The sequence below is a fragment of the Bacillus sp. JNUCC-21 genome (genome assembly GCF_041222765.1).
GTDB classification, from domain to species: domain Bacteria; phylum Bacillota; class Bacilli; order Bacillales; family Bacillaceae; genus Bacillus; species Bacillus velezensis.
Map to the genome: position 1 here is coordinate 1 of NZ_CP166019.1, position 162,500 is coordinate 162,500.

The window sequence follows — 162,500 nt, forward strand, 5'->3', positions numbered from 1 at the left end:
ATGGAGAATATATTAGATCTTTGGAATCAAGCTCTAGCTCAAATTGAGAAAAAGCTAAGCAAACCGAGTTTCGAAACTTGGATGAAGTCGACGAAAGCCCATTCGCTGCAAGGGGATACCTTAACCATCACCGCTCCCAATGAATTTGCCAGAGACTGGCTGGAGTCCAGGTACTTACATCTCATTGCAGATACCATATACGAATTAACCGGGGAAGAGTTGAGCGTCAAATTTGTCATTCCTCAAAATCAGGACGAAGAAAACTTTTTACCGAAACCGCAAGTGAAAAAAGCGGCAAAAGAGGAACCGTCTGATTTTCCCCAAAGCATGCTCAACCCGAAATATACATTCGACACATTCGTCATCGGATCGGGAAACCGATTCGCCCATGCAGCATCACTGGCTGTGGCGGAAGCACCCGCTAAAGCGTACAACCCTTTATTTATATACGGGGGAGTCGGCTTAGGAAAAACCCACTTAATGCACGCAATCGGCCATTATGTCATTGATCATAATCCTTCAGCCAAAGTGGTGTACCTGTCTTCTGAAAAATTCACAAATGAATTCATCAACTCAATCCGCGATAATAAAGCCGTTGATTTCCGCAACCGCTACCGGAACGTTGATGTACTTTTGATAGATGATATTCAATTTTTAGCCGGAAAAGAACAAACACAGGAAGAGTTTTTCCATACATTCAACACGCTTCATGAAGAAAGCAAACAAATCGTGATTTCCAGCGACAGACCGCCGAAAGAGATCCCGACCCTTGAAGACCGCCTGCGTTCGCGGTTCGAATGGGGATTGATTACGGATATCACACCGCCGGATCTGGAAACGCGGATTGCCATCCTGAGAAAAAAAGCGAAGGCGGAAGGCCTTGATATTCCGAACGAGGTCATGCTTTACATCGCGAATCAGATTGACAGCAACATCCGCGAACTGGAAGGGGCATTAATCCGGGTTGTCGCCTATTCATCCTTAATCAATAAAGACATTAACGCAGACCTGGCTGCAGAAGCATTGAAAGATATTATTCCGTCTTCTAAGCCGAAGGTCATTACGATAAAAGAGATTCAGCGGATTGTCGGACAGCAGTTCAACATTAAGCTTGAAGATTTCAAAGCGAAAAAGCGCACGAAATCCGTGGCGTTCCCAAGACAAATTGCGATGTATCTTTCAAGAGAAATGACGGATTCTTCTTTGCCTAAAATCGGGGAAGAATTTGGCGGCAGAGACCATACAACCGTCATTCACGCCCATGAAAAGATTTCAAAACTGCTGATTGATGACGAGCAGCTTCAGCAGCAGGTGAAAGAAATAAAAGAACTGCTTAAATAATAGTGCCCTCGGATGAATCGGGGAAAGTGTGAATAACTTTTTCATAGCCATACACAGTCTGTCCACATGTGGATAGGCTGTGTTTCCTGTCTTTTTCACAACTTATCCACAAATCCACAGGCCCTACTATTACTACTGCTATTTTTAAAATATATTAATTATATTATCCGTTAGGAGGATAAACATGAAATTTACGATTCAAAAAGATCGTTTAGTCGAAAGTGTACAAGACGTTCTAAAAGCCGTTTCATCCAGAACCACAATTCCCATTCTCACCGGTATTAAGATCGTCGCCTCAGATGAAGGAGTATCTTTCACAGGAAGTGACTCTGATATTTCAATCGAGTCATTCATTCCGAAAGAAGATGATGATAAAGAAATCGTGACGATCGATCAGCCGGGAAGTATCGTGCTGCAAGCGCGTTTCTTCAGCGAAATCGTTAAAAAACTTCCGATGGCGACTGTTGAAATCGAAGTTCAAAATCAATATTTAACGATTATCCGTTCCGGAAAAGCCGAATTTAATTTAAACGGCCTTGATGCAGATGAATATCCGCATCTGCCGCAAATCGAAGAGCATCACGCCATTCAGATTCCGACGGATCTTTTGAAAAACCTGATTCGCCAAACCGTGTTCGCGGTGTCCGCCTCAGAAACACGCCCTATCTTGACAGGTGTAAACTGGAAAGTCGAAAACGGTGAATTATTATGCACTGCCACGGATAGCCACCGACTCGCTTTAAGAAAGGCGAAGCTTGATATTCCGGAAGACAGCTCTTATAACGTGGTCATTCCCGGGAAAAGCTTAACCGAGCTGAGCAAAATTCTTGATGACAACCAAGAACTGGTTGATATCGTCATTACAGAAACCCAAGTTCTGTTCAAAGCGAAAAACGTATTGTTCTTCTCAAGATTGCTTGACGGAAACTATCCGGACACGACCAGCTTAATTCCGCAGGAAAGCAAAACGGAAATCGTCGTGAACACGAAGGAATTTTTACAGGCGATAGACCGTGCTTCTTTATTGGCGAGAGAAGGCCGCAACAACGTTGTAAAGCTTTCTGCCAAACCGGCGGATTCGCTGGAGATTTCATCAAATTCTCCGGAAATCGGGAAAGTGGTCGAAGCTGTTCTGGCTGACCAGATTGACGGCGAGGAATTAAATATTTCATTCAGTCCAAAATATATGATGGACGCACTGAAAGTACTTGAAGGAGCGGACATCCGTATCAGTTTTACGGGAGCGATGAGACCGTTTCTTATCCGTACGCCGAATGATGAAACCATCGTTCAGCTCATCCTTCCGGTCAGAACGTATTAATCAAACAGAATGTGCTGCCGGCTTAGTTCGGCAGCTTTTCTATTCATCAGCCGCTCCCTCAAGTTTTCCCTTTCCTTATTTCAGGATTTTTTAGTACAATTAGATATTAGTGATATTTGAAAGAGGTCGATAATATGGCAAATCCGATTTCGATTGATACAGAAATGATTACGCTTGGCCAGTTTTTAAAATTAGCCGATGTGATTCAGTCCGGCGGCATGGCGAAGTGGTTTCTGAGCGAGCATGAGGTGACTGTCAACAATGAACCTGACAATCGCCGCGGCAGAAAGCTTTACGTTGGAGACGTGGTCGCGATTGAAGGATTTGGTTCATTTCAAGTCGTCAATTAAAGCGGGTGACAGCGGTTGTATATCCAAAATTTAGAATTAACATCCTACCGTAATTATGAGCGCGCTGAGCTTCAATTCGAAAACAAGGTGAATGTGATCATCGGGGAAAATGCCCAAGGCAAAACCAATCTGATGGAAGCCATCTATGTCCTTTCGATGGCAAAATCACACCGCACCTCAAATGACAAAGAACTTATACGGTGGGACGAAGACTATGCTAAAATAGAAGGAAGAGTGATGAAGCGAAACGGGGATATCCCGATGCAGCTTGTCATCTCCAAAAAAGGTAAAAAGGGCAAGGTCAATCATATAGAGCAGCAAAAACTCAGTCAGTATGTCGGAGCGCTGAACACCATTATGTTTGCCCCTGAGGATTTAAATCTCGTCAAAGGAAGCCCTCAGGTGAGGAGGAGATTTCTCGATATGGAGATCGGGCAGGTTTCTGCCGTTTATCTGTATGATTTATCTCTTTATCAAAAAATCCTTTCACAGCGGAATCATTTTCTGAAACAGCTGCAAAGCCGGAAACAGACTGACCGGACCATGCTTGACGTTCTCACTGATCAGCTGATTGAAGCAGCCGCAAAAGTTGTCGCCAAACGTCTGCAGTTTACGGCGCAGCTTGAAAAATGGGCGCAGCCGATCCATTCCGGCATTTCCCGGGGACTTGAAGAACTGACGCTTAAGTACCACACGGCGCTTGATGTATCAGATCCCAAAGATTTGTCGAAAATAGGTAACAGCTACCAGGAGTCTTTTTCGAAATTAAAAGAAAAAGAAATAGAACGAGGCGTCACATTATTCGGACCGCATCGGGATGATGTCCTTTTTTATGTGAACGGACGCGATGTGCAGACGTACGGTTCACAGGGACAGCAGCGTACGACGGCTTTGTCTTTGAAGCTGGCCGAAATAGATTTGATTCATGAAGAAATCGGAGAATACCCCATTTTACTTTTGGATGATGTACTAAGCGAGCTGGATGATTACCGACAGTCCCATTTGCTTCATACGATCCAAGGCCGTGTGCAGACATTTGTCACCACGACAAGCGTGGATGGCATTGACCACGATACCTTACATCAAGCAGGAATGTTCCGTGTGGAAAACGGTACGTTAGTGAAGTGAAGAAATGAGGTGAGCGATTGTATATTCATTTAGGTGACGACTTTGTCGTTTCAACACGCGATATCGTGGGCATTTTTGACTGCAAGGTCAATGTATCGCCGATCGTTGAAGAATTTCTGGACAGACAGAAAGAAAAAGTAGTGCCGTCCGTAAACGGCACGCCAAAGTCTATCGTAGTCACGACTGAGAATATATATTACTCTCCCTTATCTTCCGGCACACTGAAGAAACGTGCGCAATTTATGTTAGAAATAGATTCTTAGCGGATCTTTACAATGAATATATCGTTTAAGAAAAGTGTAGGTGAATGTGCATGGCTATGGAACAGCAGCAAAATAGTTATGATGAGAATCAGATACAGGTATTAGAAGGTTTGGAAGCTGTTCGAAAGAGACCGGGGATGTACATCGGATCAACTAACAGCAAAGGCCTTCACCACTTGGTGTGGGAAATCGTCGACAACAGTATTGACGAAGCCCTGGCCGGTTATTGTACAGATATTAACATCGAGATTGAAAAAGATAACAGCATTACCGTTAAGGACAACGGGCGCGGAATTCCGGTCGGTATCCAGGAGAAGATGGGCCGCCCTGCGGTTGAAGTCATCATGACCGTTCTCCACGCCGGCGGTAAATTTGACGGAAGCGGATATAAAGTATCCGGCGGTCTTCACGGTGTAGGGGCATCTGTCGTAAACGCCTTGTCGACCACTCTTGACGTTACGGTTCATCGTGACGGAAAAATCCACTATCAGGCGTACGAGCGCGGTGTACCTGTGGCCGATCTTGAAGTGATCGGTGATACTGATAAGACCGGAACGATTACGCACTTCGTTCCGGATCCGGAAATCTTCAAAGAAACAATCGTATACGACTATGATCTGCTTTCAAACCGTGTCCGGGAATTGGCCTTCCTGACAAAAGGCGTAAACATCACGATTGAAGACAAACGTGAAGGACAAGAACGGAAAAACGAGTACCACTACGAAGGCGGAATCAAAAGCTATGTTGAGTACTTAAACCGTTCCAAAGAAGTCGTTCATGAAGAGCCGATTTATATCGAAGGCGAGAAAGACGGCATAACGGTTGAAGTTGCATTGCAATACAACGACAGCTATACAAGCAATATTTATTCTTTCACGAATAATATCAACACATACGAAGGCGGGACGCACGAAGCCGGATTTAAAACCGGTCTGACCCGTGTCATAAACGACTATGCAAGAAGAAAAGGGATTTTCAAAGAAAATGATCCGAATTTAAGCGGGGATGATGTGAGAGAAGGGCTGACTGCCATTATTTCAATTAAGCACCCTGATCCGCAATTCGAAGGGCAGACGAAAACCAAGCTCGGCAACTCCGAAGCGAGAACGATCACTGATACGCTGTTTTCTTCTGCGCTGGAAACATTCCTTCTTGAAAATCCGGACTCAGCCCGCAAAATCGTTGAAAAAGGTTTAATGGCCGCAAGAGCGCGGATGGCAGCGAAAAAAGCGCGGGAATTGACCCGCCGCAAAAGTGCGCTTGAGATTTCCAATCTGCCGGGCAAACTGGCGGACTGTTCTTCTAAAGATCCGAGCATTTCCGAGCTGTATATCGTAGAGGGTGACTCTGCGGGCGGATCAGCGAAACAGGGACGGGACCGTCATTTCCAAGCTATTCTGCCGCTGCGCGGTAAGATTCTGAACGTTGAGAAAGCCAGACTTGATAAGATTCTCTCAAACAATGAGGTCAGATCAATGATCACGGCCCTCGGAACAGGAATCGGAGAAGATTTTAATCTTGAAAAAGCGCGTTATCATAAAGTGGTCATCATGACGGATGCCGATGTTGACGGCGCCCACATCAGAACGCTTTTATTAACGTTCTTCTACAGATACATGCGGGAAATCATCGAAAACGGCTATGTCTACATTGCCCAGCCGCCGCTTTATAAAGTGCAGCAGGGAAAACGGGTGGAATACGCTTATAATGATAAGCAGCTTGATGAGCTGTTAAAAGAACTTCCGCAATCACCTAAGCCCGGCCTCCAGCGTTATAAAGGTCTTGGAGAAATGAACGCGACTCAGCTTTGGGAAACGACAATGGACCCTGCGACCAGAACGCTTCTGCAAGTCAATCTTGAAGATGCAATGGACGCTGACGAGACTTTTGAAATGCTGATGGGTGACAAAGTAGAACCGCGGAGAAACTTCATAGAAGCAAACGCCAGATACGTGAAAAATCTTGATATTTAACCAAGAAAGCCTTATTTTCGTTAAGAAATAAGGCTTTTTTCTCAAAGCGGCTTCTAAAGCCTCTGAAAACCCGCAAAACCCGTATATTCTACTAAATTAATGTGTATAAACACAAGTTTATTGATATAATGGAGAATAGTGAAATCGTATTGAAGATCATAATGGACAATCTACTCCCACATTATTTCATGTGATACTTCAGGGAGGTTTTTTTAATGAGTGAACAAAACACACCACAAGTACGTGAAGTCAATATCAGTCAGGAAATGCGGACATCCTTCCTGGACTATGCAATGAGCGTTATCGTATCCCGGGCGCTTCCGGATGTGCGTGACGGTCTGAAGCCGGTTCACAGACGGATTTTGTACGCGATGAATGATTTAGGCATGACCAGTGACAAACCATATAAAAAATCTGCCCGTATCGTCGGTGAAGTTATCGGTAAGTACCACCCGCACGGTGACTCAGCGGTTTACGAATCAATGGTCAGAATGGCGCAGGATTTTAACTACCGCTACATGCTTGTTGACGGACACGGCAACTTCGGTTCGGTTGACGGCGACTCAGCGGCCGCGATGCGTTACACAGAAGCGAGAATGTCAAAAATCGCAATGGAAATCCTCCGGGACATTACGAAAGATACGATTGATTATCAAGATAACTATGACGGCGCAGAAAGAGAACCTGCCGTCATGCCTTCGAGATTTCCGAATCTGCTCGTCAACGGAGCTGCCGGTATCGCGGTCGGAATGGCGACAAATATTCCTCCGCATCAGCTTGGGGAAGTCATTGAAGGCGTGCTTGCCGTAAGTGAGAATCCTGAGATTACAAACCAGGAGCTGATGGAATACATCCCGGGCCCGGATTTTCCGACTGCAGGTCAGATTTTAGGCCGGAGCGGCATCCGCAAGGCATATGAATCCGGACGGGGATCCATTACGATCCGGGCTAAGGCTGAAATCGAAGAGACATCATCGGGAAAAGAAAGAATTATTGTCACGGAACTTCCTTATCAGGTGAACAAAGCGAGATTAATTGAAAAAATCGCAGATCTTGTCCGGGACAAAAAAATCGAAGGAATTACCGATCTGCGTGACGAATCCGACCGTAACGGAATGAGAATCGTCATTGAGATCCGCCGTGACGCCAATGCTCACGTCATTTTGAATAACCTGTACAAACAAACGGCCCTGCAGACGTCTTTCGGAATCAACCTGCTGGCGCTCGTTGACGGACAGCCGAAGGTACTAAGCCTGAAACAATGTCTGGAGCATTATCTTGATCACCAGAAGGTTGTGATCCGGCGCAGAACGGCTTACGAACTCCGCAAAGCGGAAGCGAGAGCTCACATTCTGGAAGGTTTAAGAATTGCTCTCGATCATTTAGATGCCGTTATTTCTCTTATCCGCAATTCCCAGACGGCTGAAATTGCGAGAACAGGTTTGATCGAACAATTCTCACTGACTGAAAAACAAGCGCAAGCCATTCTGGATATGCGCCTTCAGCGATTAACCGGTCTGGAGCGCGAAAAGATTGAAGAGGAATATCAATCACTTGTTGCGCTTATCGCCGAGCTGAAAGATATTTTAGCCAATGAAGCAAGAGTTCTTGAGATCATCCGTGAAGAACTTAATGAAATCAAAGAGCGTTTCAATGATGAGAGACGCACTGAAATCGTGACGTCCGGTCTTGAAACAATTGAAGATGAAGATCTTATCGAGAGAGAAAATATCGTCATCACACTGACCCATAACGGCTATGTTAAACGTCTCCCGGCGTCCACATACCGCAGCCAAAAACGGGGCGGAAAAGGCGTACAGGGAATGGGAACGAATGAAGATGACTTTGTGGAACACTTAATTTCCACATCAACGCACGATACGATCCTGTTCTTCTCTAATAAAGGGAAGGTATACCGTTCTAAAGGATATGAAATCCCTGAATACGGCCGTACGGCAAAAGGCATTCCGATTATTAACCTTCTGGAGGTTGAAAAAGGCGAATGGATTAATGCTATTATTCCGGTCAGCACGTTTGATGAGGAGCAATACCTCTTCTTTACGACCAAACAAGGGGTGTCGAAACGTACGGCACTGTCCCAGTTTGCGAATATACGGAATAACGGGCTGATCGCCCTAGGTCTCCGGGAAGACGATGAACTGATGGCCGTCCGCCTGACTGACGGCAAGAAACAAATCATCATCGGAACGAAGAACGGTTTGCTGATCCGTTTCCCTGAAGCAGATGTAAGACAAATGGGACGCACAGCTGCGGGTGTTAAAGGCATCACGCTGACAGACGATGATGTTGTGGTAGGCATGGAGATTCTTGAAGAAGACTCCCATGTCCTCATAGTGACAGAAAACGGCTACGGCAAACGCACACCGGCTTCAGAATACAGAGTTCAAAGCCGGGGCGGAAAAGGCCTTAAAACATGTAAAATCACTGACAGCAACGGTCCGTTAGTAACCGTGAAAGCAACAAAAGGCGAAGAGGACTTAATGATTATTACGGCAAGCGGCGTGTTAATCAGAATGGATATTAATGATATCTCCACTACGGGACGCGTAACACAAGGCGTCCGTCTGATCCGCATGTCTGATCAAGAGCATGTAGCCACTGTGGCGCTTGTGGAAAAGAATGAAGAAGAGCCGGAAGACCCGGAAGAAACGGAAGAAGTATAAACGCAAAAGCGCAGCTGTAACAGGCTGCGCTTTTACTATATAAAGAAATGAAAAAAAGCTTTGACACATAGTGATGATGCTGATATAATCATTTTTGTTGTCTTTTTAATAGAAAGGCAAGCCTAGCGAAAATATTTTTTGAAAAAGTATTGACCTAGCAAACTGAAAATGTTATGATTAAGAGGTCGCTTCGAGAGAAGCAACAAAGTTCTTTGAAAACTAAACAAGACAAAACGTACCTGTTAATTCAAAGTTTTAAATAAATCGCACAGCGATGTGCGTAGTCAGTCAAACTACTTTATCGGAGAGTTTGATCCTGGCTCAGGACGAACGCTGGCGGCGTGCCTAATACATGCAAGTCGAGCGGACAGATGGGAGCTTGCTCCCTGATGTTAGCGGCGGACGGGTGAGTAACACGTGGGTAACCTGCCTGTAAGACTGGGATAACTCCGGGAAACCGGGGCTAATACCGGATGGTTGTCTGAACCGCATGGTTCAGACATAAAAGGTGGCTTCGGCTACCACTTACAGATGGACCCGCGGCGCATTAGCTAGTTGGTGAGGTAACGGCTCACCAAGGCGACGATGCGTAGCCGACCTGAGAGGGTGATCGGCCACACTGGGACTGAGACACGGCCCAGACTCCTACGGGAGGCAGCAGTAGGGAATCTTCCGCAATGGACGAAAGTCTGACGGAGCAACGCCGCGTGAGTGATGAAGGTTTTCGGATCGTAAAGCTCTGTTGTTAGGGAAGAACAAGTGCCGTTCAAATAGGGCGGCACCTTGACGGTACCTAACCAGAAAGCCACGGCTAACTACGTGCCAGCAGCCGCGGTAATACGTAGGTGGCAAGCGTTGTCCGGAATTATTGGGCGTAAAGGGCTCGCAGGCGGTTTCTTAAGTCTGATGTGAAAGCCCCCGGCTCAACCGGGGAGGGTCATTGGAAACTGGGGAACTTGAGTGCAGAAGAGGAGAGTGGAATTCCACGTGTAGCGGTGAAATGCGTAGAGATGTGGAGGAACACCAGTGGCGAAGGCGACTCTCTGGTCTGTAACTGACGCTGAGGAGCGAAAGCGTGGGGAGCGAACAGGATTAGATACCCTGGTAGTCCACGCCGTAAACGATGAGTGCTAAGTGTTAGGGGGTTTCCGCCCCTTAGTGCTGCAGCTAACGCATTAAGCACTCCGCCTGGGGAGTACGGTCGCAAGACTGAAACTCAAAGGAATTGACGGGGGCCCGCACAAGCGGTGGAGCATGTGGTTTAATTCGAAGCAACGCGAAGAACCTTACCAGGTCTTGACATCCTCTGACAATCCTAGAGATAGGACGTCCCCTTCGGGGGCAGAGTGACAGGTGGTGCATGGTTGTCGTCAGCTCGTGTCGTGAGATGTTGGGTTAAGTCCCGCAACGAGCGCAACCCTTGATCTTAGTTGCCAGCATTCAGTTGGGCACTCTAAGGTGACTGCCGGTGACAAACCGGAGGAAGGTGGGGATGACGTCAAATCATCATGCCCCTTATGACCTGGGCTACACACGTGCTACAATGGACAGAACAAAGGGCAGCGAAACCGCGAGGTTAAGCCAATCCCACAAATCTGTTCTCAGTTCGGATCGCAGTCTGCAACTCGACTGCGTGAAGCTGGAATCGCTAGTAATCGCGGATCAGCATGCCGCGGTGAATACGTTCCCGGGCCTTGTACACACCGCCCGTCACACCACGAGAGTTTGTAACACCCGAAGTCGGTGAGGTAACCTTTTAGGAGCCAGCCGCCGAAGGTGGGACAGATGATTGGGGTGAAGTCGTAACAAGGTAGCCGTATCGGAAGGTGCGGCTGGATCACCTCCTTTCTAAGGATTTTAACGGAATATAAGACCTTGGGTCTTATAAACAGAACGTTCCCTGTCTTGTTTAGTTTTGAAGGAACTTTGATTCTTTCATATGGTAGATGGGCCTGTAGCTCAGCTGGTTAGAGCGCACGCCTGATAAGCGTGAGGTCGGTGGTTCGAGTCCACTCAGGCCCACCATCTTTACCCAATACGGGGCCTTAGCTCAGCTGGGAGAGCGCCTGCTTTGCACGCAGGAGGTCAGCGGTTCGATCCCGCTAGGCTCCACCAACGTGTTCTTTGAAAACTAGATAACAGAAGTAATTCACATTCAATTAGTAATGCAAGATATCACGTAGTGATTCTTTTTAACGGTTAAGTTAGAAAGGGCGCACGGTGGATGCCTTGGCACTAGGAGCCGATGAAGGACGGGACGAACACCGATATGCTTCGGGGAGCTGTAAGCAAGCTTTGATCCGGAGATTTCCGAATGGGGAAACCCACCACTCGTAATGGAGTGGTATCCATATCTGAATACATAGGATATGAGAAGGCAGACCCGGGGAACTGAAACATCTAAGTACCCGGAGGAAGAGAAAGCAAATGCGATTCCCTGAGTAGCGGCGAGCGAAACGGGATCAGCCCAAACCAAGAGGCTTGCCTCTTGGGGTTGTAGGACACTCTGTACGGAGTTACAAAGGAACGAGGTAGATGAAGAGGTCTGGAAAGGCCCGCCATAGGAGGTAACAGCCCTGTAGTCAAAACTTCGTTCTCTCCTGAGTGGATCCTGAGTACGGCGGAACACGTGAAATTCCGTCGGAATCCGGGAGGACCATCTCCCAAGGCTAAATACTCCCTAGTGACCGATAGTGAACCAGTACCGTGAGGGAAAGGTGAAAAGCACCCCGGAAGGGGAGTGAAAGAGATCCTGAAACCGTGTGCCTACAAGTAGTCAGAGCCCGTTAACGGGTGATGGCGTGCCTTTTGTAGAATGAACCGGCGAGTTACGATCCCGTGCAAGGTTAAGCAGAAGATGCGGAGCCGCAGCGAAAGCGAGTCTGAATAGGGCGAATTGAGTACGTGGTCGTAGACCCGAAACCAGGTGATCTACCCATGTCCAGGGTGAAGTTCAGGTAACACTGAATGGAGGCCCGAACCCACGCACGTTGAAAAGTGCGGGGATGAGGTGTGGGTAGGGGTGAAATGCCAATCGAACCTGGAGATAGCTGGTTCTCTCCGAAATAGCTTTAGGGCTAGCCTCAAGGTAAGAGTCTCGGAGGTAGAGCACTGATTGGACTAGGGGCCCCTACCGGGTTACCGAATTCAGTCAAACTCCGAATGCCGATGACTTATCCTTGGGAGTCAGACTGCGAGTGATAAGATCCGTAGTCGAAAGGGAAACAGCCCAGACCGCCAGCTAAGGTCCCAAAGTATACGTTAAGTGGAAAAGGATGTGGAGTTGCTTAGACAACCAGGATGTTGGCTTAGAAGCAGCCACCATTTAAAGAGTGCGTAATAGCTCACTGGTCGAGTGACTCTGCGCCGAAAATGTACCGGGGCTAAACGTATCACCGAAGCTGCGGACTGTTCTTCGAACAGTGGTAGGAGAGCGTTCTAAGGGCTGTGAAGCAAGACCGGAAGGACTTGTGGAGCGCTTAGAAGTGAGAATGCCGGTATGAGTAGCGAAAGAGGGGTGAGAATCCCCTCCACCGAATGCCTAAGGTTTCCTGAGGAAGGCTCGTCCGCTCAGGGTTAGTCGGGACCTAAGCCGAGGCCGAAAGGCGTAGGCGATGGATAACAGGTTGATATTCCTGTACCACCTCCTCACCATTTGAGCAATGGGGGGACGCAGGAGGATAGGGTAAGCGCGGTATTGGATATCCGCGTCCAAGCAGTTAGGCTGGGAAATAGGCAAATCCGTTTCCCGTGAAGGCTGAGCTGTGATGGCGAGCGAATTATAGTAGCGAAGTTCCTGATTCCACACTGCCAAGAAAAGCCTCTAGCGAGGTGAGAGGTGCCCGTACCGCAAACCGACACAGGTAGGCGAGGAGAGAATCCTAAGGTGATCGAGAGAACTCTCGTTAAGGAACTCGGCAAAATGACCCCGTAACTTCGGGAGAAGGGGTGCTCTGTTAGGGTGCAAGCCCGAGAGAGCCGCAGTGAATAGGCCCAGGCGACTGTTTAGCAAAAACACAGGTCTCTGCGAAGCCGTAAGGCGAAGTATAGGGGCTGACGCCTGCCCGGTGCTGGAAGGTTAAGAGGAGCGCTTAGCGTAAGCGAAGGTGCGAATTGAAGCCCCAGTAAACGGCGGCCGTAACTATAACGGTCCTAAGGTAGCGAAATTCCTTGTCGGGTAAGTTCCGACCCGCACGAAAGGCGCAACGATCTGGGCACTGTCTCAACGAGAGACTCGGTGAAATTATAGTACCTGTGAAGATGCAGGTTACCCGCGACAGGACGGAAAGACCCCGTGGAGCTTTACTGCAGCCTGATATTGAATGTTGGTACAGCTTGTACAGGATAGGTAGGAGCCTTGGAAACCGGAGCGCCAGCTTCGGTGGAGGCATCGGTGGGATACTACCCTGGCTGTATTGACCTTCTAACCCGCCGCCCTTATCGGGCGGGGAGACAGTGTCAGGTGGGCAGTTTGACTGGGGCGGTCGCCTCCTAAAAGGTAACGGAGGCGCCCAAAGGTTCCCTCAGAATGGTTGGAAATCATTCGCAGAGTGTAAAGGCACAAGGGAGCTTGACTGCGAGACCTACAAGTCGAGCAGGGACGAAAGTCGGGCTTAGTGATCCGGTGGTTCCGCATGGAAGGGCCATCGCTCAACGGATAAAAGCTACCCCGGGGATAACAGGCTTATCTCCCCCAAGAGTCCACATCGACGGGGAGGTTTGGCACCTCGATGTCGGCTCATCGCATCCTGGGGCTGTAGTCGGTCCCAAGGGTTGGGCTGTTCGCCCATTAAAGCGGTACGCGAGCTGGGTTCAGAACGTCGTGAGACAGTTCGGTCCCTATCCGTCGCGGGCGCAGGAAATTTGAGAGGAGCTGTCCTTAGTACGAGAGGACCGGGATGGACGCACCGCTGGTGTACCAGTTGTTCTGCCAAGGGCATCGCTGGGTAGCTATGTGCGGACGGGATAAGTGCTGAAAGCATCTAAGCATGAAGCCCCCCTCAAGATGAGATTTCCCATTCCGCAAGGAAGTAAGATCCCTGAAAGATGATCAGGTTGATAGGTCTGAGGTGGAAGTGTGGCGACACATGGAGCTGACAGATACTAATCGATCGAGGACTTAACCAATTTGAATGTATGCTTACTGTTATCTAGTTTTGAGAGAACACTCTCAATGGTTTGGTGGCGATAGCGAAGAGGTCACACCCGTTCCCATGCCGAACACGGAAGTTAAGCTCTTCAGCGCCGATGGTAGTCGGGGGTTTCCCCCTGTGAGAGTAGGACGCCGCCAAGCTATATTATGGTAAAGGCAGCTCATCATGAGCTGCCTTTTTTGTTTATAAGTATTGCTTCAGGAAATTAGAAACGTAATACGGAAATTTGCGTTCCGTGACATCTAAGAACCGGCGGATCATCACATAATCATCACTGACATGCTGTGTCAGCAGTTCATACCACCACTCCGTTTCATATCTCGCAATCATCCCGATATTGTAGAGGACCAAATAATGAATAATCATTTCCGGAAGATGCAGGAAGTGATCACGCTGAGAGGGAATGTAATATTGATTTTTCTCCAAGTGAAACAATAAATTTGGCGAAGACCAAGGTTCTCTGTCTATCGGGTCAGCCTCAAAAACCAAGTGGTTATGGTCTTTCCTCAGAAAAGACCACTTTAAATGATGGCTGATATATTCAGCAAATCGGGAATCAGACATATTGTAATGAATCACCGCATGCTCAGGCACTGAAATAAGGTCATCTTTGAGCTCTACTCGGGTCAGCCAATTCTTTTTCTCTTGGAAGTAAAAGACAGTATGCAATTCAGGTATGGCTGTCAGCAATTTCTTCATTGTGTACCGTTCTTCCTCAAGACCAGCTATCCCGAATAAGTGCTTCATTACATGAATACATAAGCCATTGCGCTGCACCTTCACTTCATCATCCCTAAAGGAGTAATTTTGCTTTTTGCGTTTCCGGGCAGTCACGCCATGCGCGAGTACTGAGGCGTGGCTTGGATAGCTTGGATCTGTGGTCAGAAGGCAGGCTTTCAGCAATTGTGACATCCCGTAAAACAACAGAATAGGCTTAATTTCTAAAGGGGAAAGAGATGCCTGCTTATAAAAGGACTCGGCGTGTTTGATAAAGAATATGAAGCGCTCACTGTTCTTAAACGCATATCGTTTTGGTTCTTCCATACCGCTTTCTGTATAGATTTTATTTAGAAATTTCTGGGAAGATTCTACGGAATAAAATAATGATAACTCTTTCCACTCATGATCTCTCATATGTATTTTTAAACCCTTTCCTTTATCTAAATATTTCAACTCTTTTTCGCTTCCTTGACATGCTGTTTTCTAGTTGATAATCTACATATAATATTTTGCCGAAAAGAGGGGGATTTACTAATGTGGGAAAGTAAATTTTCAAAAGAAGGCTTAACGTTCGATGATGTACTGCTCGTACCGGCTCAATCAGACGTACTTCCGCGTGATGTGGATTTATCTGTTGAACTGACAAAGACGTTAAAGCTTAACATTCCTGTCATCAGTGCGGGAATGGATACAGTAACAGAATCAGCTATGGCGATTGCGATGGCCAGACAGGGCGGCTTGGGCATTATCCATAAAAACATGTCCATCGAACAGCAGGCTGAACATGTTGACAAAGTCAAACGTTCTGAACGGGGCGTTATTACAAATCCCTTCTTTTTAACACCTGATCATCAAGTATTCGATGCGGAGCATTTGATGGGGAAATACAGAATTTCCGGTGTTCCGATCGTAGATAATAAAGACGATCAAAAGCTTGTCGGTATCATTACAAACCGTGATCTTCGCTTTATCTCTGATTATTCAATGAAAATCAGTGATGTCATGACAAAAGAAGAGCTGGTTACGGCTTCTGTGGGAACCACATTAGACGAAGCAGAAAAAATCTTACAGAAACATAAAATTGAAAAACTTCCGTTAGTGGATGACCAAAACAAATTAAAAGGTCTTATCACGATCAAAGATATTGAAAAGGTTATCGAATTTCCGAATTCATCTAAAGATGAACACGGACGCCTTATTGTCGGCGCTGCGGTAGGCGTGACAGGCGATACAATGACACGCGTCAGCAAGCTTGTTGAAGCGAATGTCGACGTTATCGTGGTTGATACGGCTCACGGACATTCCAGAGGCGTACTGAACACAGTTGCGAAAATCCGTGAAACATATCCTGAACTGAACATTATCGCAGGAAATGTTGCAACGGCTGAAGCGACAAAAGCTCTGATTGAAGCCGGAGCAAATATTGTCAAAGTGGGAATCGGACCTGGTTCTATCTGTACGACACGCGTCGTTGCAGGTGTAGGCGTACCGCAGATCACTGCCATTTATGATTGTGCCACTGAAGCGAGAAAACACGGTGCGACAATTATCGCAGACGGCGGTATTAAATTCTCCGGAGATATTACGAAAGCGTTGGCTTCAGGCGGACATGCCGTAATGCTCGGAAGCCTGCTTGCCGGTACTTCAGAAAGCCCGGGAGAGACTGAAATCTATCAAGGCAGAAGATTTAAAGTGTATCGGGGTATGGGTTCTGTCGCTGCCATGGAAAAAGGCAGTAAAGACCGATATTTCCAAGAAGAAAATAAGAAATTCGTCCCTGAAGGTATCGAAGGACGGACTCCGTACAAAGGTCCTGTAGAAGAAACAGTGTATCAGCTTGTCGGCGGTCTTCGTTCAGGTATGGGATATTGCGGTTCAAAAGACTTGCGCGCTTTAAGAGAAGAGGCTCAATTCATCCGCATGACAGGTGCCGGACTTCGCGAAAGTCATCCGCATGATGTCCAAATTACGAAAGAATCACCAAACTACACAATCTCATAATTGTTACAAATAAAAAACATTTGACAGGGTCGCTGACTCTGTCTATTTTTTTTATATCGAGTGTGATAAAATTTATACTGTTGTGTTTTGAATTTGAATATGTCCTTAACGGCTTAATTATAGATTTAAAATGAATGACGGAGGTCGTAAGATTGAACATCACGAAATGGAAACAGCTGTTGGTGTCATTAGTGGTACTGGCACTGGCCGCAACTTGCTTTGTTCCAATGTCTAAAGCGGAGGCAGCCGGCAATGACCCGATTGATGTCAACGCATCAGCTGCGATAATGATTGAGGCTTCATCGGGAAAAATTTTATACAGTAAAAATGCAGACAAAAGACTGCCGATTGCCAGCATGACAAAAATGATGACTGAATATCTGCTTCTGGAAGCCATTAAAGAAGGAAAAGTGAAATGGGATCAAACGTATACTCCTGATGATTATGTCTATGAAATTTCTCAAGACAACAGTTTATCAAACGTTCCCCTTCGAAAAGACGGCAAATACACGGTTAAAGAACTGTATCAGGCTATGGCGATTTACTCTGCCAACGGAGCCGCGATTGCAGTTGCCGAAATTCTTGCCGGAACTGAAACGAAATTTGTCGCTGAAATGAATGCGAAAGCTAAAGAATTAGGCATGACAAACTATGATTTTAAAAATGCCACAGGGCTTGTGAATGAAGACCTTCACGGCAAGCAGCCGCAAGGAGAAGGCGTTAAAGAAGAAAGTGAAGTTTCTGCTAAAGACATGGCGCTTCTTGCAGACCGCCTGATCACTGATTATCCGGAAGTTCTCAAAACAACAAGCATCGCTAAGACGAAATTCAGAGCCGGCACTGATGATGAAATGGACATGCCGAACTGGAACTTCATGTTAAAAGGTCTTGTTTCTGAATACCCTGGCGTTGACGGCTTAAAAACGGGTTCTACTGATTCTGCGGGATCTTGTTTTACAAGCACAGCACAGCGGAACGGAATGCGGGTCATCACCGTTGTATTAGACGCAAAAGGCAACCTGCATACCGGACGTTTTGATGAAACGAAAAAAATGCTCGATTACGCATTTAACAGCAATTTCTCAATGAAAGATCTTTACCCTGAAGGCTCTCAAGTAAAAGGGCACAAAACGATTGACGTTGAAAAAGGGAAAGACAAGCAAGTCGATATTGTTACTGACAAGGCGCTTTCTATTCCTGTGAAAAGCGGGGATGAAAAGAACTATAAAGCCGAAGTGACTTTAGATAAAAAAGAAATCACGGCACCTGTGAAAAAGGGAACGAAAGTCGGAACGCTGACAGTTACATACAAAGGCAGTGACAAAGACTATGGCTTCCTCAAATCCAAAGAGTTCAGCGTGAATCTTGTAACGAAAAATGATGTAGATAAAGCAAACTGGTTTGTTCAGATGATGCGCGGCATCGGCGGATTCTTCTCCGGAATCTGGAACAGCGCCGTTGACACGGTAACAGGCTGGTTTTAAGAAATAAGAAAGAGCTCTGATGAAAGTTAGGGCTCTTTTGCTTAATATACTGAAAAAACCAAATTATTAGTAAAAAAATGATATCTATCTTATTCATCTCGCTGTAAAATAAGAATACCCATATGAAATATTGTATTTCTGGGATACAATAAGAGATAGAAATTATCTAACTATACATTGACTAGGGGGACCAAATAATGGCTCAAACAGGTACTGATCGTGTAAAACGCGGCATGGCGGAAATGCAAAAAGGCGGCGTCATCATGGACGTTGTAAATGCTGAACAAGCGAAGATTGCGGAAGAGGCGGGAGCTGTTGCCGTAATGGCGTTAGAACGCGTTCCGGCTGATATTCGCGCTGCCGGCGGTGTTGCCCGCATGGCTGATCCGACAATCGTTGAAGAAGTAATGAATGCTGTATCCATTCCCGTAATGGCAAAAGCGCGTATCGGACATATCGTTGAAGCGCGTGTCCTTGAAGCAATGGGAGTAGATTACATCGATGAAAGTGAAGTTCTGACTCCGGCTGACGAAGAATTTCATTTAAATAAAAACGAATATACAGTCCCGTTCGTATGCGGCTGCCGTGATCTCGGCGAAGCAACGCGCCGTATCGCTGAAGGAGCTTCCATGCTTCGTACAAAAGGCGAACCGGGAACAGGAAACATTGTGGAAGCTGTCCGCCATATGAGAAAAGTAAACGCGCAAGTGCGCAAAGTTGTTGCGATGAGCGATGACGAGCTGATGACTGAAGCTAAAAACCTCGGCGCTCCTTATGAACTGCTTCTTCAAATCAAACGTGACGGCAAACTGCCTGTAGTGAACTTTGCTGCCGGCGGAGTAGCGACGCCTGCTGACGCGGCATTGATGATGCAGCTTGGCGCTGACGGCGTATTTGTCGGTTCAGGTATTTTCAAATCAGACAACCCTGCTAAATTCGCCAAAGCAATTGTTGAAGCAACGACTCATTACACAGACTACAAACTGATCGCTGAGCTTTCTAAAGAATTAGGCACAGCAATGAAAGGCATCGAAATCTCAAATCTATTGCCGGAACAGCGTATGCAAGAACGCGGCTGGTAAAACCATAGGAGAGCTGGAAGCATGTTAACAATTGGTGTACTTGGACTTCAAGGAGCAGTAAGAGAACATATTCGTTCAATTGAAGCATGTGGTTCAAAAGGTGTAGTCATTAAGCGTCCTGAACAGCTGAATGACATCGACGGTTTAATCCTGCCGGGCGGGGAAAGCACGACGATGCGGCGTTTAATGGATACGTATCATTTTATGGAGCCGCTTCGCGAGTTTGCCGCCCAAGGCAAGCCGATGTTCGGCACATGCGCCGGTCTGATTATTTTAGCCAAAGAGATAGCGGGAACGGATAACGCTCATCTAGGGCTGTTGAACGTTGTCGTCGAGCGTAATTCCTTTGGCCGTCAGGTTGACAGCTTTGAAGCTGATCTGACGATTAAAGGCCTTGATGAGCCGTTTACGGGTGTATTTATTCGCGCACCGCATATTTTAGAAGCCGGAGAAGATGTTGAAGTGCTTTGTGAGCATAACGGACGCATCGTGGCTGCAAAGCAGGGGAATTTCCTCGGCTGCTCGTTCCATCCTGAACTGACGGATGATCACCGGGTGACAGAGCTGTTTGTGAAGATGGCGGAAAAGCATAAGCAGGAAACAGCTGTATAAAACAGTTGAAAACCGCTGATACTTATAGTACATTATAAACACAAATAAAGATCGAAAAGCGTTGACAGGAAGCAGTAGGGAGCCTCTCTTTCAAAGAGAGCCGATGGGTGGTGCGAATCGGTGAAAGATGCTGTCCGAATCCGTCCTTGAGCGAAATGCTGAAAACTAGTAGGCATTTACGGGAAAACCGTTATGTGTTAAAGCGGGAAGCAAGTGTGAGCTTGTTTTCAATCAGGGTGGCAACGCGAGAGCTCTCGTCCCTTTTAGGGGATGAGGGCTCTTTTTTATTTTCGATAAAAACAGATAGGAGTTGTTAGGCATGATTGATACGAAGGTGCTGAGAGCCAATTTTCAAGAGGTAAAAGCGAATCTCATTCCAAAAGGCGAAGACTTATCTGACTTTGACAAGTTTGAAGAGCTGGACGAAAAGAGAAGAGAGCTTATCGGTAAAGTAGAAGAACTGAAGGGAAAACGCAATGAAGTATCTCAGCAGGTCGCCGTTTTGAAACGGGAGAAAAAAGACGCTGATCATATTATTAAAGAGATGCGCGAAGTGGGCGAAGAAATTAAGAAGCTTGATGAAGAGCTTCGTACTGTCGAAACGACGCTCGAAACCATCCTTCTGTCTATTCCGAACATCCCGCACGATTCAGTGCCCGTCGGGGAAACGGAAGATGATAACATTGAAATCCGCAAGTGGGGAAAGGCGCCGGCATTTTCATATGAGCCGAAACCGCATTGGGATATCGCAGACCATTTAAACATTCTTGATTTCGAACGCGCTTCAAAAGTAACAGGCAGCCGGTTTGTGTTTTATAAAGGATTAGGCGCCCGCCTCGAACGCGCGCTCTACAACTTTATGCTGGATCTTCACGTTGATGAATATGATTACACGGAAGTCATTCCTCCTTATATGGTAAACCGTACGAGCATGACAGGTACGGGACAGCTTCCTAAATTTGAAGAGGATGCTTTTAAAATCAGAGAAGAGGATTATTTCTTAATTCCGACGGCGGAAGTGCCGATTACAAATATGCACCGCGATGAAATCTTATCCGGTGAGAACCTGCCGATCAATTATGCCGCATTCAGCGCCTGCTTCCGTTCAGAAGCGGGATCTGCCGGCCGTGATACACGCGGTTTGATCCGCCAGCATCAGTTCAACAAGGTTGAGCTTGTGAAATTCGTGAAGCCGGAAGATTCTTATGAGGAGCTTGAAAAACTGACAAATCAAGCCGAGCGGGTGCTTCAGCTGCTCGAACTGCCGTATCGTGTCATGAGCATGTGTACCGGTGATCTCGGCTTTACAGCCGCGAAAAAGTACGATATTGAGGTATGGATTCCAAGCCAAGACACATACCGTGAAATTTCTTCTTGCAGTAACTTTGAAGCCTTCCAGGCGAGACGCGCAAACATTCGATTCAGACGCGAAGCGAAAGGCAAGCCGGAGCATGTGCATACATTAAACGGTTCAGGCCTTGCAGTCGGCAGAACAGTAGCTGCCATCTTAGAAAACTACCAGCAGGAAGACGGAAGTGTCATCATTCCGAAAGTGCTTCGTCCTTATATGGGAAATAAAGAAGTCATCAAACCGTAAAAGGTGCGCCCTAGAGGCGCGCCTTTTTTGCTGCCCGGTATAGAGCGGCGGCATTCCGGGCTGTGCTTTCAAGGTTAAAACGGCCGGATGCTAAGGCGTCTTCAAGACTTACAGCGCCGGGCACGATAGAAAATACAGCTGTTATTCCTGCGCTGTAAACATGCTCGAAATTTTTGCCTAAGGAGCCTGCCAATGCGATAACGGGAATTTCTTGAGCAGATGCGCGTGCGGCGATCCCGGCGGGGGTTTTGCCGAATATCGTTTGTCCGTCTATCTGCCCCTCTCCGGTAATGACAAGGTCAGCGCCTCTTATCTGATCTGAGAAGGACAGTGTATCTAATACAACATCAATCCCGCTTTGAAGTTCTGCCTGTAAGAAAGCGATCAGTCCGGCGCCCAGTCCCCCTGCGGCGCCCGCGCCTTTTACGGTATCCGCTTCGATATCGTGCTGACGTCTCAATATGTCAGCGAAATGGCGTAAGTTGCGATCCAATACAACTTTAGTCTTCTCGGACGCCCCTTTTTGCGGGCCGAAGACATATGATGCGCCGTTTTCGCCGGTCAGGGGATTTTCGACATCACATGCGGCACGGATACGGATATGTTTCAGGTCAGGAGAGAGACCGCTTATATCAATAGAAGCTAGGGTGTGCAGAGCGCCTCCGCCGTCAGGTATCTCCTGACCTTCCTCATTTAAGAAACGCACACCGAGCGCGCTCGCCATTCCTGTTCCGCCGTCATTAGTTGCGCTTCCGCCAAGCCCGATGATGATCTCGCCCGCCCCGCGGGAAGCTGCATCTGCTATCAGTTCACCCGTTCCTCTTGTCGTTGTGTTCAACGGATCTCTGAGATGGCGGGGAACGAGATGAAGTCCCGATGCTTCCGCCATTTCAATGACTGCCGTGCGTCCGTCTCCCAGAAGTCCATATGCGGCATTTACCGGCGTTCCCAACGGACCGGTCACAGTTTTTTTGATGATGCTTCCGCCAGTGGCATCCGTCAAAGCCTGAACGGTTCCTTCTCCGCCGTCGGCCGCGGGTATCTTGATATATTCCGCGTCAGGGAAGATCGCTTTGAATCCTTTTTCTATGCTGTCAGCAGCTTCTTTTGATGTCATGCTTTCTTTGAAAGAATCGGGTGCAATGATGATTTTCATTATGTTCTCCACCTTTATGAGCAGGTTATCTGTTTGAATCTATTCTTGATTTTTACTGTGATTTCCTGCCCGTATGGCATACTGAGGTTGAATTGGACGCAAGACTTTTGTATGATAGTAAAGCTGACGGACAAGCGTTTAAGAAAAGAAATAAAAAATATGAAAAAGCGCTTGACTGAAATTCAGGTCATGTGGTATATTATTAAATGTCGATACGGAGGAATACCCAAGTCTGGCTGAAGGGATCGGTCTTGAAAACCGACAGGGGTGTCAAAGCCCGCGGGGGTTCGAATCCCTCTTCCTCCGCCATATTGATTTTAAACCTAATGAAACTCGAGCATATATTGGAGATTGTTTTGTCCGCTGCATGTGATGCAGCGGATTTTTTATATGCAAAAAAAGCGATTTTCTCTGTTCGGGGAAAATCGCTTTGCTATTTTTATTTATTTCTGTTTTCGTTGATCACGTGACTGATTTTTTCGATCAAAGGTTCCAGTGACTGTTCATCAGCTTCAAGGTCATAATCTTCAATGCGTACTTTCAGCACAGGGCAGGCGTTAAAACCGCTGATCCAGTCTTCGTACCGTGTATACATCTCTTCCCAATAAGAGCGGTTTGTCTGCAGCTCCATCTCGCGGCCCCGCTTTTCAATCCGGTTTATAATGTTTTCAAGGTCGCCTTCTAAATAGATCAAAACATCAGGATGCGGGAAGTACGGCGTCATGACCATCGCCTCAAATAGGCTTGTGTATGTTGTGTAATCTGTCAGCGACATGGTTCCTTTATCGGCGTGCATTTTTGCGAATATGCCTGTATCTTCATAAATCGAACGGTCCTGCACGAATCCGCCGCCTGATTCAAACATGTTTTTCTGCTCTTTGAACCGCTCAGCCAGAAAATAAATTTGCAAATGGAAGCTCCAGCGTTCAAAATCGTGATAAAACTTCTCTAAATAAGGGTTTTCATCCACTTCCTCAAGTGAGGTATGAAACCCGAGCCGTTTTGCTAAAGCTTTGGTCAAAGTCGATTTTCCGACTCCTACCGTTCCCGCTACTGTGATAATGGCGTTGTTTGGAATATGAATGTCTTTCATTTAATAAGCTCCTTTACCTGACGGGCAATTCTTTCATAGTCTGTCTTATTCAAAACAAAGTCTTCAGTATCACCGTCAATGGTCAGTACAGATATATCCGGGTCTTCTTCCTGAAGCTGTCTGATGGCTGTGTCGTAATCTGCAATGAGACGTTCCAGATATTGATGTTCGATATTTTTCTCAAACGGGCGCCCGCGTTTTTCAATGCGTTGAAGCAATGTCGGCAGGCTTGCCTTTATGTATACAATAACATTCGGTTTCGGCAAGTCGTGAGTGAGCAGATGATAAATCTGCTTATATTTCTCAAGCTTTTGGCCGTGCAATGTACGCTCTGCGAAAATAACATTTTTATAAATATGATAATCGGACAAAACGGGCTGTCCTTGTTTTAAATAATCTCGGTCGGTGTCTTCAAGCTGTTTATACCTGTGACATAGAAAAAACATTTCAAGCTGGAAACTCCACTCCTCGATATTGTCATAAAACTTATCGAGATAAGGGTTGTCTTCCACAATCTCATTAATCATAGGAAAACCGAGCTCTTCAGAAAGCATCGTAGCGAGTGTCGTTTTTCCTGCCCCGATAGGACCTTCTACCGCGATAAAAGGGGCTCTGTTCATTGAAAATCCTCCTTAATTCTGCAAACATCCGTCAGCTGCCGGCCTTTATATTGTATCACACTCTCAGAAAAGCCCATGAAAAAAGACGCTTCCAATTAACGAAACGTCTCTTTTACAATATGAAATTGATCGTTGAGCAAAAGCCAGTTTTGCGGGAAAGAAAGGCCGAGTTTCCAATAGCTGATTCCTCTTAAATGAAGTTCTTTAATTAAATTGAATTTCGCTTGAATGGATCGTGCGTCTTCAAACCATACTTCATGCCGTCTCTGATTTTCATCCGTGTATCGGAAGAATGGAGCCTGGGCGGTTTCGTCATATTGAATGTCGACTTTATAGCGTGCTGCCAGAGCGATTGCCTGCTGAGGACTGACGGCTTTGGCTGTAGTTCCCTGTTTAAAAGGCAGTGTCCAATCATAGCCGTACATATTTTGGCCCATGACGATTTTTGAAGAAGGCATTTCCGTCAGCGCGTACTCAATGACATTTCTTACAGGGCCGATAGGTGATACGGCCTGAGCCGGGCCTCCGCTGTACCCCCACTCATATGTCATGATCACGACAAAATCGACGATTTCTCCATGTGCCCTATAGTCATGTGCTTCGTACCATTTGCCGGCCTGAGTCGCGCTCGTTTTCGGAGCAAGCGCCGTTGAAATCTTCCAGCCTTCCCGATGAAAAATCGTCCTCGCTTCACGTAAAAAACGATTGTAGGCTTCTCTGTCCTGTGGACGTAAATATTCGAAATCAAAGTGAATATCGCGAAAGCCGTACTTTTTAGCCGTGGAGACGATTTCCTGAAAGAGTTTTGTTTTCACTGTATTGTCATTCAAGATGAGCCGCCCGAGTTCATCGCTGAATGCGTCATTTTCAAGGTTGGTGATGATCATCATCAGTGTGGTGTTGTGCCTGTCACTGATGCTTTTTAAATTGGTCAGAGGCGGTTCCTTTAAAGTCCCGTTCCGCTGCACTTGAAAACTGAATGCGCCGAGGTATGTTAAATAAGGAGAGGCCTCCCTTGCCGCCTGCTGGAGATTAGCGCTTACGCTCGTTCCCCGCGGTTCTATATATGCATTTGATTCGATATCGGGCTTATTCGCCTGCTGCGGAATGTAAAGGCGGGTTCCGGCTCTCAATGTGGTGCCGGGCTGAATTCCGTTCACCCTCGCAAGCTCCGCGGCCGATATATGAAAACGGCCGGCGATTGCAGCGAGAGTATCACCTTGTTTCACTTCGTAATATTGACCCTCAATCGGGATGACAAGGGTTTGTCCGACAACCAATGTATTTGGATTAGACAGTTTATTTGCTTCCGCAATGACATTTGCGGCAGTCCGGTAGCGCGCCGCAATAGCGGAAAGCGTGTCGCCCCGTTTCACTATATAGATCTGAATGAAAAACGCCTCCTTTCATATCCGCTATCAAATATATGAAAAAAGGAGGCTGATCATGTTTATTTTTCGGCGGTAATTTGTTTTTCCGTGGTTATTTCTGCGAAGAGAACATTCTCCATCATGGTCAAAGCGAAATCATTGTCTTCGTCGTTATTGGAAGCGGTGCAGTCTTTCGGAATGGCAATGCTGTATTCTCTCATATAGGCGTCGTTGGCCGTGAACAGCACACAAATGTTCCCGGCAATCCCCGTGATGACTAATCGGTTCACTTGTAATTCGGTCAGAAGGGTGTGAAGCGCCGTTTCGTAAAAAGCGGAATGCTTCGGTTTAATGAGAAAATAATCATCCGGCTGAGGCGAAATATCTTTTATAATGGGGGCGCTTCTGTCGTTGCTGCATTCCTCCCTGATGGCATCAATATCAGCCTTCCAGAGCCCGTAATGATCATTAATATAAATAATCGGCCAGTTGCTTTGTTTTGCATGCTTCTTTAATGATAAAATACGGGGGACAATTTGTTTGGTTTTTTCAGCAAGACGTTCGCCCATATCAAATTGAAAATTGTTAATCATATCGACAATCAGAAGGGCTGTGTTGTTAGGTTCAGACAATACCGGCAACTCCTTTCTGCTGGGGTATTCCTATTTTAACCTTTATGAGACATGAAAAAACTTAAGAAGAGAGCTCGAACCTATGAATGATGAATATTATATGAGAGAAGCCATAAAAGAAGCGAAGAAAGCCGAAGCGAAAGGTGAAGTGCCGATCGGAGCAGTTCTTGTTCTGCATGATGAGATCGTGGCGCGGGCGCATAATCTGCGGGAGACTGAACAGAGGTCGCTTGCCCACGCCGAAATGCTGGCGATAGACGAAGCGTGCCGTAAGCTGGGGACATGGAGACTTGAGGATGCCGTTCTTTATGTCACTTTGGAGCCGTGTCCGATGTGCGCGGGAGCCGTCGTGCTTTCGAGAGTCGATAAGGTCGTATTCGGCGCATTTGATCCCAAGGGGGGCTGTACAGGAACGCTGATGAACCTCTTGCAGGAAGAGCGGTTCAACCACCAAGCGGAAGTGGTGAGCGGCGTGCTCGGAGAAGAGTGCGGAGAAATGCTCAGCGCTTTTTTCAGAAAGCTGCGCCGGCAAAAGAAAGACATGAGGAAAAAGTTGTCTGAGTAGTACGGTTGCATTTTCTGCCTGAAGCAGATATACTTATGTGTGCATCATGAATGGTGCTCATATAAAAATTTGATATTTATTTTGCCGTGCTAAGCGGGGAGGTAGCGGTGCCCTGTACCCGCAATCCGCTCTAGCGGGGCCGAATCCCTTCTCGAGGTTCGTTTACTGTAAGGTCTGCCTTAAGTAAGTGGCGTTGACGTCTGGGTCCTGCGCAATGGGAATTCATGAACCATGTCAGGTCCGGAAGGAAGCAGCATTAAGTGAAACCTCTCATGTGCCGCAGGGTTGCCTGGGCTGAGCTAACTGCTTAAGTAACGCTTAGGGTAGCGAATCGACAGAAGGTGCACGGTAAATCAATCATCAAATTTCAGACTCACCTGTTTATGGCAGGTGAGTTTTTTCGTATATGAAAAACGGGTTTTGGCGTTAAAAGCACGTTCATGTATAATAAACATGATGAATAACAGAGGAGGGCGCATCCTGTGGGTTACCAAGCTTTATATCGAGTATTTAGGCCTCAGCAGTTTGAAGATGTGGTCGGACAGGAACACATTACGAAAACGCTGCAAAATGCCCTTTTGCAAAAGAAATTTTCTCATGCATATCTGTTTTCTGGACCGCGGGGAACGGGAAAAACCAGTGCAGCTAAAATATTTGCGAAAGCAGTCAACTGTGAGCACGCCCCCGTAGAAGAACCGTGCAATGAATGTGCGGCGTGCAAGGGGATCACAAACGGCTCTATATCAGATGTGATTGAAATAGATGCGGCGTCGAATAACGGCGTAGACGAAATCCGCGACATCCGTGACAAAGTAAAATTCGCCCCGTCGGCCGTCACCTACAAAGTATATATTATAGATGAGGTGCATATGCTCTCTATCGGCGCATTCAATGCGCTTCTGAAAACGCTGGAAGAACCGCCGGCACATTGCATTTTCATATTAGCTACGACTGAGCCTCATAAGATTCCTTTAACCATTATCTCCAGATGTCAGCGTTTTGACTTCAAACGGATTACATCCAAAGCAATTGTCGGACGAATGAAGACAATCGTCGATGCAGAGCAGCTGAAGGTGGAAGAAGGAGCCCTTGATATCATAGCGAGTGCTGCGGACGGAGGAATGAGGGACGCGCTGAGCCTGCTCGATCAAGCCGTATCATTCAGCGGTGAGGAGCTGTCGGTGGATGACGCATTGCTCATTACCGGAGCCGTTTCTCAGCACTATATTGGGAAACTTGCATCTGCTCTTCACAGCAAACAGGTTTCCGGGGCATTGGAAACACTGAATGAATTGCTCCAGCAGGGGAAAGATGCGGCCAAACTGATTGAAGATATGATTTTCTATTTCAGGGATATGCTCTTGTACCAGGCCGCTCCCGGTTTAGAAGGAGTCCTGGAGAAGGTGAAGGTCGATGAAACGTTCCGGAATCTGAGCGGTGATATACCGGCCCCCGCTTTATATGAAATGATTGATATCCTGAATAAAAGCCATCAGGAAATGAAGTGGACGAACCACCCAAGAATCTTTTTTGAAGTGGCTGTCGTGAAAATATGCCAGACGGCACAGCAATCCGCGGGAGATATCCCTGAGGTCGGCATGCTGATGAATAAGATCCAGCAGCTTGAGCAGGAAGTGGAAAGACTGAAAACCTCCGGTGTGAAGGTTCAGATGGAAAGCGCTCCGAAAGAAGCTCCGCGTCCTCAAAAAGGCGGAAAAAGCCATTACAAAGCTCCAGTCGGAAGAATTCATGAGATATTGAAGGAAGCCACAAGACCTGATCTTGAACAGCTTAAAAGCAGCTGGGGTAAGCTGCTGGCACACCTGAAACAGCAGAATAAGGTGTCTCATGCGGCTCTTTTGAATGACAGTGAACCGGTGGCTGCTGCTCAAAAGGCATTTGTGCTTAAATTTAAATACGAAATCCATTGTAAAATGGTTGCAGAAGACAATAACGGAGTCCGTACGAATCTTGAACAGATTCTCGAATCAATGCTCGGGAAAAGAATGGATTTGATTGGCGTTCCGGAAGCACAATGGGGTAAAATAAGAGAAGAATTTTTAAATGATCACCAGCAGGAAAGTGAAGGATCAAACGAACCGGCTGAAGAAGATCCGCTGATTGCAGAGGCGAAAAAACTTGTCGGAGCGGATTTAATCGAAATAAAAGACTAATAAGATGAAAGAGAGTGATTGAATATGCGTGGCGGAATGGGAAACATGCAAAAAATGATGAAACAAATGCAAAAAATGCAAAAGGATATGGCGAAGGCTCAGGAGGAGCTTGCCGAAAAAGTGCTTGAAGGCACAGCGGGCGGCGGAATGGTGACTGTAAAAGTCAACGGCCAAAAAGAAGTTGTAGACGTTGCCATTAAAGAAGAAGTCGTTGATCCGGAAGATATCGAAATGCTTCAGGACCTGATTCTTGCCGCAACAAACGACGCCCTCAAAAAAGTGGATGACATGACGAATGAGACAATGGGACAATTTACAAAAGGAATGAACATACCGGGTTTATTCTAGGGGGATAAATAAACATGCAGTATCCTGAACCAATATCAAAGCTGATTGACAGCTTTATGAAATTGCCAGGGATCGGACCGAAAACAGCGGTTCGTCTGGCTTTTTTTGTTCTAGGTATGAAAGAAGACGTGGTATTAGATTTCGCGAAAGCATTAGTAAATGCGAAGCGCAACCTGACATATTGTTCGATTTGCGGACATATTACAGATCAGGACCCTTGTTATATATGTGAGGACACAAGAAGGGATAAGTCTGTTATTTGTGTCGTGCAGGACCCTAAGGATGTTATCGCAATGGAGAAAATGAAGGAATATAACGGCCAGTATCATGTTCTTCACGGCGCGATTTCACCAATGGACGGCATCGGCCCGGAGGATATTAAGATTCCGGAGCTGCTGAAACGTCTTCAGGATGATCAAGTGACAGAAGTCATTCTCGCAACCAACCCTAATATTGAAGGGGAAGCAACAGCGATGTATATATCAAGGCTGTTAAAGCCCTCAGGCATCAAGCTCTCCCGTATTGCCCACGGTCTGCCCGTCGGCGGTGATTTGGAATATGCTGATGAGGTCACTCTTTCAAAAGCTCTTGAAGGAAGACGTGAATTGTAAGGGAGGAAAAGGCAAGGCATGGGTTTTCTTCGCAGAAATACATTAAGAAAAGAGTTTGACGAGAAGCTGATAGAACAGCTCTTTAAACAAAAAGAAGAATGGAACAGGCAGAAGAGTCTGGTCGAGAAAAGTCTCGAGCCCTCCGCTGAGGTGTTGTTTGAGCTGAAAGTCGCTGAATCTAAATACTTTTTCTATTTAAAAGAAGCGAAGCAGCGGAATTTGAAAATGAGCAGATGGAAGTAAAAGGTCTATTCTCCGGGGTCTTCTCATAAGCTTGTACTAAACAAGCGAGGGGGAAGATTCATGGAGCCTTTTTTCATTATCGGTTTGATTGTCGGTCTGGTTGCTTTGCTTTTTTTATGGGGAGTATCTTCAAAACCTTTAAGATGGATTGGTGTGACTGCGATTAAGTTTATTGCCGGCGCGATTTTGCTGGTGGGTGTGAACTTGTTCGGAGGCAGTCTCGGTATTCATATCCCTGTTAACCTGATTACAACGGGCATCAGCGGGATTCTGGGGATTCCCGGCATCGCTGCTTTGATAGTCATTAAACGCTTCATCATTTAATTTGCCGATTATTGTTGACATGTTGGATCAAGGGTGGTATTCTAATATACGTCGCTGATGACGAAACGAATTCTTAAAAAAGAAATTTTAAAAAGTTATTGACGACTTTGAAGTTGATATGTTACAATAATTAAGTCGCTTCGAGAGCGATGGACAAAGTTCTTTGAAAACTAAACAAGACAAAACGTACCTGTTAATTCAAAGTTTTAAATAAATCGCACAGCGATGTGCGTAGTCAGTCAAACTACTTTATCGGAGAGTTTGATCCTGGCTCAGGACGAACGCTGGCGGCGTGCCTAATACATGCAAGTCGAGCGGACAGATGGGAGCTTGCTCCCTGATGTTAGCGGCGGACGGGTGAGTAACACGTGGGTAACCTGCCTGTAAGACTGGGATAACTCCGGGAAACCGGGGCTAATACCGGATGGTTGTTTGAACCGCATGGTTCAGACATAAAAGGTGGCTTCGGCTACCACTTACAGATGGACCCGCGGCGCATTAGCTAGTTGGTGAGGTAACGGCTCACCAAGGCGACGATGCGTAGCCGACCTGAGAGGGTGATCGGCCACACTGGGACTGAGACACGGCCCAGACTCCTACGGGAGGCAGCAGTAGGGAATCTTCCGCAATGGACGAAAGTCTGACGGAGCAACGCCGCGTGAGTGATGAAGGTTTTCGGATCGTAAAGCTCTGTTGTTAGGGAAGAACAAGTGCCGTTCAAATAGGGCGGCACCTTGACGGTACCTAACCAGAAAGCCACGGCTAACTACGTGCCAGCAGCCGCGGTAATACGTAGGTGGCAAGCGTTGTCCGGAATTATTGGGCGTAAAGGGCTCGCAGGCGGTTTCTTAAGTCTGATGTGAAAGCCCCCGGCTCAACCGGGGAGGGTCATTGGAAACTGGGGAACTTGAGTGCAGAAGAGGAGAGTGGAATTCCACGTGTAGCGGTGAAATGCGTAGAGATGTGGAGGAACACCAGTGGCGAAGGCGACTCTCTGGTCTGTAACTGACGCTGAGGAGCGAAAGCGTGGGGAGCGAACAGGATTAGATACCCTGGTAGTCCACGCCGTAAACGATGAGTGCTAAGTGTTAGGGGGTTTCCGCCCCTTAGTGCTGCAGCTAACGCATTAAGCACTCCGCCTGGGGAGTACGGTCGCAAGACTGAAACTCAAAGGAATTGACGGGGGCCCGCACAAGCGGTGGAGCATGTGGTTTAATTCGAAGCAACGCGAAGAACCTTACCAGGTCTTGACATCCTCTGACAATCCTAGAGATAGGACGTCCCCTTCGGGGGCAGAGTGACAGGTGGTGCATGGTTGTCGTCAGCTCGTGTCGTGAGATGTTGGGTTAAGTCCCGCAACGAGCGCAACCCTTGATCTTAGTTGCCAGCATTCAGTTGGGCACTCTAAGGTGACTGCCGGTGACAAACCGGAGGAAGGTGGGGATGACGTCAAATCATCATGCCCCTTATGACCTGGGCTACACACGTGCTACAATGGACAGAACAAAGGGCAGCGAAACCGCGAGGTTAAGCCAATCCCACAAATCTGTTCTCAGTTCGGATCGCAGTCTGCAACTCGACTGCGTGAAGCTGGAATCGCTAGTAATCGCGGATCAGCATGCCGCGGTGAATACGTTCCCGGGCCTTGTACACACCGCCCGTCACACCACGAGAGTTTGTAACACCCGAAGTCGGTGAGGTAACCTTTATGGAGCCAGCCGCCGAAGGTGGGACAGATGATTGGGGTGAAGTCGTAACAAGGTAGCCGTATCGGAAGGTGCGGCTGGATCACCTCCTTTCTAAGGATTTTAACGGAATATAAGACCTTGGGTCTTATAAACAGAACGTTCCCTGTCTTGTTTAGTTTTGAAGGAACTTTGATTCTTTCATATGGTAGATGGGCCTGTAGCTCAGCTGGTTAGAGCGCACGCCTGATAAGCGTGAGGTCGGTGGTTCGAGTCCACTCAGGCCCACCATCTTTACCCAATACGGGGCCTTAGCTCAGCTGGGAGAGCGCCTGCTTTGCACGCAGGAGGTCAGCGGTTCGATCCCGCTAGGCTCCACCAACGTGTTCTTTGAAAACTAGATAACAGAAGTAATTCACATTCAATTAGTAATGCAAGATATCACGTAGTGATTCTTTTTAACGGTTAAGTTAGAAAGGGCGCACGGTGGATGCCTTGGCACTAGGAGCCGATGAAGGACGGGACGAACACCGATATGCTTCGGGGAGCTGTAAGCAAGCTTTGATCCGGAGATTTCCGAATGGGGAAACCCACCACTCGTAATGGAGTGGTATCCATATCTGAATACATAGGATATGAGAAGGCAGACCCGGGGAACTGAAACATCTAAGTACCCGGAGGAAGAGAAAGCAAATGCGATTCCCTGAGTAGCGGCGAGCGAAACGGGACCAGCCCAAACCAAGAGGCTTGCCTCTTGGGGTTGTAGGACACTCTGTACGGAGTTACAAAGGAACGAGGTAGATGAAGAGGTCTGGAAAGGCCCGCCATAGGAGGTAACAGCCCTGTAGTCAAAACTTCGTTCTCTCCTGAGTGGATCCTGAGTACGGCGGAACACGTGAAATTCCGTCGGAATCCGGGAGGACCATCTCCCAAGGCTAAATACTCCCTAGTGACCGATAGTGAACCAGTACCGTGAGGGAAAGGTGAAAAGCACCCCGGAAGGGGAGTGAAAGAGATCCTGAAACCGTGTGCCTACAAGTAGTCAGAGCCCGTTAACGGGTGATGGCGTGCCTTTTGTAGAATGAACCGGCGAGTTACGATCCCGTGCAAGGTTAAGCAGAAGATGCGGAGCCGCAGCGAAAGCGAGTCTGAATAGGGCGAATTGAGTACGTGGTCGTAGACCCGAAACCAGGTGATCTACCCATGTCCAGGGTGAAGTTCAGGTAACACTGAATGGAGGCCCGAACCCACGCACGTTGAAAAGTGCGGGGATGAGGTGTGGGTAGGGGTGAAATGCCAATCGAACCTGGAGATAGCTGGTTCTCTCCGAAATAGCTTTAGGGCTAGCCTCAAGGTAAGAGTCTCGGAGGTAGAGCACTGATTGGACTAGGGGCCCCTACCGGGTTACCGAATTCAGTCAAACTCCGAATGCCGATGACTTATCCTTGGGAGTCAGACTGCGAGTGATAAGATCCGTAGTCGAAAGGGAAACAGCCCAGACCGCCAGCTAAGGTCCCAAAGTATACGTTAAGTGGAAAAGGATGTGGAGTTGCTTAGACAACCAGGATGTTGGCTTAGAAGCAGCCACCATTTAAAGAGTGCGTAATAGCTCACTGGTCGAGTGACTCTGCGCCGAAAATGTACCGGGGCTAAACGTATCACCGAAGCTGCGGACTGTTCTTCGAACAGTGGTAGGAGAGCGTTCTAAGGGCTGTGAAGCAAGACCGGAAGGACTTGTGGAGCGCTTAGAAGTGAGAATGCCGGTATGAGTAGCGAAAGAGGGGTGAGAATCCCCTCCACCGAATGCCTAAGGTTTCCTGAGGAAGGCTCGTCCGCTCAGGGTTAGTCGGGACCTAAGCCGAGGCCGAAAGGCGTAGGCGATGGATAACAGGTTGATATTCCTGTACCACCTCCTCACCATTTGAGCAATGGGGGGACGCAGGAGGATAGGGTAAGCGCGGTATTGGATATCCGCGTCCAAGCAGTTAGGCTGGGAAATAGGCAAATCCGTTTCCCGTGAAGGCTGAGCTGTGATGGCGAGCGAATTATAGTAGCGAAGTTCCTGATTCCACACTGCCAAGAAAAGCCTCTAGCGAGGTGAGAGGTGCCCGTACCGCAAACCGACACAGGTAGGCGAGGAGAGAATCCTAAGGTGATCGAGAGAACTCTCGTTAAGGAACTCGGCAAAATGACCCCGTAACTTCGGGAGAAGGGGTGCTCTGTTAGGGTGCAAGCCCGAGAGAGCCGCAGTGAATAGGCCCAGGCGACTGTTTAGCAAAAACACAGGTCTCTGCGAAGCCGTAAGGCGAAGTATAGGGGCTGACGCCTGCCCGGTGCTGGAAGGTTAAGAGGAGCGCTTAGCGTAAGCGAAGGTGCGAATTGAAGCCCCAGTAAACGGCGGCCGTAACTATAACGGTCCTAAGGTAGCGAAATTCCTTGTCGGGTAAGTTCCGACCCGCACGAAAGGCGCAACGATCTGGGCACTGTCTCAACGAGAGACTCGGTGAAATTATAGTACCTGTGAAGATGCAGGTTACCCGCGACAGGACGGAAAGACCCCGTGGAGCTTTACTGCAGCCTGATATTGAATGTTGGTACAGCTTGTACAGGATAGGTAGGAGCCTTGGAAACCGGAGCGCCAGCTTCGGTGGAGGCATCGGTGGGATACTACCCTGGCTGTATTGACCTTCTAACCCGCCGCCCTTATCGGGCGGGGAGACAGTGTCAGGTGGGCAGTTTGACTGGGGCGGTCGCCTCCTAAAAGGTAACGGAGGCGCCCAAAGGTTCCCTCAGAATGGTTGGAAATCATTCGCAGAGTGTAAAGGCACAAGGGAGCTTGACTGCGAGACCTACAAGTCGAGCAGGGACGAAAGTCGGGCTTAGTGATCCGGTGGTTCCGCATGGAAGGGCCATCGCTCAACGGATAAAAGCTACCCCGGGGATAACAGGCTTATCTCCCCCAAGAGTCCACATCGACGGGGAGGTTTGGCACCTCGATGTCGGCTCATCGCATCCTGGGGCTGTAGTCGGTCCCAAGGGTTGGGCTGTTCGCCCATTAAAGCGGTACGCGAGCTGGGTTCAGAACGTCGTGAGACAGTTCGGTCCCTATCCGTCGCGGGCGCAGGAAATTTGAGAGGAGCTGTCCTTAGTACGAGAGGACCGGGATGGACGCACCGCTGGTGTACCAGTTGTTCTGCCAAGGGCATCGCTGGGTAGCTATGTGCGGACGGGATAAGTGCTGAAAGCATCTAAGCATGAAGCCCCCCTCAAGATGAGATTTCCCATTCCGCAAGGAAGTAAGATCCCTGAAAGATGATCAGGTTGATAGGTCTGAGGTGGAAGTGTGGCGACACATGGAGCTGACAGATACTAATCGATCGAGGACTTAACCAATTTGAATGTATGCTTACTGTTATCTAGTTTTGAGAGAACACTCTCAATGGTTTGGTGGCGATAGCGAAGAGGTCACACCCGTTCCCATGCCGAACACGGAAGTTAAGCTCTTCAGCGCCGATGGTAGTCGGGGGTTTCCCCCTGTGAGAGTAGGACGCCGCCAAGCTATATTATGATAAAGGTAGCTCATCATGAGCTGCCTTTTTTGTTTTTGAATAAAAACAAAACAAACACCGAAATACGGAAACGCCCATATACTAATTGCAAACTTCAAAAAGGTCCAAATTGTGTATACAATCAACAGCTTAAGGGAAGGCTATTCATACGGAGGTGGGCAAAATGAATGAAACGTCCAGCCATGAAGAAACATGTATTGTGTGTGAAACCAAAAAAAGCAGGGGAATCCATATTTATACGAAATTTATATGTTTAGAGTGTGAGAAGAAAGTAGTTTCCACTCCGACCTCTGATCCGAATTATGAATTTTTCGTTCGTAAACTGAAAAGCCTTCATACACCGACGTTATATTCTTAACCCTGAAAAGGGTCTTTTTTTTGCCTGAAATCAGAGGAGTTTTTACACTTTTTATAAAAGAACTGATACGATAAGAAGAGGAACTTGTTTAGACATGGAATGTAATAGATAATACTGATAAAAGTGAATAAATAGGAGTCGATCAAGTATGAAACCGTTTATTCAATATATGAAATGGACGTTTTGCGGCAGCACAGTTTTTGTATTAGCGGGGATAACCTTCTTTACGATAGGGCATCAGCCTTTTCTGTATTCGCTTTTATACGGGGCAGCCGGCGGAGCCGCAGTCAGTGCGGCCGGCTTGTGGAATGCGAAGCGTCTCTTTTTAAAAAAACACCGGCTGACAAGAAAAGAATATGCTTATATTAAGGGAAATCTTGAGGAAGCAAAGGGTAAAATCATCCGATTACGCAGGGCGCTTTTTCGCTCTAAAAGTATACAAATGCTGAAGCAGAATGCAGAGATACTGCGGATAACCCGGCGAATATATCTGCTCACAAAGCAAGAGCCGAAGCGTTTTTATCAGGCAGAGCGTTTCTATTATCAAACGCTTGATTCTGTTGTAGAACTGACGGAAAAGTATGCTCTGCTCTCCTCACAGCCGCGAAAAAATAAAGATTTATCAATGTCCTTGAGTGATACGAGGGTGACTCTAGCAGAGCTTTCCAGAAGGCTGGAAGAGGATCTTCATGAACTGATGAAGGAGGACATCGACGACCTGCACTTTGAATTAGATGTGGCAAAGCATTCACTGAGAAAATAAGAAAGGAAGAAGGAAATGGCCAAAGACCGCTCCGACGACAGCATGGGCGCCCAAAATGACCAGACCCCTCTAAAGCTTGCAGATACGCTGCCGGAAGAAAAAATAGAAGCGGCACTTCGGCTCGCTGAAAAACTGGACCCTGAGAACATGCAAAGCATTGTACTGTTTGGTTCACAGGCGCAGGCGAATCTTCTGGAATTTTCCCACACGATGATAGAGCACGTGCAAAGAAAAGATGCAGGAGAGATGGGACAGATACTGGCTGATTTGATGCTGAAGCTTGACCAGGTCAACCCTGATGATCTGCAGATGAAGAACAAAGGGTTTTTCGCCAGGCTGTTTAAAAGGGTGTCCGGTTCTGTACAGGAAGTGCTTTCGAAATATCAAAAGACAAGTGTGCAGATTGACCGTATCAGCAGAAGGCTGGAACATTCTAAAAATGTGCTGTTGAGTGACAATAAATTGTTAGATCAGCTGTACGCCCAAAATAAACAGTACTTTACTGATTTAACTATGTATATAGCAGCGGGGGAATTAAAATCAGATGAGCTGAAAACAAAGCTGATACCCGAAGCGGCAAGAAAAGCCGAATTACAAGAACACAATCAAATGGCCGCGCAGGAAGTGAATGATCTTCGCCAGTTTGCCGACCGTCTGGATAAGAGGGTGCATGATCTGCTGCTGAGCAGGCAGATTACGCTTCAGAGTGCGCCGCAAATCCGCCTGATTCAAAACACGAATCAGGCACTGGCAGAGAAAATTCAGTCCTCCATTGTTACGGCTATTCCTTTATGGAAGAATCAAGTCGCCATCGCGCTGACGCTTATGAGGCAGCGGAGTGCGGCAGATGTGCAGCAGAAGGCGGCGGATACGACAAATCAATTGCTGCTGAAAAACGCTGAACTTCTGAAAACAAGTACAGTCGAGACAGCGAAAGCCAATGAGCGCGGACTTGTTGAAGCGGAAACCCTCAAAAAAGTGCAGGAAAGCTTAGTCAGCACACTTGAAGAAATCATGTCTATTCAAGAAGAAGGCAGGATGAAACGCAGGCTTGCCGAGAAGGAGCTTGTTATCATGGAAGGCGATTTAAAAAAGAAGCTGCTTGATATGAGGTCCGGCCGGGATAACGGCTAGATGGCAAAAAGTCTTAGCTTTAAGTTGGCTCGCAGGCACGATATAATAAGAAAGACAGGCAAAGGATTTGTTTAAAAATGGACACACCTTTATATACAGCGCTGATGAAGCATGCGCACCGAAATACGTATTCTTTTCATGTTCCGGGACATCACAATGGAGATGTCTTTTTTGATGAAGCCAAATCTGTATATCAATCTCTTTTATCTATTGATATGACTGAGATCACGGGTCTTGATGACTTGCATCACCCGACGGGGGTCATTAAGGAAGCGCAGGATTTGGTGAGCAGATTTTACGGCTCTCAGGAAAGTTTCTTTCTCGTCAATGGAACGACCGCCGGCAATCTGGCGATGATTTTAGCTGTTTGTGAACCGGGTGAACCCATTCTGATCCAGCGTAATTGTCACAAGTCTGTTTTCCATGCGGCGGCATTGGCCGGAGCCAAGCCGGTTTATTTGGCGCCGGAAATCGATGAAAACATGCATGTGCCGGCACATGTATCCCTTTCAGTCATCGAAAAAGCGCTGGCGTCATATCCGAACGCGAAAGGACTTGTTCTGACCAATCCGACTTACTACGGACACGCCGCCGATTTGACCGCGGCAGTTAACAAAGCCCATTCATACGGCGTTCCTGTACTGGTGGATGAGGCTCATGGGGCTCACTTTGTGTTAGGCCAGCCTTTCCCGCCTTCATCATTGGCTATGGGGGCAGACGCCGTTGTTCAATCGGCTCACAAAACACTTCCAGCTATGACGATGGGGTCTTACTTTCATTTGAACAGCACCAGAATTGACAGAGATCGATTAACTTATTATGTAAGCAGTTTGCAAAGCAGCAGCCCGTCATACCCGATTATGGCATCTTTAGATACGGCGCGCGCTTATGTGCAGGATATTGCTGAAAAAGGGACACTTCCCGTTCATATGGAGCGCATTGAGAAAATCAAACGAAGGTTCGCATCAATTTCTTCTATTGAAATAATCGAGCCTTCCGGATATGGGCTGCGGGCGGACCCGTTAAAATTAATTCTTCGGTCAAAGCTCGGACATTCCGGCTATTCATTACAACGGATTTTGGAGAGTGAAGGCATTGTTGCCGAGCTGGCTGACGAGTACCAAGTATTGCTCGTACTGCCGATAGGCGGCCGGCGGATGATAGAACAGGCAACCGTAAGAAACATACAGCAGAAACTGGAGGATACACCGCCCGATAAATTGCCGGATGCCGTGAATTGGACATTTCCGTCCATTTCGACACTTGAATATCCGCAAAATGAGATGCGGAAGTTTACAAAAGAGCCTGCAGATATAAATAAGGCGGCCGGGCGCTTGCATGCGGGCAACATTATTCCTTATCCGCCGGGAATTCCGCTGATCATGGACGGAGAACGGATAACAGAAGAGATCGTACAAAAGCTTTCCCGTTTAATCGGCATGGACGCGCATATTCAAGGCTTGTTAAACGGGGAACAATTACTTGTCTATATAGAAGAGGAGAAATCATGAGCGGTTTATTTATAACATTTGAAGGTCCTGAAGGTGCAGGGAAAACGACTGTGCTTCAGGAAATGAAAGAGATTCTGTCGGCAGAGGGGCTCCCGGTGACAGCGACAAGAGAACCGGGCGGCATCGACATTGCGGAACAGATCAGAGAAGTGATCTTAAATAAAAACAATACACTGATGGATGCAAAAACGGAGGCGCTGCTTTACGCTGCGGCGAGAAGACAGCATTTAGTCGAAAAGGTGCAGCCTGCATTGAAAGAAGGCCGCATTGTGCTGTGCGATCGTTTCATCGACAGTTCGCTGGCTTACCAAGGCTATGCGAGAGGGCTCGGCATTGATGAAGTCCTTTCTATTAACCAGTTTGCAATCGGCGATACGATGCCTGATGTCACCATCTATTTTTCTATTGAGCCGGAAGAAGGGTTGAAACGGATTACGTCGAATGATTCAAGAGAGAAGAATCGTCTCGATCTTGAGGCCCTGCACTTTCACACGAAAGTACGGGAAGGATACCAAAAGGTAATGCAGCGTTTTCCGGAAAGATTCCATACAATCGACGCATCGAAAAAGAAGGAACTCGTCATTCAGGACGCACTTCAAGTGATAAATGAAGCATTGAAAAAAATTCAGTTGTGACCTGTTTCTCATAAGTTGCTATAATGAATGTAACGATAATGTTCTTTCCAACCTAAAGGGGGCCTAGAGAATGAAACTAATAGTGGCAGTGGTGCAGGATCAGGACAGCAACAGGCTTTTGAAAGTATTAACCGACCACAACTTCAGGGTGACGAAGCTTGCGACAACAGGCGGATTCCTTAAATCAGGCAATACGACGTTTATGATCGGGGTGGAAGATATCCGTGTCGATAAAGCGCTCAGCCTCATTAAAGAGAATGGCTGTAAACGTGATCAGATGATTGCCCCGGTATCCCCGATGGGCGGGAATGCGGATTCCTACGTTCCATATCCCGTCGAAGTGGAAGTCGGCGGAGCGACGGTCTTTGTCCTCCCGGTCGATGAATTTCATCAATTTTAAGGATTTGACGACGTGAAAATAAATTCTGACTTACGTACATTTATTGAGAAAAAGCAGCAGCCTGCTTATAAAGCGGCAGAGCTTTCCGGAACATTTAAAAGTTCAATGGACAGCCAAAGCAGCAAGCTGAAATTTGATCAGCTGAGCAGGTTCTTAACGGATATAGAAACGTTCGGGAAAAGGCTGACGAAGTCGAGAAACTTCAAAGACTTAGCGAAATTCAAAGGATTGGTAAAACGTTTTGTAAAAGAGGCCGTAGACAGCGGATTATCGCATGAGACGGAGAAAAGCTTTGACCTGTACGGCAGCAGCCGGACTCTGGGGCTTGTGAAAGAAATAGATGAAAAACTGCTTCAGCTGACGGAAGAAATGTTAGATCAGGAAAAACCGGCAATTGATTTGCTGGATCGAATCGGAGAAATAAAAGGTTTATTGATTAACCTTTACACATAGAGAGTGATACAATGGCAATATCATGGAAGGAAATGACCGGGCAGCAGCCCAGAGTGATGCGGCTTTTGCATAACAGCATTGAAAAGAAAAGGCTTTCTCACGCATATCTGTTTGAAGGCAAAAAAGGAACGGGCAAATTGGATGCCGCACTGCTTCTCGCAAAAAGCTTTTTTTGCCTTGAAGACGGGACTGAGCCTTGCGGGGAGTGCCGGAACTGTAAGCGTATTGAATCCGGAAACCATCCCGACCTGCATGTGGTTCAGCCCGACGGATTATCCATTAAAAAGGCTCAGATCCAATCGCTTCAGGAAGAGTTTTCTAAAACAGGACTGGAATCGCATAAAAAGCTGTACATTATATCCCATGCGGATCAAATGACGACAAATGCAGCAAACAGTCTGCTGAAATTTTTAGAGGAGCCGAGTCAAGATGCCATCGCAATTCTTATTACTGAGCAGCTCCACCGAATACTGGATACCATCGTTTCGAGATGTCAGGTTCTTCCGTTCCAGCCGCTTCAGCCGAAAGCCATAGAAGAAAGACTGATTGAACAGGAAGTGAGCCCTCACATGGCCCGGCTCTTAGCAAATATGACAAATAATATTGCGGAAGCAGTCGAATTAAGTCGAAATGATGAGTTTGCAGAGTCCAGAGCGAAAGTGATAAAATTGTATGAAGTCTTACATCAGCGGAAAGGACATGCCTTTTTCTTCATTCAGGATCAGTGGGTGCCCTTTTTCAAAGAAAAAACCCATCAAGAAATGGGTCTTGATATGCTCTTATTGATATACCGTGATGTATTATCCATCCAAATTGGAAATGAAGATAAACTGATTTATCAAGACTTATTCCAATCAATAAAACAGCATGCGCTGCAATTTACACAACAAAGCGTTACGAACCAAATTCTCGCTGTTTTAGAAGCAAAAAAACGGCTTCATTCCAATGTGAATGTGCAGGGATTAATGGAGCACTTGGTGTTAACGTTGCAGGAGGGATAAGCTTGTACAACGTAATAGGCGTCCGCTTTAAAAAAGCGGGGAAAATTTATTATTTTGATCCGAACGGATTTGATATAGAACAAGACAGCTGCGTCATTGTTGAAACCGTAAGAGGTGTCGAATACGGGCAGGTTGTCATCGCAAATAAACAAGTGGACGAGCATGATGTTGTGCTTCCGCTTCGAAAGGTCATACGCGTTGCTGATGAACGCGATCTTCTCATTGTAGAAGAAAACAAACAGGAGGCCCTGTCCGCTTTTGAAGTCTGTCAGAAAAAAGTGGCTGACCACGGCTTAGATATGAAGCTGGTTGATGTTGAGTTTACATTTGACCGCAATAAAGTCATTTTTTACTTTACAGCAGACGGACGGGTTGATTTCAGGGAATTGGTCAAAGACTTGGCTTCTATCTTTAAAACGAGAATCGAATTGCGCCAAATCGGGGTGAGGGACGAGGCGAAAATGCTCGGCGGTATCGGACCATGCGGGAGAATGCTTTGCTGCTCCACGTTCCTCGGTGATTTTGAACCGGTGTCCATCAAAATGGCGAAGGATCAAAATTTATCGTTGAACCCAACGAAGATTTCCGGTCTGTGCGGCCGTTTGATGTGCTGTTTGAAGTACGAAAATGATGAGTATGAGACGGCAAAAGAACAGCTGCCGGATTTAGGCGAAATGATTACGACGGCAAACGGCCCCGCAAAGGTTGTCGGTCTTAATATTCTGGAACGGGTGCTTCAGGTGGAACTGAAGAATCGTGAAAAAGTGATAGAATATACTTGGGAAGAGCTCTTGGAAGAGGGCGTCGTATCCGCACAAACCACAGATTAACGAGGTGTGGAACCTTGGATAAAAAAGAGTTATTTGATACTGTCATAAACCTGGAGGAACAAATCGGTTCGCTGTACCGTCAGCTGGGTGACTTAAAGCAGCATATCGGCGAAATGATTGAAGAGAATCACCATCTTCAGCTTGAAAATAAGCATTTGCGTAAGCGGCTTGATGACACGACAGAGCAAATTGAAAAATTCAAAGCCGATCAGAAAGAAACAAAAACACAGAAGGCAGAGCAGAGTGATATAGGAGAAGGGTACGACAATCTGGCCCGGCTGTATCAAGAAGGCTTTCATATTTGCAACGTCCATTATGGGAGCGTCCGCAAGGGAGATTGCCTTTTTTGTCTGTCCTTCTTAAATAAAAAATAAGGAAAAGGCTTCCGCTGATGTCGGAAGCCTTTTTCAAAGAGTGCCGAAAGGAATAAGATTATGGTTTCATTACGTGATGATGAAAGATTGGATTACTTATTAGCAGAGGATATGAAAATAGTACAGAGTCCGACGGTTTTCGCTTTTTCATTAGATGCCGTGCTGCTGTCTAAGTTTGCATACGTTCCGATTCAAAAGGGGAACATCGTTGATTTATGCACGGGGAACGGCATTGTGCCGCTTTTGCTCAGCACAAGGTCAAAAGCCGATATCACCGGGGTTGAAATTCAGGAACGCTTGTATGATATGGCGCTCCGAAGCGTGGAATACAACGGGCTGGGCGGTCAGATCAGTCTCATTCATGATGATCTGAAAAATATGCCGGAAAGACTCGGACATAATAAATATGATGTTGTCACCTGCAATCCGCCTTATTTTAAAACACCGAAAGAGGCGGAGCAGAACCTGAACGAGCATCTCAGAATCGCAAGGCACGAAATCCTTTGCACGCTTGAAGATGTGATTTCCGTCAGCAGCAAACTGCTGAAGCAAGGCGGAAAAGCGGCTCTCGTTCATCGGCCGGGGAGGCTTTTGGAAATCTTTGAATTAATGAAAGCGTACCGAATAGAACCGAAACGGGTTCAGTTTATTTATCCGAAACAAGGTAAAGAAGCGAATACCATTTTGGTTGAAGGAATTAAAGGCGGCCGCCCTGATCTCAAAATTCTTCCCCCGCTGTTCGTATACAATGAACAAAATGAATATACGAAAGAGATCCGCACGATTTTATATGGAGACAAATAGTCATTTCTTTTATGTGCTGCTGTGCAATGACAACAGTCTGTATGCCGGTTATACAAATGATCTGCAAAAACGGCTGAAAACCCACAATGAGGGAAAGGGCGCGAAATATACAAGGGCGAGAAGGCCGGTTTCGTTATGCCATGCGGAATCATTTGAAACAAAACGGGAAGCGATGCAGGCGGAATACCGTTTTAAACAGCTGACCCGAAAGAAAAAAGAGCAATATATAGAAGAAAAACGACGCAGCAAGGAGGCTGTATATGTTAAGACGCCAGATGAGTTTTAACGGAAAATCTGAAATGGGAACTCTGTACCTTGTTCCTACACCGATCGGCAATTTGGAGGACATGACCTTTCGTGCAGTAGAGACGCTGAAATCGGCCGATGTCATAGCTGCCGAAGATACGAGACAGACGAAAAAGCTGTGCCATGTTTATGATATAGAAACATCTCTCATCAGCTATCATGAACATAATAAAGAAAGCAGCGGCCATAAAATCATTGAATGGCTGAAAAGCGGAAAGAATGTGGCATTGGTCAGTGATGCCGGCATGCCGACAATTTCCGACCCGGGGGCTGAGATTGTGAGAGATTTCACCCAAATCGGCGGATATGTCGTTCCGCTCCCGGGTGCTAATGCGGCATTAACCGCGCTGACCGCATCAGGCATCACCCCGCAGCCGTTTTTCTTCTACGGATTTTTAAACAGACAGAAAAAAGAAAAGAAGAAAGAACTTGAAATCCTGAAAAAACGGCAGGAAACGATGATATTTTACGAAGCGCCGCACAGATTAAAAGAAACATTAACAGCAATGCATGACGTTTTGGGTAATCGAACCATCGCCGTCACGAGAGAATTAACGAAAAAGTACGAGGAATTCATCAGAGGAACCATCGCCGAGGTGATGGAATGGGCAAATGAAGATCAAATCCGCGGTGAGTTCTGTCTCGTTGTCGAAGGCAATCAAGGCGCTGAACCGGATGAAGACGAAAAGCCTTGGTGGACGGAGCTTTCTGAGAAAGAGCATGTGGAGTATTACATAAACGAAGGAGCATCTTCCAAACAGGCCATAAAACAAACAGCGGTAGATCGGGGCGTTCCGAAACGCGCGGTTTATGACGCTTATCACATTCAATCATAAAAAAAACCGTTCTTGTATCGTAACAAGAACGGTTTTTGTATGAAATAGCTTATTTTTGGTTTTGAAGCTGGTTTTGAATTTCAGAGATGATTTGCTCAGCGCCTTCTTTGCTGAGTACCAATTTGCCGCCGGCAAGTTTAAGGTTATCATCAGAAACTTCACCAGTTACTTGGCAAGTCATGTTTGGTTTATATTTTTTAAGGATGATTTTTTCATCATCAACATAAATTTCAAGAGCGTCTTTTTCTGCGATGCCCAGTGTACGGCGAAGTTCGATAGGGATAACGACGCGTCCAAGTTCATCAACTTTACGTACGATACCAGTAGATTTCATTAACAGTCTCCTCCCGAGAGATAATTATTTTGTAGTTTATATTTTTCTTCGTCATTATTCGACAAAATTCCTTACATTCCTAGCATAACAAGGTTTCCAATAATCGTCAATCTTTTTGTTTACTATTGATTGTAAGAATTAGTTCTTATAGTAAGTAAAGCCTTGGAAATCCTGAAATAACAGGCTTTTTGACTGCTTTTTCGAACCTATTATCCTACTGAAAATCCTTTTAAATCAAGACTTTCGAACCAAGATGTTTTATATTAGTAGATTATATACGACAAATTTCGACATGTTAAGACTTTTTTTAATTTCAATAAAAATTTTTAATTTTATTTACTCTTTTACGCGCAGTACGTATATATCCTTGATCTTAAAGGCTAAGATGGTATCATAGATAGAGGACAAATATCAATATTGTATATCAAATAAAACCGCTCTCGTCCTTTGGGCGTGAGCTTTTCGACATTCTGAATGGGAGGTTGCAACATGCCGCAAGACAATAATACTTTTTATATTACAACCCCGATATATTATCCGAGCGGAAAATTACATATCGGCCATGCTTATACTACCGTGGCCGGCGATGCGATGGCGCGTTACAAAAGATTAAAAGGATTTGACGTACGCTACTTAACCGGAACGGATGAGCACGGACAGAAAATCCAGCAGAAAGCGGAGGAAGAGAATATCACGCCTCAAGCTTATGTGGATCGTGCAGTTGCTGAAATCCAAAAACTATGGAAGCAGCTCGACATTTCTCACGATGATTTCATCCGGACGACGGAAAGCCGGCACAAAGAAATTATCGAGAAAGTGTTTCAAAAACTTCTTGATAATGGTGACATTTACCTGGATGAGTATGAGGGCTGGTACAGCATCCCTGATGAAACATTCTATACGGAAACACAGCTGGTGGATGTGGAAAGAAATGAGAAGGGTGAGGTTGTCGGCGGAAAAAGCCCGGACAGCGGCCATCCGGTCGAATTAATCAAAGAGGAGTCATACTTCTTCCGCATGAGCAAATACGCAGACCGCCTGCTGAAGTTTTATGAGGAAAATCCTTCTTTCATCCAGCCTGAATCACGCAAAAATGAAATGATTAACAACTTCATTAAACCGGGGCTTGAAGATTTGGCCGTTTCCAGAACGACGTTCGACTGGGGCGTAAAAGTGCCGGGAAATCCGAAGCATGTCGTGTATGTATGGATTGACGCACTGTTCAACTATATTACAGCGCTCGGTTACGATACGGAAAATGATGAGCTTTACAAAAAGTACTGGCCGGCTGACGTCCACCTTGTCGGTAAAGAAATTGTCCGTTTTCATACCATTTACTGGCCGATTATGCTGATGGCGCTTGATCTCCCGCTGCCTAAGCAAGTCTTCGCGCATGGCTGGTTATTGATGAAAGACGGAAAAATGTCGAAATCAAAAGGAAATGTCGTTGATCCGGTAACGTTAATTGAACGCTACGGCTTGGATGAACTTCGCTATTACCTGCTTCGCGAAGTACCGTTCGGTTCAGACGGTGTCTTTACGCCGGAAGGTTTCGTAGAACGGATTAATTATGACTTGGCGAACGACTTAGGAAACCTTCTGAATCGTACAGTCGCAATGATCCAAAAATATTTTGACGGCGAGATTGGTTCATATGAAGGAAATGTGACCGACTTTGATTCAGAGCTTTCTTCTGTAGCCGGTGAAACGGTTAAAGCTTATGAAAAGGCAATGGAAAACATGGAGTTTTCAGTCGCTTTATCAACGCTATGGCAATTAATCAGCCGTACGAACAAATATATTGATGAAACTGCTCCGTGGGTGCTTGCTAAAGATCAGGAAAAAGAAAAAGAATTACGTTCTGTCATGTATCATTTAGCTGAATCTTTACGTATCTCAGCCGTATTGCTCCAGCCTTTCTTGACACAAACGCCTGAAAAAATGTTTGCCCAGCTCGGAGTTGAGGATCAGTCTCTTAAAGCATGGGACAGCATTCAGACATTCGGCCAATTGAAGAACGCGAAAGTGAAAAAAGGGGAACCGCTTTTCCCTCGTCTTGAAGCTGAAGAGGAAGTAGCTTACATCAAGCAAAAAATGCAAGGAACTGCTCCTGCTAAAGAAGAAAAGGCGGAAGAGCCGCAAGAAGCAGAGCGTCTTCCTGAAATTACGTTTGATCAATTTATGGATACAGAACTTCGCGTCGCAGAAGTCTTGTCCGCAGAGCCGGTGAAAAAAGCAGATCGGCTGCTGAAATTGCAAATTGATCTGGGCTTTGAACAGCGCCAAGTTGTATCAGGTATCGCGAAGCATTACACACCGGATCAGCTTGTGGGAATGAAGATCATTTGTGTAACGAATCTAAAACCGGTAAAACTGAGAGGCGAGCTTTCTCAAGGAATGATACTGGCAGGAGAATCGGACGGCGTACTTAAAGTTGTAGCTGTCGACCAGTCATTACCGAAAGGCACTCGACTTAAATAATAGATGCAAAAGGTGTTTCACGTGTAACATTCCGTCGAACACCTTTTGTTTTTCAACAAGAAAGGAGTTTTTATGATGCTTTTTGATACACATGCGCACTTAAATGCCGAGCAATTTGACACAGACTTAGAGGAAGTCATTGCGCGTGCAAAGGCTGAAAAAGTTGAACGGATCGTCGTTGTCGGATTCGACAAACCCACTATCACGCGTGCGATGGAGCTGATTGAGGAATATGACTTTATATACGCTGCGATCGGCTGGCATCCGGTAGACGCAATTGACATGACAGAGGAAGATTTATCATGGATTAAGGGACTGTCCTCTCACGAAAAAGTCGTGGCAATCGGAGAGATGGGCCTTGATTATCATTGGGATAAATCACCAAAAGACGTTCAGAAAGAAGTATTCCGGAAACAAATCGCTCTCGCCAAAGAAGTGAACCTTCCAATTATCATTCATAATCGTGATGCAACGGAAGATGTTGTCACGATTTTGAAAGAAGAGGGGGCGGAAGAAGTCGGCGGTATTATGCACTGCTTTACGGGGAGCGCGGAGGTTGCGCGGCAGTGTATGGATATGAATTTTTATATTTCATTCGGCGGACCGGTTACCTTCAAAAATGCGAAGAAACCAAAAGAAGTAGCAAAGGAAATTCCGAATGACCGTTTGCTGATTGAAACTGACTGTCCTTTCCTGACACCGCATCCTTTCCGCGGTAAACGAAATGAGCCAAGCTACGTAAAATATGTTGCTGAACAGCTCGCTGAATTAAAAGGGCTGACATATGAAGAAATTGCCTCAATTACAACCGAAAACGCAAAAAGACTTTTCCGCATAAACTGACAGAATGCGCTGTCGTAACGTGTAAAGGCTTGTCCGATTCAGTGTATATGTAAAACGGTTCTACAAGCTTCCTTCTCTTCATAAGATAGGTTGTCGATATGTCTCTCTTCCTTTTTTTGCTTTGTTTTTGCATAATGAGGGATACGCTGAAGGTTTTTCATCTTCGAGATGGGAGGGTTGACAGCATTTTAGATACTCTATATAATCTCTCCGAGGAGAAGGAGGCGTTTTTCATCACACAAAAAATGAAAAAACTGTTTTCCGTAAAGCTTGGTAAAAGCAAGGTTATTCTTATTGCAGCTATTATTCTGCTGGGCGGAACCGGGACTGCATACGGGGCACATGAGCTCTCAAAACAATCAGTTTCTGTTTCTATCAACGGCAAGAAAAAGCAAATACGCACTCATGCAAAAACGGTTGGGGAACTTCTGGAAGATTTACATATAGAGACGAGAAATGAAGACCGGATTACCCCGTCTAAGCAGACAGCATTGGCAGACAACATGAATGTCGTGTATGAAGCTGCAAAGCAGATCCGTGTGACAAGAGGCGGAGAAGAAAAGACTTTATGGTCAACGGCAAAAACAGTCGGCGCATTTCTGAACGAACAGCATACACCTGTGAATCAGCACGATAAAATAGATCCAGCAGCAGATACGAAAGTGACCAACGGCATGAAAGTCACGGTCGACCCGGCTTTTCAGGTCACTGTAAATGATGCGGGAAAGAAAAAGAAAATATGGACGACTTCGACTACGGTCGCTGACTTTTTAACGCAGCATAAGATGGACATGAAAGACGAAGATAAAGTAAAACCGGCATTACACGAAAAGCTCACAAAAAATCAGGCCGGCATACAAATCACTCGTATCGAAAAAGTCACCGATGTAGTTGAGGAAAAAATAGCGTATCAAGTGAAAGAAAAAGAAGATGCGTCTCTCGACAGCGGGAAAGAAAAGATCGTTCAAAAAGGAAAAGAAGGCAAACTTAAAAAGCATTTTCATGTTGTCAAAGAAAATGGAAAAGAAGTTTCAAGAAAGCTTGTTAAAGAAGAAACATCTGAAAAAAGCAAAGATCAAATCATTGCGGTCGGCACAAAGCGGCACAGTCCCAAGATTGAGCAGCTCAGTGCACCTGTGAAGGCATCTTCTGGCGAAACCGGATCTTCCGGTAAAGTGATTACCGTGTCTTCCACGGCTTATACCGCAAGCTGCAGCGGCTGTTCCGGCCATACGGCTACAGGCGTTAACCTGACAAGCAATCCGAATGCCAAAGTCATTGCGGTAGACCCAAGCGTCATTCCGCTCGGCACAAGAGTCCACGTAGACGGATACGGGGATGCCGTGGCCGCTGATACAGGCTCAGCCATTAAAGGAAGACGGATTGATGTCTTTTTCCCTGAAAAATCTTCAGCTTACCGCTGGGGAAAGAAACAGGTCAAAATAAAAATCTTAAATTAATTCCGATTCACTCAGAGGGTTTTGCGCCCTCTGTTTTTTTCGTTATAATAGGTAAAGTGTATTTTCAGTATATTAGACGTGACATGTAAGCAAAGGTTTCGTTTTGGATATAAAAAGTTTTTTTGGAGGAAGTAATGAAAATTAAAGAAATTATTGTAGTCGAGGGACGCGATGACACTGCGCGCATAAAACTTGCCGTTGATGCGGATACGATCGAGACAAACGGTTCCGCAATCGGAGACGAAGTCATCAGACAGATTCGGCTGGCGCAGGAAACGAGAGGGGTCATCGTGCTGACGGACCCGGATTTTCCGGGGGAAAAGATCCGGAAAACCATTTCTGAAGCAGTACCCGGCTGTAAACACGCATTTCTGCCCAAACATCTTGCCAAACCGAAAAACAAGCGCGGCATTGGCGTTGAGCACGCATCCATTGAAAGCATCAGAGCATGTCTGGAAAATGTGCATGAAGAGATGGAGGCAAAGCCGAGTGAGATTTCAGCTGAAGATGTCATACAGGCCGGTCTGATCGGCGGACCGGCTGCCAAAAGACGCCGCGAACGATTGGGCGACCTGCTGAAGATCGGCTATACAAACGGCAAGCAGCTTCAAAAACGGCTGCAAATGTTTCAAATCAAAAGAAGTGATTTTATTGATGCGCTCGATGCTATGAGGCAGGAGGAACAGGATGAACAATAAAGATATCGCGACACCTATCAGAACGAAGGAAATTCTGAAAAAGTACGGTTTCTCTTTTAAAAAGAGTCTGGGACAGAATTTCTTAATTGATACAAATATATTGGACAGAATTGTGGACCATGCGGAAATTACGGATCGGACCGGAGTCATTGAAATCGGGCCCGGAATCGGCGCGCTGACAGAGCAGCTTGCCAAACGGGCGAAAAAGGTCGTCGCGTTTGAAATTGATCAGCGCCTGCTGCCCATTCTCAATGATACGCTGTCTCCATATGACAATGTAACGATCATTCATCAAGATGTGCTGAAAGCAGACGTTAAATCTGTCATTGAAGAGCATTTTCAGGATTGTGATGAAATTATGGTGACGGCGAATCTCCCATATTATGTGACGACGCCGATCATCATGAAGCTCTTGGAAGAACATCTTCCGTTAAAAGGGATTGTCGTGATGCTGCAAAAAGAGGTCGCTGAGCGGATGGCCGCTGATCCTTCCTCTAAGGAGTACGGATCGCTTTCCATTGCGGTTCAGTTCTATACGGAGGCCAAAACCGTCATGACCGTCCCGAAAACGGTGTTTGTGCCTCAGCCTAATGTCGATTCTGCCGTCATCCGTCTCTTGCTTCGTGACGGCCCGGCGGTTGACGTCGATAATGAACCGTTTTTCTTCCAGCTGATTAAAGCAAGCTTCGCACAGCGCCGGAAAACCTTGCTTAACAACCTTGTGAACAATCTTCCGGGCGGAAAAGAGAAAAAAGCTCAAATTGAAGAAGTTCTTCAAGAAACGAATATTGACGGAAAGCGGCGCGGTGAATCCCTGTCCATAGAAGAATTCGCGCTCCTGTCCAACGGATTGCATAAAGCCCTTTTCTAAGAGGGCTTTTTGTTTTGCGTCACCACTTGGACTGCCGCTACATAGGCTAGAGGAGAACCTTATTCATTCAACTGCAAGAAAAGCTTGAAACATCAAGCGCCGCAGCGGAAAGAGGTGTATTTGCCAAGACTTCTTTCATGATGAGGCTTAGTCTATTTGTGGAGTGGGTAACGTGCAATTTCAAATAGGAGATATGGTAGCCAGGAAATCCTATCAAATGGATGTTTTATTTCGCATTATCGGTATAGAGCAAACAAGCAACGGAAATTCAATTGCCATCCTGCATGGTGACGAAGTCAGATTGATTGCGGATGCTGATTTTTCTGATTTGGAGCCTGTCAGAAAAGACGAACAGGCCATGAGAAAGAAAAGAGATGAAAGCAGGATGAATGAATCTCTCGAGCTGCTCCGCCAGGATTATAAGCTGCTTCGGGAAAAACAGGAATATTATGCGACAAATCAATATCAGCATCAGGAGCACTACTTTCATATGCCCGGAAAGGTATTGCATCTGGACGGCGATGAGGCCTATTTGAAAAAGTGCCTGAACTTTTATGAAAAAATCGGTGTGCCGGTATACGGAATTCATTGCCATGAGAAAAAAATGCCGGCATCAATTGACGAGCTGCTTGATAAATACAGGCCGGATATTTTAGTCATCACCGGCCATGATGCATATTCCAAGCATAAGGGAGGCGTGAACGATTTAAGCGCCTACAGGCATTCCAAGCACTTTGTCGAAACCGTTCAAAAAGCGAGGCGTAAAGTCCCTCATTTGGATCAGCTGGTTATATTCGCGGGGGCCTGCCAATCTCATTTCGAGTCTTTAATCAGAGCAGGCGCGAATTTCGCAAGTTCTCCGTCACGCGTCAATATCCACGCGCTTGACCCGGTATATATTGTCGCGAAAATCAGCTTCACTCCGTTTATGGAGCGGATCAATGTATGGGATGTCCTGAGAAATACGCTGACGAGAGAGAAAGGGCTGGGAGGAATTGAAACGAAGGGTGTGCTGCGTGTCGGTATGCCGTATAAATCAAATGGATGAGTGATAAAACCCGCATATATTTCGCTATGCGGGTTAATTATTTTACAAATTGATACATAAATTTCCGGAACTTGTGAAAAATAACGCAGAAATCAATAGAATTTTGTCAAAATAATTTTGTTGACAATGACTTATTAACGTTGATATAATTTAAATTTTATTTGACAAAATTGGGCTCTTGTTGTACAATAAATGTAGTGAGGTGGATGCAATGGCGAAGACGTTGTCCGATATAAAAAGATCGCTTGATGGGAATTTAGGTAAACGGCTTACGTTAAAAGCAAACGGCGGCCGCCGAAAAACGATTGAGCGTTCGGGCATTTTAGCTGAGACGTACCCTTCTGTTTTTGTGATACAACTAGATCAAGACGAGAATTCGTTTGAAAGAGTTTCATACAGTTATGCTGATATTCTGACTGAGACTGTTGAATTGACATTCAATGACGATGCGGCAAGCTCAGTAGCATTTTAATGGGCAGTGAACCTTTTGTTTACTGCTTTTTGTTTTGCCTTCTAAAGCTCTTCTAATTATTCCCTCGAAAGTTTCAGCCGATTAAACGGAAGCTATAAGTGTCACATGTTTTATCGTGGCGTGCACGAATGGTGATCAATTCTATAAAAGGGGTTGTTTCGTTTGGGCAGACGTCGTGGAGTTATGTCAGATGAGTTCAAATATGAGCTGGCGAAGGACCTTGGTTTTTACGATACGGTGAAAAACGAGGGCTGGGGAGGCATTCGGGCGCGTGACGCCGGGAATATGGTAAAACGCGCGATTGAGATTGCCGAACAGCAGATGGCGGCTCAGAACCAAAATAACCGATAATGCAGTGGCCCGGGGGACAATCCGTTCCCCGGTTTTTTCTATCGGCTGTCAAAACAGGCGTCAATTTCGGATAAGTACCTCCGGGTCTCCAAATGTGATACAATGTTCATACTTATGTTTAGATGGAGAAGTAGGTGAAAGCTATGCGTATTTTAGAAAAAGCGCCGGCCAAAATCAATCTGTCCCTCGATGTGACGAGTAAACGCCCGGATGGTTATCACGAAGTGGAGATGATCATGACGACAATTGATTTGGCAGATCGGATTGAACTGACAGAACTGCCCGAAAACGTTATCAGAGTGGCGTCGCATAATCGCTTTGTTCCGGATGATCAAAGGAATCTGGCTTATCAGGCAGCCAAACTGCTTAAAGAACGGTTTCAAGTCAAAAAAGGCGTTTCCATTATGATTACAAAAGTGATCCCTGTAGCGGCAGGGCTTGCCGGCGGAAGCAGCGATGCGGCAGCCACGCTCAGAGGGCTGAACAGGCTTTGGGATTTAAAGCTTTCTGCCGAAGAGCTCGCGGAGCTTGGAGCTGAAATCGGTTCAGACGTGTCCTTCTGTGTATACGGGGGCACTGCCCTGGCAACCGGACGCGGTGAGAAGATCAGGCACATCAGTGCTCCGCCTCATTGCTGGGTCGTGCTTGCCAAACCGACGATCGGGGTATCGACTGCCGAAGTGTACCGCCGGCTGAACTTACAGCAGGTTCGGCATCCTGATGTGCAGGCGATGATTGACGCGATTGAAGAAAAAAGCTTCCAAAAGGTATGCGGACAATTAGGAAACGTATTGGAGTCGGTTACGCTCAGCCTCCATCCTGAGGTGGCGATGATTAAAAATCAAATGAAACGCTTCGGCGCTGATGCGGTGTTAATGAGCGGAAGCGGACCGACTGTATTCGGTTTGGTTCAATACGAATCGAAGGTGCAGCGGATTTATAACGGGTTAAGAGGTTTCTGTGATCAAGTGTACGCGGTGCGGATGATCGGCGAACAGAATGCTCTTGATTAAATCCGTATGTTAAGTTATATTATTTTTAAATTATTCGGATTTTGGGGGTAAGTTCATGAAGTTTCGTCGCAGCGGCAGATTGGTGGACTTAACAAATTATTTGTTAACCCATCCGCATGAATTAATACCGTTAACGTTTTTCTCAGAACGGTATCAATCAGCAAAGTCATCAATCAGTGAAGATTTAACGATTATTAAACAGACCTTTGAACAGCAAGGCATTGGGACGCTGCTTACAGTGCCGGGAGCTGCCGGAGGCGTCAAATACATTCCGAAAGTGAAACAGGCTGAAGCAGAAGCGTTTATACAGGAGCTGGGACAGTCTTTAGTAAATCCTGAGCGTATCCTTCCGGGCGGTTATGTATATTTAACGGATATCTTAGGAAAACCATCTGTCCTCTCTCATGTAGGCAGGCTTTTTGCTTCCGTTTTTGCGGAGCGGGAGATTGATGTGGTGATGACCGTTGCGACAAAAGGAATCCCTCTTGCTTACGCAGCGGCCAGTTATCTGAACGTTCCGGTTGTCATCGTGCGAAAGGACAATAAAGTGACGGAAGGCTCCACGGTGAGCATCAATTATGTATCAGGGTCATCTAACCGCATTCAAACGATGTCGCTTGCGAAAAGAAGTTTGGCTACGGGTTCGAACGTTTTGATTATTGACGACTTTATGAAAGCCGGCGGCACCATTAACGGCATGATCAGTTTGCTTGATGAGTTTAATGCAAACGTCGCGGGAATAGGTGTCTTGGTTGAAGCCGAGGGAGTGAATGAACGGCTTGTCGATGAATACATGTCACTGCTCACGCTTTCAACCATCAATATGAAAGACAAAACGATTGAGATTCAAAACGGCAATTTTCTGCGATTTTTTAAAGAACAGCATTTAAAGAATGGGGAGACAGAAAAATGACAAAAGCAATCCATACAAAACACGCGCCGGCAGCGATCGGGCCATATTCACAGGGAATCATCGTAAACAACATGTTTTACAGCTCAGGCCAGATTCCTCTTACTGCTGAAGGAGAAATGGTAAACGGTGATATCACAGAACAAACGCACCAGGTGTTCAGCAATTTAAAAGCTGTGCTGAAAGAAGCGGGCGCTTCTCTCGAGACGGTTGTCAAAGCAACGGTATTTATTGCTGATATGGAGCAGTTTGCGGAAGTGAATGAAGTGTACGGACAATACTTTGATGTACATAAGCCGGCAAGGTCTTGTGTGGAAGTGGCGAGACTGCCGAAAGACGCTCTCGTGGAAATTGAAGTCATTGCGCTGGTGAAATCTTAAATCTCAGAAAAGTGGTTCCGGTCTCCGGGATCACTTTTTTTTATGCAGTATATGATCCCCAAATATGGTTTATCACCTAATTGTGTATGTATATCCTATATTTTCAAAAAAACTTTTTGAAACGTGCAGGAATTTAAAAAGAATCGTGGAATTGTTAGACTAATGCTTTTATATAGGGAAAAGGTGGTGAACTACTGTGGAAGTTACTGACGTAAGATTACGCCGCGTGAATACCGATGGTCGCATGAGAGCGATTGCATCCATCACGCTGGATCACGAATTTGTCGTACATGATATTCGTGTGATTGATGGAAACAATGGTCTTTTCGTTGCGATGCCGAGTAAACGCACCCCTGATGGAGAATTCCGCGATATTGCTCATCCTATTAATTCCAGCACGCGGGGCAAGATCCAGGATGCTGTTTTAAATGAGTATCATCGTTTGGGTGATTCTGAAGCATTAGAATATGAAGAAGCCGGGGCTTCTTAAACATAACAAAATGTAAGGACTGCTGATAAAGGCTGACACAAGGCCTTTTCCGGCAGTCCTTTTTTAAATCTGATTTTTCAGTAATAAAGCGATTACATAGAAAATTCTTGCACTTTTTGATGTCTTCTTGAAATCAACAGCTATTTAGGATATATTTTTCTATGGATAAAAGGGATATTGGAGGCCATTAAATGGATAAGCGGTTTGCAGTGATTTTAGCTGCCGGAAAAGGAACGAGAATGAAATCGAAGCTTTACAAGGTCCTTCATCCGGTATGCGGAAAGCCTATGGTAGAGCACGTCGCAGACGAAGCTCTGAAATTATCTTTAGCGAAGCTTGTCACCATCGTAGGACACGGCGCCGAAGATGTGAAGAAGCAGCTCGGACAGAAAAGCGATTACGCTCTCCAAGCAGAACAGCTCGGTACGGCTCATGCGGTCAAACAGGCAAAACCATTTCTTCACGGAGAAAAGGGTGTCACGATCGTTATTTGCGGCGATACACCGCTTCTGACGGCGGAGACGATGGAAGCCATGCTGAATGAACATACAGACAAAGGTGCAAAAGCCACGGTGTTAACGGCCGTTGCCGACGATCCCGCCGGATACGGAAGAATCATCCGCAGTGAAGACGGCGCCGTTCAAAAAATCGTGGAGCACAAGGATGCTTCGGAGCAAGAACGTCTTGTGAAAGAAATTAACACGGGAACGTACTGTTTTGATAACGAGGCTCTTTTTCGTGTCATCGAACAGGTTTCGAATGAAAATGCCCAAGGCGAGTATTATCTGCCGGATGTGATCGAAATCCTCAAAGACGAAGGCGAAACTGTTGCCGCTTACCAGACTGGTAACTTCCAAGAGACGCTCGGAGTGAATGATAGAGTCGCTCTTTCTCAGGCTGAAATGTATATGAAAGAGCGTATTAACAAACGGCATATGCAGAACGGAGTCACTTTAATCGATCCGATGAATACGTACATCTCACCTGACGCACGTATCGGACAAGATACAGTTATTTATCCCGGAACTGTGTTAAAGGGACAAGCTGAAATCGGCGACGAATGTGTCATCGGCCCTCACACTGAGATAGAGGACAGCTCAATCGGCAGCCGCACTGTGATTAAACAATCCGTTGTCAATCGCAGCAAAGTTGGGAATGATGTAAATATCGGTCCTTTTGCTCACATCAGACCCGATTCCGCAATCGGCAATGAAGTGAAGATCGGAAACTTTGTTGAAATCAAGAAAACACAATTCGGCGACCGAAGCAAAGCATCTCATTTAAGCTATATCGGTGATGCCGAAGTGGGCACGGATGTGAATCTGGGCTGCGGCTCCATCACGGTCAATTATGATGGGAAGAAAAAGTATTTAACCAAAATTGAAGACGGCGCCTTTATTGGCTGCAACTCCAATCTGGTCGCTCCTGTTACAGTAGGAGAAGGCGCGTACGTCGCTGCGGGTTCAACCGTAACTGAAGATGTGCCGGGCGAAGCGCTTGCCATTGCCAGAGCAAGACAAGTAAATAAAGAAGATTATGTGAAAAATATTCATAAAAAATAATCCTAAAATCGGAGGTTTACCATGTCTAACGAATACGGAGATAAGAATTTAAAGATTTTTTCTTTGAATTCAAATCCAGAACTTGCAAAAGAAATCGCGGATAATGTAGGGGTTCAATTAGGAAAGTGCTCTGTTACAAGATTCAGTGACGGAGAGGTCCAGATCAACATAGAAGAAAGTATTCGCGGCTGTGATTGCTATATCATTCAGTCTACAAGTGCGCCGGTTAATGAGCACATTATGGAATTGCTGATTATGGTTGACGCTTTAAAGCGCGCTTCCGCGAAAACAATCAACATTGTCATTCCGTACTACGGTTATGCGCGCCAGGACAGAAAAGCAAGATCACGTGAACCGATTACGGCAAAACTTTTTGCAAACCTGCTTGAAACAGCGGGTGCGACACGCGTGATCGCGCTTGATTTACACGCGCCGCAAATTCAAGGTTTCTTTGATATTCCGATTGACCACTTAATGGGTGTTCCGATTTTAGGCCATTACTTTGAAGGTAAAGACTTGAAAGATATCGTCATTGTTTCTCCTGACCACGGCGGTGTGACGCGCGCCCGCAAACTTGCGGACCGTCTGAAAGCGCCGATCGCGATTATCGACAAACGCCGTCCTAGACCGAATGAGGTAGAAGTGATGAACATCGTCGGTAACGTGGAAGGAAAAACAGCGATTCTGATCGATGATATTATTGATACGGCCGGCACAATCACACTTGCCGCTAACGCGCTGGTTGAAAACGGAGCTGCAGAAGTGTATGCATGCTGTACGCACCCTGTACTGTCAGGCCCTGCCGTTGAGCGGATCAATAACTCTAAAATCAAGGAGCTTGTCGTAACGAACAGCATTAAGCTTCCTGATGAGAAAAAAATCGACCGCTTTAAGCAGCTTTCTGTCGGACCGCTTCTGGCTGAAGCGATTATCCGCGTTCACGAGAAACAATCTGTCAGCTATTTATTCAGCTAAACCGAAACTTTAAGGTTTAAATCCCAGTTATTGTGGGTATTGTTCTAATAGGACGATAAAACGATAATTAGGATGGTGCTGAATATGGCAACTTTAAAAGCAAATGAAAGAACAGATTTTAAACGTTCGACGCTTCGGAAAATCCGTCATTCAGGACATGTTCCAGGGATTATATACGGTAAAGAAACAACGAATACGCCTGTCTCTTTAGACAGTGTCGAATTGCTTAAAACATTGCGGGACGAAGGAAAAAACACGATTATCACAATTGATGTCAACGGAAATCAGCAATCGGTTATGGTGACGGATCTTCAGACAGACCCGCTCAAAAACGAATTGACGCACGCCGATTTTCAAGTCGTGAATATGAGTGAGGAGCTGGAGGCCGAGGTGCCGATTCAGCTGACGGGAGAGGCGAAGGGAGTCAAAGACGGAGGCGTCATTCAGCAGCCGCTGCATGAGCTTTCGATCAAGGCTAAGCCGAAGGACATCCCTCAGACAATCAATGTTGATATTTCAGGACTTGAGATGAATGATGTGCTGACCATCGCAGATCTGACTGCTGACGGCAATTATACATTTACAAACGATCCGGAAGAAGTCGTGGCTTCCATCCTTCCTCCTAAGCAGGAAGCATTCGAAGAAGATGCAGAACCGTCTCCTGGGGAAGAGCCCGAAGGAGAAAATCAATAAGCGCTTTAAGACGTAACCCGCCCGAGGTTACGTCTTTTGTGCTAGAATGAGAAGAATTACAGCGATGTTGAGGGAGGATTTACGATGCTTGTGATTGCCGGTCTCGGTAACCCCGGGAAAACCTATGAGAACACGAGACATAATGTCGGCTTTATGGCCATTGACGAGCTTTCTAAAGAATGGAATATTGAACTGAATAAAACGAAATTCAACGGACTTTACGGAATGGGGTTTGTTTCCGGAAAAAAAGTTCTACTTGTTAAACCGCTTACATATATGAATTTATCAGGGGAATGTTTGCGGCCGCTACTGGATTATTATGATGCCGATCATGAAGATCTGAAAGTCATATACGATGACCTTGATCTTCCGACGGGAAAAATCAGACTTCGGACGAAGGGGAGCGCAGGCGGACATAACGGAATTAAATCGCTTATACAGCACCTCGGAACCCCTGAATTTGACCGGGTCAGAATCGGAATCGGCCGCCCCGTCAACGGAATGAAAGTCGTTGACTATGTACTGGGAGCTTTTACGAAGGAAGAAGCGCCGCATATCAATGATGCCGTCTCAAAAACCGTAAAAGCCTGCGAAGCTTCCTTAACGAAACCATTTTTAGAAGTCATGAACGAATTTAATGCAAATGTATAAGATAAATAATGGGAGACCATACTAGGGAAAAATGATTTTTTCACATCAGGAGGTCCAACGTATGGCTTTGCATTATTTCTGCCGCCACTGCGGCTTTAAGGTAGGGAGCCTGGAATATTCGACGGTGCCGACACAGTCACTTGGATTTCAGCACTTAACAAATGAGGAAAGAAACGATATGATTTCATATAAAGACAATGGAGATGTCCATGTTCTTACAATTTGTGAAGACTGCCAAGAGGCGCTGGAGCGCAATCCGCACTACCATGAACACAACACATTTATTCAATAAGAAGCTTTGGTGTAGATTCTAGACCAAAGCGTTTTTCTGTTCTTGCAGAAAATAGAGAGGAGGGCCCATATGGACAACATTCAAACCTTTATTAAAGAAAGCGATGATTTTAAATCCATTGTCAACGGTTTACATGAGGGGCTGAAGGAACAGCTGCTTGCGGGTCTGTCAGGTTCCGCGCGTTCTGTTTTTACCTCCGCCCTTGCACAGGAAACGAAAAGGCCGATTTTCTTTATCACCCATAATTTATATCAGGCCCAAAAAGTGACGGAAGATCTGACGGCGCTTCTCGGGGATCAATCTGTTTTTTTATACCCCGTGAATGAATTGATTTCTTCAGAAATTGCGGTAGCGAGCCCTGAACTGCGCGCTCAGCGGCTTGATGTCATTAATAGATTAACAAACGGAGAAGCGCCGGTCGTTGTGGCGCCCGTTGCGGCAGTGAGAAGAATGCTTCCGCCGAAGGAGCTGTGGAAAAGCAGCCAGCTCGTCATTTCACTCGGAGACGAAATAGAACCGGATCAGCTGTCCGCGCGCCTTGTAGAGGTGGGGTATGAGCGTTCCGATATGGTTTCTGCACCCGGTGAATTCAGTATTCGCGGCGGAATTATCGACATTTATCCGCTGACGTCGGAGCATCCGGTGCGAATTGAACTGTTTGATACGGAGGTCGATTCCATCAGAAGCTTCAATTCTGATGACCAGAGATCAATTGAGACGCTCAAACATGTGGCGATCGGACCGGCGAAGGAATTGATCATCAGGGCGGAAGAAAAAGCCCGGGCGATGGAAAGGCTCGATAAAGGGCTTGCCGACAGTCTGAAAAAGCTGAAGCAGGACAAACAAAAGGAAATGCTTCATATCAATATCTCACATGATAAAGAACGGTTATCAACGGGACAGACTGATCAGGAACTTGTGAAGTATCTCTCGTACTTTTACGAAAAACCTGCTAGTTTGCTAGATTATACACCGGCAGACACGTTGTTACTGTTAGACGAGGTCAGCCGCATTCATGAAATGGAGGATCAGCTGCAAAAAGAAGAGGCCGAATTTATGACAAGTCTGCTCGAGGAAGGGAAAATTCTGCATGACATTCATTTATCCTTCAGCTTTCAGGAGCTTATGAGCGAAAAGCGGCGCCCGGCTATTTATTATTCATTATTTTTGCGTCATGTTCAGCATACAAGCCCTCAGAATATCGTGAATGTGACAAGCCGGCAGATGCAGAGTTTTCACGGGCAGATGAATGTGCTCGCAGGTGAAATGGAGCGCTTTAAGAAATCAAACTTCACCGTTGTCTTTTTAGGCGCAAATAAGGACAGAACCGACAGATTGGCATCCGTGCTGGCTGATTACGAAATTGAAGCCGCAAAAACGGACAGCTCCAAAGCGCTTGTGCAAGGACAGGTCTATGTCATGGAAGGCGAGCTGCAATCCGGTTTTGAACTGCCGCTGATGAAGCTGGCCGTCATTACGGAGGAAGAGCTGTTCAAAAACCGAATCAAGAAAAAGCCGAGAAAGCAGAAGCTGACAAATGCCGAACGGATCAAAAGCTATTCCGAGCTTCAGGTCGGCGACTATGTCGTCCACGTCAACCACGGGATCGGTAAGTATTTGGGGATCGAAACACTAGAAATCAAAGGCATTCATAAAGATTACCTCAACATTCATTATCAGGGCAGCGATAAGCTGTACGTCCCTGTAGAACAAATCGACCAGGTGCAGAAGTACGTCGGCTCTGAAGGAAAAGAACCGAAGCTTTATAAACTGGGCGGCAGTGAATGGAAACGGGTGAAGAAAAAAGTTGAAAACTCCGTTCAGGATATTGCCGATGATCTGATTAAGCTTTATGCGGAACGGGAAGCAAGCAAGGGCTATGCGTTCTCGCCCGATCATGAAATGCAGCGGCAGTTCGAATCTGCTTTCCCTTATCAGGAAACAGAGGACCAGCTCCGTTCCATTCAGGAGATTAAAAAGGATATGGAAAGAGAGCGCCCGATGGACCGTTTGCTTTGCGGTGATGTGGGTTACGGGAAGACGGAGGTAGCCATCCGAGCGGCCTTTAAAGCGATCGCAGACGGAAAGCAGGTCGCGCTTCTTGTGCCGACGACAATACTCGCACAGCAGCATTATGAAACCATTATGGAGCGTTTCCAGGACTATCCGATTAACATCGGTCTTCTCAGCCGATTCAGAACGAGAAAAGAATCCAATGAAACGATTAAAGGCCTGAAGAACGGAACGGTAGACATCGTAATCGGAACCCACAGGCTCTTATCTAAAGACGTCGTCTATAAAGATCTCGGCTTGCTCATCATTGATGAAGAGCAGCGCTTCGGCGTAACGCATAAGGAAAAAATCAAACAGATCAAAGCCAATGTCGATGTGCTGACTCTTACAGCGACGCCGATACCGCGTACGCTTCATATGTCCATGCTCGGTGTGCGGGACTTATCTGTTATTGAAACGCCGCCGGAAAACCGTTTCCCTGTTCAGACATATGTCGTGGAATACAACGGCGCGCTTGTGCGGGAAGCCATCGAAAGAGAACTGGCGCGCGGAGGACAGGTATATTTCTTGTACAACCGCGTGGATGACATCGAGCGGAAGGCTGATGAAATTTCCATGCTTGTTCCCGATGCGAAAGTGGCATATGCCCACGGAAAAATGACTGAAAATGAATTGGAAAGCGTCATGCTCAATTTTCTGGAAGGGGAATCAGACGTCCTTGTCAGCACGACCATTATTGAGACAGGCGTAGATATACCAAATGTCAACACCTTGATTGTGTTCGACGGAGACAAAATGGGGCTGTCTCAGCTGTATCAGCTGAGAGGACGGGTCGGCCGTTCCAACCGCGTCGCTTATGCGTATTTTACGTACCGCAGAGACAAAGTGCTCACTGAGGTGGCGGAAAAACGGCTGCAGGCGATTAAAGAATTTACCGAGCTGGGATCAGGCTTTAAAATCGCCATGCGTGACTTGACGATCAGGGGAGCGGGGAACCTTCTCGGCGCCCAGCAGCACGGCTTTATCGACTCAGTCGGTTTTGACCTGTACTCGCAAATGCTCAAGGAAGCGATTGAAGAGCGGAAAGGCGATATTCCGAAAAGCGAACAGTTTGAGACAGAAATCGATATCGAGCTTGACGCGTATATTCCTGAAAACTATATACAAGACGGCAAGCAAAAAATCGACATGTACAAACGGTTCAGGTCAATCGCCACAATTGAGGAGAAAAATGAGCTTCAAGATGAAATCATCGACAGGTTCGGCAGCTACCCTAAAGAGGTTGAATGGCTGTTTACGGTTGCTGAGATGAAGGTATACGGAAAATATGAACGCGTCGAACTCATCAAGCAGGATAAAGACGCGATCAGATTTACCATTTCTGAAGAGGCCAGCGCACAGATTGACGGCCAGAAATTGTTCGAACTCGGCAATAAATACGGCCGGCAGATCGGACTGGGAATGGAAGGGAAAAAGCTGAAAATCTCAGTACAGACGAAAGGCCGCAAAACGGAAGAGTGGCTGGAAACCGTGCTCGGCATGCTGAAAGGCCTTCAGGATGTGAAGAAAGAAACAATCGCGTCTTCATAAAAATTGTTACTCTCTGGTGTATATTACATTTGATGTGACGGATACTAATTTCAAGCGAGTGGCGGAAGCTACATAAAGTAAAGAGCTTTAGTACTTTCCCTTAAATATCATCACATGAAAGAGAGGCACCAGAGAGATGAAAGCTACAGGTATCGTACGTCGTATTGATGATCTAGGACGGGTCGTCATTCCTAAAGAAATTCGGAGAACACTGCGAATCAGGGAAGGAGACCCGCTTGAAATATTCGTTGACCGCGACGGAGAAGTTATATTGAAAAAGTATTCTCCTATCAGTGAGCTTGGCGATTTTGCGAAGGAATATGCAGATGCTTTGTATGACAGTCTCGGCCATTCCGTCTTGATTTGCGACCGTGACGCGTATATTGCCGTTTCAGGCAGTTCGAAAAAAGAATTTCTGAACAAAGCCATCAGCGATTTGCTCGAAAAAACGATGGATCAGCGCAGCTCAGTGGTAGAAAACGACGTGAAGTCCGCGCAGCTTGTTAATGACATTGATGAAGATATGAGCTCCTATACAATAGCTCCGATCGTGGCAAATGGCGATCCTATCGGTGCCGTGGTCATCTTTTCCAAGGAACAGGCACTTGGAGAAGTAGAACATAAAGCGGTAGAAACGGCAGCCAGTTTTTTGGCGAGACAAATGGAGCAGTAGGTCTTATTACCATTATTGAAATAAGAAAACGGAGAAAGAGCAGCTCTTATACAAGTGCTGTTCTTTTTCATATTCATATGTGCTCTCTATCGGTTCGGCCGTTAGGATTGTGATATAATAAGCTCGTTTTATAGACGTAATTTTCTAGCGGCTGGAAGGAGCTTTTGGATGAACGATTCAGTTGGCGCCAAGCGGCAATCGGCATGGAAAGGTGCTTTTGTGCTCGTCGTTGCGGGTATCGTGACGAAGATATTAAGCGCCGTGTACAGGGTTCCTTTTCAGAATATTGTCGGTGACGTCGGATTTTACATTTATCAGCAGGTGTATCCGTTTTTAGGGATCGCGGTCATGCTGTCAACATCCGGTTTTCCGGTTATCATCTCAAAATTAATGAACGATTATAGCGATCATAAACAAAAAATAATGAAAATTTCCGCCCTTTATGTCACGGCGGCCGGACTTGTTCTGTTTGCGCTCATGTATGCCGGTGCGGCGCCGTTGGCCGGTTTTATGGGTGACGCCCGCCTTGTGATGCTGATAAGGGTCGCGGCGTTCGCTTTCATGCTGTTTCCGTTTACGGCGGTTTTCCGGGGGTATTTCCAAGGTGTGCATGATATGATGCCGTCAGCCTTATCCCAGATTACGGAACAGCTTCTTCGCGTGGCGGTGCTTCTCGGTTTATCCTTCTGGCTTTTGAAAAGCGGCCGTTCATTATACGCCGCTGGTGCGGGGGCGGCCTCGGGATCAATTGCCGGAAGCTTGGCAGCCCTTTGTGTATTGGCTGTTTTCTGGTATAAGCGGGAAGAAACAAAGAAAGACGGCGGACATATCGCAACGGCCGTCATTGTAAAAAAGCTGCTGCTTTATTCAGTCACCATCTGTATCAGCAGTGTACTCATGCTTTTGATTCAGCTTGTAGACGCCTTAAACTTATATTCACTGCTTTCAGACGGGACGGAGAGCCATGCCGCGAAACAGCTGAAAGGCATATATGACCGCGGACAGCCGCTCCTTCAGCTGGGAACCGTGTTTGCCGTCAGTATCGCCGCGTCATTGGTTCCTTCAATTTCAAAAGCGGTGCATGAGAATAAGCCGTTTATCATAAAAGAGAAAGCGACATCAGCCGTCAAGCTCTGCCTTGCGGTAGGGATCGGTGCATCAGCCGGGCTTTTTTGCATTTTAGAGCCGGTGAATATCATGCTTTTCCAAAACAGTGAGGGGACGCAGACCTTACAAATATTCAGCTTATCTATCTTTTTTGCCTCGATTGCGCTTACAGCAGCCGCGATTCTGCAAGGAGCGGGACATACCGTTTTCCCCGCCGTATCCGTTTTGGCGGGAGGGGCGCTGAAATGGGTGCTGAATGTTTGGCTGGTCCCCGGTTGGGGTATTACAGGAGCGGCACTGGCGACCGTCTTGGCATTTGCCGCAGTTGCGTGTCTGAATCTCCGGAGAATTTGGTCGAAGGGCTGGCTGACGAATATCGGCGGCGTGATTGCCCATCTGTGCTGGTGCAGTCTGCTGATGGTCTTCTTTCTGCTCGTATATATGAAGCTATGGCAGTTATTTGTTCCCGCCAGCAGGGCCGGAGCTGTATGTGAGAGTCTGTCTGCGTCAGTCATCGGAGGGCTATTGTTTATTTATTGTATGATAAGAATGAAGATTTTCACGGACGAAGAGCTGAGCGGCCTTCCTTTCGGCAGTGCTTTAAGCAAATTGAAAAAGAGGAGAGAAAAACATGGCAGGTAACATTACGGTCGTCGGCCTCGGCGCCGGAGACATGGATCAGTTGACAGTGGGCGTACATAAGCTGCTGACTCAGGCGAAGCATTTATATATAAGAACGAAAGACCACCCTTTGATTCCGGAATTAGAGCAAGAGACGGAAGCGGACATCCGGTATTTTGATGATATTTATGAAAAACATGATCAGTTTGAAGCGGTCTATGAAGAGATCGCGGACATTCTGTTTGAAAAAGCGAAGCAAGAGGATGTCGTCTACGCTGTGCCCGGGCATCCGTTTGTCGCTGAGAAAACCGTTCAGCTGTTATTTGAACGCCGGGAAGAACAACAGGTAGCTGTTCATACTGCCGGAGGGCAAAGCTTTTTGGATGCCACTTTTAATGCATTGCGAATTGATCCGATTGAAGGGTTTCAATTTACGGATGCGCAAACAATGACGCCGGATGAGCTCGAACTCCGCCATCACCTGATCATTTGCCAGGTTTATGACCAAATGACGGCCTCTGAGGTAAAACTGACACTCATGGAGAAATTGCCTGACGACTATGAAGTGGTCATCGTCACGGCAGCCGGAAGCAAGGGAGAAAAGATGACCAAGGTGCCTTTGTTTGAGCTTGACCGCAATGTAGAAATAAATAACTTAACAAGCGTGTATGTTCCGCCGATTAAAAAAGAAGAACTCCTTTACCAGGAATTTTCTGCATTCCGAAGTATTATTCGCGAGCTTCGCGGGCCGAACGGCTGTCCGTGGGATCAAAAGCAGACACACCAGTCATTAAAGAAGTATATGATTGAGGAATGCTACGAACTGCTTGAGGCCATTGACGAAGAGGACACGGATCACATGATAGAAGAACTCGGGGACGTCATGCTTCAGGTTATGCTGCACGCCCAGATCGGAGAAGACGAGGGGTATTTCTCAATTGATGATGTCATCAGAGACATCAGTGCGAAGATGGTCAGACGGCACCCGCACGTGTTTAAGGATGTTAAGGTTCAGGATGAACATGATGTCGTCGCCAACTGGGAAGAAATCAAAAAGGCGGAAAAGCAAACAACATCCACTTCATTGCTGGATGCCGTGCCGAAAACACTTCCTTCTCTTGCAAAAGCGGCCAAGCTTCAGAAAAAAGCCGCAAAAACCGGCTTTGACTGGGATGACGTTCAGGATATATGGGATAAAGTAAATGAAGAGCTGAAGGAATTTTCTGCAGAGGCTTCCGCCGAATCAGCAGATGAAATCAGCTTAAAAGCTGAATTCGGCGATGTTTTATTTGCATTGGTCAATATCGGCCGATACTATAAAATTGAGCCTGAGGAAGCGCTCGCCATGACAAATGACAAATTCCGCAGACGCTTTGCTTATATTGAGAAAGAAGCGGCAGCAAAGGGACTTGAATTGACCGCAATGTCACTTGAGGAAATGGACAAATTGTGGGATGAAGCAAAAGAAATGGAGAGGAGATTCTGATATGAGACTTGATAAGTTTTTAAAAGTATCCAGATTAATTAAACGCCGCACATTGGCGAAAGAGGTCGCCGATCAAGGGAGAATCACCGTTAACGGGAATCAGGCGAAAGCCAGCTCAGACGTAAAAGCCGGTGATGAACTGACGGTCCGCTTCGGCCAGAAGCTTGTCACCGTGAAGGTAAACGAATTGAAAGAAACAACGAAAAAAGAAGAAGCCGCGGGCATGTATACAATCGTCAAGGAAGAAAAACTCGGCGAATAGGCTTGTTCTAAACAAGGCTCCCGCCTCATACAATGCAGTAATAATGCTAAAAGTATCGAGGATATGGGGGCTGAATAGATGAATTCATATTATGAGCAAAAAGGTTCTTCTTCTGTTCCGGAACAGCATGATGTAACGATGAAAGGGAGAAAGCATTTAGACATTTCGGGCGTCAAGCATGTAGAAAGTTTTGACAACGAAGAGTTTTTGCTGGAAACGGTTATGGGAATGCTTTCCGTCAGAGGCGAGAATCTGCAGATGAAAAACCTTGATGTGGAAAAAGGGATTGTATCTATAAAAGGCAGGGTGTTTGACCTTGTATATTTAGACGAGCAGCAAGGGGATAAAGCTAAAGGGTTTTTTAGCAAGTTGTTTAAATGACACTGACGACCCAATTTTATACGATGCTGGCAATGACCGGTATGGGCGCCTGGCTCGGAGCGTCGCTTGATACATACAGGCTGTTTGTCAGCCGCGCCAAAACGGCCAGATGGCTGTTATTCATTCATGACATTCTCTTTTGGATTGTACAAGGTCTGCTGTTTTTCTATGTGCTGCTCAACGTGAATGAAGGAGAACTCAGGGTATACATTTTCTTGGCTGTCTTACTGGGTATTGCGACGTACCAAAGCCTGTTTAAACGAATGTATATAAAAATACTGAAATTTGCCATTCATCTTGCGGTGTCTCTTTACCAATTCGCAAAAAAGCTCATTCAGCACGTGCTGTTCCGTCCGGTGCTTCTGCTCTTTAAGCTGCTCATCGGGCTGATCACGGTTGTTTCTTTATACTCCTATCGGGTGAGTGCCTTTTTTGCGAAGTGTCTTTTTAAGATCGTAACGTTTTTGCTGTATCCGCTGTTTTTCCTGTTGAAACAATTATTGAAACTTCTTCCTGAAAAGTGGCGTCTTACTTTCAAACGATATTTTCAAAAAAGTGCAGGATTTTTACAAAAGAGCAAGAAACTAATCATAACAATCAGATCGACCATGATACGTATTTTGAAAAGGTGAAAGGAGGACCGTCTGGTTTGAATCTATCTAGAGAACGTACAATAACTGAAATCCAAAACGACTATAAAGAGCAGGTTGAACGGCAATCCCAGCTTATGAAAAGAAGGCGGAAAGGGCTTTTCAGACGGTTGATCGTATTCGGCGCCCTTGTGTTGTTGACGGCTATTGTCTTAGCGGGTTCTCTGTGGTCACAGACCTCTTCCCTTAGCGCAAACGAAGAAAAGAAAGCTCAGCTGGAAAAACAAGTGAAAGAATTGAACGCGAAACAGGCTGATTTAAAAGATGAAATTTCCAAATTAAAGGATGAGGATTACGTCACAGAGCTTGCCAGAAGAGACTTGTTTATGTCAGGAAATGGTGAGATTCTCTTCAATGTAGAAAAGAAGAGCAAGTAGCCTTGTTGACACTTAAATTTTTATTTAGGTATAATTAAACAAACGATCTTTTTATAAGCCTAAGGAGGAGCACTTTTTTTATGTCGATTGAAGTTGGCAGCAAGTTGCAAGGGAAAATAACAGGTATTACAAATTTCGGAGCATTTGTTGAATTGCCTGGAGGCTCAACCGGTCTCGTTCATATCAGTGAGGTAGCCGATAATTATGTTAAAGACATTAACGAGCATTTAAAAGTCGGCGATCAAGTTGAAGTGAAAGTCATCAACGTTGAAAAAGACGGGAAAATTGGTTTATCAATTAAAAAAGCTAAAGACCGTCCGCAAGCCAGACCTAGAAATGATTTCCGTCCGAAAGAATCTTTTGAACAGAAAATGAACAAGTTTCTTAAAGATAGCGAAGACCGCTTATCATCTTTAAAACGAAACACGGAATCAAAACGTGGAGGGCGCGGAGCAAGAAGAGGATAACTTGCTGCTTTCTATAAATACATGGAGCATCCGTCTATCCCAGCGGGTGCTTTTTTTGTATGCGCCATTATAGTCAGAAAATTAAAACTTCAAAGTTTCTGTTGACGGAATGAAGAAACCTTTGTATTATATAACTTGTGCTTATAAGCACCTTATATGGCGGTGTAGCTCAGCTGGCTAGAGCGTACGGTTCATACCCGTGAGGTCGGGGGTTCGATCCCCTCCGCCGCTACCATATATATCTGGCCCGTTGGTCAAGCGGTTAAGACACCGCCCTTTCACGGCGGTAACACGGGTTCGAATCCCGTACGGGTCATCAAGCGAATCGGCTTCTGTTGCAGAAGCCGATTTTTTCATATTTAGACAACTTTTTGAGAAATGTCGGAGGAAATACGAAAGGAAAGGGGAACAAGGGAGAAAGCGTCGAAGAGTTCTTTGGAATTGTTACCTTCTTTTGACAAAATCCTATCTGGGCTTTCATTTATAATGACAAGCAACGAATAAAACAGGTGGGGGATGAGAGCAATGGAAAAAGCGGAAAGAAGAGTGAACGGGCCGATGGCGGGACAAGCTCTGGAAAAACTGCAATCGTTTTTTGAAAAGGCGGCAAAGCTTACAGTCCATCAAGCGCATTCACTTTTTTTCTATAAGGGTTTCATTTATGTCGTGATCGGTTTTTTACTTGGACGGGCTTTCATATTATCTGAGGTTCTTCCGTTTGCGCTGCCGTTCTTCGGAGCGATGCTTTTGATCAGAAGAGATAAAGCCTTCTATGCTTGTCTGTCTTTACTTGCGGGCGCTTTAACCATTTCGCCGAAACACTCTTTATTGATTCTCACAGCTTTGGCCGTCTTCACTCTATTTTCAAAAATCGGTACATATATCGTGCAGGACCGGGTGAAGATGCTGCCGATCGTGGTGTTTTTCTCTATGGCTGCCGCGAGAATCGGATTTGTTTATTTTGAGAGCGGCGCTTTTACCACCTATGATTATGTGATGGCTGTTGTCGAGGCGGGCCTGGCCTTTATTTTGACGCTGATCTTTTTACAAAGCCTGCCGATTTTCACGATCAAAAAAGTGAAGCAATCGTTAAAAATAGAAGAAATCATCTGTTTTATGATCTTGATCGCATCCGTTTTAACCGGGCTTGCGGGTGTTTCATTTCAGGGAATGCAGGCTGAACATATCCTGGCCCGCTATGTCGTGCTGAGTTTTTCCTTTGTCGGCGGGGCAAGCATCGGCTGTACCGTCGGTGTGGTGACCGGACTGATCCTCGGGCTTGCGAATATCGGGAACCTCTATCAAATGAGTCTGCTTGCGTTTTCCGGGCTTCTTGGCGGGCTGCTGAAAGAAGGAAAGAAAGCCGGAGCCGCAGTCGGGTTAGTGATCGGCTCACTGCTGATTTCATTATATGGAGAAGGGTCTGCCGGATTAATGACCACTCTTTATGAATCTTTGATTGCCGTTGTTTTGTTTTTGATTACGCCCCAATCGATTACGAAAAAGGTGGCGCGATACATACCGGGCACTGCTGAGCACAGTCAGGAACAGCAGCAGTACGCGAGGAAAATCAGAGATGTCACCGCCCAGAAAGTAGACCAGTTCTCCAATGTGTTTCATGCCTTGTCGGAGAGCTTCGCCACCTTTCATCAGACGTCTTCCGATGAGCAGGCGGAAGAAGGGGAAGTGGATCTCTTTTTAAGCAAAATCACCGAGCATTCGTGCCAATCCTGCTATAAGAAAAGCAAATGCTGGGTTCAAAACTTTGATAAAACATATGACTTAATGAAACAAGTTATGCATGAAACAGAAGAAAAACAGTATGCCTCAAACCGCAGATTAAAAAAGGAGTTTCAACAGCACTGTTCCAAATCCAGACAGGTGGAAGAGCTGATTGAGGACGAACTTGCCCACCATCACGCCCATCTGACACTGAAGAGAAAAGTTCAGGACAGCAGAAGGCTTGTTGCCGAGCAGCTGTTGGGGGTTTCTGAGGTCATGGCGGACTTTTCTCGGGAAATAAAACGGGAGAGGGAGCAGCATTTTATTCAGGAAGAACAAATGATAGAGGCGCTTCAGCATTTCGGAATCGAGATTCAGCATGTCGAGATATACAGCTTGGAGCAGGGCAATATTGATATCGAAATGACAATCCCGTTCAGCGGAGGACACGGCGAGAGTGAGAAAATTATCGCCCCGATGCTGTCTGACATTCTTGAGGAGCAGATACTTGTCAAAAGCGAACAGCACTCGGCTCATCCGAATGGCTACAGCCATGTCGCGTTCGGTTCGACCAAGTCGTACCGGGTATCGACAGGCGCGGCTCATGCGGCAAAAGGCGGCGGCCTTGTCTCCGGCGACAGCTACAGCATGATGGAACTGGGGGCGAGAAAGTATGCGGCCGCGATCAGTGACGGCATGGGCAATGGGGCGAGGGCCCATTATGAGAGCAATGAAACGATTAAGCTGCTCGAAAAAATTCTCGAATCAGGTATTGATGAAAAAATAGCGATAAAAACGATCAACAGTATTCTGTCTTTACGGACGACAGACGAAATCTACTCAACTCTCGATCTTTCTATCATTGATCTTCAGGATGCAAGCTGCAAATTCTTGAAGGTCGGTTCAACGCCGAGTTTTATCAAGCGGGGAGATCAAGTCATGAAAGTGCAGGCCAGCAATCTGCCGATCGGCATCATCAATGAATTTGATGTGGAGGTTGTAAGTGAACAGTTAAAAGCGGGAGATCTGCTCGTCATGATGAGTGACGGTATTTTTGAAGGGCCGAAGCACGTTGAAAACCACGACCTGTGGATGAAACGGAAAATGAAAGGGCTGAAAACCGAAGACCCGCAAGAAATCGCTGATATATTAATGGAAGAGGTCATCAGAACGCGTTCCGGCCAAATCGAAGACGATATGACAGTGGTTGTTGTCCGGATTGACCACAACACGCCGAAATGGGCTTCCATACCGATGCCGGCGGTTTTCCAAAATAAAAAGGAGATTTCTTAATCCATTCGTATAAATCACTTTCCTTCTGGCGAAGATGGGACTAATCGTATCACCGGGAGGAATGTATGTGAATAAGGGACATTTAAATCAAGTTCTGCTGATTACAGATGGCTGCTCCAATCATGGTGAAGACCCGATCGCAATGGCGGCTTTCGCCAAGGAGCAGGGGATTACGGTGAATGTTATAGGAATTATGGAAGAAAACGCGATTGACCAAGAAGCAATGAAGGAAGTTGAAGGCATCGCCATGGCCGGAGGCGGCGTCCATCAAGTTGTGTATGCGTCACAATTGTCTCAGACGGTTCAAATGGTGACGAAAAAAGCAATGACCCAGACGCTGCAAGGTGTCGTCAATCAAGAGCTTAAACAAATCTTAGGGAAAAACGTTGAAATGGAAGAGCTTTCTCCTGAAAAACGCGGCGAAGTGATGGAAGTGGTTGATGAACTCGGCGAAACGGTTCATCTGCAAGTGCTTGTGCTGGTTGATACGAGTGCGAGTATGGCGCCGAAACTGCCGACGGTGAAAGAAGCGCTGATCGATCTTTCCATCAGTTTAAATTCCCGGGCCGGACAAAATGAATTTGCAATGTGTATATTTCCCGGGAAAAGCCAGGAAGTTGAGCTTGTGCTGAATTGGACGCCGAAGCTTGAATCCCTTTCTGCACTTTTTGCGAAGCTGTCGACCGGCGGTATCACCCCTACGGGCCCCGCTATCCGGGAAGCGACGCAGCAGTTTGAGAGAATCCGCTCAAGAAGGAGCATGTTGGCAGATGATGAACGACGCTTTAACGAGTTTGGCATGTAGTCTGGCACCGGGGACGGCAATTCAGGGCAAATGGAACGGCAAATCCTACAGATTGCTCAAACAGCTTGGAAAAGGGGCTAACGGTATTGTATATCTGGCAGAAGCATCAGGCGGACAGGTCGCTTTGAAAATAAGCAGCGACAGCATGTCTGTTACCTCTGAAGTGAATGTCTTAAAATCCTTTTCAAAGGCCCGGTCGCAAACGATGGGGCCTTCTTTTTTTGATGCGGACGACGCGTTTATTCCGCAACTGAATAAAAATGTCTCTTTTTACGTGATGGAGTACATAGAAGGGCCGCTTCTTCCGCAATATATCAGCAGTAAGGGAGCGGAGTGGATTCCGGTGCTGATGGTGCAGCTTCTTTCCAGCCTGTCAGTCCTTCATCAGCAAGGGTGGGTTTTTGGCGACCTCAAACCGGACAATCTCATTGTAACCGGACCACCGGCTGCCATTCGCTGCATTGATGTAGGGGGAACGACAAAACAGGGCCGCGCGATTAAAGAGTATACGGAGTTTTACGACAGGGGCTATTGGGGGTATGGAACAAGAAAAGCAGAACCATCCTATGACCTTTTTGCTGTCGCAATGATCATGATCCACTGTGCCCAGAAGAAAGAGTGCAAAAAGTCAGGACAGCCGAAAGAACAGCTTCGTTCTATCATTGAAGGCCACCCGTTTCTGGATAAGTATAAGAAGGTTCTGTTTTCTGCTTTAAACGGCCAATATCCGTCTGCGGAAGCCATGAAGCATGACATCCTGACTGCGGGGCAGAGCGCCGGGAGCAAAAGGAAAGCCGCCGCCAAGCCTAAGCCGCCGCAATCAAAACCGCGGCAGGGCACTGTATCTCAAACGCGGTATAAACCTAAACAAAAACCCGCAAAGCACAATGGTTTATTTGAAACAACACTTATATTAATCAGCGTTCTCGCCCTTTATTTCGCTTACATCGTCTTTTTTCTCATCTAGTGCCGGCCGGACGCCTGCGCTCATGCTTCTTCTTTGCTTGGAGGGAATGAAAGTGATAGGATATGTATATCTTTAAAAAACCTGCTCATTGTGAGGGGGACATTGTGAAAAGCGTGGAAGATTTTTTCAAAACATATCATCTTCAGGCGGAGGGAGAAACGATTATTGCCGGGGTCTCCGGAGGCCCTGATTCAATGGCGCTTCTCAGTATGCTGAATAAGCACTTCGGGCATTCCTCCGTTATCATAGCGGCGCATGTCGACCATCAGTTCAGGGGTCCTGAATCTGAAGAAGATATGAAGTTTGTGCAGTCATATTGCGAAGCGGAACACATCCTCTGCGAAACGGTACAGATTGATGTTTCTGCATACGCAAAGAAGAATAAGCTGAACAAGCAGGCTGCCGCGCGTGATTGCAGATATCAGTTTTTCGAAGATCTGATGACAAAACACCAAGCGAAGTTTTTGGCGCTGGCTCATCACGGCGATGACCAGGTTGAGACAATCCTCATGAGGCTTGCGAAAGGTACGCTCGGGGCAGGGCTTGCGGGAATGCAGCCCGTCCGCGAATTTGCATCCGGCTGGCTGATCAGGCCTTTCCTCTATGCGGCAAAGGATGAAATCCTTGAATACTGCCGTCAAGAAGGGCTCAGCTACAGAACGGATGAGAGCAATGCAAAAGACGATTATACAAGAAACAGATTCAGAAAGACCGTGCTTCCTTTTTTAAAACATGAATCACCTGACGTTCATAAAATGTTTCAAAAGGTGAGTGAAGCACTGACAGAAGACGAACAATACCTGCAGTCATTAACGAAAGAACGAATGAATAAGGTTATTACAAGCAAGTCAGACACATCGGTTGAAGTCAATTCCTCTCAATTGCTTGCCCTTCCGATACCTTTACAAAGAAGAGGAGTTCAACTAATATTAAACTATCTTTATGAAAACGTTCCATCGTCGTTTTCCGCCCGCCACATACAGCAGTTTCTCGAATGGGCGGAAAATGGAAGCGCCTCGGGAGTGCTTGATTTTCCGAAAGGGCTCAAGGTGGTCAAATCATATCAGACATGTTTGTTTACATTTGAACAATGGCAATGTGAAAAAGTTCCCTTTGAGCTGCAGCTGCAAGGAGCGAAAGGCGAGACTGCTGTTCTCCCCAACGGCTTTATGATAGAGGTGGCCGATCAGGCTGATCCTCATATCAAAAATGGGAATGCTGTTTTTATGACAAGCAGAAACAAGGTGCAATTTCCTTTAACAATCCGGACGAGAAAAATCGGCGACCGGATCAAACTTAAAGGGATGAATGGCTCGAAAAAGGTGAAAGATATATTTATTGATCATAAACTGCCTCTGCGGGATCGGGACGAATGGCCGATTGTAACGGATGCGAGCGGTGAAATTATCTGGCTGCCTGGCTTGAAAAAATCCATCTTTGACGATCTTGTGATTTCAAACAGTGACCGCATTGTATTACAATATAGACAGCATGAAAAGTGTAGGGGGCAAGCATTAACATGAAACAGGATATCGAAAAAGTGCTGATCTCAGAAGATGAGATCCAGCAGAAAGTAAAACAGCTTGGAGAACAATTAACAAGCGAGTACAGCGACACGTTTCCGTTGGCAATCGGTGTGTTAAAGGGAGCGCTTCCTTTTATGGCTGATCTTATAAAGCATATTGATACATATTTGGAAATGGACTTCATGGATGTATCAAGCTACGGAAATTCCACGGTTTCTTCCGGAGAAGTCAAAATCATCAAAGATTTGGATACATCTGTAGAAGGCCGGGACATCTTAATCATTGAAGATATTATCGACAGTGGGTTAACCTTGAGCTATCTCGTAGAACTCTTCCGATATCGTAAAGCGAAATCAATTAAGATTGTTACCCTGTTGGATAAACCAAGCGGAAGAAAAGCGGACATTAAAGCAGACTTCGTAGGCTTTGAAGTTCCTGACGCGTTTGTTGTGGGTTACGGACTTGATTATGCCGAACGCTATCGCAATCTGCCTTACATCGGAGTATTAAAACCGGCGATTTATGAAAGCTGATCGGCTGCCTGCTTCCGAGATGGTTATCGGTTGTATTGGAATGATTTTCTATGGTACTATTGAACATAGTTGTGCTTACTGTGGGAGGAGGTAAGGAATGAATCGGGTCTTCCGTAATACCATTTTTTATTTACTTATTTTATTAGTAGTAATCGGGGTTGTGAGTTACTTCCAGACTTCAAACCCGAAGACAGAAAATATGTCGTACAGTACGTTTATCAAGAACCTCGATGAGGGGAAAGTTGATAGCGTATCGGTTCAGCCTGTCAGAGGTGTTTATGAGGTAAAAGGACAGCTGAAAAAATACGACAAAGACCAGTACTTTTTAACACATGTTCCTGAAGGAAAGGGAGCAGACCAGATATTTGATGCAATTAAAAAGACGGACGTAAAAGTTGATCCCGCACAGGAAACAAGCGGGTGGGTGACGTTCTTAACGACGATCATTCCGTTTGTCATCATCTTTATTCTGTTTTTCTTCCTGCTCAATCAGGCTCAGGGCGGCGGCAGCCGTGTCATGAACTTCGGAAAGAGCAAAGCGAAGCTGTATACGGAAGAAAAGAAACGCGTGAAGTTTAAAGATGTAGCCGGCGCGGATGAGGAGAAGCAGGAGCTTGTTGAGGTTGTTGAGTTTCTGAAAGATCCTCGCAAATTCGCCGAGCTTGGCGCCAGAATTCCTAAAGGCGTGCTGCTGGTCGGACCTCCGGGAACCGGTAAGACATTGCTTGCGAGAGCCTCAGCCGGTGAAGCGGGCGTTCCTTTCTTCAGCATCAGCGGATCTGACTTCGTTGAAATGTTTGTCGGTGTCGGTGCTTCCCGTGTGCGTGATTTATTCGAAAATGCGAAAAAGAATGCGCCTTGTCTGATCTTCATTGATGAGATCGACGCGGTAGGACGTCAGCGCGGCGCAGGTCTTGGCGGCGGGCATGATGAACGCGAACAGACGCTGAACCAGCTGCTTGTTGAGATGGACGGTTTCAGTGCGAATGAAGGAATCATTATTATCGCTGCGACAAACCGTGCGGACATTCTCGACCCTGCATTGCTTCGTCCGGGACGTTTTGACCGTCAGATTACGGTAGACCGTCCGGATGTCATCGGCCGTGAAGCCGTATTACAGGTCCATGCGAGAAACAAACCGCTTGATGAAACGGTGAACTTAAAAGCAATCGCTTCAAGAACACCCGGTTTCTCAGGCGCCGATTTAGAAAACCTTCTTAACGAAGCGGCACTTGTTGCTGCCCGTCAAAACAAGAAGAAAATTGATATGCGCGACATTGATGAAGCGACGGACCGTGTCATTGCGGGTCCTGCGAAGAAGAGCCGCGTCATATCGAAAAAAGAACGCAATATCGTGGCGTACCACGAGGGCGGTCACACCGTTATCGGACTTGTGCTGGATGAAGCCGATATGGTTCATAAAGTAACGATCGTTCCGAGGGGGCAGGCGGGCGGATACGCGGTCATGCTTCCGAGAGAAGACCGTTACTTCCAGACAAAACCTGAACTTCTCGATAAAATTGTCGGTCTTCTGGGCGGACGGGTTGCCGAGGAAATTATCTTCGGCGAAGTCAGCACGGGGGCTCACAATGACTTCCAGCGGGCAACGAGCATTGCCAGAAGAATGGTGACAGAGTTCGGTATGTCAGAAAAACTCGGACCGCTTCAGTTCGGTCAATCTCAAGGCGGTCAAGTATTCCTGGGCCGGGATTTCAACAACGAGCAAAACTACAGTGATCAGATCGCTTACGAAATCGATCAGGAAATTCAGCGCATCATTAAAGAATGTTATGAGCGTGCGAAAACCATCCTGACTGAAAATCGCGATAAGCTTGAATTGATTGCTCAGACATTGCTTGATGTGGAAACATTAGATGCGGAACAAATCAAGCATCTCGTGGATCACGGAAAACTCCCTGAGCGCAATTTCTCAGATGACCATCTTCAAAAAGACGATGTGAAAGTAAACATCCTGTCTAAAACAGAAGACGAAAAGAAAGACGAGCCGAAAGAATAGTTCGCTTTCTGATATGAAAACCGCCGGCGTATACCGGCGGTTTTTTTACTGGTTCCGTTTTGTTTACAAAAGAGCCGCAGATCGTGTATGGTATTGTAGAATGTTGAAAATGTTATGATTAGAAACTATTCAAAAGTGGTGATAGAGGTTGTTACTGGTTATAGATGTGGGGAACACCAACACCGTGATTGGTGTATATCATGATGGGGAATTAGAATATCATTGGCGCATAGAAACGAGCAGGCACAAAACAGAAGACGAATTCGGCATGCTGCTCCGCTCCTTATTTGAACATTCCGGACTCATGTTTGAACAGATTGAAGGGATTATCATCTCATCCGTGGTGCCGCCGATTATGTTCTCTTTAGAAAGAATGTGCACAAAATACTTTCACATCGAGCCGCAAGTTGTCGGCCCGGGAATGAAAACAGGTTTAAATATAAAGTATGACAATCCGAAAGAAGTGGGAGCTGATAGGATCGTCAATGCCGTTGCGGCGATCCAGCAGTATGGCGGCCCCTTAATTGTTGTTGATTTCGGAACGGCGACGACGTATTGCTACATTGATGAAAACAAACAATACATGGGCGGCGCGATTGCTCCCGGCATTACGATTTCAACGGAAGCGCTGTACTCACGTGCGGCGAAGCTTCCAAGAATTGAAATTGCCCGTCCGGACAATATCATCGGCAAAAACACGGTAAGCGCCATGCAGTCCGGCATCCTTTTCGGCTATGTCGGACAAGTTGAAGGTATAGTGAAGCGGATGAAATGGCAGGCAACACAGGAACCGAAAGTCATTGCGACAGGCGGGCTTGCGTCATTAATCGCAAACGAATCAGACTGTATTGATATTGTTGACCCGTTTCTCACTCTGAAAGGGCTGGAAATCATTTATGAGCGAAATCGCGTGGGTCACGTATAGGAGGTAAACGATGGATTATTTAATTAAAGCAATTGCATATGACGGTAAAGTGCGGGCTTATGCAGCCAGAACGACAGATATGGTTAATGAAGCGCAAAGAAGGCATGACACGTGGCCGACGGCATCAGCCGCAATCGGCCGGACGATGACAGCTTCTCTGATGCTAGGAGCGATGCTTAAGGGTGAAGATAAGCTGACAGTCAAAATAGAAGGCGGCGGCCCGATCGGAGCCATTGTCGCAGATGCGAACGCAAAGGGTGAGGTAAGAGCATACGTATCAAACCCGCACGTTCATTTTGATCTCAATGAACAAGGGAAACTGGATGTCAGACGGGCGGTCGGAACTGACGGAACACTCAGTGTCGTAAAAGATTTGGGCTTGCGTGATTATTTTACGGGACAAGTAGAGATTGTCTCGGGTGAACTCGGTGACGACTTCACGTATTACCTTGTTTCTTCTGAACAAGTCCCTTCATCTGTCGGCGTAGGTGTTCTAGTAAATCCTGATAACACGATTCTCGCTGCGGGCGGGTTCATCATTCAGCTTCTTCCGGGGACTGATGAAGAAACCATTTCAACAATTGAAAAGCAATTATCTCAAATCGAACCGATTTCAAAATTGATTCAAAAAGGCCTGACACCGGAAGAAATCTTGGAAGAAGTTCTGGGTCAAAAACCGGACGTTCTCGAAACAATGCCGGTCAAATTTCACTGTTCTTGTTCAAAAGATCGATTCGAAACGGCCATTTTAGGACTAGGCAAAAAAGAAATACAAGATATGATAGAAGAAGACGGAAAAGCCGAAGCGGTTTGCCATTTTTGTAATGAGAAATATTTATTTACAAAAGAAGAACTGGAAGAGCTTCGTGACGAAACAACCCGCTAGCTCTTTAGCGGGTTGTTCTATTTTATAAAAGGGATGGGGTAGATTTTGAAATCGAGAACACTTTTGACGATTATTGTAGCGGCGCTGTTAGTATGCAGTGTGACAGTGGCGTATAAGTTAACAAAATCCCAAGCCGCGGGGTCATCTGAAGAATCCATCGCGACAATCGGTGATAAACATATCACACGGCAAGACTGGATGAAAAAGATGGAAGACCAGTACGGAAAATCAACTCTGGAAGACATGATTAATGCAGAAGTAGTGGAAGAGCTTGCGAAAAAGAATAAACTCACAGTTTCAAACAGCGAATTGGATCGGGAGTTTCTTTTAATCAAAGCGGTAGATAATTCATTTTATGAAGACAGCCATATTACCGAAAAAGAATGGAGAGACCAGATCCGCTACAACATTCTTCTTGAAGAACTGCTGACCAAGGATATCGATATATCGGATAAGGAAATGCAATCATTTTATAATAAAAATAAAGAATTGTACCATTTCGATGATTCATACAGAATACGGCACATTGTCGTCAAAAACAAAGATGAGGCGGACAGGGTGCTTGCTGATTTGAAAGGCGGTTCCAGCTTTGAAGCCGTCGCCGCTGAGCGTTCCACGGACAGATACACGTCTCAGTATGGCGGAGACCTCGGCTTTGTGACAGAAAACCAGGAAAATATCCCGCAGGCATATATCACAGAAGCTAAAAGTCTTAAAGAAGATGAATGGTCCGCTGAACCGATTAAAGTTTCTTCAGGATACGCCGTCATTCAGCTGAAAGAAAAGCTTAAAGCGAGAACTTTCTCATACAATGAAGTGAAGAGCCAAATCAGACGCCAGATCGCGATGGATCAATTAGGTGACAAGGCGACAGTCAAAACGCTGTGGAAAGAGGCGGGGGTCTCTTGGTTCTACGGGGAAAAAAGAACTAAATGATTGACAAAAAATTTTGAAATTGATAACTTATATTTATAATACCAATAAATTTAGTCGGAAATTGAGGTGTCCAACATGGTGCGTATTGCAAATTCTATTACTGAACTAATCGGAAATACTCCTATTGTGAAATTGAATCGCCTGACGGATGAAAACAGTGCAGATGTATATCTGAAGCTTGAATACATGAATCCGGGCAGCAGCGTAAAAGATCGGATCGGAGTGGCGATGATTGAAGCGGCTGAAAAAGAAGGAAAATTAAAAGCCGGCGACACAATCATTGAACCGACAAGCGGAAATACAGGAATCGGTCTTGCGATGGTGGCAGCGGCTAAAGGTCTCAGAGCCATTCTCGTTATGCCTGATACAATGAGTATGGAGCGACGCAATCTGCTGCGCGCATACGGAGCGGAGCTTGTGCTGACTCCCGGCGCAGAAGGAATGAAGGGCGCCATTAAAAAGGCGGAAGAACTTGCCGAGGAACACGGATACTTTGTGCCTCAGCAATTCAACAATGCGGCAAACCCGGAAATTCACCGCCAAACGACGGGGAAAGAAATCGTAGAACAGTTTGGTGACGACCAGCTTGATGCGTTCGTGGCCGGAATCGGTACCGGCGGAACCATCACGGGAGCGGGCGAAGTACTGAAAGAAGCATATCCATCCATCAAAATCTATGCGGTAGAGCCGGCGGATTCTCCAGTTCTTTCCGGCGGAAAACCGGGCCCGCATAAAATTCAGGGTATCGGAGCGGGATTTGTCCCTGAAACATTGAATACGGACATCTATGATCAGATCATTCCCGTCAAAAACGAGGATGCATTTGAATATGCCCGTAAAACGGCAAAAGAAGAAGGGATTCTCGGCGGCATTTCTTCCGGAGCGGCCATTTACGCGGCACTGGAAATCGCGAAAAAACTGGGGAAAGGCAAGAAAGTGCTTGCGATCATCCCTAGTAACGGAGAACGTTACTTAAGCACACCGCTTTATCAGTTTGAATAGAGACATACACACGGCTCCCGGCTGTATCCGGGAGTTTTTTTGTGCCTGAAGCATCGGAAATCCAAAAAACGTTTCGAATTTTATGGTTGGAAGTGAAATTCACTTTTTTCACCAGTGTGATTGCTTTAAAATAAAACTACAGTAAAACGAAGCAGAGGATTGATATGATGGCACAACGCAGACCGGCAGGAAGAAAAATACCTTTTACGAAACAAGCATTTTTACAGCGATATGAAAACCTTTCGAAATCGAGAAAACGGCATGTTCTGCTCGAAAGCGCGAGAGGGGGAAGATTCAGTATAGCCGGTCTAGATCCGATTGCGTCCGTCAGAGGAAAAGACGGAATTACAACGATCAAGCATGAGGGGGAAACACTGTTTAAAGAAGGTGACCCGCTGCGGGCCTTTCATGAATGGTTTGGAACGCTCGGAACGGAAACAAACGTTGAGTTTCCGGACTTTCAAGGCGGTGCGATTGGTTTTATCAGTTACGACTACGCCCGATATATTGAGAATTTTAAGATGCTGTCGTTAGATGATCTGGAAACACCTGATATTTACTTTCTTGTTTTTGATGATGTGGCCGTTTATGACCATGAGGAAGAGGCGTTATGGCTCATTACCCATACTGAAGCGGAAGAAGCGGATCTTGCGGAAGAAAAGCTGTCCGGCTTAGAGGACATGTGGTGTTCCCTTCAAACGGCGGACGAGCCTTTTTCACCGCTGAATCGGAATGGGGACGGATCGTACGCCGCTCCGTTCACTGAGGAAGGATTTTCGCAGGCTGTAGAACAAATTAAACAATATATCGCGAGCGGCGATGTGTTCCAGGTTAATTTGTCCATCAGGCAGTCTCAGTCCTTATCCGTTCATCCGTATGAGGTGTATAAACACTTGAGAAACGTCAATCCGTCTCCTTACATGGCCTATCTCGAGACACCGGGGTTTCAAGTGATATGCGGGTCGCCGGAGCTATTGGTGACAAAGAAGGGGAAGAAGCTTGAAACGAGACCGATCGCGGGTACGCGTTCAAGAGGAAAAGACGATGCTGAAGACAAGGCTTTGGCTGATGAATTAATTCACAACGAAAAAGAACGTGCGGAACACGTCATGCTTGTTGATCTTGAGCGCAATGATCTCGGGCGCGTATCGCGCTACGGCTCCGTGCGGGTTAACGAATTTATGGCGATCGAAAAGTATTCCCACGTCATGCATATCGTGTCTAACGTACAGGGGGAACTGCAGGACGGATATGACGCGACAGACATTATTCATGCGGTTTTCCCGGGGGGCACCATCACGGGAGCGCCCAAAGTGAGAACGATGGAAATTATAGAAGAGCTTGAGCCGACAAGACGGGGGCTTTATACTGGATCTATAGGCTGGTTCGGATTCAACGGAGATTTGCAGTTTAACATTGTGATCCGGACGATCTATGCAGCCGGCGGACATGCTTTCATGCAGTCCGGAGCAGGAGTAGTCATTGATTCGGTTCCGAAGCATGAATACAAGGAATCGTTCAAAAAAGCTTTTGCAATGAAAAAGGCGTTAGAGCTGAGCGAAGAAGAGACAAAAAATTAGACGAGGTGAGCAGAGATGATTTTAATGATTGACAATTATGATTCATTTACGTACAACTTGGTTCAATATTTGGGTGAGCTCGGGGAGGAACTGATCGTCAGACGGAATGACGAGATTACAATTGAGCAGATTGAAGAGCTGGCACCGGATTTCTTAATGATTTCACCCGGGCCGTGCAGTCCTGATGAAGCGGGGATCAGCCTCGAAGCGATCAAACATTTTGCCGGCAGTATTCCTATTTTCGGCGTATGTCTCGGGCATCAGTCGATTGCGCAAGTATTCGGCGGCGATGTCGTCAGAGCGGAGCGGCTCATGCACGGCAAAACGTCAGAAGTTATGCATGACGGACAGACGATTTTTAAAGGGCTGCAAAATCCGCTTGTCGCCACCCGGTACCATTCACTTATTGTCAAAGCGGACACGCTGCCGGATTGTTTTACGGTATCCGCTCAAACCAAAGAAGGAGAAATTATGGCAATCCGCCATAATGAGCTGCCTGTTGAAGGTGTTCAGTTCCATCCGGAATCCATCATGACCTCCTTCGGCAAAGAGATGCTCAGAAACTTTATAGAGACACACCGCAAAAAGGAAGTGACGGTGTGATTATATATTTGAATGGTCAATATATAGAGGAGAAAGAAGCGGCGCTTTCTCCTTTTGACCATGGTTATTTGTACGGGATCGGCGCGTTCGAGACGTTCAGGCTTTACAGCGGCCGGCCGTTTCTGCCGGATGCGCATGTCGCCAGGCTCAACAGGGCGCTTCGGGATCTGCAGATTGCATATGAGGTGAACAAACAGGAGCTGCTTGATATGCTTCGGAGACTGTTGCTCCTCAATGACATCAAGGACGGCAGCGCGCGTGTCCGGCTTAACATCTCGGCAGGCGTCAGCGATAAAGGGTTTGCCGCGCAGACTTATGAAAAGCCGACCGTCCTTTGTTTCGTCAACCGGCTCAATCCGGAAACTCTGCCTGTTCAAAAAGAAGGCAAGCTTCTCTCTATCAGGAGAAATACGCCTGAAGGATATTTCCGGTTAAAATCCCATCACTATTTAAACAACATGTATGCTAAACGGGAGATCGGGAATGATCCCAATCTTGAAGGCATTTTCCTGACCGGAGAAGGAGATGTCGCGGAAGGCATTGTCTCCAACGTGTTTTGGCGAAAAGGAGACAAGGTCTTTACGCCATCCTTGGATACGGGAATTCTCGATGGTGTAACGAGACAGTTTGTCATTGATGAATTGAAACGGCAGGGGACAGAAGTCACCGAAGGCCGATTCCGTTTTCAATCAATGCTTGAAGCGGATGAAGCATGGTTGACAAACTCCGTGCTTGAAATCATCCCGTTTTCTAAAATAGAGGAAGTGCCGCTGCCCGGAGTGAGCGGAAAAACGGTGCAATTGCTCCGTAATCAGTATCAGCAGGAAATAAATAAAATGAATGTACAGGAGGAGGAACAAAATGGCGCAGCAAACAATTGAACAGCCTAAACTGATTCATACAAAAAAAGGCGCTCTTTCCTATAAAGAGAAGACGCTCGTTATGGGGATATTAAATGTAACGCCAGACTCCTTCTCTGACGGCGGCAAATACGACAGTACGGAAAGGGCGCTTCTGCATGCGGCGAAGATGGCTGAAGAAGGGGCGCATATCATAGATATCGGCGGCGAATCGACAAGACCCGGCGCATCACTCGTGTCGGCTGATGAGGAAATGTCACGAGTCATCCCCGTCATAGAGCGGATCACAAGCGAGCTGGACATTCCGCTTTCAATCGATACGTACAAAGCGTCCGTGGCAGACGAAGCAGTCAAAGCGGGAGCCTCTATCCTTAATGACATCTGGGGGGCGAAAGGTGATCCTGACATGGCGTCAGTAGCCGCCGCACACGGGGTTCCGATTATCTTAATGCATAACCGCATGGAAAGAAACTACAACGATCTTATTCCTGATATGCTTGCAGACTTGATGGAAAGCGTAAAAATTGCCGCAGAAGCCGGCGTCACAGATGAAAACATGATTCTGGATCCGGGGATCGGCTTTGCGAAAAACTATGAGGACAATCTGGCTGTCATGAACAAGCTGGAGGTGTTCAGCGGGTTAGGTTATCCGCTGCTTCTGGCGACATCGAGAAAAAGGTTCATCGGCCGTGTGCTTGACCTTCCCCCTGAAGAACGTGCCGAGGGAACGGGAGCGACAGTATGCCTTGGCGTCCAAAAAGGCTGCGACATTGTGAGGGTGCACGATGTCAAAGAGATCGCAAGAATGACGAAGATGATGGATGCTATGTTGAACAAAGGAGGCGTACATTATGGATAAAGTATATGTGGAAGGTATGGAGTTTTACGGATATCACGGCGTGTTCGAAGAAGAAAACAAACTCGGCCAGCGCTTCAAAGTAGACCTGACTGCCGAACTGGATTTGAGCAAAGCGGGAAAAACGGATGACCTTTCTTATACCATTAACTATGCGGAATTGTACAGTGTCTGCCGCGGCATCGTTGAGGGCGAGCCCGTTAATTTGGTCGAGACCCTTGCGGAACGGATCGCAGACACCGTCCTTGAGAAATTTGAGCCGGTGCAGCAATGTACGGTAAAGGTTGTTAAGCCTGACCCGCCGATTCCCGGCCATTATAAATCAGTAGCCATAGAAATGACGAGAAAGAAATCATGAACAATACGGCATATATCGGCCTCGGCTCCAATATGGGCGACCGTGAACATTATTTGCGTCAGGCAGTGGCCATGCTCAGCCGGCATCATGGCGTGACGGTGTCAAAGGTGTCCTCCATATATGAAACAGATCCCGTCGGCTATGAGGATCAAGATCAGTTTCTCAATATGGCGGTTGAAGTGAAAACGTCGTTATCTCCTTTTGAACTTCTTGATGTAACGCAGAGCATTGAAGCTGAATTAGGCAGAACGAGAGAGATTCGCTGGGGACCGCGGACGGCAGACCTTGACATTTTGCTGTATAATCGTGAAAATATTGAAACAGAGCGGCTGATTGTTCCGCATCCGAGAATGTATGAGCGCTTATTTGTCCTTGCGCCGTTAAAAGAAATATGCCCGCAGGCGGATCATATCACGATAAGCGCTGAAACAAACCAAGAAGGTGTAAGAGTATGGAAGCAGAAATCTGGGGTAGGCGAATTCGTGCATTCAGAAAGCTGAAAGGTTATACTCAAGAAGGATTTGCAAAAGCATTAGGTATATCAGTTTCTATTGTCGGTGAAATTGAACGCGGAAACCGATTGCCATCAGATGCCATCATTCAAGATGCGGCAGATGTTTTAAATATAAGTGCGGACGAATTGGCCCCGCCTGAAAAATAGACAAATGAAAGGAGGGGAAAAATGTTTAAAATCGGTGATATTCAATTGAAAAACCGGGTTGTGCTTGCGCCTATGGCCGGTGTCTGCAACTCAGCGTTCAGATTGACTGTAAAGGAATTCGGAGCCGGATTGGTATGCGCTGAAATGGTCAGTGACAAAGCGATTCTTTACAATAACGCCAGAACAATGGGGATGCTTTACATTGATGAACGTGAAAAACCGCTCAGCCTTCAGATTTTTGGAGGAAAAAAGGAAACCCTTGTGGAAGCGGCGAAGTTTGTAGATCAAAACACGACTGCTGATATTATTGATATTAACATGGGATGTCCCGTACCCAAGATTACAAAATGTGATGCGGGCGCCAAATGGCTTCTCGATCCCGATAAGATTTATGAAATGGTATCCGCAGTAGTAGATGCTGTTGATAAGCCGGTTACAGTGAAGATGAGAATGGGCTGGGATGAAGAGCACATTTATGCGGTGAAAAATGCCCAAGCTGTTGAACGTGCCGGCGGAAAAGCCGTTGCCCTGCACGGCCGCACAAGAGTGCAAATGTATGAAGGCACTGCGAACTGGGATATCATTAAAGAAGTGAAGCAATCCGTCTCCATTCCCGTCATCGGAAACGGTGATGTCAAAACGCCTCAGGACGCGAAACGCATGCTTGAGGAAACAGGAGTTGACGGCGTCATGATCGGCCGGGCCGCACTCGGCAACCCGTGGATGATTTACCGTACGGTGCACTACCTTGAAACCGGCGAGTTAAAAGACGAACCGAAAGTCCGTGAAAAAATGTCGGTATGCAAACTGCACTTAGACCGCCTGATTAAGTTAAAAGGCGAAAATGTGGCAGTCAGAGAAATGAGAAAACACGCTGCCTGGTACCTGAAAGGTGTCAGAGGCAATGCGAATGTACGCAACGAAATTAACCAATGTGAGACGCGTGAAGAAGTTGTGCAGCTTTTAGATGCATTTACCGCCGAAGCAGAGGCAAAAGAGCTTCAAGATGCAAAAGTAGGTTAATATACACCCTCTATTGCTGCTCACTGCCAGCTTACCGCTGGCAGTTTTTCTGCTTTTTCGTGAAATCAAAATGTAACGGAGTGATACCAATGAGTCAAGAAGAGCAAAATCATGAGGAATTGAACGACCAGCTGCAAGTCAGACGAGATAAAATGAACCAGCTGAGAGAAAACGGCATTGACCCTTTCGGCGAACGTTTCGAGAGAACGCATCAATCTCAACAGATCATTGACGCCTACCAGGAGCTTTCTAAAGAAGAACTGGAAGAAAAAGCGGTCGAAGTGACCATTGCAGGCCGTATGATGACAAAGCGCGGAAAAGGGAAAGCCGGCTTTGCGCATCTGCAGGACTTAGAAGGTCAAATTCAAATTTACGTAAGAAAAGACAGTGTCGGCGAAGAACAATATGAAATCTTTAAATCTTCAGACCTTGGAGACGTTATCGGCATCACGGGGAAAGTTTTCAAAACAAACGTAGGCGAGCTTTCTGTCAAAGCGACATCTTTTGAACTGCTGACAAAAGCACTGCGTCCTCTTCCTGATAAATATCATGGGTTAAAAGACGTTGAACAGCGTTACCGCCAGCGCTATCTCGATCTCATCGTAAACCCTGACAGCAAACAAACGTTTATCACACGCAGCAAAATCATCCAAGCGATGAGAAGATACTTAGATGACCATGGATACTTAGAAGTTGAAACACCTACGATGCACAGCATACCGGGAGGAGCGTCTGCACGCCCGTTCATCACGCACCATAACGCGCTCGACATGCCTCTTTATATGCGTATTGCGATTGAACTGCACCTGAAACGCCTGATTGTCGGCGGATTGGAAAAAGTCTACGAAATCGGCCGCGTGTTCCGTAACGAAGGTGTTTCTACACGCCATAACCCTGAATTCACGATGATCGAGCTGTATGAAGCGTACGCCGATTATAAAGATATTATGAGTCTTACGGAAAACCTCGTAGCACATATTGCGCAGGAAGTGCTTGGAAGCACCACAATCCAGTACGGCGAAGAGCAGATTGATCTGAAACCTGAATGGAAACGACTTCACATGGTAGATGCGGTCAAAGAAGCGACAGGTGTAGATTTCTGGAATGAGATGACTGTTGAAGAAGCGCGCGGTCATGCAAAAGAGCATGGTATCGAGATCACAAACTCAATGACGGTGGGTCATATCATCAATGAATTCTTCGAACAAAAAATTGAAGAAACACTCATTCAGCCTACATTTATTTACGGCCACCCTGTAGAGATTTCTCCTCTTGCTAAGAAAAATCCGGAGGACCCTCGCTTTACAGACCGTTTTGAACTGTTTATCGTCGGCCGTGAGCACGCTAATGCGTTTACGGAGCTGAATGACCCTATTGACCAGAGGGAACGCTTTGAAGCGCAATTAAAAGAAAGAGAAGAAGGAAACGATGAAGCGCATATGATGGATGAAGACTTCGTTGAAGCTCTTGAATACGGCATGCCGCCGACCGGGGGATTGGGTATCGGTATCGACCGCCTTGTCATGCTGTTAACAAATGCTCCGTCTATCAGAGACGTTTTATTATTCCCTCAAATGAGACAACGATAATAAAAGGGAAGGCGCCGTTTCTGCTTATCGCAGTACGGCGCTTTTTTAGAAACAAGCCGCTCATAAAACTTTTTTGATTTTCTTTTGAAAAACTATTGCACTATTATTTGCGAGGTGGTATATTATTATTCGTTGCCGCTAAACAAGGCGCTGACGAAAAAAAGAAATTTAAAAAGTTGTTGACTTCAAGAGATTGATAAGATATAATAATAAAGTCGCTTGAACGAAAGACAAAATGATCTTTGAAAACTAAACAAGACAAAACGTACCTGTTAATTCAAAGTTTTAAATAAATCGCACAGCGATGTGCGTAGTCAGTCAAACTACTTTATCGGAGAGTTTGATCCTGGCTCAGGACGAACGCTGGCGGCGTGCCTAATACATGCAAGTCGAGCGGACAGATGGGAGCTTGCTCCCTGATGTTAGCGGCGGACGGGTGAGTAACACGTGGGTAACCTGCCTGTAAGACTGGGATAACTCCGGGAAACCGGGGCTAATACCGGATGGTTGTCTGAACCGCATGGTTCAGACATAAAAGGTGGCTTCGGCTACCACTTACAGATGGACCCGCGGCGCATTAGCTAGTTGGTGAGGTAACGGCTCACCAAGGCAACGATGCGTAGCCGACCTGAGAGGGTGATCGGCCACACTGGGACTGAGACACGGCCCAGACTCCTACGGGAGGCAGCAGTAGGGAATCTTCCGCAATGGACGAAAGTCTGACGGAGCAACGCCGCGTGAGTGATGAAGGTTTTCGGATCGTAAAGCTCTGTTGTTAGGGAAGAACAAGTGCCGTTCAAATAGGGCGGCACCTTGACGGTACCTAACCAGAAAGCCACGGCTAACTACGTGCCAGCAGCCGCGGTAATACGTAGGTGGCAAGCGTTGTCCGGAATTATTGGGCGTAAAGGGCTCGCAGGCGGTTTCTTAAGTCTGATGTGAAAGCCCCCGGCTCAACCGGGGAGGGTCATTGGAAACTGGGGAACTTGAGTGCAGAAGAGGAGAGTGGAATTCCACGTGTAGCGGTGAAATGCGTAGAGATGTGGAGGAACACCAGTGGCGAAGGCGACTCTCTGGTCTGTAACTGACGCTGAGGAGCGAAAGCGTGGGGAGCGAACAGGATTAGATACCCTGGTAGTCCACGCCGTAAACGATGAGTGCTAAGTGTTAGGGGGTTTCCGCCCCTTAGTGCTGCAGCTAACGCATTAAGCACTCCGCCTGGGGAGTACGGTCGCAAGACTGAAACTCAAAGGAATTGACGGGGGCCCGCACAAGCGGTGGAGCATGTGGTTTAATTCGAAGCAACGCGAAGAACCTTACCAGGTCTTGACATCCTCTGACAATCCTAGAGATAGGACGTCCCCTTCGGGGGCAGAGTGACAGGTGGTGCATGGTTGTCGTCAGCTCGTGTCGTGAGATGTTGGGTTAAGTCCCGCAACGAGCGCAACCCTTGATCTTAGTTGCCAGCATTCAGTTGGGCACTCTAAGGTGACTGCCGGTGACAAACCGGAGGAAGGTGGGGATGACGTCAAATCATCATGCCCCTTATGACCTGGGCTACACACGTGCTACAATGGACAGAACAAAGGGCAGCGAAACCGCGAGGTTAAGCCAATCCCACAAATCTGTTCTCAGTTCGGATCGCAGTCTGCAACTCGACTGCGTGAAGCTGGAATCGCTAGTAATCGCGGATCAGCATGCCGCGGTGAATACGTTCCCGGGCCTTGTACACACCGCCCGTCACACCACGAGAGTTTGTAACACCCGAAGTCGGTGAGGTAACCTTTATGGAGCCAGCCGCCGAAGGTGGGACAGATGATTGGGGTGAAGTCGTAACAAGGTAGCCGTATCGGAAGGTGCGGCTGGATCACCTCCTTTCTAAGGATTTTAACGGAATATAAGACCTTGGGTCTTATAAACAGAACGTTCCCTGTCTTGTTTAGTTTTGAAGGATCATTCGATTCTTCGAGATGTTGTTCTTTGAAAACTAGATAACAGAAGTAATTCACATTCAATTAGTAATGCAAGATATCACGTAGTGATTCTTTTTAACGGTTAAGTTAGAAAGGGCGCACGGTGGATGCCTTGGCACTAGGAGCCGATGAAGGACGGGACGAACACCGATATGCTTCGGGGAGCTGTAAGCAAGCTTTGATCCGGAGATTTCCGAATGGGGAAACCCACCACTCGTAATGGAGTGGTATCCATATCTGAATACATAGGATATGAGAAGGCAGACCCGGGGAACTGAAACATCTAAGTACCCGGAGGAAGAGAAAGCAAATGCGATTCCCTGAGTAGCGGCGAGCGAAACGGGACCAGCCCAAACCAAGAGGCTTGCCTCTTGGGGTTGTAGGACACTCTGTACGGAGTTACAAAGGAACGAGGTAGATGAAGAGGTCTGGAAAGGCCCGCCATAGGAGGTAACAGCCCTGTAGTCAAAACTTCGTTCTCTCCTGAGTGGATCCTGAGTACGGCGGAACACGTGAAATTCCGTCGGAATCCGGGAGGACCATCTCCCAAGGCTAAATACTCCCTAGTGACCGATAGTGAACCAGTACCGTGAGGGAAAGGTGAAAAGCACCCCGGAAGGGGAGTGAAAGAGATCCTGAAACCGTGTGCCTACAAGTAGTCAGAGCCCGTTAACGGGTGATGGCGTGCCTTTTGTAGAATGAACCGGCGAGTTACGATCCCGTGCAAGGTTAAGCAGAAGATGCGGAGCCGCAGCGAAAGCGAGTCTGAATAGGGCGAATTGAGTACGTGGTCGTAGACCCGAAACCAGGTGATCTACCCATGTCCAGGGTGAAGTTCAGGTAACACTGAATGGAGGCCCGAACCCACGCACGTTGAAAAGTGCGGGGATGAGGTGTGGGTAGGGGTGAAATGCCAATCGAACCTGGAGATAGCTGGTTCTCTCCGAAATAGCTTTAGGGCTAGCCTCAAGGTAAGAGTCTCGGAGGTAGAGCACTGATTGGACTAGGGGCCCCTACCGGGTTACCGAATTCAGTCAAACTCCGAATGCCGATGACTTATCCTTGGGAGTCAGACTGCGAGTGATAAGATCCGTAGTCGAAAGGGAAACAGCCCAGACCGCCAGCTAAGGTCCCAAAGTATACGTTAAGTGGAAAAGGATGTGGAGTTGCTTAGACAACCAGGATGTTGGCTTAGAAGCAGCCACCATTTAAAGAGTGCGTAATAGCTCACTGGTCGAGTGACTCTGCGCCGAAAATGTACCGGGGCTAAACGTATCACCGAAGCTGCGGACTGTTCTTCGAACAGTGGTAGGAGAGCGTTCTAAGGGCTGTGAAGCAAGACCGGAAGGACTTGTGGAGCGCTTAGAAGTGAGAATGCCGGTATGAGTAGCGAAAGAGGGGTGAGAATCCCCTCCACCGAATGCCTAAGGTTTCCTGAGGAAGGCTCGTCCGCTCAGGGTTAGTCGGGACCTAAGCCGAGGCCGAAAGGCGTAGGCGATGGATAACAGGTTGATATTCCTGTACCACCTCCTCACCATTTGAGCAATGGGGGGACGCAGGAGGATAGGGTAAGCGCGGTATTGGATATCCGCGTCCAAGCAGTTAGGCTGGGAAATAGGCAAATCCGTTTCCCGTGAAGGCTGAGCTGTGATGGCGAGCGAATTATAGTAGCGAAGTTCCTGATTCCACACTGCCAAGAAAAGCCTCTAGCGAGGTGAGAGGTGCCCGTACCGCAAACCGACACAGGTAGGCGAGGAGAGAATCCTAAGGTGATCGAGAGAACTCTCGTTAAGGAACTCGGCAAAATGACCCCGTAACTTCGGGAGAAGGGGTGCTCTGTTAGGGTGCAAGCCCGAGAGAGCCGCAGTGAATAGGCCCAGGCGACTGTTTAGCAAAAACACAGGTCTCTGCGAAGCCGTAAGGCGAAGTATAGGGGCTGACGCCTGCCCGGTGCTGGAAGGTTAAGAGGAGCGCTTAGCGTAAGCGAAGGTGCGAATTGAAGCCCCAGTAAACGGCGGCCGTAACTATAACGGTCCTAAGGTAGCGAAATTCCTTGTCGGGTAAGTTCCGACCCGCACGAAAGGCGCAACGATCTGGGCACTGTCTCAACGAGAGACTCGGTGAAATTATAGTACCTGTGAAGATGCAGGTTACCCGCGACAGGACGGAAAGACCCCGTGGAGCTTTACTGCAGCCTGATATTGAATGTTGGTACAGCTTGTACAGGATAGGTAGGAGCCTTGGAAACCGGAGCGCCAGCTTCGGTGGAGGCATCGGTGGGATACTACCCTGGCTGTATTGACCTTCTAACCCGCCGCCCTTATCGGGCGGGGAGACAGTGTCAGGTGGGCAGTTTGACTGGGGCGGTCGCCTCCTAAAAGGTAACGGAGGCGCCCAAAGGTTCCCTCAGAATGGTTGGAAATCATTCGCAGAGTGTAAAGGCACAAGGGAGCTTGACTGCGAGACCTACAAGTCGAGCAGGGACGAAAGTCGGGCTTAGTGATCCGGTGGTTCCGCATGGAAGGGCCATCGCTCAACGGATAAAAGCTACCCCGGGGATAACAGGCTTATCTCCCCCAAGAGTCCACATCGACGGGGAGGTTTGGCACCTCGATGTCGGCTCATCGCATCCTGGGGCTGTAGTCGGTCCCAAGGGTTGGGCTGTTCGCCCATTAAAGCGGTACGCGAGCTGGGTTCAGAACGTCGTGAGACAGTTCGGTCCCTATCCGTCGCGGGCGCAGGAAATTTGAGAGGAGCTGTCCTTAGTACGAGAGGACCGGGATGGACGCACCGCTGGTGTACCAGTTGTTCTGCCAAGGGCATCGCTGGGTAGCTATGTGCGGACGGGATAAGTGCTGAAAGCATCTAAGCATGAAGCCCCCCTCAAGATGAGATTTCCCATTCCGCAAGGAAGTAAGATCCCTGAAAGATGATCAGGTTGATAGGTCTGAGGTGGAAGTGTGGCGACACATGGAGCTGACAGATACTAATCGATCGAGGACTTAACCAATTTGAATGTATGCTTACTGTTATCTAGTTTTGAGAGAACACTCTCAATGGTTTGGTGGCGATAGCGAAGAGGTCACACCCGTTCCCATGCCGAACACGGAAGTTAAGCTCTTCAGCGCCGATGGTAGTCGGGGGTTTCCCCCTGTGAGAGTAGGACGCCGCCAAGCTATTACACGTAAGTGTAATATATGGAGGATTAGCTCAGCTGGGAGAGCATCTGCCTTACAAGCAGAGGGTCGGCGGTTCGAGCCCGTCATCCTCCACCATATTTGCCGGCCTAGCTCAATTGGTAGAGCAACTGACTTGTAATCAGTAGGTTGGGGGTTCAAGTCCTCTGGCCGGCACCATTTTTGGACAAGATAATAACATAAGTCTTTTAAAAAGAGCCATTAGCTCAGTTGGTAGAGCATCTGACTTTTAATCAGAGGGTCGAAGGTTCGAGTCCTTCATGGCTCACCATGTTACGCGGGTGTGGCGGAATTGGCAGACGCGCTAGACTTAGGATCTAGTGTCTTATGACGTGGGGGTTCAAGTCCCTTCACCCGCATTATACAGGATAGTTATCCTGTATGCGGAAGTAGTTCAGTGGTAGAACACCACCTTGCCAAGGTGGGGGTCGCGGGTTCGAATCCCGTCTTCCGCTCCAACTATACCATCCGCGCCGGGGTGGTGGAATTGGCAGACACACAGGACTTAAAATCCTGCGGTAGGTGACTACCGTGCCGGTTCAAGTCCGGCCCTCGGCATTCATTGTTATGCGCCCGTAGCTCAATTGGATAGAGCGTTTGACTACGGATCAAAAGGTTAGGGGTTCGACTCCTCTCGGGCGCGCCATAATATTTTTAAAAATCGGGAAGTAGCTCAGCTTGGTAGAGCACATGGTTTGGGACCATGGGGTCGCAGGTTCGAATCCTGTCTTCCCGACCACTTCGGGGCCTTAGCTCAGCTGGGAGAGCGCCTGCTTTGCACGCAGGAGGTCAGCGGTTCGATCCCGCTAGGCTCCACCATTTATAAAAAATATGTTGACTTTAAAAGAAACTTATTATATACTTAAAAAGTTGCTTGAGAAAGTGAACAAAATGATCTTTGAAAACTAAACAAGACAAAACGTACCTGTTAATTCAAAGTTTTAAATAAATCGCACAGCGATGTGCGTAGTCAGTCAAACTACTTTATCGGAGAGTTTGATCCTGGCTCAGGACGAACGCTGGCGGCGTGCCTAATACATGCAAGTCGAGCGGACAGATGGGAGCTTGCTCCCTGATGTTAGCGGCGGACGGGTGAGTAACACGTGGGTAACCTGCCTGTAAGACTGGGATAACTCCGGGAAACCGGGGCTAATACCGGATGGTTGTCTGAACCGCATGGTTCAGACATAAAAGGTGGCTTCGGCTACCACTTACAGATGGACCCGCGGCGCATTAGCTAGTTGGTGAGGTAACGGCTCACCAAGGCAACGATGCGTAGCCGACCTGAGAGGGTGATCGGCCACACTGGGACTGAGACACGGCCCAGACTCCTACGGGAGGCAGCAGTAGGGAATCTTCCGCAATGGACGAAAGTCTGACGGAGCAACGCCGCGTGAGTGATGAAGGTTTTCGGATCGTAAAGCTCTGTTGTTAGGGAAGAACAAGTGCCGTTCAAATAGGGCGGCACCTTGACGGTACCTAACCAGAAAGCCACGGCTAACTACGTGCCAGCAGCCGCGGTAATACGTAGGTGGCAAGCGTTGTCCGGAATTATTGGGCGTAAAGGGCTCGCAGGCGGTTTCTTAAGTCTGATGTGAAAGCCCCCGGCTCAACCGGGGAGGGTCATTGGAAACTGGGGAACTTGAGTGCAGAAGAGGAGAGTGGAATTCCACGTGTAGCGGTGAAATGCGTAGAGATGTGGAGGAACACCAGTGGCGAAGGCGACTCTCTGGTCTGTAACTGACGCTGAGGAGCGAAAGCGTGGGGAGCGAACAGGATTAGATACCCTGGTAGTCCACGCCGTAAACGATGAGTGCTAAGTGTTAGGGGGTTTCCGCCCCTTAGTGCTGCAGCTAACGCATTAAGCACTCCGCCTGGGGAGTACGGTCGCAAGACTGAAACTCAAAGGAATTGACGGGGGCCCGCACAAGCGGTGGAGCATGTGGTTTAATTCGAAGCAACGCGAAGAACCTTACCAGGTCTTGACATCCTCTGACAATCCTAGAGATAGGACGTCCCCTTCGGGGGCAGAGTGACAGGTGGTGCATGGTTGTCGTCAGCTCGTGTCGTGAGATGTTGGGTTAAGTCCCGCAACGAGCGCAACCCTTGATCTTAGTTGCCAGCATTCAGTTGGGCACTCTAAGGTGACTGCCGGTGACAAACCGGAGGAAGGTGGGGATGACGTCAAATCATCATGCCCCTTATGACCTGGGCTACACACGTGCTACAATGGACAGAACAAAGGGCAGCGAAACCGCGAGGTTAAGCCAATCCCACAAATCTGTTCTCAGTTCGGATCGCAGTCTGCAACTCGACTGCGTGAAGCTGGAATCGCTAGTAATCGCGGATCAGCATGCCGCGGTGAATACGTTCCCGGGCCTTGTACACACCGCCCGTCACACCACGAGAGTTTGTAACACCCGAAGTCGGTGAGGTAACCTTTATGGAGCCAGCCGCCGAAGGTGGGACAGATGATTGGGGTGAAGTCGTAACAAGGTAGCCGTATCGGAAGGTGCGGCTGGATCACCTCCTTTCTAAGGATTTTAACGGAATATAAGACCTTGGGTCTTATAAACAGAACGTTCCCTGTCTTGTTTAGTTTTGAAGGATCATTCGATTCTTCGAGATGTTGTTCTTTGAAAACTAGATAACAGAAGTAATTCACATTCAATTAGTAATGCAAGATATCACGTAGTGATTCTTTTTAACGGTTAAGTTAGAAAGGGCGCACGGTGGATGCCTTGGCACTAGGAGCCGATGAAGGACGGGACGAACACCGATATGCTTCGGGGAGCTGTAAGCAAGCTTTGATCCGGAGATTTCCGAATGGGGAAACCCACCACTCGTAATGGAGTGGTATCCATATCTGAATACATAGGATATGAGAAGGCAGACCCGGGGAACTGAAACATCTAAGTACCCGGAGGAAGAGAAAGCAAATGCGATTCCCTGAGTAGCGGCGAGCGAAACGGGACCAGCCCAAACCAAGAGGCTTGCCTCTTGGGGTTGTAGGACACTCTGTACGGAGTTACAAAGGAACGAGGTAGATGAAGAGGTCTGGAAAGGCCCGCCATAGGAGGTAACAGCCCTGTAGTCAAAACTTCGTTCTCTCCTGAGTGGATCCTGAGTACGGCGGAACACGTGAAATTCCGTCGGAATCCGGGAGGACCATCTCCCAAGGCTAAATACTCCCTAGTGACCGATAGTGAACCAGTACCGTGAGGGAAAGGTGAAAAGCACCCCGGAAGGGGAGTGAAAGAGATCCTGAAACCATGTGCCTACAAGTAGTCAGAGCCCGTTAACGGGTGATGGCGTGCCTTTTGTAGAATGAACCGGCGAGTTACGATCCCGTGCAAGGTTAAGCAGAAGATGCGGAGCCGCAGCGAAAGCGAGTCTGAATAGGGCGAATTGAGTACGTGGTCGTAGACCCGAAACCAGGTGATCTACCCATGTCCAGGGTGAAGTTCAGGTAACACTGAATGGAGGCCCGAACCCACGCACGTTGAAAAGTGCGGGGATGAGGTGTGGGTAGGGGTGAAATGCCAATCGAACCTGGAGATAGCTGGTTCTCTCCGAAATAGCTTTAGGGCTAGCCTCAAGGTAAGAGTCTCGGAGGTAGAGCACTGATTGGACTAGGGGCCCCTACCGGGTTACCGAATTCAGTCAAACTCCGAATGCCGATGACTTATCCTTGGGAGTCAGACTGCGAGTGATAAGATCCGTAGTCGAAAGGGAAACAGCCCAGACCGCCAGCTAAGGTCCCAAAGTATACGTTAAGTGGAAAAGGATGTGGAGTTGCTTAGACAACCAGGATGTTGGCTTAGAAGCAGCCACCATTTAAAGAGTGCGTAATAGCTCACTGGTCGAGTGACTCTGCGCCGAAAATGTACCGGGGCTAAACGTATCACCGAAGCTGCGGACTGTTCTTCGAACAGTGGTAGGAGAGCGTTCTAAGGGCTGTGAAGCAAGACCGGAAGGACTTGTGGAGCGCTTAGAAGTGAGAATGCCGGTATGAGTAGCGAAAGAGGGGTGAGAATCCCCTCCACCGAATGCCTAAGGTTTCCTGAGGAAGGCTCGTCCGCTCAGGGTTAGTCGGGACCTAAGCCGAGGCCGAAAGGCGTAGGCGATGGATAACAGGTTGATATTCCTGTACCACCTCCTCACCATTTGAGCAATGGGGGGACGCAGGAGGATAGGGTAAGCGCGGTATTGGATATCCGCGTCCAAGCAGTTAGGCTGGGAAATAGGCAAATCCGTTTCCCGTGAAGGCTGAGCTGTGATGGCGAGCGAATTATAGTAGCGAAGTTCCTGATTCCACACTGCCAAGAAAAGCCTCTAGCGAGGTGAGAGGTGCCCGTACCGCAAACCGACACAGGTAGGCGAGGAGAGAATCCTAAGGTGATCGAGAGAACTCTCGTTAAGGAACTCGGCAAAATGACCCCGTAACTTCGGGAGAAGGGGTGCTCTGTTAGGGTGCAAGCCCGAGAGAGCCGCAGTGAATAGGCCCAGGCGACTGTTTAGCAAAAACACAGGTCTCTGCGAAGCCGTAAGGCGAAGTATAGGGGCTGACGCCTGCCCGGTGCTGGAAGGTTAAGAGGAGCGCTTAGCGTAAGCGAAGGTGCGAATTGAAGCCCCAGTAAACGGCGGCCGTAACTATAACGGTCCTAAGGTAGCGAAATTCCTTGTCGGGTAAGTTCCGACCCGCACGAAAGGCGCAACGATCTGGGCACTGTCTCAACGAGAGACTCGGTGAAATTATAGTACCTGTGAAGATGCAGGTTACCCGCGACAGGACGGAAAGACCCCGTGGAGCTTTACTGCAGCCTGATATTGAATGTTGGTACAGCTTGTACAGGATAGGTAGGAGCCTTGGAAACCGGAGCGCCAGCTTCGGTGGAGGCATCGGTGGGATACTACCCTGGCTGTATTGACCTTCTAACCCGCCGCCCTTATCGGGCGGGGAGACAGTGTCAGGTGGGCAGTTTGACTGGGGCGGTCGCCTCCTAAAAGGTAACGGAGGCGCCCAAAGGTTCCCTCAGAATGGTTGGAAATCATTCGCAGAGTGTAAAGGCACAAGGGAGCTTGACTGCGAGACCTACAAGTCGAGCAGGGACGAAAGTCGGGCTTAGTGATCCGGTGGTTCCGCATGGAAGGGCCATCGCTCAACGGATAAAAGCTACCCCGGGGATAACAGGCTTATCTCCCCCAAGAGTCCACATCGACGGGGAGGTTTGGCACCTCGATGTCGGCTCATCGCATCCTGGGGCTGTAGTCGGTCCCAAGGGTTGGGCTGTTCGCCCATTAAAGCGGTACGCGAGCTGGGTTCAGAACGTCGTGAGACAGTTCGGTCCCTATCCGTCGCGGGCGCAGGAAATTTGAGAGGAGCTGTCCTTAGTACGAGAGGACCGGGATGGACGCACCGCTGGTGTACCAGTTGTTCTGCCAAGGGCATCGCTGGGTAGCTATGTGCGGACGGGATAAGTGCTGAAAGCATCTAAGCATGAAGCCCCCCTCAAGATGAGATTTCCCATTCCGCAAGGAAGTAAGATCCCTGAAAGATGATCAGGTTGATAGGTCTGAGGTGGAAGTGTGGCGACACATGGAGCTGACAGATACTAATCGATCGAGGACTTAACCAATTTGAATGTATGCTTACTGTTATCTAGTTTTGAGAGAACACTCTCAATGGTTTGGTGGCGATAGCGAAGAGGTCACACCCGTTCCCATGCCGAACACGGAAGTTAAGCTCTTCAGCGCCGATGGTAGTCGGGGGTTTCCCCCTGTGAGAGTAGGACGCCGCCAAGCTATCATTACGGTAAAGGCAGCTCATTATGAGCTGCCTTTTTTGTGTTTTTCTGCATACATTATATAATATGAGAAACGTAACGATATGCCTTTTTGCAAAAGCAGGTTTTATGCTTGTGCAAAGTGGAAATAATAGAGATAGAGCGATACAGTTGAAAAATTTTGCGAAACACCTTATAGTAAGGTTAAAGTCAAATATAGTCAAAGTCAATGAAGGAGGGGGTTGAGTGGGACATAATATTTCTGACATCATTGAACAGTACTTGAAACAAGTATTAGATCAAAATGGCAAAGAAATTTTAGAGATCAAACGCAGTGAAATCGCTGATAAATTTCAATGTGTTCCTTCCCAAATAAATTATGTCATCAACACCAGATTTACAAGTGAAAGAGGATATATTGTTGAAAGTAAACGGGGAGGCGGCGGTTATATTCGTATTATCAAAATTAAAATGAATAACGAAGTCGTCCTCATCAATAATATTATTTCGCAGATTCATACCCACTTGTCCCAGGCAGCCTCTGATGACATTATTCTCAGACTGTTAGAGGACGGAGTTATTTCGGAAAGAGAAGCTAAAATGATGGTGAGTGTAATGGATCGTTCAGTTCTATATATTGATTTGCCCGAACGGGATGAACTAAGAGCCAGAATGATGAAAGCAATGCTCACATCTTTAAAACTAAAGTAAGCGGGTGAAAAGATTGATTTGTCAAGAATGCAATGAGAGACCGGCCACTTTTCACTTTACGAAAGTTGTTAATGGAGAAAAACAAGAAGTTCATATTTGTGAACAATGTGCAAAAGAAAATAGCGATTCATACAGTATAAGTGGAAACCAAGGGTTCTCGATCCATAATTTATTATCAGGGCTGCTGAATATGGAGTCTTCATTTCAAAACACCGGTTCTCAAATGTTCAGCTACTCAGAGCAAGGCACAGCTTGTAAGAAATGCGGTATGACGTTTCAGCAGCTGAGAAAAACAGGGCGTTTCGGCTGTGCGGAATGTTACGATACGTTCTACAGCCAAATTACGCCGATCTTGCGAAAAGTTCATAGCGGGAATACGGTGCATGCCGGGAAAATTCCAAAACGAATAGGCGGAAACCTGCATGTAAGACGGCAAATGGAAATGTTAAAAAAAGAACTTGAATCTTTAATACACCACGAAGAGTTTGAAAGAGCAGCGGAGGTCAGGGATCAGATCCGATCGTTAGAGCAGAAATTAAAAAGTAAAGACAGTGAGGGGGAACAAGGGTAATGTCGCTCAAGCATTTTATTCAGGACGCACTAAGCAATTGGATGAAGCAAAAGGGACCTGAAAGTGACATTGTACTCAGCAGCCGTATACGGTTGGCCCGAAACTTTGAAAATATAAAGTTTCCTGCCAGGTATACGAATGAAGAAGCCTCATCCATCATTCAGCAATTCGAAGATCATTTTTCAGGAAAAGAACTGCCTGATATCGGTCAATTTCATTTAATCAGAATGAGTGAAGCTCAGCCTTTGGAAAAACGGGTGCTGATGGAGAAACATCTGATCAGCCCGAATTTAACGGAATCCCCTTTTGGCGGCTGTTTGCTTTCTGAAAATGAAGAAGTCAGCATTATGTTAAATGAAGAAGATCATATCAGAATTCAATGCCTCTTCCCCGGCTTCCAGCTTCTCAATGCCATAAAAGCGGCGAACCAGGTTGATGACTGGATTGAGGAGAAAGTGGATTACGCCTTTGGAGAGAAAAGAGGGTACTTAACAAGCTGTCCTACAAATGTAGGGACGGGACTAAGGGCTTCAGTCATGATGCATTTGCCGGGCCTTGTATTAACTAGGCAAATGAATCGAATTATACCGGCAATTAACCAATTAGGTTTAGTTGTTAGAGGAATTTACGGTGAAGGCAGCGAAGCATTAGGAAATATCTTTCAAATTTCAAATCAAATCACACTCGGAAAATCAGAACAGGACATTGTAGATGATTTAAACAGTGTGGCTGCCCAGCTGATTGAGCAGGAACGTTCAGCCCGAGAAGCGCTTTACCAAACCTCGAAAATTGAATTGGAGGACCGGGTATTCAGGTCTTACGGTGTTTTATCCAACTGCCGTATGATTGAATCAAAGGAAACGGCGAAATGCCTTTCTGACGTTCGGCTGGGGATAGACCTGGGGATCATTAAAGGGCTATCAAGCAATATACTTAATGAACTGATGATTTTGACACAGCCGGGTTTTCTCCAGCAATATTCGGGCGGTGCATTACGGCCGAACGAAAGAGACGCGAGAAGAGCGGCTCTTATCAGGGAAAGGCTGCATTTAGAAATGAGTGCAAATAGACAGGAGGATGATTCGATATGATGTTTGGAAGGTTTACAGAGCGAGCTCAAAAGGTATTGGCACTGGCACAGGAAGAAGCACTGCGCTTAGGCCATAACAATATTGGAACTGAACATATCTTATTAGGTCTGGTTCGTGAAGGAGAAGGGATTGCGGCTAAAGCACTCCAAGCACTCGGACTCGGTTCGGATAAAATTCAGAAAGAAGTGGAGAGCTTAATCGGACGGGGACAGGAAATGTCTCAAACGATTCATTATACGCCAAGAGCAAAAAAAGTCATTGAGCTCAGCATGGATGAAGCCAGAAAGCTAGGACATTCTTATGTGGGAACAGAACACATACTTCTCGGACTGATTCGTGAAGGAGAAGGCGTGGCCGCGAGAGTTCTGAATAATCTCGGTGTCAGCTTGAATAAGGCGAGACAGCAAGTGCTGCAGCTTCTGGGAAGCAATGAGACGGGGTCTTCTGCATCCGGTACGAACAGCAATGCAAACACGCCGACGCTTGACAGCTTGGCTCGTGATTTAACTGCGATTGCGAAGGAAGACAGTCTTGATCCGGTTATCGGCCGAAGCAAAGAAATTCAGCGTGTTATTGAGGTATTAAGCCGCAGAACGAAGAATAACCCCGTTCTTATCGGAGAACCGGGTGTCGGTAAAACTGCGATTGCTGAAGGCCTCGCACAGCAGATCATCAATAATGAAGTGCCGGAAATTTTACGTGATAAACGCGTAATGACATTAGACATGGGGACGGTTGTAGCCGGTACGAAATACCGCGGAGAATTTGAAGACCGCTTGAAAAAAGTAATGGATGAAATACGTCAGGCCGGCAATATTATTTTATTCATTGACGAACTGCATACACTGATCGGAGCGGGGGGAGCAGAAGGTGCGATTGACGCGTCGAATATCTTAAAACCTTCACTGGCCCGCGGAGAGCTTCAATGCATCGGTGCGACAACGCTTGATGAATACCGTAAATATATCGAAAAAGACGCCGCTCTGGAGCGCCGTTTCCAGCCGATTCAGGTCGATCAGCCGTCAGCCGATGAAAGCATTCAAATTTTAAAAGGGCTCCGTGACCGCTATGAAGCGCATCACCGCGTATCCATTACCGATGAAGCGATTGAAGCGGCGGTAAAATTGTCCGACCGTTATATTTCTGACCGCTTCCTTCCGGATAAAGCGATCGATTTAATTGATGAAGCGGGTTCAAAAGTGCGTCTCCGTTCTTTCACAACGCCTCCGAACTTAAAAGAGCTTGAGCAGAAACTCGATGAAGTTCGCAAGGAAAAAGACGCTGCCGTTCAGAGCCAGGAGTTTGAAAAAGCGGCTTCTCTTCGTGATACGGAGCAGCGCCTGAGAGAACAGGTGGAAGACACGAAAAAAACGTGGAAAGAAAAACAAGGCCAGGAGAACTCCGAAGTTTCTGTAGAGGATATCGCAATGGTTGTATCCAGCTGGACCGGGGTGCCTGTATCTAAAATTGCTCAAACGGAAACAGATAAGCTTCTCAATATGGAAAGCATTCTGCACTCCCGCGTCATCGGCCAGGATGAAGCTGTTGTAGCCGTTGCAAAGGCTGTCAGACGTGCAAGAGCCGGTCTGAAGGACCCGAAACGCCCGATTGGTTCATTCATCTTCTTAGGCCCTACAGGCGTTGGGAAGACAGAGCTGGCACGAGCGCTGGCGGAATCCATTTTCGGTGATGAAGAAGCGATGATCAGAGTGGATATGTCCGAATACATGGAGAAACATTCGACTTCACGTCTTGTCGGTTCTCCTCCGGGATATGTCGGCTATGATGAAGGCGGCCAGCTGACAGAAAAAGTGAGAAGAAAACCTTACTCTGTCGTACTGCTTGATGAAATTGAAAAAGCGCACCCTGATGTGTTTAACATACTCCTGCAAGTGCTTGAAGACGGACGCTTGACTGATTCAAAAGGACGCACTGTGGATTTCCGCAACACGATCCTGATTATGACGTCAAACGTCGGAGCGAGCGAGCTGAAACGCAACAAATATGTGGGCTTCAATGTGCAGGATGAATCACAAAACCATAAAGACATGAAAGACAAAGTCATGGGAGAGCTGAAGCGTGCCTTCAGACCTGAGTTTATCAACCGGATTGACGAAATTATCGTCTTCCACTCCCTTGAGAAAAAACACCTTACAGACATCGTGTCGCTTATGTCTGATCAGTTAACAAAACGTCTGAAAGAACAAGATCTCTCTATCGAGCTGACGGATGCTGCAAAAGCAAAAGTGGCAGAAGAGGGCGTCGATTTGGAATACGGCGCACGTCCGTTAAGAAGAGCGATTCAAAAGCATGTGGAGGACCGGTTATCAGAAGAACTCCTCAGAGGCAATATTGATAAAGGCCAGCACATTGTTCTTGATGTTGAGGACGGCGAATTTGTCGTAAAAACAACTGCTAAAACGAACTAATATAGTGACAAACATGAGGCATACGTAAGCAAGTGTATGCCTCACTTTGTTATATAGAGAAATATTCGATAAGGAAGAGGTCTTACAACATATATGGCTAAATCAAAAACAAAATTCATCTGCCACTCATGCGGTTATGAATCCGCAAAGTGGATGGGAAAGTGCCCGGGCTGCGGGGCTTGGAATACAATGGTGGAAGAAACCGTAAAAAAAGCGCCGGCGAATCGGCGGGCGGCTTTCTCCCACTCCGTTCAAACCGTCCAGAAACCATCACCCATTACATCAATTGAAACATCGGAAGAACCCCGCGTTCACACAAAGCTTGAAGAATTCAACAGAGTGCTTGGCGGCGGCGTTGTGAAGGGCTCGTTAGTATTAATCGGCGGCGATCCCGGCATCGGAAAATCAACGCTCCTTCTCCAAGTATCCGCACAATTAGCAGATACGGCCGGCAGCGTGCTTTACATTTCAGGGGAAGAATCCGTGAAGCAAACGAAGCTGCGCGCCGACAGACTTGGAATCAACAGCCAAATGTTACATGTTTTATCTGAAACCGATATGGAGTATATTTCGTCTGCTATACAAGAGATGAAACCCGCATTTGTTGTCGTAGACTCCATTCAGACCGTTTATCAAAGTGATATCACCTCAGCTCCCGGCAGTGTATCACAAGTAAGAGAGTGTACGGCCGAATTGATGAAAATCGCGAAAACAAACGGCATACCTATTTTTATCGTCGGGCACGTCACAAAAGAAGGATCGATCGCAGGGCCGAGATTGCTTGAGCACATGGTCGATACCGTTCTATACTTTGAAGGAGAGCGGCACCATACATTCCGTATTTTGCGGGCCGTAAAAAACCGTTTCGGCTCCACAAATGAAATGGGCATCTTTGAAATGCGGGAAGAGGGGCTTACGGAAGTGCTGAACCCTTCTGAAATTTTCTTGGAAGAGCGTTCTGCCGGGGCATCGGGTTCGAGTATCGTTGCGTCAATGGAAGGAACGAGACCGATCCTGGTTGAAATCCAGGCGCTCATATCACCGACCAGTTTTGGAAACCCGCGCCGCATGGCTACAGGCATTGACCACAACAGGGTGTCGTTAATTATGGCTGTGCTTGAGAAGCGGGTGGGTCTTTTGCTTCAAAATCAAGATGCATATTTAAAGGTCGCTGGCGGGGTCAAACTGGATGAACCGGCGATTGATTTGGCAGTAGCCGTCAGCATTGCCTCAAGCTTCAGAGATACACCGCCGAATCCCGCAGATTGCTTTATCGGTGAAGTGGGTCTGACAGGAGAAGTCCGCAGGGTGTCAAGAATCGAACAGCGCGTAAAGGAAGCGGCAAAACTCGGCTTCAAGCGCATGATTATACCTGAGGCGAATGCAGACGGGTGGACAATACCAAAAGGGATTGAGGTTGTCGGAGTAGCAAATGTTGCAGAAGCGCTTCGTACTTCATTAGGAGGATCATAATAGATGGAAAAAGAGAAAAAAGGGGCGAAACAAGAGCTTGACCTGTCTGCAATTCTGCAGTTCGTTGCACCGGGCACCCCGCTCAGAGCCGGGATAGAGAATGTACTTCGGGCAAATACAGGCGGCCTGATTGTTGTCGGATACAATGATAAGGTAAAGCAAGTCGTGGATGGCGGTTTTCATATTAATACATCATTTGCGCCCGCTCACTTATACGAGCTGGCCAAAATGGACGGTGCCATTATTTTAAGTGATTCCGGCCAGAAAATTCTTTATGCGAATACGCAGCTTATGCCGGAAGCGACCATTTCTTCTTCAGAAACGGGAATGAGGCACCGTACGGCGGAACGGGTGGCGAAGCAGACCGGCTGTCTCGTCATCGCCATTTCTGAGCGCAGAAATGTCATTACGTTATATCAGGACAGCATGAAGTACACACTAAAGGACATAGGATTTATTTTAACAAAGGCAAATCAGGCCATTCAAACGCTTGAGAAGTATAAAACCATTTTAGACAAAACGATTACGGCTTTAAACGCATTAGAGTTTGAGGAGCTTGTGACATTCAGTGACGTGCTGTCCGTCATGCATCGATATGAAATGGTGCTCCGAATAAAAAATGAAATCAATATGTATATTAAAGAACTCGGAACGGAAGGCCACTTAATCCGTCTGCAGGTGATTGAACTGATTACGGACATGGAAGAAGAGGCGGCACTTTTCATCAAAGACTATGTCAAAGAAAAAATCAAAGATCCGTTCGTGCTGTTAAAAGAGCTTCAGGATATGTCCAGCTATGATCTGCTTGATGATTCCATTCTGTTTAAGCTGCTTGGATATCCGGCTTCTACCAATATTGATGATTATGTGCTCCCGAGAGGATACAGGCTGCTGAACAAAATTCCGCGTCTGCCGATGCCGATTGTTGAAAATGTGGTTGAGGCGTTCGGATTTTTGCCAAGCATAACGGAAGCCACTGTAGAAGAGCTTGATGATGTTGAGGGTATCGGCGAAGTGCGCGCCAAAAAAATCAAAAAAGGCTTAAAACGCCTTCAGGAAAAACACTATATAGATAGACAGCTTTAAGAATCGCTTAAACCTGTCGGAATCCGGGTATATTATTGTTAGTTTTTGTTTATTCTGAATTTGTAGGCTCTGACAGTCTGCTGAAAAAATGCTACTTAAAAGGAGGTGGAGGTATGTTAAAACGAATAGTTCAGGCGTTCTTCATTATTGTGGGCGGCGTTGTCGGTATCTTTTTAATACCTGAATTGTTTGTGCTGTCAAATATACAGGACATACCTTTAATAACAAACGCATATACGTCTGCTGCAATTGGTGCTATTATCTTTTTTCTCATCAGTATATGGACGACAGAATATGTGATTAATTGGGTAAAATGGATTGAAGATTCTTTGCTGAGAGCTCCGGTGCCGGATCTGTTATTCGGGAGTCTCGGATTGGTTTTTGGACTTATCATCGCATATCTCATTGTAAACGTGATTCCGCTGGACAATATTCCGTACCGTATATTCAGCACCATCATTCCGGTCTTTCTGGCTTTCTTTCTCGGTTATCTGGGCTTCCAAGTCGGATTTAAGAAAAAGGATGAACTGATCAGTCTTTTCTCCATTTCTGCAAGAATGCAGAAGAAAAAGGGAAGTGCTGATGAGGAGCAGGAGGAACAGGATAAAAGGCTGAAAATCTTGGATACAAGTGTTATTATTGATGGGAGAATTGCAGATATTTGTCAGACGGGCTTTTTAGAAGGCGTCATTGTAATTCCTCAATTTGTGCTGGAGGAATTACAGCATATCGCTGATTCTTCAGATGTTTTAAAACGTAACAGAGGACGCCGCGGACTGGATATCTTGAATCGCATTCAAAAGGAACTGGATATTACGGTTGAAATTTATGAAGGCGACTTCGAAGACATTCAGGAGGTTGACAGCAAGCTTGTCAAACTTGCGAAGCTGACATCCGGCGTCGTTGTGACGAATGATTTTAATTTAAATAAAGTATGTGAGCTTCAGAAGGTTGCGGTACTGAATATTAATGACCTTGCAAACGCGGTGAAGCCGGTTGTGCTTCCGGGCGAAGAGATGAATGTGCAGGTGATTAAGGACGGGAAAGAGCATAATCAAGGTGTGGCTTACTTGGATGACGGGACGATGATTGTTGTGGAAGAAGGCCGCAATTATATAGGGAAACATATTGATGTGCTCGTAACCAGCGTACTGCAGACAGCGGCGGGACGAATGATTTTTGCCAAGCCCAAGCTGCTTGAGAAAGCTCTTTAAGAGGGAGTTTATATGGAGTATGTTGTCGTTATTCCGGCTGCCGGACAAGGAAAAAGGATGAAGGCCGGGAAAAATAAGCTGTTCATCAGCTTAAAAGGTGCACCTGTTATTATACACACACTGCGGGTTTTTGAAAGCCACGCACCCTGTCAGAAAATAATCCTGGTGATAAACGAGAGTGAACGGGAAGATTTTCGACAGCTGCTGGCCCAATTTCCGATTCAGACGGAAATTGAGCTTGTTACCGGGGGTGCGGAGCGTCAGCACAGTGTATACGAAGGACTGAAAGTGATTGATAAGGAATCGGTCGTCCTTGTTCATGACGGAGCGCGCCCGTTTGTCACACATCAGCATATCGATAAGCTCGTGGAAACAGCAGAGGAGGCGGGAGCGGCTGTCCTGGCTGTTCCTGTGAAAGACACGATAAAACGGGCGGAAGGCTCCCGGGTTGCGGAGACCTTTGATCGTTCAAGCTTGTGGGCCGTTCAAACGCCGCAAGCTTTTCGTCTTTCTTTATTGAAGACGGCGCATATGGAAGCGGAAAACAAAGGCTTCTTAGGGACGGATGACGCCAGCCTCGTCGAGCGTCTTGATGGATATCAGGTGAGTATCGTTGAAGGCAGCTATACCAATATTAAGCTGACAACGCCTGATGACCTGATATTTGCGGAAGCAATCATGAAAGCGGAAAGTGGGAATCATAATGTTTAGAATCGGACAAGGATTTGATGTGCATCAATTAACGGAAGGCCGTCCTCTCATCATCGGCGGAATTGAAATTCCTTATGAAAAGGGGCTGCTCGGACATTCAGATGCTGATGTATTGCTGCATACAGTCGCAGACGCGTGTCTCGGAGCGGCAGGTGAAGGAGATATCGGCAAGCATTTCCCGGATACTGATCCGGAATTCAAGGATGCGGATTCTTTTAAGCTGCTTCAGCATGTCTGGAACATTGTTAAAGAAAAAGGATACGTACTCGGAAATATAGACTGCACGATTATTGCGCAAAAGCCGAAAATGGCGCCGCATATTGATGCTATGAGAAAACGGATAGCGGAAGGCCTTGAGGCGGACGTCTCTCAAGTAAACGTAAAAGCGACGACGACAGAAAAGCTCGGGTTTACCGGAAGAGCCGAAGGAATTGCCGCTCAGGCAACCGTTCTGATCCAAAAAGCCTGATCATTGTTTTGATGCCCGGTCTATTTGGTGGTAGAATAGATACATATATTCGGCTAGAGGCTACAGACGAGATGAAAGGAAGTATTTGAACATGGGAAATGAAGTACGCGTTCGTTATGCACCGAGTCCGACCGGACATTTGCATATCGGTAACGCCAGAACGGCGCTTTTTAACTATTTATTTGCCCGCAGCCAAGGCGGAAAGTTTATTATCCGGATTGAGGATACGGACAAAAAGCGAAATATTGAAGGCGGAGAGCAAAGCCAGCTCAACTATTTGAAATGGCTCGGCATGGACTGGGATGAAAGTGTGGATATCGGCGGAGAATACGGCCCGTACCGCCAGTCTGAGCGTAACGACATTTACAAAAAGTACTATGAAGAGCTTCTTGAAAAAGGGCTTGCTTATAAATGTTTCTGTACGGAAGAAGAACTTGAGAAAGAGCGTGAAGAGCAAATCGCCCGCGGTGAAATGCCGCGCTATTCCGGCAAACACAGAAACCTGACTCAGGAAGAGCAGGAGCAGTTTTTAGCCGAAGGCAGACAGCCGAGCATCCGTTTCCGCGTGCCGGAAGGGAAAATCATCGCATTTAACGATATCGTAAAAGGCGAGATTTCTTTTGAATCAGACGGCATCGGCGACTTTGTCATCGTCAAAAAAGACGGAACACCGACGTATAACTTTGCCGTCGCGATTGACGATTACTTAATGAAAATGACGCACGTGCTCCGCGGTGAGGATCACATTTCAAATACACCGAAACAGATCATGATTTTCCAGGCATTCGGCTGGGATGTTCCTGTCTTCGGACATATGACGCTTATCGTAAACGAAAGCCGCAAAAAATTAAGTAAACGTGATGAATCAATTATCCAGTTTATTGAGCAGTATGATGAGCTGGGTTACCTGCCTGAAGCGCTCTTTAACTTTATCGGACTTCTCGGCTGGTCTCCCGTCGGTGAAGAAGAGCTTTTCACAAGAGAACAATTCATTGAAATTTTTGATGTAAATCGTTTGTCTAAGTCACCGGCTCTGTTTGATATGCATAAACTGAAATGGGTCAACAACCAATACGTCAAAGCGCTGGATCTTGATCAAGTGGTTGAGCTGACCCTGCCGCACCTGCAAAAAGCAGGAAAAGTCGGCACTGAGCTTTCTGCCGAGGAGCAGGAATGGGTTCGTAAATTAATTTCTCTTTACCATGAGCAATTGAGCTACGGCGCTGAAATTGTCGAGCTGACTGATTTGTTCTTTAAAGATGAGATCGAGTATAATCAAGAGGCAAAAGCCGTTCTGGAAGAGGAACAGGTGCCTGAAGTGCTCAGCGTATTTGCTGCGAAGCTTGAAGAGCTTGAAGAATTTACGCCTGAGCTGATCAAAGCCTCAATCAAAGCTGTTCAGAAAGAAACAGGCCATAAAGGCAAAAAGCTGTTCATGCCGATTCGTGTAGCGGTTACCGGTCAGACACACGGTCCTGAGCTTCCGCAGGCCATTGAGCTGATCGGCAGAGAAACAGCCGTCAGACGCCTGAAAAGCATTTAAATATACGATTGTTGACAGGGAAGAGTATAAAACAATGACCATTACAGAAAGAATCTTCATCGGCTGAGAGAGATTCATGCGTCATGTTTTAGAAGTGCGCCCTTAAGACCTTTGAAGAACATTTCTGCGGAAATCAGTATTTAAAGGCGGCCGCCGCCGTTACCGGCTTTTAAGTTGGGAAAACAGTGACTTGTTTTTCAAACAGAGTGGAACCGCGCGGTAAAAGCGTCTCTGTCATGTTTACATGCAGAGGCGCTTTTTTTATAGGCGGAAAAACAGACTGGAGCGGGGAGAGAATGGGGGGAAGCATGTGTTTTTTAAAATGCTAAAAGAAGACATAGATACAGTGTTCGATCAAGATCCGGCAGCAAGAAGCTATTTCGAAGTTGTTTTAACTTATTCTGGTTTACATGCTATATGGGCGCATCGGATTGCACATGCTTTATATAAACGGAGATTTTTCTTCCTGGCGCGCCTGATATCACAGATTGCCCGTTTCTTTACCGGAATTGAAATCCATCCCGGCGCGACCATCGGGAGAAGGTTTTTCATTGACCACGGTATGGGGGTCGTTATAGGGGAAACATGTGAAATCGGCAATAACGTGACGGTATTCCAAGGTGTCACTCTCGGGGGAACGGGAAAAGAAAAGGGGAAGCGGCATCCGACCATAAAAGATGATGCTTTAATTGCAACCGGAGCGAAGGTGCTCGGTTCTATTACGGTCGGGCAGGGTTCTAAAGTAGGGGCCGGCTCCGTTGTGCTTCGTGATGTTCCCGACTTTTCGACCGTTGTCGGCATACCGGGGAAAGTCGTCATTCAGAACGGAAGAAAAATCAAACGCGATCTCAATCACCAAGACTTGCCCGATCCGGTTGCTGACCGGTTTAGAGCATTGGAGCAGCAGATTTTTGAACTGCAGGCTGAACTGGAAGATAAAAAAGAAAGGATCAACCAAAAATGACCATTACACTTTATAATACATTGACACGGAAAAAGGAAACATTCGTTCCTCTTGAGGAAGGCAAAGTAAAAATGTACGTGTGCGGACCGACTGTATACAACTATATTCATATCGGAAACGCCCGTCCGGCGATTGTGTATGATACCGTACGCAACTATTTAGAGTATAAAGGATACGATGTTCAATACGTATCGAATTTCACCGATGTTGACGACAAACTGATTAAGGCGGCCAACGAGCTCGGTGAGGACGTCCCGACCGTTTCTGAACGGTTCATTAAAGCGTATTTTGAAGACGTGGGGGCTCTCGGATGCCGGAAAGCGGATCTTCACCCCCGGGTCATGGAAAATATGGACGCCATTATTGAATTTGTCAGCGAGCTGATTAAAAAAGGCTACGCTTATGAATCAGAAGGCGACGTCTATTTCAAAACAAGAGCCTTCGAAGGCTACGGAAAGCTATCTCAGCAATCAATTGATGAACTCAGATCAGGCGCGCGTATCCGTGTCGGCGAGAAGAAAGAGGATGCGCTGGACTTTGCTCTTTGGAAAGCTGCTAAGGACGGAGAAATTTCATGGGATAGCCCTTGGGGAAAAGGCCGCCCGGGCTGGCATATTGAATGCTCCGCAATGGTGAAAAAGTATTTGGGTGACGAAATCGATATTCATGCCGGCGGTCAGGACCTGACATTCCCGCACCATGAAAACGAAATCGCCCAATCTGAAGCATTAACAGGCAAGACATTCGCAAAATACTGGCTTCACAACGGATATATCAATATCGATAATGAGAAAATGTCAAAATCGCTCGGCAACTTTGTTTTGGTGCACGATATCATTAAGCAATATGACCCGCAGCTTTTGAGATTTTTCATGCTGTCCGTTCATTACCGCCACCCGATCAACTATTCGGAAGAGCTGCTTGAGAAAACAAAAAACGCGTTTAACCGCCTGAAGACGGCCTACAGTAATTTAAACCATCGTTTGATTAGCAGCACGAATCTGACTGACAATGATGAGGAATGGCTCGCTAAAATCGAAGAGCACCGCACTGCGTTTGAAGAAGCAATGGATGATGATTTTAATACGGCGAATGCGATTTCCGTTTGGTTTGATCTGGCGAAGCTCGCTAATTACTACATGCAGGAAGACAATACGGCGGATCACGTCATTAAAGCCTTTATCAGCATGTTTGACAGAATCGGATCTGTTCTCGGACTTACGCTCGGCGAAGAAGAGCTTGTCGACGAAGAGATTGAAGAGTTGATTGAGAAGAGAAATGAAGCCCGCCGCAATCGCGATTTTGCTTTGTCAGACCAGATTCGCGATCAGCTGAAAAGCATGAATATCATTCTTGAAGATACGGCCCAGGGAACTCGCTGGAAGCGGGGAGAGTAAGCGGATGCTTCAATTTGAACAAATCAAAGATTCAAAGCAGTTAAACGGTCTTGCGCTTGCTTATATGGGTGATGCCATTTTTGAAATATACGTCCGGCATCACCTGCTTAAGCAGGGCTTTACGAAACCGAATGACCTTCATAAGAAGGCGAGCCGGATTGTATCGGCAAAATCACAGGCAGACATATTGTTCCGCCTTCAGGACGAATCCTTTTTCACGGAGGAAGAGGAAGCCGTGCTGAGAAGAGGCAGAAACGCGAAATCAGGGACGACGCCTAAAAACACAGATGTACAGACGTACCGCCATAGTACAGCTTTTGAGGCTTTACTCGGATACCTTTTTCTTGAGAAAAGAGAAGAAAGACTGAATCAGCTGATTGCTGAGGCTATACAAGTCGGGACGTCAGGGAGGAAAACAAATGAGTCAGCAACATGATTACGTCATAGGAAAAAACGCTGTGATTGAGACGTTAAAGTCAGATCGCAAGCTGTATAAGTTATGGATGGCGGAAAACACAGTAAAAGGACAGGCGCAGCAAGTTATGGAGCTTGCTAAAAAGCGCGGCGTCACCATTCAATTTGTACCGAGGAAAAAACTCGATCAGATGGTGGAGGGGCAGCATCAGGGTGTTGTCGCCCAGGTGGCGGCATATGAATATGCACAATTAGACGAATTATATAAAAGAGCGGAAGAGAGAAACGAACAGCCTTTCTTTCTCATATTGGACGAGCTGGAAGACCCTCATAATCTCGGTTCCATCATGAGAACGGCTGACGCTGTCGGTGCACACGGCATCGTGATTCCGAAACGCAGAGCGGTCGGACTGACTTCGACGGTCGCAAAAGCTTCGACCGGTGCGATTGAACACATTCCCGTCGTGAAGGTGACCAACCTTGCCCGGACACTTGATGAAATGAAGGAGCGGGGGATTTGGGTCGTCGGAACGGATGCATCCGCCCGGGAAGACTACCGCTCTATGGACGGCAAGATGCCTTTGGCGCTCGTTATCGGAAGCGAAGGCAGAGGAATGGGCCGGCTTGTGAAAGAGAAATGTGATTTTCTCATTAAGCTTCCGATGGCCGGAAAAGTCACGTCTCTGAATGCGTCGGTAGCGGCCGGCCTTCTCATGTATGAAGTCTACCGGAAGCGCAATCCTTTAGGGGAATGAAGACAGATGGACATCCTGTTAGTAGACGGATACAACATGATTGGAGCTTGGCCGCAGCTAAAGGATTTAAAAGCGAACAGTTTTGAAGAAGCGAGAGATGTACTGATCCAGAAGATGGCGGAATATCAGTCCTACACGGGAATCAGAGTCATTGTGGTGTTTGACGCACACCTGGTAAAAGGCATAGAGAAAAAACAAACGAATCACAGAGTCGAAGTGATTTTCACACGGGAGAATGAAACGGCGGATGAGCGGATCGAGAAGCTTGCCCAGGCACTGAATAATATTGCGACACAGATTCATGTCGCAACCTCCGATTATACGGAGCAGTGGGCGATTTTCGGACAAGGGGCTCTCCGTAAATCCGCCCGGGAGCTCCTGAGGGAAGTGGATACGATAGAACGCCGGATTCAAAGGCGGGTTTCAAAGATCACTTCTGAAAAACCACCGGGTAAAATCGAGCTGTCCGAAGAGGTTTTGAAAACGTTTGAAAAGTGGCGCCGAGGCGGTCTGGATTAGGTTGACGCTTTTTCGCCCATTAATGTATAATATTTCTATCTACGTGCGCCGGGGGGATCGCAGTGAATCTACAGAACAGCAAGGGAAAGTTCAACAAAGTGCAATTTTGCCAGTTGGAGGACGAGCAGGTCATTGAAAAGGTTCATGTTGGGGATAGTGATGCGTTAGATTACTTGATTACGAAGTACCGTAATTTTGTACGGGCGAAAGCAAGGTCTTATTTTTTAATAGGGGCCGACAGAGAAGATATTGTACAGGAAGGGATGATAGGCTTATATAAGTCTATCCGAGACTTTAGAGAGGACAAGCTTACTTCATTTAAAGCTTTTGCAGAATTATGCATTACCCGCCAGATTATTACCGCAATAAAGACAGCTACCCGTCAGAAACACATTCCTTTAAATTCCTATGTTTCTTTAGACAAACCTATTTTTGATGAAGAATCTGACAGAACACTGCTTGATGTCATTTCAGGCGCTAAAACGTTAAATCCTGAAGAGATGATTATTAATCAGGAAGAATTTGATGATATCGAAATGAAAATGGGAGAACTGCTGAGCGATCTGGAGAGAAAGGTGCTTGTTTTGTACTTGGACGGAAGAAGTTACCAAGAGATTTCAGATGACTTAAACCGACACGTAAAATCAATCGATAATGCCCTGCAGCGCGTGAAGCGCAAGCTTGAAAAATATTTAGAAATAAGAGAGATCAGCCTGTAGCAGGTTTCTGTGTCATATTGACAGAATTTTTCTGACTGTGCTATTTTATTAAGATAAATGAATGTTTAGGAAAAGGTGTAACGACATGAGAAAAAAGATTACGCTGGCATGCAAAACTTGCGGAAATCGTAATTATACGACAATGAAAAGCTCTGCATCAGCGGCTGAGCGGTTAGAAGTTAAGAAGTACTGCAGCACTTGCAATTCACATACAGCTCATTTAGAAACAAAATAGTGTTCGCTTTTTAAATTGTGGAGGTCTTTTACATGCGCATGATGAGTTTCTTTAAAGATGTTGGGAAAGAAATGAAAAAGGTTAGCTGGCCTAAAGGCAAAGAGTTAACGCGCTATACGATCACGGTGATTTCAACGGTTATCTTTTTTGTTATCTTTTTTGCCCTCCTTGATACAGGAATTTCTCAATTAATTCGTTTAATAGTTGAATAATGATCAGCAATACGTGCTATAATAGATCATAATATCGTTTGCCAAAACCCGTTCAGCGGGTTTTTTATTGTGTTGTTGAAAAAAGGATTCATAGGCCCTGAGCCTATTTTTTGTTTTACACTTCATTTTTAAATGCGGGGAGGGAAGGACTGCAGAGTCCTGATAGAATGGAAAAGAATTGGTATGTTGTTCATACGTATTCCGGTTATGAAAACAAAGTAAAAGCGAACCTTGAAAAACGTGTGGAATCAATGGGAATGCAGGATAAAATTTTCCGCGTTGTCGTCCCTGAAGAAGAAGAGACTGATATTAAGAACGGTAAGAAAAAAGTAGTCAAAAAGAAAGTGTTCCCGGGTTATGTGCTTGTTGAAATCGTCATGACTGATGATTCCTGGTATGTGGTCCGCAACACGCCGGGCGTTACCGGATTCGTCGGATCAGCCGGTTCAGGCTCAAAGCCGACTCCGCTTCTTCCTGGCGAAGCGGAAACCATCTTAAAACGCATGGGCATGGATGAGCGGAAAACCGACATTGATTTTGAATTGAATGAGACAGTCAAAGTCATAGACGGACCTTTCGCCAACTTTACAGGATCAATTGAAGAGATTGATTATGATAAGAGCAAAGTGAAAGTATTCGTTAACATGTTCGGCCGTGAAACGCCGGTTGAACTGGAATTTACCCAGATCGACAAATTGTAATGTGAAAAAACTTGAAATTGCTATATATTAATGATAATATAGCAAAGGTACGTCTTGGACTAATCCAAGGCAGCTAGCTTGATATTTCGTCATTCATATAAAGAATGAAACCTTGAGTGGGAGGGTTTACCCTATTACCACATCACGGACTTAAGGAGGTGTGTCTCGTGGCTAAAAAAGTAGTAAAAGTTGTAAAATTGCAAATTCCTGCTGGAAAAGCTAACCCAGCGCCGCCAGTTGGACCTGCACTAGGTCAAGCCGGTGTAAATATCATGGGATTCTGTAAGGAGTTTAACGCTCGTACAGCTGACCAAGCTGGTTTAATCATTCCTGTTGAAATTTCGGTTTACGAAGACCGTTCATTTACATTTATTACAAAAACTCCGCCTGCTGCAGTATTGCTTAAAAAAGCAGCTGGAATTGAGTCTGGTTCTGGTGAACCAAACCGTAATAAAGTGGCAACCGTTAAGCGCGATAAGGTTCGCGAAATCGCTGAAACGAAAATGCCTGACTTAAACGCAGCAGACGTTGAAGCGGCAATGCGCATGGTTGAAGGTACTGCCCGCAGTATGGGTATCGTTATCGAGGATTAATTTGTTTCTTGTCGGGTTGCGAGTTTTCACAAGTTCGCAACCCTTATTCGTGGGAGGTTATTCCGCTATAACCACATAAGGAGGAAATTTTAAAATGGCTAAAAAAGGTAAAAAGTACGTTGAAGCTGCGAAGCTTGTAGACCGTGCGAAAGCTTACGACGTCGCTGAAGCAGTGGCGCTTACTAAAAAAACAAACACAGCTAAATTCGACGCTACAGTTGAAGTTGCTTTTCGTTTAGGGGTTGACCCTCGTAAAAACGATCAGCAAATCCGCGGTGCAGTTGTACTTCCTAACGGAACTGGTAAAACTCAGCGCGTGCTAGTATTCGCTAAAGGCGAAAAAGCAAAAGAAGCTGAAGCTGCCGGTGCAGACTACGTTGGCGATTCTGATTACATCGCGAAAATCCAGCAAGGCTGGTTCGAATTCGATGTAATCGTTGCGACTCCTGACATGATGGGTGAAGTCGGTAAAATCGGCCGTGTGCTTGGACCAAAAGGTCTTATGCCAAACCCTAAAACAGGAACTGTTACATTCGAAGTAGAAAAAGCAATCGGCGAAATCAAAGCTGGTAAAGTAGAATACCGCGTTGACAAAGCTGGTAACATCCATGTTCCGATCGGAAAAGTTTCTTTCGAGGATGAAAAACTTGTTGAGAACTTCACAACAATGTATGATACAATCCTGAAAGCAAAACCGGCTGCGGCTAAAGGTGTTTACGTGAAAAACGTTGCCGTTACTTCTACTATGGGCCCTGGTGTCAAAGTAGACGCTTCTACTTTCAACGTAAAATAATATTTGACTTTAGATCAGCATTCTGATATGATTCAAAATGTTGTAAAATATAATATGTCATTTATACCGTAGACAGCAGGGGCCGTTGAGGCTTAATATCCTGCCGAGGTGTATATATATCACAGCTATTACGTTACGTATGCTTGTATATACAGCCTCCATGTCCACATGGAGGCTTTTTATATGAAATCGTCGTCACAGTCGTGATCACCTAGCGGTATAAGTGTTACACAAAATCTACAGGAGGTGTAACCATGAGCAGCGCAATTGATACAAAAAAAGTTGTTGTTGAAGAGATTGCTTCTAAACTGAAAGAAAGCAAATCAACGATCATCGTTGACTACCGCGGACTTAACGTTTCTGAAGTAACTGAACTCCGTAAACAGCTTCGCGAAGCTAACGTAGAGTTCAAAGTGTACAAAAACACAATGACTCGCCGTGCGGTTGAACAAGCTGAACTTGATGGTTTGAATGATGTCTTAACTGGACCGAATGCGATCGCATTCAGTACTGAAGATGTTATCGCTCCGGCAAAAGTTCTTAACGAGTTCGCGAAAAATCACGAAGCTCTGGAAATCAAAGCGGGCGTTATCGAAGGAAAAGTATCTTCTGTTGAAGAAGTGAAAGCTCTTGCTGAACTTCCTTCACGCGATGGCTTACTTTCTATGTTGCTTAGCGTACTTCAAGCTCCAGTTCGCAACCTTGCACTTGCAGCTAAAGCAGTTGCAGACCAAAAGGAAGAACAAGGCGCTTAATCTGATTTTACCCTAAAATAAAACAAATGGAGGAATTTCAAATGGCTTTAAATATCGAAGAAATCATTGCTTCCGTTAAAGAAGCAACTGTACTTGAATTGAACGACCTAGTAAAAGCAATCGAAGAAGAATTTGGCGTAACTGCTGCTGCTCCTGTAGCTGTAGCTGGCGGAGCTGCTGCTGGCGGCGCTGCTGAAGAGCAAAGCGAATTCGACCTTATCCTTGCTGGTGCAGGTTCTCAGAAAATCAAAGTTATCAAAGTTGTTCGTGAAATCACTGGTCTTGGCTTGAAAGAAGCTAAAGAACTTGTTGACAACACTCCAAAACCACTTAAAGAAGGTATTGCGAAAGAAGAAGCTGAAGAGCTTAAAGCTAAACTTGAAGAAGTTGGCGCTTCTGTAGAAGTTAAGTAATCTTCACTTGCCTGTAGGGGAAGCTCGCTTTTATGAGGCGGGCTTTTTCTTTGCTTTTCTTTAAGTGCCATTATAAAAGGAGGTTCTAATAATGAGTGATCACTATTATTCAGAAAAACCTTCAGTTAAAAGCGATAAACAGACATGGTCATTTACACTGCGGAACAGATCTTATACATTCACAAGTGACAGCGGCGTTTTCTCGAAAAAGGAAGTTGATTTCGGTTCGCGTGTCTTAATTGAAGCGTTTGAAGAGCCGGAGATCGATGGTGACTTCCTGGATGCAGGCTGCGGTTACGGCCCGATTGGTCTGTCACTCGCCGGTGCATTTACAGACCGGACCGTGCACATGATTGACGTGAATGAAAGAGCCGTAGAGCTGTCAAATGAAAATGCAGAAAAAAACGGAATAAAAAACGTTCGAATTTATCAGAGTGATTTATTTTCAAATATTGATTCTGCTCAAACATTTGCTTCTATTATTACAAACCCCCCAATCCGCGCCGGAAAAAAAGTTGTCCATGCCATTTTTGAAAAAAGCGCTGAGCATTTAAGGGCTTCAGGTGAATTGTGGATCGTTATACAGAAAAAACAGGGCGGGCCTTCTGCCATTGAAAAACTGAAGGAGCTTTTTGACGAAGTTTCTGTGGTTCAAAAAAAGAAAGGCTATTATATCATAAAAGCAAAAAAAGTTTGACTTGAATTTTCAGCTATGTTAATATTGTAAAATGCCAATGTATATATTTTGCATGATATGCTGAAATAATCATAGTGCATGTATAAATTATACAAACATGGAAATGCTAATAAAATCGGTATTTGTTTTTGGATGTGGTTTTCTTAATTAGAAACCCTTTTTTCTTTTGTCTTGTAAAAGTATTTCTTTATCGTAAGAGATGCTTATTACACATATAATACGCATGATTTGAGGGGTGAATCAGTTGACAGGTCAACTAGTTCAGTATGGACGACACCGCCAGCGCAGAAGCTATGCTCGCATTAGCGAAGTGTTAGAATTACCAAATCTCATTGAAATTCAAACCTCTTCTTATCAGTGGTTTCTTGATGAGGGTCTTAGAGAGATGTTTCAAGACATATCACCAATTGAGGATTTCACTGGTAACCTCTCTCTAGAGTTCATTGACTACAGTTTAGGAGATCCTAAGTATCCCGTTGAAGAGTCAAAAGAACGTGATGTGACTTACTCAGCTCCGCTGAGAGTGAAGGTTCGTTTAATTAACAAAGAAACTGGAGAGGTAAAAGACCAGGATGTCTTCATGGGTGATTTCCCTATTATGACAGATACCGGTACTTTTATCATCAACGGTGCAGAACGTGTTATCGTATCTCAGCTTGTTCGGTCTCCAAGTGTATATTTCAGTGGTAAAGTAGACAAGAACGGTAAAAAAGGTTTTACCGCGACTGTCATTCCAAACCGTGGCGCATGGTTAGAATACGAAACTGATGCGAAAGATGTTGTGTATGTCCGCATTGATCGCACACGTAAGTTGCCGGTTACGGTTCTTTTGCGTGCTCTCGGCTTCGGTTCCGACCAAGAGATTCTCGATCTCATTGGTGAGAACGAATATCTCCGCAATACACTGGATAAGGACAACACTGAAAACAGTGACAAAGCGCTTCTTGAAATCTATGAGCGCCTTCGTCCCGGAGAGCCGCCTACAGTAGAAAACGCAAAAAGCTTGCTGGATTCCCGTTTCTTCGATCCGAAGCGATACGACCTTGCGAATGTAGGACGCTATAAAATTAATAAAAAGCTTCATATCAAGAACCGCCTGTTTAACCAGCGCCTTGCAGAAACACTGGTGGATCCGGAAACCGGTGAAATTCTCGCTGAAAAAGGGCAGATTCTTGACAGAAGAACACTTGATAAAGTACTGCCATACTTAGAAAATGGAATCGGCTTCAGAAAGCTTTATCCTAACGGCGGCGTTGTCGAGGATGAAGTGATGCTTCAATCCATTAAAATCTATGCTCCTACCGATGCAGAAGGAGAGCAGACGATCAATGTGATCGGCAATGCTTACATCGAAGAGGCGATTAAAAACATTACGCCTGCTGATATTATTTCTTCTATCAGCTACTTCTTCAACCTCCTGCACGGAGTGGGCGACACTGATGATATCGACCATCTCGGAAACCGCCGTCTGCGTTCTGTAGGTGAGCTCCTGCAAAACCAATTCCGTATCGGTTTAAGCCGGATGGAACGTGTCGTACGTGAAAGAATGTCTATTCAAGACACGAATACAATTACGCCGCAGCAGCTGATTAACATCAGACCTGTTATTGCGTCTATTAAAGAGTTCTTCGGAAGCTCACAGCTTTCTCAATTCATGGATCAGACGAACCCGCTTGCTGAATTGACGCACAAACGCCGTCTGTCAGCTCTCGGACCGGGCGGTTTGACACGTGAGCGCGCAGGTATGGAAGTACGTGACGTTCACTACTCTCACTATGGCCGTATGTGTCCGATTGAAACGCCTGAGGGCCCGAACATCGGTTTGATCAACTCATTGTCATCATTTGCGAAAGTAAACCGCTTTGGTTTCATTGAGACGCCATACCGCCGCGTTGATCCTGAAACAGGAAAAGTAACGCCTAGAATCGACTACCTGACTGCTGATGAAGAGGATAACTATGTCGTAGCCCAAGCGAATGCTAAGCTGAGCGATGACGGTTCTTTCTTGGATGACAGCATCGTAGCGCGTTTCAGAGGGGAAAACACCGTTGTAGCCCGCAACCGCGTGGATTACATGGACGTATCTCCTAAACAGGTTGTATCTGCTGCGACAGCATGTATTCCGTTCTTGGAAAACGATGACTCGAACCGTGCCCTCATGGGAGCGAACATGCAGCGTCAGGCTGTGCCTTTGATGCAGCCGGAAGCTCCGATCGTCGGAACGGGTATGGAATACGTATCCGGTAAAGACTCCGGTGCAGCCGTTATTTGTAAACACCCTGGTATCGTTGAACGGGTGGAAGCGAAAAACGTATGGGTGCGCCGCTATGAAGAAATTGACGGCCAAAAAGTAAAAGGCAACCTGGATAAGTACAGCTTGCTGAAATTTGTCCGCTCCAACCAAGGTACGTGCTACAACCAGCGTCCGATCGTCAGTGTCGGCGATGAAGTAGTCAAAGGAGAAATCCTTGCTGACGGACCTTCAATGGAGCTTGGTGAACTTGCTCTCGGCCGCAACGTAATGGTCGGCTTCATGACATGGGATGGTTACAACTATGAGGATGCCATCATCATGAGTGAACGCCTTGTGAAAGATGATGTATACACATCTATTCACATTGAAGAATATGAATCAGAAGCACGTGATACAAAGCTTGGGCCGGAAGAGATCACCCGCGATATTCCAAACGTAGGGGAAGACGCGCTTCGCAATCTTGATGACCGCGGAATTATCCGTATCGGTGCGGAAGTCAACGACGGAGACCTTCTCGTAGGTAAAGTAACGCCTAAAGGTGTAACTGAGCTTACGGCTGAAGAACGCCTTCTGCATGCGATCTTTGGAGAAAAAGCGCGTGAAGTCCGTGATACTTCTCTCCGTGTGCCTCACGGCGGCGGCGGAATTATCCACGACGTAAAAGTCTTCAACCGTGAAGACGGCGACGAACTTCCTCCGGGAGTGAACCAGCTTGTACGCGTATATATCGTTCAGAAACGTAAGATTTCTGAAGGTGATAAAATGGCCGGACGTCACGGAAACAAAGGGGTTATCTCGAAGATTCTTCCTGAAGAAGATATGCCTTACCTTCCTGACGGCACGCCGATCGATATCATGCTTAACCCGCTGGGTGTACCATCACGTATGAATATCGGTCAGGTATTAGAACTTCACATGGGTATGGCTGCCCGCTACCTCGGCATTCACATCGCGTCACCTGTATTTGACGGCGCGCGTGAAGAAGATGTGTGGGAAACACTTGAAGAAGCAGGCATGTCAAGAGACGCTAAAACAGTTCTTTATGACGGCCGTACGGGAGAACCGTTTGACAACCGTGTATCTGTCGGAATCATGTACATGATCAAACTGGCACACATGGTTGATGATAAACTTCATGCCCGTTCTACAGGTCCATACTCACTTGTTACGCAGCAGCCTCTCGGCGGTAAAGCCCAATTCGGCGGACAGCGTTTCGGTGAGATGGAGGTTTGGGCGCTTGAAGCTTACGGCGCAGCTTACACGCTTCAAGAAATCCTGACTGTGAAGTCCGATGACGTGGTCGGACGTGTGAAAACATATGAAGCCATCGTCAAAGGCGACAATGTTCCAGAGCCTGGTGTTCCGGAATCATTCAAAGTATTGATCAAAGAGCTTCAAAGCTTAGGTATGGACGTAAAAATCCTTTCAGGCGATGAAGAAGAAATAGAAATGAGAGATCTAGAAGACGAGGAAGATGCGAAACAGGCTGACGGCCTTGCATTATCAGGTGATGAAGCGCCGGAAGAAACAGCATCTCCAGACGTTGAACGTGACGCAGTAACGAAAGAATAGTCTCTGATTGATAAAGGCAAGTGACATCGGTTAATCCGAAGATAAAAAGGGAGGTAGGCCCCTTGCTAGATGTGAACAATTTTGAGTATATGAACATCGGTCTTGCTTCACCGGATAAAATCCGTTCATGGTCTTTTGGTGAAGTGAAAAAGCCTGAAACGATAAACTATCGTACATTGAAACCTGAAAAGGACGGCCTGTTCTGCGAACGCATTTTCGGACCGACTAAGGACTGGGAATGTCATTGCGGCAAGTACAAGCGGGTTCGTTATAAAGGCGTAGTTTGTGACCGTTGCGGAGTTGAAGTAACGCGGGCTAAGGTCCGTCGTGAGAGAATGGGGCATATTGAACTGGCTGCCCCGGTTTCTCACATTTGGTATTTCAAAGGTATTCCGAGCCGTATGGGTCTTGTATTGGATATGTCACCGCGTGCGCTGGAAGAAGTTATTTACTTTGCTTCTTACGTCGTAACTGACCCGGCCAATACACCGCTCGAAAAGAAACAGCTCTTATCTGAAAAGGAATACCGTGCGTATCTGGATAAGTACGGAAACAAATTCCAAGCCTCTATGGGTGCGGAAGCCATTAATAAACTTCTGCAGGACATCGACCTTGTCAAAGAAGTTGATATGTTAAAAGAAGAGCTGAAGACTTCTCAAGGACAGCGCCGTACACGTGCGATCAAACGCCTTGAAGTGCTTGAAGCCTTCCGTAATTCAGGAAACAAGCCGTCTTGGATGATCCTCGACGTGCTTCCGGTTATTCCGCCTGAATTAAGACCGATGGTTCAGCTTGACGGCGGACGTTTCGCAACGTCTGACCTGAACGACCTTTACCGTCGTGTCATCAACCGTAATAACCGTTTAAAACGTCTGTTAGACCTCGGCGCGCCAAGCATCATCGTTCAGAACGAAAAACGTATGCTTCAGGAAGCAGTCGATGCTCTGATTGACAACGGACGCCGCGGCCGTCCGGTTACCGGACCGGGTAACCGTCCGCTTAAATCTCTTTCTCACATGCTGAAAGGGAAACAAGGGCGCTTCCGTCAGAACCTTCTCGGTAAACGTGTAGACTACTCAGGACGTTCCGTTATCGTCGTAGGTCCGCATCTGAAAATGTATCAGTGCGGTTTGCCGAAGGAAATGGCGCTTGAGCTCTTCAAGCCTTTCGTCATGAAAGAGCTTGTTGAAAAAGGCCTTGCTCACAATATCAAGAGCGCAAAACGCAAAATCGAACGCGTGCAGCCTGAAGTATGGGATGTGCTTGAATCTGTCATTAAGGAGCATCCGGTCTTACTGAACCGTGCCCCTACTCTTCACAGATTAGGTATCCAGGCTTTCGAACCGACGCTTGTTGAAGGACGCGCCATCCGTCTTCACCCGTTAGTATGTACAGCTTATAACGCTGACTTTGACGGTGACCAAATGGCCGTTCACGTACCTTTATCAGCTGAGGCTCAAGCTGAGGCGCGCATTCTGATGCTTGCGGCCCAAAACATCTTGAACCCTAAAGATGGTAAACCGGTTGTTACGCCGTCTCAGGATATGGTATTAGGAAACTACTACCTGACGCTTGAGCGCGCCGGAGCAGTCGGCGAGGGTATGGTTTTCAAAAATACGGACGAAGCGCTTCTTGCTTATCAAAACGGTTATGTTCACCTTCATACGAGAGTTGCTGTTGCAGCGAACTCCCTTAAGAATGTGACATTTACTGAAGAACAGCGTTCAAAATTGTTAATTACAACTGTCGGTAAGCTCGTCTTCAATGAAATTCTTCCGGAATCATTCCCTTACATGAATGAACCAACGAAGAGCAACATTGAAGAGAAGACACCTGACCGTTTCTTCTTAGATAAAGGTGCTGACGTAAAAGCTGTGATTGCTGAGCAGCCGATCAACGCACCGTTTAAAAAAGGTATTCTCGGTAAAATCATCGCGGAAATCTTTAAACGATTCCATATCACGGAAACGTCTAAAATGCTTGACCGCATGAAAAACCTCGGTTTCAGATATTCAACGAAAGCCGGCATCACAGTAGGGGTTTCTGATATCGTCGTTCTCGATGACAAACAGGAAATCCTTGAAGAAGCACAAAGCAAAGTTGATAATGTCCTGAAACAGTTCAGACGCGGTTTAATCACCGAAGAAGAACGTTATGAAAGAGTCATTTCAATTTGGAGTTCAGCGAAAGATGTTATCCAAGGCAAACTGATGAAATCATTAGACGAAGTCAACCCGATCTACATGATGAGTGACTCAGGAGCCCGTGGTAACGCATCTAACTTTACACAGCTTGCGGGTATGCGCGGTCTGATGGCCAACCCGGCTGGACGAATCATTGAATTGCCGATTAAATCAAGTTTCCGTGAAGGTCTGACAGTATTGGAGTACTTTATCTCCACTCACGGTGCGCGTAAAGGTCTTGCCGATACCGCCCTGAAAACAGCTGACTCAGGTTACCTTACACGCCGTCTTGTTGATGTTGCGCAGGATGTTATCATTCGTGAAACAGATTGCGGAACAGACCGCGGTATTCTTGCAAAACCGCTCAAAGAAGGCACGGAAATCATCGAGCGTCTGGAAGAGCGTCTGATCGGACGTTTCGCCAGAAAACAGATCAAACATCCTGAAACGGGTGCTGTGCTCATTAACGAAAATGAATTGATCGATGAAGATAAAGCGCTGGAAATCGTTGAAGCCGGAATCGAAGAAGTGTGGATCCGTTCTGCGTTCACATGTAACACTCCTCATGGTGTATGTAAACGATGCTACGGACGTAACCTTGCAACCGGAACTGATGTTGAAGTCGGCGAAGCAGTAGGTATTATCGCCGCTCAATCTATCGGTGAGCCTGGAACACAGTTAACAATGCGTACGTTCCACACAGGCGGGGTTGCCGGAGACGATATCACACAAGGTCTTCCGCGTATCCAAGAGCTTTTCGAAGCGCGTAATCCGAAAGGTCAAGCGACGATTTCTGAGATTGACGGTACAATTGCCGAAATCAATGAAGTCCGCGACAAACAGCAGGAGATTGTTGTTCAGGGCGCTGTTGAGACACGTTCATACACGGCACCTTACAACTCACGCCTGAAAGTGGCTGAGGGTGATCAGATTACCCGCGGTCAAGTGCTGACAGAAGGTTCAATCGATCCGAAAGAACTTCTTAAAGTCACTGACCTGACAACGGTTCAGGAATATCTTCTGCATGAGGTTCAGAAAGTTTACCGTATGCAGGGGGTTGAAATCGGCGATAAACACGTAGAAGTAATGGTTCGCCAGATGCTTCGCAAAGTCCGTGTGATCGATGCCGGAGATACTGATGTTCTCCCTGGCACATTGCTTGATATTCACCAATTCACAGAAGCGAACAAAAAAGTGCTGCTTGAAGGCAATCGACCTGCTACAGGCCGTCCTGTCCTTCTCGGTATCACAAAAGCTTCACTCGAGACGGATTCATTCTTGTCTGCCGCATCATTCCAAGAAACAACACGCGTTCTTACAGATGCTGCGATTAAAGGCAAGCGCGATGAACTTCTCGGCCTGAAAGAGAATGTTATCATCGGTAAGCTGGTTCCGGCCGGTACCGGTATGATGAATTACAGAAAAGTAAAACCTGTTTCAAACGTTCAGCCTTCGGAAGATATGGTTCCGGCTGAATAATAGAAACTGCTGCAGGAAAGGCTGTTTCGACAGCTTTTCCTCAGTATTACAATTATTCTGGCGGTGGACTGCACTAAAAAATGTCATACGTTGTTGACATCCGTCCCGCAGAGTGATAATATAACCAAGGTGCTCGAAATAAAACCTGTTACTTTGGAGGATATGTTTATGTCTTATGATAAAGTATCACAGGCCAAATCAATTATTATTGGTACGAAGCAAACAGTGAAAGCTCTAAAACGAGGTTCAGTGAAGGAAGTCGTCGTGGCAAAAGACGCGGATTCAGTTCTTACAGCTGGCGTTATCCAGCTTGCAAAGAACCAAAATACCGCTGTCTGTATGGTGGATTCCATGAAAAAGCTCGGCAAAGCCTGCGGAATTGAAGTGGGAGCAGCAGCTGTTGCCATTATGTTATAGCGTACTTTTTGTTTTTATATAAGATATCAATCTTGTGTAAAGACATTGTTTTTTGCCTAATGATGAACCACCTGGGTATGTGGGTTATAAAACGTAATGAAGGGAGGAACATAACATGCCTACAATTAATCAGCTAATTCGCAAGGGACGCGTGAGCAAAGTTGAAAACTCTAAGTCACCTGCACTAAACAAAGGATACAACAGCTTTAAAAAAGAGCACACTAACGTATCTTCTCCACAAAAACGCGGGGTATGTACTCGTGTGGGTACAATGACACCGAAAAAACCGAACTCAGCACTTCGTAAATATGCTCGTGTTCGTTTGACTAACGGAATCGAGGTTACTGCCTACATTCCTGGTATCGGTCACAACCTGCAAGAGCACAGCGTTGTACTGATCCGCGGCGGACGTGTAAAAGACTTACCGGGGGTACGCTACCACATCGTTCGTGGCGCGCTTGATACTGCCGGAGTTGAAAACCGTGCGCAAGGCCGTTCTAAATACGGTACGAAACGTCCTAAAGCAAAGTAATCAAATAAATCATTAAAACTATGAAGGGAGGATATTCAGATGCCACGTAAAGGTCCTGTAGCAAAAAGAGATGTTTTACCTGATCCGCTTTACAACTCTAAGCTGGTATCCCGCCTGATCAACAAAATGATGATCGACGGTAAAAAAGGTAAATCTCAAACAATCCTATACAAGTCATTCGATATCATTAAAGAACGCACTGGCAATGATGCAATGGAGGTTTTCGAACAAGCATTGAAAAACATCATGCCTGTACTTGAAGTAAAAGCACGCCGTGTAGGTGGAGCTAACTACCAAGTGCCTGTAGAAGTTCGTCCTGAACGCCGTACAACTCTTGGTCTTCGCTGGTTGGTTAACTATGCGCGTCTTCGCGGAGAAAAAACAATGGAAGAGCGCCTGGCTAACGAAATTCTTGATGCAGCTAACAACACTGGTGCTGCCGTTAAGAAACGTGAAGACACTCACAAGATGGCAGAAGCGAACAAAGCATTTGCTCACTACCGCTGGTAGGATTCATATAATCAAAATAATAATTCCCTAATAAGGAAGGAGAAATTACCCAATGGCAAGAGAGTTCTCCTTAGAAAAAACTCGTAATATCGGGATCATGGCTCACATCGATGCCGGTAAAACGACTACTACAGAACGGATCTTGTTCTACACAGGCCGTATCCACAAAATTGGCGAAACTCACGAAGGTGCTTCGCAAATGGACTGGATGGAGCAGGAACAAGAACGCGGTATCACAATCACTTCTGCAGCAACGACTGCACAGTGGAAAGGTTACCGTGTAAACATCATCGATACACCGGGACACGTAGACTTCACAGTTGAAGTTGAACGTTCACTCCGTGTACTTGATGGTGCGGTTGCCGTACTTGATGCTCAATCAGGTGTTGAGCCTCAGACAGAAACAGTATGGCGCCAAGCAACAACTTACGGAGTGCCGCGCGTTGTATTTGTCAACAAAATGGACAAAATCGGCGCAGACTTCCTTTACTCTGTAGGCACTTTAAGAGACCGTCTTCAAGCTAACGCTCACGCAATTCAATTGCCGATCGGCGCTGAAGACAACTTCGAAGGTATCATCGACTTAGTAGAAAACGTTGCGTATTTCTACGAAGATGACCTTGGAACTCGTTCAGATGCGAAAGAAATCCCTGAAGAGTACAAAGAGCAAGCTGAAGAGCTTCGCAGCAGCCTGATTGAAGCTGTAGCTGAGCTTGATGAAGAGCTTATGGAAAAGTACCTTGAAGGTGAAGAAATCACTATCCCTGAACTGAAAGCTGCTATCCGTAAAGGTACACTGAATGTTGAATTCTACCCTGTACTTGTTGGATCTGCTTTCAAAAACAAAGGTGTTCAGCTTGTACTTGATGCTGTTCTTGACTACCTTCCTGCGCCAACTGATGTTGCTGCAATCAAAGGTGTACGTCCTGACACAGATGAAGAGATTGTTCGTCATTCTTCTGATGAAGAGCCGTTCTCTGCACTTGCATTTAAAGTTATGACTGACCCTTATGTCGGTAAGCTGACATTCTTCCGCGTATATTCCGGTACACTTGATTCCGGTTCATATGTAAAGAACTCTACAAAAGGCAAGCGTGAGCGCGTAGGACGTATCCTTCAAATGCACGCTAACAGCCGTGAAGAGATCTCTACTGTTTACGCTGGAGACATCGCAGCTGCTGTAGGTCTAAAAGATACTTCTACTGGAGATACTCTATGTGATGAGAAGGATCTTGTAATCCTTGAATCAATGGAATTCCCAGAGCCTGTTATCGACGTAGCGATTGAGCCTAAATCAAAAGCTGACCAAGATAAAATGGGTATCGCTTTAGCGAAACTTGCTGAAGAAGATCCTACATTCCGTACACAAACAAACCCTGAAACGGGTCAAACAATCATCTCTGGTATGGGTGAGCTTCACCTTGATATCATTGTTGATCGTATGAAGCGTGAGTTCAAAGTTGAAGCTAACGTTGGTGCTCCTCAAGTTGCGTACCGTGAGACATTCCGTACCGGTGCAAAAGTTGAAGGTAAATTCGTACGTCAATCAGGCGGACGCGGTCAGTTCGGTCACGTTTGGATCGAATTTGAACCGAACGAAGAAGGCGCTGGCTTTGAATTCGAAAACGCAATCGTCGGTGGTGTTGTTCCTCGTGAATACATCCCAGCCGTACAAGCAGGTCTTGAAGACTCTCTTGAAAATGGTGTCCTAGCCGGATTCCCGCTAATCGACATCAAGGCGAAACTTTTTGATGGATCTTACCATGATGTTGACTCAAACGAAATGGCGTTTAAAGTCGCTGCTTCTATGGCATTGAAAAATGCAGTCAGCAAATGTAACCCAGTTCTTCTTGAACCAATCATGAAAGTTGAAGTTGTTATTCCTGAAGAATACATGGGAGACATCATGGGTGATGTTACTTCTCGTCGCGGACGCGTAGAAGGTATGGAAGCTCGCGGTAACGCTCAAGTTGTGCGTGCGATGGTACCTCTTGCTGAAATGTTCGGTTACGCTACTGCCCTTCGTTCTAACACGCAAGGACGCGGTACGTTCACAATGTTCATGGATCACTACGAAGAAGTGCCGAAGAGCATCGCTGAAGAAATTATCAAAAAAAATAAAGGCGAATAATTGATTTTGCCACTTAACTCAAGTATAACTACTATTGTAAGATGAGGAAGTGAGAGCTTGCTTTCACTTTCTATCACTCTATACATTACTAATTAAAAGCTCTTAAGGAGGATTTTAGAATGGCTAAAGAAAAATTCGACCGTTCCAAATCACATGCCAATATCGGTACAATTGGACACGTTGACCATGGTAAAACAACATTAACTGCTGCTATCTCAACAGTACTTCATAAGAAATCTGGTAAAGGTACAGCTATGGCGTACGATCAAATTGATGGTGCTCCAGAAGAACGTGAGCGCGGTATCACAATCTCTACTGCACACGTTGAGTACGAAACTGACACTCGTCACTATGCACACGTTGACTGCCCAGGACACGCTGACTATGTTAAAAACATGATCACTGGTGCTGCGCAAATGGACGGAGCTATCCTTGTAGTATCTGCTGCTGATGGCCCAATGCCACAAACTCGTGAGCACATCCTTCTTTCTAAAAACGTTGGTGTACCATACATCGTAGTATTCCTTAACAAATGCGACATGGTAGACGACGAAGAGCTTCTTGAGCTTGTTGAAATGGAAGTTCGCGATCTTCTTAGCGAATACGACTTCCCTGGTGATGATGTACCAGTTGTTAAAGGTTCTGCTCTTAAAGCTCTTGAAGGTGACGCTGAGTACGAAGAAAAAATTCTTGAACTTATGGCTGCAGTTGACGAGTACATCCCAACTCCAGAACGCGACACTGACAAACCATTCATGATGCCAGTTGAGGACGTATTCTCAATCACTGGTCGTGGTACAGTTGCTACTGGCCGTGTAGAACGCGGACAAGTTAAAGTCGGTGACGAAGTTGAAATCATCGGTCTTCAAGAAGAAAACAGCAAAACAACTGTTACAGGTGTTGAAATGTTCCGTAAGCTTCTTGACTATGCTGAAGCTGGAGACAACATCGGTGCACTTCTTCGCGGTGTAGCTCGTGAAGACATCCAACGTGGACAAGTACTTGCTAAACCAGGTACAATCACTCCACACAGCAAATTCAAAGCTGAAGTTTACGTTCTTTCTAAAGAAGAGGGTGGACGTCATACTCCATTCTTCTCTAACTACCGTCCTCAGTTCTACTTCCGTACAACTGACGTAACTGGTATCATCAATCTTCCAGAAGGCGTAGAAATGGTTATGCCTGGAGATAACACTGAAATGATCGTTGAACTTATCTCTACAATCGCTATCGAAGAAGGAACTCGTTTCTCTATTCGTGAAGGCGGACGTACAGTTGGTTCAGGCGTTGTTTCTACAATCACTGAGTAATCGACTCGTTCATTAATGCGGGGTCCCTTATGGGGCCTCGTTTTTTTGTTTCCCCGCTGATTCCATGTATAATAGAACGTATACAAATTTTAGGAGCAGAGCGATGAACGATAACTTCAAGAAAACCAATCGTATTTCAATGCTTCAGCAATTGCTGATTAATGGCAGTGAACAAACCATTATGATTAATGGTGATGACAGGAGTAATCCGCTGCTTTTGTTTTTGCACGGCGGTCCCGGCACGCCTCAAATCGGCTATGCGAGAAAATACCAGAATAAGCTGGAAAAGCATTTCACCGTTGTGAACTGGGATCAGAGAGGGGCGGGTCTCTCTTATTCAAAGGAAATTCCGGGTTCATCTATGACCTTGGATCAGCTGACAGCCGATACCATTCATTTGACCGAACGCTTATGTAAGCAATTCAGCAGGCAAAAAATATATATCGCCGGCTATTCGTGGGGTTCAGTTCTGGCGCTTCATGTTCTTCAAGAGAGACCTGATTTGTATTATGGGTATATCGGTATCAGTCAGGTGGTTAATATTCAAAAGGAAGAAACGGAAGCTTACCGGCTGATGATGGAATGGAGCAGGCAACGCAAACATTTCCTGCTGGAAAAGACGCTGAGCTTTATCGGAGCGCCTCCATGGGAGAAACAGCTGCAGCGAACGTTGTTTCTGCTTTGTATCGAGATGAGGGGAGGGGGCTTTACCCATCATCCGATCGGCGCTCTTAAAGCAGGGGGACGAATGCTGTTTGGTGAACCGTACGGTGTGAGAGGGAGCTTCTTAGCCGCGCGGGGACAAATGTTCAGCCTGAAACACCTGTGGGAGGATCTTATTTTCTTTGATGCCGGAGAATCAGTTTCTTCTATTATAATACCGTGCTGTTTTATGTCAGGGAGATACGATTTGACGGTCCCGGGGACGACGTCTTATGAATATTATCAGAAGGTTGATGCGCCGTATAAAGAATGGCATTGGTTTGAGAACTCAGCCCATTCGCCTCACTTGGAGGAACCGGATCGCTTTGCCGAAGTTGTCAGCCGGTTCGCATCGTTCCATCTCTGAAAGAAAACAGGCATATCCTTGATTAATCATGGTATCACCTGTATAATAATCAAAGTGTGAAAACCACAAGGTTCTTTAAATAAACCTTGCAACATGCGTCTATTTTCTGTATAATAGTGTATGTTGGTCTTTGACTGCGATGAAGTGAGAGGTTGCTGACACACCCGGCCGCTTTGCCATGGCAAGGTGATCAGGTTTTTCTCACGGAGAACTGTCTAACGTGATGTAGGCGAAAAGGAGGGAAAATAATGGCAAAACAAAAAATTCGTATTCGTTTAAAAGCATATGATCATAGAATCCTTGATCAATCTGCAGAGAAGATTGTTGAAACGGCAAAACGTTCTGGTGCCAGCGTATCTGGTCCGATTCCGTTGCCAACTGAAAAATCAGTTTACACAATCCTTCGTGCGGTGCACAAATACAAAGATTCTCGTGAGCAATTTGAAATGCGTACACATAAACGTTTAATCGACATTGTGAACCCAACACCACAAACTGTTGATGCTCTCATGCGATTAGACTTACCATCTGGTGTCGATATCGAAATCAAACTTTAATTCTAAAATATAGAATGATCTTAATAGGAGGTGTGACGAATGACCAAAGGAATCTTAGGAAGAAAAATTGGTATGACGCAAGTATTCGCAGAGAACGGTGATCTTATCCCGGTAACTGTTATTGAAGCAGCTCCAAACGTTGTTCTTCAAAAGAAAACAGCTGAAAATGATGGCTATGAAGCGATCCAGCTTGGTTTTGACGATAAGCGTGAAAAGCTTTCAAACAAACCGGAAAAAGGACACGTTGCAAAAGCGGAAACTGCTCCTAAGCGCTTCGTTAAAGAATTACGCGGCGTGGATATGGATGCGTATGAAATTGGTCAGGAAGTCAAGGTTGAAATTTTCTCTGCAGGAGAAATCGTAGATGTAACAGGAGTATCTAAAGGTAAAGGTTTCCAAGGTGCAATCAAGCGCCACGGACAATCTCGCGGACCTATGTCTCACGGTTCACGCTACCACCGTCGTCCTGGTTCAATGGGACCTGTAGATCCTAACCGTGTATTCAAAGGTAAACTATTACCTGGACGCATGGGCGGAGATCAAATCACTGTCCAAAACCTTGAAATCGTAAAAGTAGATGCTGAGCGCAATCTTCTTTTGATTAAAGGTAACGTACCTGGTGCGAGAAAAACTTTAATCACTGTTAAAAGTGCTGTTAAATCTAAATAAGTCTCTTAGGAAAGGAGGAAATTGATCATGCCAAAAGTAGCATTATACAACCAAAACGGTTCTACTGCTGGTGATATCGAATTAAACGCGTCTGTATTTGGAATTGAGCCAAATGAGAGCGTAGTATTCGACGCTATTCTTATGCAAAGAGCTTCCTTACGTCAAGGATCTCACAAAGTAAAAAATCGTTCTGAAGTACGCGGCGGAGGTCGCAAACCATGGCGTCAAAAAGGTACAGGTCGTGCCCGTCAAGGTTCAATCCGTTCACCGCAATGGCGCGGAGGTGGTGTCGTATTCGGCCCAACACCACGCAGCTATTCTTACAAATTACCTAAAAAAGTTCGCCGCTTGGCAATCAAATCAGTATTGTCTTCTAAAGTGAACGACAACAACATTATTGTTCTTGAAGATCTTACTCTTGATACGGTTAAAACAAAAGAAATGGCAGCTATCCTTAAAGGATTATCTGTTGAGAAAAAAGCTTTAATCGTAACTGCGGATGCAAACGAAGCAGTATCTCTTTCTGCACGCAACATCCCTGGAGTTACAGTTGTTCAAGCTAACGGAATCAACGTGTTAGACGTTGTCAACCACGAGAAGCTTCTGATTACAAAAGCTGCGGTTGAAAAAGTAGAGGAGGTGCTTGCATAATGAAAGATCCTCGTGATGTTCTTAAGCGCCCCGTCATTACTGAACGTTCTGCTGATTTAATGACTGAAAAAAAATATACTTTTGAAGTTGATGTAAGAGCTAACAAAACAGAAGTGAAAGATGCAGTTGAAAGTATCTTTGGAGTGAAAGTTGACAAAGTCAACATCATGAACTACAAAGGGAAATCAAAACGTGTCGGCCGCTACACTGGTATGACTAGCCGTCGCAGAAAAGCGATCGTAAAACTTACTGCAGACAGCAAAGAAATCGAAATTTTTGAAGCTTAATTATCTGTAAAAAGAAGGAGGGAAATTCAAAATGGCGATTAAAAAGTATAAACCGACCTCTAACGGACGTCGTGGCATGACAACTTCAGATTTTGCTGAAATCACGACTGACCAGCCGGAAAAATCCTTGCTTGCGCCCCTTCACAAAAAAGGCGGACGTAACAACCAAGGTAAATTGACTGTACGTCACCAAGGTGGCGGACACAAACGCCAATACCGTGTTATCGACTTCAAACGCGATAAAGATGGTATACCTGGACGCGTTGCTACAGTTGAGTACGATCCAAACCGTTCAGCTAACATTGCACTAATCAACTATGTAGACGGAGAAAAACGTTACATTCTTGCACCAAAAGGAATTCAAGTAGGTACTGAAATCATGTCCGGCCCTGAAGCTGACATCAAAGTAGGTAACGCACTTCCGCTTATCAACATTCCTGTTGGTACAGTTGTGCATAACATTGAATTAAAACCTGGTAAAGGCGGACAGCTTGTACGTTCAGCTGGTACATCTGCTCAGGTTCTTGGTAAAGAAGGCAAATACGTTCTTGTACGTCTTAACTCTGGTGAAGTTCGCATGATCCTTTCTGCTTGCCGCGCTTCTATCGGTCAAGTAGGTAACGAGCAGCACGAACTTATCAACGTTGGTAAAGCAGGACGCTCTCGCTGGAAAGGCATCCGCCCTACAGTCCGCGGTTCTGTAATGAACCCTAACGATCACCCGCACGGTGGTGGTGAAGGTCGCGCGCCAATCGGACGTAAATCACCAATGTCTCCTTGGGGCAAACCGACTCTTGGATTCAAGACACGTAAGAAAAAGAACAAATCTGATAAATTTATCGTACGTCGTCGTAAAAATAAATAACGGGGTTGTCTACGGTTCATTTCGGACCGTAGTGCAATCACGAAGGGAGGTTCCAAAATGGCTCGCAGCTTGAAAAAAGGACCATTTGTCGATGGACACTTGATGACAAAAATCGAGAAATTAAATGAAACGGACAAGAAACAAGTTGTAAAAACTTGGTCTCGCCGTTCAACTATTTTCCCACAATTTATCGGTCACACTATCGCAGTATATGACGGACGTAAACACGTGCCTGTATTCATTTCTGAAGACATGGTAGGCCACAAGTTGGGCGAATTCGCACCGACTCGTACTTACAAAGGCCACGCCAGTGACGATAAAAAAACAAGACGCTAAGAGAGGAGGCTTTTAAATGCAAGCTAAAGCTGTTGCAAGAACAGTCCGTATTGCTCCTCGTAAAGCACGTCTAGTAATGGACCTGATTCGAGGTAAGCAAGTAGGCGAAGCAGTATCTATCCTGAACTTAACTCCGAGAGCTGCTTCTCCGATCATCGAAAAAGTTTTAAAATCTGCTATCGCAAATGCTGAGCACAACTACGAGATGGACGCTAACAATCTGGTTATTTCTCAGGCATTTGTTGACGAAGGCCCAACGTTAAAAAGATTCCGCCCGCGTGCTATGGGACGTGCGAGCCAAATCAACAAACGTACGAGCCACATTACAATCGTTGTATCAGAAAAGAAGGAGGGATAAGTAGTGGGTCAAAAGGTAAATCCAGTCGGTCTTCGTATCGGAGTCATTCGTGATTGGGAATCTAAGTGGTACGCTGGTAAAGATTACGCTGACTTCCTGCACGAAGATTTAAAAATTCGTGAATTCATTAGCAAACGCCTTTCTGACGCTTCTGTTTCTAAAGTAGAAATCGAGCGCGCAGCAAACCGCGTTAACATTACGATCCACACTGCTAAGCCTGGTATGGTAATCGGTAAAGGCGGATCTGAAGTTGAAGCACTTCGTAAAGCCCTTAACAGCCTTACTGGCAAGCGTGTACACATTAACATTCTTGAAATCAAAAGAGCAGATCTTGATGCTCAGCTTGTAGCTGACAACATCGCTCGTCAACTAGAAAACCGTATTTCTTTCCGCCGTGCGCAGAAACAACAAATCCAACGCACTATGCGTGCTGGAGCACAAGGTGTGAAAACAATGGTTTCCGGCCGTCTTGGCGGAGCTGACATTGCTCGTTCTGAATACTACAGTGAAGGAACTGTTCCATTGCACACTTTACGTGCTGACATCGACTATGCAACATCTGAAGCTGACACAACTTACGGTAAGCTTGGTGTAAAAGTCTGGATCTATCGTGGAGAGGTTCTTCCTACTAAGAAGAAAACTGAGGAAGGAGGAAAATAATATGTTATTACCAAAACGCGTTAAATATCGCAGAGAGCATCGCGGAAAAATGCGCGGTCGCGCTAAAGGCGGTACTGAAGTACATTTTGGTGAGTACGGTATCCAGGCTCTTGAAGCTTCTTGGATCACAAACCGCCAAATCGAAGCTGCACGTATTGCGATGACTCGTTACATGAAACGTGGCGGTAAAGTTTGGATTAAAATTTTCCCTTCAAAACCTTACACTGCTAAACCGCTTGAGGTACGGATGGGTTCCGGTAAAGGGGCTCCTGAAGGCTGGGTAGCTGTTGTAAAACCGGGCAAAGTTTTATTTGAAATTTCTGGTGTGTCTGAAGAGGTAGCTCGTGAAGCTCTTCGTCTTGCATCTCACAAATTGCCAATTAAAACGAAGTTCGTAAAACGTGAAGAAATTGGTGGTGAATCAAATGAAAGCTAATGAAATTCGTGACCTTACCACTGCTGAAATTGAACAAAAAGTAAAGTCTCTTAAAGAAGAACTTTTCAATCTTCGCTTTCAATTAGCGACAGGACAACTTGAAAATACTGCTCGCATTCGTGAAGTGCGCAAAGCTATCGCGCGCATGAAAACTGTGATTCGTGAAAGAGAAATTGCTGCCAACAAATAATCACTGAGGGGAGGTCGTGAGCATGAGCGAACGTAACCAACGCAAAGTTTACCAAGGCCGTGTTGTTTCTGACAAAATGGATAAAACCATCACTGTTGTTGTTGAAACATACAAAAAGGATCCTATTTACGGTAAACGCGTAAAATACTCAAAGAAATTCAAAGCACATGATGAAAATAACCAAGCTAAAATCGGAGACATCGTAAAGATCATGGAAACTCGTCCATTATCTGCAACTAAGCGTTTTCGTCTAGTAGAAGTTGTCGAAGAAGCTGTTATTATCTAATAAAGTTCGGAATTCTTTTTCCGAAGGGAGGTAACAAATAATGATTCAACAAGAGACTCGTTTAAAAGTTGCTGACAACTCCGGTGCGCGTGAGGTACTTACTATTAAAGTTCTTGGCGGTTCTGGACGTAAAACGGCTAACATTGGTGATGTAATTGTTTGCACGGTTAAACAAGCAACACCAGGAGGCGTTGTCAAAAAAGGTGAAGTCGTAAGAGCTGTTATCGTTCGCACAAAAAGCGGAGCACGCAGAACTGACGGATCATACATCAGCTTCGATGAGAATGCATGTGTTATCATCCGTGACGACAAGAGCCCGCGTGGAACTCGTATCTTCGGACCGGTTGCCCGTGAATTACGTGAAAACAACTTCATGAAAATTGTTTCTCTGGCTCCAGAAGTTATCTAATGAAATAAATGCCTTACTCAAGGAGGTGCGATCAGGATGCATGTGAAAAAAGGCGATAAAGTAATGGTTATCTCTGGTAAAGATAAAGGCAAACAAGGTACGATCCTTGCTGCTTTCCCTAAAAAGGACCGCGTTCTAGTTGAGGGCGTAAACATGGTGAAGAAGCACTCTAAACCAACTCAAGCAAACCCTCAAGGCGGTATTTCTAATCAAGAGGCGCCAATTCATGTATCAAACGTTATGCCGCTCGATCCTAAAACAGGTGAAGTGACTCGCGTAGGATACAAAGTGGAAGATGGCAAAAAAGTTCGTGTTGCAAAAAAATCTGGGCAAGTCTTAGATAAATAGTATTTAAAGGAAGGGAGGTCTATCTCATGAACCGCCTTAAAGAAAAGTACAATAAAGAAATTTCACCTGCTTTAATGACGAAGTTCAACTACGACTCTGTTATGCAGGTGCCAAAAATCGAAAAAATCGTAATCAACATGGGTGTCGGTGATGCTGTTCAAAACGCAAAAGCAATCGACAGTGCTGTTGAAGAATTAACGTTTATCGCAGGTCAAAAACCTGTCGTTACTCGTGCGAAGAAATCAATTGCTGGATTCCGTCTTCGTGAGGGAATGCCTATCGGTGCGAAAGTAACTCTTCGCGGAGAGCGCATGTATGATTTCCTTGATAAACTTATTTCTGTATCTTTACCGCGTGTACGTGACTTCCGCGGGATTTCTAAGAAATCTTTCGACGGTCGCGGAAACTACACTCTTGGTATCAAAGAACAGTTAATCTTCCCTGAAATTGACTACGATAAAGTAACAAAGGTTCGCGGAATGGACATCGTTATCGTAACGACTGCTAACTCTGACGAAGAGGCTCGTGAGCTATTAACTCAAGTAGGTATGCCGTTCCAGAAATAATCAATGAAAGGGAGGCGAAATCGTGGCTAAAAAGTCAATGATTGCGAAACAACAACGTACACCAAAGTTTAAAGTGCAAGAGTACACTCGCTGTGAACGCTGCGGACGTCCGCACTCAGTCATTCGTAAATTTAAACTTTGCCGTATTTGTTTCCGTGAGCTTGCATATAAAGGACAAATTCCTGGCGTGAAAAAAGCCAGCTGGTAATCCCCAAGAATGGGAAGGAGGTAATTATATAATGGTTATGACAGATCCAATTGCAGATATGCTGACTCGTATTCGCAATGCAAACATGGTACGTCATGAGAAGCTTGAAATTCCTGCTTCTAAATTGAAAAGAGAAATTGCTGACATTTTAAAGCGTGAAGGTTTCATTCGTGACGTTGAGTTCGTAGAAGACAGCAAACAAGGTATCATCCGCGTTTTCTTGAAATACGGACAAAACAACGAGCGCGTTATCACTGGTCTTAAAAGAATCAGCAAACCAGGTTTGCGTGTATACGCTAAATCAAATGAAGTACCTCGCGTACTTAACGGTCTTGGAATCGCGATTATTTCTACATCACAAGGTGTTTTAACGGACAAAGAAGCCCGTGCAAAACAAGCTGGTGGAGAAGTTCTAGCATACGTTTGGTAAGAAGTTTAACAAGAATGGAGGTGTTTTAGTATGTCTCGTGTAGGAAAAAAACTGCTTGAGATCCCTTCTGGAGTTACAGTAACGCTGAACGAAGGCAACACTGTAGCTGTAAAAGGACCAAAAGGAGAATTAACTCGTACTTTCCATCCTGATATGGAAATCAAAATTGAGGACAACGTGCTTACAGTTACTCGTCCTTCTGATCACAAAGAGCACCGTGCGCTGCATGGTACGACTCGCAGTCTGCTTGGAAACATGGTTGAAGGCGTATCTAAAGGATTTGAAAGAGGTTTGGAATTAGTCGGTGTCGGTTATCGTGCGGCTAAATCCGGAAACAAACTTGTTTTAAACGTTGGATACTCTCACCCTGTTGAGATCGTTCCTGAAGAGGGCATCGAAATCGAAGTTCCTTCTCAAACTAAAGTAGTTGTAAAAGGTACAGACAAAGAGCGTGTAGGAGCTATCGCTGCTAACATCCGCGCTGTACGTTCTCCAGAGCCTTACAAAGGTAAAGGAATCCGCTACGAAGGTGAAGTTGTTCGCCGTAAAGAGGGTAAGTCTGCTAAGTAAGACCGCTTAAAGTGAAGAAAGGAGTGACCTAAGGATGATTACGAAAACTAGCAAAAATGCTGCTCGTCAAAAAAGACATGCCCGTGTTCGTGCTAAACTTTCAGGCACAGCTGAAAGACCTCGTCTGAATGTGTTCCGTTCAAACAAACACATTTATGCTCAAATCATCGATGATGTAAATGGCGTTACACTTGCTAGTGCCTCTACTCTCGATAAAGATTTGAACGTGGAAAGCACTGGTGACAGCGCTGCTGCTGCTAAAGTCGGTGAACTCGTTGCGAAACGCGCTTCTGAGAAAGGTGTTTCTGACGTAGTATTTGACCGCGGCGGATACTTATACCATGGACGTGTAAAAGCTCTGGCCGATGCAGCTCGTGAAGCCGGACTGAAATTTTAATAAAAAAAGGAGGGACACATGATTATGCGTCGTATTGACCCAAGCAAATTAGAGTTAGAAGAACGCTTAGTTACGGTTAACCGCGTAGCGAAAGTTGTTAAAGGTGGTCGTCGTTTCCGTTTCGCAGCTCTAGTCGTTGTCGGTGACAAAAACGGTCACGTAGGTTTCGGTACTGGTAAAGCACAAGAAGTACCTGAAGCAATCCGCAAAGCTGTTGAAGATGCGAAAAAGAATTTGATTGAAGTACCAATGGTTGGAACTACGATTCCACACGAAATCATCGGACGTTTCGGTGCAGGCAATATCTTGTTGAAACCTGCTTCTGAAGGTACTGGAGTTATCGCTGGAGGCCCTGTACGTGCGGTACTTGAGCTTGCTGGCGTTGCTGATATCCTTTCTAAGTCTTTAGGTTCTAACACACCGATCAACATGATCCGTGCAACACTTCAAGGTTTAAGTGAGCTTAAACGTGCTGAAGAGGTTGCGAAGCTTCGTGGAAAATCTGTAGAAGAACTGTTAGGATAAGGAGGGAACATTAATGGCTAAATTAGAAATTACCCTCAAACGCAGTGTAATCGGTCGCCCGGAAGATCAGCGCGTTACTGTAAGAACACTTGGTTTAAAGAAAACAAACCAAACTGTCGTTCATGAAGATAACGCTGCGATCCGCGGTATGATTAATAAAGTATCTCATCTAGTTTCTGTTAAAGAACAATAAAAATAAATTATAGGCTAAGGAGGTGTCCTAATGAAACTTCATGAATTAAAGCCTTCAGAAGGTTCACGTAAAGTACGCAATCGCGTAGGTCGTGGTATTGGTTCTGGTAACGGTAAAACAGCTGGTAAAGGTCACAAAGGTCAAAACGCTCGTTCTGGCGGCGGTGTACGCCCTGGATTCGAGGGGGGACAAATGCCTTTATTCCAACGTCTTCCTAAACGCGGTTTTACAAACATCAACCGTAAGGATTACGCTATTGTGAACGTAGACAAATTGAACGGTTTTGCGGAAGGAACGGAAGTCACTCCTGAACTTCTTCTTGAGACTGGTGTTATTAGCAAACTTAATGCAGGAGTAAAGATTCTTGGCAACGGTAAATTAGAGAAAAAATTAACTGTAAAAGCCAATAAATTCTCTGCTTCTGCGAAAGAAGCTGTTGAAGCTGCTGGCGGTACAGCTGAGGTGATCTAACTTGTTTAAGACAATCTCCAACTTTATGCGTGTGAGTGATATTCGGAATAAAATCATTTTTACATTACTCATGCTTATCGTCTTTCGCATAGGTGCATTTATCCCTGTGCCATATGTAAATGCTCAGGCGTTGCAGACACAAAGTTCGATGGGGGTTTTTGATCTCCTTAATACATTTGGCGGCGGTGCGCTTTATCAGTTCTCCATTTTTGCGATGGGAATTACGCCTTACATCACTGCTTCAATCATCATTCAGCTGCTTCAGATGGATGTTGTGCCGAAGTTTACCGAGTGGTCTAAGCAAGGTGAAGTCGGCCGCCGTAAATTAGCTCAGTTCACGAGATATTTTACGATTGTGCTTGGTTTTATCCAGGCATTAGGTATGTCTTACGGGTTTAACAACCTGGCAAACGGTATGCTGATTGAAAAATCCGGCATATCGACATATCTGATTATTGCTTTAGTACTCACTGGAGGAACTGCTTTTTTAATGTGGCTGGGAGAACAAATTACTTCCAATGGAGTAGGTAACGGAATTTCGATCATCATCTTCGCGGGGATTGTGGCTAGTATTCCGAAAACTGTTGGGCAGATTTATGAGACTCAATTTGTCGGCAGCAGCGATCAGCTGTTTATTCATATTGTAAAAATCGCCTTACTGGTGATTGCGATTTTGGCCGTTATTGTTGGTGTTATTTTCATTCAGCAGGCCGTACGCAAAATCGCGATTCAATATGCAAAAGGGCAAGGTCGTTCACCTGTTGGCGGAGGCCAGTCAACTCACCTTCCGCTTAAAGTGAATCCGGCAGGGGTTATTCCGGTAATCTTTGCGGTTGCGTTTCTTATTACGCCGCGTACTATCGCGTCATTTTTCGGAGAAAACAATGTGACAAAGTGGATTCAAGCCAACTTTGACAATACACATCCGGTGGGCATGGCGGTTTATGTCGCATTAATTATCGCCTTTACGTACTTCTATGCTTTTGTGCAGGTAAACCCTGAACAAATGGCTGATAACCTTAAAAAACAGGGTGGCTATATCCCGGGGGTTCGTCCAGGGAAAATGACTCAAGATAGAATTACGAGCATTTTGTATCGACTTACGTTTGTGGGTTCTATATTCTTAGCCGTGATTTCCATTCTTCCTATCTTTTTCATTCAATTCGCTGGATTGCCTCAAAGTGCACAGATTGGCGGAACATCATTGTTAATTGTCGTCGGGGTAGCCTTGGAGACAATGAAGCAGCTGGAGAGCCAGTTAGTGAAACGTAATTACCGAGGATTTATGAAAAATTAGAGGACTGGTTTTAACCATTCCTCTAAATAAGAGAGGACGGGGGAAATCCGAATGAACTTAGTCTTAATGGGACTTCCTGGAGCCGGTAAAGGCACACAGGGAGAACGAATTGTTGAGGATTATGGGATACCTCATATCTCAACGGGAGATATGTTCCGTGCTGCTATGAAAGAAGAAACACCACTCGGACTCGAAGCAAAGTCTTATATTGATAAAGGCGAGCTCGTACCGGACGAAGTCACAATCGGCATTGTCAAAGAAAGACTCGGCAAAGATGATTGTGAAAGAGGTTTTCTTCTGGACGGATTTCCGCGAACAGTCGCTCAGGCTGAAGCTCTTGAAAACATTCTTGAGGAATACGGCAAGCCGATTGATTATGTCATTAACATTAAAGTAGACAAAGACTCTTTAATGGAACGTTTGACTGGACGCAGAATTTGCAGTGTTTGCGGCACAACCTATCATTTGGTTTTCAATCCGCCGAAAACGCCGGGTGTTTGTGATAAAGACGGAGGAGACCTTTATCAACGGGCAGATGATAATGAGGAAACCGTCTCAAAACGGCTTGAGGTCAACATGAAGCAGACTCAGCCTTTACTCGATTTTTATTCTGAGAAAGGGTATCTTGTCAACGTCAATGGCCAGCAGGACATTAACGACGTGTACAAAGATGTGAAAGAGCTTCTTGGAGGATTGAGCAAATGATTATCTGTAAGACCCCTCGTGAGCTTGGCATCATGCGGGAAGCAGGGCGAATCGTGGCTTTGACTCATGAAGAGATGAAAAAGCACATTAAACCAGGAATCTCGACAAAAGAATTGGATCAAATTGCCGAACGTTTTATTGAGAAGCAGGGTGCAATCCCATCTTTTAAGGGGTATAATGGGTTTCGCGGGAGCATCTGTGTATCAGTTAATGAAGAACTCGTTCACGGAATACCCGGTAAAAGGGTTTTGCGTGACGGTGACATTATCAGCATTGATATCGGTGCTAAATTAAATGGTTATCATGGTGACTCTGCTTGGACATATCCGGTAGGAAACATCAGTGATGATGATAAACGACTGCTGGAAGTGACAGAGGAGTCTTTATATAAAGGCTTGAAGGAAGCAAAACCAGGTGAACGTTTGTCGAATATTTCCCACGCAATACAAACGTATGTCGAAAATGAGCAGTTTTCAGTTGTTAGGGAGTATGTCGGACATGGTGTTGGTCAAGACTTGCATGAGGATCCGCAAATTCCTCATTACGGTCCGCCAAACAAAGGACCTAGGCTGAAGCCTGGTATGGTTCTCGCTATAGAACCGATGGTTAACGCTGGCAGCCGATATGTGAAAACATTGGCTGATAACTGGACGGTTGTAACGGTAGATGGGAAAAAGTGTGCTCATTTTGAACATACGATTGCGATTACGGAAACGGGTTTTGATATACTGACAAAAGTCTAGATGATGAAATGAATTCCTTGACACATGTTTTTCATTCCGCACCTGGGCAGATTGTAGGTTTACAATTGGTCGGAAGAAAAACCGGCTAGCTGCTGTCATCGGAATGAAGATTCATCATCGTGTACTAAAGCAGACGGAGAAAAGCGTACATTTCATTCTCCTTAGAAAAAGAATATCAATCATTTACCCTTTATGATTGCGTATCTCCGGAAGTTCAGAACAGTATAAACGAAACAGGGCGTGTGACAAACGGATAACTGAGATTTTCTCTTTTGAAATTTGTCAGAGAGCAAGTTACTGATTTGAAGAAGGGAGAACACTTGAATGGCGAAAGACGATGTAATTGAAGTGGAAGGTACGATTGTCGAAACACTGCCAAACGCGATGTTCAAAGTTGAACTCGAAAATGGCCATACGGTTTTGGCTCACGTATCTGGTAAAATCCGCATGCACTTCATTCGCATTTTACCTGGAGACAAAGTTACGGTAGAATTATCTCCATATGACTTAACTCGTGGCAGGATTACGTACCGTTACAAATAAAGCACTCCGGAAACTGAAGGAGGTTGGAAACACATGAAAGTGAGACCATCAGTTAAACCAATCTGCGAGAAATGTAAAGTTATTCGCAGAAAAGGAAAAGTAATGGTGATCTGTGAAAATCCAAAGCATAAACAAAAACAAGGATAATTAATAAGGAGGTGCCCAGAGAATGGCTCGTATTGCTGGTGTAGATATCCCACGTGACAAACGTGTTGTTATTTCTTTAACATATGTCTTCGGAATTGGCCGCACAACGGCTCAGCAAGTCTTGAAAGAGGCTGGTGTTTCTGAAGATACTCGTGTGCGTGATCTTACTGAAGAAGAACTTGGTAAAATCCGTGATGTTATTGACAAACTGAAAGTAGAAGGTGACCTTCGCCGTGAAGTTTCTCTTAACATCAAGCGTCTGATCGAAATCGGAAGCTACCGCGGAATCCGCCATCGCAGAGGTTTGCCTGTTCGCGGACAAAACTCTAAAAACAATGCGCGTACTCGTAAAGGTCCGCGTCGTACTGTAGCTAACAAGAAAAAATAAGTAAGGGAGGTACCTAAACAATGGCTGCTGCTCGTAAACAAAACACGCGTAAACGTCGCGTGAAAAAGAATATTGAGTCAGGAATCGCTCATATTCGTTCAACTTTCAACAACACGATCGTTACGATCACTGATACTCATGGTAATGCTCTTTCTTGGTCAAGTGCCGGAGCTCTAGGATTCAGAGGTTCTCGTAAATCTACTCCTTTTGCTGCGCAAATGGCTGCTGAAACAGCTGCTAAAGGTTCAATCGAACACGGACTTAAAACTCTTGAAGTAACTGTTAAAGGACCAGGTTCTGGCCGTGAAGCTGCAATCCGTGCTTTACAAGCTGCCGGACTTGAAGTTACAGCTATCAGAGACGTAACTCCTGTTCCTCATAATGGATGCCGTCCACCAAAACGTCGCCGCGTGTAATTTGTTTGTATAGATTTTGTGTCCCTGTCAATAATGGGTTATGATACAGTTATTTATGAAACGAATGCACCGACTCGTTGCCTGAGCACATACGGGACTAAACAATGGGGAATTTCGGATGGAATCTCATATGATTCTATTCGAGGTTTCGACGTTTTGAAGGAGGGTTTTAAGTAATGATCGAGATTGAAAAACCAAAAATCGAAACGGTTGAAATCAGCGACGATGCCAAATTTGGTAAGTTTGTCGTAGAGCCGCTTGAGCGTGGATATGGTACAACTCTGGGTAACTCCTTACGTCGTATCCTCTTATCCTCACTCCCTGGTGCCGCTGTAACATCGATCCAGATAGATGGTGTACTGCACGAATTCTCGACAATCGAAGGCGTTGTGGAAGATGTTACAACGATAATCTTGCACATTAAAAAGCTTGCATTGAAAATCTACTCTGATGAAGAGAAGACGCTTGAAATTGATGTACAGGGCGAAGGAACTGTCACAGCAGCTGATATTACACACGACAGCGATGTTGAAATCCTTAATCCGGATCTTCATATCGCGACTCTTGGTGAGAATGCGAGTTTCCGAGTTCGCCTTACTGCACAAAGAGGACGTGGGTATACACCTGCTGATTCGAACAAAAGAGACGATCAGCCAATCGGCGTGATTCCGATCGATTCAATCTTTACGCCAGTTTCTCGTTTATCTTATCAGGTAGAAAACACTCGTGTAGGCCAGGTTGCAAACTATGACAAACTTACACTTGATGTTTGGACTGACGGAAGCACTGGACCGAAGGAAGCAATTGCTCTCGGTTCAAAGATTTTAACTGAACACCTTAATATATTCGTTGGTTTAACTGACGAAGCTCAGCATGCTGAAATCATGGTTGAAAAAGAAGAGGATCAAAAAGAAAAAGTTCTTGAAATGACGATTGAGGAACTTGACCTTTCTGTCCGTTCTTACAACTGCTTGAAGCGTGCGGGCATTAACACGGTTCAAGAACTTGCGAACAAGACGGAAGAAGATATGATGAAAGTTCGCAACCTGGGACGCAAATCACTTGAAGAAGTGAAAGCGAAACTAGAAGAACTTGGACTCGGCCTTCGCAAAGACGATTGATCTAGTTTCCATGTGAACTAGGATTTTCGTGTGTTTTTTATTTAGAAACAGCATTCCATTAAAGGAGGGGACATCACATGTCATACAGAAAACTAGGACGTACGAGTTCACAGCGTAAAGCTATGCTTCGTGATCTTACAACAGATTTGATCATCAACGAAAGAATTGAAACAACTGAAACACGTGCGAAAGAACTTCGCTCTGTTGTTGAAAAGATGATCACTCTTGGTAAGCGCGGTGACTTGCATGCTCGTCGTCAAGCTGCTGCATACATTCGCAACGAGGTTGCTAATGAGGAAAATAACCAAGATGCACTTCAAAAATTGTTCTCTGACATTGCAACTCGTTACGAGGAGCGCCAAGGCGGATACACACGTATTATGAAGCTTGGTCCTCGCCGTGGTGACGGTGCACCAATGGCAATCATCGAATTGGTTTAATCACATATTTTTGTGTATCTAAAGAAGGGCGGGACAGTTTCTAACTGGATCTATGCCCTTTTTTTAGATATCAGAACTTTTTATCATGAGACAGAAAAGCAGAGCTATAGCTGAGAGGAGGTCAGGCGCCCGTGGATCAAAAACAGCTTATATCCGTAAAAGACATTCTATTCCGCTACCGCAAAGATGCAGAAAGACCGGCGCTGGACGGTGTGAGTCTGGAGGTATACGAAGGAGAATGGCTTGCTATCGTAGGCCACAACGGTTCAGGGAAGTCGACTTTGGCCAGAGCGCTGAACGGACTGATTTTGCCTGAGGCCGGAGAAATTGAAGTCGGCGGCATCAAACTGACTGAGGATACCGTGTGGGATGTGCGAAAAAAAATAGGGATGGTCTTTCAGAATCCCGATAACCAATTTGTCGGAACGACTGTTCGCGATGATGTGGCTTTTGGTTTAGAAAACAATGGTGTTCCGCGCGAAGAAATGATTGAGAGAGTAGATTGGGCTGTCACACAAGTCAATATGCAGGATTTTCTTGATCAAGAGCCGCACCATCTCTCCGGAGGTCAAAAACAAAGAGTGGCGATCGCGGGGATTATTGCCGCGCGTCCTGATATTATGATTTTGGATGAAGCGACATCCATGCTTGACCCGATTGGGAGAGAAGAAGTCCTTGATACTGTCAGACGCTTAAAAGATCAGGGCATGGCCACCGTCATTTCGATAACACATGACCTGGAAGAAGCCGCAAGGGCGGACAGGATCATTGTGATGAACGGCGGCAGGAAATATGCAGAGGGCACGCCTGAAGAGATTTTTAAATTAAACGAAGACTTGGTTCGCATCGGTCTTGATTTGCCTTTCTCATTCCAGCTCAGCCTGCTTTTGAAAGAAAGCGGACTGGCGTTAACGAAAAACCATCTGACTCAGGAAGGGCTGGTGAATGAGCTGTGGACATTAAAATCAAAGATGTAGAACACCGCTATCAAATGAAGACACCGTTTGAACGGCTGGCTCTGTATGATATCAATGCCGTGATAAAAGAGGGCAGCTACGTTGCCGTCATCGGGCATACAGGGTCGGGCAAATCGACGCTCCTGCAGCATTTAAACGGTTTGCTGAAACCGACTAAAGGACAGCTTGAACTCGGGAGCACGATTCTGGCAGCCGGTAAAAAGAATAAAGACCTTAAGACTTTGCGAAAAAAAGTCGGAATCGTTTTCCAATTTCCCGAACATCAGCTGTTTGAAGAGACTGTGCTGAAGGACATCGCATTCGGACCGATGAATTTCGGTGTAAAAAAAGAAGACGCTGAACGGAAAGCAAAAGAAATGCTGGGGCTTGTGGGCCTTCCGGAAGACATTTTGGATCGTTCACCATTTGAGCTCAGCGGCGGCCAGATGCGCAGAGTGGCGATTGCCGGCGTTCTCGCGATGGAGCCGGAAGTGCTGGTTTTGGATGAACCGACGGCCGGTCTTGATCCGAGAGGGCGCCAGGACATTATGGACATGTTCTATGCGCTTCATCAGCGGGGAAACCTGACTACCGTTCTCGTCACCCATAGCATGGAGGACGCCGCCCGCTATGCTGACGAAATGATCGTCATGCACAAAGGAACCATTAAAGCGACGGGGAGTCCGCGTGACTTGTTTGTAAAAGGTGAAGAGATGGCCGAAATGGGACTGGATCTTCCTGAATCGGTGAAGTTTCAGAGACGGCTTGAGAAGGCTCTCGGAGTCAAGTATGAAAAACCCATGCTGACCCTGCAGGATGCCGCCAGTGAAATTAAGGCTTTCTTTCAGGAGGAAAAGGACCAATGATGGACAGCATGATTATCGGAAAGTATGTTCCCGGATCATCGCTTATTCACCGATTGGACCCGCGAACAAAACTTGTCAGCATTTTTCTTTTTGTATGTATCGTCTTTTTGGCAAACAACGTACAGACGTATGCTTTGCTCGGTTTGTTTACATTCGGGGTGATCGCCTTGACTCGCGTGCCGTTCAGCTTTTTGCTGAAGGGGCTTAAGCCGATTATCTGGATTGTGGCGTTTACCTTTTTATTACACATTTTCATGACGCATGAAGGATCTGTCATTTTTCAGCTTGGCTGGTTTAAAGTGTATGAGGGCGGACTTATACAGGGGATTTTTATCTCCCTCCGTTTCGTTTACCTTATCTTTATGACGACGCTGCTGACGCTGACAACAACGCCGATTGAAATAACGGATGGAATGGAGCAGCTCCTGAATCCTTTTAAAAAGGTGAAGCTGCCCGTACACGAACTCGCATTGATGATGTCGATATCATTGCGATTTATCCCGACATTGATGGAAGAGACAGATAAAATCATGAAGGCGCAAATGGCGAGGGGTGCGGACTTTACAAGCGGCCCGGTGAAAGACAGAATCAAAGCGGTTGTTCCGCTGCTTGTCCCGCTGTTTGTCAGCGCCTTTAAACGCGCGGAAGAGCTCGCGGTCGCCATGGAGGCGAGAGGCTACCAGGGCGGTGAGGGGAGAACGAAATACAGAAAGCTCGTCTGGACCGGAAAGGATACCGGAGCTATTCTGCTCATCATCGTATTAGCCGTGTTATTGTTTTTCTTAAGAAGTTAGAGGTGCTGCTGAATGAGAGTGAAATGTACCATTGCTTATGACGGGCATTTATTTAACGGATATCAGGTTCAGCCTGGAAAACGGACCGTTCAAAGTGAATTGGAAAAAGCGCTGGCCGTCATCCATAAAACGGACGGCAGAGTGCCTGTGTACTCATCCGGCCGCACGGACAGCGATGTTCATGCTGCCGGGCAGGTCATTCATTTTGATACGCCGCTGTCCATCCCGGGTGAGAAATGGCCGTTTGCGCTCAATGCCCTGCTGCCTGATGATATTGCCGTCAAAACAGCAGAGATTGCGGATGATGGGTTCCATGCACGATTTAGCGCGGTCCAAAAGGAATATCGCTACTTTGTATATACGGAGAAACACCCGGACGTATTTAAACGACATTACGCTTACCATTTTGCATATCCGCTTAATGTGCAGAAAATGAGGGAAGCTTCAAGGCACCTCGTCGGGACACATGATTTCACAAGCTTTTGCGCGGCTGATACCGCGGTTCAGGATAAAGTCAGAACGATTTACGAGCTGGATTGGACTGAGACCGGAGACGGCCTGCAGATGCGGATCACCGGAAACGGTTTTCTCTATAATATGGTCAGAATCATTGCCGGAACGTTATTGGATACAGGAGCTGGAAAATTTTCTCCCGATGATGTAAAAGCAATGCTCGAAGCGAAAGATCGCGAAGCCGCGGGGCGCACCGCACCGGGGCACGGGCTGTATTTATGGAGCGTTTGCTATGACAACTAAACCAGGTGTAACATTTTCTTGACAGAGTCTGCATAAAGTTATAAGATATCATATGGTATGTATTTCAACCCCACGATAAGCCCCGGAACTTATTGTGTTGTGAAATAGAACGTAATCGAAGATTATTGAAAATGACAGATCATTTAGGAGGGAAATTCAATGCGTACAACACCTATGGCTAACGCAAGTACTATTGAACGCAAGTGGTTAGTTGTTGATGCTGCTGGCAAGACTTTAGGACGTCTTTCTACAGAAGTTGCATCTATCCTTCGCGGGAAACACAAACCGACTTACACACCGCACGTTGATACTGGAGATCATGTGATCATCATCAACGCTGAAAAAATCGAGTTAACTGGTAAAAAGTTAACTGACAAAATCTACTACCGTCACACTCAACATCCAGGCGGATTAAAATCAAGAACTGCTCTTGAAATGCGTACAAACTACCCTGAGAAAATGCTTGAGCTTGCTATCAAAGGCATGCTTCCAAAAGGTTCTCTAGGTCGTCAAATGTTCAAGAAATTGAACGTATACCGTGGTTCTGAGCATCCACATGAAGCACAAAAACCTGAAGTCTACGAACTTCGCGGTTAATTAAAAAGGAGGTTACCAATTTGGCACAGGTTCAATATTACGGTACTGGCCGTCGTAAAAGTTCTGTAGCGCGTGTGCGCTTAGTTCCAGGTGAAGGTCGTATCGTCGTTAATAATCGTGAAATCAGCGAGCACATTCCATCTCCAGCTCTAATCGAAGATATCAAACAACCATTAACTTTAACTGAAACAGCTGGTACTTATGATGTTTTAGTAAACGTACATGGAGGCGGCTTATCTGGTCAAGCTGGAGCAATCCGTCATGGTATCGCTCGTGCTTTGCTTGAAGCAGATCCAGAATACCGTGCAACACTTAAACGTGCTGGTCTTCTGACTCGTGACGCTCGTATGAAAGAACGTAAAAAATACGGTCTTAAAGGCGCTCGTCGTGCACCTCAGTTCTCAAAACGTTAATCGTTTTGGATGGCAAAAACCACAACTTCTTGGTTGTGGTTTTTTTGTATTTTTTTCTCATATTCAAGAGGTTATCCGATGTTTTTCTAGAATTGTTTGTTATACTCTATTCATTACCAATAAGGAGCGCAGTTATAATGAATAAGTTAGTCATACATAACAGCAAGGCATGGGATAAAAAAGTCGAAACAGGCAATGAATGGACGGTTGCGGTTGATTCTCATACGATTGGTGAAGCGAAAAAAGGCAATTGGAGCATCAGAATGACCCCCGGAAAAGATGTGCCGGCGGATTGGTTTCCGCCCATAGACGGTCTGAAGGTTCTTTGTCTCGCTTCAGGAGGAGGACAGCAAGGGCCGGTCCTTGCTGCTGCAGGAGCGGACGTGACCATCTTTGACAATTCGGAAAAACAGCTTGCGCAAGACAGAATGGTTGCCGAGCGGGACGATCTTACGCTTCGGACTGTCAAAGGCAGCATGAATGATCTGAGCTGTTTTGATGATGAGTCATTTGATTTTATCGTGCACCCGGTATCGAATTGCTTTGTTGATACGGTTCTTCCGGTATGGAAAGAAGCTCATCGCGTATTGAAAAAAGGCGGGTCTTTAGTCTCCGGTTTTGTAAATCCCGTCGTGTTCTTATTTGATATGGATTTAGAGCAGGAAGGCGTACTAAAAGTAAAGTATTCCATTCCGTTTTCGGATGAAAAAGACCTGAGTAAGAAAAAGGTAAAGGAACTTATTGATAATCATGAAGCGCTTGAATTCGGCCATACGCTGGAGGATCAAATTAAAGGTCAGATTGACGCAGGCTTCATGGTTGCCGGTTTTTACGAGGACAAAGGCGGCCTCGTGCTGGATGAATATATTAATACATACTCCGTAACAAGAAGCATTAAAATATAAAAACGGCATCCCGTCAGAGGTGCTGTTTTTTTGCGGCTTTTTCCTGCGGACGGCTGATCACATTAGCCGAAACCGGTTCTACTCCAATTTCTCTGGCCCAAACCGACAGTTGTCCCATATGGTGAATCTCATGCGCAAGGATGTGGCGGAGAATATCTTCTTTAGGAAAGGTTTGGTCCATCCAGCCCGGCTTAACAAGATCCGGTCCTTTGAGGGAGACCGCATGAATGACATCCTCCCGATACTGTTCAGACAGTTTTCTGAGATCCTGAATGCTCGTATAGTCAGACTCAGCAGGTAAAACATCATCTTTACCTAAAATGGCACGAGCCCAGCTGATCTCGACATCAATGATATGAAATAAAGTCCGCAAGATGCTCTTCATTCTGCCCGTCCGGGTTTTCGTCAGTTCCTCCCGGCTCAGCTTTTCACATATCATAAACCACTCGTCACGCACCGTCCAATTGTATTGAAACAGCTTTTTCATAACGTCACCTCAGCTCTTTATTCTTCCAGTTAACATAAAACTCCTTCATTTGGGAGGATTTCCACTATCAACAAAGCATGCTTTTTCCCTTTTCCTTTCAAAATAACAGTAAAAAGGAGCGTGGCTGGCAATGGCAGAAGTATTATCTTTTTCAGACGTGAAACGGCAGAAGGATTTTGAGCTTGAGAAGAGTTTACTAAAGGAGCTGTCACTGACGCAGATCATTCAGTCCGTAAAAGCATGTCTTACCCCTTTGTTTCCCTTTCTTCAAGACGAAAACGGCATTCTGAGTGAAGGATGCATAGATTTTGCAATTGAAGCGTATTTATTAGGCGGCCGGTTCGGCGTCTTTGGCTATTATGGTGAGTCTTTGCAGAGGGCAAACGCCCGTTCGGCTGAAGAAGAGGAAGAACTGACGGTCGATTTTTTTGAATATCTTTGCAATTGGACGCATGAGCAATATTCTTCCGTTAAACAAAAAGAAATCTATGAAGCGTCCTGCCGGTTTATCAACAGCTGGTGGACGGAAGGATTTCTGCAAAGAGAAAAACAATGTAAGCTCCGCATGAGGTAATCATAATTTCTTCCCTTGTCCCATACTTATTAATAACGGGGACAAGCGGGAGGGAAAGGTATGACAAAAAAGCTGAAATGGCTCGGTTTTTTACTTAGCTTTATCATATTATTGTGTTTATTCCGGTTTCAATTCCATAATGATGATTCCTGGCGGCCGTGGAGTCTGCCGCTGAGCGGGAAAATCATCTATCTCGATCCGGGACACGGCGGGCCGGACGGAGGCGCTACGGGAGGCAGTCACCTTGAAAAGGACATTACTCTCGAAGTGGCCTCCAGGGTAAGAGACTATTTGCAGGAGCAGGGAGCTTTGGTCATTATGACGCGGGAGACGGATACTGATTTAGCTCCTGAAGGTACGAAAGGCTACAGCAGACGCAAAGCGGAAGATCTGAGAAAGCGCGTGGAAATCATCAACCGTTCAGAGGCGGAGCTTTATATCAGCATTCATCTGAACGCCATACCGTCACCGAGATGGAGCGGCGCCCAAAGCTTCTACTATGGAAAATACGAAGAAAATGAAAAAGTGGCAAAATATATACAGGACGAATTGAGAATCAATTTGGAGAATACAACGAGAAAGGCGAAACGGATACACGGCATTTACTTAATGCAGAATGTAACCAAACCGGGCGCGCTGGTGGAGATCGGATTTCTGTCCAATCCCGCGGAAGCGAAAAGGCTCGGACAGCCCAAATATCAGGACAAAATCGCTTCTTCCGTGTATAAGGGCGTATTGAGATACTTCACAGAGAAAGGAGACCCTCCCGAGTAAGGAGGGTTTTTCGCCGATTCTATGTTTAATATATGGTATAATACCATTTGTAAACGAATACACAAAGGGTGAGGGTTCGATGATAAGAGAAGATGAAGTAAGAAATATAGTCGGAAACATGCGCGAACCTTTTCTTCATAGACCGCTGGGAGAATTGGATGCCATTAAAGAAGTAAAGATCAAGCCGGAAAAACGGCATGTCAGTGTAAAAATTGCATTGGCAAAAACGGGGACGGCTGAACAGATGGGTATTCAGCAGGAAATCGTATCCGTTCTGAAAGAAGCGGGTGCGGAAACTGTGGGACTGCGGTTTGAAGAGCTGCCGGAAGAAACATTGGCGAAATTCAGCCGGCCGGCTGCTGAAAGCGAAACCCTGCTGAATAGGAAACATCCGCCGGTCTTTCTTGCGGTGGCAAGCGGAAAAGGCGGTGTCGGCAAATCAACGGTTTCCGTCAACCTGGCCATTTCTCTTGCGCGGCTCGGAAAAAAAGTCGGCTTGATCGACGCGGATATATACGGATTCAGCGTGCCGGACATGATGGGTATTACAGTTCGCCCGACAGTAGAAGGAGAAAAACTGCTTCCTGTCGAAAGATTTGGAGTAAAGGTTATGTCGATGGGCTTTTTCGTCGAAGAAAACGCTCCGGTTGTGTGGAGAGGGCCGATGCTGGGCAAGATGCTGAATAACTTCTTCCATGAGGTTGACTGGGGAGAGGTTGACTATATCGTTCTTGATCTGCCGCCCGGCACGGGTGATGTGGCGCTCGATGTACACACGATGCTTCCGAGCTGCAAAGAGATTATCGTATCAACGCCGCACCCTACAGCCGCATTTGTAGCGGCGAGAGCGGGTTCTATGGCGATTAAGACCGATCATGAAGTTGTAGGGGTCATTGAAAATATGGCTTACTATGAAAGTGCAAAAACCGGCGAGAGAGAATATGTGTTCGGTCAAGGCGGGGGAGATAAGCTTGCAGAGGAATTGCAAGTGCCGCTGCTTGGCAGAATTCCTTTAAAACAGCCTGATTGGGACAAGGATCAGTTTGCGCCTTCTGTCTATGACAGAAGTCATCCGATCGGGGAAATTTATATGGGGATCGCCCAGAAAGTCATTGAAAAAACAGCTGAATAAAAAAGGGGCCGGGATCAACACGGCCCGGCCTTTTATTGGCTTTCTTTTTCAGAGCTTGAAGCTGCTTTTTTCAATTCATCCTCGAATTGTTTTTTGAAAAGCGGGCTGGAAAGTGTCTCTGTAATTACATCTTCTAAGTAACTGCGGAACTTTTGGCTTTTCACCAGCTCATAGTATTTTTTATCCATGCCCGGGTCCTGCATGATCTGCATAAAACTTTTCTGATAATCAGGGTCTTTCATCAGTTTTTTTATGATTTTTTCATGCTCGGGCTGAAGAGTTTTTGCAAAGCTCTCGGCGAATTTTGAGTCTTCAAAGATGGTTTTCCAGAACTCCGCCCCTTTTTTAGAGGTGAGGGTTTTCTCTATTGTGCCTTTAATGGCATTTTGATCAATCACCAATGCCTCATTCATCGCATCATCATTTAATATTTCCTTAATTGCCTTTTTTCCATCATCGGTCTTTAATATATCAACAACCATTTTTTTAGTCTGGTCATAATCCATATCCGCTGCTTGGTCTTTTGGAGCACAAGCTGTTACAGATAATAAAACAAAACAGCTTATCAATAGCGTTTTGGCTTTTGACATGCATAAGCTCCTTCCTTACTTGTACTTATTTTTAATATGATTCATCGGAATGGATTTATACATAACAAAATATCGCTGAACGCGATTGTCAGGGGGATGAATAAGAGATGAAAAGCCGCGGGCTTGTTCGATTTTTCTTTTCGATTTTAGCTGTGGGCGCTCTTATTACAAGCGTCGTGGGATTTGCTCTGAAGTGGGGGGAGTACAAGGGGTTCTTTCTGAATTTTGAGGCCGGTCAGATTTTCTCCGTTCTGATCTGGTTTATCGGGGTAGGCATGATTTTCAGTGTGATCAGCCAGATGGGATTCTTCGTTTTTCTGACGGTGCACCGGTTTGCCCTTGAAATTCTCAGATCAAGCTCGCTTTGGAATCTGCTTCAGCTGTTTATCATTCTGTTTGTCGCTTTTGATTTAATGTACGTCAGATTTTTGTTTTTCGGAGAGCGGGATGACTCGATTGCGGGGTTTGTCTGGCTGCCGCTGGCTCTGCTTGCCGTCGGCCTGTTGACGGCATATATAAAACAAAAGCAGTCCTCAAAAAATACGTTCGTTTCATCATTATTTTTAATGGTTGTTATTACAGCGCTTGAATGGGTTCCTGCGCTACGAGTGAATAATGAGGACTGGCTTTATTTGATGCTGATTCCGCTGATGGGCTGCAATGCGTTTCAGCTGTTAATGCTGCCGAAGTTTGCCCAGAGGTAATTATTTCACTTCTGATGACTTGACGTCAGTATTTGCGATCAGGTCGCCGACGGTCACGTTTTTCAGTCCTTTTTGCTTTAAATTGTGAATGATGGCGGGGAGCGCTTCTTCAGTCTGTGTTGCTGAATCAGAGGCGTGCAGCAGGACAATGTCGCCGCCTTTTATATGACTGTTTACATTTTCAATGATTTTATCAGGGCCGGGATTTGTCCAATCCTGCGAGTTAACGCTGTAATGAACCACTGAATAGTGGTACTGCTGTGCAATGGTAAGAACCTTTTTATTAAATTGTCCGGTCGGCGGGCGGAGTAAATGAACATTCTTCACACCCAGCTTTTTAAATGCGGTCTGGGCCCGGAGGATATCTTTTTTTATTTCATTGTCCTCTAGGTTGGTATAATTCTTATACGCATATCCCATGCTGCCGATTTGATGTCCGTCTTTTATCATACGTTCAACTGTGTCCGGGTGCCGTTCCGCCCAAGAAGCTGACAGAAAAAAAGTGGCGTTTTTAATACCGTTTGCTTTTAGCGCGTTCAGAATCGGAACCGCCTTTTCATCGCCCCAGCTGATATCGAATGTTAATGCGACTTCGCCCGCTTTCGTCTCCCCTTTTGAAATAGCCTTCGGGCCGCTATCAGTTAAAAATACAGGAAGGGGGACTGCTCTCTGTATATAAAAAAAGCTGGCTGCTGCAAATGCGGCAATGATAATAATAAGCAGCTGTTTTATCCTTCTGATGTGCCACACGTAGAAGTGATTCACTGATGACGCCTCCTTATCTTGTCCATGCTTGATTACATCGTATGCCGCGGCGGAGATGAATATAACGAAATACGTTTTAAAAAAATGAAAAAAACACTTGCTAAATTTAAAGAATGCATGGTATATTATTAAACGTCGCTGATGAACAGCAGACAACAACGAAAAGCTTCGGAAACAACTTGAAAAAAGTTGTTGACATAAAAGAAGCTGAGTGGTAAGATAATAAAGCTGCTTCAACAAGCGGTAATGATCTTTGAAAACTAAACAAGACAAAACGTACCTGTTAATTCAAAGTTTTAAATAAATCGCACAGCGATGTGCGTAGTCAGTCAAACTACTTTATCGGAGAGTTTGATCCTGGCTCAGGACGAACGCTGGCGGCGTGCCTAATACATGCAAGTCGAGCGGACAGATGGGAGCTTGCTCCCTGATGTTAGCGGCGGACGGGTGAGTAACACGTGGGTAACCTGCCTGTAAGACTGGGATAACTCCGGGAAACCGGGGCTAATACCGGATGGTTGTCTGAACCGCATGGTTCAGACATAAAAGGTGGCTTCGGCTACCACTTACAGATGGACCCGCGGCGCATTAGCTAGTTGGTGAGGTAACGGCTCACCAAGGCGACGATGCGTAGCCGACCTGAGAGGGTGATCGGCCACACTGGGACTGAGACACGGCCCAGACTCCTACGGGAGGCAGCAGTAGGGAATCTTCCGCAATGGACGAAAGTCTGACGGAGCAACGCCGCGTGAGTGATGAAGGTTTTCGGATCGTAAAGCTCTGTTGTTAGGGAAGAACAAGTGCCGTTCAAATAGGGCGGCACCTTGACGGTACCTAACCAGAAAGCCACGGCTAACTACGTGCCAGCAGCCGCGGTAATACGTAGGTGGCAAGCGTTGTCCGGAATTATTGGGCGTAAAGGGCTCGCAGGCGGTTTCTTAAGTCTGATGTGAAAGCCCCCGGCTCAACCGGGGAGGGTCATTGGAAACTGGGGAACTTGAGTGCAGAAGAGGAGAGTGGAATTCCACGTGTAGCGGTGAAATGCGTAGAGATGTGGAGGAACACCAGTGGCGAAGGCGACTCTCTGGTCTGTAACTGACGCTGAGGAGCGAAAGCGTGGGGAGCGAACAGGATTAGATACCCTGGTAGTCCACGCCGTAAACGATGAGTGCTAAGTGTTAGGGGGTTTCCGCCCCTTAGTGCTGCAGCTAACGCATTAAGCACTCCGCCTGGGGAGTACGGTCGCAAGACTGAAACTCAAAGGAATTGACGGGGGCCCGCACAAGCGGTGGAGCATGTG

The 162,500-nt window shown here is 46.2% G+C and carries 159 protein-coding genes, 16 tRNA genes, 13 rRNA genes, 1 other RNA gene, 1 pseudogene and 3 other annotated features (1 of these 193 running past the window's edge); of the genes and pseudogenes, 180 read left to right on the top strand and 10 right to left on the bottom strand.

The annotated features are described in order from the left end of the window. From dnaA to rrf (JNUCC21_RS00060), 12 genes are all read left to right on the top strand, one after another. Nucleotides 1-1,341: a chromosomal replication initiator protein DnaA gene (gene dnaA / locus JNUCC21_RS00005; RefSeq protein ID WP_007409908.1), complete on the top strand. Its 1,341-nt coding sequence runs from the start codon at nt 1-3 to the stop codon at nt 1,339-1,341. Between the two features lie 184 nt (nt 1,342-1,525). Beyond that, a complete protein-coding gene (gene dnaN, locus JNUCC21_RS00010; RefSeq protein WP_007409909.1) occupies nt 1,526-2,662 on the top strand; it encodes a DNA polymerase III subunit beta in 1,137 nt (378 codons plus the stop codon). A 134-nt stretch (nt 2,663-2,796) separates the two neighbouring features. After that, complete coding sequence (rlbA, locus tag JNUCC21_RS00015; RefSeq protein ID WP_004392910.1) at nt 2,797-3,012, top strand: ribosome maturation protein RlbA; 216 nt, start codon at nt 2,797-2,799, stop codon at nt 3,010-3,012. Nucleotides 3,013-3,027: 15 nt separating this feature from the next. Further along, entirely contained in the window at nt 3,028-4,140 is a 1,113-nt protein-coding gene (gene recF, locus JNUCC21_RS00020) for a DNA replication/repair protein RecF (protein WP_007409910.1), read from the top strand. Nucleotides 4,141-4,157: 17 nt separating this feature from the next. Next, nucleotides 4,158-4,403 carry an extracellular matrix regulator RemB gene (gene remB / locus JNUCC21_RS00025; protein ID WP_004392908.1) on the top strand — a complete coding sequence of 82 codons (246 nt, stop codon included), beginning with the start codon at nt 4,158-4,160 and terminating at the stop codon, nt 4,401-4,403. A gap of 56 nt (nt 4,404-4,459) precedes the next feature. After that, nucleotides 4,460-6,376, top strand: coding sequence for a DNA topoisomerase (ATP-hydrolyzing) subunit B (gyrB, locus tag JNUCC21_RS00030; protein ID WP_011996153.1), 1,917 nt, complete (start codon nt 4,460-4,462; stop codon nt 6,374-6,376). Nucleotides 6,377-6,591: 215 nt separating this feature from the next. After that, nucleotides 6,592-9,060, top strand: a complete 2,469-nt coding sequence (gene gyrA, locus JNUCC21_RS00035) for a DNA gyrase subunit A (protein WP_369878480.1) — start codon at nt 6,592-6,594, stop codon at nt 9,058-9,060. A gap of 298 nt (nt 9,061-9,358) precedes the next feature. Beyond that, a 16S ribosomal RNA gene (locus JNUCC21_RS00040) occupies nt 9,359-10,908 on the top strand. Nucleotides 10,909-11,008: 100 nt separating this feature from the next. Beyond that, nucleotides 11,009-11,085, top strand: a tRNA-Ile gene (locus JNUCC21_RS00045). 14 nt (nt 11,086-11,099) lie between these two features. After that, nucleotides 11,100-11,175 (top strand) — tRNA-Ala (locus tag JNUCC21_RS00050). Between the two features lie 82 nt (nt 11,176-11,257). Beyond that, nucleotides 11,258-14,187: ribosomal RNA gene (locus JNUCC21_RS00055) — 23S ribosomal RNA — on the top strand. 50 nt (nt 14,188-14,237) lie between these two features. Beyond that, a 5S ribosomal RNA gene (gene rrf / locus JNUCC21_RS00060) occupies nt 14,238-14,353 on the top strand. Together the 16S, 23S and 5S rRNA genes with 2 tRNA genes alongside form the textbook arrangement of a ribosomal RNA operon. 43 nt (nt 14,354-14,396) lie before the next feature. Here rrf (JNUCC21_RS00060) and JNUCC21_RS00065 read toward each other — a convergent pair. After that, nucleotides 14,397-15,347, bottom strand: a complete 951-nt coding sequence (locus JNUCC21_RS00065) for a YaaC family protein (RefSeq protein ID WP_285980403.1) — start codon at nt 15,345-15,347, stop codon at nt 14,397-14,399. A gap of 120 nt (nt 15,348-15,467) precedes the next feature. Between JNUCC21_RS00065 and guaB the strand changes: the two genes are divergently transcribed. The 5 genes from guaB to serS all read left to right on the top strand — a co-directional run bounded on the left by guaB (nt 15,468) and on the right by serS (nt 21,709). Next, nucleotides 15,468-16,934 (top strand): IMP dehydrogenase, encoded by a 1,467-nt coding sequence (guaB, locus tag JNUCC21_RS00070; protein ID WP_007408741.1) that lies wholly within the window; start codon nt 15,468-15,470, stop codon nt 16,932-16,934. A gap of 152 nt (nt 16,935-17,086) precedes the next feature. Next, on the top strand, nt 17,087-18,418 hold the full coding sequence (dacA, locus tag JNUCC21_RS00075) for a D-alanyl-D-alanine carboxypeptidase (protein WP_015239011.1): 1,332 nt from the start codon (nt 17,087-17,089) through the stop codon (nt 18,416-18,418). Nucleotides 18,419-18,615: 197 nt separating this feature from the next. Further along, on the top strand, nt 18,616-19,500 hold the full coding sequence (gene pdxS, locus JNUCC21_RS00080) for a pyridoxal 5'-phosphate synthase lyase subunit PdxS (protein ID WP_003150714.1): 885 nt from the start codon (nt 18,616-18,618) through the stop codon (nt 19,498-19,500). A 21-nt stretch (nt 19,501-19,521) separates the two neighbouring features. Next, nucleotides 19,522-20,112, top strand: coding sequence for a pyridoxal 5'-phosphate synthase glutaminase subunit PdxT (gene pdxT / locus JNUCC21_RS00085; RefSeq protein ID WP_007615126.1), 591 nt, complete (start codon nt 19,522-19,524; stop codon nt 20,110-20,112). 52 nt (nt 20,113-20,164) lie between these two features. Next, nucleotides 20,165-20,377, top strand: a binding site (T-box leader). 54 nt (nt 20,378-20,431) lie between these two features. Beyond that, nucleotides 20,432-21,709 (top strand): serine--tRNA ligase, encoded by a 1,278-nt coding sequence (serS, locus tag JNUCC21_RS00090; protein WP_369878481.1) that lies wholly within the window; start codon nt 20,432-20,434, stop codon nt 21,707-21,709. Nucleotides 21,710-21,719: 10 nt separating this feature from the next. Here the strand turns inward: serS and JNUCC21_RS00095 are convergent, their stop codons facing one another. After that, on the bottom strand, nt 21,720-22,865 hold the full coding sequence (locus tag JNUCC21_RS00095; protein WP_369878482.1) for a glycerate kinase: 1,146 nt from the start codon (nt 22,863-22,865) through the stop codon (nt 21,720-21,722). Between the two features lie 216 nt (nt 22,866-23,081). On the opposite strand from JNUCC21_RS00095, the gene JNUCC21_RS00100 reads away from it, so the two are divergent. Continuing rightward, nucleotides 23,082-23,174: transfer RNA gene (locus tag JNUCC21_RS00100), tRNA-Ser, on the top strand. Nucleotides 23,175-23,304: 130 nt separating this feature from the next. Here JNUCC21_RS00100 and dck read toward each other — a convergent pair. From dck to JNUCC21_RS00120, 4 genes are all read right to left on the bottom strand, one after another. After that, on the bottom strand, nt 23,305-23,958 hold the full coding sequence (dck, locus tag JNUCC21_RS00105; protein WP_007615132.1) for a deoxyadenosine/deoxycytidine kinase: 654 nt from the start codon (nt 23,956-23,958) through the stop codon (nt 23,305-23,307). Further along, nucleotides 23,955-24,578 carry a deoxyguanosine kinase gene (gene dgk / locus JNUCC21_RS00110; RefSeq protein WP_014416710.1) on the bottom strand — a complete coding sequence of 208 codons (624 nt, stop codon included), beginning with the start codon at nt 24,576-24,578 and terminating at the stop codon, nt 23,955-23,957. The genes dck and dgk overlap by 4 nt, the downstream gene beginning before the upstream one ends. A 95-nt stretch (nt 24,579-24,673) precedes the next feature. Then, the gene (locus tag JNUCC21_RS00115) at nt 24,674-25,957 is read right to left on the bottom strand and encodes a LysM peptidoglycan-binding domain-containing protein (RefSeq protein ID WP_369878803.1); all 1,284 of its coding nucleotides are present in this window, start codon (nt 25,955-25,957) and stop codon (nt 24,674-24,676) included. A gap of 71 nt (nt 25,958-26,028) precedes the next feature. Next, nucleotides 26,029-26,580, bottom strand: coding sequence for a cysteine hydrolase family protein (locus tag JNUCC21_RS00120; RefSeq protein ID WP_076982851.1), 552 nt, complete (start codon nt 26,578-26,580; stop codon nt 26,029-26,031). 82 nt (nt 26,581-26,662) lie between these two features. On the opposite strand from JNUCC21_RS00120, the gene tadA reads away from it, so the two are divergent. From tadA to rsmI, 25 genes are all read left to right on the top strand, one after another. Further along, nucleotides 26,663-27,145: a tRNA adenosine(34) deaminase TadA gene (gene tadA, locus JNUCC21_RS00125; RefSeq protein WP_007615141.1), complete on the top strand. Its 483-nt coding sequence runs from the start codon at nt 26,663-26,665 to the stop codon at nt 27,143-27,145. 84 nt (nt 27,146-27,229) lie between these two features. Continuing rightward, nucleotides 27,230-27,494, top strand: an RNA gene (gene ffs, locus JNUCC21_RS00130) — signal recognition particle sRNA large type. Nucleotides 27,495-27,627: 133 nt separating this feature from the next. Further along, complete coding sequence (gene dnaX, locus JNUCC21_RS00135) at nt 27,628-29,319, top strand: DNA polymerase III subunit gamma/tau (protein WP_216062038.1); 1,692 nt, start codon at nt 27,628-27,630, stop codon at nt 29,317-29,319. Nucleotides 29,320-29,343: 24 nt separating this feature from the next. Beyond that, nucleotides 29,344-29,667, top strand: coding sequence for a YbaB/EbfC family nucleoid-associated protein (locus JNUCC21_RS00140; RefSeq protein ID WP_029326155.1), 324 nt, complete (start codon nt 29,344-29,346; stop codon nt 29,665-29,667). A gap of 14 nt (nt 29,668-29,681) precedes the next feature. Then, on the top strand, nt 29,682-30,278 hold the full coding sequence (recR, locus tag JNUCC21_RS00145; protein ID WP_007615147.1) for a recombination protein RecR: 597 nt from the start codon (nt 29,682-29,684) through the stop codon (nt 30,276-30,278). Nucleotides 30,279-30,296: 18 nt separating this feature from the next. Continuing rightward, a complete protein-coding gene (locus tag JNUCC21_RS00150; RefSeq protein ID WP_007408755.1) occupies nt 30,297-30,521 on the top strand; it encodes a YaaL family protein in 225 nt (74 codons plus the stop codon). Between the two features lie 60 nt (nt 30,522-30,581). Next, complete coding sequence (locus JNUCC21_RS00155) at nt 30,582-30,845, top strand: pro-sigmaK processing inhibitor BofA family protein (protein ID WP_003150686.1); 264 nt, start codon at nt 30,582-30,584, stop codon at nt 30,843-30,845. Nucleotides 30,846-31,094: 249 nt separating this feature from the next. Then, a 16S ribosomal RNA gene (locus tag JNUCC21_RS00160) occupies nt 31,095-32,644 on the top strand. A 100-nt stretch (nt 32,645-32,744) separates the two neighbouring features. Then, nucleotides 32,745-32,821, top strand: a tRNA-Ile gene (locus tag JNUCC21_RS00165). A 14-nt stretch (nt 32,822-32,835) separates the two neighbouring features. Beyond that, nucleotides 32,836-32,911: transfer RNA gene (locus JNUCC21_RS00170), tRNA-Ala, on the top strand. Between the two features lie 82 nt (nt 32,912-32,993). Continuing rightward, a 23S ribosomal RNA gene (locus JNUCC21_RS00175) occupies nt 32,994-35,923 on the top strand. Between the two features lie 50 nt (nt 35,924-35,973). Beyond that, nucleotides 35,974-36,089, top strand: a 5S ribosomal RNA gene (gene rrf, locus JNUCC21_RS00180). Between the two features lie 173 nt (nt 36,090-36,262). After that, on the top strand, nt 36,263-36,457 hold the full coding sequence (locus JNUCC21_RS00185; protein WP_007409914.1) for a sigma factor G inhibitor Gin: 195 nt from the start codon (nt 36,263-36,265) through the stop codon (nt 36,455-36,457). 148 nt (nt 36,458-36,605) lie between these two features. After that, on the top strand, nt 36,606-37,220 hold the full coding sequence (locus JNUCC21_RS00190) for a 5-bromo-4-chloroindolyl phosphate hydrolysis family protein (RefSeq protein ID WP_369878483.1): 615 nt from the start codon (nt 36,606-36,608) through the stop codon (nt 37,218-37,220). Between the two features lie 15 nt (nt 37,221-37,235). Beyond that, on the top strand, nt 37,236-38,354 hold the full coding sequence (locus JNUCC21_RS00195) for a toxic anion resistance protein (protein ID WP_369878484.1): 1,119 nt from the start codon (nt 37,236-37,238) through the stop codon (nt 38,352-38,354). Between the two features lie 77 nt (nt 38,355-38,431). After that, the gene (locus JNUCC21_RS00200) at nt 38,432-39,865 is read left to right on the top strand and encodes an aminotransferase class I/II-fold pyridoxal phosphate-dependent enzyme (RefSeq protein WP_369878485.1); all 1,434 of its coding nucleotides are present in this window, start codon (nt 38,432-38,434) and stop codon (nt 39,863-39,865) included. Next, nucleotides 39,862-40,500 carry a dTMP kinase gene (tmk, locus tag JNUCC21_RS00205; protein ID WP_007409918.1) on the top strand — a complete coding sequence of 213 codons (639 nt, stop codon included), beginning with the start codon at nt 39,862-39,864 and terminating at the stop codon, nt 40,498-40,500. The genes JNUCC21_RS00200 and tmk overlap by 4 nt, the downstream gene beginning before the upstream one ends. A gap of 70 nt (nt 40,501-40,570) precedes the next feature. Continuing rightward, on the top strand, nt 40,571-40,900 hold the full coding sequence (gene darA, locus JNUCC21_RS00210; protein WP_004264734.1) for a cyclic di-AMP receptor DarA: 330 nt from the start codon (nt 40,571-40,573) through the stop codon (nt 40,898-40,900). A 12-nt stretch (nt 40,901-40,912) separates the two neighbouring features. Continuing rightward, the gene (locus tag JNUCC21_RS00215; protein ID WP_004264730.1) at nt 40,913-41,353 is read left to right on the top strand and encodes a YaaR family protein; all 441 of its coding nucleotides are present in this window, start codon (nt 40,913-40,915) and stop codon (nt 41,351-41,353) included. Between the two features lie 11 nt (nt 41,354-41,364). Next, a complete protein-coding gene (holB, locus tag JNUCC21_RS00220; RefSeq protein ID WP_369878486.1) occupies nt 41,365-42,354 on the top strand; it encodes a DNA polymerase III subunit delta' in 990 nt (329 codons plus the stop codon). Between the two features lie 2 nt (nt 42,355-42,356). Then, nucleotides 42,357-43,184 carry a competence/sporulation regulator complex protein RicT gene (ricT, locus tag JNUCC21_RS00225; RefSeq protein WP_004264723.1) on the top strand — a complete coding sequence of 276 codons (828 nt, stop codon included), beginning with the start codon at nt 42,357-42,359 and terminating at the stop codon, nt 43,182-43,184. A gap of 14 nt (nt 43,185-43,198) precedes the next feature. Further along, complete coding sequence (gene yabA, locus JNUCC21_RS00230) at nt 43,199-43,558, top strand: replication initiation-control protein YabA (protein ID WP_004264720.1); 360 nt, start codon at nt 43,199-43,201, stop codon at nt 43,556-43,558. Between the two features lie 60 nt (nt 43,559-43,618). Next, a complete protein-coding gene (locus tag JNUCC21_RS00235; RefSeq protein ID WP_004264717.1) occupies nt 43,619-44,362 on the top strand; it encodes a tRNA1(Val) (adenine(37)-N6)-methyltransferase in 744 nt (247 codons plus the stop codon). Beyond that, nucleotides 44,349-44,648, top strand: a complete 300-nt coding sequence (locus JNUCC21_RS00240) for a GIY-YIG nuclease family protein (RefSeq protein ID WP_007409921.1) — start codon at nt 44,349-44,351, stop codon at nt 44,646-44,648. Before JNUCC21_RS00235 ends, JNUCC21_RS00240 begins: the two co-directional genes overlap by 14 nt. Then, the gene (rsmI, locus tag JNUCC21_RS00245) at nt 44,623-45,504 is read left to right on the top strand and encodes a 16S rRNA (cytidine(1402)-2'-O)-methyltransferase (protein WP_041481995.1); all 882 of its coding nucleotides are present in this window, start codon (nt 44,623-44,625) and stop codon (nt 45,502-45,504) included. The genes JNUCC21_RS00240 and rsmI overlap by 26 nt, the downstream gene beginning before the upstream one ends. A gap of 49 nt (nt 45,505-45,553) precedes the next feature. On the opposite strand, the gene abrB is transcribed toward rsmI, so the two are convergent. Next, nucleotides 45,554-45,844 (bottom strand): transition state genes transcriptional regulator AbrB, encoded by a 291-nt coding sequence (gene abrB / locus JNUCC21_RS00250; RefSeq protein WP_169510469.1) that lies wholly within the window; start codon nt 45,842-45,844, stop codon nt 45,554-45,556. Nucleotides 45,845-46,327: 483 nt separating this feature from the next. Between abrB and metG the strand changes: the two genes are divergently transcribed. The 132 genes and pseudogenes from metG to JNUCC21_RS00910 all read left to right on the top strand — a co-directional run bounded on the left by metG (nt 46,328) and on the right by JNUCC21_RS00910 (nt 156,174). Continuing rightward, nucleotides 46,328-48,319: a methionine--tRNA ligase gene (gene metG / locus JNUCC21_RS00255; protein ID WP_150940959.1), complete on the top strand. Its 1,992-nt coding sequence runs from the start codon at nt 46,328-46,330 to the stop codon at nt 48,317-48,319. 75 nt (nt 48,320-48,394) lie between these two features. Then, nucleotides 48,395-49,162, top strand: a complete 768-nt coding sequence (locus JNUCC21_RS00260) for a TatD family hydrolase (RefSeq protein ID WP_015239022.1) — start codon at nt 48,395-48,397, stop codon at nt 49,160-49,162. A 134-nt stretch (nt 49,163-49,296) separates the two neighbouring features. Continuing rightward, complete coding sequence (locus JNUCC21_RS00265; RefSeq protein WP_023356663.1) at nt 49,297-50,622, top strand: G5 and 3D domain-containing protein; 1,326 nt, start codon at nt 49,297-49,299, stop codon at nt 50,620-50,622. Between the two features lie 134 nt (nt 50,623-50,756). Continuing rightward, nucleotides 50,757-51,320: a ribonuclease M5 gene (rnmV, locus tag JNUCC21_RS00270; RefSeq protein ID WP_004264696.1), complete on the top strand. Its 564-nt coding sequence runs from the start codon at nt 50,757-50,759 to the stop codon at nt 51,318-51,320. Continuing rightward, a complete protein-coding gene (gene rsmA, locus JNUCC21_RS00275; RefSeq protein ID WP_015239023.1) occupies nt 51,310-52,191 on the top strand; it encodes a 16S rRNA (adenine(1518)-N(6)/adenine(1519)-N(6))-dimethyltransferase RsmA in 882 nt (293 codons plus the stop codon). Before rnmV ends, rsmA begins: the two co-directional genes overlap by 11 nt. A 172-nt stretch (nt 52,192-52,363) precedes the next feature. Then, entirely contained in the window at nt 52,364-53,239 is an 876-nt protein-coding gene (gene yabG / locus JNUCC21_RS00280) for a sporulation peptidase YabG (protein ID WP_025284083.1), read from the top strand. 211 nt (nt 53,240-53,450) lie between these two features. Beyond that, complete coding sequence (veg, locus tag JNUCC21_RS00285) at nt 53,451-53,711, top strand: biofilm formation stimulator Veg (protein WP_003218330.1); 261 nt, start codon at nt 53,451-53,453, stop codon at nt 53,709-53,711. 162 nt (nt 53,712-53,873) lie between these two features. After that, nucleotides 53,874-54,062 carry a small, acid-soluble spore protein, alpha/beta type gene (locus JNUCC21_RS00290; RefSeq protein ID WP_011996172.1) on the top strand — a complete coding sequence of 63 codons (189 nt, stop codon included), beginning with the start codon at nt 53,874-53,876 and terminating at the stop codon, nt 54,060-54,062. 143 nt (nt 54,063-54,205) lie between these two features. Further along, nucleotides 54,206-55,075: a 4-(cytidine 5'-diphospho)-2-C-methyl-D-erythritol kinase gene (ispE, locus tag JNUCC21_RS00295; protein WP_015239024.1), complete on the top strand. Its 870-nt coding sequence runs from the start codon at nt 54,206-54,208 to the stop codon at nt 55,073-55,075. A 55-nt stretch (nt 55,076-55,130) separates the two neighbouring features. Next, nucleotides 55,131-55,988 carry a pur operon repressor gene (gene purR / locus JNUCC21_RS00300; RefSeq protein ID WP_004264666.1) on the top strand — a complete coding sequence of 286 codons (858 nt, stop codon included), beginning with the start codon at nt 55,131-55,133 and terminating at the stop codon, nt 55,986-55,988. Beyond that, entirely contained in the window at nt 55,985-56,365 is a 381-nt protein-coding gene (gene ridA / locus JNUCC21_RS00305; protein ID WP_004264663.1) for a 2-iminobutanoate/2-iminopropanoate deaminase, read from the top strand. Before purR ends, ridA begins: the two co-directional genes overlap by 4 nt. A gap of 196 nt (nt 56,366-56,561) precedes the next feature. Next, the gene (spoVG, locus tag JNUCC21_RS00310; protein WP_004264660.1) at nt 56,562-56,855 is read left to right on the top strand and encodes a septation regulator SpoVG; all 294 of its coding nucleotides are present in this window, start codon (nt 56,562-56,564) and stop codon (nt 56,853-56,855) included. A gap of 191 nt (nt 56,856-57,046) precedes the next feature. Next, nucleotides 57,047-58,417, top strand: coding sequence for a bifunctional UDP-N-acetylglucosamine diphosphorylase/glucosamine-1-phosphate N-acetyltransferase GlmU (gene glmU / locus JNUCC21_RS00315; protein ID WP_004264658.1), 1,371 nt, complete (start codon nt 57,047-57,049; stop codon nt 58,415-58,417). Nucleotides 58,418-58,438: 21 nt separating this feature from the next. Next, nucleotides 58,439-59,392 carry a ribose-phosphate diphosphokinase gene (locus JNUCC21_RS00320; protein WP_004264656.1) on the top strand — a complete coding sequence of 318 codons (954 nt, stop codon included), beginning with the start codon at nt 58,439-58,441 and terminating at the stop codon, nt 59,390-59,392. Between the two features lie 84 nt (nt 59,393-59,476). Next, complete coding sequence (locus JNUCC21_RS00325) at nt 59,477-60,085, top strand: 50S ribosomal protein L25/general stress protein Ctc (protein WP_029326252.1); 609 nt, start codon at nt 59,477-59,479, stop codon at nt 60,083-60,085. 84 nt (nt 60,086-60,169) lie between these two features. Next, the gene (gene pth / locus JNUCC21_RS00330; RefSeq protein WP_004264652.1) at nt 60,170-60,736 is read left to right on the top strand and encodes an aminoacyl-tRNA hydrolase; all 567 of its coding nucleotides are present in this window, start codon (nt 60,170-60,172) and stop codon (nt 60,734-60,736) included. A gap of 61 nt (nt 60,737-60,797) precedes the next feature. Beyond that, nucleotides 60,798-61,028: an anti-sigma-F factor Fin family protein gene (locus tag JNUCC21_RS00335; protein WP_004264650.1), complete on the top strand. Its 231-nt coding sequence runs from the start codon at nt 60,798-60,800 to the stop codon at nt 61,026-61,028. Between the two features lie 69 nt (nt 61,029-61,097). After that, a complete protein-coding gene (gene mfd, locus JNUCC21_RS00340; RefSeq protein WP_007409931.1) occupies nt 61,098-64,631 on the top strand; it encodes a transcription-repair coupling factor in 3,534 nt (1,177 codons plus the stop codon). 136 nt (nt 64,632-64,767) lie between these two features. Beyond that, a complete protein-coding gene (spoVT, locus tag JNUCC21_RS00345) occupies nt 64,768-65,304 on the top strand; it encodes a stage V sporulation protein T (protein WP_004264646.1) in 537 nt (178 codons plus the stop codon). Nucleotides 65,305-65,472: 168 nt separating this feature from the next. Beyond that, complete coding sequence (locus JNUCC21_RS00350; RefSeq protein ID WP_052826964.1) at nt 65,473-67,053, top strand: polysaccharide biosynthesis protein; 1,581 nt, start codon at nt 65,473-65,475, stop codon at nt 67,051-67,053. After that, nucleotides 67,043-68,518 (top strand): nucleoside triphosphate pyrophosphohydrolase, encoded by a 1,476-nt coding sequence (gene mazG / locus JNUCC21_RS00355; RefSeq protein WP_072588720.1) that lies wholly within the window; start codon nt 67,043-67,045, stop codon nt 68,516-68,518. The genes JNUCC21_RS00350 and mazG overlap by 11 nt, the downstream gene beginning before the upstream one ends. A gap of 1 nt (nt 68,519) precedes the next feature. After that, entirely contained in the window at nt 68,520-68,780 is a 261-nt protein-coding gene (locus JNUCC21_RS00360) for an RNA-binding S4 domain-containing protein (protein WP_007409934.1), read from the top strand. A 78-nt stretch (nt 68,781-68,858) separates the two neighbouring features. Next, the gene (gene yabP, locus JNUCC21_RS00365; RefSeq protein ID WP_004264638.1) at nt 68,859-69,161 is read left to right on the top strand and encodes a sporulation protein YabP; all 303 of its coding nucleotides are present in this window, start codon (nt 68,859-68,861) and stop codon (nt 69,159-69,161) included. Continuing rightward, on the top strand, nt 69,158-69,793 hold the full coding sequence (yabQ, locus tag JNUCC21_RS00370) for a spore cortex biosynthesis protein YabQ (protein WP_011996177.1): 636 nt from the start codon (nt 69,158-69,160) through the stop codon (nt 69,791-69,793). Before yabP ends, yabQ begins: the two co-directional genes overlap by 4 nt. Nucleotides 69,794-69,810: 17 nt before the next feature. Further along, nucleotides 69,811-70,188: a cell division protein DivIC gene (gene divIC / locus JNUCC21_RS00375; protein ID WP_004264632.1), complete on the top strand. Its 378-nt coding sequence runs from the start codon at nt 69,811-69,813 to the stop codon at nt 70,186-70,188. Between the two features lie 80 nt (nt 70,189-70,268). After that, nucleotides 70,269-70,655: a S1 domain-containing RNA-binding protein gene (locus tag JNUCC21_RS00380; protein WP_004264630.1), complete on the top strand. Its 387-nt coding sequence runs from the start codon at nt 70,269-70,271 to the stop codon at nt 70,653-70,655. Nucleotides 70,656-70,813: 158 nt separating this feature from the next. Next, nucleotides 70,814-70,890, top strand: a tRNA-Met gene (locus JNUCC21_RS00385). Between the two features lie 9 nt (nt 70,891-70,899). Next, nucleotides 70,900-70,971 (top strand) — tRNA-Glu (locus JNUCC21_RS00390). A gap of 209 nt (nt 70,972-71,180) precedes the next feature. Next, nucleotides 71,181-73,670 carry a stage II sporulation protein E gene (gene spoIIE / locus JNUCC21_RS00395; RefSeq protein WP_369878487.1) on the top strand — a complete coding sequence of 830 codons (2,490 nt, stop codon included), beginning with the start codon at nt 71,181-71,183 and terminating at the stop codon, nt 73,668-73,670. Nucleotides 73,671-73,737: 67 nt separating this feature from the next. Then, nucleotides 73,738-74,475, top strand: coding sequence for a VWA domain-containing protein (locus JNUCC21_RS00400; protein WP_004264624.1), 738 nt, complete (start codon nt 73,738-73,740; stop codon nt 74,473-74,475). Next, nucleotides 74,441-75,442, top strand: a complete 1,002-nt coding sequence (locus tag JNUCC21_RS00405; RefSeq protein WP_369878488.1) for a protein kinase family protein — start codon at nt 74,441-74,443, stop codon at nt 75,440-75,442. Before JNUCC21_RS00400 ends, JNUCC21_RS00405 begins: the two co-directional genes overlap by 35 nt. A gap of 104 nt (nt 75,443-75,546) precedes the next feature. Then, the gene (gene tilS, locus JNUCC21_RS00410; protein WP_369878489.1) at nt 75,547-76,965 is read left to right on the top strand and encodes a tRNA lysidine(34) synthetase TilS; all 1,419 of its coding nucleotides are present in this window, start codon (nt 75,547-75,549) and stop codon (nt 76,963-76,965) included. Then, nucleotides 76,962-77,501, top strand: a complete 540-nt coding sequence (gene hpt / locus JNUCC21_RS00415; protein WP_004264611.1) for a hypoxanthine phosphoribosyltransferase — start codon at nt 76,962-76,964, stop codon at nt 77,499-77,501. Before tilS ends, hpt begins: the two co-directional genes overlap by 4 nt. Before the next feature lie 97 nt (nt 77,502-77,598). Beyond that, complete coding sequence (gene ftsH / locus JNUCC21_RS00420; RefSeq protein WP_007615201.1) at nt 77,599-79,518, top strand: ATP-dependent zinc metalloprotease FtsH; 1,920 nt, start codon at nt 77,599-77,601, stop codon at nt 79,516-79,518. 148 nt (nt 79,519-79,666) lie between these two features. Beyond that, on the top strand, nt 79,667-80,443 hold the full coding sequence (locus JNUCC21_RS00425) for a type III pantothenate kinase (protein WP_007409940.1): 777 nt from the start codon (nt 79,667-79,669) through the stop codon (nt 80,441-80,443). Nucleotides 80,444-80,453: 10 nt separating this feature from the next. Continuing rightward, entirely contained in the window at nt 80,454-81,329 is an 876-nt protein-coding gene (gene hslO, locus JNUCC21_RS00430) for an Hsp33 family molecular chaperone HslO (protein WP_004264606.1), read from the top strand. Between the two features lie 45 nt (nt 81,330-81,374). Further along, nucleotides 81,375-82,265: a peptidyl-prolyl cis-trans isomerase gene (locus JNUCC21_RS00435; protein ID WP_061581388.1), complete on the top strand. Its 891-nt coding sequence runs from the start codon at nt 81,375-81,377 to the stop codon at nt 82,263-82,265. A 75-nt stretch (nt 82,266-82,340) separates the two neighbouring features. Further along, complete coding sequence (gene cysK / locus JNUCC21_RS00440; RefSeq protein ID WP_007615206.1) at nt 82,341-83,267, top strand: cysteine synthase A; 927 nt, start codon at nt 82,341-82,343, stop codon at nt 83,265-83,267. A gap of 167 nt (nt 83,268-83,434) precedes the next feature. After that, a complete protein-coding gene (gene pabB / locus JNUCC21_RS00445; RefSeq protein ID WP_059366886.1) occupies nt 83,435-84,847 on the top strand; it encodes an aminodeoxychorismate synthase, component I in 1,413 nt (470 codons plus the stop codon). A gap of 15 nt (nt 84,848-84,862) precedes the next feature. Then, the gene (pabA, locus tag JNUCC21_RS00450; protein WP_011996185.1) at nt 84,863-85,450 is read left to right on the top strand and encodes an aminodeoxychorismate/anthranilate synthase component II; all 588 of its coding nucleotides are present in this window, start codon (nt 84,863-84,865) and stop codon (nt 85,448-85,450) included. Further along, nucleotides 85,447-86,331, top strand: coding sequence for an aminodeoxychorismate lyase (gene pabC / locus JNUCC21_RS00455; protein WP_080491658.1), 885 nt, complete (start codon nt 85,447-85,449; stop codon nt 86,329-86,331). The genes pabA and pabC overlap by 4 nt, the downstream gene beginning before the upstream one ends. Then, on the top strand, nt 86,312-87,169 hold the full coding sequence (gene folP / locus JNUCC21_RS00460) for a dihydropteroate synthase (RefSeq protein WP_007409946.1): 858 nt from the start codon (nt 86,312-86,314) through the stop codon (nt 87,167-87,169). The genes pabC and folP overlap by 20 nt, the downstream gene beginning before the upstream one ends. Beyond that, nucleotides 87,162-87,524 carry a dihydroneopterin aldolase gene (gene folB / locus JNUCC21_RS00465; RefSeq protein ID WP_003150671.1) on the top strand — a complete coding sequence of 121 codons (363 nt, stop codon included), beginning with the start codon at nt 87,162-87,164 and terminating at the stop codon, nt 87,522-87,524. Before folP ends, folB begins: the two co-directional genes overlap by 8 nt. Next, nucleotides 87,521-88,024, top strand: coding sequence for a 2-amino-4-hydroxy-6-hydroxymethyldihydropteridine diphosphokinase (gene folK, locus JNUCC21_RS00470; RefSeq protein WP_007409947.1), 504 nt, complete (start codon nt 87,521-87,523; stop codon nt 88,022-88,024). Before folB ends, folK begins: the two co-directional genes overlap by 4 nt. Next, nucleotides 87,976-88,185 carry a helix-turn-helix domain-containing protein gene (locus JNUCC21_RS00475; protein ID WP_003150668.1) on the top strand — a complete coding sequence of 70 codons (210 nt, stop codon included), beginning with the start codon at nt 87,976-87,978 and terminating at the stop codon, nt 88,183-88,185. Before folK ends, JNUCC21_RS00475 begins: the two co-directional genes overlap by 49 nt. A 21-nt stretch (nt 88,186-88,206) precedes the next feature. Then, nucleotides 88,207-89,208, top strand: coding sequence for a tRNA dihydrouridine synthase DusB (dusB, locus tag JNUCC21_RS00480; RefSeq protein WP_007409948.1), 1,002 nt, complete (start codon nt 88,207-88,209; stop codon nt 89,206-89,208). 89 nt (nt 89,209-89,297) lie between these two features. Then, nucleotides 89,298-90,797, top strand: a complete 1,500-nt coding sequence (lysS, locus tag JNUCC21_RS00485) for a lysine--tRNA ligase (RefSeq protein ID WP_007409949.1) — start codon at nt 89,298-89,300, stop codon at nt 90,795-90,797. 328 nt (nt 90,798-91,125) lie between these two features. After that, nucleotides 91,126-92,675: ribosomal RNA gene (locus JNUCC21_RS00490) — 16S ribosomal RNA — on the top strand. 175 nt (nt 92,676-92,850) lie between these two features. Continuing rightward, nucleotides 92,851-95,780: ribosomal RNA gene (locus JNUCC21_RS00495) — 23S ribosomal RNA — on the top strand. A gap of 50 nt (nt 95,781-95,830) precedes the next feature. Further along, nucleotides 95,831-95,946, top strand: a 5S ribosomal RNA gene (gene rrf, locus JNUCC21_RS00500). A gap of 23 nt (nt 95,947-95,969) precedes the next feature. Further along, nucleotides 95,970-96,045 (top strand) — tRNA-Val (locus JNUCC21_RS00505). A gap of 5 nt (nt 96,046-96,050) precedes the next feature. Further along, nucleotides 96,051-96,126, top strand: a tRNA-Thr gene (locus tag JNUCC21_RS00510). A gap of 36 nt (nt 96,127-96,162) precedes the next feature. Further along, nucleotides 96,163-96,238 (top strand) — tRNA-Lys (locus JNUCC21_RS00515). Nucleotides 96,239-96,244: 6 nt separating this feature from the next. Next, nucleotides 96,245-96,326 (top strand) — tRNA-Leu (locus JNUCC21_RS00520). Nucleotides 96,327-96,350: 24 nt separating this feature from the next. Next, nucleotides 96,351-96,425: transfer RNA gene (locus tag JNUCC21_RS00525), tRNA-Gly, on the top strand. Nucleotides 96,426-96,439: 14 nt separating this feature from the next. Next, nucleotides 96,440-96,525, top strand: a tRNA-Leu gene (locus JNUCC21_RS00530). Nucleotides 96,526-96,536: 11 nt separating this feature from the next. Then, nucleotides 96,537-96,613 (top strand) — tRNA-Arg (locus JNUCC21_RS00535). Nucleotides 96,614-96,629: 16 nt separating this feature from the next. Next, nucleotides 96,630-96,706, top strand: a tRNA-Pro gene (locus JNUCC21_RS00540). 4 nt (nt 96,707-96,710) lie between these two features. Further along, nucleotides 96,711-96,786: transfer RNA gene (locus JNUCC21_RS00545), tRNA-Ala, on the top strand. A 165-nt stretch (nt 96,787-96,951) separates the two neighbouring features. Beyond that, a 16S ribosomal RNA gene (locus tag JNUCC21_RS00550) occupies nt 96,952-98,501 on the top strand. A gap of 175 nt (nt 98,502-98,676) precedes the next feature. Beyond that, nucleotides 98,677-101,606 (top strand): 23S ribosomal RNA (locus JNUCC21_RS00555). A 50-nt stretch (nt 101,607-101,656) separates the two neighbouring features. Then, a 5S ribosomal RNA gene (gene rrf, locus JNUCC21_RS00560) occupies nt 101,657-101,772 on the top strand. Between the two features lie 227 nt (nt 101,773-101,999). Next, entirely contained in the window at nt 102,000-102,464 is a 465-nt protein-coding gene (gene ctsR / locus JNUCC21_RS00565; RefSeq protein ID WP_003156396.1) for a transcriptional regulator CtsR, read from the top strand. Between the two features lie 13 nt (nt 102,465-102,477). Next, nucleotides 102,478-103,035, top strand: a complete 558-nt coding sequence (locus tag JNUCC21_RS00570; protein ID WP_025284097.1) for a UvrB/UvrC motif-containing protein — start codon at nt 102,478-102,480, stop codon at nt 103,033-103,035. After that, complete coding sequence (locus JNUCC21_RS00575) at nt 103,035-104,126, top strand: protein arginine kinase (RefSeq protein WP_003156398.1); 1,092 nt, start codon at nt 103,035-103,037, stop codon at nt 104,124-104,126. Before JNUCC21_RS00570 ends, JNUCC21_RS00575 begins: the two co-directional genes overlap by 1 nt. Further along, nucleotides 104,123-106,555 (top strand): ATP-dependent protease ATP-binding subunit ClpC, encoded by a 2,433-nt coding sequence (clpC, locus tag JNUCC21_RS00580; RefSeq protein ID WP_007410388.1) that lies wholly within the window; start codon nt 104,123-104,125, stop codon nt 106,553-106,555. The genes JNUCC21_RS00575 and clpC overlap by 4 nt, the downstream gene beginning before the upstream one ends. Nucleotides 106,556-106,648: 93 nt before the next feature. Continuing rightward, complete coding sequence (gene radA / locus JNUCC21_RS00585) at nt 106,649-108,028, top strand: DNA repair protein RadA (RefSeq protein WP_368222335.1); 1,380 nt, start codon at nt 106,649-106,651, stop codon at nt 108,026-108,028. A gap of 3 nt (nt 108,029-108,031) precedes the next feature. Then, a complete protein-coding gene (disA, locus tag JNUCC21_RS00590; protein WP_007615225.1) occupies nt 108,032-109,114 on the top strand; it encodes a DNA integrity scanning diadenylate cyclase DisA in 1,083 nt (360 codons plus the stop codon). A 113-nt stretch (nt 109,115-109,227) separates the two neighbouring features. Then, nucleotides 109,228-110,328: a PIN/TRAM domain-containing protein gene (locus JNUCC21_RS00595; protein ID WP_003156403.1), complete on the top strand. Its 1,101-nt coding sequence runs from the start codon at nt 109,228-109,230 to the stop codon at nt 110,326-110,328. A 12-nt stretch (nt 110,329-110,340) separates the two neighbouring features. Continuing rightward, nucleotides 110,341-111,039: a 2-C-methyl-D-erythritol 4-phosphate cytidylyltransferase gene (gene ispD / locus JNUCC21_RS00600; RefSeq protein ID WP_015239038.1), complete on the top strand. Its 699-nt coding sequence runs from the start codon at nt 110,341-110,343 to the stop codon at nt 111,037-111,039. Beyond that, on the top strand, nt 111,032-111,508 hold the full coding sequence (gene ispF / locus JNUCC21_RS00605) for a 2-C-methyl-D-erythritol 2,4-cyclodiphosphate synthase (RefSeq protein WP_003156407.1): 477 nt from the start codon (nt 111,032-111,034) through the stop codon (nt 111,506-111,508). The genes ispD and ispF overlap by 8 nt, the downstream gene beginning before the upstream one ends. A 91-nt stretch (nt 111,509-111,599) precedes the next feature. Continuing rightward, nucleotides 111,600-113,051 (top strand): glutamate--tRNA ligase, encoded by a 1,452-nt coding sequence (gene gltX, locus JNUCC21_RS00610; protein WP_007410392.1) that lies wholly within the window; start codon nt 111,600-111,602, stop codon nt 113,049-113,051. Between the two features lie 2 nt (nt 113,052-113,053). Then, nucleotides 113,054-113,287: a binding site (T-box leader), on the top strand. Nucleotides 113,288-113,361: 74 nt separating this feature from the next. After that, nucleotides 113,362-114,015 carry a serine O-acetyltransferase gene (gene cysE / locus JNUCC21_RS00615; protein ID WP_003156410.1) on the top strand — a complete coding sequence of 218 codons (654 nt, stop codon included), beginning with the start codon at nt 113,362-113,364 and terminating at the stop codon, nt 114,013-114,015. Further along, entirely contained in the window at nt 114,012-115,412 is a 1,401-nt protein-coding gene (gene cysS, locus JNUCC21_RS00620) for a cysteine--tRNA ligase (protein ID WP_003156411.1), read from the top strand. The genes cysE and cysS overlap by 4 nt, the downstream gene beginning before the upstream one ends. Before the next feature lie 4 nt (nt 115,413-115,416). Then, nucleotides 115,417-115,848: a Mini-ribonuclease 3 gene (locus JNUCC21_RS00625; RefSeq protein ID WP_003156412.1), complete on the top strand. Its 432-nt coding sequence runs from the start codon at nt 115,417-115,419 to the stop codon at nt 115,846-115,848. Continuing rightward, complete coding sequence (gene rlmB / locus JNUCC21_RS00630; RefSeq protein ID WP_003156413.1) at nt 115,832-116,581, top strand: 23S rRNA (guanosine(2251)-2'-O)-methyltransferase RlmB; 750 nt, start codon at nt 115,832-115,834, stop codon at nt 116,579-116,581. Before JNUCC21_RS00625 ends, rlmB begins: the two co-directional genes overlap by 17 nt. Nucleotides 116,582-116,587: 6 nt before the next feature. Then, a complete protein-coding gene (gene rae1, locus JNUCC21_RS00635) occupies nt 116,588-117,100 on the top strand; it encodes a ribosome-dependent mRNA decay endonuclease Rae1/YacP (protein WP_003156414.1) in 513 nt (170 codons plus the stop codon). Between the two features lie 62 nt (nt 117,101-117,162). Further along, complete coding sequence (gene sigH / locus JNUCC21_RS00640) at nt 117,163-117,819, top strand: RNA polymerase sporulation sigma factor SigH (protein ID WP_003156415.1); 657 nt, start codon at nt 117,163-117,165, stop codon at nt 117,817-117,819. Between the two features lie 85 nt (nt 117,820-117,904). Further along, nucleotides 117,905-118,054 carry a 50S ribosomal protein L33 gene (gene rpmG / locus JNUCC21_RS00645; RefSeq protein ID WP_003156421.1) on the top strand — a complete coding sequence of 50 codons (150 nt, stop codon included), beginning with the start codon at nt 117,905-117,907 and terminating at the stop codon, nt 118,052-118,054. 32 nt (nt 118,055-118,086) lie between these two features. Continuing rightward, the gene (gene secE / locus JNUCC21_RS00650; RefSeq protein ID WP_003156422.1) at nt 118,087-118,266 is read left to right on the top strand and encodes a preprotein translocase subunit SecE; all 180 of its coding nucleotides are present in this window, start codon (nt 118,087-118,089) and stop codon (nt 118,264-118,266) included. 167 nt (nt 118,267-118,433) lie between these two features. Further along, nucleotides 118,434-118,967, top strand: a complete 534-nt coding sequence (gene nusG, locus JNUCC21_RS00655) for a transcription termination/antitermination protein NusG (RefSeq protein ID WP_003156423.1) — start codon at nt 118,434-118,436, stop codon at nt 118,965-118,967. Between the two features lie 167 nt (nt 118,968-119,134). Next, a complete protein-coding gene (rplK, locus tag JNUCC21_RS00660; RefSeq protein WP_003156430.1) occupies nt 119,135-119,560 on the top strand; it encodes a 50S ribosomal protein L11 in 426 nt (141 codons plus the stop codon). Between the two features lie 94 nt (nt 119,561-119,654). Beyond that, nucleotides 119,655-120,353 (top strand): 50S ribosomal protein L1, encoded by a 699-nt coding sequence (gene rplA, locus JNUCC21_RS00665; RefSeq protein WP_003156431.1) that lies wholly within the window; start codon nt 119,655-119,657, stop codon nt 120,351-120,353. A 48-nt stretch (nt 120,354-120,401) separates the two neighbouring features. Continuing rightward, nucleotides 120,402-120,544, top strand: a sequence feature (ribosomal protein L10 leader region). A 63-nt stretch (nt 120,545-120,607) separates the two neighbouring features. Next, nucleotides 120,608-121,108 carry a 50S ribosomal protein L10 gene (rplJ, locus tag JNUCC21_RS00670; protein ID WP_007410396.1) on the top strand — a complete coding sequence of 167 codons (501 nt, stop codon included), beginning with the start codon at nt 120,608-120,610 and terminating at the stop codon, nt 121,106-121,108. 41 nt (nt 121,109-121,149) lie between these two features. Beyond that, complete coding sequence (rplL, locus tag JNUCC21_RS00675) at nt 121,150-121,521, top strand: 50S ribosomal protein L7/L12 (RefSeq protein ID WP_003156436.1); 372 nt, start codon at nt 121,150-121,152, stop codon at nt 121,519-121,521. A gap of 91 nt (nt 121,522-121,612) precedes the next feature. After that, complete coding sequence (locus JNUCC21_RS00680) at nt 121,613-122,218, top strand: class I SAM-dependent methyltransferase (RefSeq protein WP_025284098.1); 606 nt, start codon at nt 121,613-121,615, stop codon at nt 122,216-122,218. 244 nt (nt 122,219-122,462) lie between these two features. Then, nucleotides 122,463-126,044, top strand: a complete 3,582-nt coding sequence (gene rpoB, locus JNUCC21_RS00685; RefSeq protein WP_003156440.1) for a DNA-directed RNA polymerase subunit beta — start codon at nt 122,463-122,465, stop codon at nt 126,042-126,044. Between the two features lie 62 nt (nt 126,045-126,106). Further along, nucleotides 126,107-129,706, top strand: a complete 3,600-nt coding sequence (rpoC, locus tag JNUCC21_RS00690; protein ID WP_007410398.1) for a DNA-directed RNA polymerase subunit beta' — start codon at nt 126,107-126,109, stop codon at nt 129,704-129,706. A 168-nt stretch (nt 129,707-129,874) separates the two neighbouring features. Further along, entirely contained in the window at nt 129,875-130,123 is a 249-nt protein-coding gene (locus tag JNUCC21_RS00695) for a 50S ribosomal protein L7ae-like protein (protein WP_003156443.1), read from the top strand. Nucleotides 130,124-130,238: 115 nt separating this feature from the next. Next, the gene (gene rpsL / locus JNUCC21_RS00700; protein ID WP_003156445.1) at nt 130,239-130,655 is read left to right on the top strand and encodes a 30S ribosomal protein S12; all 417 of its coding nucleotides are present in this window, start codon (nt 130,239-130,241) and stop codon (nt 130,653-130,655) included. Nucleotides 130,656-130,694: 39 nt separating this feature from the next. Continuing rightward, on the top strand, nt 130,695-131,165 hold the full coding sequence (gene rpsG, locus JNUCC21_RS00705; protein WP_003156447.1) for a 30S ribosomal protein S7: 471 nt from the start codon (nt 130,695-130,697) through the stop codon (nt 131,163-131,165). 52 nt (nt 131,166-131,217) lie between these two features. Then, the gene (gene fusA / locus JNUCC21_RS00710; protein ID WP_007410399.1) at nt 131,218-133,296 is read left to right on the top strand and encodes an elongation factor G; all 2,079 of its coding nucleotides are present in this window, start codon (nt 131,218-131,220) and stop codon (nt 133,294-133,296) included. 119 nt (nt 133,297-133,415) lie between these two features. Further along, nucleotides 133,416-134,606, top strand: a complete 1,191-nt coding sequence (gene tuf, locus JNUCC21_RS00715; protein ID WP_007410400.1) for an elongation factor Tu — start codon at nt 133,416-133,418, stop codon at nt 134,604-134,606. A 103-nt stretch (nt 134,607-134,709) separates the two neighbouring features. After that, entirely contained in the window at nt 134,710-135,675 is a 966-nt protein-coding gene (locus JNUCC21_RS00720; protein WP_099566358.1) for an alpha/beta fold hydrolase, read from the top strand. Between the two features lie 248 nt (nt 135,676-135,923). After that, the gene (gene rpsJ, locus JNUCC21_RS00725; protein ID WP_003156464.1) at nt 135,924-136,232 is read left to right on the top strand and encodes a 30S ribosomal protein S10; all 309 of its coding nucleotides are present in this window, start codon (nt 135,924-135,926) and stop codon (nt 136,230-136,232) included. 39 nt (nt 136,233-136,271) lie between these two features. After that, nucleotides 136,272-136,901 (top strand): 50S ribosomal protein L3, encoded by a 630-nt coding sequence (gene rplC / locus JNUCC21_RS00730; protein WP_007410402.1) that lies wholly within the window; start codon nt 136,272-136,274, stop codon nt 136,899-136,901. Nucleotides 136,902-136,928: 27 nt separating this feature from the next. Continuing rightward, nucleotides 136,929-137,552: a 50S ribosomal protein L4 gene (rplD, locus tag JNUCC21_RS00735; RefSeq protein WP_007615239.1), complete on the top strand. Its 624-nt coding sequence runs from the start codon at nt 136,929-136,931 to the stop codon at nt 137,550-137,552. Next, nucleotides 137,552-137,839 (top strand): 50S ribosomal protein L23, encoded by a 288-nt coding sequence (gene rplW, locus JNUCC21_RS00740; RefSeq protein ID WP_003156467.1) that lies wholly within the window; start codon nt 137,552-137,554, stop codon nt 137,837-137,839. Before rplD ends, rplW begins: the two co-directional genes overlap by 1 nt. Before the next feature lie 31 nt (nt 137,840-137,870). Continuing rightward, complete coding sequence (rplB, locus tag JNUCC21_RS00745) at nt 137,871-138,704, top strand: 50S ribosomal protein L2 (protein ID WP_003156470.1); 834 nt, start codon at nt 137,871-137,873, stop codon at nt 138,702-138,704. Between the two features lie 57 nt (nt 138,705-138,761). Then, nucleotides 138,762-139,040, top strand: a complete 279-nt coding sequence (rpsS, locus tag JNUCC21_RS00750; protein ID WP_003156472.1) for a 30S ribosomal protein S19 — start codon at nt 138,762-138,764, stop codon at nt 139,038-139,040. A 16-nt stretch (nt 139,041-139,056) separates the two neighbouring features. Beyond that, nucleotides 139,057-139,398, top strand: coding sequence for a 50S ribosomal protein L22 (gene rplV / locus JNUCC21_RS00755; RefSeq protein WP_003156475.1), 342 nt, complete (start codon nt 139,057-139,059; stop codon nt 139,396-139,398). A 3-nt stretch (nt 139,399-139,401) separates the two neighbouring features. After that, nucleotides 139,402-140,058 (top strand): 30S ribosomal protein S3, encoded by a 657-nt coding sequence (gene rpsC, locus JNUCC21_RS00760; RefSeq protein WP_003156476.1) that lies wholly within the window; start codon nt 139,402-139,404, stop codon nt 140,056-140,058. Nucleotide 140,059: 1 nt separating this feature from the next. Then, nucleotides 140,060-140,494 carry a 50S ribosomal protein L16 gene (gene rplP / locus JNUCC21_RS00765; protein WP_003156478.1) on the top strand — a complete coding sequence of 145 codons (435 nt, stop codon included), beginning with the start codon at nt 140,060-140,062 and terminating at the stop codon, nt 140,492-140,494. Next, nucleotides 140,484-140,684 carry a 50S ribosomal protein L29 gene (rpmC, locus tag JNUCC21_RS00770; RefSeq protein WP_003156482.1) on the top strand — a complete coding sequence of 67 codons (201 nt, stop codon included), beginning with the start codon at nt 140,484-140,486 and terminating at the stop codon, nt 140,682-140,684. The genes rplP and rpmC overlap by 11 nt, the downstream gene beginning before the upstream one ends. 22 nt (nt 140,685-140,706) lie before the next feature. Continuing rightward, a complete protein-coding gene (gene rpsQ / locus JNUCC21_RS00775) occupies nt 140,707-140,970 on the top strand; it encodes a 30S ribosomal protein S17 (protein WP_003156484.1) in 264 nt (87 codons plus the stop codon). Nucleotides 140,971-141,010: 40 nt separating this feature from the next. Then, nucleotides 141,011-141,379, top strand: coding sequence for a 50S ribosomal protein L14 (gene rplN, locus JNUCC21_RS00780; protein ID WP_007410404.1), 369 nt, complete (start codon nt 141,011-141,013; stop codon nt 141,377-141,379). A 36-nt stretch (nt 141,380-141,415) separates the two neighbouring features. Next, a complete protein-coding gene (rplX, locus tag JNUCC21_RS00785) occupies nt 141,416-141,727 on the top strand; it encodes a 50S ribosomal protein L24 (RefSeq protein ID WP_003156486.1) in 312 nt (103 codons plus the stop codon). Between the two features lie 26 nt (nt 141,728-141,753). After that, nucleotides 141,754-142,293 carry a 50S ribosomal protein L5 gene (rplE, locus tag JNUCC21_RS00790; RefSeq protein WP_003156487.1) on the top strand — a complete coding sequence of 180 codons (540 nt, stop codon included), beginning with the start codon at nt 141,754-141,756 and terminating at the stop codon, nt 142,291-142,293. A gap of 22 nt (nt 142,294-142,315) precedes the next feature. After that, entirely contained in the window at nt 142,316-142,501 is a 186-nt protein-coding gene (gene rpsN, locus JNUCC21_RS00795; RefSeq protein WP_003156488.1) for a 30S ribosomal protein S14, read from the top strand. 31 nt (nt 142,502-142,532) lie between these two features. Further along, nucleotides 142,533-142,931, top strand: a complete 399-nt coding sequence (rpsH, locus tag JNUCC21_RS00800; protein ID WP_003156489.1) for a 30S ribosomal protein S8 — start codon at nt 142,533-142,535, stop codon at nt 142,929-142,931. A gap of 30 nt (nt 142,932-142,961) precedes the next feature. After that, entirely contained in the window at nt 142,962-143,501 is a 540-nt protein-coding gene (rplF, locus tag JNUCC21_RS00805) for a 50S ribosomal protein L6 (RefSeq protein ID WP_003156490.1), read from the top strand. A 34-nt stretch (nt 143,502-143,535) separates the two neighbouring features. Beyond that, nucleotides 143,536-143,898 carry a 50S ribosomal protein L18 gene (gene rplR, locus JNUCC21_RS00810; protein WP_003156492.1) on the top strand — a complete coding sequence of 121 codons (363 nt, stop codon included), beginning with the start codon at nt 143,536-143,538 and terminating at the stop codon, nt 143,896-143,898. A 24-nt stretch (nt 143,899-143,922) separates the two neighbouring features. Further along, nucleotides 143,923-144,423, top strand: coding sequence for a 30S ribosomal protein S5 (gene rpsE, locus JNUCC21_RS00815; RefSeq protein ID WP_003156493.1), 501 nt, complete (start codon nt 143,923-143,925; stop codon nt 144,421-144,423). 13 nt (nt 144,424-144,436) lie between these two features. Continuing rightward, nucleotides 144,437-144,616 (top strand): 50S ribosomal protein L30, encoded by a 180-nt coding sequence (gene rpmD, locus JNUCC21_RS00820; RefSeq protein ID WP_003156497.1) that lies wholly within the window; start codon nt 144,437-144,439, stop codon nt 144,614-144,616. Nucleotides 144,617-144,646: 30 nt separating this feature from the next. After that, entirely contained in the window at nt 144,647-145,087 is a 441-nt protein-coding gene (gene rplO, locus JNUCC21_RS00825) for a 50S ribosomal protein L15 (protein ID WP_007410405.1), read from the top strand. A 1-nt stretch (nt 145,088) separates the two neighbouring features. Next, the gene (gene secY / locus JNUCC21_RS00830; RefSeq protein ID WP_007615246.1) at nt 145,089-146,384 is read left to right on the top strand and encodes a preprotein translocase subunit SecY; all 1,296 of its coding nucleotides are present in this window, start codon (nt 145,089-145,091) and stop codon (nt 146,382-146,384) included. A 51-nt stretch (nt 146,385-146,435) separates the two neighbouring features. Further along, the gene (locus tag JNUCC21_RS00835) at nt 146,436-147,089 is read left to right on the top strand and encodes an adenylate kinase (protein WP_007410407.1); all 654 of its coding nucleotides are present in this window, start codon (nt 146,436-146,438) and stop codon (nt 147,087-147,089) included. Then, a complete protein-coding gene (map, locus tag JNUCC21_RS00840) occupies nt 147,086-147,832 on the top strand; it encodes a type I methionyl aminopeptidase (RefSeq protein ID WP_007410408.1) in 747 nt (248 codons plus the stop codon). The genes JNUCC21_RS00835 and map overlap by 4 nt, the downstream gene beginning before the upstream one ends. A gap of 64 nt (nt 147,833-147,896) precedes the next feature. After that, nucleotides 147,897-148,179: pseudogene (locus tag JNUCC21_RS00845) on the top strand (RNA-binding protein). Next, nucleotides 148,157-148,375: a translation initiation factor IF-1 gene (gene infA, locus JNUCC21_RS00850; RefSeq protein ID WP_003156508.1), complete on the top strand. Its 219-nt coding sequence runs from the start codon at nt 148,157-148,159 to the stop codon at nt 148,373-148,375. The pseudogene JNUCC21_RS00845 and the gene infA overlap by 23 nt, the downstream one beginning before the upstream one ends. Before the next feature lie 33 nt (nt 148,376-148,408). Then, nucleotides 148,409-148,522 (top strand): 50S ribosomal protein L36, encoded by a 114-nt coding sequence (rpmJ, locus tag JNUCC21_RS00855; protein WP_003156543.1) that lies wholly within the window; start codon nt 148,409-148,411, stop codon nt 148,520-148,522. A 22-nt stretch (nt 148,523-148,544) separates the two neighbouring features. Beyond that, nucleotides 148,545-148,910 (top strand): 30S ribosomal protein S13, encoded by a 366-nt coding sequence (gene rpsM, locus JNUCC21_RS00860; protein WP_003156545.1) that lies wholly within the window; start codon nt 148,545-148,547, stop codon nt 148,908-148,910. A 20-nt stretch (nt 148,911-148,930) separates the two neighbouring features. Beyond that, on the top strand, nt 148,931-149,326 hold the full coding sequence (gene rpsK / locus JNUCC21_RS00865; protein WP_007410409.1) for a 30S ribosomal protein S11: 396 nt from the start codon (nt 148,931-148,933) through the stop codon (nt 149,324-149,326). A 176-nt stretch (nt 149,327-149,502) separates the two neighbouring features. Then, on the top strand, nt 149,503-150,447 hold the full coding sequence (locus tag JNUCC21_RS00870; RefSeq protein WP_003156549.1) for a DNA-directed RNA polymerase subunit alpha: 945 nt from the start codon (nt 149,503-149,505) through the stop codon (nt 150,445-150,447). A 77-nt stretch (nt 150,448-150,524) separates the two neighbouring features. Then, nucleotides 150,525-150,887: a 50S ribosomal protein L17 gene (rplQ, locus tag JNUCC21_RS00875; protein WP_003156550.1), complete on the top strand. Its 363-nt coding sequence runs from the start codon at nt 150,525-150,527 to the stop codon at nt 150,885-150,887. Nucleotides 150,888-151,018: 131 nt separating this feature from the next. Further along, nucleotides 151,019-151,864: an energy-coupling factor ABC transporter ATP-binding protein gene (locus JNUCC21_RS00880; RefSeq protein WP_007615256.1), complete on the top strand. Its 846-nt coding sequence runs from the start codon at nt 151,019-151,021 to the stop codon at nt 151,862-151,864. Continuing rightward, entirely contained in the window at nt 151,840-152,709 is an 870-nt protein-coding gene (locus JNUCC21_RS00885; protein WP_014416754.1) for an energy-coupling factor ABC transporter ATP-binding protein, read from the top strand. Before JNUCC21_RS00880 ends, JNUCC21_RS00885 begins: the two co-directional genes overlap by 25 nt. Further along, nucleotides 152,706-153,503, top strand: coding sequence for an energy-coupling factor transporter transmembrane protein EcfT (locus tag JNUCC21_RS00890; RefSeq protein WP_014304219.1), 798 nt, complete (start codon nt 152,706-152,708; stop codon nt 153,501-153,503). Before JNUCC21_RS00885 ends, JNUCC21_RS00890 begins: the two co-directional genes overlap by 4 nt. Nucleotides 153,504-153,515: 12 nt before the next feature. Further along, nucleotides 153,516-154,259, top strand: coding sequence for a tRNA pseudouridine(38-40) synthase TruA (gene truA, locus JNUCC21_RS00895; protein WP_032870974.1), 744 nt, complete (start codon nt 153,516-153,518; stop codon nt 154,257-154,259). Between the two features lie 159 nt (nt 154,260-154,418). After that, nucleotides 154,419-154,856: a 50S ribosomal protein L13 gene (rplM, locus tag JNUCC21_RS00900; RefSeq protein WP_003225844.1), complete on the top strand. Its 438-nt coding sequence runs from the start codon at nt 154,419-154,421 to the stop codon at nt 154,854-154,856. Between the two features lie 20 nt (nt 154,857-154,876). After that, the gene (rpsI, locus tag JNUCC21_RS00905) at nt 154,877-155,269 is read left to right on the top strand and encodes a 30S ribosomal protein S9 (protein WP_003225846.1); all 393 of its coding nucleotides are present in this window, start codon (nt 154,877-154,879) and stop codon (nt 155,267-155,269) included. Between the two features lie 137 nt (nt 155,270-155,406). Then, a complete protein-coding gene (locus JNUCC21_RS00910; protein ID WP_007410414.1) occupies nt 155,407-156,174 on the top strand; it encodes a class I SAM-dependent methyltransferase in 768 nt (255 codons plus the stop codon). Between the two features lie 13 nt (nt 156,175-156,187). Here the strand turns inward: JNUCC21_RS00910 and JNUCC21_RS00915 are convergent, their stop codons facing one another. Then, entirely contained in the window at nt 156,188-156,661 is a 474-nt protein-coding gene (locus tag JNUCC21_RS00915; protein ID WP_072588728.1) for a DinB family protein, read from the bottom strand. A 130-nt stretch (nt 156,662-156,791) separates the two neighbouring features. On the opposite strand from JNUCC21_RS00915, the gene JNUCC21_RS00920 reads away from it, so the two are divergent. From JNUCC21_RS00920 to JNUCC21_RS00930, 3 genes are all read left to right on the top strand, one after another. Then, nucleotides 156,792-157,235, top strand: a complete 444-nt coding sequence (locus JNUCC21_RS00920; protein ID WP_011996201.1) for a DUF2521 family protein — start codon at nt 156,792-156,794, stop codon at nt 157,233-157,235. Nucleotides 157,236-157,295: 60 nt separating this feature from the next. Beyond that, nucleotides 157,296-158,009, top strand: a complete 714-nt coding sequence (cwlD, locus tag JNUCC21_RS00925; RefSeq protein WP_072588729.1) for an N-acetylmuramoyl-L-alanine amidase CwlD — start codon at nt 157,296-157,298, stop codon at nt 158,007-158,009. A gap of 79 nt (nt 158,010-158,088) precedes the next feature. Next, complete coding sequence (locus JNUCC21_RS00930) at nt 158,089-159,141, top strand: Mrp/NBP35 family ATP-binding protein (protein WP_007410418.1); 1,053 nt, start codon at nt 158,089-158,091, stop codon at nt 159,139-159,141. Between the two features lie 32 nt (nt 159,142-159,173). On the opposite strand, the gene gerD is transcribed toward JNUCC21_RS00930, so the two are convergent. Then, a complete protein-coding gene (gerD, locus tag JNUCC21_RS00935; RefSeq protein ID WP_007410419.1) occupies nt 159,174-159,731 on the bottom strand; it encodes a spore germination lipoprotein GerD in 558 nt (185 codons plus the stop codon). 107 nt (nt 159,732-159,838) lie between these two features. On the opposite strand from gerD, the gene kbaA reads away from it, so the two are divergent. Continuing rightward, on the top strand, nt 159,839-160,435 hold the full coding sequence (gene kbaA, locus JNUCC21_RS00940; RefSeq protein WP_007410420.1) for a KinB-signaling pathway activation protein: 597 nt from the start codon (nt 159,839-159,841) through the stop codon (nt 160,433-160,435). On the opposite strand, the gene pdaB is transcribed toward kbaA, so the two are convergent. Continuing rightward, the gene (gene pdaB / locus JNUCC21_RS00945) at nt 160,436-161,200 is read right to left on the bottom strand and encodes a polysaccharide deacetylase family sporulation protein PdaB (protein ID WP_015416681.1); all 765 of its coding nucleotides are present in this window, start codon (nt 161,198-161,200) and stop codon (nt 160,436-160,438) included. 339 nt (nt 161,201-161,539) lie between these two features. Here pdaB and JNUCC21_RS00950 point away from each other — a divergent pair. Next, a 16S ribosomal RNA gene (locus JNUCC21_RS00950) occupies nt 161,540-162,500 on the top strand (it continues 589 nt past the right edge of the window).

Excerpts from the sequence above, each read along its gene's own strand:
- rplL (WP_003156436.1), top strand. The coding sequence starts at position 121,150 with ATGGCTTTAAATATCGAAGAAATCATTGCTTCCGTTAAAGAAGCAACT.
- JNUCC21_RS00625 (WP_003156412.1), top strand. The coding sequence starts at position 115,417 with ATGCTTCAATTTGAACAAATCAAAGATTCAAAGCAGTTAAACGGTCTT.
- JNUCC21_RS00155 (WP_003150686.1), top strand. The coding sequence starts at position 30,582 with ATGGAGCCTTTTTTCATTATCGGTTTGATTGTCGGTCTGGTTGCTTTG.
- JNUCC21_RS00150 (WP_007408755.1), top strand. The coding sequence starts at position 30,297 with ATGGGTTTTCTTCGCAGAAATACATTAAGAAAAGAGTTTGACGAGAAG.
- JNUCC21_RS00325 (WP_029326252.1), top strand. The coding sequence starts at position 59,477 with ATGGCAACTTTAAAAGCAAATGAAAGAACAGATTTTAAACGTTCGACG.
- rplM (WP_003225844.1), top strand. The coding sequence starts at position 154,419 with ATGCGTACAACACCTATGGCTAACGCAAGTACTATTGAACGCAAGTGG.
- rpsH (WP_003156489.1), top strand. The coding sequence starts at position 142,533 with ATGGTTATGACAGATCCAATTGCAGATATGCTGACTCGTATTCGCAAT.
- JNUCC21_RS00595 (WP_003156403.1), top strand. The coding sequence starts at position 109,228 with ATGTTAAAACGAATAGTTCAGGCGTTCTTCATTATTGTGGGCGGCGTT.
- purR (WP_004264666.1), top strand. The coding sequence starts at position 55,131 with ATGAAGTTTCGTCGCAGCGGCAGATTGGTGGACTTAACAAATTATTTG.
- rplW (WP_003156467.1), top strand. The coding sequence starts at position 137,552 with ATGAAAGATCCTCGTGATGTTCTTAAGCGCCCCGTCATTACTGAACGT.
- spoVT (WP_004264646.1), top strand. The coding sequence starts at position 64,768 with ATGAAAGCTACAGGTATCGTACGTCGTATTGATGATCTAGGACGGGTC.
- JNUCC21_RS00140 (WP_029326155.1), top strand. The coding sequence starts at position 29,344 with ATGCGTGGCGGAATGGGAAACATGCAAAAAATGATGAAACAAATGCAA.
- fusA (WP_007410399.1), top strand. The coding sequence starts at position 131,218 with ATGGCAAGAGAGTTCTCCTTAGAAAAAACTCGTAATATCGGGATCATG.
- rpsJ (WP_003156464.1), top strand. The coding sequence starts at position 135,924 with ATGGCAAAACAAAAAATTCGTATTCGTTTAAAAGCATATGATCATAGA.
- secE (WP_003156422.1), top strand. The coding sequence starts at position 118,087 with ATGCGCATGATGAGTTTCTTTAAAGATGTTGGGAAAGAAATGAAAAAG.
- JNUCC21_RS00890 (WP_014304219.1), top strand. The coding sequence starts at position 152,706 with ATGATGGACAGCATGATTATCGGAAAGTATGTTCCCGGATCATCGCTT.
- rsmI (WP_041481995.1), top strand. The coding sequence starts at position 44,623 with ATGTTAAGACGCCAGATGAGTTTTAACGGAAAATCTGAAATGGGAACT.
- JNUCC21_RS00350 (WP_052826964.1), top strand. The coding sequence starts at position 65,473 with ATGAACGATTCAGTTGGCGCCAAGCGGCAATCGGCATGGAAAGGTGCT.
- radA (WP_368222335.1), top strand. The coding sequence starts at position 106,649 with ATGGCTAAATCAAAAACAAAATTCATCTGCCACTCATGCGGTTATGAA.
- rplQ (WP_003156550.1), top strand. The coding sequence starts at position 150,525 with ATGTCATACAGAAAACTAGGACGTACGAGTTCACAGCGTAAAGCTATG.
- JNUCC21_RS00405 (WP_369878488.1), top strand. The coding sequence starts at position 74,441 with ATGATGAACGACGCTTTAACGAGTTTGGCATGTAGTCTGGCACCGGGG.
- rplA (WP_003156431.1), top strand. The coding sequence starts at position 119,655 with ATGGCTAAAAAAGGTAAAAAGTACGTTGAAGCTGCGAAGCTTGTAGAC.
- JNUCC21_RS00095 (WP_369878482.1), bottom strand. The coding sequence starts at position 22,865 with ATGAAAATCATCATTGCACCCGATTCTTTCAAAGAAAGCATGACATCA.
- folP (WP_007409946.1), top strand. The coding sequence starts at position 86,312 with ATGGCGCAGCAAACAATTGAACAGCCTAAACTGATTCATACAAAAAAA.
- dnaA (WP_007409908.1), top strand. The coding sequence starts at position 1 with ATGGAGAATATATTAGATCTTTGGAATCAAGCTCTAGCTCAAATTGAG.
- mfd (WP_007409931.1), top strand. The coding sequence starts at position 61,098 with ATGGACAACATTCAAACCTTTATTAAAGAAAGCGATGATTTTAAATCC.
- map (WP_007410408.1), top strand. The coding sequence starts at position 147,086 with ATGATTATCTGTAAGACCCCTCGTGAGCTTGGCATCATGCGGGAAGCA.
- gerD (WP_007410419.1), bottom strand. The coding sequence starts at position 159,731 with ATGTCAAAAGCCAAAACGCTATTGATAAGCTGTTTTGTTTTATTATCT.
- darA (WP_004264734.1), top strand. The coding sequence starts at position 40,571 with ATGAAACTAATAGTGGCAGTGGTGCAGGATCAGGACAGCAACAGGCTT.
- JNUCC21_RS00260 (WP_015239022.1), top strand. The coding sequence starts at position 48,395 with ATGCTTTTTGATACACATGCGCACTTAAATGCCGAGCAATTTGACACA.
- rpsM (WP_003156545.1), top strand. The coding sequence starts at position 148,545 with ATGGCTCGTATTGCTGGTGTAGATATCCCACGTGACAAACGTGTTGTT.
- cwlD (WP_072588729.1), top strand. The coding sequence starts at position 157,296 with ATGACAAAAAAGCTGAAATGGCTCGGTTTTTTACTTAGCTTTATCATA.
- guaB (WP_007408741.1), top strand. The coding sequence starts at position 15,468 with ATGTGGGAAAGTAAATTTTCAAAAGAAGGCTTAACGTTCGATGATGTA.
- hslO (WP_004264606.1), top strand. The coding sequence starts at position 80,454 with ATGGATTATTTAATTAAAGCAATTGCATATGACGGTAAAGTGCGGGCT.
- rplE (WP_003156487.1), top strand. The coding sequence starts at position 141,754 with ATGAACCGCCTTAAAGAAAAGTACAATAAAGAAATTTCACCTGCTTTA.
- cysS (WP_003156411.1), top strand. The coding sequence starts at position 114,012 with ATGACCATTACACTTTATAATACATTGACACGGAAAAAGGAAACATTC.
- holB (WP_369878486.1), top strand. The coding sequence starts at position 41,365 with ATGGCAATATCATGGAAGGAAATGACCGGGCAGCAGCCCAGAGTGATG.
- rplC (WP_007410402.1), top strand. The coding sequence starts at position 136,272 with ATGACCAAAGGAATCTTAGGAAGAAAAATTGGTATGACGCAAGTATTC.
- pth (WP_004264652.1), top strand. The coding sequence starts at position 60,170 with ATGCTTGTGATTGCCGGTCTCGGTAACCCCGGGAAAACCTATGAGAAC.
- JNUCC21_RS00235 (WP_004264717.1), top strand. The coding sequence starts at position 43,619 with ATGGTTTCATTACGTGATGATGAAAGATTGGATTACTTATTAGCAGAG.
- JNUCC21_RS00475 (WP_003150668.1), top strand. The coding sequence starts at position 87,976 with ATGGAAGCAGAAATCTGGGGTAGGCGAATTCGTGCATTCAGAAAGCTG.
- JNUCC21_RS00185 (WP_007409914.1), top strand. The coding sequence starts at position 36,263 with ATGAATGAAACGTCCAGCCATGAAGAAACATGTATTGTGTGTGAAACC.
- metG (WP_150940959.1), top strand. The coding sequence starts at position 46,328 with ATGCCGCAAGACAATAATACTTTTTATATTACAACCCCGATATATTAT.
- yabP (WP_004264638.1), top strand. The coding sequence starts at position 68,859 with ATGAATTCATATTATGAGCAAAAAGGTTCTTCTTCTGTTCCGGAACAG.
- JNUCC21_RS00190 (WP_369878483.1), top strand. The coding sequence starts at position 36,606 with ATGAAACCGTTTATTCAATATATGAAATGGACGTTTTGCGGCAGCACA.
- yabQ (WP_011996177.1), top strand. The coding sequence starts at position 69,158 with ATGACACTGACGACCCAATTTTATACGATGCTGGCAATGACCGGTATG.
- pabB (WP_059366886.1), top strand. The coding sequence starts at position 83,435 with ATGGCACAACGCAGACCGGCAGGAAGAAAAATACCTTTTACGAAACAA.
- JNUCC21_RS00200 (WP_369878485.1), top strand. The coding sequence starts at position 38,432 with ATGGACACACCTTTATATACAGCGCTGATGAAGCATGCGCACCGAAAT.
- JNUCC21_RS00265 (WP_023356663.1), top strand. The coding sequence starts at position 49,297 with ATGAGGGATACGCTGAAGGTTTTTCATCTTCGAGATGGGAGGGTTGAC.
- rpsL (WP_003156445.1), top strand. The coding sequence starts at position 130,239 with ATGCCTACAATTAATCAGCTAATTCGCAAGGGACGCGTGAGCAAAGTT.
- JNUCC21_RS00240 (WP_007409921.1), top strand. The coding sequence starts at position 44,349 with ATGGAGACAAATAGTCATTTCTTTTATGTGCTGCTGTGCAATGACAAC.
- rpsS (WP_003156472.1), top strand. The coding sequence starts at position 138,762 with ATGGCTCGCAGCTTGAAAAAAGGACCATTTGTCGATGGACACTTGATG.
- JNUCC21_RS00195 (WP_369878484.1), top strand. The coding sequence starts at position 37,236 with ATGGCCAAAGACCGCTCCGACGACAGCATGGGCGCCCAAAATGACCAG.
- pdxT (WP_007615126.1), top strand. The coding sequence starts at position 19,522 with ATGTTAACAATTGGTGTACTTGGACTTCAAGGAGCAGTAAGAGAACAT.
- ftsH (WP_007615201.1), top strand. The coding sequence starts at position 77,599 with ATGAATCGGGTCTTCCGTAATACCATTTTTTATTTACTTATTTTATTA.
- gyrA (WP_369878480.1), top strand. The coding sequence starts at position 6,592 with ATGAGTGAACAAAACACACCACAAGTACGTGAAGTCAATATCAGTCAG.
- pdxS (WP_003150714.1), top strand. The coding sequence starts at position 18,616 with ATGGCTCAAACAGGTACTGATCGTGTAAAACGCGGCATGGCGGAAATG.
- cysK (WP_007615206.1), top strand. The coding sequence starts at position 82,341 with ATGGTGCGTATTGCAAATTCTATTACTGAACTAATCGGAAATACTCCT.
- rplB (WP_003156470.1), top strand. The coding sequence starts at position 137,871 with ATGGCGATTAAAAAGTATAAACCGACCTCTAACGGACGTCGTGGCATG.
- JNUCC21_RS00380 (WP_004264630.1), top strand. The coding sequence starts at position 70,269 with ATGTCGATTGAAGTTGGCAGCAAGTTGCAAGGGAAAATAACAGGTATT.
- JNUCC21_RS00320 (WP_004264656.1), top strand. The coding sequence starts at position 58,439 with ATGTCTAACGAATACGGAGATAAGAATTTAAAGATTTTTTCTTTGAAT.
- rae1 (WP_003156414.1), top strand. The coding sequence starts at position 116,588 with ATGGACATCCTGTTAGTAGACGGATACAACATGATTGGAGCTTGGCCG.
- rplR (WP_003156492.1), top strand. The coding sequence starts at position 143,536 with ATGATTACGAAAACTAGCAAAAATGCTGCTCGTCAAAAAAGACATGCC.
- rplD (WP_007615239.1), top strand. The coding sequence starts at position 136,929 with ATGCCAAAAGTAGCATTATACAACCAAAACGGTTCTACTGCTGGTGAT.
- ispE (WP_015239024.1), top strand. The coding sequence starts at position 54,206 with ATGCGTATTTTAGAAAAAGCGCCGGCCAAAATCAATCTGTCCCTCGAT.
- JNUCC21_RS00695 (WP_003156443.1), top strand. The coding sequence starts at position 129,875 with ATGTCTTATGATAAAGTATCACAGGCCAAATCAATTATTATTGGTACG.
- lysS (WP_007409949.1), top strand. The coding sequence starts at position 89,298 with ATGAGTCAAGAAGAGCAAAATCATGAGGAATTGAACGACCAGCTGCAA.
- JNUCC21_RS00835 (WP_007410407.1), top strand. The coding sequence starts at position 146,436 with ATGAACTTAGTCTTAATGGGACTTCCTGGAGCCGGTAAAGGCACACAG.
- disA (WP_007615225.1), top strand. The coding sequence starts at position 108,032 with ATGGAAAAAGAGAAAAAAGGGGCGAAACAAGAGCTTGACCTGTCTGCA.
- JNUCC21_RS00065 (WP_285980403.1), bottom strand. The coding sequence starts at position 15,347 with ATGAGAGATCATGAGTGGAAAGAGTTATCATTATTTTATTCCGTAGAA.
- JNUCC21_RS00720 (WP_099566358.1), top strand. The coding sequence starts at position 134,710 with ATGAACGATAACTTCAAGAAAACCAATCGTATTTCAATGCTTCAGCAA.
- rlmB (WP_003156413.1), top strand. The coding sequence starts at position 115,832 with ATGAGTCAGCAACATGATTACGTCATAGGAAAAAACGCTGTGATTGAG.
- pabA (WP_011996185.1), top strand. The coding sequence starts at position 84,863 with ATGATTTTAATGATTGACAATTATGATTCATTTACGTACAACTTGGTT.
- nusG (WP_003156423.1), top strand. The coding sequence starts at position 118,434 with ATGGAAAAGAATTGGTATGTTGTTCATACGTATTCCGGTTATGAAAAC.
- ridA (WP_004264663.1), top strand. The coding sequence starts at position 55,985 with ATGACAAAAGCAATCCATACAAAACACGCGCCGGCAGCGATCGGGCCA.
- rpmJ (WP_003156543.1), top strand. The coding sequence starts at position 148,409 with ATGAAAGTGAGACCATCAGTTAAACCAATCTGCGAGAAATGTAAAGTT.
- mazG (WP_072588720.1), top strand. The coding sequence starts at position 67,043 with ATGGCAGGTAACATTACGGTCGTCGGCCTCGGCGCCGGAGACATGGAT.
- rpsE (WP_003156493.1), top strand. The coding sequence starts at position 143,923 with ATGCGTCGTATTGACCCAAGCAAATTAGAGTTAGAAGAACGCTTAGTT.
- rpmC (WP_003156482.1), top strand. The coding sequence starts at position 140,484 with ATGAAAGCTAATGAAATTCGTGACCTTACCACTGCTGAAATTGAACAA.
- rplJ (WP_007410396.1), top strand. The coding sequence starts at position 120,608 with ATGAGCAGCGCAATTGATACAAAAAAAGTTGTTGTTGAAGAGATTGCT.
- rplF (WP_003156490.1), top strand. The coding sequence starts at position 142,962 with ATGTCTCGTGTAGGAAAAAAACTGCTTGAGATCCCTTCTGGAGTTACA.
- serS (WP_369878481.1), top strand. The coding sequence starts at position 20,432 with ATGATTGATACGAAGGTGCTGAGAGCCAATTTTCAAGAGGTAAAAGCG.
- JNUCC21_RS00930 (WP_007410418.1), top strand. The coding sequence starts at position 158,089 with ATGATAAGAGAAGATGAAGTAAGAAATATAGTCGGAAACATGCGCGAA.
- rlbA (WP_004392910.1), top strand. The coding sequence starts at position 2,797 with ATGGCAAATCCGATTTCGATTGATACAGAAATGATTACGCTTGGCCAG.
- tuf (WP_007410400.1), top strand. The coding sequence starts at position 133,416 with ATGGCTAAAGAAAAATTCGACCGTTCCAAATCACATGCCAATATCGGT.
- JNUCC21_RS00920 (WP_011996201.1), top strand. The coding sequence starts at position 156,792 with ATGGCAGAAGTATTATCTTTTTCAGACGTGAAACGGCAGAAGGATTTT.
- gyrB (WP_011996153.1), top strand. The coding sequence starts at position 4,460 with ATGGAACAGCAGCAAAATAGTTATGATGAGAATCAGATACAGGTATTA.
- veg (WP_003218330.1), top strand. The coding sequence starts at position 53,451 with ATGGCGAAGACGTTGTCCGATATAAAAAGATCGCTTGATGGGAATTTA.
- recR (WP_007615147.1), top strand. The coding sequence starts at position 29,682 with ATGCAGTATCCTGAACCAATATCAAAGCTGATTGACAGCTTTATGAAA.
- rpmD (WP_003156497.1), top strand. The coding sequence starts at position 144,437 with ATGGCTAAATTAGAAATTACCCTCAAACGCAGTGTAATCGGTCGCCCG.
- dgk (WP_014416710.1), bottom strand. The coding sequence starts at position 24,578 with ATGAACAGAGCCCCTTTTATCGCGGTAGAAGGTCCTATCGGGGCAGGA.
- rplV (WP_003156475.1), top strand. The coding sequence starts at position 139,057 with ATGCAAGCTAAAGCTGTTGCAAGAACAGTCCGTATTGCTCCTCGTAAA.
- tadA (WP_007615141.1), top strand. The coding sequence starts at position 26,663 with ATGAATGATGAATATTATATGAGAGAAGCCATAAAAGAAGCGAAGAAA.
- folB (WP_003150671.1), top strand. The coding sequence starts at position 87,162 with ATGGATAAAGTATATGTGGAAGGTATGGAGTTTTACGGATATCACGGC.
- rpmG (WP_003156421.1), top strand. The coding sequence starts at position 117,905 with ATGAGAAAAAAGATTACGCTGGCATGCAAAACTTGCGGAAATCGTAAT.
- rplO (WP_007410405.1), top strand. The coding sequence starts at position 144,647 with ATGAAACTTCATGAATTAAAGCCTTCAGAAGGTTCACGTAAAGTACGC.
- glmU (WP_004264658.1), top strand. The coding sequence starts at position 57,047 with ATGGATAAGCGGTTTGCAGTGATTTTAGCTGCCGGAAAAGGAACGAGA.
- rpsK (WP_007410409.1), top strand. The coding sequence starts at position 148,931 with ATGGCTGCTGCTCGTAAACAAAACACGCGTAAACGTCGCGTGAAAAAG.
- rpsG (WP_003156447.1), top strand. The coding sequence starts at position 130,695 with ATGCCACGTAAAGGTCCTGTAGCAAAAAGAGATGTTTTACCTGATCCG.
- ispF (WP_003156407.1), top strand. The coding sequence starts at position 111,032 with ATGTTTAGAATCGGACAAGGATTTGATGTGCATCAATTAACGGAAGGC.
- gltX (WP_007410392.1), top strand. The coding sequence starts at position 111,600 with ATGGGAAATGAAGTACGCGTTCGTTATGCACCGAGTCCGACCGGACAT.
- rplX (WP_003156486.1), top strand. The coding sequence starts at position 141,416 with ATGCATGTGAAAAAAGGCGATAAAGTAATGGTTATCTCTGGTAAAGAT.
- dnaN (WP_007409909.1), top strand. The coding sequence starts at position 1,526 with ATGAAATTTACGATTCAAAAAGATCGTTTAGTCGAAAGTGTACAAGAC.
- JNUCC21_RS00360 (WP_007409934.1), top strand. The coding sequence starts at position 68,520 with ATGAGACTTGATAAGTTTTTAAAAGTATCCAGATTAATTAAACGCCGC.
- rnmV (WP_004264696.1), top strand. The coding sequence starts at position 50,757 with ATGAAAATTAAAGAAATTATTGTAGTCGAGGGACGCGATGACACTGCG.
- JNUCC21_RS00575 (WP_003156398.1), top strand. The coding sequence starts at position 103,035 with ATGTCGCTCAAGCATTTTATTCAGGACGCACTAAGCAATTGGATGAAG.
- folK (WP_007409947.1), top strand. The coding sequence starts at position 87,521 with ATGAACAATACGGCATATATCGGCCTCGGCTCCAATATGGGCGACCGT.
- kbaA (WP_007410420.1), top strand. The coding sequence starts at position 159,839 with ATGAAAAGCCGCGGGCTTGTTCGATTTTTCTTTTCGATTTTAGCTGTG.
- rsmA (WP_015239023.1), top strand. The coding sequence starts at position 51,310 with ATGAACAATAAAGATATCGCGACACCTATCAGAACGAAGGAAATTCTG.
- dusB (WP_007409948.1), top strand. The coding sequence starts at position 88,207 with ATGTTTAAAATCGGTGATATTCAATTGAAAAACCGGGTTGTGCTTGCG.
- dck (WP_007615132.1), bottom strand. The coding sequence starts at position 23,958 with ATGAAAGACATTCATATTCCAAACAACGCCATTATCACAGTAGCGGGA.
- rplP (WP_003156478.1), top strand. The coding sequence starts at position 140,060 with ATGTTATTACCAAAACGCGTTAAATATCGCAGAGAGCATCGCGGAAAA.
- hpt (WP_004264611.1), top strand. The coding sequence starts at position 76,962 with ATGAAACAGGATATCGAAAAAGTGCTGATCTCAGAAGATGAGATCCAG.
- JNUCC21_RS00915 (WP_072588728.1), bottom strand. The coding sequence starts at position 156,661 with ATGAAAAAGCTGTTTCAATACAATTGGACGGTGCGTGACGAGTGGTTT.
- JNUCC21_RS00335 (WP_004264650.1), top strand. The coding sequence starts at position 60,798 with ATGGCTTTGCATTATTTCTGCCGCCACTGCGGCTTTAAGGTAGGGAGC.
- JNUCC21_RS00680 (WP_025284098.1), top strand. The coding sequence starts at position 121,613 with ATGAGTGATCACTATTATTCAGAAAAACCTTCAGTTAAAAGCGATAAA.
- JNUCC21_RS00870 (WP_003156549.1), top strand. The coding sequence starts at position 149,503 with ATGATCGAGATTGAAAAACCAAAAATCGAAACGGTTGAAATCAGCGAC.
- spoIIE (WP_369878487.1), top strand. The coding sequence starts at position 71,181 with ATGGAAAAAGCGGAAAGAAGAGTGAACGGGCCGATGGCGGGACAAGCT.
- clpC (WP_007410388.1), top strand. The coding sequence starts at position 104,123 with ATGATGTTTGGAAGGTTTACAGAGCGAGCTCAAAAGGTATTGGCACTG.
- rpsQ (WP_003156484.1), top strand. The coding sequence starts at position 140,707 with ATGAGCGAACGTAACCAACGCAAAGTTTACCAAGGCCGTGTTGTTTCT.
- JNUCC21_RS00910 (WP_007410414.1), top strand. The coding sequence starts at position 155,407 with ATGAATAAGTTAGTCATACATAACAGCAAGGCATGGGATAAAAAAGTC.
- tmk (WP_007409918.1), top strand. The coding sequence starts at position 39,862 with ATGAGCGGTTTATTTATAACATTTGAAGGTCCTGAAGGTGCAGGGAAA.
- truA (WP_032870974.1), top strand. The coding sequence starts at position 153,516 with ATGAGAGTGAAATGTACCATTGCTTATGACGGGCATTTATTTAACGGA.
- rplN (WP_007410404.1), top strand. The coding sequence starts at position 141,011 with ATGATTCAACAAGAGACTCGTTTAAAAGTTGCTGACAACTCCGGTGCG.
- ispD (WP_015239038.1), top strand. The coding sequence starts at position 110,341 with ATGGAGTATGTTGTCGTTATTCCGGCTGCCGGACAAGGAAAAAGGATG.
- infA (WP_003156508.1), top strand. The coding sequence starts at position 148,157 with ATGGCGAAAGACGATGTAATTGAAGTGGAAGGTACGATTGTCGAAACA.